The following is a 230686-nucleotide window of genomic DNA, read 5'->3' as shown; positions in this document are numbered from 1 at the left end:
GAAAGCAAAAGGAGAAAACCTGGCTGCTGATACCGAAATCGAGTTCAAGAAAAAATTAGATGAGGCAGAAGAAAAACGAGCTGAACTCTCATCTTATCTGGATCAGCTGGCAGATAAAACAGACAGTATCTGGGATGACATAAAGGATGAAGCAGAAGAAAAATGGAATACTGTCAGCAAAACATTTTCCGATTTTGTCGATAAATTCAAGTAAACAGACCGAATCTTCCAACTAAAACGGAGGGGACTATGTTTAATATGGCATTAGTTTTCTTTCTCATTGCTGTTCTGGCTGGAATCCTGGGTTTTGCAGGTATTGCAGGAACGCTTGCATGGGCAGCGAAAGTGTTGTTCTTTGCAGGTCTGATCCTCACGGTAGTTTTTTATCTGCTGGGCAAAAGAACACCCCCTGTTTGAATCGGTATTCCCGGTAAGAATTCAGGTAATTGATCACGCCATACGAGGATGTTTGTATGTTCTGATTTTAAATAAAGGAGTAGAAAAATGAAAAAAACCTATCTGCTGTCAACCGTTCTTCTTATGTTCCTGTCATCTTCCGTCATCGCAGAGGAAACTCTCACCGAGAAACTGGAAACAAAGACAAATGATGTTGAAAGGGCAACCAATAAAGCGATCAATCGTGCACAGGAAGCCACCTGCACAGACAGTGATGCTGAATGTTTGAAGCAAAAAGCAAAGAACAGGGCAAGTGAAGCTTATGACGCTACTAAAGACAAAGCATCTGAAATCAAAAATAAAGTTGACTGATACAAGATCATCTCATCTTAATACAGTAATCTCATATTTATCGGGCAGCAACCACTGATTGTGGCTCTGCCCGTCAATTCTTTCTCACCCTTTTCACAAAACCAGAATGGTTAGTGTCATGCCTGAGGGGGTCCAGGCCAGCAGGTGAAGTCGTATCAACTCCCCTCGTGTTGATCATGCCATGGAGCTGATCGTCCTGCGGAAACGGGCAAGTGCCAGCGTGAAAAAAATACTGCCAATCGCAAGCAAAGCGAGAAATTCCGGCCAGACGATACCAAAATCTGCACCACGATAGAGAATGGCCTGAGCAAGCGAGACGAAATGGGTGGTTGGTGCTGCAAGCATGAGGTACTGCACTGCCTCGGGCATACTTTCACGTGGTGTCATGCCACCGGACAGCATTTGCAGTGGCAGCAGAATAATGATCATCAGCAGCCCCATTTGCGGCATTGAACGTGCTACCGTGCCAAGGAAAATGCCCATCGAGGTCGTGGCGAACAGATGTAATGTCATGCCCATGACGAACAGTCCGATCGAACCTTCGATCGGTACGTTGAGCAAATCCTGTACGACAAAGACGAGTGAGGCAGTAGCCACGATGGCGACGACCAGACCCATCGACCATACTTTGGCCAGCATGATCTCGAAAGGGGTCAGTGGCATGACCAGCAGATGTTCGATAGTGCCGTGCTCACGTTCACGGATCAGTGCTGCGCCGGTGAGGATGATGGATAGCATGGTAATGCTGTTGATGACTTCCATCACCGAACCAAACCATACCGAGCTCAGATTCGGATTGAAGCGTGCACGTATTTCAAGTTCTGCCGGCCAGGCAGGAAGTGTCCGATAGCGTTGAGAGAATGCAGTGACTTCACCCGTAACGATATTCTGGATATAGCCGCTGCCGATAAAGGCTTGGGACATACGCGTCGCATCGACATTGAGCTGAATGGCAGGCCGGCGTCCAGCCAGTACATCGCGTTGAAAATCAGGCGGAATATCGAGCACGAAAGTGTACAGACCGGTATCCATACCCGGATCGGCAGCGTACTGCTCGATGATGAGCGGTGGCAGGAAATGGGGAGGATAAAAGGCATCGATGATACGCAATGACAGAGGTGATCGATCTTCATCGATGATGGCGACAGGGGCCTTATGCAATGATTCCGGCAGGCCGGTGGCAGTCAGGTACACCTGGCCGGTGAACGCGAACAGAATCAGGAACAGCATCAGTTTGTCACGTCCCAGGCTGCGCAATTCCTTGATCCCAAGGTGAAAGGCATTGAGCAGGGTGAGCATTGCTAACGTTCCTGTTTCTTCAACAGTATGACCGCCAGACTGGTGATGACAGGAATGGCGAGTGCAAGGGGCAGCAACAAAGAGCCAAGCTCAGCAAATCCCAGCGCTTTGGAAAAAGTTCCTCGACTGATCGTCAGAAAGTACGTGGCGGGAAAAATCTCACCAACCAGTCGTGCACCGCCTTCCAGCGAAGAAACCGGATCGATCATGCCGGAAAAGCGTGAAGAAGGGATGATGGTAGCCAGCGATGTCGCGAAGATAGCGGCAATCTGGCTGCGTGTAAAGGCTGAAACCAGCAAGCCGAGACCGGTAGCGGCGGTCACATACAATAATGCTGCCACTGTCAGTAACAGGAAATCCCCCTTGTGCGGTACGCCGAAAACGAATACAGCCAGTATGCACAATAGAAAAAAGTTGATCATCCCCAGGGCAATGTAAGGAAGCTGCTTGCCAAGGAGAAATTCCAGCCTGGTCACGGGCGTGACATACAGATTGAGAATGGAACCCAGCTCCTTTTCCCGTACGACACTGAGTGCGCTGAGCATGGCCAGAATCAGCATCAGCAACATAGGTATCACCGCAGGGACGATAGCCGGCAAACTTTTGACGTCAGGGTTATAGCGAAAACGTGTTTCGATCGTCATCAGCCCGGCAGGTAAATGATCTGTGGCATGATGGCGTGCCTGCTCGAGCAGCCAGTTTTGATGCATCGCCTGCACATAACCAAGTATATTCTCGGCGCGTGTGGGCATTGCGCCATCGATCCAGGCGCCGATTCTGACGTTATCACCGCGTGCCAGATCACGTGCGAAATTCGGGGGAATTTCCAATGCGAGACTCAACTCACCGCTGCGCATACGTTGATCGAGCTCGCCATAATCAGTGATTGGTGGCTGTTCGATGAAATAACGTGAGCCGCTGAGATCGAGTATATAGTTCCGGCTGAGTGTGGTCTGGTCGCGATCCAGTACGGCAAAGCGCAGATTCTCGACATCCATACTGATACCGTATCCCATGATGAACATCAGTAATACAGTCCCGAATAATGCGATTGAACCGCGGATCGGATCACGGCGCAGTTCCAGTGCTTCGCGCAAGGTGTAGCTGAACAGGCGTAACAGACTGAAGCGGGTATTGAGTGTCATGACAGCGTGAGTCTCCTCTGGCGCAACCGTCGCCTGGGCCTGGGTAGTGGAGGGAACAGGCGTTTTCACCGGTTTATCACTGATGCCACTTGCCTGTTTCAGGTAACTGATGAAAGCAGCTTCCAGTGTGGAATGGCCGCTACGCTCGATCAGTGCGGCAGGGGTATCACTGGCGAGAATCTTGCCGGCATGCATCAGCGAGATACGATCGCAGCGCTCGGCCTCGTTCATGAAATGGGTGGAAATAAAGATGGTTACCTGATCACGGCGAGCCAGGCCGATGATCAGCTCCCAGAACATGTCCCGTGCGATTGGATCGACACCGGAGGTCGGTTCGTCGAGAATCAGCAGATCCGGCTGATGAATGACTGCGACTGCCAGTGACAACCGCTGACGCATACCCAGCGGCAGAGCATCGGGAAAGCTGTCCATGACTGCTTCGAGCAGAAAACGTTCAGCCATTTCGGTGACACGCGCAGAAATATCGGCATCAGGCAGGTGGAACAGCTTTGCATGCAGCTCCAGATTCTGTCGCACAGTCAGCTCGGAGTAGAGTGAAAACGCCTGAGACATATAGCCGACTCGTTTACGGGTAGCCAGATTACCGGCATCGATGACCTGACCGAATAGCCACGCTTCTCCTTCACTGGGAGGCAGCAGGCCGGTCAGCATTTTCATGGTGGTGGATTTACCACAACCGTTGGAGCCGAGAAAACCAAAGATCTCACCACGCGAAATATGCAGATTGACCCGATCAACCGCAACAAAGTCGCCAAAACGCATGGTCAGATCGTGTGCCTCGATGGCAATTTCCTGATCATCCCGGATATCGCGTGGCGGGATAATGATCTCCCGGTAACCTCTGCGCTTTTCTGCCGGCAATAACCGGATGAAAGCGGCTTCCAGCGAATCGGTATCGGTACGTGTACGCAGTTCGGCCGCAGTCCCGGTAGCAAGAATTTTGCCGGCATCCATTGCTGCCAGCCAGTCGAAGCGTTCTGCCTCATCCATATAGGCGGTAGAAACCAGTACACCCATATTGACGTGTTGTGTACGCAAGCGACTGATCAGCTCCCAGAACTGCGCGCGTGATAGTGGATCGACACCAGTAGTCGGTTCATCCAGCACCAGTAAATCGGGGTCGTGAATCAGTGCACAGCACAAGCCGAGTTTCTGTTTCATTCCACCCGATAATTTACCGACAGGGCGATCCCGGAAAGGGGCCAGCCCGGTACTTTCGAGCAATTCGTCGATACGCTGATGACGTTCGATCTGTTCGTGACCGAACAACTGGCCGAAGAAATCGATATTTTCGAATACCGAGAGCGTGTGGTACAGATTCCTGCCCAATCCCTGTGGCATGTAAGCAATCCGTGGGCAGACCACACGACGATGTGCCGGATCTGCGATATCGCCTCCCAGGACTTCGATCTGACCCTGCTGCATTACCCGCGCACCGGTCAGTAACGACATCAGACTGGATTTGCCGACTCCATCCGGACCGATCAACCCTGCCATGCAATGGGCGGGAATCTCTACGTCGAGAGCATCGAGTGCGAGAGTGTCACCGTAACGTAAACTGACATTCTGTACACGGATGACCGGTTTCGTAGAGAGATCCACACTCATTGCGGTAACCTGACTTCCAGCTCGGCGGGCCATACTGCTGCAGGATCGAGTTTGACATAAGCCATACCGGGTAAGCCGGTCTTGACCTGCTCGAGGTGTTGCTTCAACAACTCGGGATCGATTCTTGCTCTGACACGAAACATCAGCTTCAGGCGTTCGCTCTCGGTTTCCACCGTTTTCGGCGTAAATTGAGCAACACTGGCGACAAAGCTGGCTTTGGCCGGAATCACATAACCTGGCGCAGCATCGAGCACAATATGGATGTCGCTGCCGAGTGCTACTTTACCGGCAGCTTCAGCAGGCAGGAAGAAAGTCATATAAACATCAGAAAGATCGACCATGTTGAGGACACGGCCGCCCACGCCCAATACCTCACCGGGTTCTGCCACACGATACTGCACACGGCCATCACGGGGTGCCCGCAATTCACTGTCATCGATATCTGCCTGCAAGCGTGCAACCGTGGCCTGGGCCGCGACAATGACCGATTGTGACTCTATCACCTGTGATTTTGCCGCTTCGATACTGGCATTGGCTGCGGCAACCTGAGCCTGCGCTGCACTGACAGCAGCTTGTGCACTCAATACGCGTGCCTGGTCATCATCCAGTTCCTGCTGAGCTGAGGCGCCTTCACCAGCCAGCATTTGCGTACGCTGCAAGCGTTTGCGGGCAGCATCCAGTTCTGCCTGACGCTGGGCCACGACCGCGCGTGCAGCCGTCTGCTCGCTCTGACGCTGTATCACGATGGATTGTGCTGTCTGGTGGGCATGTTCAGCCCGGCGAACCTGTGCTTCCGCCTCGATCTGCTGAGCGCGCAGTACCTGTGTATCCATGCGTGCCAGTACCCTGTCGGCTTGCACAAAATCGCCTTCTCTTGCCAGAATTTCGATAATACGGCCGGGAGCCCTGGTAGCAATATCGATTTCGGTTGCTTCGATGCGGCCATTGCCTGCCACGATCCCGGCAGGCAGACCCGCCGGACGAAGTACTCTCCATGCGACGATGATCGTGATGATGACGAGGGCTGCAAAGAGATAAATCAGTACCGGTTTCGCGCGTTTATTCATTGTTTCTCCGAGATGATTTCCACTCCACCTCCCAGTGCTTTATAAACTGTAATCAGATCAGTCGAGACTTTCGTTTCAGAACGGGCAAGATCGATCTCGGCACTGTAAAGTGTGCGTTGAGCGTCCAGCACATCCAGAAACGATACGGTCCCTACCTGAAAGCGTAACTGTGATAATCGGACCGCTTCACGCAGATCCATCACAGAACGAGCCAGGGCTTGTCGCCGAATTTCTTCCTTGAGATAGCGTATCAGGGCCGTTTCGGTTTCCTGTAATGCTTCCAATACCGTTTTCTCAAATGTCAGATAGGCTTCCTGCTGCCGTGCATTGGCCAGATCGATTCCGGCCCGGATACGACCAAAATTGAGCAGCGGCTGTAAGAGACCGGCAGCAGTGTTATAGGAAAAGGCGGCTGACTTGAACAATGCATCGAGTTCGGTATTGCGCAGACCCAGGAAGGCTGATAGCGACAGCCGCGGGAACAGTTCTGCGATTGCAGCACCTTGCAGCGCTGTTGCAGCAGCGAGCCGGCGCTCGGCAATATGAAGATCAGGACGGTGGCGAATGGTTGCCACAGGTGAGGCCAGAATGGTACGTCCGGGGGCCATGGGTACGGCATCCGGTTCACTCAGTGCAGCAGCAAGTGCGCCTGGCTGCTGTCCCGTCAACATCTCCAGCTGCCGTAATGCAGCAACCAGGCTTCCTTCCAGATCAGGAATCTGAGCCCTGGTGGTTTCGGTCTGTGCCCGTGCTCGTACTGCATCATAGCGGGTACCAACGCCCGCCTTGAAGAGTTTCTCGGTTAATTCCTGAGTAGTCTGCTGAGCAGCCAGGTTTGCGCGCGTGATACGTAACTGATTCTGGAAACTGCGGTATTCGATATAGCTGCGTGCCAGATCGGCTGTCAGTGTGACCAGTGCCTGGCTGTACTGAATATTGACGGCATCCAGATCGGCAGAAGCAGCTTCCAGCTGGCGACGCAAACGGCCGAACAGATCGATTTCCCATAAGGCATCGAATCCCAACTCGAACAAGTTGAATTTGATACCAGGTGCAAATCCGGGAAAGGGATTATGACTGCGTTGGGCATTGGCTGCTGCGTTGACACCCGGGAACAGCCCGGCACGAATGGCACTGCGCTCAGCGCGGGCCTGGTCGATACGGGACAGTGCAATTTTGAGATCGAAATTGCCTGATAGCGCCTGATCTATCAGGCTATCCAGCCGGGGATCATTGAAATTTTTCCACCATTCCTTCAATACCTGCTGATCGATCGGCTGCACAGACAGACTTTGCTGTTCAACAGTCTCTTCTTTTTCAGCCTGCCAGGAATCGGGAATGCCAGGAAGAGGAGGGCGGTAATCCGGACCGACAGCACACCCGCTCAGAATGACTGCGATGAGAAACCAGCCAATCTTGTCTATCATGGCTTCACCCCGGCAAGTGGAAAGGCGGTGTTTGCGATGGAGATCGTCATCAATCCAGTTGCGGCTGATAAAAGATATGACTCGTGACCGAATGAATCAGAGCATGTTTGACGATCGTCATACCAAATTCCTGTCAGAATTAAATTTTTCAGGGTTTTCAACCCGGCGAAACCCGCCTGATAAAGTTTCTCGGCAATTTCCCATTTATGTTCAGGAACACGGTTCGTGCAGAATAAGGTGCTGTATATGCCATCAACCAGCGAATGCAGATACAAATTGGCCAGTTTGATATCGGTAGTCTGTGGCAGCTCGGCATTGGCGACAGCTTCAATGATGAGTTCTTCTGTATCGGCCATGCGCTGCGCTTCCCACTCGTTTCGAATATCGAGCAGGGCGATATGATCCTCGCTTTCATCACATTTGAGGTACAGAATATGCAGTACACGCTGTACCGGCCCTGGTTCCGAGTATAAACGCAGGAGATAGATTCCTTCCCGGTACAGTGTCTGCAGCGCAGATTCTCCTTCAGTCCGGACAGGTATTTCCATCGACGCGAAGGCCCGTTCGCACATAGCGATCGACAGATCTATCTTGTTTTTATAGTGCCCGTACACGGCTCCGCGTGAAACATTGGCAGCATGGGCAATATCTGCCATGGTCGTACGTCCCATCCCTCTGCACAAAATGACCTGTTCCGCTGCATCCAGAATCGTATCGCGTGTACGTTGTGAATCTTCCCTGGTTTTTCCTGGCACACACTTTCCTCAATCAAATAAATACACTGCTTATCAATAGTCAGCATTACACGTTACAGCTAATTAATCAATCATGACTGATTACATGCTATATTGCCGGAATGATAATCATGTCCGGATTATCCAGCGACAAAACAATAAAGAGAAATTCATGCTTCGTTACCCAAACCGGTTTTATATTCTGATGGTTCTGTTCTCGATCTATGGACTTTCAGGGTGTGACGACCGACAGAGCGATACGGCAGTGAATGAAGTTCCCCCGCAAGTCGATGTCATCATCACTCGGGTGGTTTCTTCTCCGGTCAGTATTGAATTGCCTGGCAGACTGGAAGCTTTCCGACAGGCAGAGGTACGCGCCAGAGTGGCCGGGATCGTGACAGAGCGGCTATATAAGGAAGGGCAGGATGTGCGTAAAGGTACTCCGCTTTTCCTGATCAATCCCGAGCTGCTGAAAGTGGCGCGTGATGAAGCATCAGGCGCTTTGGCCAAGGCTGAGGCCAATTACCATGATGTAGCCGACAAACTCAAGCGTTACAAAGATCTGGTCAGCGATCATTCCATCAGTGAGCGCGATTATCAATCCGCAGTGGCCGAGGAAAAGCAAGCCAAGGCTGAATTGCTTTCAGCCAGAGCACGGCTGGAAAAAGCCAGGCTCGATCTCGGTTATGCAACCGTCGTTTCACCGATCGATGGTCGGGCACGCCGTGCATTGGTAACGGAGGGTGCGCTGGTCGGGCAGGATGCGCCGACACCCTTGACCACAATCGAACAGATCGATCCGATTTATGTCAATTTTTCACAACCGGCTACTGAAGTCATGGCCATGCAGCGTGCCATCAAATCTGGAAAAATCCGGGGTATCGAACAGAAAGATATTCAGGTTCACCTGATTTTTTCGGATGGCAGTGAGTATGGCCATACCGGCAAGCTGTTCTTTTCAGATCTCGCCGTGGATACATCGACCGACACCGTAGCGATGCGGGCACTATTTGACAACCCTGAATACGAACTGTTACCCGGTGCTTATGTGCAGGTACGACTGGAACAGGCCATCATCAACCATGCCGTTCCTGTTCCACGTGATGCCCTGGTTCGTGCTGCCGGCGTATCGAGCGTCATGATTGTCGATACTGAAGACACAGTACAGAGAGTCGAAGTTGAGGCGAATACGCTGGAAGGTAACCACTGGGTGGTTACCAGCGGGTTGCAGGGTGGCGAGAAAGTGATTATCAGCAACTCGGCCATGATGATATCGGGTGCCCGGGTAAGGCCCGTCGTTACCGACGATCAGACAGATCATTCCCAACAATAAAAATCCATACAGGAATTTATGGCGCGATTTTTTATCGATCGCCCGGTATTCGCCTGGGTCATCTCATTACTGATCATTCTTGCCGGATTACTCTCCATTCGGGGGCTGCCGGTAGCCCAATACCCGGATATTGCACCACCTGTGATCAACGTATCGGCCACTTATCCCGGTGCTTCCGCCAGAATTGTCGAAGAATCGGTCACCGCGATTATCGAACGTGAAATGAATGGCGCGCCGAGATTGATGTATACCTCGGCTACCAGCAGCCCGGGCTCCGCCAACATCAACCTCACATTCAGACAGGGCACGGACCCCGATCTGGCTGCCGTGGAAGTACAGAATCGTTTGAAAATGGTGGAAGCACGTTTACCAGAAGTCGTGCGCCGCAACGGTATTTTCATTGAAAAATCCGCTGACAACATCCAGCTGGTGGTTTCCATTACTTCTGACGATAACCGTTTGACGGAAATCGAGCTGGGAGAACTGGCATCTGCCAATATATTGCAGGCATTGCGCCGGGTCGAGGGAGTCGGCAAGGTACAGTCGTTCAGTCCGGAATATGCCATGCGTATATGGCCGGATCCGGCAAAAATGACTTCTCTCGATCTGACGGCATCCGATCTCGCTTCAGCGATACGCAGCCATAATGCTCGTGTAGTTGTTGGTTATATTGGTGATAAGGCAGTACCGGAGCACGCACCTATCAGTGCCAATGTCGCGGCAGACAAAGCACTTGCTACGCCGGAAGATTTCAAGAATATTACGTTACGGACAAAAGCAGATGGGGGTGCCATCCTGCTGCGTGATGTCGCCAGAGTGGAATATGGCGGAAGCGATTATTCGTTCTTTTCCCGTGTCAATGGCAAGAATGCCGCGGGGATGGCAGTGAAAATGGCACCGGGATCCAACGCTGTGGCTACGGTAGAACGTATACGCAATACCATGGATGAACTGTCCAGATATTTCCCGCCAGGGGTCAGCTACCAGATACCTTACGATACTTCAGCGTTTGTCGAAGTCTCCATCCAGAAAGTAGTGAATACCCTGGTCGAAGCAGTAGTCCTCGTGTTTCTGGTGATGCTCCTGTTCATGCAGAGCATCCGGGTAACGCTCATTCCCACCCTGGTCGTTCCGATTGCGCTCCTTGGCACCTTTGCGGTCATGTATGGCCTGGGGTTTTCCATCAATGTACTGACCATGTTCGGCATGGTACTGGCGATTGGTATCGTCGTGGATGACGCCATCGTCGTGGTGGAAAATGCTGAGCGTATCATCGTCGAAGAAGGTCTGTCTCCCTACGAAGCTACCGTCAAAGCGATGCAGCAGATCAGCGGTGCGATTATCGGTATCACGGTCGTTCTGACTTCTGTATTTTTGCCCATGGCGTTTTTCAGCGGTGCAGTCGGCAACATTTACCGCCAGTTTTCTCTGTCACTGGCGACTTCCATTGCTTTTTCCGCCTTTCTGGCACTTTCATTGACGCCTGCTTTGTGCGCTACCTTGCTCAAACCTGTCGACAAAGAACACCATGAAAATAAACGTGGATTCTTTGGCTGGTTCAACCGGACATTCATTTCTCTGACCAATCGGTACCAGCATCGTGTCGGGCAGATACTCAAACGTCCTGTGCGCTGGCTGGTTGTATACGGCATTATCATTGCTGCTGTAGCCTTGCTGTTCGCCCGTTTGCCGACTGCTTTCCTGCCGGAAGAGGATCAGGGAGATTTCATGATCATGGTCATGCTGCCACAGGGTGCCACGATGCATGAAACCATGAATACATTGGGTGAAGTGAGCCAGTATCTGCAGGAAAACGAACCGGTGAAATATGTTTATGAAGTCGGTGGCTTCAGTTTCTATGGCACGGGTGCCAGCAGCGGCATGATTTTTGCGACATTACAGGACTGGGAAGAACGCAAACATGCCGATCAGCACGTGCGATCGATTGTCGAGCGTGTCAACATGCATTTTTATGGACGGCCCAATCTGACGGTATTTGCGTTGAATACACCGCCATTACCTGAACTGGGCTCATCCAGTGGTTTCGATCTGCGGCTGCAGGATCGCGGCAATGTCGGCTATAAAACGCTGGCCGCTGCCCGCGACCGGCTACTGGCCGAAGGCGGACAACATCCGGTACTGACCAATCTGATGTTCGCCGGCTTGGCAGAAGCACCGGTCATCAACCTGGATATCAACCGGCGCAAGGCACAAGCGCTGGGTGTTACGATGGATGAAATCAATGCCACACTCGCTGTCATGTTCGGCTCGGATTATATTGGTGACTTCATGCACGGGAATCAGGTCAGGCGTGTCATCGTTCAGGCGGATGGCAAGAACCGTATCGAGCTCGATGATATTCGTAAACTGCGGGTAAGAAATGCTGCGGGTAAGCTGGTGCCGCTGTCATCCTTTGTTTCACTGGAGTGGGGGATGGGTTTACCGCAACTTACACGCTACAACGGTTTTCCTTCCTTTACCATCAATGGCAATGCTGCCGCCGGCAAAAGCAGCGGGGAGGCCATGCGAGAAATCGAGCATATCGTAGCCAAGTTGCCGAACGGGATAGGCTTCGACTGGTCAGGCCAGTCGCTGGAAGAACGGCTCTCCGGCGATCAGGCTCCGTTCCTGTTCGGGCTATCCGTGCTGATCGTATTTCTGGCGCTGGCTGCCCTGTATGAAAGCTGGCTGATTCCACAGGCGGTCATTCTGGTCGTGCCACTGGGCGTGCTGGGTGCTGTGCTGGGAGTGACGTTACGCGATATGCCGAATGATATCTATTTCAAGGTTGGCCTGATCGCAATGATCGGGCTTTCTGCGAAGAACGCCATTCTGATCGTCGAAGTGGCAAAAGAACTTTACGACAGTGGTATGAGCCTGATCGATGCAACACTGGAAGCTGCCCGTTTGCGCCTGCGTCCGATCATCATGACTTCCCTGGCTTTCGGTGCCGGGGTACTGCCTCTGGCGTTGGCAACCGGTGCAGCATCGGGCGCTCAGACCGCAATCGGTACCAGTGTATTTGGAGGGAATGTCATGGCGACCGCACTGGCAATATTCCTGGTGCCCCTGTTTTTTGCTGTGATAGGGCGTTATATCAAGCGTTCGCGACACTCATAAAAATATCTGTCAGTCATGAAGAATAGTAGCTTTTCCAAACCAGCCACGAAATCGGCTGTTTCAGCACTGGTGTTATTGCTCAGCGGCTGTTCGCTGATCCCTGAATACAGCCGGCCGCCAGCACCGCTTCCCGCCAGTTACACCGCTGATGATACGAATGCAATGGATGCTGCGCCCGAAAGCTGGCAACAGTATTTCACTGACCCGGTTTTGCAGAACCTGATCAATATCGCGCTGGAACAGAATCGGGATTTGCGCATCGCAGCATTACGTATCGAAGAAGCACGTGCCCAATATGATATTCAACGATCGGCGAAATTACCCACAATCGATGCCACTGGCAGCTATGACCGCAGCCGTCTGATTTTTGCGAAGGGAGAAACCTTCGACGTCGATATGTATCGTGTCGGTATCGGCATCAGTAATTTTGAAATCGATTTCTTTGGCCGGATAAAAAGTCTTTCTGAAGCGGTACTGGAAGATTACCTGGCTACCCGGGAAGCTCAGCAGACAGCACGAACGAGTTTGATTGCCGAAGTAGCGGCGGCTTATGTCGATGAGCGTGCTTTATCAGAACGTCAATTACTGGCAGAAAAAACGCTGGCTGCACGTGAAGCCAGCTATACCCGCATCAGACGTCGTTTCGATGCGGGTATCGATACGGCTATAGATCTGAAAGCAGCAAAAATGCAGATGGAAAGCGCACGTGCAAGTGTGTCGGCGCTGGACCGGGAACATACCCGGGCGATCAATACTTTACTGTTATTGATGGGAGATCAATCAGTCACCTTACCTGGCGGTATTGCTGCACTCGATACACTGGCATTTTCACCGATCCCGGCAGGGCTGCCTTCCGACTTGCTGGAAAGACGTCCGGATATTCGTGCCGCCGAACACAAACTGAAAGCTGCCAATGCCAATATCGGGGCTGCGCGTGCTGCTTTGTTTCCGCGCCTGCAGTTGACCACCAATATCGGTCTGGTCAATGAGCATTTCACCAAGTTGCTCAGTAACGGCATCAATGCCTGGGCATTTACGCCACAAATCATATTTCCGATTTTTACCCATAAGCGTAACCAGGCCAATCTGAATGTCAGCCGTGCACGTATGGAAATCGCCGTGGCTGAATATGAAAAAGCCATCCAGACTGCCTTCCGGGAAGTCGCCGATACATTGCTGGCAAGAGAGCAGATCGAAAAACAGATCAATGCTCAGTCCAATGCAACCGATGCAGATCGTGAACGCCTGAAACTGGTAACCCGGCGTTATGAAAAAGGAGTAGCCAATTATCTGGAACTGCTGGATGCGCAACGCAGCCTGTTTGATTCCGAACAGGCACTCGTCCAGCTCAGGCAGCTTTCTTTATCGAACGCCATCAACCTGTTCAAAGCATTGGGTGGGGAATGGAGCGGGGCAGGGATTAACTGATATGGGTAGGTTCAAATCGTTGAATTCTATTCAATGCCCCACGTAAGGAATCGCGGGTAATAGTCATATCGTAATCGATTTGAAGACCCATCCAGAATTCAGCGGTATTACCAAAATACCGCGCCAGTCTGAGGGCGGTGTCGGTAGTAATTGCACGACGCTCCCGTACGATATCGTTGATACGGGTGGCCGGAATTTGCAATGCCAAAGAAAGTGCATGAGGAGTGATTTTTAACGGCATCAGAAATTCTTCGCGCAGAATCTCGCCAGGGTGAATGGGGTGCAATTTTCCACCTTCAGCCACATCACTGAAATCCATGTTTTCCAACTCTTCGATAGGGATAGTCATAAATATAACCAGTCATCTCGATGTCAAACGCATGTTTACCTCGATCTTCTCATTTACGTATGCAGATTTTCTGACAGCTTTTTCGATACCAGAGCATTCAGGCTAATGCCAGCGCGAGCTGCTTCTATGGCAAGTGCACGGTGCACCCGTTTATCCACACGAACATTAAATTGACCACTATATTGACGGCGAGCAGGAGCAATGGGAATTGCTTCACCATGAGCCATGTAGCTTTCTTTCGTCAGTTTCCATGCTGCTTCGAGTTCTGCTATGGCCTGCTCTGGAGAGTTTGCAAAAGCAGAAATATTTGGCAGCTCTTCTAATCTGGCCAGCCAATCACCGTCTTCATCGAGAAAAATTTCTACTGTATAGCCGTCGAATTTATCGCTCATCTTCCCTCTTCACTATAAATTTTAAGAAACTGCCTAATCTGGTAACTCTTTGCTTTGGAGCCTTTCGGCTGGATGATCAACCTGCTTTTTTTCGGTGATATCCAGATGCGGTGGCTGCCATTCTGGCGGTCGAGAATCCAATCTAATCTTGAAAGCAATGTTTCGAAATCATTGAAATCAATGCCTTCTTGATTTTGCTGCAGTTTCTCTATTAATTTATCCGCTTTTACCATGATTGTAACTATATACAGTTACTTTAACGGTATCAAGCATTGCGGGATGACAGGTAAAGGTGGCGATTATGAGTCATTAAACATACCGGGCTCAGAATAGAGCCCGGATGTTGGAGTATTGAAGCCAAAGCGTTAAAACATCGTACTGACGGAAAATGCAATGGTTCTCGGTACACCCAAATTATATTGATCTTGCCAGTAATTTCTACCAGTTAGATTGATGACATTCAGGCGTACGATCAGTGCTTTATCGAGTACCCGGGTGGTATATCGAGCGCCAATATCATACAGGGCATAGCTGGGAATTTTATCTGTATTGGCCACATTGGCGTATCTCTCACCAGTATAGTAGATTCCACCGGTCAGATTCAATCCTGGGATCCATGGTAATGCATATTCCGCATAAATCTTCCCCATTCTGGAAGCAGCATTGGTTGGTTTTTTGCCTTCGAGAGCAGGGTCATTGGATTTCTCCACACCGATATCCATCAGGGTACCGCCCCCCATGATAGTCAGATTATCGGTTACTTTTCCGGTCAGAACCAGCTCTACCCCGTTATGTACTTGCAAGCCATCCTGGACATAACGTGGGATGGGTGTTGCAAGATCCGAATACCGATTGGTTTTTTCGATTCGGAACAGTGCGGTACTTAACAACAAGTTGGGATTGATATCATATTTCAAGCCCACTTCATATTGTTTACTGAGTAACGGAGAAAGCACTTCTCCACGATTGGCATAGGTATTACCTACTATTATGCTAGCTTCAAGTGCTTCCATATAAGAGACATAGGTGGTTACCTTTTCGATTGGTTTATACAGAAGTGAAGCTGTAGGAGTCAGCTTAGATTTTTCATAGTTGCTGTCACCGTAGATACCATCCAATTTATATGCTGTCGTAGCATAGTTGAGCCCAACCATTGCAGACCATTGGTCATTGAAGCTAATGTCATCTCCAATCAGGATATTGTCATTTCGGGCAGTATAGGCAGTCGCCATCGACCCGCTCCCGAAAGATGCCCCCCAATCCGGCTCAGCTATATTTTTAAGTTCACTCAGCAGGAAATTTGTGTTACCAGACAGGTAAACAGTACCATTACCCCGTAAAAGCATTTCATGAAAAGTAGAAGAATAACCCAGGGTCAGCTTATGGTCGACGGCAAATGTTGAAAAGCGGCTATCCAGGTAGATATACCCTCCATAATTTTCATGCTTTTCCCAGGGGGAGTTTGTCATTCTGGGAATAAAGGTCTTGTTCGCCTGCTCATCTAAAGATATTTGATTGACTCTCATCCTCGTATCCTGATAGAAAAAAGCACTTCTGAGAGTGAAATATTTACTGGGGTCCCAATGCAGGCTGGTGTAAGCTTTATGACTTTCCAAGTCGTTGGATGCCCATTTGGGAGAATAACGTTTACTGGTATCAATAGAAATTCTTTCTCTCATATAAAAGAGAGGTTGTGTCGCCTCTTTGCTGTAGTCGTTATAGGTATATTTGACATCTGCATAGAGGGTATCGGTAAGGTGGCCATCCAGCACGATGTTGGCCACTTTCTGGTTGATCGGTTCGCCGATAGCGGTATCTCCCCCCTGATAGAGCAGATTGGCCCGGTAACCGAATCGGCCCCGGTCATCAAATTTCCCGCCGATATCGGCATGGCCGTAAAATTGGGTCCCACCGTAATTACCAAACGTCAGCCTTCTGAGCGGGATATTGGTAGAGTTCTTAGTCACATAGTTTACGGCTCCACCTACTCTGTTGCCGCCATAGAGAAAACCTGAGGTTCCACTGAGAATTTCAACCCGGTCGATTTCGATGACTGACACAGCAGAACCATTGGCATAGAGATGGATGCCATCATAAACCGGGCTGCTTGTTTGAAATCCTCGTATGGTGACAAAGGGAACACCGGTAAAATTCTGGATGAATGGTTCTTGGGTCAGGGGATTCATTTTGAAGATCTGTCCCATATTCTGGGCGTTGACGTTTTCGATCAAGTCAGCAGGAACGACACTCATCGAATACGGTGTATCCCGCAAACTACGCTCACCCCACAGACCAATTCCACTGATATTGCTGACCTGGTAGCCTTCTTCCGCTGTGCCTTGTTTCAGAGTTGGTGCACTCACTGTCATGAGGGGCAGGGTAACATTGGCCGGGGAGGGTTCGATAGTGCTCATTTTCTGTACTACATAACTGCCATTGGCCAGTCGTGTTACTTGTAATCCGCTGTTTCCAAGCAGGTGTGCGAGTGCTTCCTGCACAGTGTATTGTCCCCGTAAACCACCGGTAGTTTTTCCGCTGATCTGACCCTCTGTAAAGGTAAGCAGCAGTCCTGCCGAACTGGCCAGGCTGCGCAGGGCAGAGGCCAGCGGGCCGGCTGGAATGTTGTAGTACTGGCGTGCGGTGGATGTTTGGCTATCCGCGGGGGCTTGAGCCACAATTTGAGCAATTGCCGGATCTGGCAAACTGACTGACAGGATGAACCCTCCTGAGAGGAAGGCGATTATCTGTGCCAGGGGGTGCACCGGAAAAAGTGAAACAGGTCGGGATTGCTGCTGCCCCTGACAGCATGGCTGGATAAATCGGCGCGCGGCGTGGCGTCGGTCGAATGGCATACCTACTCCTCAAGAAGTCAATGGATCGATAAAGCTTCTGCGGAGCCTCTGCAAAACATCGCTGATGTTCTTTAGAAGCTCCTTATAGAGCAGGTGCCGCGAGAATCAGAATCGGGCAGGAGAAATCACAAAAATTTTTGATCGTTCCTATGTTCCAGCGTGGGAATTTAGCCCACTCCACTTCACTCCAGCGGGGCATACTGGCCACCGGAGCATGGGAACCATCAAATGGATTATTTGGATTGAAAACAGTACTATTGGAAAAATATCGGTACTGAATTGGATTTGCCATGACTAACACCCTGACTACCGCCGAGATCAAGCGCCATGGCATGACCGCCTTGCGGTGGCTACTGTCGCAGCCTGATATCGGCACGCGTGACAAAGCGGATATCGACATAACTCTGGGTGAAGAGCGCGACTGGTGATCGTTTTTTTCGATGCCAGCGCACTGATCTACCTGCTGGAAGGCAATCCGCCTTTCGCGAGCCGCGTGCGCACCGAGTTGGCATCAAGTTGAAGCGCCTGCACAAGCAACAACAGGCCGCAGGTTCGGCAGGAGACTCAGAATGAGCAACAAACCCGCCAATCACTCGCCACACGATGAAACACTCCCCTCTCCCGCCAGCGGGAGAGGGGAGCAAAACACGAAAGAAGCGAAATGAGCGAAACCGAATCTCTCAACCTCGGCACATCCGAGCCGGGACGCGTTCTCGCCTGGAATGTAGGAACGATCAAAACTTGTTCAAGATCTCGATCAAGGGACGCAGTGTAAGACAAAATCGAACGACGCAAGCAAAGCACAGTGCCCGCTATGACGCCGCTTCCACTATCACCCAGTAGCGGGTGCGCAGACGTACCCGTACCGGCAATACACTCGGCAGGGTTTCCAGAATACGATCCGTATCATCCAGCGGGAACACTCCGGATAAACGCAATTCAGCCACGGCCGGATCACAACGCAGCAGGCCGGTGCGGTAGCGTCCCAGATCAGTAATGAAATCACCCAGCCGGATGTTATCAGCGATGATTTGTCCCTGTGTCCAGCCGGTTGTCTGCTTATCCAGCGTAGTAGCGTTATTCAGGGTGTGGCGCGTGAAGGAGAGTTGCTGGCCAGCCGGCAGTATGTATTGCCGGTCGGGAGCAGCAGGGGTGACTTCTACCGCATGTTCGAGTACAGCGACATGGGTACGTCCCTTTCGCTGACTGACCGTGAAGCGGGTGCCGAGTGCACGAATGCGGCCTTCGGCAGTTTCGACGATGAAAGGACGCGGATCGGATATCGGCGTATGCACAGGGTGGGTGGTGATGAGGATATCGCCGGTGATCAGCCGTATCGTACGGTGTTGTGCATCGAAGGCTACGTCGATTGCACTGTACGTGTTGAGCATGATATGCGTGCCGTCGGCCAGGTATACCGCACGTTGTTCGCCAGTACCGGTACGGTAATCGGCAACGGTTTGCTGCCAGGTCTGTGTACGTGATACCAGCATGCTGCCGACACCTGCTGTTCCCAGCCATAACAACGTACCCATTGCCTTGCGCCGGCCCGGCGACCCGGGTTTGCCGGCACTTACAGGGTTGGTAAGGGGTGACAGGCTTTTATAAGCTGCCGTGGATGGCAGTTCCCTGAATCGTGCGGTCATTGCTTCGATGTGCTGCCAGGCACGTTCATGATCAGGATGTGCCGCACGCCATTGCTGCCAGCACTGATAGTCTGAATCGGTCATTTCATCCGACATCAGTAACGTCAGCCACTGAGCAGCTGCATCCGCCGTAGCACCGCTGATCGGGTGACCATTGGCCAGTGGTAGCGGGTGTGGCTGGTCAGCGACCGAGGGAGGCGGTGTGGAACCGGGAGTGGACACTGTTTTTCTCCGGTTGAATCTGTTTCAGACTGACAGAGCAAACAGGCACTGCCGGTTGGCACGTGTGAGGTATTGCTTGACCGAACTGGTCGATACGTTGAGCCGTTCCGCAATCTGTGCATACGAGAGTTCTTCCAGATGGGCGAGCAGAAAGGCTTCCTTGACACGTGTCGGCAGGCCATCGAGCGCACGATCGATTTCCAGCAAGGCTTCCAGCACCAACACATGTGCTTCGGGCGAAGGCATCAACTCTACAGGCAGTGCTGCCAGGGCTTCGAGGTAGGCCGTTTCGAGCTGATTGCGGCGCCACCGGTGGGCAACCAGCCGGCCGGCGATCGTGGCGAGGAAAGGTTTCGGCTCGCGAATGTCATCCGCGTAGCCTCCAGTGATCACGCTGATGAATGTGTCTTGCACCAGATCGGCAGCATCGCAGGCATTGCCCAGCTTGCGGTACAACCACCTCTGTAACCAGCTGCGGTGGTTGCTGTACAAGGTATGAACTTTCTGCTGCAGTATGAATTCATCGGCTGACACGATATCTCCCTGAAAAAGTTTGATTATTATTTAATGAGAATCGTTTTCATTCTAATGGATATGAAACTGTTCATGCAAGATCAGGCAGTCAACAGGTTTGCTGCACGCTTGCAAGACACATAAATGTTGTCATCAAGATCACGCAGTGACGGGGTGATCTGTGAAGCAGTATTTTCATAACTTGACCTTATGGAATAAGAACAATTATCATTTTTATACCGGTTGTTTTTACAGGCTGGCTGGCAATTTACTCTGTTCAGGCCGTAAAAGCATCTCTGAGAAGCGTCAGCGAGATCCGGAACAATATAAAAATAATTTTCCAGATGCCCGGGATATTCGGCACACAACGTCAGGAAACCTCTGAAAAACGTTAGCGAGGCAGTCAATTCAAGGCAAACGTCGGCGAAGAAGTCGAGTTTATACGTAATAAATGAGCATTCTGAGTCGACTTTTAACGCAGAAATGGCAACACAGATAGTTTTGCAGAGGTTCCCCTGGCCGGCATTTACATAACTTTACAAGAGAAGCCTGGGAGGGCTATTGATGTCGATCGACGATTCTGCACACCTGAACGCTGTGGATACGCTTTACAGTGATCACCATGACTGGCTGGTAAGGTGGTTGCGCTCCCGTTTGGGATGCGCTCATAACGCCGCTGATCTGGCCCAGGATACCTTCACCCGTATACTGGCTTCACGGGATGCCACGACTGTATGCGAACCACGTGCTTATCTGACTACGATCGCCAAAAGCCTGATGGTCAACTGGTATCGTCGCCAGGCACTCGAGCGCGCCTATCTGGATGCGCTGGCACATATACCTGAAACGGAAGTACCGGCACCCGAACAGCATCTGATCATTCTCGAAACGTTGCATGAAATAGACCGGATGCTCGATTCGCTTGCTCCCAAAGTCAGACAGGCATTCCTGCTCTCACAGATCGAAGGTTTGAAATACGAAGTGATTGCAGAACAGCTAGGAGTTTCACTCGGCTCAGTCAAACGTTATATGCAGCAGGCTTTCCGCCAGTGCCTGCTTCTGATGTAACGAAGCAAACAGCATGAATACCCGGTTAAAGGATACTTCAGAACACTCGCCAATCGATCCCCGGATACTGGATGAAGCGGCTGCCTGGCTGATGCAATTGCACGCCAGTACGGTTACCGATACGGAACGTAATGCCTGGGAACAGTGGCGTTTGCGCAGTCCGCAGCACAGGCAGGCCTGGGAGCGGGCGGAGCAACTGATGAATAAAATGGGAGGGCTCCCTCCAGCACTGTCAATGGCTGCATTGACTCATTCCCGTGGTAATAACCGGCGTGCTGCGATCAAGAAACTTGCCCTGCTGATGACAGCACTGCCTGCGAGCTGGGCAGCCTGGCGTGTAACACCATGGGAAGCATGGATGGCGGAATACCGTACGATGGTGAGTGAGCAGCGCGAAATCGAGCTCGCCGATGGCAGCCAGGTCAGGCTCAATACAGCGAGTTCAATCGATGTGCGGTTTAATGCGGTACAGCGTTTAATCGTTTTGCATACCGGTGAGATTCTGATCCGGACCGCAGCAGACAACGCAGTCACACCTCGTCCTTTTCAGGTACTTACTGCAGAAGGGCGGCTACATGCGCTGGGAACCCGCTTTACAGTTCGTCAGGGTGAGGAACGCAGTCACGTTGCAGTATTCGATGGGGCAGTGGCAATTCATCCCAAATCAGGCGATAGCGGCGTGGCGCAAGTATTGCATGCCGGCAACAAAACTGTGTTCACTGCGGAAGCAATCGAAGTATCCAGACCGGCTGACGATACCGACATTGCCTGGGCGCAAGGTATGCTGCTGGCTGACAAGATGCACCTGACTGATTTTACCGATGAGCTGTCCCGATACCGGCAGGGTATCGTACGGTGTGATCCCGTCCTGGCTGACTTGCGGATATCGGGTGCTTTTCCGATCCGCGATACTGACCGTACGCTGGCAATGCTGCAATCTACTTATCCGGTGCGTGTTATCTATCGCACATCTTACTGGGTTACGCTGGTACCACGCTGATCAAGCTATTTTCATCAGGGAGGTGAGACTTTTTTCTGTTTCGATTGGCAATAGAGGTGAAGGCCCTTATAACCAGAAACTGAAGGAAAAATCATGCTGTTTGCCTCCCTCGTTCATCCCATCCGATTCCCATTGGACCCGGTAAGGCTATTGTCGCTGTTGCTACCAATCATTGTCGTCGCAGCATTACCCGCTCAGGCAGCTGAAAATGTACCGGATACACTCGATGCTGCTGACCGGAAGCACTATGATATTCCGGCAGGCCCGCTGGGACGGACACTCTCACATTTCGCAACGGTTGCCGGTATCGCACTCTCGTTCGATCCGGTACTCACAGAGGGGCTTACCAGTCCCGCGCTGACCGGAAATTTCTCAGTAGGTGAAGGATTCAATCGGCTGTTGGCAGGTAGTGGTCTGGAACTGATACGCAATGATGATGGCAGCTATACACTGCATCGGGCACCCATTAAAGCGACCCAGGCAGGGGTAACCGCATTACCGGTCGTGACTGTCTCGACCAGTACGGAAAATGCTGATGAGGCTGGCTATGTTACAAAGCGCAGCAGTTCGAGTACGAAAACAGATACACCGTTGATCGAGGTACCACAGTCGATTTCAGTGATTACGCGCCGTGAGCTCGATGCGCGGCTGGTGCAGAATATCAGCCAGGCAGTTTCCTATACGCCCGGTGTGCTGACAGAAATGTACGGACCTGTAATGCGGGATGACTATTTCAATATCCGGGGATTCGATGCGCCGCAATTTCTCGACGGACTGGGTTTATGGGGGGTGAATTATGCCAACCTTCGTATCGAACCGTATGGAATGGAAAGCATCGAAGTGCTGAAAGGGCCTTCTTCTACCCTGTATGGTCAGAGTTCACCCGGCGGGCTGGTTGCCATGATGAGTAAGCGTCCAACGGCCGTACCGGTACGTGAAGCGTTCATTACCGGCGGAAGCTTTGGCCGTATTCAGGGCGGACTCGACCTCGGCGGGCCGATCGACAGCAACGGTCAGTTTCTTTATCGACTCACAGGACTGGTGCGCAATAGTGATACGCAGATCAACCACGCTCATGAAGATCGTTACTTCATCGCACCGAGCATTAGCTGGCGGCCAACTAGCGATACCACTTTTACGCTATTGAGTCATTTTCAGAAGGATAACGCTGGCAATACACTCCAGTTTCTGCCCCCGGAAGGCTCACTGCTGGAAAATCCGAACGGCAAAATACCAACCAGCCGCTTTATCGGAGAACCCGGTTTCGATAAATACAATAGAGAGCAATATACGATCGGTTATGCGTTTGATCATCGTTTCAATGAATCCTGGGGAGTGCAGCAGAATTTACGTTATGCTAATGTATCCAGCAATTACCCCACTACGTTTTATCTCGATTTTCTGAGAGATGATGATGGGGTACCACTGGATTTCCGGACGATTGATCGGCTGGCGGCCCTTTATCAGGACAAGGCGGGCACGTTCACGATGGATACCCGGGTACAGGGTATATTTGATACGGCCATGCTCCGGCATAACCTGCTGCTGGGTATAGATTACCGCTATCTTTCCGGCAGTAACCGCCGTGGTTTTTCCGAAGACATGCTGCTTCTGGATATCTACGATCCGGTTTATGGTGAGCCATTTGGTTTGCCGGTCATCGATTACATCAGCAAACAGCAGCGTGACCAGATCGGTCTCTATGCCCAGGATCAGATCAAATATGATCGATGGATACTCACGCTGGGTGTCCGTTACGATTTTTCCAGTGCACATACGCGAAATCATGATTTGTTCTTTGATGAGAGAAGCAGCACCCGGCAGAATGATCGCGCTTTCACTTATCGGACAGGAATAAACTATCTGTTCGACAATGGTATTGCGCCATACGCGAGTTATGCCGAGTCTTTTCAGCCAATTGCAGGAACCGATTTTTTCGGTTCACCATTCAAACCGACTACCGGTCGGCAATATGAGGCGGGTATCAAATATCAGCCGGTCAACCATAATGCCTTGCTGACTGTCGCGGCTTATCATTTGACGCAGAAGAATGTCGTCACTCCTGATCTCACACCCGGGCATTTCGGTTATAACGTGCAAACCGGTGAAGCGCGTGTACGAGGAGTGGAGGTGGAAGGTAAAGCGCGCCTCATGAGCAATCTCAATCTCATCGTTGCTTATTCTTTTGCTGATTCGAAGGTGACCGAGAGTAACAATCCGGACGAGCTCGGCAACCGGTTATCACTGACTCCTCGGCATCAGACTTCTGCCTGGCTGGATTACACTTTCCGGGGCAACCTGCTCGCCGGGTTGGGTGTTGCCGGCGGGGTGCGACATATCGGCTCGAATTTCGGTGATCTCGTCAATAACCTGAAAGCGCCTGCCTACACCTTGTTCGATGCAGCAGTACGCTACGATATGAAACATCTGCACAGTGTGCTGCAGGGCGCCAGTCTGAGCGTGAATGTGAATAATCTGTTCGATAACAAATACATTGCCACCTGCGCGGATATGGCATGCTTCTATGGCAATCGTCGGACGGTTTACGCGACGCTGCGTTATAAATGGTGAACCACCACGGTTTTGTAGTAGCTCCCGAGGGCGGGCGCATGGCTGATTCGCTTTCGCTGGTTATCCCACAGAGCGTGGCATATCTTTCCACATCCTGATTTGCATTGCAGAAAATACCCGTTCACCCTTACAATGCGAACAATTCTTATTCGTTCATTTCCTGTATCCAGTCAACGCTATTACAACATTGGCTTCCATGCCTCCGCCCGACATCCACTGCAAACAGGTAGAAACACTTTACAGCGACCATCACCGATGGCTGCGCGGGTGGTTATGCAAAAAGCTGGGCTGCAGTGAACAGGCCGCTGATCTCGTGCATGACACTTTTCTGCGTATCCTGAATTCCGGAGAGGTGCTGACAGGGCTGACTAAACCGCGTGCCTACCTGACGTCCGGCCTGGTGGGCAGGTTGGAAAAGGGCGATCTGCATTGCGAACAGTCTTGGTGACCAAAGACAACTCCGATCTCTATCCCTTCTCCTGCTCGCCTAAAATACGTCTATTCCAGACGAGAGTGCAAGCATAGGATGACACACTTTTGTTCATCTGTAAGATATGGTTGATCGTTCCCATGCTCTGCATGGGAATGCAACCCGCCTAGCTCTAGCGGGGCATACTGGCTGCCGGAGCGCAGGAACCATCAATCAACGTTACTCAGCATGTAGATGCGGTTCGTACCTCACCGCATCCTGCTATGCTTCTTGCGATCATCACAATTCTGCCTGTAATGCGGCTCATGAAGGGTTTGACAGAAGTTCCTCAGCAACTCTAAATCTCGAATTCCACTCATCGTTCCCCATCAGGGTTTGCACGTTTTTAATAAGTAATGCACCAATTTACGTTGGTATTGCGCTACGGTAAGGAGAGAAATATGCGAAGCATGACTCTTGAACAACTTCGGACGGCCAGTGAAACCGGTGGCGTTTCGAGTGTAACTCTGAAAGGACAAGGTGGTGCATTCCTTGTTCAGATCAACACGCGCAGCGGTGTCGCAGCCATTCTGACGAAGGCTCGCAGCAGTGAACCGCGCCGCTTCGGCAACCCGGCTGCTGCCTTAAATGTGCTGCGTGAGGTGGGTATTACTATCGGTCAGTTTGATGCCAGCGAATGGAACCCGGACGAACGTGAGCCAGTAGCACGTTCCAGTGATAATCGTGCCAAAGCACTACACAAGGCTCATGAAGCGGCCGCCTATAACGAGCGGCTTGCTGCTGAGATTCAGGAAGCCATCGACGACCCCCGGCCGGGCATCCCGCACGATGAAGTCATGGCCCGAATGGATGCCCGCATTGTTCGCCACAAGGCAGCGGGAGCCAAGCGTGCATGAACTTTGAGCCGCCAGTGGCTGGCCAATGGCGAAGGTGAAAACCCCTTACCGCATCGTCTGACGTCCGATGGCCGAGGCCGATTTGGATAACATCATTGACTACATTGCTCAGGACAATCCAACCAGGGCTGAGAAGTTCGGCCAGGAACTGCGCGACAAGATCCTGCCGCTTACACAGAATCCGAAGATGGGTCGCACTGGCCGGCCGGGCTCGTCTGCTTTTGTGCGCGAGCTATATAGTGTAGTCACAAGATATCAGCCCAGAGGGCGATACATCTAATTTGCACGGCAGCAAGGAAAGAAGAGGTGTTTTTGGCGTATCTTGTAGCGATGCCACGCCATCTTTTGAGATGAAGAAAAGCATTTTCGACGAGATGCCTCAGCTTATACAGTTATTTATCGTAAGGTCTTTGTATTTTTCGATTCTTTTTTGGCGGGATAACAGCTTCCATTCCCTGTTTTTCCGCCTGTTCAACAATGGCATTACTGTCATAGCCACGATCTGCCAGCAGATGATCTGCATCAATCCCTTCGATCAGGCGGCCAGCCTGCGTGCAATCAGCAGTGGTACCTTGTGTAACAAGGATTCTGACCGGCATACCATGCGCATCCACGGCCAGATGTATCTTGGTGTTGAGCCCCCTTTTGTCCGATTCATATCCTGATTACCTCCTCTGGCTCCACTGGCGTGTGGATGAACTTTACAGTGACTGGCATCCATTATCAGCCATTCATAATCTGGATCATCAATCAGGATTTCCAGCAATTTTTCCCAGATACCTTTGTCACGCCAGCGAATGAAACGGCGATGAGTATTGCTCCAACCCCCGTAGTCCGGCGGTAAATCCCTCCATGGGGCTCCTGTCCGTATAATCCAGAAAACAGCATTGATAAACTGACGATTATCTGTGGCTACCCCTCCCCATGCCCCTTCTCGGCCTGGTAAATGCCCCTCAAGTAGCGACCATATCCTATCTGAAATATCATGCCTGCGATGTGAATGTGTCATGCGAGTCCCTTTAATTTCTTAAAAGGATCTCATATTTCTTATCTCATGACTACACTATCTAGTTGCCCATCGGAATTACATAGTGTTCTATCGTGTGCTGGACGAAGCCTGCACCGTGGAGATTTTACGAGTGAAACACGCGGCGCAACAATCATCGTGACTTAATTTTTTTGTCATTTCTCAACAGGTTGTTCATCTACATGAGAGAAGATGCGGGTTTTCAAATCCTTTCAACTTTTCCTGAAGCCTGGGATGAACAGTCATAAAAAGCCCGATTAACGCCTTTGATCGATCCTGTATTCCAGCTGCTGACCGAGCCGACGATGCAGACAGGAGATTTGTGCTGGTCGAAGTGTTGATCGAGCATCTGCGGCGGCAGGCGATTACCAGCGCCAATCGAGCGCAGGCAATTCAGATCACTACGATCACTGATTTAAAAAGTCTTCTGAGCCATTATTCACAAATAATAACCATTATCATCATTATTATTATTTTGTATTATGTGGTTTTTTTTCAGATAAAATAAATCATGTATAAATTTTGGGGAGTCCTGGTAATACTGGTTTCCAGTATTACTACTATCTATGCTCAATCACCCTCGAATGAGGATAATGATACTGCCAGCGGTAAAACGTTTCTGCCCGGAATTACCGTCAGTACCAGTGCCGATGCTTCAGCTGAAGGATTATCACCTCCTTATGCCGGTGGTCAGGTGGCGCGTGGGGGAAGGGCTGGTATTCTCGGTACGAACGACAATATGGATACACCGTTCTCGATTACCAGCTATACCAATGAGCTGATTCAAGATCGGCAGGCACGCAGTGTGGGTGATGTATTGCAAAATGATCCCAGTGTTCGGGTAGCCCGTGGTTTTGGTAATTTCCAGGAATCCTATTTCATTCGCGGGTTTATTCTGGGTTCAGACGACGTTGCGTTCAATGGTCTTTTCAGTTTGCTGCCACGTCAATATATCGCTACCGAATTGTTTGAACGGGTCGAAGTGATGCGTGGTGCCTCTGCCTTTCTGACGGGTGCCAATCCCGGTGGGGGTGGAATCGGCGGGGCGATCAATCTGATGCCCAAACGCGCACCCAATGAACCACTGACACGTTTGACCACGCATGTCGGCAGTGGCTGGCATCATAATGTGGGGGTGGATGTTGCCCGCCGATTTGGACCAGATCAGAAAATAGGTATCCGTTTCAATGGCGCATATCGAGGTGGCGGTACGGCAGTTGATAAAGAAGGAGTACAAACGGGACTTGCTGCAGTTGGGCTGGACTGGCGTGGTGACAAGTTTCGTCTGTCAGCGGACATCGGCTGGCAGGATAACCGTTTGAAACGTACCCGTACCAACGTTACCCTTGGATCAGGCATTACTGGTTCACCCAGGTTGCCTGATCCAACTACCAATTTTGCACAGCCCTGGTCCTATTCGAATGAGAGTGATATTTTTGGAACACTACGCGGCGAATACGATATCAATTCTTATCTGACTGCATGGGCAGCTTATGGTCTGCGTCGTACTGACGAAAAAAACTCTCTGGCCAATTTCACACTGGCCGACAGAGATACAGGGGATGGTTATGCTACCCGGTTTGACAATACCCGCAAGGACAATGTCGATACCGGAGAAATCGGTATCAGAGGTAAATTCAGTACCGGGCCAATAGATCATCGCGTGGTAATAGCAGGCTCATACTTCGAAAACGAAAGAAAAAATGCTTATGCCTGGGATTTTTTCAACCGGCTGAATACCAATATGTTTTCCCCGGTATCGTGGGAAAAACCCGATTTTAGCAGCGGTGCTTTCCGGGGTAATAATCTGTCTTCCCCGGGTTTGACCGGACGTACCCGCTTACTGAGCTTTGCCGTAGGAGATACTGTATCTATCCTGGAAGACAGGATTCTCCTGACAGCCGGATTCCGGCATCAGAACTTGCGCATGGAAAACTATGCTTATGACACAGAAGCCAAGTCACCTGCATACGATCGTAATCGGATCAGCCCGAGCGTAAGTGCTGTTTATAAGATCAATAAGCAATTCTCGATCTATGGCAACTATATCGAGGCATTGACCCAGGGCGACACTGCCCCGGGTACAGCAATCAATAGCGGTCAAGTGCTCGCTCCCTATGTTTCCAAACAAAAGGAAATCGGGGCCAAGTACGATGGTGGCCACATTGGCGCTACGATTGCACTTTTCACGACAACGAAGCCACGTTCAATCATCGATGCAGACAATGTATTCACTTCATCCGGACGAGATCGACACAGAGGGGTAGAGCTCGGTATCTATGGGGAAGTAATACGCGGTCTTCGCCTGCTGGGCGGTGCCACTTGGCTGGATGCCAAACAACGATCTACCGGTGACGTCACTACTGATGGCCAGCGTGTGATCGGGGTACCGAGTTTCCAGGCCAGTATGGGAGCGGATTGGGATATTCCCGGTTTACAGGGCGTGACTTTTGACAGTCGTGTCGTTCATACCGGTTCAAGTTACGCCAATGATGTCAATACGGTGAAGGTGGCAGGATGGACACGGCTGGATCTGGGTTTGCGTTATCTCACCGAATTCAGGGGGCATCTGGTCACATTGCGAGGCCGCGTCGATAACGTCACCAATCGCAAACATTGGGCTTCTGTAGGCGGCTACCCTGGACAGGGTTATCTGGTAGCCGGTATGCCGCGTACTTTCGTAGTCAGTGCCAGCATCGATTATTGATACATCGCTTTCTAATGGCCGGTAAACTGCCGACTATTTTCACCAGGGTGTGAGACTTTTTCCTGCTTCGACTGGCAATAGAGATGAAAACTCTCTATAACCGGAAAATTGAAGGAAAAAGTCCATGCTGTTTGCCCCTCTTGTTCACTCCATCCGCCTCCTATCAGGCCGGGTGAGGTATGCCGTATTGTCGCTACTGCTACTGATTGTCGCCGCCACAACATTTCCCGCCCAGGCGGCTGAAAACACACTGGATACACCCGATGCAGCTGCCCGAAAGCACTATGACATTCCGGCAGGCCCACTGGGACGGACACTTTCACATTTTGCAACAATTGCCGGTATCGCACTCTCGTTTGATCCGGCACTCACAGAGGGGCTTACCAGCCCCGCGCTGACAGGAAATTTTTCAGTAAGTGAAGGATTCAACCGGTTACTGGCAAACAGTGATCTGGAACTGATACGTAATGCTGACAGCAGCTATACACTGCGCCGGGCACCCATCAAAGCAGCTCAGGCAGGTGTAACGGCATTACCGGTCGTGACTGTCTCGACCAGTACGGAAAATGCTGATGATACTGGCTATGTCGCAAAGCGCAGCAGTTCGGGAACGAAAACAGATACACCGTTGATCGAGGTGCCGCAATCGATTTCTGTGGTTACGCGCCGTGAGCTCGATATGCGCAGCGTACAGGATATGAGCGAAGCTTTACGTTACACCCCCGGTGTGGTGGTCGATCAATGGGGATTTGAAGGGCGAGGCTATGAATATCTGCTTTTGCGCGGGTTTCAGGGGCTCACGACTTCTCTTTTTCGCGATGGTTTGAGCATGGCTGCTCAAGGGCTGTATTTCGGTTCTTTCATTACCGATACTTACGGCCTGGAACGTGTCGATGTGCTGCGCGGACCTACTTCAGTGACTTTCGGGCGAGGGGATGCCGGAGGTATCGTCAACCGGATTACTAAACGACCGAGTGCCGATCCCATTCGGGAGATCGAATTGCAATATGGTAATTTCGATCGTAAGCGGATTGCCGCCGATTTAGGCTTCGCAAATAATGATCGTAGCTTGATGTTTCGCCTGGTAACGCTTGGACTCGATTCAGACACACAGGTCAGATATCCCAATACAGAAGGAGATCGCGCGGGGCTCAGGCGTTTTTATGTTGCTCCTTCAGTGACCTGGCACCCGACAGCTGATACGACTGTCACGCTCATGGGAGAGGTTCTCAATAACCGGGCGGAAGCCTCCCCCTTCTTTCTTATGACACCTGATGGCAGGCATACCGATGTTGTACAGACAGATTCAAAGTTCGTTAAATACGCGACGAATCAATCCTCATTCAACTATCAGATCGAACATAACTTTAATGAGACATTCACTGCACGGCAGAATTTTCGTTATATGCAGCAAGATGGCAATTTCAACGATATGTTTCGTGCTGGTTTTGATGCCGATATTCCCACGCTGATGCAAAGAAGTGCCGTAACAACGAAAGAGCGTCTGACTCAAACAGTGCTCGATACTCATCTTCAAGCCAGGCTCGATACAGGCTCGTTGAATCATACGGCGTTACTGGGTATTGACTGGAACAGGACGAATGCTTCCCTGAGATTCTTTTCAGGAAAAGCTCCCGGTATCGATGTGTTTAATCCGATCTATGGCATATCGGTTCCTGTACCCGATAGTCTGGATATCGATGCAAAGCAAGAGATCGATCAGCTCGGTATCTATCTTCAGGATCAAATCAGGTACGGAGAGAACTGGATTCTGACATTGAGCGGCCGCTATGACAGAGTTGATACTAAAGATGCTGATTTTTTAAGCACTACCAATACTCGCAACAGGGACAATGCCTATACCGGACGAGCAGGGCTGACTTACCTTTTTTCCAGCGGGGTTGCACCTTATGTGAGCTATTCACAATCATTTCTTCCGTTACCAGGACTCGATTCCAGCAATCGCCCTTTCGAGCCGACTCGTGGCACGCAATATGAAGTCGGTGTCAAATATCAACCTGCAGGAGGAAGAAGCCTGTATACAGTGGCATTCTTTGATCTGACCAAAACCAACGTGCCTACGCCTGATCCCGATGATCCTTTTTTTCGTAACAGGCAGACTGGTGAAATCGGGTCACGTGGAGTCGAAGTGGAAGCAAGAGCAGAATTGTTACGCGGGCTGAATTTTATTGGATCATTTACCTATCATGACGTAACCGTAACCAAAAGTACGGATATCGACAAAGATAAAATGCCAATTCAGGTGCCTCATCTCATGACTTCTGCCTGGCTGGATTATTCCCTGGGAAATCTGGGGGTAAATTGGCTGCGAGGTTTTGGAATCGGCGGAGGCGTACGCTATGTGGGAAGAATTTTCAATGACCTGGAGAATACCAGTACGACACCTTCTTATACTTTGTTTGACGCCATGCTTCGCTACGATAACGGGCCCTGGATGTTTACCATCAATGCGAGCAACCTCTTCAATAATAAATACCTGTCCTACAATGATCCCGGCTGGCGAGCCTACCCCGGTCTGGAGCGAACAGTCCTGGGTACTTTGAAATTCAGGTTTTAACCTATGGAAACAAGCCACCGGCCATGCTGGTGGTATTACAGGCAGAACCTGATGCCGGAAATCTGATCAATCAGCATCTTCTTTTCACTTGCCAAACTTTACAGCATGCTCTGGATTTTTTGGTGAGAGGTGATCCCATTTTGTTTTTCGAGGGGCAATGTAGATAGGAGGGCTATTTACATTCCAATATCGAGAAAACAATATGATCATCATCAAACATTATTTTTTATTACCATCATTTCAACGTTTGTGGAACGGCAGGGCGATCGCGCGCCTGTTCCTGATCGTGATGCTGGCTGTATCGTACCTGACCATGATATCGCCAGTCAGTGCGCAGCAATCCGGGGTTGTCAGGCATTACCACATTCCAGCCGGTTCACTGACTACTGTACTCAATGATTTCGGTCGGGAAGCAGGCATTTTGCTGTCATTCTCGACAGAGCTGACCAACAGTCTGCAAAGCGCAGGATTGAATGGTAACTATACGGCTCACGACGGATTATCTGCTTTACTGGCTGGTAGCGGGCTGGAAGCAGTAAGAACGGCTGACGGCAGCTATACCCTGAGAGGATCGTCTGCCACTGTTTCTCAACCTTCAGAGGGGGCGTTGACATTGCCGGCAATGACTGTCATGACATCCGGGATAGTTGATCCGACGACTGAGGACACTGGCTCTTATACGACCGGTTCGACCAATACTTCTACCCGTTTGCCATTGACTCTGCGCGAAACACCCCAGTCTGTCAGTGTCATGACACGCCAGCGTATGGAAGATCAGGGATTGACACAACTTTCTGATGTCGTGAATCAGACCACCGGGATGGTATTCCAGTCAGGCGGGAGCAGTCAGTCCGATTCCGCCACTTTTTATGCGCGCGGGTTTGCTGTCGATAACTATCAGATCGATGGCGTGCCGCAGATTTACAATAACTACAACCGTATTTTTCAGACCAATGATATGGCGATCTTCGATCGTGTCGAGATCGTGCGGGGCGCTAATGGCTTGATGAATAGTGTCGGCACACCCGGTGCCAGTATCAATCTGATACGCAAGCGTCCGACAGATACATTCCGGGCCGCGACGAGATTCGAAGGAGGAAACTGGGGATATCGCCGAGCCGAAGGGGATATTTCCATGCCACTGATTCCATCGGGAAAAGTGCGCGGCAGGCTGGTGGGTGTGCTGAATACCAGCGATTCCTATATCGATCGTGAGGAACAGAAAAGATCGCTGCTTTATGGGATTGTCGAGGCAGATCTGACACCTTCCACACTGGCAACGGCCGGTTTCATGTTCCAGGAGCAGGATCAAACCGCAAATGCAAGAGGCGCTTTACCGGCTTTCTACTCTGACGGGACACGCACTACCTGGGGACGATCCGATACCGCGGCCGCAAACTGGGCTTATTCCAAAAGGAATGGTGAGATGGTATTCGTGACACTGGATCACCGCTTCAACGAGGACTGGCTGGCGAGAATATCGTGGAATCGTACAGTCACTAAATACGATGAAGTACTGGGTTATGCGCTGGGTGGTTATCCTGATAAAGCAACCGGTGCGGGAGTCAACCTCTGGGCCGGTCGCTGGAAAGGCGCGCCTACACAAAATACACTCGATGTTTACACCATGGGTTCATTTTCTCTGTTCGGACGCAAGCATGATCTGATTGCCGGGACCCTGTTCTCGTTCACGAAAGATCACACACCTACTTACCGGCTATGGTTTTTCGACAACTGGAGCAACTCGATCGGTAATATTTTCACCTGGGATGGCAATACACCCACTATGCCACCCACCAACGATACGCCTATCGGTGAGTGGGGTCAGGATGAGCAGGTTATCAGCGGCTATGCGACAGGCCGATTCAGATTACTCGATTCATTGTCCCTGATTGGGGGAGCCAGAGTAACGCACTGGAAGTTCAAGCGTTTTTCCGAAAACTATCAGACTGGCAACATAACACGGATCAATTCCAATCAGGATCCGGAAATTATTCCATTTGCAGGGATTACCTACGATTTTCTCGATAACTGGACGGTTTATGCCAGCTACACCAGTATTTTCAAGCCACAGACGATACGCAGCGAAAGTGGTGCATTTATCGATCCATTGCTGGGCAACAGTTATGAGGCAGGTATCAAGGCGGCATTCTTTGATAATCGTTTGAATCTGCATGGTGCAGTCTACAGAATTCAGCAGGATAACCTCGCCGTTGCACTGCCGAATAATGTACTGGCACCGGATGGTTCAACCGCTTACCGGTCAGTATCCGGGGCTAGAACCGATGGTTTCGAGATGGAACTGGCCGGTATGCTGACCCGGAACTGGCAGGCATCAGTCGGGTTTGCTCATAACGTAACGGAAGATCGGGATAAAGTGAAGCTGAATACCCAGGTTCCCCGGAATACGTTCAAACTGTTTTCCACTTACCGTTTTCCGACTGTTGCAGAAGGTTTGACGATTGGTGGTGGCGTACGCTGGCAGGATCGCATCTATCGTAATGACCAGGGCCCTGCCAGAGTCGAGATTTCCCAGGGCGGTTATGCGGTGGTTGATCTGATGGCGCGCCTCGAGATTACCAAAATGGTCGCTTTATCCGCCAATCTCTACAATCTCTTCGATGAGAAGTATTACCAGACGGTACCGGCGAGTTACTACGGCGCACCGCGTAATGTTCGTGTTGCACTCAATATAAGATTCTGAGGCAATGGCTGCCGGCCGTTGTAAACGGCCGGCAGCCAGGGAATCCCTGATCAAATCCCAATAGCTATGACCTTCATCGCGCTTCTTGCGATCATCACGATTTTGTCTGTAATGTGGCTCATAGAGGGCTTGGTCAGAGGCGCTCAAGGTGAGTGTAATGGCTGGAAATGTTGTTGCAGATAGGGGTATGACTTGACAGGTATCCGTTCCAAATAAATAATAATAATTATTCCTATTATTGTTATCTCAAATCAGGCTTAAGCTTTATTGTTCGAACCCCATCGTGACGATCCAGAATCCGGAAAATTCCCTTGCTTCCTGCAGTATCGAGTCGCTCTATTGCCATCATCACAAATGGCTGGTGGGGTGGTTGCGTCGCAGGCTGAGCGATGCTCTGCAGGCTCCGGATCTGGCGCATGATATTTTTTTGCGGATTCTGAGCAAGGATTCACTTCCTGTCATTCGTGAGCCACGTGCGCTACTCACTACGATCGCGCAGGGTATCGTAGCCAATTTCCATCGTCATCAGCGCATCGAACAGGCATATCTCGATGCACTGGCACAGATACCGGAGTCATTGGCGCCATCACCCGAGGCTCAGGCCATCATGCTGGAAACACTGGTGGAAATCGATGCGCTGCTGGATGGTATGCCGCCTCTGGTACGCAAGGTTTTTCTGTTGTCACAGATCGATGGCCTGCGTCAGAGCGAGATCGCTCAGCGATGCGGTATTTCTGTTCCCACTGTCAAGCGTTATGTAGCAAAAGCGCTGGAACAATGCTGCTTTATCGGATGATCAGGAAGTGTTTACGGGTGGATCAGTACCCTATAGCAAAATTGTTGTTTGATATCTGATGCCTGATACCGAAGAAATAGCCAGAGATTCGGCCGTACCACCAGATGTGCGGCGTCAGGCGGTCAACTGGCTGGTGGAATTACAGTCTGATATCGTGACGGATGAAACGCGTGATCAGTGGCAGAAATGGCGCATGTCTCATCCTGATCATGAATACGCCTGGCAGCAGGTAGAGGTTTTTTCCAGAAAATTGCGGGGACTTCCTTCTCCACTGGCACATGCTGCTCTGACTCCTCCTCATTCTTCGAGCCGGCGCAGAGCGATCAAGGCGCTGACTGTATTGATTTTCCTGGGTGGTGGAACCTGGGTGGCCGGAGAAGGGCGGCTCTGGTGCTGGTGGCCGGAAGATTATTGTACCGGTATCGGTGAGCACCGGGCTGTTACGCTTTCCGATGGAACAGGTATAGAGCTCAATTCCGGTAGCGCCATTACGGTCAATTTTGACGATACACGGCGTCTGATCCGTTTGATGAATGGGGAGATCATGGTGACCACTGCACCTGACCCCCGGCTGGCGAATGGAATCGGGGCTGCACGTCCGCTGCTGATTGAGACTGCACAGGGAATATTGCGTGCGATCGGGACACGTTTTACCGTGCGCCAGTTCGATGTGTCACAACAAGGCAAAAGTAGCGTGGCAGTATTCGAAGGTGCAGTCGAAATTCAACCGATCACCGGTCGTTTGCAACAGTTGGAAGTCGGCCAGCAGGCAGCTTTCACACGTGATGGCGTGATCGCTGTGGGAATGGCATGTGAGGCTGATACTGCCTGGCGTCAGGGTATGATCGTCGCGAGAGATATGCCGCTCATTGATTTTCTGGCTGAGCTGGGGCGCCATCGATCCGGCTGGTTGAGTTGTGACCCGGCTGTTGCACAGCTGAAAGTAACCGGGACCTATCCACTGGCAGATATCGGCAAGATACTGGCCATATTGCAGAAGACTCTGCCGATCGATGTGCAGCTGTTTACCCGATACTGGATTCGGGTAGGAGCACGGCAGGAGGATACATGATCAACAGTGCGTATACAGGCTCTATTTTTCGCAGACGCATGCAGATAGGGGTTTTACCTGCATAAAAATTGAGAAACATTATTCCGGGTGAAAACGAATATGAAATCCAATGCTGATAGTTTGACAGACACTGCTACTGAATCTGATCCTCCCGTACGGGGATTCCGCCAGCGGATGACCTGGCTGCATACCTGGGGAGGATTATGGGCCGGCTGGGTACTGTTTGCCATTTTTCTGACAGGAACGCTGGGGGTATTCGATGATGCCATTACCCGCTGGATGAAACCGGAGCGACCGCTTGTAGCAGAAATGGCGCCGGGCAGCGCCGAGCAGCGGGCACAGGCCGTCCGCCTGGCTCAGACCTACCTGCAGCAGGCGATGCCCCGGGGAGAATTCTGGAGTATCGGATTACCGGGTGAATCCGATCCGGCTATTCGTCTGTTCTGGCGGGAAAATGAAGATGCCAAGTTTCAGCAGACACGACTCGATCCGGTGACTGGTACAGAACTGGATAAGGCAGTCGATCGTGAAACCGAAGGTGGTCACCATTTCGTGCATATGCACTTCGAGTTTCATGCCGGGGAAGCCGGTATCTGGATGGTCGGATTTTTTGCCATGATCATGCTGGTTGCTCTGGTCAGTGGTGTCATTACGCATAAACGTATCTTCAAGGATTTTTTCACTTTTCGACCGAAGAAAGGCCAGCGATCATGGCTGGATGCGCATAATGTCGCATCGGTACTGACACTGCCTTTCCAGTTCATGATTGTCTATACCGGGCTGGCCATTTTTTATTCACTTTATATGCCGGCTGGCATATTCGCACACTATCCGAACAAGGATACTTATTTCTCGCAGTTGCTGTCCCGACCGGCTCCCCGGGAAGAGACCCATATCGATGCACAGGTGGCATCACTGGATAAATTGCTGCTGACTGCTGAAACGGAGCTGGGTAGACGAGCCAGCTTCATTTCCGTCAATCATCCAGGTGACAGCAGTGCTTCTGTTACGGTGTTCGGCCTTTTCGATGAAGAGGAAAATGAAAAATATCTGCTTCCGCCAGGTAGTGGCAATGTGATATTCGATGGGATCACCGGTGAAACGCTGGATATACAGATGTCGGGCGATCATCGCGGAGGGGAGGCACAGGCCGTCCAGCGGGTGATGGGGACTTTACATTTTGCAAGGTTTGGCGGTGACACCATCAAATGGCTCTATTTTATCAGTGGGCTGGCTGGCGCAATCATGATGGCGACCGGTTCCATTCTGTTCATGGTCAAGCGGCGGCAAAAGGCGTTGAATGAATTTGGTTCGCATACGCGCAGAGTCTATCGTCTCATCGAAACACTCAATGTCGCCGTCATTGCCGGGCTGTGCATTGCTTGTATTGCTTATCTGTGGAGTAACCGATTGATTCCGGTCGGGATCGAAGATCGGTCGCACTGGGAAATCACCACCTTTTTCACTGTCTGGCTGATGGCATTGCTGCATGCCTCGATTCGCCCGGTCGCTTCTGCCTGGGTAGAACAATTATCACTGGCGGCACTGCTGTGTCTGGCATTGCCACTGCTCAACTGGCTGACCACCGGCCAGCAGGTACTGACTTACGGATTGCAGGGAGACTGGGAAAGGGTGGGTGTGGAATTGACCGTCATCGGCCTCGGTCTGCTGCTGGCAACGATGGCGCAAAAGGCTCGCAGCATGGCACCTGTTTTGCCGCCTCGATCTGCGGTAGTTGCTACTCAGCAGAAAACAATCACTGCATCCGTCCCATACCGTAACAGCATTCTGATGCGCGTACTGGCTGCGACATTGGGAGGATATGCAGTTGCCAGCGGATTGGCGATCCTGTTGCCCATGGTGTTGCCGATGGCCCGGGCAGAAGCGGTATTGGCATCCACGCTGCTCAGTTTTGCTGCCTACACAGGAGTGATCATCTGGGTTTTTTCTGCGCGAGCACCGAAACGGGCATGGCAGGGTGTATTTTTTCTGGCTATCGGTTGTGCACTGACTATTTTGCTCAATGCTACTTTTGGAGGAATGTGAAATGTCCGTTCCATTGGCTGCGCTTGCAGCGTTTACACTGGCGTATGCCGGAATGACGGGCCTGAGCCTGGCCATGCCGCGCCATTATGAACAGGTGGCCGGGCAGCGTGTACTGCCCTCCGGCCGGCGTCATTTCTTCAGGATCCTGGGCTGGCTGTTGTTGATACTGGCGGTTGTACCCTGTATACAGGCATGGGGGGCGGTTGTCGGTGTGGTGGTATGGTTCGGATTTCTGACAGCGGGCGGGTTACTGATCATTCTGATGTTGCCCTATTTGCCACGTCTGGCTGCTCTGGCCGCTGCGGGGACAACGATTGCCGGTGTGCTGATATTGCTTGTCACATAAAAACTGCTGGCTTGCTGCAGCAGTATCGGATTGCTGTCCGCTCGTATTGCTTGTGCGGTGTGCGAAGACAGCAGCAGAAATCGCTTTACGATATCGATGAAATCATTCGATGGCATCGATAATCCCGGATTTATTTTATCGTTACCGAGGCTTCACTGAATGGCTGTTTCCACATCGGGCCGGCGCAAGAATCGCTGGCTGTTTTTGCTTCTCCTGATTATTCTGCTGACCGGCACAGGCATGTGGTGGCAGGGTGATGCTGATCCTGCCTATCAGACGGTACCAGTCGCCCGTGGTGATATCGAAGCCAGTGTCGCTGCAATCGGTACGCTGCAACCACTGAAATCGGTCGAGATCGGCGCTCAGGTTTCAGGGCAGATCATGCGATTACATGTGGAGGTTGGCGATACGGTCGAAAAAGGTCAGCTGCTGGCTGAAATCGACGCCCGTGTCCATCAGGCGACAGTCGATGCCGGGCGGGCCCAATTGGCCGGTCTGCGAGCCCAGCTGGCTGATCAGAGGGCACAGCATGAGCTGGCCAAACAGCAGTATGCACGTCAGCAGCAGATGGAAAAGGATGACGCCACACGGTTGGAGGATGTACAGGTGGCTGCTGCCGCCCTCAAATCTGCAGCTGCGCGTATCGACCAACTGCGTGCCCAGATCCAGCAGGTCAGCTCCACGCTCAAGGGTAATGAAACGCTGCTCGGATTTACCCGCATTTATGCACCTATTGCCGGGGTGGTGGTCGGGGTCGACGCCAAAGAAGGGCAGACACTGAACGCAACCTATCAGATTCCGACAGTTCTGCGCGTAGCTGATCTGACCCGGATGACCGTATGGATCGATGTTTCCGAAGCGGATATCCGGCAGATCAAGGCTGGCATGCCGGTTTATTTCACCACACTGGGAGGAGATCGGCGTCGCTGGCACAGTACCGTGCGGCAGATATTGCCTGCGCCTCCCCAGGCAGTTCCGGCACAGGGAGGGGGTGATAACAACAAAACGCCGGCGGCGGGTACCAAAGCTGTGCAATATACCGTTTTGTTCGATGTCGACAACAGCGATGGTGAGCTGATGCCGCAAATGACGGCACAGGTCATATTCATGATTGCCAGTGCCAGTAATGTACTGACCGTTCCGATACCTGCCTTGTCACCGGTGGAGCGGAAAGATCAGAATGATCTGTACCAGGCACGCATCCTGGGTCAGGATGGTCAGGTGCAGGTACGCGAGTTGCAGCTTGGTATACGTAACCGGTTGCAGGGTGAAGTCGTGGCCGGGCTGAAGGAGGGGGAGCAGATCATTGTCAGTGAACAGACTGAATCGACCAAGCCTCGGAGATTCCGGTGGTAAGTACTGACCTACCGCCGCTCATCGAGCTGAGAGGTATCCGCAAGCGTTATGGCGGAGGAGACAAGCCGGAAGTCGAGGTACTGCACGGTATCGATCTGGATATCCGGGCAGGTGAGTTTATCGCCATCGTCGGGTCATCAGGATCGGGTAAATCCACGCTCATGCATCTGCTGGGCTGTCTGGATCGACCCAGCAGCGGCAGTTATCGGTTTGCCGGAGAGGATGTTTCCACTTTCGGGTCGGATGAGTTGGCCTGGCTGCGGCGCAAGGCGTTTGGCTTCGTGTTTCAGGGTTACCATCTGATTCCAACTGAATCAGCCCGGGAGAATGTGGAAATCCCGGCGATTTATGCTGGTTTGCCGCCGGGTGATCGGATGCAGCGTGCTGCTGATCTGCTCGGACGGCTCGGATTGAGCGACAAGCTCGATAATCGCCCCAACCAGCTTTCCGGAGGTCAGCAGCAGCGTGTTTCGATTGCCCGTGCACTGATGAACGGCGGACATATCATTCTGGCCGACGAACCGACCGGTGCACTCGATTCCAGAAGCGGCGCCGAAGTAATGGAACTGCTCCGTGAACTGGCGGGTGCTGGCCATACTGTCATTCTCATCACCCATGACCGTGATGTAGCCGCACAGGCCCAGCGGGTAGTCGAAATCCGCGATGGCCGGATCGTGGCAGATAACGTGACTGACCGGCAGCCGAGCGAACAGCTGCTTCTGCATCACGCCGGACTGTCATCGCTGGAGATGACCCAAGCCCATGAGGATACCGGCACACCATTCTGGCAGGGGTTGCATGAAACGATCCGGGCTGCCTGGCGCGTCATGTGGATTCACCGTGTGCGTACCAGTCTTACACTGCTGGGGATCGTCATCGGGGTGGCCTCTGTCATCGTCATGCTGGCTATCGGTGAAGGGACCAAACAGCAGGTGATTGATCAGATGGGATCAATGGGGACGACCATTATGTATATGAGCAGTGATGTTCCGTCCACAGGTGGGCCGGTAGGGGTGATCACTGAAGAAGATCTGGATGAGGTGGCACGTTTGCCAGAAATCAGCCGGGTCATGCCAGTGATTGGTGATCCGATTCTGGTAAGGCATCAGAATGTAGATAAACAGATCTATGTATTTTCCAGCCCTTATATCATGCCGATGGTTCATCACTGGCGTGTGGCACAAGGACGTTTTTTTACTGAGACAGAGGATCGTGAACTGGCTCCCGTGGTTGTCCTCGGCTATAAAATCTATCGCAGCTTTTTTCCGCATCTGTCGAACCCGGTGGGTCAATATTTGCTGATTGGTACCTCCCCGTTCGAAGTGATCGGGGTCATGGCTGAACGCGGTGCCGAATCCGGCTCCCAGAATTATGACGATATGGTATTCATTCCTTATCGGGCCGGCCGCGCACGCGTCTATCAGGCGCAGGAACAGCCTGACTACATCGTCATGGAAGCAGCTTCGATGGATCAGGTACAGGAAGCTGAAGAAGCAATCAGAGCGCTGCTGCTGGAGCGCCATGGGCGCGAGGATTTTCGTATTGGTAATGCAGCAGCCAGATTGAAGACGCAACTGGAAACGCGCGATACCATGACCAGAATGCTGGGTCTGGTCGCAGCGGTGTCACTCCTGGTCGGGGGGATTGGTGTGATGAATGTCATGCTGATGACCGTCCGGGAACGCACGCGCGAGATCGGCATCCGGATGGCGACCGGTGCGCGGGAATACGACATTCTCAGCCAGTTCCTGATCGAAGCGATGCTGGTGACGATCACAGGAGGGACGGTGGGTGTGATACTTGGGTTGACAGTAGGCGCATTGCTTGTTTTCTGGGAGGTACCGGTCGTTTTTTCATTTGGTGTGATGATCGGCGCATTTGCCTGTGCAGTGATCACCGGGCTGATATTCGGCTATATGCCGGCCCGGACCGCAGCGCGGCTGGATCCGGTCGTGGCATTGTCTTCGGAGTAAGTCGCCAGATGAACAGAGTCGTATTATTTCTTTTGGTGTGGTTACCGGCTGCTTGTACCAGCCTGACTGCGCCGAAATCGAATATGCCATCGGAAGCCATCAATGTACCGGCACAGTGGCGCGCAACGTCTGATCTTGCTGCGCCGGATGTCACGCGCGACTGGTGGCGCAGTTTCGGTAGCACAGAGCTGGAGCTGTTGATCGTTCAGGCGCAAAAACAGAGTCTCAATGTCGTAGCCGCGGTGGCGCGTGTGCACCAGGCCGAAGCTGCCGCCCGTATTGCCGGCGCACCATTACTGCCGGAGTTGTCTGCCAATGCCGATTTCAGCCGGAGAGGGCAATATGGTGGTGACAATGTGTTTCACGACAATACTTTTTCCGGTGGGCTGGCAGCCAGCTATGAAATCGACTTCTGGGGCAAGAATCGTGCACGGCGTGATGCCGCACGGGCGATTCTGCGCGCCACTGAATTTGATCACGATACGGTTTCACTGACAGTCACTGCCGGTACGGCCCAGCTATGGCTGCAGACAACGGCATTGCGTCAGCGTATCGATATTGCCGAGCGTAATCTGGATAATGCCAGCCGTTTATTGACACTGGTGGAAGCATGCCGGCGGGCAGGTGCCGCTACGCTGCTGGATGTGGCACGACAACGCGGACTGGTGGCTGCACAACAGCGTTTCCTGGCTGCTCTGCACCAGCAGGCAAGCGATACGCAAACCGCTCTGGCGGTGCTGCTGGGTCTGCCGGCTTCCACGTTTACCGTGAAAAGCAGCCGGCTCGATGCGCTGCAGGTACCTTCCATCAGTGCCGGATTGCCATCCGATCTGCTGGTGCGCCGGCCGGATATCGCCAGTGCTGAAGCACAACTGGCAGCAGCAAATGCCAGCATCATCGCTGCCCGTGCGGCCATGTTCCCAAGTCTGCAGCTGACTGCCAGCATGGGAGTCGTGACACCTCTCGATGGCCCTCTCTACGGTGTTGCGGCTGGTCTGATGGCGCCGATCTTCAATGCGGGCCGGCTGGCGGCCGGACGTGATCTGGCCGTTGCTCAACATGAGGAATTATTGGCCGGCTATCGCAGTGTCATCATCAGTGCATTCGGCAATGTCGAAGTGGCGCTCAATGCGGTAACGGGTTACGACCTGCAGGCAACCGCACAAACGCAGGAGCTCATCCAGGCCCGGCGGGCGTTCGATCTGGCTGAATCACGCTACAAGGCGGGCGCGGAGACTCTGATGACGTTGCTCGACGTGCAACGCACCCTTTATGCTGCGCTGGACAATGCTGTGCAATTCAAACTGCTGACTCTGCAGGCCAGAGTATCGCTCTACCGGGCGCTGGGAGGCGGGTGGAAGACTGTTGCTGATGCCCGTCCGAATGTTTTGTGACCGTGGAAAGTAGTGACCATCTATTCGAGATTGCATTGCAGGCCAATCGTACATCTTATAGAATGCGAACTATTCTCATTAATATCATCTGATCGGAAGACGGAAAATGACCATCCCGGTTGTCAAGCTGGTAACGTGGCAGCAAGCGCATGATCTGTACAATAATCATCATGGCTGGTTGCAGAAATGGCTGTATCGCAGGCTGGGTAATACTTTCGATGCAGCAGATATTGCCCAGGATGTATTCATGCGGGTACTTACTCGCCGGCAACCCTCCCAGATACACGAACCACGGGCATATCTGTCTTCCATCGCCCGTGGCCTGGTCGTCGATCACTGGCGTCGGCGCGAGCTGGAGCAGGTCTGGCTGGAGATACTGGCAGTTCTGCCTGAACCCGAAACGCCTGCCCCTGAAAGCCGCCTGATCTTTCTGGAAACGCTGGTCGAGATAGACCGGGTGCTCGATTCACTCAAACCGGCAGTACGCACCGCCTTTCTGCTGGCACAGATCGATGGGCTGATCTGTTCGCAGATCGCAAAACATCTGGACGTATCCGTGGCGACTGTCGAGCGCTATATTGCCAAGGCACTGCGCCAGTGTTACGCATTGCATTTCGAAGCATGACCGGATGACACACCCGTCCGTCGATCAGGAAAATCTGCCACAAACTGCCTCTCTTCCTGAAAACATCATTGAAGCTGCCATCACCTGGTCAATCAGACTCGATTATAACGATCCCACACCTGAAACCCGTCAATCCTTCGACCAGTGGCTGCACGCCGATCCGTTGCATAGGCTTGCCTGGCAACGGGTAGATTCTCTGAATAATCTCAGGAATGACTGCAGGAGTCTTCCTTCCAGACTGGCATTCGATACACTGCAGGAAGTGGACAGCAGACGCCAGTCACGCAAACTGAGCCGCAGAAATGCGATGAAACTGCTGTCTCTGGCGGGTATTACCATCGCAACCGGCTGGACTGTGCGTGAGCATACTCCCTGGCAGCGTCTGCTGGCGGATGCCAGTACCGTCACGGGTGAACAGCGTGTACTCCATCTGACCGATGGTACGGTTGTCGTGCTCAATACCGACAGTGCGGTCAGCTTTGATCTGACGGAAGCACAGCGGCTCATCGTCTTGCAGCGAGGTGAGATGCATATCACTACCGGCCCCGATAGCGAAGTATCGGCCCGAATCGGCAGGAAGCGTCCGTTCCGGGTACATACGCCATTCGGTGAACTGCAGGCACTCGGTACCCGTTTTGTCGTACGGCTGGATGAGCAACATGCCCGCGTCAGTGTGCAGGAAGGCGCGGTGGAGTTGCATCCATCTGCCGGTGGTTCGTCAGCCATCGTGCAGGCGGGTGAGAGCCGCCGACTGACCGGAAGCAGCATCCTGCCTGCAGCAGACCGGTATTTCGAGGAAGATGGCTGGATCAGTGGTGTCATTGCCGGTAAAAATATCCGGCTGGCCGATCTGGTAGCTGAGCTGTCACGCTATCGTCCGGGTTACATCGTTTGTGACGAACGTGTGGCCGATCTGCCGATATCGGGTATTTTTCATGTGAAAGATACGGATAAGGCACTGCAATTTCTTGCACAGACGCAGCCGGTCAGCGTGATGTATCGCACGCGTTTCTGGGTGATAGTGGGTCCGAAGAGCTTATATCGTTAACAGAGATAGGAGTGCGGTAGGATGCGGTGAGGTACGAACTGCATCGCTGTCCTTGCGAAATGGTACGCTGAAGCAATCCAGTGGCTTGATCGTTTTGTTGCAAACCATGGACACAATGAATAATACGGGTTAGGCTATGCACATATTATTATACGCATGGAGACATCAATGCCAACGATACAGTCTGTCCGTCGTACCCAATCTGGCCGACCTGGCAAACGTGCAATCAATCTGAGCTTGAGTGCTGATGTACTGGACGCTGCCAGGCAACTGGATATCAATATTTCTCAGGTCTGCGATACTTACCTGCGTGAAGTGGTGTGTCATGAGCAAGAGCGCCGCTGGCGTGAGGAACATGCGGATTTTATTACTGCCTACAATGCCACTATCGAAGCTGAGAATCTGCCACTGGACGAGTGGGGGAGTTTCTAAGGAACCTCTAAAAAATATTAGCGAGGCAATCAGTTCAAGGCAAAAATCGGCAAGAAAGCGGAGTTTATACGTAATAAATGAGCATTCTGAGCCGATTTTTAACGCAGAAATGACAACGCAGGTAGTTTTCTGGAGGCTTCCTTGTGGCACGTTTCGATGTTTATGTTAACCCGGGTAGTTACGCCGCTACGACACCTTATCTGCTGGATGTCCAGAGCGATCTGCTTGATGTGCTGGATAGCTGCATGGTCATTCCATTGCGCAGCCTTGAGCACTTCCCCAAAGTTAAATTACCCGGCAGGCTGACTCCGGTTGTAACGATCAAAGGCCAGGATTTTCTGCTGGAAACTCCAAAAATGGGGGCTATCCCCCGGCGACTACTTACAATGCCCGTGCTGTCGTTACGAGATATGCAACCCGAGATTACCAGTGCACTCGATTTTTTGTTTCACGGATATTAAGGAACCTCTGCACGATCCTCCATGAGCCGCATTGCAGGCAAAATCGTGATGATCGCAAGAAGCGCGACGAAGGTCGTAGCTATTCTACGATGCCGAGGAGCGCGACACAGCGAGCGCATGATTTTGCCACAACCCTTTAGGGCACTGGTTTTTCAGACGGACTGCAGCGTTGAGTTCGTTGTGAAGGGAGCAGCCATTCACTGCCTCACTCGCCTTACATTCCATCCGCAAAACACAGTGTGCGACCATGTGGGATTCGTGCAGAGGTTCCTTAATGCGTGAGGCGGCGCAGCACAGGAAATCGAGGTATTGTGATTCTCGAAAATAGTTCTTGAAGCTCTATTCTTGATTGCATACCATCTCAACGAGTTTTGATAAAAAAGGATGCCCATGAGACCGTCTGTTATGCTTGACATGAAACGAAGCGCAGTGCGTGAAGCGGTAGGCCGCTTCCGCACCGCGAACCCGCGTGTCTTTGGTTCGGTGCTGCATGGCACCGACCACGATGGCAGCGACCTCGATCTGCTGGTCGATGCGCTGCCTGGTGCGACACTGTTCGATCTGGGTGGTCTGCAAGTCGAGCTGGAATCACTGCTCGGCCTCCACGTTGATTTGCTGACGCCCGGCGACCTGCCGCCAAAGTTCCGGGCCAAGGTACTCGCGGAGGCGCGACCGATATGAGCGAAAGCCGCCTGCTCGATTACCTCGACCACATACAGCAGGCCGCAACCGACGCATGCAGCTTCGTAGAGGGCCTGGCCAAAGAGGATTTCCTTGAGAACAAGCAAACTCAGCAGGCCGTCATCATGAGCCTCATCATCATCGGCGAAGCTGTCACGAAGGTGATGGATGGCTATGCCGAGTTTGCCCAGGCACATGCTCAAGTGCCGTGGCGCAATATGCGCGGCATGCGCAACCGCATCGCCCACGGCTACTTCGACATCAACCTCGATGTGGTGTGGGACACCGTGCAGGCAGCACTGCCGGAGTTGCTCAAGCAATTGCCCGCCGTGCGCCAGGACGCCGACAATGAAGCAAAAGACAAGCCATGTTGATTGGCTTATACGTGAATCTCGACGCAAGATCAGAACCTGTAGCTGCAACGCGAAGCCTTGACCAGGGCCGGATGTAAAAAGATCTTCGAGGACAAGGTGAGTGGCACGTCGCAGGGGAGGCCGCAAACCCAAGATGACCGACAGTAAGATCGAGTCGACAATGAAGCTGCTGGCCAACGGCGTTCCGCCCAGGGACGTGGCCAAGAACCTTGGCGTGTCCATTCCTACGCTTTATCGCTGGATTCCTGCCTCAGTGCAGCCTTAGCATACGATTTTTTCCGTTTTATAGTGCAACAGGATACGGTAAGGTACGAACTGCATCGCTGTCCTGGCGATAAGTAAGGGAACCTCTGAAAAACGTTAGCGAGGCAGTCAGTTCAAGGCAGAAGTCGGCGAAGAAGCGGAGTTTATACGTAATAAATGAATATTCTGAGCCGACTTTTAACGCAGAAATGGCAACGCAGATAGTTTTGCAGAGGTTCCTAAATGGTTCGTAAATTTATTCGTTGAATAAAAACAGGAGAAGCGTCAGAAAAATTTTTCGGAAAAGGTGAGGGGATTTCGATTCTCGATCGACCTATCAGGTGGGAGCCTTGTTTGTTGATCATTAACCTACCTACCGAAAATAATATGACTATCTTTCATCCTCGTATCATCACTCGTTGTTTTACATCCATTTCTGGTTTGATCCGGCTGTTGCGTGCTGCGGTACTGTGCAGCGTGATACCGGGTTTTCTTGTCTTGAGTGGTACCAGCTTTATACAGCCTGTACAGGCACAAGATAATGCAGCGGCGTCGGCTGAAACCGATACCAGAATGTTTGATATTCCTGCCGGCCCGCTGGATAGCGCGCTGGATCGCTTCGCTCGCACTGCAGGCGTGAATCTGACCTATGATCCTGCACTGATCAGCAACAGGGTGACCAGAGGGCTGAGTGGTCGCCATGATGTTTCAGCGGGGCTCATGTTGCTGCTGGCCGGTAACAATATAGAGGTCATCAGGCAACCGGGCGGAGGGTATACCCTGCATAAAATACCGGCCACCAGGAATCCGGCTGCTGATGGAAAGGCGGTGCTGCCCACGATGACCGTAAAAGCAGATTCCCTGAAACAAGGCACAGCAGAAGAGGGCTATCTAGTTAGTAATGTCAGCGGAATTGGCTTATGGGATGAACGCAGCTTGCGCGATACCCCTTATTCGATGAGCGTTGTGCCTTCTGATCTGATCGAAAATATCAATGCCCAGAATATGGGACAGATCTTTAAAATGAATCCCCTGACTCAGGAACCACCTATTCAGAATTTTACCGGTGTACCTATGGTCGTCATGCGCGGGTTTTATTCGTCCAATCCCGTTTATGATGGCATACCCCTTGCTCTTGGGAACGGCTCTGCCGTATCCGTCATCGAGATCGATCGAGTCGAAATTCTCAGCGGAACCTCAGGCTTTCTCTATGGTGGCGGCAGAGTAGGCGGGGCAATAAATTACGTGACCAAAAGCCCAACCAGTGTCCCGCTCAGAAGGCTGACGTTTGGTAACTACGGTGGTACTCAGTTTTATGGCCATGCTGATATCAGTGGAAAATTCGATGATCGGGGCCGCTTCGGTTACCGGGCCAATCTGCTCTATCAGGGCGGAGATACCGCTATAGGTGAGCCCGTAAAACAGAAAGTCGCCAACATCGTGCTGGATGGTCATCTTACCGATACCCTCTACGCGGATGTCAAATATACTTATAACGACTACAGCAAAGAAGCAACACAACCAACATTTAATAGTGTGATAGAAAGAACTGGGGTCGATACCAGTAAACGCTATTCTCCCAAATGGGCATCTAATGACTTGGAAAGTCACAAAGCTTACACCAGCCTGCGCTGGGATCCCAGTAAGTATTTCACCCTTAGAAGTGCTTTCTTCTATCAACATACTAATATGAGAACCAACCAAATATATTTAAATGAGCAAGCGAACAGGACCTTTATTCCTAGAATGTTAAACGCCCCGTGGGAAAAGCATGAAAATTATGGGGGTTATATCTACCTGGATACGCGATTTTCAACGTTTGCTGTCGACCATAAACTAACCTTAGGTTATTCCTCTACTTATTATGAATACTTTTTGCGTGGTAATGGTTTTGTTCTTCGGTCTGGTACAAGCCTCTCGTTAAATGAAGTTAAAAACTTATCTGAGCCGGATTGGGGAGCATCTTTCGGAAAGGGAACCGTATCATCTCCCTGGATTGATCAATATAATAATGTTTTGATTGGAGATGATATTACTTTCAATGATCAATGGTCTGCGATGATCGGATTCAACTATGCTACTACCATGAATAAAGCATCCGGTTTTTATGGCGATGGTATTAAATATGAAAAATCTGCGCTGACCCCCTCCGTCTCGGTGCTGTATAAACCGATTAAAGATGTCACCACCTATGTCTCTTATATGGAAGCACTTGAAAGAGGAACGAGAGTAGGTAATACCTATACTAATTTTGGGGAAGTATTCCCACCACTCGTCAGTAAACAATATGAAGTGGGTCTGAAATACGATGTCAATCCTAATTTATTATTGAGTACTGCGCTGTTCCGAATCGAGAAAGCCAATCAATTTTCAAATCAAGCTATGCCTATCCCCACTTACGTTCAGGATGGTTTGCAAGTACATAACGGGGTGGAATTGATCCTGACCGGAAAAGTAACCGACAATCTGACTATCATGGGAGGCGGCACCCTGATGGATATCAGCGTAGAGAAAGCCGATGATCCTGCTCTGGAAGGAAAAAAACCGGTCAATGCTGCTTCCCGGATGGGCAAAATTTATGCGGAATATGCACTGCCATGGATCCCAGGGTTGAGCCTGACCGGCGGGATTTACTATACCGGCGAGAGATATGGCAATGCGGCCAATACCGACAAGATTCCCAGTTATACCCTGTACGATATCGGCGCACGATATACTACCCGTGTACTCAATAAAGCACTAACCGTACGTCTGAATGTCATTAACCTGACTGGTAAAAATTACTGGCAAGATGCTAATTATTTAGGCGTACCGAGGACTGTTGCGTTTTCTGTCAGTACGATGTTTTAACGTTTTAGCTTGATATTCCGGGCTCAGAATAGAGCCCGGAGGACTTCTTCCTGCAAAATCCGGCAGAAACTCCTGTCATTTCCCGAACTACTCACGCATCAAACATTTCCTCGATTGTCTGTGCTATCAGTATTCGTTCCCTCAGATCAGCAAAGTTTGCGAGTCTGCTGCCCTGACTGGGTGTCTGGTCATATATAAAACCAGTCTTGCAAGTCGGGCACCTTACCTTATAAAATAAGAATCGTTCTCATTTTATTTTTGTGTTCGCACATGTGCATAACCGATGACGAAGAGGGCGCTGTGCCGGCCACTGACCTTGCAGCACACCGAATCCATGTTCTGTATACCGACCATCACGGCTGGTTGTATGGCTGGCTGCGTCGCAAACTGGGTAATGCCTGTGATGCAGCTGATCTGGCGCACGATACTTTTCTGCGCGTCATGGTTTCACGGCGAATGCCGGTACATTTGGGTGAGGAACCGCGTGCGTTGCTGACGCACATTGCCAAGGGTCTGGTCATCGATCACTGGCGGCGACAGGATGTATAGCGAAGCTCAGATAGATTGATTATAATTTACAGATGACTTATCCCATTTCATTTCGCCGCAAAGTTTTATCAGTTCGAGAGAAGGAAGGACTCACCATTGTGCAAACGGCAGCCCGTTTTTGTGTAGGAATTGCCAGCGTGACACGCTGGATAAAAAATCCTGTTCCTCAGGAGACCCGTAACAAACCGGCAACGAAGATCGACATGGCTGCGCTGGCTCGTGATGTACGGGAATTTCCAGACGCCTATCAGGCCGAACGGGCTCGTCGACTGGGTGTGAGCGAAAAAGGTATCGGCCACGCACTAAGGCGTATGAACATCAGCTATAAAAAAAACACTGCAGCATCCCAAAGCGGACGAAGACGAACGGCGCATCTTCCAGGAGACGATTAAAGCGTATCAAGCTCAAAACCGTGTCATCGTCTATATTGATGAAAGTGGTTTTGCTCACGATATGCCACGAACACACGGGTACGCGCCCATTGGCAAGCGATGTCATGGAGTGTGTGATTGGCACGCAAGAGGCCGTGTCAATGTCATCGGCGCATTAATCGATAAATGTCTGCTGACGGTGGGATTGTTCGAAAGCAATATCGATGCAGATACTTTTTTCGGCTGGACGATACACGATCTGTTGCCAAAACTCCCGCCAGCGTCAGTCGTGGTCATGGATAACGCGACCTTTCACAAGAGGCTGGATATTCAAAATGCAATCACACAAGCCGGACATACGCTTGAATATCTGCCAGTGTATTCACCTGACCTTAATCCTATTGAGCACAAATGGGCTCAAACCAAAGCAATCAGAAAACAACAAAACAAAACCGTCGAGCAACTCTTTAAAATCGAATCATTTTATGTGACGTAGGCTATAGAGCGTGCTTACCTGGAAGCACTTGCCCACCTGCCAGAGACAGAAACCCCTTCGCCTGAAACACGGTTGCTGATCCTGGAAGCGCTGTGCCGCATCGAAACCATGTTGCACGGTTTGCCGGTACGTACACGGGATATTTTCCTGCTGGCCCAGCTCGACGGGCTGACTTACCGGCAGATCGCTGATCAAACCGGTTTTTCACTCATTACGATCAAGCGACACATGCGCACAGCCTTTGTCGCTTGCCTGATGCTGGATTGATTCATTCATGACAGTGCTCCATTCCCCCGAGCCCGATATCGATCCGGCTATCCTGCTGGAAGCAGCTGATTGGCTTGTGCTGCTTCAATCCGGCGAAGCGACGGAGCGCGACCGGATGGCTCTGGCACATTGGCGTGAACGCAGCCCTGCTCATGAAGCCGCCTGGCGACGTGCTGAAAATATGCTGAGCACTTTTGATCAGGTACCACCAAAACTGGGTCATGATACCTTTTCGCATCTGGGCAATCCTGGCCGCCGGCAGATGCTGCGCCTGGGCTTGCTTGCACTTGCCATGCCTGCTGCCTGGCTCACCTGGCGGCATAGCCCCTGGCAGGAATGGGTGGCTGATCTGCGTACCGCCACCGGTGAACAGAAACTCATCGATCTGGATGACGGCACGCATCTGGTGCTCAATACCACCAGTGCGGTGAATGTCGCTTTCACTGCTGTCGAACGGCGTCTCATATTGCTGGCCGGAGAAATTCTCGTTACTACCGGGCGTGATCCGTCTCCTGTATCGCGCCCCTTCATCGTGCAGACCGCTCATGGCAGCTTGCGCGCACTGGGTACGCGCTTCACCGTGCGCCATTTCGATGATCGGACTCAGGTCGCTGTGTTTGAAGGGGCCGTCGAAATTCACCCGGCTGTATCCATTCAAACAACTGTTCTGCGTGCAGGTGAGCAGATGATCTTTACCGGACTCGACATGCAGCCCGTACAACCCGTGGAAGCCAGTACCACGCTGTGGGAGCATGGCATGCTGCTGGCTCGTGACATGCATCTCGGTGAGCTGATCGCCGAACTGAACCGCTATCACCGCGGTATCCTGCGTTGCGATCCTTCTGTTGCCAGTCTCGCCGTCTCCGGTGCTTTCCCGGTGACTGACATACCCGCCAGCCTGAGTCTGCTGGAAACGACCTTGCCGATACGCATCAGCAGCACCACTTCCTGGTGGATTACGGTACAAGCTCGTTGATTCGCGGTCAGCATGGCGTCCATGGGTTGAGCAATGTGACACCCATCGGTTCGAAATCAGCTACGTTGCGAGTAATCAGAGTCATGCCATATACCAGCGCGGTGGCGGCGATGAGGCCGTCCCGATAGGGGCGCGGGTTGGGTACGTGGAGCGCGGCGCTGCGGCGTGCTACGACTGTATCGACCGGCAGGATTCGATCAGCGAAGCTCGACAGTACATGTTCCTCCAGCCAGGTGCGAAGCAAAATGCCTTGGGCCGGGTCACGGCGTTCGACCTGCAAGGTACCGATCTCCAATTCCTGCACGGTGATGACCGAAACGTAGAGACTCGCACCGGGCACTGTCCGGCCCCATGTTGTCACGTGCGGATCGGCCTTTCCAGCACGGACTTTGCGCAGCTCAGAAATGACGTTGGTATCGAGCAGGAGCATCAGGTGAAGTCCGCAGGCCGTGCCAGTTCGCGCGAGCGGGGGAACTCCACTTCCACATCTTCGATGCCCGATGGCAGGCCGAGCTGATCGACGATGTTTTCCTGCTGGCCGATGATGCGCTGGTACTCGTCGTAAGACAGCAGCACATGCACGGGCTTACCCCGGTCGGTGATGATGACCGGGCCGTTGCGGGCAGCGCGCTTGGCCCGTCCGATATCCTGATTGAGTTCCCGGCTGGAAAGCGTTGTAATAGCCATAGCATACCTCCACAAACAGTTAATGTAGTTATGTTACTACAAATGTGCCGATGATGAATTCATTCGCTCCGGATCTCCTGACTGGTGGCGTGCGGTAATCGCATTATCTTCAGGTGAATTACGGTGCGGGTTCGTTGATTTCCCGGAAGGCAGACAAGGATTTCTGATGTACGATGCATGTACAATGGTTGGTTGTTTTAACACCAGCTAATGACCGTCAAGCCATTGATTAACAGGAGATTGATATGGCGACTATGACTATTCGCAACATCGATGAGCAACTCAAGGCCCGGCTGCGTGTGCGTGCTGCTATGCATGGACGTTCCATGGAAGATGAAGTACAGGATATTTTGCGTACAGCGTTATCTGCTGAACCAGTGCAGACTGTCTCGCTGGTGGAAGTAATTCGTTCACGTATAGAGCCATTGGGCGGGATCGAGCTGAATCTGCCTGAACGGGAAGCTATTCGTGATCCTTTGGAGCCGGGAGCATGATTGTTCTGGATACCAATTGTACTTTCCGAGATTTTGCGCCCTGTACCAGATACACGGGTACTGGTATGGCTGGCGGCCCAGCCACGGTCAGTGCTATTCACTACTACGGTTACACGAGCTGAACTGTTCTACGGTGTGCGTCTACTACCTGATGGCCAACGTCAGACAGCTCTGCTGGATGCCGTTCAGAGCATTTTCGATCAAGATCTGGCCGGACATGTTCTGAATTTCGATAGCACGGCTGCCGATACCTACGCCAAAATTGCAGCATCCCGTAAGGCCGTCGGTAAGCCGATCAGTCAGTTCGATGCCATGATTGCTGCTATGGCTAAATCCAAGGGTGCCAGCCTGGCTACACGTAACCTCAAGGATTTTGTCGATTGCGGGATCGATCTGGTTAATCCCTAGAGCGTTTTTCTTTTAGTTGGAATCGTTGGGATTCCCCTGTGAGTTAAAATAAGAGAGGATAGGGGCGGAGGTGAGAGATGCCGAAAGCTTATTCAGAGGATTTGCGCCGCCGAGTTGTGGCGGACACAGACAAGGGTCTGAGTATCAGGGCTGTTGCTGATAAATATTCAGTCAGCCCGTCATTTGTATCGAAGATAACCTGCCTGTGGAAACAGGAAGGGAGCGTTTCCCCGCGCAGGATCGGGGGCTATCGGCGTCATGCGCTGGAAGCCCATGCTGCTGAGGTCAGAGGCAAGCTTCTGGAGGACAAGGGCATAACGCTTGCGCAGTTGCGCGATTGGATTGAAGAGGTTTTGGGGGTTCGTGTTCACGTTTCCTCGGTTGATCGGTTTATCCGCTCGCTGGGATACAGTTATAAAAAAAACACTGCGGGCCAGCGAACAAGAACGTGCTGACGTGGCAGCGGCAAAGCTCGTCTGGCAGGACTGGCAAAAGACCTGCGACTGCGCGCGCCTGATCTTTCTTGATGAAACGGGAGCAAGCACAGACATGACGAGGCGGCATGGCCGCTGCCCTGTGGGAGAGCGATGCTATGACCATGCTCCCGGCGGTCACTGGAAAACCATGACTTTCGTTGCCGGACTGCATCTTGATGGTCTGCTTGCGCCGTGGTGTCTGGATGCTCCCATGAACGGCGCAGCTTTCCTGGCTTATGTGGAAACCCAGCTTTGCCCTGCACTCAAGCCAGGTGATATCGTCATCTGCGACAACCTGAGCAGCCACAAGGTTACCGGCGTCCGGGACATGATCAAGGACAAAGGTGCAGAAATCCTTTATCTGCCACCTTATTCTCCCGACCTCAACCCCATTGAACAGGTCTTCTCCAAAATCAAAACCCTCCTGCGTAAAGCCGCCGAACGATCCTTTGATGCTCTCTGGGCCGCCATCGGGCGCATTATTGAAACCATCCGGCCCCAGGAATGCCGCAACTACTTCGCCAACTCCGGCTATGTATCTAACTAAACGAGAAACGCTCTAGAGTACCTCGTACCTCAAATAAGGGGATACAGGCCGCATATACTTCAATTCGCAAAAAATCTGCGATTCGGCTGATACCTTTTTCGTGTTCATCCGGTGTATCAGGTGAAAGCGTGTTTTGAACGCGCTTCAACTACTTGATCAACACTAACGAAAGGGTCACGAATTATGGTCTTCAGGCGTTTCCACCTCTGGCAGTCAGGCTGCACGGCAGGGGTTGCATTCTCTTCCCTCATTCATTTCTGCCGCACCATCCTGTCGGTTTTCAAAACCAATGCACTCGCATTTATGATCACTTGCATCCTGGCCAGTCTCACTGGCGCAGTAGTCATGCCGAATTCTGTCATGGCTGCTGAAGCCCTCGATAACACAGCTCAACGGGACTATGCCATTCCTGTCGGCCGGCTCGGCGATGCACTGGCGCAATTCGCCGCTGCATCTGGTGTGCCGTTATCCTTCGATCCACAAATGCTGTCGGGATTGAGCAGCAAAGGGTTACAGGGCCGCTACAGCGTCCGTGCGGGATTCTCGCGTTTGCTGGCTGGCAGTGGTTATGAACTGGTAGCGGGTAATGGTGGTTATTCATTGCGCCGGATAGCAGCTGAGGGTGGACCGGTAACGTTGCCACCCTTGACAGTCAGCACAGCTTCACTGAAACAAGGCACAGCAGAAGAAGGTTATCGGGTTAGTAATATCAGCGGTATTGGTCTTTGGGGAGAACGTAGTTTGCGTGATACACCGTACTCAATCAGCGTTGTCCCTTCCGATCTGATCGAAAATATTAACGCTCAGAACATGGGGCAGATCTTTAAAATGAACCCCCTGACTCAGGAACCAATGATCCAAAATTTTACTGGTACACCTCATGTCACCATACGGGGTTTTCCAACACTTAATCCTATTTATGATGGTATACCTATGGCTGGCGTAAATGGTTCTGCTGTGTCAGTAATCGAAATCGATCGGGTTGAAATTCTCAGCGGAACTTCAGGTTTTCTCTATGGCGGTGGTAGAGTAGGGGGGGCGATAAATTATGTCACCAAAAGCCCAACTGATGTCCCGCTCAGAAGGCTGACATTCGGCAATTATGGGGGCACCCAGTTTTATGGCCATGCTGATATCAGCGGAAAATTCGATAACCGGGGCCGCTTTGGTTATCGAGCTAATCTGCTCTATCAAGGGGGAGATACCGCCATTGGTGAACCGGTCGACCAGAAAGTTGCCAATGTTGTCCTTGACTGGCATGTCACCGATACCCTCTATGCCGACATCAAATATACCTATAACGATTACAGCAAAGAGGCGATACAACCATTTTATTATATGACGGAAAGAATCTCTATCGATACCAGTAAACGCTACTCTCCCAAATGGACTTCTAATGATATAGAAAGCCATAAAGCCTATACCAGCCTGCGCTGGGATCCCACTAAATATTTTACGCTCAGAAGTGCTTTTTTCTATCAAGATACCCGGATGAGAGTCAATCAAATATCTTTAAATCAGCAGGTGGACAGGACCTTTATTCCCGTCAGAATATCAAACTCACCCTGGGAAAAGCATGAAAATTATGGAGGATATATTTACCTGGATACTCGCTTCTCAACCTTTGCTGTCGACCACAAATTGACGCTTGGCTATTCTTCTACTCTTTATGATTACTTTGTGCGTGGTAACGGCCCTGTTTCCCGATCTGGCACAAGCCTTTCGCTGGATGAACTCAAGAATTTACCAGAGCCAGACTGGGGAGCATCTTTCGGAAACGAACCACTGTCATCTGTCTGGGTTGACCGATATGACAATGTCCTGATTGGAGATGCTATTACCTTCAACGATCAGTGGTCTGCGATGGTCGGGCTAAACTATGCTACGACGGCAAATAAAAGAGGGGGGTTCTATGGTGATAGTAGCTATGAAAAATCTGCACTGACTCCCTCCGTTTCATTGCTATATAAACCAATTGAAGAGGTAACCACCTATGTTTCCTATATGGAAGCCCTTGAAAAGGGTACGATAGTAGGCAATACCTACGCCAATCGTGGAACAGTATTCCCTCCATTGGTCAGCAAACAGTATGAAGTGGGTCTGAAATACGATATCAGCCCTAATTTATTATTGAGTACTGCCCTGTTCCGGATCGAAAAAGCCAATCAGTATTCGGATCTTGCAACACCCATTCCAAGCTATGTCCAGGACGGTCTGCAAGTGCATAATGGTGTGGAGTTAGTTCTGACCGGAAAAATCACGGACAATCTCACCATCATGGGTGGCAGTACCCTGATGGATATCGGGGTGGAGAAATCCAATAACCCCGCTCTCGAAGGCAAGAAACCAACCAATGCCGCATCAAGGATGGGCAAGATTTACGCAGAATACGCGCTGCCATGGGTTCCAGGGTTGAGTCTGACCGGCGGTATTTACTATACCGGTGAAAGATATGCCGATGCTGCCAATACCGATAAGATTCCGAGTTATACCTTGTACGATATCGGTGCACGGTACACCACCCGCGTATTGGATAAAGCGCTGACAGTGCGCCTGAATGTCATTAATCTGACGGGTAAGGATTATTGGCAGAACGACTATACTTTAGGCACTCCAAGAACCGTTGCGTTTTCCATCAGTACGATGTTTTAACGTTTTAGCTTCAATACTCCAACATCCGGGCTCGAAGAAAAAGAGCCCGGATAACCCTAACACTGTTGTCGCCAAGCCCTCCGGGCCGTGGCGATCCAGTGCCTTTATCATCCTCGCTGCTGAATTGCTTCACCCCTTTGGTGTCCGCAATGACACACTTCTGTTCATCTGTAAAACACAGTGTTGATCAGCGGCTCTTAAGTTAATTATTCCCACGCTTCGCGCGGGAATGCAACCCACCTCACTCTATCGGGGCATACTAGCCGCCGGAGCTAATCAACGTTACTCAGTCTTTCGATGTCTCGATACCGTGAGGTTATCTGCAACCCATGTCGGATTTTTTACAGCGATGAGGGAAATATCGTGCTGATACTTCATGTCATGAGGGAGGAAATGCAGTTACGGAAATATCTCCTGAGTCAAAATAATGACGGCTAACCAAGTATTCGAGGAACCTCAGGTAGATAAAATTTCCCTGCATATCAGATAAACAAGAAGAATCCCGGACGGGTGGACAATCCGCCCGGGATTTGGAGGGGTTGAGATTGCTCCGAGAGAGAGAAGGAGAGATAATGAGAAGCAATCTCATTTGTGATATTAATGATATGGGTGATAGAAGTCAAGCGTTTTTATATAAATTTAATCAGCCAGGTTTCCGGAAGAACCTGCCGGTGCCTTGTCATGACGCAGGCATACGGGATGACTTCATTCGGTGGTGGTACGCCGGATAGGCGTGAATGCTTACTTTTTGCCGAAAATCGGTGGTGCCTGTTTTCGTTCTAGCGCAATTCCCGGTAGATTTTTTCTGCCAGTGACCGGCTGATGCCTTCTGTCTGCTGTAATTCTTCGATGCTGGCGTTTTTTACTCCTTTGAGACCACCAAAGCGGGTGAGCAGGCTCTGACGGCGCTTCGTACCGATACCGGAGATTTGTTCGAGTGTGGAGATTTTGCGGGTTTTGGCGCGCTTTGCGCGATGCCCCTGGATGGCAAAGCGGTGTGCTTCATCGCGAATCTGCTGGATGAGGTGCAGAGCAGGGTGGTCATCCGGCAGGTGCAGTGCTTCTTCCTGCCAGGGGAGAATCAGTTGTTCCAGACCGGGTTTGCGTGTTTCTCCCTTGGCAACGCCTACCAGTGGAATGTCATTGAGCCCCAGTTCTATCATCACTTCACTGGCAACCCTGATTTGTCCCTTACCGCCATCGATCAGAATCAAATCAGGCAGTTTTCCTTCCTCCATAGCAAGTTTTGCATAGCGCCGCTGCAGCACGTCGCGCATTGCTGCATAGTCATCTCCCGGCACAATGCCGGTAATGTTGTAGCGGCGGTATTCACCATTGCGCATGGCGAAACGGTCGTACACCACGCAGGAGGCAATCGTTGCTTCTCCCATGGTGTGGCTGATATCGAAGCATTCGATGCGCGCCAGGCCAGGCAGATTCAATGCTTCCTGCAAGGCTTGCAGTCTGTCTTCCTGGCTGGCCTGCTGGATCAGCATCTGCTGCAGCGCCAGTTGCGCATTTTCGGCTGCCATATCGAGCCACTTGCGCCGTTCTCCGATCGGGTTGGTCGTCAGAGTGATTTTATGCCCGGCCTGGTCGGATAACAGCTTCTGCAGCAGTGTTACCCGGATTTTCTGACCGAGGATGATCAGCGGGGGAACACTGCGGTTCAGATAATGTTGAGTGACAAATGCTTCCAGCACCGTACTGATATCTGCTTCATACACGTTTTGCGGAAAGAAGGTTTTATCGCCCAGGTGACGCCCGCTGCGGATCATGACCAGGTTGACGGCAACCGCGTGGCTGTCCGGTTCAATTGCACACGCGATCACATCCGCATCCAGTGCCTTGCCGCTATCGACAAACTGTTTTTCCTGGATTTTGCGCAATGCCTGCATCTGGTCGCGCAATTGTGCAGCCTGTTCATAATCCTGCTGATCGGATGCTGTGAACATTTTCTGTTCGATCGTTTTCAGCACTTCATCCTGTTTGCCCTGCAGGAACATGGCCGCACTTTTTACATCCTGCTGATACGCTTCCGGTGTGATCAGCCCGACACAAGGCCCGCTGCAGCGCTTGATCTGATAAAGCAGGCAAGGTCGTGTGCGGTGATCGAATACCGAGTTCTCACAGGTACGCAGGCGAAACACTTTCTGTAGTAACTGGATACTGGATTTGACGACACCCGCATTCGGAAACGGGCCGAAATACTGATGGCGGTCATCCAGTGCACCCCGATAAAACGCAAGCCTGGGAAAAATATGCCGGGTCAGCAGCAGATAAGGATAGGATTTATCGTCCCGAAACAGGATGTTGTAGCGAGGCGCAAGGCTTTTGATCAGATTGTTTTCGAGCAGCAGTGCTTCTGCTTCGGAACGGGTGACGGTTGTTTCGATCCCCGCAATCTGCGACACCATGAGCTGAATACGCGGCGACAGGCCGGATTTCTGAAAGTAGGACGATACTCTTTTCCTGAGATCGATGGCTTTACCTACATAAATCACATCACCTGCCGCATTCAGCATGCGATATACGCCCGGCTGGGCGGGCAGTGTCAGAACGAATGCTTTACCGTCGAAATGTGCATCCGGCAAGGGCAGAGTACTCCATTATTTATCGTCACCGAGTAATTTGCCGCCAATCGCCCAGCTTTCATGCGGCAGCTCGTCAAACGCGATATAAGTGTAGGACTTGGGTTTATGCGCGATACGTTCGAGCGTATCGGTGATTTCAGTGGCGATCTGCTGTTTCTGTTCGCGGGTCAATGTACCGGCCAGCCGGATGTTGACATAAGGCATTTTATTCTCCTGTTGTTTATTGAGTTGCAGCCATATCCTGACAAATCCTGTCGAAAATCTGCTCAAACATGGTTCCGGTCAGGCGTCTGGTCTGAGTATTGTAGCGACTGCAATGGTAGCTGTCATAGAGCCTCAGTTCCTCTGTGACACGATGAATTGCACCGTGGCTGAAGGGAAAATCGGCATTGCGACATCCCAGTGCCATCAGCACGGCCTGATGAGCGATAGTTCCCAGTGCCAGCAGCGCCTGCCCGCCATTTCTCGCAAAATTATCCAGTTCGACTGCCAGAAAAGCATTACATTGCCGTATTTCTGCCGGTTGAGGCTTGTTTGCCGGTGGCAGACATTTGACGGCATTGGTGATTCGGCAATTGATCAAACGAAGTGGATCATCTGCACTGACTGATTCATCGTGGCTGGCAAAGCCGAATTTGTGTAATGTCCGGTATAAAAGTATCCCGGCATAATCACCGGTGAACGGGCGGCCAGTCCGGTTGGCGCCATGCAATCCCGGTGCAAGACCCACGATCAGTAATTTTGCTGAAGAATCACCGAAAGGGGCAACCGGCCGGGCATGGTAATCAGGGTAATCGGTTTTGATCTGATCCAGATGCTGCGCGAGTCGCGGGCAATCGCGACAATCCGGCTGAAACGGGCTTGATACGGTCATGGAATCCTTTTGTTGTAAAATGGGTATCTCTTACCGGCAGGCAGTTATTTATGAATTTTGCTTCCGCAACTGAAGTCTGCACCGGTACTTCAACCAAATGGAGCCTGCATTTGCGGCATACGTTCAAATGTTATCACGACCATGTGAAATGGTCGGGCAGGGTACTCGGACAAACCTGGCACAGGTGGCCGGCTGTGCTGCTGTCATGCTGTATGCTATATCTGTTGTGGTGCGGCACTGTTCTGGCCGCTTCCGCTGATGAAAAGGAAAAAAAGCCGGATCCGGTCGACGTGACGATCACTGCACCTGCCTCCATCAAAAAGCTGCTGGAGAAACACATGACCTTACCGGCAAAACCGTTCAGGGATGAAATCGATCAGGCAGCGTATGCACGCAAAATCAGGCAGGAATCCATCGAGCTGCTGGCAACGGAAGGCTATTTCACCCCTGAAATCGAATTCGACGAAAAAAAAGGAAACGGCAAAGCCAAAGCCAAGGCGTATGAATTGCGCATTACGCCAGGCCCGCGCACGCGCGTAGCTGCTGTAACGATCGAATTCCAGGGAGCACTGGCCGCGGATGAACCCGCATACCGTGCCCGGGCAGAGCAGCTGCGCGCTGAGTGGCCACTGACGCCAGGTAAGGTGTTCCGCAGTGCACGCTGGGAAGATGCCAAATCTGCTTTGCTTTCCAGCATCGCGAACAGGGATTTTGCCACTGCCCGCATCGTCGAGAGCCAGGCAAAAGTGGATCCGGATACCGCCCAGGCAACGTTGTCGATCACCATCGATTCCGGCCCGGCTTTCCGTTATGGTGAGCTGCAGATTACCGGACTGGAGCGTTACAAGCCGGATGTGGTTCAGAACAGTGTGCCTTTCCGCCCTGGTGACCCGTATCGTCGGGAACAGTTACTTGCTTTTCAGGCCGCACTGCAAAACAGCCAGCTGTTCAATGCGGCAGCGGTCACCGTCAAACCGGATCCCATGCAACATGAAGCTGTACCGGTCATCGTCACACTGACTGAGGCACAATCCAAACACATTGGCGCGGGTCTTGGCTACAGCTCCAATAATGGTGCGCGCGGTGAAGTCAATTATCGTGACTACAATTTTCTCGGGCGTGCCTGGAATCTGAGCAGCTTGTTGCGTCTGGAACAAAAACGCCAGACTTTCTCGACAAGAGTGGATACCCTGCCCGATGCCAATCATTTCCAGTATTCATCGGGCGTGCGCGTCGAAAGGACCGATATCAAGAATCTGCAAACATTCAATCAGCGGGTAGATTTTTCCAGAATACGGACAACCGCCAATTCCATCCTGCAGGTGGGTGTCAACTGGCAGCGCGAACAGCGGGAACCCTCTGGCGCACCGAAAACCACAAATGAAACCCTGGCGCTGGATTTATGGTATCGCTATCACGACATCGATGATCCAGTGAATGTTCGTCGCGGTTTTGTTTCGGAAGTGCGGCTGGGAGGGGGTTCCAGCTATGTCCTGTCGGATCAGGATTTCATTCGCAGCTATCTGCGACATCAGCACTGGCTGCCGATCGGCCGGCGGGATACGCTCTACTTTCGTGCCGAAGCCGGTTACACCCTGGCTTCATCGCGTCAGGGAATCCCGCAGGAATACCTGTTCCGCGCCGGGGGAATTCAATCCATCCGCGGGTACGATTTTCTGAGTCTCGGCGTGCGTGAAGGCGATGCAATCGTTGGCGGACGCGTTCTTGCGACCGGCACGGCAGAGTACGTCCATTGGCTTACGAATGACTGGGGAGCGGCAGTATTTACCGATGTGGGTGATGCAGCGGACAGCCTGAAGCAATTCGATCTGGCAATAGGGTATGGTATCGGCGCACGCTGGCGCAGTCCTGCCGGCCCTTTTGCGCTGGATCTGGCAAGACGACATGATACCGGAACATTACGACTGCATTTCTCCATTGCAGTGGCATTCTGATATGGACAATCACACAGAGAACGAGAACCCCACACCACAGCCTCCAGCAGAGCCTCCACGACGACTCAGGAAATGGCTGGCGGGGATAGCGACAGTAGTGGTGCTGGCCGTGACCAGCGGTTTCTACTGGCTGATCTTTACATCTGCCGGTTTGCACTGGTTGCTGATGATTGCTTCTCAAGCCACGGGAGGGGCACTGACATTTTCGGGGGTGAACGGCAGTCTGCATCATACCGTTCACGCCGGGATGATTGCCTATCAAAGTGATGAACTAACCGCCAGAGTCGAAGATATGACTTTCCGCTGGCAGCCCCGGCAGTTACTGACCGGAAAACTGCATATCGAAACACTGATGATCCGGTCAGTCGAGGTACATAGTGCTGCTTCTGAGCAGGAGGAGGAACCCGTTACTCTGCCGGAGAATTTGTCACTCCCTGTCGATGCGGTGATCGAGAAATTGGGTATCCGGTCATTGAAGCGCTATACACTGGGTAACGACCAGCCGGATATCGTCATGACCGATCTCGCTTTGCGGCTGGATAGTGATGGCAAGCGCCATCATCTACAAACGCTGGCACTCGGTCTGGAATGGGGAAAAATAGCAGGCAACCTGGAAATCGGGATACATCCACCCTTTGATCTGGCCTCACAACTGGTTTTTTATAATTGGGCCAACGTTGCCAATACCAGCAGTGAGCCCGCTGGTTATGCGGCTGTTCGCCTGGGCGGCAATCTGCAGCAGATACAAGCAGCGCTGACCATAGCAGACAGGAAACTGGCAGGGAAAGGTAATTTCACCATACACCCTTTTGATGCACTACCGTTGCTGGAAGCCAATCTGGTGGTGAGCGGATTGGATCTCAATGTGTTTTCTTCTGATTTGCCCAAAGCCGATCTGAGTTTCAGCAGCCAGCTGGCACAAAAGCAGGCAGAGCAACTCACCGGCCATATCACCATCAGTAATGCGATGGCACGCCCGCTGGATCAGGACGGCATACCGCTGAAAAATGCCCATATGCTGCTCGATCTGACCCACGACAAAATACAGCTCAGTGATATTGCATTGCGCTTGTCTGAACGGGAGGAAGTGCCAGGCAGCCTGACAGGGGAGGCCAACTGGCAGATCAGTACGAAAACCGGGCAGGCGGATATTCATGTCCGACGACTGAACCCGACTGATCTGCAAAGCAGCCTGCGCCCGGCAAAGCTGTCCGGCAACCTGCATTTCGATGGCAATCAGGAATCTCAGCAAGGATCGATCAAGCTCCGCGATGAGGCTTTGCGGCTGAATATGGATATGGCCCTGGTGCGCACGGCCTCGGCCATTACTATCGAGAAACTCGATCTGGTGCGAGGGGATTCGAGTATGTCCGGCCATGGCACATTGCAACTGGATGAGTCGCAACCGTTCACTTTTGAGGGGCTGCTCAGGCAATTCGATGTTTCTGCCTTTGCCGATGTACCACCCTCCAATCTGAATGCGACATTCAATCTGGCCGGCCAGCTGGCTCTACAACCTGCTGCCAATATCGATTTTATGTTTGAACCCAGTCGTTTCGCCAATCAACTTGTTTCCGGCCAGGGTAGCCTCGTACTGCAGCAGCCTGCTCACATACGCAGTGATACCCATCTGCGCCTGGGTGACAATCAGCTCGAAATAAAAGGAGCGCTGGGTAATCCCGGGGATCGTCTGGCAGTGGTGTTATCTGCTCCCAAACTGGCGCAGATCGGGTTTGGACTGCAGGGCGATATTCACTCCCGTGTTGAACTGGGGGGTGCCATCGATCATCCGGATATCACATTCGAGATCGATTCGAATCATGTCGGCTTTCGTGAGGAACATCGGCTCGCACACCTCAAGGCCAGCGGAAACCTGCGCGGAACTGCACTCCAGCTCGATCTCCAAACGGGAGAATACCAGCAGGGGTCACAAACCCATCTGCAGAAGCTGTCACTCGGGTTGAGCGGTACACAGGCTCAGCATCAGTTGTCACTGACGAGCCAGATCGATCAGGCGACAGAAGTGCAGTTTCTGGCAAGGGGATCCGGTGATACTTCGCGTAAACAGTGGGAAGGTGTGATCGAGAAGCTATCTCTGACAGGATCAGTACCACTCGATCTGGTGACGCAACCGAGTATCAAGATCAGTCCTGAGACAGTGGCACTGGGACATACCCGGATAATGGCGGCAGCAGGTGAAATCGACATCCAGGATGCACGCTGGACACCTAAACAATGGTCCACACAAGGTAATTTCACCGGGATTGCACTAAAATCGGGCGATCTCTCATCCGAACATACTGAACCATTGAAGCTGAGGGGAAACTGGCAGCTTGCAGCTGACCGGCAACTGGCCGGGCATTTGCGTATACAGCGGGAGAAAGGAGATTTCATTCTGCCGACAGAAACACCATTTGCACTGGGTCTGCAAACGCTCCTGCTCGATCTTCAGGCGGAGAACAATGGTTTGAATGGGCAATTGACCATTCGCGGAAAGCATGTGGGTGAAACGACTGCCCGGGTCAGCGTGCCACTGCAATCAACCGGTTCCACCTGGGAAATCAGAAAGAATGCACCGTTAAAGGGAGATCTGCAGTTGAATCTGCCTGATCTGGCCTGGATTGGTCCGGCACTGAACAATAATCTGCGCAGTGAAGGCCGGGTGACTGCGCAGGCGAGCCTGGCAGGGACACTCGACCAGCCGGAATTGCAGGGCAGGATGACGGGGGATGAATTGACGATTGCATTGCTGGATCAGGGATTGCAATTGAAGGAAGGCAGGCTGGCCGTGGATTTCAACCAGGATAGGTTACGGCTTGAAACGCTCAATTTTACTGCGCCTCTCGAAAAACCGTCGAAAGATCGCTTGCTCAAAAATATCAAACTATCCCGGAAATCCGGCCAATTGAATGCCCATGGCAGCCTGGATATTCATAATCAGCAAAGTCATCTGACGGTTGAACTCGATCATTTGCCCATCGCGCAGCAGGCGGATCGCTGGATCGTCGTTTCCGGCAACAGTGTCATTGGTTTCAAGGAACAGGCGCTCGATATCACCGGAAAAATCATGACCGATGTTGGATTCATCAAGCAGCCCGCAGCCGGCAGGCCGGAACTGGCCGATGATGTCGTCATCAGTGGAAAGACCGAAGCCGAGCCGGAATCACCCGCCATGCAAGTGAATCTGGATGCAATCCTTGATCTGGGAGAACGATTCTTTTTGCGTGCCTCCGGACTGGAAGGACGGCTGGCCGGACAATTGCATCTGCTCAGCAAGCCTGATCAACTGCTCAGCGCTATCGGCACCATTTCCACGCGTGATACCCGTTTTGAAGCTTACGGCCAGCGGTTGCAGGTTCGGCGCGGAATCGTCAACTTCGATGGGCCGCTCGATAATCCAGGGCTTAATATTCTCGCTGTCCGCACCAGTCAGGAATCTGATTTCGATACGGGTTCATCCGACGTGATCGATCAGCCTTCCCAGGACAGCAGCGTCAATGCGCTGGCCGTGCGGGGTGGGATGCGAGTGGAGGCCGGTGTGGAAATTACCGGTACAGTAAGGCATCCCAAAATCAAACTGGTATCGCAACCGGAAGTACCCGATTCCGAGAAATTATCCTGGATCGTGCTGGGACGCCCGGCCGATAAAAGCGGTCTGGATAATGCGTTACTGCTGAATGCAGCTGGAAGTATCTTTGGAGGTACCGATGAAAGCGTTCTGGAAAATATTACGCAAGGAATGGGGATCGATGATTTCTCGATCCGGCAGCAGGCGGGTGGATCTTTGACTAACCAGGTCGGTACCATCGGCAAGCGGTTGTCATCACGTGCCTATCTGAGTTATGAACGTGGCCTGACCTCCGCTTCTGCCGGTATTGCCAAGCTGACCTACAGTTTATTCCCCCGTGTTTCAGTCGTCACCCGGGCAGGTGATGACAGTTCGGTCGATCTGTTCTACAACTTTCAGTTCGATTAATCAGACAGGCTGTCAGATATCTGCATGACGTGCAGCTTTCTGCTCAGCTGACGTCTGGGCGCTATCAGATCAGCCAGCGTATAGTCGTCCAGCACGGCCATGAATGCGGAGAGTGCTTCCGAAATGGCTGTGCGCAGCACACAACTGCAACCGATGATGCATGAATTCTGATTACTGAAACATTCGACGATATCCATCGAAGTTTCTGTATGACGTATTACTTCACCGATATTGATTTTCTCAGGGGCGTGAGCCAGGCGGATGCCCCCATTCTTTCCTCTCAGTGTATCCACATAACCCAGTTGGCCAAGGTGATGCACGATCTTGACGACATGGTTGCGCGAAATACCGTAACAATCCGCAATTTCCGTAATGGTGGACAATTCCTCTCTTTTCAAACCGAGATAAGTGAGGATGCGTAACGCGTAATCGCTGTAATTCGTCAGTCTCATGAAGTATTACCCATTTATTGAGTGGGGGTTAGCAAGTATATCCCCACTTTTTTATTTCTGCCCGACTGGTTGACAATCTGAATCGAACGGGTAAAATCCATCAAAAGATATATTAATAATATATCTTTAAGAGGAGGTGGTTAATGATCACCGAAGAAGTTAAATATGACTGTATTTAAAGGTCTTTCGTGCAGAAAAAGATGTATATAATATACACCAAAAGGACTGTTTTTATGAAAAATTCAATCTCGTTATTTTCGTCTTACCGCTTTACCCACATCATTCTGATGCTGGTCGTGCTGGCGCTGATTCCTCTGACCAGCCAGGCGGAAAAACGTGAATTCGATTTATCCATTGAAGATACACGCATCGTTCTGGTCGGCAAAAGAGATTTCCACACCTTTGCCTTCAACGGCCAGGTTCCTGCACCGCTCATCCATGTCATGGAAGGAGATGATGTCACAGTGAATGTGACCAACATGACCACGCTGCCACACACGATTCACTGGCATGGCATGCTCCAGCGCGGCACCTGGCAGAGCGATGGCGTTCCTCATGCCACCCAGCATGCGATAGAGCCCGGTGATACGTTCACCTATAAATTCAAGGCTGAACCCGCCGGTACCATGTGGTACCACTGCCATGTCAATGTCAACGAGCATGTCACCATGCGCGGCATGTGGGGTCCTCTCATCGTGGAACCCAAAAACCCTCTCCCGATCGAGAAAACGGTGACCAAGGATTACATCCTGATGCTGTCCGACTGGGTGTCATCCTGGGCGAACAAACCGGGTGAAGGCGGTATTCCGGGAGATGTTTTCGATTACTACACGATCAACGCCAAATCCTTTCCCGAAACACAGCCGATACGTGTCAAGAAAGGGGATGTCATCAGATTGCGACTCATTGGTGCAGGCGATCATGTTCACGCCATTCACACCCATGGCCACATTTCACAAATAGCGTTCAAGGATGGATTCCCGCTGGATAAACCCATCAAAGGCGATACCGTCCTCATCGGGCCTGGTGAACGTTACGACGTCATCCTCAATATGGACAACCCGGGTCTGTGGATGATTCACGACCATGTCGATACGCACACCACCAACGGAGATAAGCCCGATGGAGGAATCATGACGACGATTGAATACGAGGAAGTCGGAATTGATCATCCCTTCTATGTATGGAAAGACAAAAAGTTTGTACCGGATTTTTATTACGAAGAGTCTCTGAAAAAAGATCTTGGAATGCATAACTCCAAAGTCTTCAAAGGAGAACCCATCGAGGAATGATGTGTAACACAACAAACCAAAGGAGAAAATGATGAAACCTTACTTGTTTGCAGCAATCGGTGCGAGTTTCTTCGCAACGTCACTTGCCGTTCATGCGGCAGATGTGCCAGCCGTACTTCAATCAAAGTGCGCTTCCTGCCATGCATTGACCAAGCCGGAAAGTAATTCTCTGGATCGGCTGTGGGAGCGCAAAGGGCCTGATCTCCACTACGCCGGGAATAAATTCAACAAGGAGTGGCTGGTGGAGTGGCTGCAGGACCCGGCGAAGATTCGCCCGGCCGGTGAATTCTATCGCAAGCATGTCAAACCCGGCACCAAGGAGGACGTGGTGGATGAGTCATCCCTTGCCCCTCACCCCAAACTGGCCAGGGAGGATGCCGAAGCAGCTGCCAATGCACTGATGACGTTAACCGACCCTGATGGCCTGATCGAGAAAGGCGCCTTCAAGGATCAGAAAGTTGCTATGTCGATGGGCGCCATGTACTTCAATAAACTGCGCGGTTGCGCCGCCTGCCATTCGGCCGTTCCCGGAAAAGGAGGGTTATCCGGCCCGGAAATGGCGACTGCGGGCAAGCGTCTGCAACCCGACTTCATTTACAGCTATATCAAGGATCCACAAAAAATAGACAAAGGTGTCTGGATGCCGAAACTCGATATTTCTGATGCAGATCTGCAAAAACTTACCAGCTATATCGTACAACTGAGCGCAAAGGAGGATAAAAAATGAATAGCCGTAATTCAATTTCTTTTTCATGGCTGACCAGCATCGGTCTGATTTCACTGCTTGCCTTCATGGAACCGGCCGCTGCCGCCAGTGATGATTCATTCGAGCATGCCGAGCGTCTGTATGACACTTACTGCACCCAGTGCCATGGTGTGAACCGGGATGGCAACGGTGTCAACAGCGTCTTTATGTCCGTTCAGCCGCGTGATCACAGTGATGCCAAGGGCATGGGCGACATACCCAACAGTGAAATCATCGATGTGATCAAAAAGGGAGGGCTGGCTGCAAACAAATCGGTGCTGATGCCTGCCTGGGGGGGCGTTTTCAGTGATGAAGAAGTCAATCAGCTGGCGGCTTATTTACGTCATGTCTGCAAATGTGGTTCAGATCAATAAAAAAAGAGGAATAAGAGAATGAAGTACAAGCAATTACTGAGGGGCATGTTGGCAAGCGGTTTTCTCCTGATGGGGATTCAGGCTGAAGCCAAAACAGTGCAGGTAACGTTACATGCAGTTGAAACCGATGTGGCCTACGACAATAAGGGAAGTACTTATCGTGCCTGGACGTTCGACGGTAAGGTTCCCGGTCCGGTCGTACGGGTCACTGAAGGGGATACGGTGGAATTTACCCTCATCAATGACAAAAATAGTAAGAACTCCCATTCCATGGATTTCCATGCTGCCAGGCTGGATGTGGTGGAGGATTTCGAGTCGATCAAGCCGGGTGAAACAAAAAAATACACCTTTACTGCTGATAATCCCGGTGTATTTTTTTATCACTGTGGCTCTGATCCGATGATTCAACACATCGCACGAGGTATGTACGGTGTGATCATCGTGGACCCGAAAGATGCAAATGCATTACCCAAGGCAGATCGTGAATATGTATTGATTCAGGCTGAGCATTACGAAAATCCTGACGACAAAACAGCCATGATGCAGAACAAATGGAGTAATGTCGTATTCAATGGAGGGGTTTTCAAGTATGACCCGGTGCATGATTCTGAAGCCACCAGCTGGCTGCAGGCCAAACCAGGTGAACGGGTGCGCATTTACTTCGTCAACGCCGGACCCAATGAATTGTCATCCCTTCACCCCATAGCAGGGATTTGGGATCGGGTTTACCCCAGCGGCAACCCCAAAAACATCCAGTATGCCCTGCAATCCTATCTGATAGGAGCGGGGGATGCGGCAACGCTGGATCTAATTTCTCCGGTTGAAGGTGCCAACGCGATCGTCGATCATTCGATGCGTCATGCACACTCCGGTGCAATCGCCGTCATTATGTTCACTAATGACGCTGATCCGGAAGCGGGTCGTGGAGAAAATATTCTGATTCGCTAAGTAACTGACTGTATAACTATAAAACCCCCATAGGCTTGTGTCACAAAAAACCCGTCATCGTGATCTTATTCACTATGGCGGGCCTTATTGAATATAGTTCGTGATTTCCGGCTTGTCGAAACCGTCTGCAAGATACCGAGCAGGATAGGGCCTGAACTTCTGCATGCCGATTCAGAATGATTTCTGTCAGGCCACAGCAATACGGGAGTGAATATATCCGAGTGCCTGTTCAACCTGATCGATCAGAATAAGGCAAAGTTCACCTGCTTCCAGATTGGTCAGCGCTGTATCGATCGCCTTGAATTCGCCGCGGATTTCACTGACCTTGCGCACACGTTTGGCATTCTCCAACCCTTCCCGCAATAACCCGAGCACCTCACCGTCAGCTCGACCGCGTTGACATTTGTCCTGAAACAGCACGACTTCATCGAACACATCCCCCAGGATCCGGGTTTGCAACCGGATATCTTCATTACGGCGATCGCCTGCCGCACTGATGACCACTGTGCGTTTCTTTGCAGGAATATGATCAATGGCGCATACCAAGGCTTCCATGGCATCCGGGTTATGGCCGTAATCCGCTATCAGAGTCGCTTCCCGGTAATTGAACAGATTGAACCGCCCTGGAACGGTCTGTGCATCGCTGACGAAATCGGCCAGTCCTGCGCAGATGGTCGTCCAATCGAGCTCGATGGCCAATCCTGCACCAATAGATGCCATGGCATTGTCTATCTGGAAGCTGATCATGCCATTTTTCGTCAGACGAATTTGGCTGAGGGAAATTCGCCGTTCAGTTCCCGCTTCTGCAACGACGATATGATGATCTTCCATGTAGATTACACGTTTGCCTTGAACACGCTGCTCCAGAATCACCGGATGACGGTGGTTGCGGGAAAAGAAGGTGACATTTCCCGGACAGTGGCTTGCCATACCGAGAACCAGTGGATCATCTGCATTCAGCACCGCAACACCGGTTTTGGGGTTGACATTTTCCACGATGGTACGTTTGACGGCTGCCAGCTCTTCAGCCGTATTGATATTGGCCAGGCCGAGATGATCTCCCCGGCCAATGTTGGTGACAACGGCCACATCACAATAATCAAATCCCAGCCCCTCGCGCAGAATACCGCCACGCGCGGTTTCCAGTACTGCCGCATCGACCTCGGGGTGGAACAGTATGTTTCGGGCACTTTGCGGGCCGCTGCAATCCCCCGTATCCACGCACTGGCCGTTGACGAATACACCATCAGTGCAGGCGATACCCACCCGTAACCGGTTGTTTTCCAGCATATCGGCAATCAAACGCACCGTAGTGGTTTTTCCATTGGTGCCGGTTACTGCGATTACCGGGATACGTGCGTTCTCACCTGGCGCGAACAGATGATCGATGATGGCTTCTCCCACTGCACGCGGTTTGCCGTATGAAGGCTGCAGATGCATACGCAGACCAGGGGCGGCATTGACTTCGATGACTGCTCCCCCCTGTTCTCCCAGCGGGCGTGACAGGTTACTGCATATCACATCGATCCCGCAGATATCGATGCCTGTCATCCGGGCAGCCATCACAGCACACTCGGCAATATCGGGATGAACTTCGTCTGTTACGTCTGTTGCCGTGCCACCGGTGGAAAGATTGGCGTTATTACGCAATGTCACCAGCTTACCTTTGTCCGGAACAGAAGCTGCATTGAGCCCTTGCAATGCAAGGTGCGTCAGAGAGATTTCATCCAGATGAATTTTGGTCAGCAGATTTGCATGTCCTTCGCTGCGCAGCGGATTACTGTTGATCTGTTTCACCAGTTGAGCGATGCTGTGGATGCCATCACCCACTACCTGTGGCGGATCACGCCTTGCGGCTGCAACCAGCTTGTTGCCCACGACCAGTAACCGGTAATCATGTCCGCTGATGTAACGTTCGACCAGGACATTTCTGCTTCTTTCCGCCGCGACATGATAGGCCGCTTTTATCTGGTCACGATCGGTCAGATTGGCCGTAACACCTTTGCCCTGGTTGCCATCCTGCGGTTTGATGACGATCGGTGCACCTATTTCACAGGCTGCTGCCCAGGCATCATCGGCGCTGATCACCGGTCGCCCGGTCGGAACAGGAATACCGGCTGTATGTAAAAGCATCTTGGTGAGATCCTTGTCCTGCACAATGGATTCTGCAACGACACTGGTAAGATCACTTTCGGAAGCCAGGATACGCCGCTGCCGGCTTCCCCAGCCAAATTGAACCAGACTGCCGTCAGTCAGACGGCGGTAGGGAATTTTACGCCTGACAGCGGCCTGCACGATCGAGTTCGTACTGGGCCCGAGACGGATGTCCTCGTACAGCTCACGTAGACGGTTCGCTACCTCGCTGGTGTCAAACGGAGCGGCTTCTGCCACTGCCCGGCACAATGCGAGGGATTGCTCCAGCGCCAGTCGGCCAACGGCCTCTTCGCTATATTCCACGACGACCCGCCAGGTATTTGCCTCTGCCATTTTTATCACGCGGCTGAAACTGACGAAACAGCCCGCCCGTTCCTGAAGTTTGAGAGTAATGAATGCCAGGATGTGAGCAAGAGTCGTTTCCTGCCAGTCGACCGGCTGAAGCAGAGCGATATCCGGAAAATATTCACGCAGGCGTGTATCGAAGCCGGGAATGCTGTCAGGCAGACATTCATTCTGTTCGAAAACGAGTGTGGCTTCGATAGCGGCAAGTTTACTCCAGACGTTGGGTCCACGCAGTGCACGAATTTGTAATACCTTCATGGATATTTTCCTTAAATGATCTGACTTTAGAAAGTTTGGTAAACGATCGATTGCTTTTCCTGGTGTTGCAGGAATGTGATCAAACCGGTACGAATGAAATCGGGTGACATACCCAGTGCCCAGCCTGCTCCGACACCTGCCAGCAGGTGTGCTGTTTCCACAGGATGATTGCCGGTTTTTGCCTGCAGTTCATCCAGTCGGATCAGTATTGTTTCAGCCGTTCCATCGATCAGCAGGATTTCCCAGTTACGCACGGTGACCGCACGTTTTCCCCGGGTCGGGCCTGTTCCTTCCTGCCGGTGGACGCTGATCACGGGCAGTGTGGGATCACAACTGATGTAAATGACCTCTCCCTGACATAAATCCGCCATCTGAACCAGCATGGGATCCTGGGCATTCAGAATGGCGGCACCGGTTGGCAGTATGATTTCCGGCAAAATGTCTCCTTCTCTTTTGCCTCCGGTGGGAGAAACGACATCCACTTGCGTTCTGAGTACTTTGAAAACCTGTTCGGATGTATCGATCCACTGATGAGCAAAATGCAATGCCGGTTCTATCCGAGTGACGATCCCTACCTGACAACTGTCATACGCCAGACCTTCCTCGAGCATGGTATCGAAACCATTTTCGAAAACAGCTGCTTCAACGGTACGGTTCATCAGAATACGGCGGGCGGATTTATGATTGGCGCAGTTGCCGTGATCGATTTTCCTGTGATCGAGATAAAGTCCGCTGCTGCATGCCAGACCGGTACGTCTGCCTGATAGCATGAGCAGACTGGCGACGAGACGGGCAATGGTCGTCATGCCCTTGCTACCGGTAATGCCAACGACAGGAATACGGCCCTGATCCTGATCTGGAAACAGTTGATCGATGATTGCCTCGCCTACCGGTCTCGGTTTGCCGATAGCGGGTTTGATATGCATGAGCAGGCTGGGGCCGGCGTTGACCTCAACGATGGCGCCCCCTTGTTCGGCAAGCGGGCGTGAAATATCTTCTACAACCAGGTCGATTCCGGCAATATCCAGACCGATGATGCGGGCAGCCAGTACAGCCAGATCAGCCGTCGCCGGATGGACTTCATCGGTGATATCGATTGCGTGATTGCCGTTGCGCTGTATTCGTACCTTTGTTCCTGAAGGCAGAATGGAATCACTGGTGTAACCCTGGTGTGCGAGCTCCATTCGAATCGCATTATCCAGCTCGATGAAATTGAGCGGATGATTTTCAGAAGTACCCCGACGTGGATCGGAATTGATCTGATCTTCTATCAATTTTGCAATCGTGGAGACGCCATTCCCGGTAACGAAGACCGAATCTCCCCGCGCAGCGGCCACGAGCTGCCCCCCCACGATGAGCAGACGATGTTCGATTCCAGGAATATAGCGTTCAACCAGTACATCACTACCTTCCTGCAGGGCAATCGAAAAAGCGGCCTCGATTTCCTCACGGTTACTCAGCTCGATAAAAACGCCACGCCCGTGATTTCCATCCCCGGGTTTGATCACGACGGGCAGACCAATATCTTCGGCAGCCAGCCAGGCATCCGCCGGATCGGTCACGATACGTCCTTCCGGGACGGGTACACCGCAGGCACGCAACAGCGATTTGGTCAGTTCCTTGTCACGTGAAATGTTTTCAGCGATGGCCGTGGTTCGATCTGTTTCCGCTGTCCAGATATACCGGCTGCGCGATCCATGTCCCAGTTGAATGAGATTGCCTTTATCCAGCAGACGAATCGATGGAATATTATGAGCGGCAGCAGCGTCGACGATGCAGGCAGTGGAAGGGCCGATCCAGTGCGAATCGATCATGTCACGCAACTGCCCGATGGCATGCTGCACATCGTAAGCGAGTTGCATCTGATTGAATCCCATTGCGGCCAGTACCAGCTCCCGGGCCAGATACAGTGCCTTGAGCGTTATTTCCTTATGCCATGCACTGACGACTACCTTGTATACCCCGGAAGTCGAGGTTTCACGTGCCCGACCGAATCCTCCCCGCATTCCGGCAAGATTCTGCAATTCAAGTGTGACATGTTCAAGAATGTGGCAGGGCCAGGTTCCTTCCTGAACACGGCGCAGAAATCCGCCTGGCTCACCATAACTGCAGCGATGCTCGATCAGTGATGGCAGCCACGATGACAATCGCTCATAAAAACCGGGAATCGTATCCGACGGATAGTTCTCGAGCTCACCAATATCGACGATTGCTTCCAGAACCGGGTGATACGTCCACATATTGGGACCGTTCAGATAACGTATTTCAAGAAACTTGAGATCTTTGGTGCTGTGAACAGAAGGGTCAGTATGAATTGCAATAGGAGTTGACATGAAGGAAGGATCTGAATGTACACCCTCCAATTAACGCGCGATATGCCAAATCGGTTTACAGCAAACCTGGATTTTTCTGGATACCTTTCATTTCTTGCTGAAAGCGAGTGCACTACATACATAATCAGATTCTTGCAATGGCAGAAAGGTTGTAATAAAGTATTATTTCCTTACAGTAAGGAATCAAGATGACTATTATTGCAAAAGTAACCTCAAAGGGACAGACCACGATACCGGCTGATATTCGTGCAGCGTTGCGTATAAAACCGGGCGATTTGATTATCTGGGAAATGTCGGATGATGGTAGTGCACGCATTCGACGTGTACAACCGCTCGATATCGAATACTTGAAAGCAGTGGAGGGAACGCTTTCCGAGTGGGCAGGCGCAGCCGATGAGGAAGCTTATCGTGAGTTATGAACGTTTCACGGTATTGAAAGTGCCTTTTCCGTTTACCGACCGTACGGCTGCCAAAAACCGTCCGGCACTCGTACTCTCGGATGCAGCCACATTCAACGATCCAATCGGCCATTCGGTGCTGGCCATGATTACCTCAGCCGCCAATCCAGCCTGGCCGCTCGATTGCCTGATCGATGATCTGGTCAGTGCCGGTCTCCCGGCTCCCTCTGTCGTACGCTTCAAGCTGTTCACGCTCGATCACCGGCTGATACGTGGTGAACTTGGACGACTTGCCGTCAGTGATAGTATTCAGGTCACACGATCTCTGTATCAGCTTTTCGGAATGGCTGCAGTGCGATAAAGAAAGTCTTAAATGTTGCTTTTGTCTCATTTCACAAAAAACGATCCAGCAGCTTATTGCTGTGGCGATCCAGCATTGATCGGTCGCGAATCAGAAAATGGATGCCGTAACTGTCAGTAATCAGCAGGGTAGCCAGTGACAGACGACGGATATCTTCCTCTCCCTTGAGGATAAAGCAGGTTTCTCCCCGATCCGTCTGTACCTGCCAGGTGCTGGGTGTGGCGAAACTCGAAACTCTGTCGATACACTTTATCTCGGGCATGAATTCACGGCTGGCGAGTTCCTGTTCGATCAGAATACGTTCTGTTTCGGGTAATTCAGCCAGGCTGTCTATCCAGGTCACTTCATGGCCGTGGCCATCGACCAGTGCGATACCTTCATTGATGGCCGTGATCGGGAATGCGCGCACAGGCACTACACCTTCATGGATCTGATCCTTTGTCGTGACGACCAGTTTGCCGAAGGCATTTCGGCTCAGTTTGCAGTCAGACAGATTCATACACGGTTTCCTCGGATATCCATTATTTTTTCGGATGTATCAGGCCGGTTTTCATCATCACTGCTGCGCGATTGGGATTGATAAAGCTGGTAATAATGTCCCTGGCGAGCCATCAATTCTTCATGGTTTCCCGTTTCCACGATTCTGCCGTGATCCAGTACGACCAGCCGGCTTGCCTCCTGCAAGGTTGAGAGGCGATGGGCAATTGCAATGGTCGTTCGGCCGGAAACAAGATTATCGAGTGCTCCCTGGATTTCCTGCTCGGTTTGAGTATCGACTGACGAAGTGGCTTCATCCAGTATCAGGATGCGCGGGTCGATCAGCAATGCCCGGGCGATGGAAATACGCTGTCTTTCTCCACCTGACAATACCTGTCCGCGTTCTCCCACCAGGGAATCATAACCGTAAGGCAGGCGCAGAATAAATTCATGAGCATGGGCAGCACGTGCTGCTGCGATGATTTCCTTGCGGGAGGCACCAGGTTTGCCATAGGCGATATTCTCGGCAATGGTACCGAAGAAAAGGAAGGGTTCCTGCAGTACCAGCCCGATATGTTTTCGATACTCCGCGATAGGAAGCGCACGGATATCGACGCCGTCGATCAGAATGGAACCATCGGTGACATCATAAAAACGGCAGATCAGGTTGATGAGCGTGCTTTTGCCTGAACCACTGTGTCCGACCAGTCCGATCATCTCACCGGGCTCGATCGTGAAATCAAGATTCTGGATAACCCGGCGTGTCCCGTAACGGAAACTGACGTTACGCAGCTCGATATGGCCTTTCATCACCGGCAGATGAACAGGTTTTACCGGTTCGGGAACGCTGGAAACGTGATCGAGAATATCGAAGATCCGTTTGGTTCCAGCGGCTGCCTTTTGTGTGGCCGAGACGATCCGGCTCATCGAATCCAGTCGCAGATAAAAGCGACCGATGTAGGCCAGAAAAGCAGTCAGTACACCAACGGTGATGTGGTCCTGTGATACCTGCCAGATACCGAAAATCCAGACGACCAGCAGACCGCATTCTGTCAGCAACGTTACTGTGGGAGTGAACAGTGCCCAGACTTTGTTGACGCGATCATTGATTTCCACATTGCGCTGGTTGACTGTACAAAAGCGCTCGATTTCCCTTTCTTCCTGCGCAAATGCCTTGACGACACGGATGCCGGGCAGGGTATCTGCCAGAACGTTGTTGACTTCAGCCCAGACCCGGTTGGTTTTTTCAAAACCGACGCGCAACCGGTCGCGAACCAGATGAATCAGCCAGGCAATGATCGGCAGAGGGAGCAGGGTGATGAGTGCCAGCCATGGATTGATCGACACCAGGATGATGACGGTCAGGGTGATCATGAGCACATCCGTGGCAAAATCGAGCAGATTGAGCGAAAGAAACAGGTTGATCCGGTCAGTTTCCGCGCCGATGCGCGCCATCAGATCGCCGGTACGCTTGCCGCCGAAATAGGCTTGTGAAAGACTGAGCAGGTGCTCATAGGTCGTCGTTCGCAGATCTGCGCCGATACGCTCTGATACCCTGGCCAGTGTATAGGTGCGTAACCAGCCCAGTATCCATGCCAGGATGGCTGCTGCCAGCAGACCGGACAGATAGAACGTCACCAGATCGACATCGATTGGATGACCGTTCTGATACGGAATCAGCACATTATCCATGAGCGGCATGGTCAGATAGGGCGGCACCAGTGCGGCTGCGGTGCTGCCCAGCATCAGTATGAAACCGGTGAGCAACTGCCATTTGTATGGCCTGGCGAAACGCCAGAGTCGGAACAGCGTCCAGGTGGAGGGTGGAGTGGCAGTTGCTTCCTGATCGCTGGCAGGGGAGCTTTCGCCACCTTCTGCTGAAGCTGATTCATTATCCGCAACGTTGCTTCCGGTCAGTTCTGTCGCGGCGTCATGTGCGGTAATCAGCCGGGAAAAATGAGTAATCAGTTGATCCACCGCCTGATGCCTGCCCAGCGTGCAATGCCAGCAGGCAAGCCGCGCATGGGTATCAGACAATTCGATACTGCAAACGCCGGCATGATCCTGATAAGTCAGTTTCATATCCTGCCGACAAGGCCATACCTGCCAGTTTTCATCGTTTGCCATTCTGGAGAAAATCCGGTGTGTCGTAATGACGACCAACCCTGATGAAAAATTCAACTGACCGTCGAGATCGGTTTCCAGCCAGGCATGAATCTGCTCATGCTCATTGAGTATGGGGCCGATCCATGTTTGCCAGTGTGACGGAAAATCAGGGGGAACCGTATGGGGCAGATCGCTGATGTTGGATTGCATTGATCACAAAAAAAGATAATTTGGCGTAATGCGGAAACGGTTGTTGCTACCGTTTGAAGAAAATGACCGGATCGGATCCGGTCATTTTCCCCGATAAGTTACTGCAGAAATGCATCATTCATCGATTGTGGCGGTTGAATCCTGAGTATTTTCCGTATCGTAGGAATCAATGGTGTCTTCGGAGTTTTGCAAATGATCACCGCTGGTAACACCGGTATCCTCTTCAGTCACTGGATCCTGATCATAATTGGTTGTATAGGGGGCTTCAGCTGTATTTTCAGTATCCTGAATCTCAGTGGAATCAAAGGAACGGGTGACGTCATCGGAATCTGCTGTGCCATTAGTACTACTTTCAGTTTCTGAAGTATCGGCTTCACCGCCATAATTACCATGATCAGTATCCTCACGGGAATCCGTTTCTTCAACAGTATCTTCATCGGCTGCTTCATAGCCATTGGCAGTATCCTCGATTTCTTGCGACCCAATCGGTGGATCATTGGTAAGAATGACCGGAGTGAGTATGGTGTCATCGACCCTGTTATTCATTTGCCAATAACTGTGGATTGCGAGAAAAAGCAGCAGGCTTGCTGTCAGCAGCAATCTGCCGGCATGTGCAGAAAGCCAGTGATATCCGCTCTGGGCTGAAATTCCAACACCTGCATGAAGCACTTTTTCTGCCGGCTGGTAATGTTCCAGAGCAGCTCTGCGCGCTGCCTGCAGACGGTACAGGGTGCCCGGAGTAACGTCGTTCAGACTGCGATCCAACAGCCTTGCTATGGTCCTTCCCGTTTCTTCCTCTTCGTTCATCGTTTGACTCCTTTACTTTCCAGCAGAGCAGCGAGTGTATGTGCGGCACGGGAACAATGTGTCTTTACGCTTCCCTCCGAGCAATCCATGATTTTCGCTGTCTCGGCTACATCCATCTCTTCCCAGTAACGCAGCAGAAAGGCTTCCCGTTGACGTGGCGGTAAAGTTTCCAGTGCCTTGCTGATCAGTTCGATGAGCTCGGATTGTTCTGCCGCAGTACCGGGATTGTTTTTATAACCAAAATCCTGTGCCACCGGTAGTGATTCGGGGATATCCGAATATCCGGTTTCTTTTTCATTCGAATCAGGCATGAACGATGAGAACAAGGTCACCCAGAGTGAACGGGATTTCTGCCGCCGGTAAAAATCACGAATGGTATTTTGCAGAATTCGCTGAAACAGGAGAGGAAGCTCGGTGAGTGGTTTGTGCGGGTATTTCTCGACCAGCTTCATCATTGAGTCCTGTACGATATCCAGTGCGGCATGCTCATCCTGCACGGCGAATAATGCTTGCTTGTACGCACGCAGCTCGATTTCGCTCAGGAAATCAGAAAGTTCTTGCCGAGTAGCCAGAATGATCCACCTTGAGATTGGTAATATGCTTATGAATCATTTTCAGTAGCGCTGCTACCCGATAGCGTTCATTTTTTACGTGGATTCTTCACGTGATTTTTTACATTGCGGTGAGCTTTCATCCAGTGCGGGCAGGAGCAGCGGCGGTATTATAGCTTTACCGGTGGTGAAACAGCCATATCAAGACTGATTCATATTGTTTTCAATTTCGCAGATCTGGCTGATCGGACTTGATCACAATACCACTGGTTTGTCGGGGAGTTCACTTTTTCTTTTATCAGTGCTGGCTGGAAAAAATTGCTGCAAAACCTGAGTTGACAGATCGATTCCGGCAAGAACACCTTGTTCGAATTGCCCGTGTCTAAAGGCAGTTTTCATGGTACCGCATGCCGTTTCCCAGATGGCCTGATCGACTTTAGTGTGAATACCCCGATCCGCTACGATTTCTACATCATGATCTGCCATCAGCAGATAAATCAGCACACCATTGTTATGTTCAGTATCCCATACCCGCAGCAGGGAAAAGACATCGATAGCCCGTTCACGAATAATCTGGTTTTGCAGTAACAGAGGCAGATCGAGTGAGGCTTCTACCGCAAAGACGATTTCACCTCCGTGCAGAGTTTCAGAATGTGCAATGGCCTGTTCGATTACCGTCAGCGTGGCAGGTGGAAATGCCTGTTTTATAGCTGACTGGCCTGTGATGAGGTGTCGAAGAATACGCACGGGATCCATATTTTTCCCTGGTTACCATCTTCCTGAAGCACCACCGCCCCCGAAACCACCTCCACCCCCACGGAATCCGCCACCGGAGAAACCTCCTCCAGGCCAGTTTCTGTATCCGGGCCCACCTCGATGTATGATTCTCCCGGTTTGTTCAAACAGGCTGATAACGAATATCGCAATGGCAATGAGCAAAGCAACCGCGATCGAGGATGAAATCAGCCAGGTGAGAGCACCTGCAATCGAACCCGTGATCGTGGCGCCTGCCATTCTTCCGAACATGGATTGAAGCGTTCTCCCCAATACCAGTGCAATGAACAGAAAGGGGATGATGTTTTCTACCGCCAGACTCGCTCCACCAGCCGGTTCAGATTCTGGCAGGGTTTCACCTTCGATGATGCTGATGATCTGTTCGACTCCGGCCTGTAATCCACCAAAAAAATGACCCTGCCTGAATTTTGGCACGATGATTTCATCGATGATGCGCCGGGCGAGAGCATCCGGCAGAACACCTTCAAGTCCATAACCCGTTTCGATGCGCAGGGTTCTGTCATTCTTGGCAACCAGCAGCAATACGCCATCATCGATACCTTTGCGGCCGAGTTTCCACACCTCGGCTACCCGTATCGAATATTGCTCGATGGTTTCGGGTTGCGTGGTCGGGATAATCAATAAGGCGATCTGACTGCCTTTTTTTGCTTCGAAATCGGTCAGCTGCTGTTCCAGCCGGGAAATTTCCATACTGGAGAGTGTTTCCGTCAGGTCAGTGACATGTGATTTGAGCGATGGTACGGCGATTTCGGCCAGTGCACCGTTGGCCAAGGCGAGCAGCAGTACCAAGGATAGTAGATTGATGCAGCGGATCATGACCGGATACCGCATGATTTGGCGAAAATACCGGGAGGTATCGATCATTGTGCAGTGGCAGGCGCCCCGAAATCGACTGCTGGTGGAGTGGAGAGCGCTTTTTCATTTTCCACCGTGAAGTTGGGTTTTACTTTGAACCCGAACATCATTGCAGTGAGATTGCCCGGAAACGAACGCACCGTCACGTTGTATTCCTGAACAGCCTTGATATAACGATTGCGAGCGACCGCAATGCGGTTTTCTGTCCCCTCCAGCTGTGCCTGCAAATCGCGGAAGTTTGCATCTGATTTGAGCTGAGGATAGTTTTCCGCGATGGCCAGCAGTCGCGACAACGCACCGGTCAGCTCGCCCTGAGCATTCTGAAACCGGGCAAAAGCTTCGGGATCATCGATAAGCTCCGGCGATACCTGAATACTGCCAACTCTGGAACGAGCTTCGGTCACACCCAGCAGCACCTCTTTTTCCTGGGCAGCAAAACCTTTGACGGTATTGACCAGATTCGGAATCAGATCTGCCCGGCGCTGATACTGGTTGAGCACTTCCGACCAGCTCGACTGAACCTGCTCATCGGTAGACTGCAACGTGTTATAACCACAGCCCCCCAGCATCGATACTAAAACCAGTAGAGAGGCAGGTGCCAGAAAATTCGTCAGAAAATTTAACAGTTTACGCATAGTCCTTTCTCCGATTTTTCCTGAAACAATCAATACATTTGTTTATAGAAAATCATTTCTTTCCGGCTCCGGCCCGTTTTTCTGCGATCGAGCCACCCAGACAAGGCGGGGATTCGCGTGCTGTTTCATTGCGAGCCTGCCACTCTGCAGGTGTCAGTGTATGCAGCGCCAGTGCATGAATCGAACGGATGATTTCTTGTGTCAACGTGGTATTGACCAGCCGATGACGCGCCACGAGCGTTTTGCCATCAAATGCGTCGGAAACGATCGTCACCTTGAAATGAGATTCAGATCCCTCCGGTACAGCGTGTCGATAGCTTTCGTTGATTACTTCCAGAAACTGTGGCTGCAATGATTGCAGGCTGTTCTCGATCCGGTTCTTCATCGTTGTCATTTTTACTGCGATCTCCAATTGTATCGTTGTAAATAAATTAATGGCTTCCATTGAGATTTTTTTCTGAAGAACAGGTTCAACTCGCCGTAAAACTGTCAGGTTGTTTTACATTCAGCAAATCAATATATAGAAAAATTTCATATCCTGTTGTTTATAAATTGTATTTTTATATGGCATGGTTCGTGCTTAATAGGGAATAGGGATATTCGGAGGTATCGGGTGTCACGCAAAAATAAATTTAACAAGGAGAATGCAATGCAAACATTTTTGAATAAAAAAATGGGGTCGAATATCAGAAAGGCCACTATTCTGGCGGCAGCTGTAGCTTCGCTCTCGTTTGCTTCGGCAAGCTGGGCGGATACGATTACGATAACGCGTGCCGGTGATGGCTGGATTGGTACGCACGGAACTGGAGCGATTACTGGATATTCAGGTGTTAACGCTGGTCAATTCGAGTTTAAAGTCAATAGTAGTACGAATTCCCTTTGGAATACTAATGACATATTTGGTGCTTTTTGCATTGATATTGTCAACACACTGAAACCAGGTCTGCTTACGTATACGCTTCAACCAGCGAATGGTAGTACGACTATCCCAAATGATCCAGCCTTCGCTCGTATCAATTGGCTGTTTGACAACTATGCAGGTAATGGCGGTGGTGGTAGCAATACTGGTAACGATGTCGCATTGCAACTGGCTGTCTGGGAAGTTCTGCAGGAGACAACTAATCCATTTGCTTTAACTGATGGAAACTTTACCGCGGATAGTTTTGGTGGGGCAAGGACCACGGCCAATACTTGGCTAGCTGCATTGGACGAAGCTGATGTTGCCGATGACTACAGAAGTGACAAATGGGATTTTTATTCTCTTGTGCCAGGTACTGATGCACAGGGAGTACCTAGTCAGGGATTGTTAACCTGGATTCACAAGCTTGAAGATCCTCAGAACCCTAAAGAGATCAGTGAACCCGGTACATTGCTGCTGCTATCAGCTGGATTGGGTATGATCTTCTTCAGCACTCGCCGCCGCAGCGGAACACAATTTGCTTCTCTTGCTTAAGCTCAGGTCATCATTGCTGATGTTTTAACAGGAGATTCCATGTGCGGGTTGTGTGTCTGCCCGCACATGATTTTTCCTGAAGTTGCCCCGGTTTGTTATGGTAACTGCAAGTAACAGGATGAATCTGAAGCCGGTTCCGGTTTCAGATTTTTTTTGCCCACATATCGTGGATGTCGGTATCGATAACGCGCACATCCGCCCAGTCACCGGGCTTGAGGGTTGAGGCATCATTGATGTAAACAACACCATCAATTTCCGGCGCATCGGCATAGCTTCTGGCAATTGCACCGTTTTCATCTACGGTATCCACCAGCACCCTGAATTGCTGCCCCTTTTTCGCAGCCAGACGTTGTTTGCTAATTTCCTCCTGGTGTTGCATGAATCTGGCTAGGCGTTCCTGTTGTATTTCAGGAGGAACCGGATCAGGTAGTGCATTGGCGGCCGCACCTTTGACGGGTGAATAAGCAAATGCTCCTACCCGGTCGAGCTGTGCTTCTTCCAGAAAAGCCAATAGTTCTTCGAATTCTTGCTCGGTTTCACCCGGAAAACCGACGATGAAGGTGCTGCGTAATGCGATATCCGGACAGATATCGCGCCACTGACGGATGCGTGCCAGTACATTCTCACTGTTGGCAGGGCGTTTCATCAGCTTAAGGATGCGTTCATTGGCATGTTGAAAAGGGATATCCAGATAAGGCAGGAGCTTGCCTTCGGCCATCAGTGGAATCAGCTCGTCGACATGCGGATAGGGATAGACATAATGCAGGCGTATCCAGATCCCCAGTTCTCCCAGTGCACGTGCCAGTTCAGTGATGCGAGAGCGGATGGGTCTGCCTTGCCAGAAACCGGTCCGGTATTTGATATCGACACCATAGGCACTGGTATCCTGGGAAATGATCAGCAGTTCCCTGACGCCGGCATCCACCAGATTTTGTGCTTCCTGTAACACATTTCCCACCGGACGGCTGACCAGATCACCGCGCATGCTGGGGATGATACAGAACGTGCAGCGGTGATTGCAGCCCTCGGAAATTTTGAGATAGGCATAGTGTTTCGGCGTCAGCTTGATTCCCTGGGGCGGTACTAAATCGAGATAGGGATCATGTGGCTTGGGCAGATGACGATGGATGGCTTGCATCACTTCTTCGGTTGCCTGAGGGCCGGTCACCGCCAGTACGCTGGGATGTGCCTGCCGGATCACATCTTCTTTTGCGCCCAGACAACCGGTCACGATTACCTTGCCATTTTCCGTTAGCGCTTCACCGATCGTTTCCAGTGACTCGGCCACGGCACTGTCGATAAAACCGCAGGTATTGACGACGACCAGATCGGCATCGGCGTAACTGGGTGAAATCAGATAGCCCTCAGCCCGCAGGCAGGTCAGGATTCGTTCGGAATCCACGGTGGCTTTGGGGCAACCCAGTGAAACAAAGCCGACACGTGGAATTCTGGGCGGTTGTATTGTTGCGGATGAAGCAGATGTCATGCAAATTCCCGTATGAAGTAATGATGATCCACCGCCCGATTATCAGGCGTCGGATAAACAGGCGATATGGTGCCAGCAGGAAATCCATTACACAAGGTTTCCACCCATTCAATTACGCAGGGATTATTGAATGATTGCCAGTAGAAGCGTCAACAGACACGGAGCATTCCTATTTGAGGGATTTTTACAGGGGAGAAGTAACGCAGATAGCTCGGCAAGTGACGTGGAGTGAAATTTTCTGTTCGACTTGCCGAACTACCGGTGGATAACGTTACCGTATTACCTCATTTTTTTCCGGATCGATCTTTACTTTGGTTTTTTGACCTTTGGCATCGATGATTTTTATCTCAACGATCAATTTTCCATGCTCTTGATCGACTTCAACTTCGTGAATGAGCCCCGGATTTGCAGCGACCGCAGTTTGAATCGCAGTAATGACACGATCCGCCGGCAACCCTTCACTATCAGCAAATGCATTATTGAACGAAAAAAGCAGCATGACTGCAGCGAAAACGGTAGCACTACCAATTTTCTTCATGATCATCTCCTTCTGGTTGATCTGTATAGATGTCAGTTCTTCTGTAGAGCTGACTATTCAGGATATTACTCCTGCACCTGTTTCAGATGCAAATGATTCATTCAGGCAGGAAGTATCGCAAGATGTTCTCATACGACTATTTCCGGATGGATCAAGGTCATAGCAGAGGAATAGATACAGATCTGTGATTGAAATGTCTGCATCAGATTCAGATTTTTTCCTGCCATGATGGCAGAGAAAATTGCGCATCAAACAGGTCGATATATGACTTTTTTTCCAGTTAAAGCTGCCAGTTAAAAAGTCAGTATGCGTTTGATGCGATATGCGCAGAACCATATCTGATTTATGGATTCTAATGCCATGATTATTAATATATTTTTTTGATAAAAATAATTTTAAAAAATACTTGATTCTGGAAAAATCAAGCATATAATGCGTCCCTTTAGAAATTTCTGCAGCCCATAAGGAGGTCATCATGAGAAGCAAAATAAACCTGTTTATTCAGACTGACTGGGTTCAAGTTCATATCCCCGAAACGTAGCAATTTCCAGGAGAAGCTCTCATGAAAAAATCATTCGCCGCAGTACAACAGCAAACAGAAACCAGTATCGTTTTCGATACACATCCTGAAGTCAGCATTGATCTTTCCCTGGTGGAAGCCAGGTTGAAACAGGGTTACCAGAAACCCTTCCTGCTGATCGACAGCAATATCATTCGCAACAAAGCCCGACGATTCAAGACATCCATGCCGCGCGTGCGCCCGCATTACGCAGCCAAAGCCAATCCAGATCCACGTGTATTGAAAACACTGATCGAGGAAGGTGTGGGTTTCGAGATTGCTTCAATCGCCGAGCTCGATCTTTTGATGAGCCTGGGTGTCCCGGCTGCCGAAATCTTTTACAGCAACCCGATGAAATCACGTGCCTATATCGAGTACGCGGCTGCGAAAGGCGTGGAATGGTATGTGCTGGACAGCATCGAGGAGTTGCGCAAGATCGTCAGTATCAAACCGGATGCTAAACTGTATTTGCGTATCGATACTCCCAATATCGGGAGTGACTGGCCGCTGGCAGGAAAATTCGGAACTCATCTGGTCGATGTGAGTGAGATCATCGATGAAGCGGTCAGACTGAAAGCTGATTTGGCGGGTGTTACTTTTCATGTGGGTTCTCAGTGTCGCAATCCACAGAACTGGCGGGTAGGAATCGAGCGTGCCCAGACTGTGTTTGCCAGCATGCGCGAAGCCGGTCTCAAGCCACGTCTGCTGAATCTGGGAGGGGGGTATCCGGTACGACACGTCAAGCCGATTCCTTCTATCGAGGTTATCGCAGAAGTCATCAACGAGGCTATCGCCGACTTGCCGGAAGATATTCACGTCATGGCTGAACCCGGACGTTATCTGGTCTCTGATTCAGCCTGTTTTGTATGCCGTGTGGTCGGTACAGCCACGCGTAACGGTAAACGCTGGATGTACTGGGATGCCGGAATATTCGGCGGCATCATCGAAGTGAGCGAAGGACTGCGTTACGAGATTCTGACACAGCGTAACGGCTCTTTGATTCCCTGGTCGGTTGCCGGCCCTACCTGTGATTCTGTAGACGTCCTCATGCACGATGAAATGCTGCCTGAAGATATCCAGGAAAACGATTTCATCTTTATTCCCAACGCAGGGGCTTACACAACTTCCTATGCAAGTAACTTCAATGGCTTTCCGTTACCGGATGTCGTTGTAATTTGATCACCCGGAAAATGCCATTACTGTGGAAATGGCGGCAATTCTCATACTGATCTGCCGCCATTTCTGATCAACCCAGAATGACCGTTTTAGCTGGTTTTGTCGGACGAGAGCCTATCCAGTCGTTTTGCCTTGATCGTTTCCACACATTTTGTATCACTGGTCATTTGATGTCAGCCAGGTGTAGTGGTGTCGCAGATGATCTTCAATGAAAGTACTGATAAAGAAATAGCTGTGATCATACCCGGCATGGCGGCGCAGGATGACAGACTGCCCGGCTTGCTGACAAGCCGCTTCAAAATAGCCGGGGTGCAGCTGATCCTTCAGAAATGGATCGTTCAACCCCTGATCGATCAGCGGGATCGGTAATCGGCAGCCTGATTCAATCAGTGCGGTAGCATCATGTTTACGCCAGTTTGCAGGAGATTCTCCCAGATACCGGCTGAATGCTTTCTGTCCCCAGAGACATTGAGTCGGTGCTGCGATCGGTGCAAACGCCGAAACTGACCGATAATGTCCGGGGTGGCGCAGTGCCAGTGTCAACGCGCCATGTCCTCCCATGGAATGGCCGAAAATTCCAACACGTTCAGGGTCAACCGGAAATCGGTCCAGGATAATGTCATACAATTCCCTCGTTACATAGCTCTCCATGTGAAAATATCTGGACCAGGGCGATTCTGTCGCATCAAGATAGAATCCTGCTCCCGTTCCGAATTCCCAGTCATCCGCTTCCCCCAGGATACCGGTATTGCGCGGACTGGTATCCATGCTGACCAGTATCAGACCCAATTCAGCAGCGTAACGTTGGGCACCGGCCTTGATCATGAAAGTCTCTTCTGTACAAGTCAGTCCGGCGAGGAAGAACAATACCGGGAGTCGCTGTCCTCCAGCTTCTTGGACCTGTGGCGGTTCATACACTGAAAAGCGCATCGGCAGGCCGATAATTTCCGAATGATGCTGATAGTAGCTCTGAACGCCATCAAAACAGCGATGCTGGTTCCGGGTTTCCAGTTTGACAGTCATATCACCGTTCGCTTAGAAAATGACTACTGAACGAATCGATTCGCCTGCTTCCATCAACTTGAAGCCCTCATTGATTTCTTCCAGTTTCAATGTATGTGTGATCAACGGATCAATGCTGATTTTGCCATCCATATACCAGTCGACGATTCGTGGCACATCCGAACGGCCGCGTGCTCCGCCAAAGGCAGAGCCTTCCCATTTTCTGCCGGTAACGAGCTGGAACGGACGGGTACTGATTTCAGCACCGGCTTTGGCTACTCCAATGATGATGCTGCGCCCCCAGCCTTTATGTGTGCATTCCAGAGCCTGACGCATAACTGTGGTATTACCGATGCATTCAAAGCTGTAGTCTGCACCACCGTCAGTCAGTTGTATCACAGCATCCACCACGTTTTCCACCTGGCTTGGATCGATGAAATGCGTCATACCAAATTGGCGGCCCAATGCTTCCCGTTCAGGATTGAGATCAATACCGATGATTTTGTCAGCACCCGCCATGCGTGCACCCTGAATGACGTTCAGGCCGATTCCTCCCAGTCCGAATACAGCGACATTTGCTCCGACTTCCACTTTGGCAGTAAACAGTACCGCACCAATGCCAGTAGTCACACCACAGCCGATGTAACAGGCTTTATCAAAAGGGGCATCTTCACGAATCTTTGCCAAAGCAATTTCAGGAACGACAATATAGTTGGAAAAAGTCGAAGTACCCATATAGTGCATAATGGCCTTGCCATCGAGTGAGAAGCGTGAAGTGCCATCCGGCATTAGGCCGCGTCCCTGCGTCGCACGGATGGCCTGACATAAATTGGTTTTGCGTGATAGACAGAACTTGCATTCCCGGCATTCCGGCGTGTACAGAGGAATGACATGATCCCCCGGACGGAGTGATTTGACGTCTGCACCCACTTCAACCACGATACCGGCACCCTCATGGCCAAGGATGGCGGGAAACAAACCTTCCGGATCGGCACCGGAAAGCGTGTAATAATCGGTATGGCAGATGCCCGTTGCCTTGATTTCGACCAACACCTCGCCAGTACGAGGGCCGGCGAGATCGACTTCTTCGATGGTAAGTGGCTGGCCAGCTTGCCAGGCAACTGCTGCACGTGTTTTCATTACGGGTAATCCTTTGTTGAATTTGTTGTCGAAAGCAGTCATTGTATGTAACTGATACGATCGTGCAACCTGGAGCAAAGATCCGTTTTGGATTTTCCTTCACCCTGTATGGTCCACAGCCATACGGAACAATAAAATCAGAGAAAAAAGAGAGGAACCATGAATAACCAGTCACCCATGGACAAGAAGGCGCAGATCAACTTCTGGTACGTGCTGATTGCAGTACTCAGCATTCTCTTCATCCAGAACCTTTACAATCAGTATACGCGAATAGAGCCGATTCCCTACAGCCGCTTCCAGTCTCTGTTGGAGCAGGACAAGGTGTCCGAAGTGGCCATCACTGATCAACAGATCTTCGGCAAGCTCAAGGAATCGACCAGTGAAAAATTCACCGAATTCGTCACCACCCGGGTTGAATCGGATCTGGCAGAAATGCTGGATAAGCACAATGTTACTTATACTGGTGTCGTCCAGAGTACCTGGTTGCGCGATCTGCTTTCCTGGATCGTACCGATGGCCGTTTTCGTTGGTATCTGGCTGTTTATCATCCGACGAATGAATAAAGGCATGATGGGAAGCGGCCTGATGTCGATCGGCAAAAGCCGCGCCAAGGTCTACGTGGAAAAAGAAACCAAGGTAACCTTTGCCAATGTTGCCGGGGTGGATGAGGCCAAGGAAGAGTTGGTCGAAATCGTCAATTTTCTCAAGAATCCCAAAGAATACAGCCGGCTGGGCGGACGGGCACCCAAAGGTATCTTGCTGGTTGGCCCGCCCGGTACCGGTAAAACCCTGTTGGCGCGCGCAGTGGCAGGTGAGGCAGGTGTACCGTTTTTCTCGATTTCCGGCTCTGAATTTGTCGAGATGTTCGTAGGTGTAGGTGCTGCCAGAGTGCGTGATCTGTTTGAACAGGCTCGCCAGATGGCGCCGGCAATCATTTTCATCGATGAGCTGGATTCACTCGGGCGTGCGCGCGGCGCAGGCGGATTTGGCGGCCATGATGAAAAAGAACAGACACTGAATCAATTACTGGCCGAACTCGATGGATTCGATCCTTCCAGTGGAATTGTCCTGCTTGCCGCGACTAACCGTCCGGAGATCCTGGATGCGGCCCTGCTGCGTGCCGGGCGTTTCGATCGCCAAGTACTGGTGGATCGGCCTGATAAAAAAGGTCGTCAGCAAATCCTGGGTGTTCATATTGGCAAAATCACACTGGCGCCCGATGTTGATACCGAACAGATCGCAGCACTGACACCTGGCTTCACAGGTGCTGATCTGGCTAATTTGATCAATGAGGCTGCGCTGCTGGCGACCCGGCGTGGTGGTCAGGCAGTCAGCATGGACGACTTCAATAATGCAATCGAGCGGATCGTAGCTGGCCTGGAAAAGAAAAATCGTCTGCTCAATCCGGAAGAAAGGCGTACCGTTGCTTACCATGAACTGGGCCATACCATGGTGGCACTTGCTCTGCCGGGATCGGATGAAGTACATAAAGTTTCGATCATCCCACGTGGTATTGGTGCACTTGGCTATACCATTCAGCGTCCCACCGAGGATCGCTTTCTTATGACACGCAAGGAGCTGGAAAACAAAATGGCGGTATTGCTGGGTGGGCGTGCAGCGGAAAGGTTGGTATTCGACGAGATTTCCACCGGTGCTTCCGATGATCTGGCGCGTGCTACCGATATCGCCCGTGCCATGGTTTTACGCTATGGCATGAGCGAGGCAATTGGGAATGTGGTTTATGATCGCGAACAAATGGCGTTTTTGCAACCTGGTTTTCCCATGCCCCAAAGCCGTGATTACAGTGAAGAAACTGCCAATAAAATTGACCAAACTGTACGTTCACTGCTTGATTTGGCGCTTGAACGTGCCATTAAAATTCTGGATAAAAATCGGGAACTGCTTGATCGAACTGCGCAGCAATTGCTGGAAACTGAAACACTGAATCAGCCGGAGTTACTGGAGCTGAAACGCAACTTGCGTGCGGAGGAAACCAATCCGTCAACACAGCAGAACTAAGTGGGGAATCGCGGCAGAATCTATCCAGACGATTGCATTCTGCCCGAATTCATCACCAATTTTCTTGGCGATGGAGAGGTCAATGCCCAGTGTAAGCAAACTTTCCTCGGCAGGCCATTCTCCGGAGGGATCGATACCTGTTCCCCGGTATATGTGGTTTGAATAACAGGCAAGTCTTTCATACAATCGAGCCATGGCAGACTGGTTTTCCTGGGAAGTTGCTACCTCGCTGGCCGGGTTGCAGGCAGTAACATATACCGCACTCCGATTACCGGTTGCTTGCAACAGTGCTGCCAGTGGTGCGGATTGGCAGCCAATCTGCAGAGTGACCACAGATGTATCGATCCATACCTGATACTGCGCGGCAAGGTATTTACCAATTAATTCTTCCGAAAGGGTGGATGGCATTATATTTTTATGTAAATTCCTGTGTGAAAGCTTGTTGATTTACAAATCTCTCTGATTATTTTTCATTGGTTGAATGCAAATGAAGTTTATTGTGTTTATTCTGTTAGCGATAGGATCGGGCCTGGTCAGTGCGCAGGAGCCGGTATTGTCTTCAGTTCCCGATACGCTGGAACAGCGTGTAAAACCTTGTACGATCTGTCATGGTGACGAAGACAAAGCAGGGCGGGACGCGTATTACCCGCGGATTGCAGGCAAACCTGCCGGTTATCTGTTTAATCAGTTACGCAATTTCCGCGATGGGCGGCGCTACTACCAGGCCATGGCAATTTTGCTGGAAAACCTTTCGGATGAATATCTGCTCGAAATTGCTCATTATTTCTCTTCCCTGAAATACCCTTATCCAGAACCGGCAGCGAATACGCTTTCACCTGAGGAGATACAGGCGGTAGAAACGCTGGTTCATTCGGGTGACCCTGAACGAGATATTCCTGCATGCGGTGCTTGCCATGGAAAAGCCCTGATGGGTGTAGAACCATTTATTCCCAGTCTGCTCGGCCTGCCTCATGCCTATGTAGCAGCACAATTCGGCGGTTGGCGTAATGGCGGGATCATGCGGGGACAAACACCGGATTGCATGTCTGAAATTGCCAAAAAACTATCCCAGGAGGAAGTCAATGCGCTGACTGTGTGGTTACCTGCTCATCCGGTAACGGGTGAACCCGCAGAAGCAGAAACACTGCCCCCGGAACTCGCTCAACGTTGTCAGACTATTTTATCCGGAGAAGGTTTTACCCGATGAAACAGCCAAGTAAATTCAGATCTGCTGAAAAACGGCAGGTCGCAGTTTTCATAGCGAGCATGCTGCTGTCGCTATCATCTATTGCAGCAACGCAGCCTTCAGCTAATTCCGATGCGGAGCAGGTGCTACGGGGGGAATATCTTACCCGTGCCGGCAACTGCATGGGTTGCCATACCACCCGGGGAGGGAAACCTTATGCCGGCGGGCGCGAGCTGGTAACTCCTTTCGGTAAATTTGTCACACCGAATATCACACCAGACAATGAAACAGGTATTGGCCACTGGAGTGAAGAAGATTTTTGGCAGGCGCTTCATTATGGTAAGGGCAGGGATGGCAGCTACCTGTATCCTGTTTTCCCGTATACAGAATATACGAAAGTCACACGCCAGGATGCTGATGCAATTTTTGCTTATCTACGTTCACTGACACCTGTAGCGCAAACCAATCCGCCACACAAAATCACATCTCCCTATGATAACCAGTTTCTCCTGTTTCTCTGGCGTACCTGGTACTTCAAGGAAGGAGTCTATGAGCCGGATGATTCCAAAAGTGAAGAATGGAATCGCGGTAATTACCTGGTACAGGGGCTGGGGCACTGTAATGCCTGCCATACCCCCCGCAATGTATGGGGAGCAAGTCAGGATGATAAATTGGCAGGTGGCGAAATCATGGGTACTTACTGGTATGCACCTTCTCTGATTTCCCATCGGGAAGCAGGTATGGGGGAGTGGTCAGTCGACGAGATTGCCAAACTGCTTTCTACAGGGGTGACTGGTCATGCTGTGACTTCCGGCCCGATGGCGACGATCGTCCGGCAGAGTCTGCAATATCTGTCAAAGGATGATATGCGTGCGGTGGCAGTTTACCTGCAATCACTGGGTGAAAAGCGTGGCGAGGAAGCACCGAGAAAAATCCCACCCATGCCGGAACGTGTAAGCAGATATTTGGCTCTGGGAGAGCCTGTGTATGTAAAACACTGCCAGGAATGTCATGGCGAATCAGGGGAAGGTGTACCGGGAGTCTATCCCCCCTTGGCGGGAAATCGCAGTGTTACCATGACTTCCCCCCTTAATACCATCCGCAGCGTGCTGTATGGAGGATTTTCACCTGCCACGGCCGGCAACCCCCGACCTTACGGGATGCCACCTTTCCAGCATATCATTCGTGATCATGAAATTGCCTGGGTGGTTTCCTACATCAGAAATGCCTGGGGTAACTTTGGCAGCCTAGTCAGCCCGGAAGATGTCGATAGTAGTCGAGGAAATGAATTCTGAGCATATGCTCCAAATTTTATAATTGTCGTTCATTGACGCTGTACTGGGGGTAAGGTGCTGGCGCTTTATCGTTACGTTTTCCAGTAGAGCATTACGTGCTTCATCAGTCCATTCAGGATGCCGGTGCAGTTGAACTTCCTGACCGACATCCTTTTGTACTTTATTCCAAGCCCAGACTCTCCAGTGCTTTTTTGTGATCCCACTTTCCATGAAACAGACGACCTTTATGATCGGGTGTGCGATCACTGGTCCAGGTAATGTATTGACCATCCGGGGTAAATACCGGCAACCCGTCGAATCCTTCCTCGTCTGTTACCCGCACTGGTTCTTTCTTGCCATCGATATCGACGATATAGAGCTCGAAATTACGATGTCCATGAACGTTGGTTGCGAAAATGATGTATTGATTCGATGGATGATAAAAAGGCGCCCAGGACATTTTGTTGAGTCGGGTAATCTGTTTCTGATCCGATCCATCGGTGTTCATAGTGAATATCTCCGCTTCCTGCCCGTTTTCCGAAAAACGTCGCCAGACGATTCTTTTTCCATCCGGGCTGAAAAATGGGCCACCATCATAACTGTTGGTATGGGTTAATCTTTTTACATTGGAACCATCCGCATCCATAATGTAAATATCGATCATGGAAGAGGGGTCATTGCTGAAAAGTACAGTTTCTGCTTCGGATAGTGGTTCGCTGTAAGCTCTGCGATTGGAAGCAAAAGCAATCAGTCTACCATCAGGAGACCATGAAGCTTCTGCATCATAGCCTTTCGTATGGGTTAGATTTCTGATGTTTCCGCCCGCAAAATCCGTTTCGTAGATATCATAAAACTCATCATAGTCCCAAGCATAAGATCGGCGCTGGCCGGATTTTCTCTGCTCGATTTCAGCAGTCATTTTGGCTTTTGCTTCAGGATCTTCATGTGTCGAGGAAAATAGTACTTTCTCCTGGATAGGATGCACCCATGAGCAGGTTGTTTTACCGATACCAGGCGAAACCTGTTGTACTTCTCCGCTTGCGATATTTTTTAGATAAATCTGATAAAAAGGATTTTCACCGGCGACTTCAGCCTGATAAACCAGCCATTTGCCATCAGCACGATAGTAACCTTCACCAGATCTGACTTCCTGATCCGAAATTTGTTTGACATCGCTAATGAAACCGGCGGCACTTGCCTGTGTCATAGCAAAGAAGCAGGCAGCTGCCAGTAAATTGCGGGTAAGTGGCAAGCTGCCGGGAAAATTGATCGACTGTGTAAAATTTGTCATTTGGTTCATAATCCCTGTTAGTGAATAAAAATCATTTAAACACAGCTTCCGAAAAAAAGTAAACCGATCCTTCCGCTGGAAAATGGCTGATATCTACCAGACGCTTACAGCCACACACGATTGCACAGGCTCAATAGGATCGGATCAATAACCTTATCCATAATCTATCATGACGAAATCAGCCAGACTCTTTTCCTTATGCTGCCTCATCGCAGTCAGCCTGTTTCACAGCATCAATGTATCAGCCAATGATCAAACTTTTCATCACCGGATGGAGGTAATTCTTTCACCTGATAATTCAGAACTCCAGGTGAAAGATCAGATTCAGGTACCGAAAAATAATCTGAATCAGACTGCAGCCACTCGCCTGGAATTCAGTTTGCATGCCGGTTTGTCGATTATGGCAAACAAAGATGTGGATATCGTTGCTCAGACGGTAAATGAAGCCGATGTACACGCTGGCCCGGTACCATTGAAGCGATATATGGTAACCCTGCCTGCAGGGCAGAATACTTTTACTCTCACTTTCAGCGGGCGTATTCACCATGCTGTGCAGGACCCCAGTCTGGAATATGCACGCAGTTTCAGCTACTCGCCAGGATTGATTTCCGCAGAAGGAGTATTTCTTGCCAATTCTACCGCCTGGTACCCTCAATTTGATGAAGGTATGGTGTCATTTAATCTGGATGTTCGGCTGCCAGCCGATTGGGATGTTGTCAGCCAGGGCAGTCTGATACAGGAGCACATTACCGAAACCACTCGACGCGTTACTTGGGAAGAGAAAAAACCTCAGGATGATATTTATCTGGTAGCCGGGCGTTATCAGCGCTATCAGCAATCCACCGGCCCGGTGGCGGCTTATGTTTATCTGCGCAGTCCGGATAAAGCGCTGGCGCAGAAATATCTGGATGCAACCGGACAATACATCACTATGTACAGCAAGCTGATCGGGCCTTACCCTTATCCGAAATTTGCATTGATCGAAAACTTCTGGGAAACCGGTTACGGCATGCCATCATTCACCCTGCTGGGACCAAAAGTCGTGCGTTTCCCGTTCATTCTGCACACTTCTTATCCACACGAGATTTTGCACAATTACTGGGGAAATGGCGTATTCGTCGATTACAGCAAAGGAAATTGGTCGGAAGGGTTGACAGCCTATCTGGCAGATCATCTCGTCAGCGAGCAGGGAGGTAAAGGTGAAGAATACCGCCGTGATGTGCTGCAGAAATACACGGATTTCGTGAACCAGGGGAAAGATTTTCCGATTGCCCGGTTCACTTCGCGTCACAGCCCCAGTTCAGAAGCGGTTGGCTATGGCAAAACCATGATGATGTTCCACATGCTGCGGCAGGAACTGGGAGATAAGGATTTCATCAGTGTATTGCGCAGCTTCTATAAACAATACCAGTTCAAACAGGCAACTTTTGAAGATTTGCAAACGACTTTCAATACCCTTACCGGCAGAGATTTTTCTCCGTTCTTTCAGCAGTGGGTGTATCAGAGCGGTGCTCCCGATATCTCACTGGAAAGTGCGCAGGCTGAGCCCTGGAATCGGGGTTATCGGCTCAAAGCAGTCATCAGGCAAACTCAGCCGGGTACACCTTATCAATTGACTGTGCCGATTGCGGTTCATCTGGAAGGAGAAACCGCTGCCTGGCAAACGCAGATTAAAATCGATCAGCCGGACAATATCATTGAACTGGATTTACCGGCACGCCCGGTACGTATCGATATCGATCCGCAGTTCGATGTATTCCGGCGCCTGGACAGCCGTGAAATTCCTGCCGCCTTGTCGCAAGGTTTCGGTACGGAAAAACCATTACTGATTCTACCGGCCAATACCGGCAACGCGCAATTGTCGCAGGCGTATCAACTACTTGCTTCCACCTGGCAAAAAACCCAATCCGGTTCGCTGGAAATCATCCGGGATGATCAATTGGAAGCGCTACCTGCAGATCGTACAGTCTGGATTCTGGGCTGGCAGAATAAATTCAGCAATCAGATAATCAATACACTGTCAGAGCACGGCATCGCCAGAAAAGAGGGTGCATTGCAGCTGGGGGGGCAGATCTATCAACAGGATAAACATGCCATCGTATTGACGGCCCGTCAGCCAGCTAATCCCGCTTCAACGTTGCTGTGGGTGGCATCGGATCAGCCTGCAGCAATCACAGAGCTGGCCAGAAAACTGCCGCATTACCGCAAATACAGTTATCTGGTATTTGAAGATAGCGGTAAAAGTGAAGAACTGAACAACATCAATAAGGGCCAGTGGCCGGTAACTCGCTCTCCTCTGACACAACTGGTCAAACAGAAGGATGATGCTTCATTTACCTCCAGTCACACCGGCACTCTGGCACCCCGTCATGCACTGGCAGAACTGCCACCGCTATTTTCCGAAAACCGCATGCTGGAAGATATTACCTTGCTGGCCAGTGAGGTATTCAAGGGGCGCGAGCTGGGCAGCCCGGAACTGGACAAGGCAGCAGAATACATCGCGCAACAGTTTCAGCAGGCGGGATTGCAGCCGGGCGGGGAAAGCGGGAGCTATTTTCAGATCTGGCAGCAGGATGTAGGGGCGCCAAAAGGAAAAATCACCTTGCGCAACGTCATTGGAATCCTGCCCGGCACCAATCCACAACTGGCAGAGCAGAGCCTGGTGATCGGTGCGCATTACGATCATCTTGGACTGGGCTGGCCGGATGTGCGCGCAGCCAACCGTGGCAAGATTCACTATGGTGCAGATGATAATGCCAGCGGGGTAGCTGTCATGCTGGAATTGGCACGCCAGATCGCCACCCGGTGGCAACCGCAGCGCACCATCATTTTTGCTGCTTTTACCGGTGAAGAATCCGGGTTGCTGGGGTCAACCCATTATCTTAGCAATCCATCCGGTTATCCCACTGAAAAAATCATCGCCATGCTGAATCTGGATACAGTCGGCCGGCTCGGTAACAACCCAGTCACCGTATTTGGTACAGGTACAGCAAGCGAGCTGGTACATGTATTCCGTGGTGCCGGTTTTGTCACGGGCATTCCTGTCAATACAGTAGCGAATGATTTTGGTTCCGGTGACCAGACTGCCTTTATCAAGGCCGGGATACCGGCAGTTCAATTCTTTGGCAGCGCACACGAGGATTATCATGCACCCGGCGATACGGCCGATAAAATCGATGCTGCCGGGTTGATCAAAGTGGCTGCCATCCTCAAGGAAGGTTCTGAGTATCTGGCCAACCGCCTTGAACCGCTGACGGTTACACTGGATGCTGGTAACCGATCATCCGACATGCCTCAGGCAACGGCCCAAACGAGAGATAAACGTAAAATCATCATCGGTACAGTCCCGGATTTTTCCTGGCAAGGAGAGGGTGTGCGTGTGGACGATATACTTCCTAATTCTCCAGCACAGCAGGCACAGTTACAGCAAGGCGACATCCTGATTCGGCTGGCAGGGCAATCCATTACCGATTTGAAGTCATACGCTGATATTCTGCGGGTGTTGAAAGCAGGAGAGAAAATCGAACTGCAGTTCCGACGAGGAAAAGATATCAAATCGATTGAAATCGTACCAGTTGAGCGCTAATACCTGAGGATCTTAGGGAGTAATGACATGATCAGCAAACCTGGAAGAATAGTGGGGCTCGGAATAATCCTGTCAGGATTATCTGCCTGTGCAACCTATCAGCCTGTTTTGTACCCCAATTCGTATTATCAATCTGTTGGAAAAGTTGCTGCAGAACGAGATATCAGAGAATGCAGACAGCTGGCTGAATCAGCCGGTGCCAGGGAAGGGAGCGGAAGTACCGGCAATACAGCGAGGAGAACAGCAATTGGAGCAGGTGCTGGTGCGGCCAGTGGTGCCGTTGGCGGGGCCATTGCCGGTGCAGCTGGACGGGGCGCCATGGTTGGCGCTGCCAGTGGCGCCACCTGGGGATTATTGTCAGGTCTGCTGGGTTCAGGAAGTGCTTCGCAACCTGCGCCAGCCTATATGAATTTTGTAAATCGCTGTTTGCGTGAGAAAGGTTATGAAGTTACCGGCTGGCAGTAAAATCAGATTTTTACTTCGTTTGCCGGTATTTCTCCAGCTACGAATCGTTTTATATTAGCGAATGTCGTTAGTGCAATCTGATCAAGTGCTTCTTGCGTGAAAAATCCCTGGTGTGCAGTGATCAACACATTCGGAAAAGTCATGAGCCGTGCGATGGTGTCATCAAGAATGATCTGCTCGGAAAGATTCTGAAAAAACAGATCTGCTTCCTGCTCATAAACGTCGATACCAAGATAGCCAATCTTGCCTGATTTCAACCCGGCGATCACGGCTTTGGTATCGATCAGTCCACCCCGGCCGGTATTGATCAGCATGACACCTGTTTTCATTTGTGCAATGACGCTGCTGTCGATGAGATAGCGAGTTTCTTCATTGAGCGGACAATGCAGTGAGAGAATGTCGCACCGGGAAAAAAGCTCATTCATGGGAACATACGGAATACCCATTTTCTCGATCTCCAGCTTCTTTACCGGGTCACAGGCGAGGATGTTGCAGCCCAGACCATGCATGATCCGGCAAAAAACTTCACCGATATGACCGGTACCAATCACACCAACCGTTTTTTTGTGAAGATCGAAGCCGAGCAACCCATTCAGCGAAAAATTCTGTTCACGAACACGGTTATAAGCTTTGTGTGTTTTGCGGTTCAACGTCATGATCATTGCCAGCGTATGTTCTGCCACGGCATGAGGGGAGTAGGCCGGAACGCGCACCACTCTGATATTACAGGCATGAGCTGCTTTGACATCCACATTGTTGAAACCGGCGCACCGCAGCGCAATGAGCTGCACATTCAATTGAGAAAGTTGGTGAATAACAGCTTCATTAAGGTTGTCGTTGACGAAAACACAAATTGCCTGGCTTCCGCTGGCCAGTGACACCGTATGCTCGGTCAGTTTTTCTTCCAGAAAAACGAGTTCAAATTGCGTATCGATATGATGTTTGAGGAAGGATTCACGGTCATACGGCTGGGTGCTGAAAAAAGTGATTTTCATTGAATGTTTTCCAGAGAGAAGCAGCAATGCTCAAGGAAAGTATCGGGAAATATCCGGAAAGTCAAACGAGATAAAAGAAACCATGCGTTGGGATATTTTCTGCCATGTGGTCGATAACTATGGCGACATTGGTATTTGCTGGCGCCTGGCGCGTCAACTGGTTACGGAATTTGACATTTCTGTACGCATGCTGGTAGACGATTTAGGGGCGATGCAACGCATTTGCCCGGCAATCGACCCCCGCCTGGCAGTTCAGAATATCCGGGGAGTGGAAATTCTGCACTGGGTTGAATCATTTGCTGATCTCGTGCCGGCAAATGTGGTGATCGAGGCATTCGGGTGTGAATTACCGCCACGTTACGTGGCTGCGATGGCTGCTGCTTCACCCCGGTTTTCGGAGCCTGAAGGAAAAACAGATCGGATATGGATCAATCTGGAATACTTATCAGCCGAGCAATGGGTGGAAGGTTGTCATGGGCTGGCTTCGCCACATCCCAGCTTACCGCTGATCAAATATTTCTTTTTCCCGGGATTTACTGCCGAAACCGGAGGATTGCTGCGGGAGGCGGAACTGTTTGCGCTGCGCGATGCATCACGCACTGATCCGGCAGGGTTGTGGCGCAAATTGGGTATCACCAATCCTGCTGCGGATGAAGCCACCGTTTCGCTGTTTTGCTATGACAGTGCTCCGATCAGTGATTTACTGGAAGCGTGGGCTGGCTCTATTTCACCTGTTCGGTGCCTGTTACCGGAAGGCACAGCTTCAGCATCAGCAGCCAGCTGGGCAGGAATATCACGCCTTGCGGCAGGAGATAGCATCCAACGCGGTAATCTGATTTTGCATGTCATCCCTTTTATGTCGCAGGAAAACTATGACCATTTATTGTGGGCGTGTGACTGCAATTTTGTACGTGGCGAGGATTCTTTCGTGCGTGCACAGTGGTCAGCACGACCAATCATCTGGCAGATTTATCCGCAACAGGAAAATGTGCATCTGATCAAACTGGAAGCTTTCCTGGATCTTTACTGCCAGGGATTGGCCGAACCGGCAGCTGATGCAGTGCGCGCTTTTCATCGAAATTGGAATAATAACGAACAACCGGATTGGAACCGTTTTTGGCAATATCGGGATGTGCTGCAACAGCATGCCATAGCCTGGGCTGAACGGCTTGCACAAATCCCGGATCTGGCTTCCAATCTGGTAAATTTTTGCAGGAACCGGTGATTATTTGCTCGTTCCGCCGGTGAAGTCAAAGTATAATGTTCTTTTTTTTCCTTGACTTATAGTAAGTAATTAGATGAAAACTGCTCAAGAACTTCGTGTAGGCAATGTGTTCATGCTCGGCAAAGATCCCATGGTCGTGCTGAAAACCGAATTTACCAAATCGGGACGCAATTCCTCAGTGGTAAAAATGAAGTACAAGAATCTGCTGACTGAATCCCCTGGTGAAGCTGTATACAAAGCGGATGATAAATTCGACATAGTAGTGCTGGATAAGAAAGAGGTGAACTATTCCTATTTTGCCAGCCCAATGTACGTATTCATGGATGCTGAATTCAATCAGTATGAGGTTGAAGAGGAAACCATGAGTGATGCACTCAGCTTTCTGGAAGATGGTATGCCCTGCGAGGTTGTGTTCTACAACGATAAACCCATTTCAGTTGAACTGCCTAATACAGTCGTACGCGAGATCATTTACACCGAGCCCGCAATCAAAGGTGATACCACAGGCAAAGTACTGAAACCCGCAAAAATTCCTACTGGTTTTGAACTGGCGGTACCCTTGTTTTGTGAAATTGGCGACAAGATCGAAATCGATACCCGGACACGTGAATACCGCAGTCGCGTCAAATAAGTTTTAAATCATCCCCAAAACGTTTCTCCAGATCATCTGCTTCGAATGACGTCCTTATCCCGTTCGGAGCAGATCCTGATTTATCAGGATTAACTCGGCTTCTGCCGTCTATTGTATTTCGTATAATGTATATTATGTAAAATTAATTGCAAGAAACGCTATAGACGCTATAGAAAGAGGAAGGCAGATTATCTTTCTGATCTGCTTTACAGATTATTGCTGGCTCTTTTCAAATCACTTGAATCAGAACTGCGTGGATATTATTGTCTGTCGCATAGCCTTTGTGGCATTCTGCTCATATCAAATGAAACCGGGGAAGATTCGAGGAGTTGACAATGAACTATTATACTTTTCTGGAAAGTCCTGTAGATCGACTGTTACTCACGAGTGATGGCGAGTTTCTCACAGGTGTGTATATGGAAATAGAGATACAAAAACTGCTGCCTCGCATGACAGATGACTGGCGGCAGGATGCCGCCCCTTTCGCAGAGGCGATTGCTCAGTTGAATGCTTATTTCGCGGGGGAACTGATTCAGTTTGATCTGCCCATGAAAGCGACTGGCACACCATTTCAGGAAGCGGTTTGGCAATCACTTAGCACTATTCCCTATGGTGAAACTGTCAGTTATAAAAATATCGCAGAACGCCTGCACTTACCCAAGGCCGCACGTGCAGTGGGTATGGCCAATGGTCAGAATCCCATTTCGATCATTATCCCTTGTCATCGTGTTATCGGCGCCAATGGCAAGCTGACAGGTTATGGGGGGGGAATTCATCGTAAACAGTGGCTACTGGCACATGAAGACAAGCAAACTTCTTTTACCTGATTGCAATTGCTCAGCTATTGGCTATTCTCATAGACCTGTGTGGTAATAGCCGCATACTGCGCAAGCGATAAATTCTCGGCTCGCAATCCGGAATCGATTTCCAGCCGTTCAAAATCATCGGCTGTCAGATAATGACGCAGTGTATTGCGCAACGTTTTACGCCGCTGGGAGAATGCAGCAGTTACCAGCTCGGCAAACAGTCGTTCATGTTTCAATGGAATAGTCGGTTCTGCTTTTGGGCGCATGCATACAATGGCAGACTGAACTCGCGGAGGCGGGTCAAACGATTCCGCTGGCACAACCAGCATTTGTTCCATTTCAAACCGGTTCTGCAACATGATTGACAAACGTCCGTAATCCGGTGTGGAGGGCAGTGCAACCATTCGTTCCACCACTTCGAGCTGCAGCATGAAGTACATATCAGTAATCAGACTGCTGAAGCGGGAAAGATGAAACAGCAGTGGCGTGGAAATGTTGTAGGGCAGATTTCCGATGATCCGCAGCCCCTCCCCCAATTCTGAGAAATCAAATTTCAGGGCATCGATATTGTGTATAACCAGCTTCTCGGCATAAGTGCGTGACAGGTAATAAACGATATCACGATCTATTTCAATGACTTGAAGTTCATCGAGGACGTTCAGCAGAGGCTTGGTCAGCGCACCCAGCCCCGGCCCGATTTCGATCATTCGATCGCCAGGTACCGGGTGAATGATATGAACGATTTCTGCGATGACAGCAGTATCAACCAGAAAATGCTGGCCGAAGCGTTTGCGGGGGGTATGCCGCATATCAGTTTACCGGATAGGTTTTGAGTGACTCGTCTGTCTGCTGGTCCAATTTCTTCAAATTTCCAGCTATGACAGATCGTTTCTGGTACGGTGTGTTTTTCCAATGAGCATCAGTGCCGTTTCAATGGCAGTATTCATGCTGCCGGGATCAGCCTGCCCGGTTCCTGCCAGTTCCAGTGCCGTACCATGATCGACAGAAGTACGAATAATGGGCATTCCCAGACTGATATTCACACCATGGCCAAAGCTGGCGTGCTTGAGTACCGGCAATCCCTGATCATGGTACATGACAAAGATACAATCGTATTCCTTGAGTTTGGGGGGATTGAACAAAGTATCCGCCGGTAACGGGCCGAGCAGATTCATCCCGTCATTACGCAGTTTTTCCAGTACCGGAATAATCACGTCGATTTCTTCCCGGCCGAGGTGCCCGGATTCTCCCGCATGGGGGTTCAGCCCTGCTACGGCAATACGTGGATTTTCAATGGCAAAACGTGTTACCAGATCGCGGTGAATGATGCGCAGTTTCTGTTCCAGCCGTTCCGGTGTAATAGCGGCAGGCACATCCTTGAGAGGCAGGTGGGTAGTGGCAAGTGTCACTCGCATCCCCCCCCCTGCCAGCATCATGACCGCGTGGCTGTTCGTCAGTTCGGACAGGTACTCGGTATGCCCGGAAAAAGGGATACCTGATTCACTGATAATGCCTTTATGTACGGGTGCCGTGACCATGGCATCGGCTTCATGAGTGGTGCAGGCTTCAACCGCAAGCCGCAGTGTCGTCAGTACGTAGGCGGCATTATTGACATCAAGCTGGCCCGCCACAACCGGATTGTTGACGGGTACATGCTGTACAGATAATTGACCGGCCCGGTGAGGCTGAACATTGTCAGGATCATCCTCGTGCAATTGCAAAGGTAGCCCCAGTTTTTCAGCGCGCTGATCGAGCACATCACGATCAGCAATGACAGTCAGTCGACAGGATAAGTCTCGTTGTGCAATCTGCACACATAAATCGGGGCCGATACCGGCAGGCTCACCCGCAGTCAATACCAGTCTGGCTATGGAAGAAAGCGTCATATCGTCGATTCGGTCAATATATTCGGCAGCTTATGAATGAAGTGCATCTGCATCAGTTATCCTCAACTTTATATTCCACGTAAGCCTGGTCTCTGAGCTGTTGCAACCATTCCTGCACAATGGCATCTGCCTTGCGCGCATGTATGGTATGGCGCGCCGCTTCCCGTTGCTGGCGTTCACTCACATCCTGTGAGCGTCGCTCGATGACCTTGATCAAATGCCAGCCAAAAGGAGTACGCACAGGCAGGCTGACTTGCCCCGGCAACAACGCATTCATCGCCTGTTCAAATTCAGGCACGGTATCTCCCGGCGAGACCCAACCTAAATCTCCTCCGGCAGATGCACTGGCATCCTCCGAATGTGCCTTGGCTACATCCATGAAATCTGCACCGTTATGAATACGTTCCATGAGCTGATTGATCAGCTGGTGAGCATCTTCCTCCGAAACCAGTTCACTGACCTTGATCAGAATATGCTGTGCATGGGTCTGTTCAATGATCGTCACCTTTTGTTCCTGCTGCCGGCGTTCGAGTAATTTAAGGATATGAAAACCCACCGGGCTTCGTACTACCGGGGTAATCTCTCCCGGTTGCATGTTCACCAGCATTTCGGAAAACGGTGAACCCAGTTGACCAGGTGGCCGCCAGCCAAGCTCTCCTCCCTGCATCGCATCCGGTGCATCAGAAAATTCAGCGGATATTTGCACAAAGTCTGCCCCCTGGCGGAGGTTTTCATAAGCGGTCTCGGCACGTTTATGTCTCGCTTCTATTTGCGCCTCATCCATCTGTTCCGAAATCTGTACCAGGATATGTGCAATACGATATTCCTCATTACCGGCAGGTGAATTAGCCTGATTCTGCAGGAAATTATCGATTTCATTCTCTGTGACATTGACACGACTGTTGACTTCCTGTTCTTTCAGTCGGGACATCAGGATTTCACCGCGAATTTCCTCACGAAACCGATTCATGTCGGTTCCTTCCTGGAGAAGTACCTGCCTGAATTCATCCATGGTGAGATGGTTATCCTGGATAATCCGGCGCAAAGTCTGGTCGAGATCATTATCACTGACCGTCAATCCGATTTCCTTGGCACGCTGCAGTTGTATACGTTTTAAAATCAAACGCTCCAGCAGTTGTTTCTCCAGAATTTCCATGCGGGGTAACTGGGTATTCTGTCTCTGCAATTGTTGAACTGTATTTTGCAACACCTCGTTGATTTCCTGCTGAGTGATGACTTCCTCATTGACAACCGCTACGATGCGGTCGATCGGCTTAATATCCTCTCTCGAATAAGAACTCTGGGCAAAAACATCGGCTGCCAGCACAGTGGCAAAAATGGCATAAATACCGGTCAGCCAGTATTTCCTGAATTTCAATTGCCTGTCACTGCTGAATTGGATCATTACAAATCTGTCCTCATATAACCCGGAATGGTCTGTTGCAGCACACGTACCGGATTGGTGCCGATTCTCATCAAATCGTTCAACTCCAGCTGAACGAAAATATTGGTCGAAGTGCGCTGTGTCGCAGTTGTGAAATGGCTGGTCACAAATCTCAATGACCAGCAGCAGGCGTTATACTCAAGACCCAGCAGACCGGCAAGTAATTTGTCATCTTTCAGCGAGTAATTGATGGCTGCAAAACCTTGCCATTTTTTCAGGAATGGCCATTGAGTGGAAAGATCGACCTGTTCCAGAACATCTCGAGTGAAACGATAACCTGCATTGATAACCTTTCCGGGTGCCGGACGATAGCTGATACCGGTACGTATTTTTTCGATCAGAAAATTATTCTGGTTGAGCTGTATCCCGGTATCTGTCTTGATATTCTGTGTGATCCCACCGGAAAGCTCTGCGATGAAATCGGATCCTGCTCTAGTGACCTGAGGGGAAGTGAGTATCACCCGGCGATCACTGAAACGGATTCTCTGCCCTGCCGAGAAACGTAGGCGTTCATTACCGGTTGCTGAATGAATCAGACGGGAACTGACTGCCAGTGTAATTTCATTGGCATCGTTGATCCTGTCTTCACCGCTGAACCTTCTTTCCAGAAATAACTGAGGGTAACTGAAATCCATTTCAGCAGAATCGAAGTTGGGCAACAACTGCTGATCTCTATAAGGAATATAGGTATAGAAAACACGTGGTTCGATGGTCTGAACGAAATTCTCGCGCGCCAATGTCGTATCGCGTTCCAGCACTATCCCACTGTCGAAGCTGAATATCGGTACCGTCCGGCTGAGATGTTTATCATTTGCTGCCGGATTGGCCGGCTCATTCAGATCATAGCGGGTATGGTGCAGTGATACCCGCGGCCGGATAAAACCAAAGGAATTTTCCAGCGGCAAGCTTACGCCTGGAAGAAATGTCGTACGCAGGCCATGTGGTAAGGTTGAATGCGAAAAATGCGTGAAGCTGCCGGCAAAATCAAAATCCAGGCCATATACATTCCTTTTTGCCGCATTCAGTGTAAATCGCGGCAAGATTTTGAATGGCGAGATGATGGGTGCTCTGGGGTCCTGAAGGGTCTGGAATTGTTGCAGCAATGTACTGAAAGTGAGCGTGCCATTGCGACCCAATTCTCTGAAATAACTGGCAAAACCCTGTTGCAGCAAGTTGGTCTGGGAGGTAAAGAGAATGTTATTGCCCAAATCGCGAAAATAATTGCGATCCGAGGCACTGTTGTAGTTGATCATGCCAAACCATCCCGCACCCAGATTGTGAAAGTGATTGAGCTGCATGCCGTAGCGAGTAGTATCGGTTTCCAGATCATTCGGCAGATAATCGAGTAAGAACCGGCCATTGAGTGTCTGTCCGATATAACGAAATTCATTATTGAGCATCACTCCACGTCGGCTCATGAGACGCGGAGTAATCGTGGCATCATAGTTGGGCGCAATATTCCAGTAAAAAGGAACAGAAACCTCAACCCCGCTTCTGCTGGTGTTACCCATAATCGGAGACAGAAATCCGGTTTTCCGCTCATTGCCGAAAGAGAAATTCATCCACGGCACATATAGAATCGGCACATCCTTGAAGCGAACCGAGGCATGGCGTGCGGTTCCCACTTTCTTTTCTTTATCGATTTCCAGATCATCTGCCAGGATGTACCAGTCATGATCATCCTCGGGGCAGGTGGTATAGCGTGCCTTCTTGAATCTGTATTGATTTTCTCCTTCCAGCAGCAGCAGGTTTCCATCACCCCGCCCGTTTCCATCTTTCTGAAGATATCGCGGCTCACTCAATTGGCCTGTGTTGTCATTCAGGTTCATTTGCAGATAACTGCCCCATAAAATATCATCCGGGCGTTCGAGTTGTGCATTACCCTCGACTTCCACATTCTCGTTACTCTGATAATATTTTACCCGGTCAGCCGTCAATGTCTGGTCGCCACGGCGCATACGCACATTGCCGATCGCTTCGATCTCTTGCTGGTAATGTCCGTCGATGTGATCTGCTTCGATATAAATCGGCTGGCGCTCACTCGATGCAGGAGATGAGTCTGCACTCATGACCCTGACCGGCAGCAATACCAGACAGGCGTACAGTATCAGGCACAATTTAAGTGTATTCATTCAAGACTGAAACTTTAATGAAGTTTTTGCAGATGCTTTTCTGTAAAGGCGCTATTATCCGATAATTTTTCCGGAAGCTCGACCGGAACAAAGGCCTGGTTGCTGTTGATTTTGAATGTTTTCAGGTAACAGCCCGATTTTGTTCCGGGATGAATAAAGCATATCCGGAAACTCACGCCAATCAGTTATTTTATGCACTTCCACTGTTTCAATGTCTGATCTCAATACTGTTTTCTCGGCTGACGGGCTACTTGCCCGGAATATACCAGACTACCGTCCCCGCACCCAGCAACTGGAGATGGCGCAGGCCATCGCGCAAGCCATAGAGAATCAGGAGGTTCTGGTTACCGAGGCCGGTACAGGTACGGGTAAAACCTATGCCTATCTGGTACCGGCTTTGTTATCGGGCGGGAAGGTCATTTTATCGACGGGTACCAAAACGTTACAGGATCAGCTTTTTCAACGCGATATCCCAACCGTGCGTGCCGCTCTGAAAATACCGGTCACTATCGCATTGCTGAAAGGACGTGCCAACTATATCTGTCATTATCATCTTGAACGTACCCGGAATTCAGATCATATTCACTTTGCCAGCCGTACTGAAGTAAAGTATCTCAATCTGATCGAACGCTACGCCGGTACCAGCAGCCACGGTGATAAAAGCGGGCTGGATAAAGTCCCGGAACAAGCTGCCATCTGGCAGCACGTCACTTCCACACGGGAAAACTGTTTGGGATCGGATTGCCCGCATTACCGGCAGTGCTTTGTGATGGAAGCGCGCAAGCGAGCGCTATCGGCCGATATCGTAGTCGTCAATCACCATCTGTTCTTTGCTGATGTCATGCTGCGTGATGAGGGTCTCTCCGAATTACTGCCTGCCTGCAACACCGTGATATTTGATGAGGCGCATCAGTTACCCGAAGTGGCCAGCCTGTTTTTTGGTGAATCGGTCAGTACCGGCCAGATACAAGTTCTGGTACGTGATACCGATACTGAAGCACTACTCGAGGCAAAGGATTTTGCTCCCTTGTTCGATGCCACGGCAGCTGTCGGGAAAGCGGTGCTGGATCTGCACCTGACAATCACGGAAAAACATACACGCATGTCTTCCGCTTCCGCTGCACGCTATCCCGGTTTCAGTGAAGCGCGGCAAGTCTTACAGGAAAAACTGGTGCTACTGGCCGGATTGCTCGAAACTCAGGCGGTTCGTTCGCAAGGGTTGCAAAACTGCTGGCTGCGGGCACAGACTCTGCTCAACCGGATCAGGCAGTGGCATGAACAATCTGAATCCCGGGAATTCATCTGCTGGGTCGAGACCTACAGTCAAAGTCTGCAATTCAACACTACACCTTTATCCGTTGCAGAAACATTCAGCAAACAACTCGATGCTTCCGCGCGCGCCTGGATATTCACCTCCGCCACCCTGTCAGTCAAAAAGGATTTCTCTCATTACAACCGGATGATGGGATTGTTCGAGGCTAAAACGGCCAATTGGGACAGCCCGTTCGATTTTCCCAATCAGGCGTTACTCTATGTGCCTTCCCAACTGCCCGATCCAAATACGCCACACTACACTGAAAGTATCGTTCAGGCTGTGTTGCCGGTCATCAAGGCAAGCCAGGGACGGGCATTCATCCTGTGTACCAGTCTGCGCAACATGCAACAAATTCATGAATTGCTGCAGGTTGCCTTTCAACGGGAACAGTTTGAATTTCCCTTGTTGTTGCAAGGACAGGAAGCTCGCTCTGCCCTGCTGAATCAGTTTCGCCAGCTGGGCAATGCGGTGCTGGTGGGAAGCCAATCCTTCTGGGAAGGTATCGATGTAAAGGGAAATGCCCTTTCACTGGTCATCATCGACCGGCTGCCCTTTGCTTCACCGGATGATCCGGTATTGTCTGCACGCATCGAAAAATTTACCCGTGAAGGCCGTAATGCATTCATGGAATACCAGTTACCCCATGCGATCATCAGCCTGAAACAGGGAGCCGGCCGCCTGATACGAGATGAAAGCGACCGAGGGGTGCTGATGATTTGCGATCCGCGTCTGGTATCTAAATCGTATGGCAAACAAATCTGGCAAAGCCTGCCACCAATGAAACGTACGCGGGATCTGGATGAAGTAACACATTTTCTGGCTGCTGTTTAATGTCATTCCAATTGGAGCTATGATTATTTCTGGTGTATGACAAGGGAGAAGGAAGCGGTGTAACCTGTTGTTGAGGATCTCGGCAGATCAACCAACAAAACAAAGGAAACACCGCATGACAGATAGTAAAGTTTTTAATCTGAATAAACCAGAACAAAATGATCCGTTACAGGAAGTGCTGCGAGAAGGCGCACGTAAGATGTTGTCAGCAGCGATTGAAGCGGAAGTAACCAGCTTTATCCATCATCATGGCGGTTTGAAAACCGCTGAGGGTAGAACGGCAGTTGTCAGAAATGGTTATCTACCGGGGCGCTCGATTCAAACCGGGCTTGGTGATATTGAAGTCAAAGTGCCGAAAGTACGTGATCGCAGCGGTTCTGGCATCAAATTTAACAGCAGCCTGATCCCTCCCTACTTGAAACGAACACGAAGCATTGAAGAATTTCTGCCTTGGTTGTATCTGAGAGGGATTTCAACAGGAGATTTCACAGAGACCTTAAAACACCTGCTGGGAACAGACGCGCCTGGATTATCGCCTGCAACGATCAGCCGCTTGAAGCAGGACTGGGAACAGGATTATCAAAACTGGACTCGCCGCGATCTGAGTGGCAAACGGTATGCTTATGTCTGGGCTGATGGTATCTACAGCACTGTGCGAATGGATGACCGGTTATGTCTTCTGGTGATTATCGGTTCTGATGAAACGGGGCGTAAGGAGCTGCTGGCATTGTCTGATGGTTATCGTGAGTCTGAAGCGAGCTGGACGGAAGTATTGACGGATTTGAAACAACGTGGCCTCAAAGGTGCTCCCAAATTAGCTGTCGGTGACGGTGCGCTGGGGTTCTGGAAGGCTGTTACCCAGTGCTGGCCGGATACGGATCAACAGCGTTGCTGGGTGCATAAAATCGCCAATGTAATGGAAAAGCTGCCCAAGGCCATGCAACCCAAGGTCAAGGAAGCGCTGCACAATATCTGGCAGGCGGAAACACGGGAAAAGGCTTATAAAGCATTTGATAACTGTATTGAACGTTTTAGTCCTAAATATCCAAAAGCGATGGAGTGTCTGGCAAAGGATAAAGACTCCATGCTGGCTTTCTATGATTATCCTGCAGAAAACTGGCAACACATTAGAACAACTAATCCAGTCGAATCAGTCTTTGCAACTGTCCGGCTGAGAACAGCCAAAACCAAAAACTGTGGAAGCCGGATGACTACTTTGACAATGGCGTTCAAACTGATGGAAGTGGCACAGAAGAAATGGTTCCGACTAAGGGGCTATAAATTGTTAGCGGATGTTATGCAGGGCGTCAAATTCGTTAACGGCGTTAAACAAAATGGAGATCGAAAACAGGTAGCCGCTTGATTCTCTATACACCAGATTTGACAATAGCTCTTCCAATTGTTTATCTTTGTCGGACAGCACTATTTTTGGGGATATACGATGACAACATTTAGGCGTGTTTTTACCTTTGCAATTTTGCTGTGGATCGGATCAGCGATCGCTGATGGTGATCATCACCCTGCCAATAACATTGATCAGGAAAAACTCGGAAAGGTACATTTCCCGGTATCCTGCACACCTACTGCACAAAATCAGTTTGATAAAGCTTTAGCGATGCTGCACTCATTTTGGTATGACGAAGCCGAAAAAGCTTTTCAGAGAGTCATCTCTATTGACCCAAACTGCACCATGGGGTACTGGGGTATCGCAATGAGTCTTTATCAGCAATTATGGGCGACCACCCCCACAACAGAAGAAGTACAACGGGCACGTAACGCCCTTGCACAAGCACAGTCATTACCAATCAAAACGGATCGGGAAAAAGCCTATCTGGATGCGATTGCTACCATCTATCCAGCAAAGGATGATGATCGTGATTACAGCTCGCGCAAACTGGCGTATGAGCAGGCCATGAAGCGTATTACTGAACAATTTCCAGACGATAATGAAGCTACATTATTTTACGCATTAGCACTGATTTCAAATGTCTCGCCAGACGATAAAACTTTCGTCAGGCAAAAACAGGCGTTACAGTTACTGCAACGTGTCTTGAAGGATGAACCGCAACACCCTGGTGTCGCTCACTACATCATCCACAGTAGCGATTACCCTGAGCTGGCAGAATTCGGACTCGATGCTGCGCGGGCATATATGGATATTGCACCCACCGTACCGCATGCTCTACACATGTCATCCCATATCTTTGTTCGCCTGGGTCTATGGTCGGATGTGGTGCAATCCAATCTGGCAGCGCACCAGGCTTCACAGGAACACACGTCTGGCAATTACGGGGACGACATTCACGCTAAGGATTTTCTGTTGTACGCTTATTTACAATTGGGTGAAACAGAAAAAGCACGTGCAATTATGCAGGAGATATTGGCAACTGATCAGGCGCATCCGCATAACACCACAATCGCCTATGCCTTTGCCGCTATTCCAGCACGTTTTGTTGCTGAACGCGGTGATTGGCATGCAGCGACCAAACTAAGTGTTCATCCAACGGATTTTCCGTGGCAGCAATTCGGCTGGTGTGAAGCACTTACCCACTTTACTAAAGGAATGGGTGCCGCCAGAATTGGCAATATAATTGAGGCAGAAAAAAGCCTGAAACGATTGGAGACATTGCGTGATCACGATCATGCAGCACATCAGGATTACACTGCTGGTCAAATTGAAATTCAGCGACTGGCTGTTGCTGCCTGGATTGCAGCTGCAAAAAATCGATCTGAAGAAGCATTGCAACTGATGCGTGCGTCAGCTGATCTGGAAGATTCAACTGAAAAAGATAATGTCACACCCGGCTCTATTATTCCAGCTCGTGAGTTACTCGGAGAGTTATTGCTGACAATGAATCAACCGGAAGCAGCACTAAAGGAACTGGAAACCTCATTGCAACGCACACCCAATCGTCGTAATGGGATCTCACTTGCAGCGCAAGCAGCCAGGAAAGCAGGCGATCTATCCAAAGCCGACCAGTACGAACAGCAATTTCAGGCACTGTAGCAGAGGCTCTTTCTGATATTTTCTGGATTCTGATGGATAAAGCTGCGTACGATACTTGCTGTACGATACTTGCTGCATGCAGGCTTCCGGGGAGCGTTTTATTCTGCAGTAGACACAACAATCAACATGCGAATGAATTCCATGATCTCGGGGCGAAACACATCGTTATGGCCCGCAATCAGTTGCTTATCGACTTTTACATTCAGGTAGGGATTGTGAATTACTGTGCGCCTCAGACTTGTCAATTCTGTTCTGCCAAATTGTATTGATCCTTCTGGTAGCTGACTCTCCCAGATCGTTTTGGCTTGATTGATCATAAGCCGGCTCCATGCTTGCGCTGATGGGATGTAATTCATGGCTTTGCAGAGGCTCGAAATGGCCAACTGTCTGGCGATCTGCAGCGCCTTCGCTATAATAGGAGAGTGGCAGGTTGCAATCATTACGATTGATTGTGCCGTGAGTTTCAAAGAGGGTTGAGAAAATCCGGCCAGCGGGAAAAGCATATTTGGTCGCATAATCAGCTTCAGAAGTCAAAACAACCAACCGTGGCGGTTGATTCTGGAAATAGCTGCAGCGTGCCTGTGCCAGATCATAAAGAGGTGCATATATATCCCACTTCATGGGCCGTATTCTTGCGATCCTAGAAAGTAGCATCTTTTGCCAACGGTACATCAATTGATTCTCCGCGCCAGCCGACATAAACACCCACGACTTTACGCGGCGTTCTGCCAGAATGCTGCAGTTGATTCTCAACCTTACTTAGCTCGGTCAAACTGTGTTTGAAACTTTCTACATTGGTATCACCTGGACTGGCATTATGATGCCAGCCATGAACAAATACATTGATTAACAGGCTTTCTTTTGCTGCCAGAGCGTACAACTCATTGAGCAAAGCCTGCATTTGTGCGCGACTGCGGAGTTGCCCCTGATCATCAATCTCGACAAAACCCAGTAAATATTCTTCATCCGTTCCCTGGTTATGCAGCTGAATCGCATGGGATTCACATGATTCCTGTGCTGTTACTATGCAATTGCTGAAATTACTGCGATAGATTTCATTGGAAGTGCAGGCGGATAATAGTATGGCAGTGAGCATTACTAAAAACAGCCTGGAAAAAGCAGTTTTCATTTGAATCTCCTTGCGTTTGAGGATTTTTCAATATGCAATACAATTCCTGATTATATCCATAAGGCATGGTGATATGCAGACAGGTAATCTGTTTACAGGATTTTCCACTCCGCGAAAAGGTGAAACTTTCGAGACACTGCTCTCCCGCAGAAACCTGGTGATCGAACGTATCGTCAGCTCTGCCGAACTGTCTCCACAAAAATACCAGCAAGTACAGGATGAATGGATCGCACTGCTGAAAGGTACAGCCATACTCGAAGTAGACGGAAAAATTATTGAGCTGAATACCGGAGACTATCTGTTTCTGCCGGCCAACACCCCACACACTGTCAAATGGACATCCCACGGCGCGCTCTGGCTGGCCGTTCATGTGTATTGAGAACCTGTTCAAGCCCCCACCTCGATTGAGACCCTAAACAGATTCCAGGAAAAACCGGCAGCTTTCTGGTTGTATCGTCAACGGCAAGGCCGTGCTGGATTGGGTGATGGAACGCTCTGGAACTGCTCTGCCGCGTAGTCAGAAAGTGAGTCTGGAAACGCTGAAGATTATGAATAAACTGCCAGAACTGGAAATTTTCGCTGTGGAATAACTGGATTGCTTCGGTGTACTACCTCGCAAGGACAATCGAGGGTTGGAATCAGCCAGGCTTCCCGCCACTTCCTTGTGCCAATCCTCTGCTGCCGATATCCCGGCGCATCTGACAGCCATCGAAATGGATGTCTGCTGCAATCGCATAAGCTCGTGATTGTGCTTGCCGGATGTCCCCACCCAAAGCGGTCACACCCAGTACGCGCCCGCCGAATGTCAGTATTTCTGTCGAATCTGTACTATTCAGCGCAGTACCGGCATGAAAAATGTGAAATTCATCAGAATGATGCTGAGCAGCCATCACTGAATCCAGCCCATGAATGATGTCATTTTTCCTTGGATTGTCAGGATATCCTTGGGCTGCCATGACTACACATAACGCCACCCGCTGATCCCATTCAATATTTGTCTGATCCAGTGTGCCATCGACAGCGTGCTCCAGCAGGATAAACAGATCAGATTTCAATCGCAGCATGATAGTCTGCGTTTCCGGGTCTCCGAGGCGACAATTGAATTCCAGTACCCTGACTTCGCCTTGCGGGGAAATCATCAGCCCGGCATACAGAAATCCGACATAAGGTTGAGATTGTTGTGTCATGCCCTGGATTACGGGCATGATGACCTTCTGCATGATTCTGTCATGCAATTCGGGCGTAATGACCGGTGCCGGAGAATAGGCGCCCATCCCCCCCGTATTGGGTCCTTCATCGTTATCCCGCAGGCGTTTGTGATCCTGGCTGGTGGCCAGAGGCAGAACATTCTTTCCATCCGACAGGACGATGAAACTGGCCTCCTCGCCTTCCAGGTAATCTTCGATCAGAATATGCGCACCGGCCGTACCCAACCGGTTGTCCACCAGCATGGCATCCACTGCCGCATGCGCCTCGGACAGAGTTTGCGCCACGACCACGCCCTTACCGGCCGCCAGTCCATCAGCCTTGATGACGACCGGCAGGGAATGCTGGTCGATATAGCGATGTGCGGCCGCTGCATCATCAAACGTTTCACAGGCAGCGGTTGGAATGCCATGACTGAGCATGAATGCCTTGGCGAAACTTTTGGAACCTTCCAGTCGTGCACCCTTCCGGGTGGGTCCGAATATTCTCAAGCCTGAAGCCTGAAAAGTATCGACGATGCCCTCCGTCAATGGCACCTCCGGGCCAACTACGGTCAGATCGATCTTCTCCTGCCGGGCAAACGTCACCAGATCAGGAATGGAAGTCATTGGAACATTTTCCAGCTTGGCTTCCAACACCGTTCCGGCATTACCAGGCGCAACGAAGATCTTTTCAATCAGGGGAGATTGGGACAGTTTCCATGCAATGGCATGTTCCCTGCCACCACTGCCGATAACGAGTAATCTCATGCTAATGCCTGAAATGTCTGACACCGGTAAAGACCATAGCCACCCCTTGCTCATCAGCTGCCGCGATGACTTCCTCATCACGAATACTGCCGCCGGGCTGAATCACAACCCCGGCACCCGCCTGGGCAAGTACATCCAGACCATCCCGAAATGGGAAAAATGCATCCGATGCAACAACTGATCCATGCAAATCAAGGTTGGCCTGCTGTGCTTTGATCGAAGCAATACGTGCACTGTCCACCCGGCTCATCTGCCCGGCCCCGATACCGAGCGTCTGGCCGTTGGCACAAAATACGATGGTGTTTGATTTGACGAATTTCGCCACTCTCCAGGCAAACAGACAATCTTCTATTTGTTCACGAGTGGGTTTTATCCGTGTGACGACCTGCAACTGATCTACCGTGATATCGAGATCATCCGGTGTTTGAACCAGCAGTCCACCATCCACCCGTTTCAGATCATAGACATTGTTGTGTTTATCCAGCGGTACGGTCAATACCCGGATATTGGGCTTGTCTGCCAGCAAATGTCTGGCTTCCGGGCTGAATTCCGGTGCAATGATGACTTCCACAAACTGTTGCAATACTGCTTTGGCCAGATCAGCCTCGACAGCCCGGTTGATCGCGATAATGCCGCCAAAGGCCGATACCGGATCAGTGGTAAATGCCTTTTTATAAGCAGCCAGCGCGGTATCGGCAATAGCCACACCACACGGATTGGCGTGTTTAATGATTACGCAGGCCGGTTTATCAAAAGTTCTGACACATGCCCATGCGGCATCGGTATCAGCAATATTGTTATAGGAGAGCTCCTTACCCTGAAGCTGGTCATAGTCCGCAAGACTGCCCGGAACATTTGTCGTATCACGATAGAACGCTGCCTGCTGGTGAGGGTTCTCACCGTAGCGCAACGGCTGGGCCAGCGTAAAACTCAGATTGAGCTGATCCGGAAAACGTTTGCGCTGTGAGCTCAATGGCTCCAGTGCAGTCAGATAATTACTGATGGCGCCATCATAGCGCGCCGTATGGGAAAAAGCTTTTTGTGCCAGCTGGAAACGATAGTCATGATCGATTGATCCGTCGTTAGCGCGTATTTGTTCCAGCAGTGGCCCGTAATCCTGTGGGTCGGTCACGACAGCGACACGCTGGAAATTCTTGGCAGCGGCCCGGATCATGGTAGGCCCGCCGATATCGATGTTTTCGATTGCTTCTTCAAACGAACAATCCGGTCGGGTAATGGTTTGAGTAAACGGATACAGATTGACCACCACCAGATCGATCGCTGGAATCTGTGCTTGTTCCATCACTTGTCGATGCTCAGGCAAATCCATCCTGGCGAGAATGCCTGCATGTACCTTAGGGTGCAGCGTCTTGACCCGTCCATCTAGCATTTCGGGGAAACCGGTATAGTCGCTTACTTCTATGACGGGAATACCTGATTCCTGCAGTAATCTTGCGGTTCCACCGGTCGAGAGAATGGTGATATTGAATTGGTGCAGAGCTGCTGCCAGCTCAACTATGCCTGTTTTGTCGGAAACGCTGATCAGCGCCTGTTTTATGCTCATTTGGAAATTTACCGGATCTGATGTTTGGTTAATCGGTTGCGCAAGGTATTGCGATTGATGCCCAATAATTCAGCAGCTTTGCTTTGATTGCCCTGAGCATAATGCATGGCGATCTCTATGAGCGGTTTTTCCACACTGCGTATGACCATTTCATAGATAGGGCATGGTTTTTCACCATCCAGATCCTGGAAATAGGCTTCTACTGCTCTGCGGATACAAAGTGCAATCTCGTTTTCGTTGATAACCGTCATGCTTCGATGACCTCTTCGTCGATATAAGTAAGCGTGCGGCCCTGATCGGCCAGCTCTGCAAAAAACTGCTGTGTAGCTGCCAGCTGTTCTTCAACTGTCGCCAATCGGTTCATGGCATGACGGAAAGCAGCAGAACCGGCAAGCCCGCGTGTGTACCAGGAAATATGCTTACGCGCTATTCGCACACCCGAGTATTCACCGTAAAAATGATACAACTCGTACAGGTGATCGATCAGGACACGCTGAATTTCAGCTACCTCAGGGGGAGGCAGAAAGCTGCCTGTCGTCAGATAATGATCAGTTTCGCGGAAAATCCAAGGTTTTCCCTGGGCGGCACGACCGATCATGACAGCATCGGCACCGGTATATTCGAGTACCGCCCTGGCTTTTTCCGGTGTAGTGATGTCGCCATTGGCAATGATGGGAATTCTGATCGAAGTCTTGACTGCAGCGATCGTGTCATATTCTGCCTGCCCCCGGTAAGCACAGGCGCGCGTACGGCCATGTATGGCCAGCGCCTGTATGCCTGCACTTTCCGCAATACGCGCAACGGTAATTGCATTTTTGTGCTGTGTATCCCAACCGGTTCTGATCTTCAGAGTTACCGGAATATCCACGGCCTGCACTACGGCATCAAGTATCCTGCTGACCAGATTTTCGTCTTTCAGCAAAGCAGATCCCGCCATGACATTGCAGATTTTTTTGGCGGGACAACCCATGTTGATATCGATGATTTCGGCACCCTGATCCGCATTATGACGCGCGGCTTGTGCCATCATAACCGGATCTGCGCCTGCAATCTGCACTGAAACCGGTTTTACCTCTCCGTCGTGACAGGCACGGCGCCGGGTTTTTTCCGATCCATATAACAGCGAGTTACTGGAAACCATTTCGGAAACCGCCATCGCAGCGCCCATCCGTTTGCACAGTTGCCGAAAGGGCCGATCGGTGACCCCTGCCATGGGAGCAACGATCAATTTATTCTTGAGCGTATAGGAGCCAATTTGCATGAAGCAGGAAGAATTCGTTCAAAATATCAGAAGGAAAATCCGGTAACTGTCGACCCGTTCCGGTAATCATTCGAAGTTCAATGGAAATAATTAGAAAAACCGGCCTGATTTCCGGATCTGGACAAACCTGCTGCAGGCTATCCGGGAAATATCCGATTATCCAATAAACCAGCCTTTAGTGCCAAATATCATCTGATGTGCGATCAGGCGCCTGGCTGGCGGCAGATTGTCCAGCGCAGCCAGTCCCATGCCGCTACACGTCTGCACCAGCGGCAGATCCGCTGTAAACAGCTTTACCAGAGAATCGGTAAACAGCCGGCTGATGCGTTTATCACTCTGGCGTCGTCTGCTGTAGGCAGCCAGCATTCTGGTCGACCCCGGTTCACCAGGCGTACCTGATGGGATACGGCTGATTTCACTGGCCAGTTCCCACGCATCGCGCAATCCTAGATTGAAACCCTGACCGGCAACTGGATGAAGTGCCTGTGCGGCATTCCCTATCAGTACTGCTCGATGGCCGGTAATGGTCGATGCATGTTTGAGTATCAGCGGAAAGCTCGATCGCGGGCCAACATGAGTAAATTCACCCATACGATCCCCGAATTGCTCATGCAGATGCAGCAAAAACGATCTGTCATCGAGCTTCAGAATTTTTTCTGCTGCTGCAGCCGGCATTGTCCATACCAGTGCATATCCCTCACCAGAAGGCAGCAAAGCCAGAGGTCCGTTCAGGGTAAAACGTTCAAATGCCGTTCCCGGCCGGGGTGATTCAACCTTGACGTTAGCTACGATGGCGGTTTGCTGATAGTCATAAGTATGGTAACGAACTCCATCAATCTGTTCGGCAAGCTTGCCACCATCTGCCAGCACCAATAATCTGGCTCGTACCTGCCTCGTTGTACTGCCTTGCTGATAGGCTACCTGAGCCAGTGAAAGATCGGTTCGAATGGCAGTTACCAGGGCATTGGTCTGGTAAACCGCATTGCTGCCTCGTATCGCCCGACCCATGGAATGGTAGAGATCATGGTAGTTAACCACATATCCCAGTGCCGGGACACCTGCATCATCCGGTGTGAGGACAGCATGACCGAAATGGCCGCGATTGGAAATATGAATCGTGGTAATTGGCGCAGGTTGTGTCAGATTTTTCCAGATATCGAGTCGTTGCAGGATCAACCGGCTGCCATACGAAAGCGCCAGCGGACGGGGATCGTCCACTTTTTCCGGTAATTCACGCGCTTCGAGCAGCAATACTGAAAATTCATATTCGCGCAATGTCAGTGCCAATGCCATCCCGACTGGTCCACCCCCAACGATGATGATATCGAACGGTTGCTCAGGCATGATCATTTATATCGAGTTGATGACAGGCACATGGGCGGTGTGTCAGCATTCACATCCATGATTTACTGATAACGGGATTCAGCTGATCTGGCATGGGCATCCAGACCTTCTCCCTTTGCCAGAATGGATGCCGTTTCACCCAACCTGGATGCTCCGGCTGCTGAGACCTGAATCAGGCTGGTACGTTTCTGAAAATCGTAAACTCCCAGTGGTGAGGAAAAGCGTGCCGTACCGGAGGTGGGAAGGACATGATTGGGCCCTGCACAATAGTCTCCCAGTGCTTCACAAGTATATCGTCCAAGAAAAATTGCGCCGGCATGCCGGATGCTATCCACCCATTGCTCCGGCTCATCAACGGACAGCTCCAGATGTTCGGGGGCGATCCGGTTGGCAATCATGCAGGCTTCTTCCAGATCACGCACATGAATCAAAGCACCGCGGTTCTCCAGCGAAGAACGAATTACATCTCGGCGTGGCAATGTATCTATCAGGCGGGAAATACTGTCTGCTACCCGATCCAGGAATGCTTTATCCGGGCAAAGCAGGATCGATTGTGCCTGTTCATCGTGCTCCGCTTGTGAGAACAGATCCATTGCAATCCAGTCAGGATTGGTTTTTCCATCACAGATCACCAGAATTTCGGATGGCCCTGCCAGCATATCAATTCCGACTGTACCAAAGACATGTCGTTTTGCTGCGGCCACATAAGCATTACCAGGTCCGACGATTTTATCCACCTTTGGGACGGTGGTTGTGCCATAAGCCAGCGCGGCGACTGCCTGTGCACCTCCAATGGTAAAAACACGATCTACTTCACAGATTGCGGCAGCGGCCAGCACCAGTGGATTTTTTTCTCCTTTTGGCGTTGGCGTTACCATGATCAATTCCCTGACACCCGCTACCCGGGCAGGAATTGCATTCATCAGTACAGATGAAGGATAGGCAGCCTTACCTCCAGGTACATAGAGCCCGACCCGGTCCAGTGCGGTGATTTTCTGCCCCAGTCGCGTGCCATCCAGCTCAACGTAATCCCATGATTGGGCCAACTGTTTTTCATGATAGGCTCGTATACGGGAAGCAGCTTGCTCCAACGCCTCACGTTGTACCTTATCCAACGACATCAAAGCAGATTGCCACTCATCCCGGGGCAGTTCGATTTCTTCGATCCGGTCAATATCCGGATTATCAAACTGGCGTGTAAGCTCGAGTAACGCTCTGTCCCCATGTGTTCTGATCTGATGCAGGATTTGAGTGACGGTGCGTTCGATCTCGCTATCGACAGAAACTTCAAAACTCAACAATTGGTCGAGTTCTGCCTGGAAATGGTCATCAACGGATGACAATCGCCTTATTTTGATCATGATGGTTTCCGGATACTGGGTTACAGGTTCTTTGGCACTGCTGCACTGAAAGTCTCTAACAAGGGTTGTATTGCGGTATTTTTCAGCTTTAATGCTGCCTGATTGACAATCAGACGAGCTGAAATCGGCATGATTTCTTCGATTGCCTGTAAATGATTGGCTTTGAGCGTACTACCGGTCGAGACCAGGTCCACAATTGCATCTGCCAGATCAACCAACGGTGCAAGCTCCATCGAACCATATAATTTGATCAGATCGACATGCATTCCCTTTGCAGCAAAATGGTTACGTGCGGTTTTCACATATTTGGTAGCGACACGCAAGCGTGCACCACGAAAGACAGCCGAGGCATAATCATAATCGTCGCGTACTGCAACCATCATGCGGCAGCGAGCGATCTTCAGATCAAGCGGCTGATATAATCCGATCCCGTCATGTTCCAGCAGCACGTCTTTTCCAGCCACACCCAAATCCGCCGCACCATATTGCACATAGGTCGGCACATCCGTGGCACGCACCATGACAAGCCTGACATCCGGCCGATTGGTTCCGATGATCAGTTTTCGTGAGGTATCCGGATCATCACTGGGAACGATTCCGGCTGCCTTCAGAAACGGGATGGTATCTTCAAAGATACGCCCTTTGGAAAGGGCAATGGTAATATCCGGCATCAATAATCGTCATCCGAGATTTGCTGCAGCAAATTCCCAGTTGATCAGTTTATCGATAACCGTGTTGACATAATCCGGGCGACGATTCTGGAAATCCAGGTAGTAGGCGTGTTCCCATACGTCGATCGTCAGCAGTGGGCGAATACCGCGTGTCAGGGGTGAATCGGCATTACTGGTCTTGATGATGGCCAGCTTGGATCCTTCCTGAGCAAGCCAGGCCCAGCCACTACCGAATTGTGTGATGGCGGCATTGGCAAATTCCTGTTTGAAAGCCTCTACACTGCCGAAAGATTCCTCGATCTTCTGTTTCAATGCTGCAGGCGGCTCTCCTCCTCCTTTAGGGCTGAGACTGTACCAGTAGAACATGTGATTCCAGATTTGTGCTGCATTGTTGAAAATTCCTGCCTTATCAGCCTGCCCGGCTGTAGCCGTGATGATCTGTTCCAGTGATTGTCCGGAAAATGGTGTTCCTGCAACGAGTTTATTCAGATTATCCACATAAGCCTTATGATGCTTGCCATAGTGGAAGCTCAGTGTATGTGCGGAAATAACAGGTTCCAGCGCATTATCGGCATAAGGCAACGGCGCCAGCACATAGGTATCACCTGATTGTGCAGCTCTTGAAAAATTATCCAGATTAGTGCTCATTTTCTCTCCTTTATTCCTGAAAACGAATTTGAATAGTGAAAACATAAAGTCGGATGGTATGAGTAAAGAGAATGTTTTAGTTATTGTCCGTCATTTCTGTCGTGAAGGTCACCTGATTGTATCCGGCCAATCTCGCTGCTTCCATGACTGTGATTACCGACTGATGAGTGGCCTTTGCATCAGCACTGATGATAATGATCGGGTTTTCCTGGTTTTTGGCTGCTGATTGCAATGCTTCACGCAAATTCTCGATACTGGCAAATTTTATCGGGACAAGATTAATCGTGTAGTCACCCGTTGCGCTGACCGATACATCAATTACCTTTGAAGTATCCTCTGCATGATCTGTTTCAACCGTAGCAGCTTGTGGCAATGTTATTTCCAGCTCTGAAAACTTTGAGTAAGTGGTAGTGATTACCAGAAAAATAAGGATGACCAGCAGTACATCAATCATTGGCACGAGATTGATCTCAGGCTCTTCTTTCTTCTGTCCTCGCTGAAAATTCATTTGATTTTTGATATTGATCGATAAAAAACAGCGGGTTGCCGTCTACCCTGCGGGATCACAATAACGGATCAGGCGATACCCTCTCAAAACTTGCGGGCCGGCCAGGTTATTCTAGTTTATTATTACCACTTTCACCATGCCCAAGCATATTTTGAATTGTTTCCGTTATTCATAAAAGTCGCAAAAGGTTTTATGTGGATCATCCGGTAGTCAGCATCGTAATGGGCAGCAGCAGTGACTGGCAGGTAATGCGACATGCTGCAAGCGTTTTGAAAAACTTCTGTATTCCGCATGAAACCATGATTATCTCGGCACATCGCACGCCTGACAGGATGTTTGAATATGCCGAAACAGCTCATGACCGTGGAATCAGGTGTATCATCGCCGGTGCGGGAGGTGCTGCCCATCTCCCCGGCATGATTGCTGCCAAAACCACACTCCCCGTTCTGGGGGTTCCGGTTACATCAAAACATTTACAGGGTGTAGATTCACTGTTGTCCATCGTACAGATGCCCAAGGGTGTGCCAGTTGCCACTTTTGCCATCGGAGAAGCAGGTGCAGCCAACGCCGCACTGTTTGCTGCTGCCATTCTGGCCGGGGGAGATATCTCACTGGCCGAAAAACTCGATCAATTTCGCAAGAATCAGGCTGCCTCTGTCGCTGCGATGACGCTCCCCGAATCATGTACATAAAACTGGGCTCCATGCTGGGTCTGCTGGGTGGCGGACAACTGGGAAGAATGTTTGCCATGGCAGCACAGCAAATGGGTTACCGGGTAACCGTGCTTGATCCGGCTGCAGAAAGCCCTGCGGGAAGTATCGCTGAACGTCATTTGCAGGCGGACTACCTGAACGATCAGGCACTGGATGAATTAGGATCGACCTGTGCAGCAGTCACTATCGAGTTTGAGAATGTGCCGGCCCAGGCGTTACGCTACCTGGCACGACGCTGTGTAGTCAGCCCTGATGCCGAAAGTGTTTCGATCGCACAAAATCGTATTCGCGAGAAGCAGTTTCTTGCTGAAAATGGTTTTCCAGTCGGACCATTCACCGTTATCCATGACGGACAGGATCTGCCCCGGATTGATGTATCCCTGTTCCCCGGGATACTCAAGAGCAGTCAGTCCGGTTACGATGGTAAAGGGCAAATACGGATCGAACATGCAGATATTCTGTCCGAAGCATTCACTGCACTTGGCAACAAACCCTGCGTGCTGGAAAAACGATTATCCCTCGCTCATGAAATCTCCGTCGTTCTGGCTCGCGATAATCTGGATCAGATTACCTTCTTTCCTGTTCCCGAGAATCACCATGAGCGGGGTATCCTGGACACGAGCATCATACCGGCTACGTTGTCAGATGAGATCGTTGGAAAAGCACGCGCGGTTGCCCGACAAGTAGCCACACGACTGAATTATGTCGGCATTCTGTGTGTGGAATTTTTTGTCCTGGGCGATGGCCAGATCCTGGTCAATGAGATTGCGCCTCGTCCGCATAATAGCGGGCATTATTCACTTAATGCCTGTGTGACTTCCCAATTCGAGCAGCAGGTTCGCATGTTGTGCGGGCTGCCTCACGGCAGCACCAAACTGGTACAGGAGGCCGCTGTCATGACCAATATACTCGGGGATTTGTGGAAAAATGGTGAGCCTGACTGGAACAGCATACTACGACATCCGCAGACCAAACTGCACCTGTATGGTAAACGTGCAGCAAAACCTGGCAGAAAAATGGGGCACTTTACTGTGCTGGCAGATACGGTTGAAGAAGCATTGCAGCAGACTGCACGGATCAGGCAGGATCTTCAATTCTGATCTGGTATATTTCAAAAGCAGATACCATCATGGCGACCGCAGCATTGTTTGAGACCAGTATCACCAGCCTTCCTTTACTGCATCGCGGCAAGGTGCGCGATATATATGCGGTGGATGAAAACCATCTATTGATCATACAAACAGATCGTGTTTCAGCGTTTGATGTGATATTGCCAACCCCGATTCCGGAAAAGGGAAAAATACTGACAAAAATTTCCCGTTTCTGGTTCGATAAATTAGCTCACATCATCCCCAATCACCTCACTGACATAACTCCTGAGTCTGTTGTTTCGTCTCGGGAACAGGATCAGGTTTCGGATCGCGCTTTTATCGTCAGAAAATTGAAACCTCTGCCTGTCGAGGCTATTGTACGCGGTTATATTTCAGGTTCCGGCTGGAAGGATTATCAGCGCAGCGGCACTATTTGCGGTATTGCCTTGCCAGCAGGGTTACGGGAGGCCGATAAAATTCCCGGTGGTGCAATTTTTACACCCTCAACCAAAGCGGGAGCAGGATCACATGACGAAAACATCTCGTATTCCGTTTGTGAACAACTTCTGGGAGTATCGCTCGCTGCGGCCGTCAGCAGGCATGCCATTGCACTTTACACGGCTGCAGCCGATTATGCACTGACACGAAGCATCATTATTGCCGATACCAAGTTTGAGTTTGGCCTGGATGAAGCCAACCAGCTTTATCTGATCGATGAAGCGCTGACTCCTGATTCTTCACGCTTCTGGCCCGCTGAAAGTTACCGGCCTGGTAAAACACCTCCCAGTTACGACAAACAGTTTATTCGTGACTGGCTGGAACAGATCAACTGGAACAAGACTCCACCTGCTCCCCCTATTCCTGAAGAGGTTCTTGTGCAAACCATTGAAAAATATCAGGCAGCCTGCCGGGTGCTGACACAATAGCTTCTGTTACAGATCATCCATGCTATCGGCTCGGTACTCGATCTTCTCAATCGGAAGTGGTCGCCCGACTATGAATCCCTGGGCATAATCAATCCCGATTTTTGCCAGCTTCTCCAGAATGTCCCGTGTTTCGACCAGTTCGCCTATCGTCCTGATTTTCAGAGCACGGGCGAATTTGCCGATATTTTCAACTTTTTTCAGATCTTCTGCGTCACGCAGGATATTGCATATCAGGCTGCCGTCAATCTTCAGAAAATCAGCCTGGATGTGTTTGAGTAAATCAAATGAGCCACGATCATGATTAAAACTGCATAGTGAAACCAGGCAGCCGGATTGTTGTACTTTTTTTACAAATTGCACTGCACTCAACAAATTGGCTGCCACATCTGCTGTTTCGATTTCAAAACATATTCTCTGGGGTTCTATTCCGGCTGCATTCAACAATTTCCAGACACGATCATAAAATACTGGATCGATGAGTGTACTGCGAGCCAGATTTATACAAAATGAAATTCGGGGATCAGCCCTTTGATCGGCGAGATAATGGATCACCTGTTCGACCACCCAGCCATCCAGACGTGGCATCAGGTTATATTTTTCAACAAACGGAAGGAATGCTCCCGGTGGAATCAGATTGGATTCCTCCTCCGCCATACGAATGAGTACTTCATAATAACTTGAAGATTCCTGGTTCGATCCTGCAGGAATTATCTTTTGACAGTACAGATGGAATTCATTCTGCTCAATAGCCTGAATGATTCGTCTGGAAGAATCTATGGACACTCGTGTCGGCTGCTTAGCAGTATTTTCATTACTGTCTCGTGTAGTTTTACTTTCTTGTGCTTGTTTATGTTCAGCTGTGGATCGATCTTTCACATTTTGCAGCAGCTCCTCTCCTTTTTTCATCAGCCGAGGTGTGTAAAGAATATAAAAGCCGATTACCTTTCCAGCAGAGTCGAAATGAGGTGTCAAATGACTTGTAATAAAACATATCGATTGATTTGCAAGTTTCAGGACATGCTGATTCTGTATGGTCTCTCCAGACAATACACATTCGACAGTACTACTGATATCAGAAAACAACGATTTATCGAGAAATTCGTTAAAAAGCCGATTTTCTATCTGTTCAGGCCGTAATCCAAACCATTGCCGAAAAGCGCGGTTATGGTAACGACACTGCCGTTCCGTATTGAAGTAGGCTAGCATCACCGGAAAATTTTCATCCACAATTTGCAGTTTGGCTTTATTTTCTGAAGAAGTTTTCTCAGCCCAGATCCTGTGTTTGATTTCACTGCTAAGCCGTTCCTTTTGTGCAACCAATTGAGCAAATTGTTTTGAAAAAGCTTTCTCGGCATGAGCAATTTGCGTAATCATGAACAGTATCGACATCAGCAGGGTTACCCATAACCCGGCAACGATATGTGATTCAATAAAAATCAGTGAATGATCCAGAGCAATCAGTAAACCTATGACAACCATTGCCACAGTCGCCGATAAAAAAGGTTTGAATACATTGATTCTTGGAGTGGTATACATAATCACACGAAGGAAGATCTGTTAGAAACCTCATTCCTGGAAAATAACCTGAAAATAAACTAACTGTAGGTTCCCAGTGGACGTACCGCAGCCCAAAATTTCCAGAGACTGCCAGGCGTTAGTACAAAATCTTTAGTTGAACTTTCATTGACAATAGTGAGCTTCAGCTGCTGGATCTGCCTCTTTTTCAACGCCTGGAATAATGGATCAAACCAATCTCGTTCCATTTTCATCAATTCATTGCGCCAGTTGTATGCATCTCTGTAACAAGCGTATTTCTGTAAATTATCCAGGACGATTAATTGCTCACCCGAATTCCCGGAATGATTCAATACCTCATCTGCGTTCTCTGGCAGATCATGACACATAACCTTCCCCATTTCTGCCAGTGCATGAACCAGTACATGATTGCCCCAAATACCGGTATAGGATGTGCGCACTTCTGAAGGTCTGACACCTCCTCCCCATATCCAGATACTGTTGACCGGCAGCTCACCTTGTATTTCTCTGTTCCGGTTCAACGGGTGCTCATGAAGAAACATCTGGATTTCATTGATCCTGCTGTTCCAGATTGCACCCTCTTTTCCCCGTGACAGAAGATCATTTATATTTTTACCAACCACCTGACTCAGAAGGAATGTCTGCAACTCGGGAGTCTCATCACATTTCACATACCAGCGATCAGAATGAAGCGGCAGCAGGGTTACCCCTTCATCTGAGAAAAACTCATTGATACTATCGGCAAAAGAAGTCGCTTCCTTTAAGGAAATATTCAGAATCTGATTATCCCCAAGAAGTATATGGTTGTTCTCGACTCTGAGATGAACCGGATCGGCACGTAACCAATAACTTTCTCCTACTTCAATTCTATTTTTTTCACGCTGCAGTAATATCGAAGCTATGGGCCAGTCCTGTTGTTTGTTCACATTAAAAATTTTACACAACCAGGATTCCAGTACCTCTCCTCCGACTTCAAAACGGTTACTTTTCGCCAGAATGGTTTCCAATGCAGGTAACTTCAGGTGTTGATAAATATCTGTTTGCGAACCATCTGGCCAAAATATATCAGGAACAAATAAATGCAGATTCATTTAAAGTTGGCAAAAAAGGTAAAAAAATTCCAGAGTCAATTCTGGTGATCAGGAAATAAGTTTTGCAGTCTGGTCACATGATTACTGCCTTTTACAAATTTACGAGAAACTATGAGTTGCAAATTTGTCAGAGATAGATATAATTTTAAGAATCGTTCTCATTATTAAATTAAACAGATAGTATGCTTTATATTGAATGTTCAGTATAAAACGCATTCCTGAAAACTATTCGACAAAAAATATCTTTCATGTATATTTGCGTGTGTAAGGGTGTGACTGAGCGCGACATTCACCAGGCTGTAAAACAAGGTGCTACAAGAATGCGTGACTTGAGGAACAATTTGGGCATTACTAGCCAGTGTGGTACTTGTGCTTGTCATGCCAAAATAGCTCTGGATAAGGTATTGAATCAGGAATCTTCTCAACAGACCACTACTGGATCTTCCTGAAATCTCACCTGATTTACCACCTGCAAATATTTCTTAAAGGAGAGAAGAAATCATGAAAGGTAATGCGGATATTATTCGCTGGCTGAATCGCCAGCTGCAACATGAGTTGACTGCTATCAACCAATATTTTCTTCACGCTCGCATGTATAAAAACTGGGGATTCAACAAACTGGGTGAACATGAATATCATGAATCCATTGAGGAAATGAAGCATGCGGATCAGTTGATCGAGCGTATTCTTTTTCTTGAAGGATTACCAAATCTGCAGGAACTCGGCAAATTGCTGATCGGTGAAAATGTGCAGGAATGTGTATCATGTGACTTAGAACTGGAACGCACCTCCAGAGAAACTCTTATCAGTGCAATAGCCTTTTGTGAAACAGCCCAGGATTTTGTGTCACGTGAAATTTTTAAAGAAATTCTTGAAGATACGGAAGAACATATTGACTGGCTGGAAACACAACTGGATATGGTCAAGAATATCGGAACTCAGAACTGGCTACAGAGCCAGATTTAATCCTTCGAACGCACAGAACCAAAATAATATTATTACCGTTAGTTGTCGATAGCGGCTTAGAATTCTAGTATTCTGTATGCTTCTGTTGTCACCCGGAAAGCTGAACGTATTGTAAAATACAGGTATCTCTTGAAGCCTGTCGGGTTAGGATTTAAATCAGTTGATCCGGCTTAAATACCATGACCTCTCATTGTATTCAGTGTGGCAGCAGTCGGATTCACAAGTCCCGTTTCAGGCCCGGCGAGCGCACACCTGCTAATTTATTACTTTCTCCTTATCGCTGTCGCGATTGCAAAGCGCGTTTCTGGGGCAGGAATAATGATGCGTGTCTGGCAGCAGCGGCAGGTGTGGGGGGTATATTTCTACTGGGTACTTTCATTTGGGTAGGATTTTCCCTCAATGACCCCATGGAGAGAAGCCTGTCTTCACAGCCACAAACTGCTTTAACAGGATTATCCTGGCTGGACTCCCAATCTTCCCCCCATGTTTCATCAACCAACCTTACATTAGCAGAAGCAATTGAGCGTGGAGAAAAGATCGACCTACAATCAATCAAAAGTGAAGATACAAGCTCTTTGCCTGATCCAAGTGACAACCGGTTTTATACAATCAACCTTTTTCTTGAAAAAGCCAGGAAAGGCAACGCAGACGCCCAATATCAGTTAGGCATACTATATCTGGCTGGCAAGGGAACTCTTCAGGATTTTTCCGAAGCTTCCAAATGGTTCATTCTGGCTGCCGAACAAAATCACCCTCTGGCTCAATATGAACTTGGCCTGCTTTATCAAGTTGGCCAAGGCGTGGAAATGGATAATGAAAAGAGTTATATGTGGTTCAATTTAGCTGCAGCAGCAGGAATAGAACAGGCTATTGCGGCGCGTGATAAAGCTATGCGCTCATTGAGCCGTACGCAACTTTCATCAGCACAGAAAGCAGCCCGGGAATGGCTGGATTCCAGAAATAAACTTGGAAAATAATTACCCGGGCTTGATATAAGAAGCTGCTTCTAAAGTGCTTTAACCATATTTTCAACAACCTTCTTGGCATCACCGAATACCATCATGGTTTTGTCCATATAGAAGAGGTCGTTGTCCAGCCCTGCATAACCGACAGCCATACTGCGTTTGACAACCATTACGGTACGCGCTTTGTGAGCTTCCAGAATCGGCATTCCATAAATCGGGCTTCCCGGTACGTTTGCCGCCGGGTTAACTACATCATTCGCACCCAATACCAGTACAACGTCGGTATTCGGAAAATCGCTATTGATTTCATCCATTTCCTGCACCATTTCGTAGGGAATCTCCGCTTCTGCAAGCAGGACGTTCATATGTCCAGGCATACGGCCCGCAACCGGATGAATTGCAAAACGAACATTGATACCTTTCTTGTGCAGAGCCTGAGCCAACTCCTTGACCGCATGCTGTGCACGTGCCACGGCCAATCCATATCCCGGAATGATGATAACGCTATCCGCATTCCCCATCAGAAATGCTGCATCATCTGCACTACCGCTGCGATAGGATTTCTGTATTCCGTCATCGGTGCTCTGACTTCCTCCATCACTGCCGAAGCCTCCCAGAATGACAGAAAGAAACGGTCGATTCATGGCTTTACACATGATATAGGAAAGAATTGCGCCGGAACTGCCAACCAGCGATCCTGCTATAATCAGCATCGGATTCCCGAGTGAGAAGCCAATTCCTGCAGCAGCCCATCCCGAATAGGAGTTCAGCATGGAGATTACGACTGGCATATCCGCGCCACCAATCGGGATGATGATGAGAAAACCGAGCAGAAAAGCAATGGCCGTCATTGCAGAAAATGCTGTCCAGTTCGTCGTCTCACTAAAAAAGAACCATAAACCGAAACCAATCATAATAATGGCCAGCAACAGGTTAACCATGTGCTGACCGCTAAAAATAATCGGTGCACCACTCATCCGACCAGACAGTTTCAGGAATGCAATGACGGAACCGGACCATGTCATGGCACCAATGAAAGTTCCCAGAAAGAGCTCGAGTTTGCTGCCAGTTGGCAGTATTTCCGACAGACCGAATGAGGTTGGATTATTGACGGCTGCAATTGCAATAAATACAGCAGCAAGACCCACCAGTGAGTGCATGAACGCGATAAGTTCAGGCATTGCAGTCATCTGGATCCGTTGCGCCACAATCGAACCAATAATCGCACCTACAGCGATACAACCGAGAATCAGTGGCCAGTTTTCGGTAATGGTCAGCGTTGTGAATACGGCAATGCCCATCCCCAGCATGCCAAGAAGATTACCGCGGCGTGCAGTAAGAGGCGAACTCAATCCTTTAAGTGAGAGTATGAAAAATACAGCCGCTATCAGGTAGGCTAATGCAATGAAGTTAGCAGACATTTAGGCTTGTCCTTTTTTGTCTTTTTTCTTAAACATTTCCAGCATACGCTGGGTAACGAGAAACCCACCAAACACGTTGATGGATGCCAGAATTACGGCCGCAGCCCCTAACCATGCTCCCCAATCAGCCTCAGTTGATCCTGCTGCCAGCATCGCACCAACCAGGATAATACTGGAAATAGCATTGGTTACTGACATCAGGGGAGTATGAAGAGCGGGAGTTACATTCCACACTACATGGTAGCCAACAAAAACAGCCAGGACGAATACCGTCAGATTTATGATCGTTGGATCAATTTCTCCAATCATGTGCTTTCCTTATAGAGATTCATAAACTTTTGTGCGAACAATGTTGCCTGCCTGCTTATGATTTGCTAATTACTTCTCCAGCCATACAGACCAGACTGCCATCGATAATTTCATCTTCACGGTTTACGTTAAGCTCACCGGTTTGTGCATCAAGTATCAGATTCAGGAAATTCAGCAAGTTGCGTGCATATAGTGCACTGGCATCAGCGGCCACCAACCCGGGAAGGTTAGCGACACCTACCAGATGCACGCCATACTTGACTACAGTCTTACCCAATTCCGATAACGGACAGTTTCCACCTGCTTCAACCGCCATATCAACGATTACTGATCCTGGTTTCATTGCTTTGACCGTTTCTTCAGTAATCAGAACGGGGGCCGGACGCCCCGGAATCAGAGCAGTCGTAATGATGATATCTGCAGCAGCAGCACGTTCCTGAATCAGCTCACCTTGCCGGCGTTTATAATCTTCTGACATTTCAGTTGCATATCCGCCGGCAGTTTCAGCTTTGGCTTTTTCCTCATCTGTCAGAGGAACTTCCACAAATTTTGCACCCAGACTCTCAACCTGTTCCTTCACTGCAGGCCTTACGTCAAATGCCTCGATTACAGCTCCCAGACGTTTGGCAGTTGCAATAGCCTGCAGTCCGGCCACACCTGCCCCCAGAACCAGTACACGTGCAGCTTTGACTGTACCGGCTGCCGTCATCAGCATAGGGAAAAATTTCTGATATATATCAGCTGCCAGGATGACGGCTTTGTATCCGCCAATATTTGCCTGGGAAGACAATACGTCCATACTTTGTGCCCGCGATATTCGTGGCAGTTTTTCCATCGCGAATGCGGTCAATCCATGTCTGGCTACAGATTCGATTTCTTCCGCATGATGCGGGGTAAGCAGACCTACCAGTACCGCATCCTTTTTCATTAGTGCCAGCTCATCTGCTTCAGGCCCCCGTACCTTCAGTACGATCTGGGATTGTTCATACAACTGTGAAGCAGCGGAGACAATAGTAGCACCGGCCTCCTGATAAGCTGAATCAGGAATACTGGCACCAGCACCGGCGCCCGCCTGTACCAGAACAGTATGCAGCCCCTTGGCAGTCAGCTTTTTGATGGTTTCTGGCGTGGCCGCCACGCGCGTTTCTCCTGCACGCGTTTCGGCAGGTATGCCTATGTGCATGGATATTCTCCCTTGTTATTTTGATGATTCATTAATTAAAAGTTGTGACATGGATCCAATTGGTGCCAAATTATAAATCAATTTAAAGCCGATTGAATCCCGACGGCATTTTCTGTTTTGTCAGGAAACATGGCTACTGCCCTGTTGCAGACAATGGCCGATCCAGTGGCTCGTCAATTTCTCCTGAACACTGTTCTGACGCAAGCGCGAAGCCAATCCACTGAAATCGACCAGATCCAACGGCTGATCCTGATTGAAGCAGGAGAAAACATAGGAAATTTCTCCTGTAACAGGATCTTTTTGCGGTTGCAGACATTGCGCACAGATTTCTTTCATCATGCACTGCATCGGAGAATTGATCGAACCCACCGCAAAATGCTCCACCTTAAGGTAAGGCGCAAGCTGCTGGTGCCGTGCGGCAGCTACGGCTGCCATCATACGATCGGAACCGATTGCAATGATGCGGTCAGCAGCCTGCATCGAGATCGGTGCACTACCGAGTTCACCGCTGGCATAAGCAACCATTGCCTGTACAATATTTCCGACGTAACTCAGATCACCCGAACGTGAAGGTTGAAAGCCAGGCGCTTCATCACTGCACCAGACGATGGTATCCGCAGCCGCTTCTATTTCCGCGACTTTATAACGGTCAGCCAGTTTCTTGTAGCCGGCAAAATACAAAACTTTACAACCGGCAGCGCGCGCAGCAGCACCAATCGAGAATAGTACCGCGTTGCCCAGACCGCCTCCTACCAGTACAACAGTTTCGTGAGATTCGATTTCTGTTGGAGTACCAGTAGGTCCCATCAGTACGACCGGTTCGCCTGGTTGAAGTAATGCACATAAATTTGCCGATCCCCCCATTTCCAGTGCTATCAATGATACCAATCCGTTAGAAACATCCACTGAAGCGCCAGTGAGGGCGATACCTTCCATCGCCAAGCGTGTCTGTTCGGATATTCCTGCAAGTGAAGCATAATTTTGGAAACGGTAAAACTGCCCCGGGTGGAAATGACGAGCTGCCAATGGTGCATGAACGACTACCTCGATGATATTTGACGTCAGCCTTTCTACCTTATGCACGGTAGCACGCAACTGCCCGCCAATTTCAGTAAAAAACTGAGAGGCAGATTGCACTGATACAGGTCCGGTCTGGGCAAGTACACGACTGACTGTCGGATATCCCTGTTTGGCACTGGCCATTGCTTTGACCACATTGCCGGAATAAGATGGATGCAAATCACCGAAGAAACTGATGAAACGTCCATCATCGGAGTGACTCAGCAATACTGCGGGCGTTTCCGGTTTGGGATTGCCCCGGATTGCGTCAAGAGGCTGACCCTGTTCATCACAGGAAGCAAAATAACGCCCATTCAGTTTGAAGTTATGTGCATCTTCACGTGCCAGAACAGTATTGGGCTGAGTGCCTGCGGCGACCAGAATCGTCCGGGCAGGTTGGGTCACTTCTTTAACTTTATACCAACTGCCTTCTTCATTCATCGCCTGAACTGCGAAACGAATGGATTGAGCATGCTCCCACTGATCAACATCGATTCTCAGTGGTGTCAGACCTTCTGCAAAATATATCCCCTCCTCCAATGCTTTCTCTACTTCTTCATGGTTGAGGGTATAGGAAGGGCTGTCAATCAAACGCTTCCGATAGGCAATCATGGCGCCTCCCCATGATTGCAGCAATGCTGCAACACGGGGTTCGCGTCCTTCCCGCGCAGCCTGTGCTTTTTCATTGCGAATAGCTCGGGCATGAGTCATGAATTCTTCAGCGATTTCGCGTTCTTCACTGTCCCAATTCGCTCGTATCGCGGCCTCACCCTGTACTGCAGCCAGTATTTCATAACGCCGCAGGAATTTTTCCACCTGAACCGGATAATAAGCCAGTGCTTCTGTTGCGGCATCGATTGCCGTCAATCCGCCACCAATTACTACTACCGGCAACCGTAGCTGCATATTGGCGATAGAATCACTCTGAGCAGCACCCGTCAGCTGAAGTGCCATCAGGAAATCAGAAGCTGCACGTACACCCCGTGCCAGTCCGTTAGGAATTTCCAGAATAGTCGGGCGTCCCGCGCCTGCCGCCAGCGCAATATGATCAAATCCAAGATTCCATGCATCCTCGACAGTCAGCGTGCCACCAAAACGGATGCCACCGAACAGCGCAAATTCCGAACGCCGTTCCAGCAATAAACGGATCAGTTTAAGAAAATTCTTGTTCCAGCGTACTGTAATGCCATATTCAGCCACCCCCCCAAACCCTGCTGGTAACCGCTCATCCAGATCCTCACTTAACTGCTCGACATCAAAAATCGGGGTAAAGGCACTACGTTCACCCTTTATGTTTATTCCGGACAGGCTGGCTGATAAAGGCTCTATTTTCAACCCATCCACGCCAACGACAGTATGCCCGTCATTCATCAGGTGATGTGACAATGTGTAGCCCGCTGGTCCCATTCCTACTACCAATACTTTTTTACCTGTTGCCGCTTTAGGATAGGGCCTGAGTAAATCGAGAGGATTCCAGCGTGTCAAAAGACTGTAAATCTCAAATCCCCAGGGCAATTCGAGCACATCTTTCAATGTCCGTGTTTCCGCTTGCGGAATATTGACTGGATCCTGTTTCTGATAAATACACGATTTCATACAATCGTTACAGATACGATGCCCGGTTCCTGCGCACATTGGATTATCCAGCACGATCATGGCCAGGCTGCCAATTGCCACGCCCTGTGTCTTGAGCTTGTGAAACTCCGAGATTCGCTCTTCCAATGGGCAACCAGCAAGTAGCACACCCAGGTCATTTTTTTTGAAAGCTTTTACTTCAGGAACCTCTTTCGATTTCTGCGGGAACCCTTTCGAGCAGGAGTCTTTGCCCTGTTCATGGCACCAGATACAGTAATTAGCTTCATCCAAAGCACCTGTCAGATCGGTCCCCTGGTCTGTCAGTGAAAAACCTTCCCGATAGCGGACATGGTCGAGACTATGGACCGTATACCCGTTACGATCGTCACTCGTCAGGGATAACAGATGCTGAAAATCCAGTTTGCGCGGAGATTTGAACAAAATGCCCTGGCGAGTATGCGCCTGCCCTTCAGATGTGCGCAGTGCCCAGGCAGCATAGTGCAACGCAAGCTCGAGCTGAGCTGCATGATTGACTTCATCTTCCATCCAGCGCGCAACATGTGACGCAAAAACCAGCTCTGAAAAAGGTTGGCCGAACTCTTCAACCAACTTCTGTTCAAGTATTGATCCGTTCAACGTTTGCAATACTTCATCACTTACTTTAGTTTTGGCGCGCCGCTGTACAAACTGACGCTTACAAAAATAAAGGGGCGCGAGTTCATGATGACGTGCAGTCAGTGCACTGACCTCAGCTTTAATACCAAATAGCGTTGCAATGAAATCTTCCAGCCAGGGTGCAACTTCGATCAATAAAGCAGATTCATCCTTCCGAGCCAGTAGTTCTGGGTTCTGACGAGCCTGAATCAGATGATCGTGTAACGTGGAATCACCTTCCTTGAGGAAATTCAGGAATATCTGATCGAGTTTGATCAAGCCGGCTCGTTCGTACAATTCAGGAAAAGAAATACCAAATTCTAGAGCGAGTGCCGTAACGGCAACTGTTGAAGATGTGGTAAATACTGATCGAGAATCAATCATATTTTTATCAGTTAAGGGATATTTTTCAGATACGAATAGGGAAACAGATTGAAGTGAAGCCTTGTGCCAATCAGAGCAATCAATGATTCAGCAAATCATTCCAGCGGCAACAGTATTATTACTGACCTCATCTATCAGGATAAAACAGCCGGTTCCGCGGTTTTGGGTATAGGCATCAATGACAAGCGGTTGCTGTACTTTTATTCCAATCCGGGCGATATCGTTCATTGTCAACGCATCAACCACCTCATGATTCATCGTATTGATATCGACCCGGTAATCGATACGAGCAATCAGACCTTTGATCATATGCGTGGTATGTTTAACGATATATTTGCGGCCAGGGTCAAATGATTGCTCTGATAACCAGCAAAGCATGGCATCGAATTCTCTGGTAACTCGCGGTGGCTCTCCACCATTGACCAGCATGTCCCCCCGCGAAATATCCAGATGATCCTCAATCGTCAATGTAACCGACTGCGGAGCAAATGCCGTTTCCAGAGTGCCATTATAAAAAAGGATTTCTTTGATACGCGAAGTCAAACCAGACGGCAGTACCGTTACGGTATCTCCCACGTGCACGGAGCCGGATTCAATTCTTCCCATATAACCACGAAAATCATGCATGGCTTCCGTTTGTGGACGGGAAACCCACTGTACCGGGAAACGAAAATCGTGCGTATTGACATCCTGTTTTATATCAATGGTTTCCAAATAGTCCAACAAGGGTTGACCTGAATACCAGCCCAGGTTGTCACCGCGTTCCACGACCATATCTCCCACCAGTGCAGACATCGGAATATATTCAACGGAACGCGAACCCAACCCTTGCAAGAACGCGGAGAATTCAGTGCGAATCTGATTGAAGACATCCTCAGAATAACCAACCAGATCCATCTTATTGATCGCCACCACCAGATGAGGAATACCTACCAGACTGGCAAGATAGGCATGTCTCCGGGATTGTGTCAGAACACCTTTGCGCGCATCTATCAGGATAATTGCAAGATTGGCGGTAGAAGCGCCCGTTACCATATTACGGGTATACTGCTCGTGGCCGGGTGTATCAGCAATGATGAATTTTCGTTTTGGGGTAGTGAAGTAACGATAGGCTACATCAATGGTGATTCCCTGCTCCCGCTCTGCCTGCAAACCGTCAGTAAGCAGTGAAAGATCTACTTTTTCCATTCCCCGCTTATTGGAGGTCTTTGCAATGGCATTCAGTTGATCCTCGAAGATAGATTTGGAATCATGTAACAAGCGCCCGATCAGGGTACTTTTACCATCATCCACACTTCCAGCAGTAATAAATCGAAGTAACTCGGCATGCTCGAGGCCAACATTTTCAACGACAGACATGTCTCAGAAAACCTATGAAGATAAAAAATAATACTGAGGTTGCTTCAGCGTTACACTAAAAATAGCCTTCCCGCTTCCGCAATTCCATTGATGCTTCTGAAGTCTGATCATCCATACGTGTTGCACCTCGTTCAGTAATTCGCGTCAGTGCTGTTTCTGCAATGATCTCTTCAACATTTTTGGCATGAGAAGCAACCGGACAGGTACAACTCATATCACCGACAGTACGAAACCGTACCATCATGTTTTGTACATGCTCACCTGCTTTGGGCTGTACCAGATACGATATCGGTAACAGGCCGTTATCCCGCACAATCACTTCTCTTTCGTGTGCAAAATAAATTGATGGAATTTCAAGCTGCTCCCGCCCGATATATTCCCATATATCCAGCTCCGTCCAGTTACTGATCGGGAAAACCCGGATGTTCTCCCCCGGGTGTGTCCGGGTATTGTAGAGACTCCATAATTCCGGACGCTGATTCTTTGGATCCCACTGACCGAATTCATCACGAAATGAGAAAATACGCTCCTTAGCCCGTGCTTTTTCTTCATCTCTGCGAGCACCGCCAATACAGGCATCAAATCCAAATTCCTCGATTGCATCCAGCAGTGTAATCGACTGAAAAGGATTACGACTCTGATTTCCAGATCGTAAAACCACACGACCGCGCTGAATGGAATCTTCCATACTGCGCACAATCAGGCGTTCTCCCAGTTCTTTTGCCCGGTAATCCCGGAATTCGATTACCTCCGGAAAATTATGGCCGGTATCGATATGCATCAACGGAAAAGGAAACCGGCTGGGACGAAAAGCTTTCTCGGCCAGCCTCAGTAAAACGACTGAGTCCTTCCCTCCGGAAAAAAGCAGTACGGGATTGGTACATTCTGCTGCAACTTCCCGCATGATATGGATCGCTTCACTTTCCAGTGCATCCAGATGAGTAAAATATGACCTTTGGTTCATCTTGTTCGTGTTTAAAATACTAATTTATGCTTCTATTTTCCGGGTATGTAAACCACATTCCCTGGATTCGGGATTCTCCCACCACCAGCGCCCTGAGCGAATATCTTCACCCGGCGTGATCGCCCGGGTGCAGGGGGCACAACCAATACTGGGATAAAAGCGATCATGCAATGCGTTGTAGGGAACATCGTGCTGCCTGATGTAATTCCATACATCCTTCTCGGTCCAGTCACAGAGTGGATTGAATTTGTGCAGACCGTGATCGCTATCGTATGCCGATAGCTCTAATTCTTCACGTGTCGTCGATTGATCACGACGCATCCCCGTAATCCAGGCTTTTTTATCAGCCAGCGCACGTTTCAGAGGTTCAACCTTACGTATGTAACAACAACGCTTACGCAAGGCGACACTATCATAAAACCCGTTTGGCCCATGCTGTGCCACATAGCGCTCAACAGCCGATGCATCAGGAAAATAAGCATGAACGGAAACACCATAATGCTCTTTTACCTTTTGCATCAGATCATAGGTCTCCTCCGGCAGGCGCCCGGTATCCAGAGTAAATATGCCAATTCCAGGATAATGGCGCGCAATCAGATCCGTCAGTACCATATCCTCAGCACCAAAACTACTGGCAAACACAGCAGGAGAATAATCCCGCTGAATATTGCCTAACAAACTGTGCAACTGCTCAACCTTTTGCTGCAATGCCTGCTCACCCATATTAATAAGACATTATTTTACCTGACAAACACCCATTCACAAAAACATCTACATAAGCTTATCGATTTCGATTTGATGCGAATGCTATTGCACTATTTTCGTAGTGTGTCAAACGGTGCACAGCGCAGATGACATTATTTTTGTGCTGCTCTTTATAGTATGCAAGCATAGCAATTATATTTATAATTCAAAAGAATATTGAGTTAATTATATATTATTTATTTTTATATAGATGAAACTTCAGCAATTAAAATATCTTCATGAAATTGCAAAACAAAAGCTGAATTTATCCAAGGCAGCAAATGCCCTGCATACTTCACAACCTGGGATCAGCCGACAGATCCAGCTACTGGAACAAGAACTGGGGGTTGAGATTTTCACACGTCACGGCAAACGTATTATCGGCATTACGCAGCCAGGGCTTGCGATCCTGCAAACTGCTCAGCGGATGCTGCAGGACGCAGACAACCTGAAAAAAATTGGAAATGAATTTAATGATAAGGAAAGCGGTACATTTATTATTGCGACTACTCACACACAAGCACGATATGTACTTCCTCCTGTAATCAAGCGCTTTATCGAACACTACCCGAAAATCAGGCTGTCCTTACGACAGGGAAGTCCCATAGAGATAGCCACCTGGGTTTCATCTGGTGAAGCCGATTTAGCTATAGCAACCGAAGCTATCGAATTATTCGATAAACTTGTCATGCTGCCTTGCTACGAATGGAACCGCTGCATCGTTGTTCCACCCCGACATCCATTACTCCAGCTTAAGGAGTTAACACTTGAATCCATCGCCCAATACGCTATCGTTACCTATGATTTTGCCTTTACCGGCCGCTCCAAAATCAACCAGGCATTCGAATCCAAAGGGCTGAAACCCAATGTGGTACTGACCGCACTTGATGCGGACGTAATCAAAACCTATGTAGAAATAGGTTTAGGCGTAGGCATTCTGGCAAAGATGGCCTTTGATCCAGTTCGCGATAAAAAGCTACGAGCTATTGATGCCGCACATCTGTTTGAACCCAGCACTACCCGCATCGGCATCTGTCGTAACAGTTACATTCGTCACTATGTTTACGATTTTATCGAGATGTTCGCTGCTCATCTCGACATGGAAACAGTTAATAAATTACTCAAAAACCCCGAAAATCAACAGTTATCTATAGCCAACGATAAATAAATCTCTCGGCATACCTCGATTGATGATCAGATTGCTTTCTGATAGACTCCGCCCCTTAAAATTTTCGGTACATTTATCCGGAAAGTGGAGACAGCACGATATAGATAAATGTTATTGCTGAATACACACTCCGCCGGACAGTCCGCAGTACCCACAGCAACAAAGCTTAATAAGCGAGCACCAACGCCATTGAGGAATAAATTTTCTGATCGGGAGTTAGGATAGCTCATATCCTTATAATTTTATATTTGATTGGCATCAAAAATTTCTGTGACTATCCTGATGTCTTTTATATAACAAAATACAATATGTAATTAATTTAATATTCTTTTGAATTATAAAAATAATTGCTATCCTTGCATACTCTTATTTAGAGAGTGATGTAACGCAAAACTAAAACAGACGCAAACGGTTTTTTTAATTGATTTGTCCATACCTACAAAATATTCAGGATATGTTAGTTACCCGCTGGCTATCCTATTTCTACGTATTTCTACGTGTGAAAAACTTCCAAAATATAGAATAAAATGATGGCATCACAACTCTCGAGGGGCACACTGACTGCGGAACAGTGGCAACTTGTCGAGGCACTAGGCTCTTCGCTTACGCCAGAACATGCATACTGGATCAGCGGCTACTTTGCCGGCCTCGGATCAGCTTTGTTACGCAGCAGCGGCACAGTCTCCCAGTCGCCGGATGTATGCATTCCTCCAGTAGTAACACAAGCAGAACCCATTGCAGCTCGTTCACTTACCATTCTTCACATCAGTGAAACCGGTAACAGTACCGAGCTGGCAATCCGTCTGGCAGCACTGGCCGTTGAGCAAGGACTCAGTCCAACACTCGTTGGCATAGCTGATTACAAAGTTCGCAAACTCAAAGAAGAGCAGGATCTGCTGATTATTACCTCCACTCATGGAGAAGGAGATCCACCTCAGTCCGGAATGGAATTTTTTGAATTTGTCGAGGGGCGCAAGGCCCCCTCACTATCCGGGTTGCGTTATGCCATACTCGCACTGGGCGACATGAGCTATGAACATTTTTGTGGCGCCGGTAAACGTCTCGATGAGCGTTTTGAGGCCCTGGGTGCAAAACGGCTGCAACCACGTGTCGATTGTGATGTGGATTACGAAGATCCGGCAGCTGTATGGAGTACCGGTATACTGGCATTGCTCGCCGCCGAACAGGCATCGGCCATATCATCAGTCGCATCACCATCAAAGACAACAGGCGGTACTCAGCAAGCTAACAATTCAGTTTATAGTAAACGAAATCCTTTCCCGGCAACTGTCATTGACAATATTGTTCTCTCCGGTCGAGGCTCGACCCGGGAAACACACCATATTGAAATTTCACTTGCTGATTCCGGCCTGACCTACGAACCGGGTGATGCATTAGGCATCGCGGCTCATAACGACCCCGCAATGGTTGAAGCACTACTGGCTGCGCTCAACATGAATCCAGACGCACCACTCACTGTAAAGGGTCAGACAACCACTCTCTTTGATGCACTTGGCAAATCGTTCGAAATCACCACAGCAACGCTGCGTTTCCTTGATCACTGGGGAGAATTGACCGGCACGACTGATATTTTTTCCGCAATGGATAATACCAAGCGCGCAGCATTCCTTCATGATAATCATATAATTGATATCATTCGCGCCTATCCACTCAAGGGCCTTGATCCGCAGCGTTTTGTCGATGGACTGCGTCCGTTGCAGCCGCGTCTCTATTCCATAGCCTCCAGTTTGTCGATCTGTCCTGATGAGGCACATATCACTATTGCGCCAGTACGCTATAAGCTGCATGGGGAACCTCGCTCAGGTGTCGCCTCCGGTCATCTGGCAGATCGGGCTATAGCTGATTCCGTATTACCGGTTTATATCCAGAGTAATCCTCATTTCCGTCTGCCATCCAACGGTGAGCCGATCATCATGATCGGTGCCGGGACCGGCGTGGCACCCTATCGTGCCTTCATGCAAGAGCGTGAAGCAAATGGTGGTGGCCGTTCATGGATGTTTTTCGGTGAACGTAATTTCCGTACCGATTTTCTTTACCAGACCGAATGGCAGGACTGGCTGAAGAATGGTGTCTTAACAAAAATGGAAGTCGCCTTCTCACGTGACGGAGCAGAGAAGGTCTATGTACAACATCGCATCTATGAGCATGCGCACGATGTCTATGCCTGGCTGGAAGAAGGCGCCTATATTTACTTATGTGGCGACGCTTCGCACATGGCACCCGATGTTCATAACATACTGGTCACCGTTATTGAAGAACAGGCAAGCGTTCAACGTGAGGAAGCAGAAGAATATCTTCGCGATTTGCAACGCGATGGGCGCTATCAGCGCGATGTTTATTGAGAATATAAATGGCAAATACCCTTCCCCCAACTGATCGCAGTTGCGATATATCCCAACCGCTTGAACGGCTGAGTCCGGACGAGTCACTCAAGGCTGAAAGTGATTATTTGCGTGGCACAATCGCACTTGGTCTGTTGGATCGCATTACATCCGCTGTGCCCGGCAACGATATCAAGTTGATGAAGTTTCATGGTATTTATGAACAGGACGATCGTGAGATTCGTGATGAGCGCCGCCGCCAGAAACTGGAACCCGCTTTTCAGTTCATGATTCGTGTACGCTTGCCGGGAGGCATTTGTACGACCGAACGCTGGTTAAAGATCTCAGAACTGGCCTGCGCACATGGCAACGAAACATTGCGCATGACTACTCGACAGACTTTCCAGTTTCACTGGGTGCTCAAGCAGAATATCGTTCCGTTGATCCGTGGCCTTCACGAAGTATTACTTGATACAGTAGCTGCATGCGGAGATGATTCACGTGGAGTAATGGCGACTGTCAACCCGCAATTCCCTGCACTGCAGGCAGAACTTGCAGCACTGGCAAAAACAGTGAGTGATCATGTCATTCCCAAAACCCGGGCCTATCATGAAATCTGGTATGGCGAAGAACGGATTGCTTCGTCCGAACCGGAAGAGCCATTCTACGGGCAAACCTATATGCCCCGTAAATTCAAAATCGGATTCGTAATTCCACCCAATAATGATATTGATATTTATGCCCAGGATCTGGGTTATATCGCCATCATTGGTGAAGACGGGAAAATAGCAGGTTTCAATGTTGCAATCGGTGGTGGAATGGGGCGTACCGACAAGGCGCCACATACCTATCCTCGTACTGCATCAGTCATCGGTTTCATTACGCCGGACAGACTTATTTCTGTTACCGAAGCTGTCATGGGTGTTCAGCGTGACTATGGCAATCGTGCCGATCGGTCGCGTGCCCGCTTTAAATACACAATCGACGATAAAGGACTGGACTGGATCAAACTTGCCATTGAAGATCGAGCCGGACCGCTCGAATCGGCACGCCCCTATGACTTTACCTCCAATGCGGATATCTACGGGTGGATTGAATCGGGTGATGGATTTCATCACTTCACACTGTTTATCGAGAACGGCCGCTTAAACCGCGATATGCTTGATAAAATTGCGCGGATTGCACATGTTCACAAAGGGCATTTTCGCCTGACTCCCAACCAGAATCTCATGATTGCCAACGTTGCCACGGCTGACAAACCTGAGATAGAAGCATTACTAAGGGAAACAGGATTAATCGTCTTTAACGAGCGCAGTGTACTGCGTCTGAATTCAATGGCGTGTGTTGCTCTACCAACCTGTGGCCTGGCAATGGCTGACAGCGAACGTTATCTGCCCGATCTGATTACGAAGATCGAGGGAATCCTTACTCGGTACAACCTGCAAAATGAACCGATTACACTCAGAATGACAGGATGTCCCAATGGGTGCAGTCGCCCTTTCATTGCAGAAATCGGACTCACCGGCCGCGCGCCAGGTAAATACAACCTTTACTTGGGTGGTGGCTTTCACGGCCAGCGCCTCAATCGTCTTTACCGCGAAAATATCGGTGAACCGGCAATCCTTGAAACCCTTAACGAAGTACTTGGTCGCTATGCAACAGAACGGTTGCCTGATGAGCACTTTGGTGATTTTACGATTCGCGCCGGTATTATCCGTGAGGTAACGGAAGGACGCTTCTCGAATGACTGAGGAGCTTCTGCAGAACTACTTGCCAGCGATACTCTTTCCCTGATCCTGACAGCCTCTTATCAATACCTGATGATCATCCACCAGTCGAGATGATCATCAGGTTATATTCGGATTACAGCTTTGCGCCGGTCCCCACCAGTACTGCTGAGGTAATTTTGTAGGAGAAGGATTCCGGTTCCAGACTATCCTGCAGTCGCCCGTCAATTTCTGCATAGGGGTAACCGAAGAATGGCAGCTTGCTGATGGCGGCACTTACTTTGGTGGTACCGAGGTCAACATTCTCTCTTTCATTGAACGCCACCCAGTTCATCTCCCAGGAACCAAACAGCTTTTCCCTCAGCTGACTGATCGAATCATGGTTGTGTGATAACGATTCTGCCGCCATAACCCTGGCTACATCGGATGGATTTACCGGCACCCAGCCCAACCCGGAAAGATAAAACTCTGCCTGACAATGCTGGGAAGTGCTGATGTCACCCGACTTACCCAGATTTTTGTTCAATGCCGAATCACCGATACGGATGCCATACTGGATTCTGGCGGGGATGCCGGAGGCACGTGCCAGACCTACAAAGAGTGCATGAATATCCCCGCATTTTCCACTGAGATTTTCCTTCCTGGAAAGCAGACTTCGAAGATCTCCACTGCCCTGCCCACGCCCATTGATATCATAGGCCACGTTATTGATTACCCAATCATAAATGGCACGCGCCTGCTGCAAAGGAGTATGTGCATTGGCCGGGCTGGTCACAGAGCGCGCCATTTTTTTCACGGCATCATCCAATGGAATATGCTTGGTGGATTGTAAATAGCGCTGTATATTCTGGGGAATTGAAATTTTGGCAGGCGCCCGGTAGGAATGCAGATCAACAGTACGGTCAGCAGTTTTGACAATACTGCTTACCCTGACCGTACGCTCCTCCCCCTTTTGCCAGAGAGCAAAAAATACCTGTGACTGAGTACCCGGCAGCATATAAAAAGCTGAAGCCGTAGCTTTTCCGCTCCAGTTATTTCCCTGAGTGAACTGATAAACGGTATCACTTGCGTCCGGCAAAGGCAGCCACAGTTTTGCGACCTTACCCGATGCAGGCAGAGTAACCTGGTACGTTAACTGATAGCTACGCCATTTCTGGTTTGGGGGCAAAGATGCACGCGCAACAGCTGGAAATAAAGCAGCAGCTGCAGCACTCGACCCCACCAGCTTGAAAAAACTCCTGCGTTTCATACAACTCCTCATCAATGATAGTATAGAACCCGATAAATTTATCGCTACCGGCCAACCCGGTCAATTCTCAACAGCGCCATGCCAGACAATTCATTTCAGCTTTCTGCAATCGATATTACAACCGGATCAAATCCGGAATATACCATTTTATGGATGCACGGGCTGGGAGCCGATGGCAATGATTTCGTACCTGTTGTACAAGCGCTCGATTTACCGGAAATCCCGATCCGATTTCTATTTCCACACGCGCCTCAGCAGCCTGTCACCATCAATGGCGGGTACATCATGCGAGCCTGGTACGACATCCAGCACACTGATTTTAGTGCGCAGGAAGATGAAACCGGAATACGCAGATCACAGCACGCAATCATAGAGTTGATCGAACGTGAAGATCGACGCGGCATCCCACCCGATCACCTCATCCTGGCCGGATTCTCACAAGGTGCCGCCATGGCACTGCATACGGGATTGCGCCATCCGGACAGGCTAGCTGGCATCATCGCCTTGTCAGGTTATCTCCCACTTGCTCATAAGATTGAACGTGAAGCACATATCACCAACAGGATAACCCCCATATTCATGGCTCATGGCAACGATGACCCCATCGTCCCGATTGAATTGGCACATACCTCACTGCAACAATTACGTGAATACCACTACCCGGTAACCTGGCATGAATACCCAATGGAACATACGGTATGTGATCAGGAGCTGGTCGATATTTCCTGCTGGTTGAGAACCATCCTGAAATAAGAACAGATTCAGACAATGACTCATGACAATACCCACTATTCACATCGTACCGGCTGGTTACGGGCCGCAGTACTGGGCGCCAATGATGGAATCGTTTCAACCGCCAGCCTGATTATCGGGGTGGCCTCTGCTCACGCTGCTGCAGATGACATTCTCCTTGCAGGGGTGGCCGGTGTCGTTGCTGGCGCCATGTCGATGGCCGCAGGAGAGTATGTTTCCGTAAGCTCGCAATCAGATACAGAAAAAGCAGATGTCGCTCTCGAACAGTACCATCTCGATCGGGATATCGACTTCGAGCTGCAGGAGCTCACAGATATCTACATGAAAAGAGGATTGCAGCCCGAACTGGCAGCACAAGTTGCCCGGGAGCTCATGGCTCATGATGCACTCGATGCTCATCTCAGGGACGAACTGGGTCTGCATGAGCGAGTCAACGCAAAACCCGTCCAGGCTGCCTTCACTTCTGCTGGTATGTTCATCCTCGGTGCATCGATGCCTCTCGCAGCAACCATCGCCGCACCTGCAACAACCCATATCATTCCAGTCGTGGCAATCTCCTCCCTGCTTTCGCTGACTGCTCTGGGAACATTTGCAGCCTATCTCGGAAAAGCAAATATGTTGACAGGCGCTGCGCGCGTAGCTTTCTGGGGAGCGCTCGCCATGGCATTCACCGCACTTACCGGCACCCTGTTCGGAATCATTGCCTGAACATAATTCAATAGCAGAGAACACCGACAGTTTTTATCAAGATAAGGAGCATCATTTGGATCTGATTTTATGGCGTCACGCCGAAGCGGAAGATGGCATTCCCGATGCCACCCGCAAGCTGACCGAAAAAGGTTTGAAACAGGCACAAAAAATGGCCCGCTGGCTTGAGCCCAAATTACCAAAAGATACGCGCATCATCGTCAGTCCGGCTACACGTACACAGCAAACCGTCTCGGCACTGACCCACCATTTTGAAACCAGCGAGCAGGTAGGAACGAGCGCTACCCCGCACAGAGTACTCAATACAATTGCCTGGCCGGAAGCAAAAGGAACGGTGCTGGTAGTGGGGCACCAGCCAACTCTTGGCAAAATTGCCTCTCTCTTGCTGAAAGGAGATGAAAGTGGTTTCTCTGTACGCAAAGGTTCGATCTGGTGGTTCAGCAGCAAGCAAAAGGATGAACGGGAAAGCATCATCCTGCGCGCAGTGATGACACCCGAGATATTGTAAAGACCGGATCATTTCTTCCAAATAACATGGAAAAACGACCACTGACACCGATCTGGTGACATTGATTCATCAGTATCCTTGTTTTTCCCGAACCAGATCAAACCCCAAATACTGCTCCCATGAAAATACTGCCTTCCCTGTTTTCTCCCGCAGGTAAAAACTCAAAATTATCCATCGTCATTTACCATCGCGTTCTGCCGGAACCGGATCTGCTGACGGGAGAAGGTGGAATCGCACAGTTCGAAAAGGGATTGAGCTATCTGACCAACAACTTCAATATCCTGCCTTTATCTGAAGCAGTCAATAAGTTACGCAGCGGCACCCTGCCCGGCCGTGCCGCCTGCATCACGTTTGATGACGGCTATGCGGACAATGCTGAAATTGCACTTCCTATTCTGCAGAAACATGGCGTAACTGCCACATTCTTCATCGCTTCCGGCTTTCTCGATGGGGGAAGAATGTGGAACGATACCGTCATCGAATCGGTACGCCGGGCCAAAGGAGACAAACTGGATTTGAATGCAATCGGTTTGGGAAACCACGCTATCGCCACACTTGAACAAAGGCGGGAAACCCTGAATCTGCTGATCAACAAACTGAAATACCTGCCCCATGAAGCACGAGCCTCCCAAGTGGACAAACTCAGTACCATTATCGCCGCCGACCTGCCGGACAATCTCATGATGATCTCGGCGCAAGTTCGGCAATTGCACGATGCAGGAATGGAAATAGGCGGGCATACCCTCACCCACCCGATTCTCGCCAGCATCGATGATGCCGCCGCACGCACGGAAATAGCAGAAGGCAAGGCAAAACTCGAAGCTATTATCGATACACCCCTGCGCCTGTTTGCCTACCCGAATGGCAAACCGGGAAAAGATTACCTGTCTGCACACGTAAAAATGATCAAGGATGCCGGGTTTGAAGCGGCTGTTTCAACTGCATGGGGCGCTGCCCGACAGGATAGCGACATGTTCCAGCTACCACGCTTCACCCCCTGGGATCAAAGCGAATGGCGCTATGTACTGCGCATGGTACGAAATATGAGACAAAGAATTCAGACTGTGTAACGTTTATCGGGTCTTCCCCACGCCCGTGGAAATACTTCTCCGATCCGATATTCGCTAAAGTCACCAGAATAGAAATTGATGGATTAATTCGGTTCAATTCAATGTCTGGATAAACAAAACTCTCGTTATGATCATTCGTAATAACTCTAGTTTTTACAGAATAGATCCCTTGAAATCGCCCATAAAAGCCAATCCACTCAGAAATCCGGGTGAATCCCTGAATCACCGTCTTCAGAATATTTTCCTGGATGGTATCGTTCCGTATTTCATAGCAGCATTATGTTTTGTATTAATAGCCGCGTGGGAATGGATACGGTGGTATACACAAACATCACCAAACCCGGTTTTATTTACAGTGATGGCTATACCTTGTATCGCAACACTTCTATGGAAAATTTATAAAGGGCGCAAAGAAGTCAAGCGTATCAAGCTAGGTTTGGCCGGAGAACTTGCGGTAGGGCAATTTCTTGAACGATTAAGAGCCCAAGGAAGTCATATTTTTCACGATATACCGGGAAAAGGATTTAATCTCGACCATGTCGTCATCCACTCATCCGGTATCTATGTCATAGAAACAAAAACGCTTTCCAAGCCGGATCGTGGTGAATCAAAACTGGTTTACGATGGAAATCATATATTGAAGAATAGCACTGCGCTGGACAGGAACCCAATCACTCAAGTACGTGCAAACAGCAGGTGGCTCAGAGAATAACTGTTTCAATCCTCGCCCGGTCTGGTGACCGGGCGCTACGGGCAGATGGTTTACTACTCTTCCGATGGAGGGATGTTTCAATCCTCGCCCGGTCTGGTGACCGGGCGCTACATACAGGAGTAGTTATGTCATTAGACCGTTTGAAGTTTCAATCCTCGCCCGGTCTGGTGACCGGGCGCTACGTCAGAACGATTTGAGCCATCTTCTACCGCGAATGTTTCAATCCTCGCCCGGTCTGGTGACCGGGCGCTACGTCCTACCAAAGAGGATTGGGACTCTCTGTTTGTGGTTTCAATCCTCGCCCGGTCTGGTGACCGGGCGCTACAGGGAATCTAATCCAGTCGTCGGGTTCGTACTCTGTTTCAATCCTCGCCCGGTCTGGTGACCGGGCGCTACGACTTGATATGTAGATTATCCTTGGAGAACAGTTTGTTTCAATCCTCGCCCGGTCTGGTGACCGGGCGCTACATCCACGCTACAGCAATAACCCCCAGGATCGGGAGTTTCAATCCTCGCCCGGTCTGGTGACCGGGCGCTACAACCCACGCGGGATCGAGTTCCGTGAATGTCTCCGTTTCAATCCTCGCCCGGTCTGGTGACCGGGCGCTACTTTATGATAAGGACATGGATGTTCCAGCCCAACTGGTTTCAATCCTCGCCCGGTCTGGTGACCGGGCGCTACCCCTTTATCATCCTTGCGTGGTAGTATGTCCTTACTGTTTCAATCCTCGCCCGGTCTGGTGACCGGGCGCTACGATTAATCATCCCACGGTAATAAACCCTACCCCTGGTTTCAATCCTCGCCCGGTCTGGTGACCGGGCGCTACATCAGACAGACTCTGCTTACCAGTATGCTCCTTAGTGTTTCAATCCTCGCCCGGTCTGGTGACCGGGCGCTACCATAAGACAGTTCATCATTAAGTATCTCCTGACTGTTTCAATCCTCGCCCGGTCTGGTGACCGGGCGCTACTTAAAGGTGCCTCCATCCCTTTCAGCGATATCATGTTTCAATCCTCGCCCGGTCTGGTGACCGGGCGCTACCTGATGTCCTGTATGACGCCAGCAAGCTTAAAATGTTTCAATCCTCGCCCGGTCTGGTGACCGGGCGCTACGCCCGGCTATCCGGTGCCGGTAATGCAGCGGATGGTTTCAATCCTCGCCCGGTCTGGTGACCGGGCGCTACTTGTAAACGAGGCTGTAGTCCCCTCTGCTCCTCCTGTTTCAATCCTCGCCCGGTCTGGTGACCGGGCGCTACGCGATAATGGATGGTTAATCAGGAAGAAAGATGAGTTTCAATCCTCGCCCGGTCTGGTGACCGGGCGCTACATCGATATAGCCTACATCACAGATAAGGCTGGACAGTTTCAATCCTCGCCCGGTCTGGTGACCGGGCGCTACGTGGGCAAATCAATGTTTATAAAGCACTTATTATCGTTTCAATCCTCGCCCGGTCTGGTGACCGGGCGCTACGAGCAATCGACGGATACAGCGCCTTTGCATCAAAGGTTTCAATCCTCGCCCGGTCTGGTGACCGGGCGCTACATTGCTGTGATGATTCTTCCTGCTCCCCCCGATAGTTTCAATCCTCGCCCGGTCTGGTGACCGGGCGCTACCCGGATCTGGCCACTGACACTGCCTGGTGGCTGAGTTTCAATCCTCGCCCGGTCTGGTGACCGGGCGCTACTAGATTTCGATCAGTTTCTCTTCGGTAATGGCTTGTTTCAATCCTCGCCCGGTCTGGTGACCGGGCGCTACTTGGGTTGTTGCTTACATGGCTAAAAAAGTCGCTGTTTCAATCCTCGCCCGGTCTGGTGACCGGGCGCTACACATGCTTTTAATATTTTGAGGAGATTAACAACATGTTTCAATCCTCGCCCGGTCTGGTGACCGGGCGCTACCGGGACACACCGGATTGTGTATGCCCCGTCCGGGGTTTCAATCCTCGCCCGGTCTGGTGACCGGGCGCTACCATATGCTTTCAGACTGGCATGGCCGCAAGCGTTATGTTTCAATCCTCGCCCGGTCTGGTGACCGGGCGCTACCTAGCTTTCTGGACAGTTTCCCGTACTCCATAAGAGTTTCAATCCTCGCCCGGTCTGGTGACCGGGCGCTACCGTTTGATGATGTCCCGCCGGCCCAGCTTGAGGAAGTTTCAATCCTCGCCCGGTCTGGTGACCGGGCGCTACCGGGTTTCACCTTCAAGGATCGTTTCCTTGATTCAGTTTCAATCCTCGCCCGGTCTGGTGACCGGGCGCTACGCGTTGAACCGGAATTTGTGGTGGCCACCGTGCAGGTTTCAATCCTCGCCCGGTCTGGTGACCGGGCGCTACGCCCCCGGGGCTGGCAAAACGATTTACGCGGTATGGTTTCAATCCTCGCCCGGTCTGGTGACCGGGCGCTACCACCGAAAGAACAGGGCGCGTATTTCCCCGGCCGAGTTTCAATCCTCGCCCGGTCTGGTGACCGGGCGCTACGTTGTGGGTATGAGGCCAGTCGTTTTACGTGTGAGTTTCAATCCTCGCCCGGTCTGGTGACCGGGCGCTACGACGGCGAACTGCATATTCAACGCCCCGGCGGGGGTTTCAATCCTCGCCCGGTCTGGTGACCGGGCGCTACAGCGTTACGGCGTAACCCGCGACGAAAACTCATGGGTTTCAATCCTCGCCCGGTCTGGTGACCGGGCGCTACCCGGATCAGTAAGGGGTCTAACGTCAACCACGTGAGTTTCAATCCTCGCCCGGTCTGGTGACCGGGCGCTACGTGCAGCAGTCATCCGTGATTTATTACGACTAGCAGGTTTCAATCCTCGCCCGGTCTGGTGACCGGGCGCTACGCCTTACTTAACAGTTGTTTTGTTGCAACAAAATGTTTCAATCCTCGCCCGGTCTGGTGACCGGGCGCTACCCATAACCTTCCTAATGTAGGCGATTTCAAGGGGAGTTTCAATCCTCGCCCGGTCTGGTGACCGGGCGCTACGTATAGGGAATAACGGCATGGAGAAGTATACCGGCGTTTCAATCCTCGCCCGGTCTGGTGACCGGGCGCTACATCAAATACCTCACCAAGCATCGTCACCATGGGCTGGTTTCAATCCTCGCCCGGTCTGGTGACCGGGCGCTACTCCACAAGGAAGCTGCTAAGCTGGAAAACTGCTCGGTTTCAATCCTCGCCCGGTCTGGTGACCGGGCGCTACCTGGCAATCTCGCGATGGAGATCGAGAGTGGTAGAGTTTCAATCCTCGCCCGGTCTGGTGACCGGGCGCTACTTTCCTAACCCCACAATTGCAACCCCTTCTCATTTGTTTCAATCCTCGCCCGGTCTGGTGACCGGGCGCTACTAAGCAGAGATCGTCGGAGCGTAGAAAGCACCGAGTTTCAATCCTCGCCCGGTCTGGTGACCGGGCGCTACGATACACCAGCAACGATAAACATAGCTGTCACAGTTTCAATCCTCGCCCGGTCTGGTGACCGGGCGCTACGATATTTTCTGCTAGTCGTTACTGCGTAACTCTTTGTTTCAATCCTCGCCCGGTCTGGTGACCGGGCGCTACTGGCGTGGCGGTAAAGCGTACCATTTGACATGAAGGTTTCAATCCTCGCCCGGTCTGGTGACCGGGCGCTACACGGGGAACGACAGCTGAACACGTGGATATCCACGTTTCAATCCTCGCCCGGTCTGGTGACCGGGCGCTACTTGCCGTAACTGGTGTTGCTCATGCAGCACTTCCAGTTTCAATCCTCGCCCGGTCTGGTGACCGGGCGCTACTTTGTAAAACCAACAACAATTTCTTTCAGTTCTCCGTTTCAATCCTCGCCCGGTCTGGTGACCGGGCGCTACCAGCCGTTGCCCCGGTTCGTTACCTCGATCGAGTGGTTTCAATCCTCGCCCGGTCTGGTGACCGGGCGCTACAGTACAACTATAACTGCTTGATACATCTTTAAAATTCGGGCAATTTGCGCGAACGTAAAGATTTTCTCGGCTGCCGGTAACGAACAGTAGAAAAAGGAAGCTATTTTCCTGTTTGTTACCATACAGTTAGATGTAGCGCGAACTGGCCGGTATTGAGCCGGTGCTACAGGTTCGCGTTTATCAGATGGTGAGAGGTCCTTCAAAATCAATTGCCTTAAAATTGCCATACTCTTTTACATGGAGCTCCGCCGGTTCGGTCAGGCGATATAGCCGCAGATTATCTTCCTGTTCGTCTATTTCAGACAGTAAACGACGCTCCAGCTCCTCATACTGCATTAAATTGATACGACATTCAAATACAGATTTTTGCACACGTTGCCCGATACTTTCACATAATTTTGCAACACGGCGCAATCGCTTGCGACCTGCTCTGGTTTCCGTTGAAACATCGTAAGTAACAATGATCAGCATGATTATCTAACCAAGAAAGGAAGATAACCATCCATTTCACCGCGTATGACGCGAGCCATAAATCTTGCCTGAAGCTGCGGCAGCAAGCCAATAGGTACTTTGGTTTCAAGCAGAGGATGAGTAATCTCTTCCTGCTTGCGTTCCTGATAGGCAACGACTACAGTTTTTCTGGCTTTATCCTCAAGATGGACAGCACCACCTTCACGTACCAGTAAATCCTGATCGGTGATTTGTCCACGGTTGATCAGGGTCAGTGCCAACCGATCAGCCATGAACGAGCGGAATTCTTCCATTAGATCCAGCGCGAGGGCTGCTCTTCCGGGGCGCACTGCATGCAAGAAACCTATTTGCGGATCCAGTCCGACACTTTCCAGAGCAGAACGACAGTCATTCATCACCAGAGAATAAATAAATGAAAGCATAGCGTTGAAGCGATCACGTGGCGGACGGCGCGTTCGCCCGTCCATCGTAAAGAATTCACGTATATCTTTGCGTACAAGATATGGCAGAGCGGAAAAATAGGTTTTGGCCGCATCTCCCTCAATTCCGCGCACCTGATCAAGGTCTTTAGAATAAGGTAAGTTTCTGATCGAGGATGCCAGGGATTCTGCAGCATTACTCAATATTCTCTGATCAGTTTCATCGCTGCTTTCACGTGCTCCGCGCAGCAGCACCTGTCGTGCATTGCGTAATTTGCCGGCAATGATTGCTCGTGCAGTCGCCAAAGCGAAATTCTCATCGCTTGCCTTGCGATGCTGAGCCTGGCGCAATAAAACATTACCGCTGACTGCACCTTCCAGCCTTGCCTTGAAACGACCATTGGCATCTACCAGCACCAGGCTGATACCGTTGTCGGCACAACGGTGCATCAGAGCAGGGGAGACCAGCACGTTACCGAAGCATACAACTGAACCCAGATGGTGTAACGGTACCTGCAGCTTCTTTTGCCGCTCCACATCAATGCGCAGGGTATCATTCTCCAGATGTGCATAAGCATTGGGTGTCAGAATGTAAAGTGTATTGAGAATCTGGCGCATGATCTGCCTCGATCGGTTAATCGTCGATGGTGAACAATTCCATTTGTGCTGTCCGGTAATTCGATTTCTGTGCCAATACTTCCGGCTGACAGATATCCTTCAACGAACACTCCCTGCAGCGCGCATCATTTACAGGCGGTGGCAAAGTGCCAGACGCCAGTAATAAACGAATGGAAGCGACTGCTTTTTCCACCTGCGTGCGTAAGGTTGCCGTGATGGCTACTTCCCGTCGGCGTCGTGAGGAGTGATGATAAATTGAACCGTGCGTGATAGGTTTGCCGGTCATTTCCTCAAGGCACATTGCTTGAGCGGCGAGTTGCAGGTCGTCGTGTATCTTGGCCCGCTTTTTTCCGTGTTTGTATTCCACTGGATGGATTTTTCCATCCGGATGGAATTCGACTACATCACATTTACCAATTAACCCCAGTTGATCTGACCATACTGGTAATGAGCGTTCGCTGCGCACACCTTCGAATGTTTCGAAACCAGGATCATCTACCCGCTTGTGTACCGCATTGCCGCGCATGGTGTGAACATTTTCATCAAAGGCTTGTTCAAGATGGATCAATGCGCACTGGCGTGGGCAGTAACTCCAGTGCTGCAGTGCGGAAAGCATGATGGGGTCGTCATCGGTTCCGGCAGCCATAAAATTCACCCGACAAGACGCTGCAATGTTATTCCTTGTAAATCTGCATCATCGATCGTAACTTTGTAATCACCAAAAGCGCGTGCGGGTGTTTCGCTGTTTTTCTGTATCTGTATGCGCTCGAATAACTGATATGCAGGCGCATTACCCAGCTCGTTGTCATGTTTGAATACATACAGCCCCCGGGTTGACATCTCACCACGTGCAGCAGAACGGTCATGTTCAAACATGTTAACGAGCGCTTGCCACAGCAGCTTCAGATCTTCCTCGCCGAAACCGGTTTGGTTGGCCAGGTGAGCGGAGACAAAGCCGTGGGCGATATAAAGGCCGTAGGGGATGGTAAACTTTCGACCCATAGTGCGCTCTTTCTCCAGATCTTTTTCGTTAGTCACCGCCATACGAGTAATGGAATGTTCTGAGGCCACGATAGGATCGACAGATCGGGCGAAAGTCAGTTGTACTGGCCCACGTACTTGACCACAGTTAACTTCGGTGGTCATTACTGCACCAAAGGTGCGTATGTCATAAAAGTTCTTACACATAAAGCCGGTCACCTTCCTCGCATCTTCAATGTTTTTCGGAAGCTTCTTGGGCTCAGGCTTTAACTCAAAGGACTGGTAAGCTCTCTCATGAGTCTGATTCAGAACCGCCTTTTCCTTGACGTAGATTTCAAACGGTGGCTGTTCGCCTTTCACCAACCCGACGAAATTACGCACCTTGCGCTTGAGGCTGACATCCGTCACCAGTCCACGCCCGGTTTCCGCGTCTACCCGCGGCAGATTGCCCGCATCCGGGTCACCATTGGGATTGCCGTCCTTCACGTCGAACAGCAGAACAAAGTCGTAACGGTTATTCAGTGCCATAATGATTACTCTCCCTTATTGGTGGATTCGGATTTGGTGAAGAAGGCTTGCCGCTGATGGTAATAACCAATGGCGAAACGGCCCTGATTTTGCAGGTCGAGGTGCGCCGGAAAATCGGTGATTCCGTTCATGATTTGCCCAAGTAGCTTTTCGCAGTTGATCGCCTCGCCTTTGTTATCCAGCTTGGCGAGATGATGATTCTTCAGTTTGAGTAAGGTCGAAAAGACTGTGACGGGCGTACTCGATGCCGCGCCGTAATAGCGATCGCGGATCGTGGCATTAATGTTAGGGTTAGCGCGTTCCTGTGTGCGTTCCAGCACCGCGAACAGCCGACCCAACCGATAGGCAGTATTTGTGTTGTTTTCGTCGAGTGACACAGTGAGCTCCTCATTTTCAGAGTAACGATTGATGCACGCCTTGATGATGGCGGCGCGCGGATAAGTGATTTCCTGCTCGGCGCGGATACGGCGAACCGCTCCAGCAAGTAGAGTTTGCGGATAAGGTACCCCTTCGATCACGCTGCGCATCATGTCACCGCCGAGATTAGGCGGGATGTTTTCGGCCTTGCCCAGTGTGGCGGTTGCCACCAGCAGGCGGAACAGCGAGAGCGTTTCCGGTTCGTGCGGGGCGTGGGTGATGCGGAGGTCGTCGAAGTGTTTACGGATGTTAACGGCCAGTTCACCCACGGTTTTTACATGCCAGAAGCGGACGGCGATGCGAGCGGCATTGGGGGCAAGACCCAGTACGTAGAAGCGTGTGCCGTCGTCCTCGAAGCTGCCCACGCCAGTCTTGGGTGCGCTAAGCAGTGTGGCGATCGCATTGACGCCAATATCCGGGTTGTCCTTATCCGGCTCACCAAAGAAACCTGGAAACAACTCTTCCATTGGGTGACCCGGCGTAGCGCACCAGAAAACAGTCGAGGCATCGCCTACCTGGATGCGTTGCTTCGAACCCTTTGCCAGTAAATGATTGAGTGCCGTGGTGTAGGCGAAAGCGGTGCGCTTGCCTACTGGTGCATTGTTACCTTGCGATTTGCCGTAAGAGTCATACCCGGAACCTTTCTGAAAAGAAACCAGTTTTGCTGTTGATTTCGAGTCTTTTGAAGGCAAGGGAGTTGCCGGATGCAAAATTGCTATCGGGCCGACTTCGCCAGAAACAAGGCATTGCTCTATCTTATATCCATCCGTATCCTCAAGTTCTTTTTCTGCAACCGCAATTACTGCCGGGCGCGAACAGATCAACTGAGCAGGGGTATCTGTCGTCAGGCGGAAACTCACATTACCTGTGGTTTGTTGAATTTCTTGCCATAGCGGGTGGCTCTCAATTTGACTGAATTCTGCACGATCAACAAAACGATAAACTGCGTTAATACCTTCGTCCACCGTTGGGTCAGGGAAGCTTTTGATAATTCTTTCTTTGAATGAGGCTAATCGTTTTGAAGGTATACCGTCGTCAGCAACATCTTTTGGGGTGCGCATGCCAAATACGTAGCGAGGATGATCCCAAAGGAGAAAAGCTGTGGCCCAGGCATTCTGTCCAGTACGATCGCAGCTCTGTGGTGCGATAATAAATTTACCGCGTTTATTTTTTCCATTGCCTTCTCGCATATCGGTTAGATTGAAGAAGCGCCCATCTTTGTGTAGAACCACTACAAAGGAAATTTCGACCTGCTCCATTCCTGGGGGCGGCAAGCTATTAAGGTCAAACTTCCGCCTCCTGGTGTAATACTCGTTGAGCGCTTGCAGGATCATCCGCGCATCTCCTCACTATTCCAGGAGGGGACGTTCAGTACGCCGTTTTTCAGTTGCGCGCGGAAGAAGCGTGGTTGCGGGGTGGTGGCTGTCTTAGCGTAATCCATATCGTAAAGCATCCAGCCGAGATCGCGCGTTTCCATGATTGTGTCGATTTGTGGCTGAGCTGTATCCACCAGTCGGAAATTACAGGCAAACTCACGACAGCCGAGATAAGGCTGGTTGATGCATTGCCCTTTCCCGGCGCGGCGTTCGAACATATCCAGGAATTTTCCCATGGTGTTGTTCTCGTCCGCATTCGGCAGTAGCTCGAAATGGGCGTGAATGCGGTAGGCTACATCTCGTAGAAACAGCCCCGCACGTTGCTGGCGCTCGTCCTCGATGTTCAGCGCCAGGTTGCCTGAACCTTTGTTCATGGCCTCCTGTGCATTGCGCACCGAAATGACCGCACCAACTTCGTTACGGCGGATGGATACCCAGCGTATCGGCTTCAATACCTCAATCTTCGAGACATGCCAGCGGATGGCTGGCTTCCACAGAATGGATTCAAACACTGCACGGGCAGATGATGGTGTCATCACATCATAACTTACCCGTTCGACTTTCATCTCCGGGCGGGTGAAGCAGGCAAAATCGCCGGTGACTTCAAGACAGTAAGTTCTCATTTCCTCCCCTTGTTCAAGCGATGCCTTGCGCTGGTTCAAATACGACATCTTTGTTCAGCAGTAGCCCCAGTTGTGAGTGATAAAGCGTATCCGTTTGCTGGATATGGCATCCCTCAAAGATTTCCCTGATATCCCCGCTGGTCATTAGCTTTCTGCATTCCTGTTCGCGGATATTGACGGTATAGCGTTGCAGGCGACGCAAAATACCACGCCTTTGGTGCGGCTCCATGTTCTGGCTGGCTTCCAGTGCAGTGATGAGGTTATGGCTCTCGCCATAGTGCACGATAACGGCGGTTTGGCCTTCTTCCTTAATGAGCTGGAATTTGTCCGCGGCAGTGCGGAAGCTGAACTCGGCACGGCGAGCTTCGACCCGGTTGTGCATGTCCAGCAGGCCGATGATGTTTTCTTCATCTAAGCTGTTTAGACTGGCGTAGTAGTGACGAAAGTAGGCTTCGAAACGCTCGCGCGTAAGCAGGTCACCTTTTGATAGTCGCATGATTTCCTGGCCGCTCTGTTGAGCCTTGCGCAGCAGTCCGGGAGCAGCAGGCTTGGGTGGCACGAACACGACGACCTTGCCCATACCCGGCAGCGTGCCTTCACGATTGCAGCGCCCCGCAGCCTGTGCCACGGCATCCAGTCCAGCCAGTGCTCGATAAACCACGGGAAAATCCATATCCACCCCGGCTTCTACCAGCTGTGTACTGATGACGCGAGTGGAAATACCGTCTTTCAGACGTTGTTTGATATCCGCGATCACCTCGCTGCGATGCTGGCCGCACATCAGGGCGGAGAGATGGATGGTGTCCCTGGGCATCAACGCATGCAGCGCGCGGCAATCAGTACGGGAATTCACTATGCACAACACGGAATCATATTGCTGCAATTCTTCAGCAATGGATTCCCAAGTACGAGGTGCGTTGAAATCCCGTGGCAGTTCGGCTTCGACACGTTTCAAATCGGCATACAACCCATCCGGGTCGTCCATCAGCTCTTGCACACCCCTGAGACCGGAAAACTTAGGGCGCGGCGAGAAGGCGGGTTGCGTCGCGGTAGAAAGTACGAAACTCACTTTATAGTTTTGCGACAAATCTTGCATGACATGCAGGATAGGGGCGAGGAACTCCGGCGGCAGCAGTTGCGCTTCGTCCAGAACGACTACGCTGTTCACGATGTTGTGCAGCTTGCGGCAGCGGCTGGTACGGGCAGCAAACAGTGATTCGAAGAACTGTACGTTGGTGGTGACGATGATGGGGGCATCCCAGTTTTCCGTGGCGAGCCGCGAGCGTGAATCTTCCTTGTCGGGATCGAGATTGCTGTGGTGTTCAATGACATTTTCATCCCCGAAAATCTTGCGGAAAATTTCCGCCGTCTGTTCGAGGATGCTGGTGTAGGGGATGACATAAATCACGCGCTGTTTGCCATGATGCATGGCGTGATTCAGTGCAAAAGCCGTGCTGGAAAGGGTTTTGCCGCCACCGGTGGGCACGGTGAGCGAGAACAGGCCGGGCGGCAACGTGGCTTTCTCACAGCATTGGCGTAGCACTTCAGTACGGATACGGTTGACCGGAGAATCTGTTGCATTTGCTGTTTTGTCATTCATGTACTGGTCGAATGCGGACAGCAATTCATTCAACGCCGGATAACCCGCGCGCAAATCTTTCCTGCGCTCGTTCATAAAGGCTTCCGTATCCAGAAAGTCAGCATCCACCAGACAGGAAAACAACATCCTGATCCAGAGCGCGAGCGAGCCATCCTTAGGTGGGAGTGAAGCAGGGGGCGGCTGGTCGAGCAGGACGGCATCTGGCTCCGCGAGCCGAGCTTCTGTGAGATAGCCTTGAGCCTTTCCGTTTTCCAATCGCTGGAAAAGCGAAGCAGCTTCTCCATTCCAATCCGGCAGGCCGGCGTGGTGTCCGGCGATCAGGTAGGCAATGATGCGCCCCGGCATGCCCAATTTTTCAATGGCATGGATAGCGCCAGCGGTGGAATGATCGACACGCCCGGGCGCGCCTTCGATATGGGCCTCAGCATCATAGCCGCTGACAGATTTGATGTATTGCTGGAATTTTTCGCGGAATTTGCCGAGGTCGTGCCACAACCCGGACAAGCGCGCCCAGTCCTGACTATTGAAAACAGACGCAAATTCAGCTGCCAATACAGCAACAGCGAGCAGATGCTCTTCCAGAAAATGCTCGATCCATCTCCCATTCGGCAGCTGCCGCACATGCGCCAGATAAGTGGTATTGTTTTCAGCATTCACTTTCTCAGATCTCCGGGGTTGTTTCCTAGAAACAAGCTTTCCGATATTTTGCCGCACCCGCTACCCAACCTGATCAGGAAATAAGAGGAGAATTACTGGCTTTCTATGATGAATAGCTTTTTTGAATGTGGCCAGCTGGTGGAAACCGAAGCAAAACTCATTGCTTCGTCAATTGCATTCCGCTGCAGTCAGGTACTTCAATGAGAAGCAGCTTATTTGGCCATCACTCCCGCACGCTTTCCCACAGTTTTTGCAGGCGTTTCACTGAAACAGGCGCCGGGGTTTTCAGTTCCTGGCTGAACAGGGAAATGCGCAATTCCTCGATCTGCCAGCGAAACATTTCCAGATTCAGATCCATCACTCCGGCCTGGCGGTGTTTGTTCAGTCGCTGAATGTACTGATTCCACAAGGCAGTGATGATTTCTGTCTGTTCCTGATCACGTGCCGGATTCTTGTTGTACTTATCAAGACGCAGGATCATGCCTTTGAGATAGCGCGGGAAATGTTGCAGATATTGCCAGCGGGTTCTACTCAGAAATCCCGGATAAATCAGGTGGTGAAGCTGTTCTTCCATGTCTTTTTTCAGGAAAATCGCTGATTTATCCAGGATGGTCAGTCGTTTTTTCAGTTCCTGGCAGGGTTGGGCGATGGTATGGATCAGCCCGGCTATCTCCTGTGAAACGGATCCCAGGCGTGTTCGGGCACGTGACGTCTGTAAATTGAATTCATCCTCGTTACGCGGTAAGGGATCATCACCGATCAATGCCAGATCGATGATGGCCGAACGAATATCTTCCTTCAATCTGTCCATTTCGATCAGGCTGCTCATGAGTAGAATCGTTTGTCGATCGACCAGCAGATTTTTCTCCAGTTGTTTGATCCGGTCCTTGAGTGCCAGACACAGTAAACGCAGCACCCCTTCCCGCATGTTATGTTGCGCGCCTTCCTGCGTATCAAATATACGAACGGCAACGCTTTGTTCCTGATCAACCAGCGCCGGATAACCGGTCAGCAACTTGCCGGCTCGGCTGAAACGGGTTTCCGCTGGTAATTCTCCGAAATTCCATCGGGTAATGTCATCACGTTCAATGGAATCAGGCTCTGCGCCGGCGCCACGTGCAAACAACTGCTGTGCTGTCTGACCAAATTGTGCCTTCAGCTCGGTCAGATCATGCCCCATGCCCAGCGTCATCCCGGCATCATCGATCACTTTCACATTCATCTGCAAATGGGTCGGCAGCAGCCTGCTGTCCCAGGTATCCAGCGGTACCTTGATTCCAGTTTCGCTGCGGATGAATGCAGTGAGAGACTCAGCAAGCAACATGGCCTGATCCGGGCAGCTATCCAGCCATTCCAGAAACCGGGTAATAAATTGCGGTACCGGGATAGCGTGACGGCGCACCTGCTTGGGCAGCATTTTCACGTACCAGCCGATCTTTTCCCGAATGAGCCCCGGCACCAGCCGATCGAAGTGAAGCGGCATGATCTGATTGAGTAGAGGCAATGGTACCGTAACGGTCACCCCATCCAGTGGATGGCCAGGATCGAAACGGTAACTCAGGGGCAATACGTGGCCGGCTGCTGTCAGGGTCTCGGGAAACTGTTCGGCAGCCGTTCCATCTACTGCCTGACGTATCAATACTTCCCGCGTCAGATACAGGAGCTCGGGTTCAGTCTGTTCCGCCTGCTTACGCCATTTTTCAAACGCAGTGCCGCTATAGATACCCGCTGGAATACGTGCAGCATAGAATTCGAATATCTGCTGCTCATCGACCAGAATATCCTGCCGCCGCACTTTGCTTTCCAGTTCGCGGATTTCATCGATCAGTTGCTGGTTGTGCTGCAGGAAAGATGCACTGCTTTCATACTCTCCCGCCACCAGCGCCTGGCGTATGAAAATTTCGCGTGCATATGCCGGATCGATCGGGCCATAGGCGATGCGCCGTTTGGGGACGATGGTCAGGCCATACAGGGTGATCCGCTCAAACGCCATCGCCTGTGCACGCTGCTTTTCCCAGTGCGGATCAAAATAGTGTTTTTTGCACAATTTACCGGCGATTCTTTCCAGCCAGGCCGGGTCGATTGCCGCTGCACAACGCGCATAAAGTTTGGTGGTTTCCGCCAGTTCAGCTGCCACCACCCATTTCGGTTGTTTTTTTCTCAGGGATGAACCAGGAAAAATCGAGAATTTGATGGCACGTGCCCCCTCATAAACCCCTTTCTCATCCGATTTGAAACCGATATTGCCCAGCAATCCGGATAACAGTGCCCGATGGATTTCATCATAGCCGGCAGAAACCTGATTGGGGCGCAACCCCATCTCACTGATCAGTATATGCAACTGGCCATGGATCTCGCGCCACTCGCGCATTCTGCGATGGGAAATGAAATTTTTCTGGCATTGTTCGATCAGTTTTTTATTGGATTTTTTGTGTTTGAGCAGCTCATTATAGAAATCCCATAGTTTGAGATAGCCGATGAAGTCAGAGCGATCATCACGGAACAGCTGGTGCGCCTGATCGGCAGCCTGCTGATGTTCGAACGGCCGGTCGCGCGGATCCTGCAGGCTGAGGGCAGAAGCGATGATCAGCACTTCGCTCAAACAATTTTCCTGTTTGGCCGCCATGATCATGCGGGCGATTCGCGGATCGGTTGGGAATCTTGCCAGTTGATGGCCGATTTGCGTCAGTCCCTTACGCTCATCTAGTGCGCCAAGCTCTGACAAAAGCTGATAACCATCCGCGATCATGCGCGGCGCAGGCGGCTGAATGAATGGAAATTGCTCGACATCTCCAATCTTGAGCGATTTCATACGCAGAATGACAGCAGCCAGCGAGGAACGCAGAATCTCGGGATCAGTATATTCCGGGCGGGCATTGAAATCTTCCGCTGAATACAGCCTGAAACACACGCCGTTCATGACCCGACCGCAACGCCCTGCGCGCTGGTTGGCCGATGCCTGGGAAATCTTCTCGACCAGAAGCTGCTCTACCTTGTTGCGGTAACTGTAGCGATTGATTCGCGCCAGCCCTGTGTCGATCACATAACGGATACCGGGAACTGTGAGGGAAGTTTCGGCAACATTGGTTGCCAGTACGATTCGCCGCTGCTGACCGGGAGCAAAAATACGCGCCTGTTCTGTATGAGATAACCGGGCAAACAGCGGCAGAATCTCTAAACCGGCCTTACCACCCGGGCCGGAGAAAGCATGTTTGCGCAATGTCTCGGCAGTTTCCCGTATTTCCCGCTCTCCAGGCAGAAATACCAGTGTGTCGCCCTCCCCCATGCGCATGGCTTCATCGATCGTGCTGAGAATGGCCCGGGGCAGATCGCGATCTTCTCCGTCGATCGGATCATTGGGCTGGTAATGAATCTCTACCGGAAACAGCCTGCCGGATACCTCGATGACGGGGGCATCATTGAAATGAGAGGCAAACCGCTGAGCATCGATGGTAGCGGAGGTGATGATCAGCTTCAGATCCGGGCGGCGCGGCAGTAATTGTTTGAGGTACCCGAGCAGGAAATCGATATTCAGGCTGCGCTCGTGTGCCTCGTCGATGATGATGGTCTGATAGGCGCGCAACAACGGATCCTGCTGCGTTTCTGCCAGCAGGATGCCATCAGTCATCAGCTTGATGCGCGTATCGGGGTGAGTCTGATCAGAGAAACGTACCTTATAGCCAACCAGTTTCCCAAGCGGGCTGTTCAGTTCCGTGGCAATACGTGCGGCAACGGTTCTTGCAGCGATACGCCGGGGCTGGGTATGGCCGATCAGATGTCCGGTACCCTGTCTCCCGGCACCTTGCCCCAGCTCCAGGCAGATCTTCGGTAACTGCGTCGTTTTTCCGGAACCGGTCTCACCACAGATGATGACCGCTTGGTGTTGCCGGATCGCACGCGCGATTTCTTCACGCCGTGCGACAACCGGCAGATCTTCCGGATAGGTAATACAGGCAGGTTGTTCAGGGAGATACGTCAACAGCGGTTACTTGCTTACGATGACCTTTTCTTTCTGGGTGCTGAGCGTGCCCTGTTCGATGATGGCGACTGTCAGCCTGGAAACGGCGACACGCTTACCGGTTTCTTCTTCGGTAATATCCGTCTGCCAGACCTGGGTGCGTCTGCCAACGTGCAGTGGTGTACATACTCCGATGACATTGCCTTTCGTTACCGCCCGGATATGGTTGGCATTGATTTCGATACCCACGGCCCGGTACTGTTCGGGGTCGATCGTCATCCAGGCAGATACACTCCCCAGTGTTTCGGACAGTACACAACTGGCGCCCCCGTGCAGAATGCCGAAAGGCTGGGTGGTGCGGTGATCGACCGGCATGCTGGCTTTGAGAAAATCAGAGCCGACTTCCAAAAAACGGATACCGATATATACGCCCATGTTGGCATTGCGCAGCCCTTCCAGGTAATCGACGGTATAGCTTTTAAACCAGATGGATTGATTGGAATTCATATTGTCTCCGCGTATGTGACAGGCGCTCAGGAAAGCACAGTGGAATGATCCGGAACCAGTACCGATCCGGTATTCTGTGAACTTCTGCGTTTCTCCACTGCTTCCGCCAGTTCAGACAGCACCTGCTGTGTCGTATCGAAATCGATGCAACCATCCGTGATGCTCTGTCCGTAAACCAGCTCTTCCCGCCGTTTACCCTCCACATTCTGTCTGCCGGCCACCAGATGGCTTTCGATCATGAGGCCACAGATCGAACGATTCCCGCCCGAGATTTGCCGGGCCACATCTGCAGCCACTTCCGGCTGACGCCGATAGTCCTTATGGCTGTTGGCATGACTGCAATCGATCATCAGATAAGGGGGCAGCTTGGCTTTCCGCAGCGATTCAACTGCCGAGGCAACACTTTCCGCATCATAATTCGGTGATCTTCCGCCGCGCAGGATGATATGGCAATCCTCATTACCTCTGGTCGAAAAAATGGCAGTGTGGCCTTCTTTGGTAACCGACAGGAAATTATGCGGACGTGACGCCGCACCAATGGCATCGATTGCGATATTCAGATTGCCGTAAGTGCCATTTTTGAAGCCCACCGGACAGGAAACACCAGAGGCCAGCTCGCGGTGGCCCTGGCTTTCCGTCGTACGTGCGCCAATGGCTGCCCAGCTGATGAGGTCGGCTACATATTGCGGACTGATCAGATCGAGAAATTCGGTCGCGGCCGGAATTCCTTTACTGCCCAGCTCCAGCAGCAAACCGCGCGCAAGCCGCAATCCCTTGTTGATATGGAAACTGTCATCCAGATCCGGGTCGTTGATCAACCCTTTCCAGCCGACTGTCGTGCGTGGTTTCTCGAAATAAACCCGCATGATGATATGTAACTGATCTTTCAGATCCTGACGCAGATGATTCAGACGGGATGCATATTCCAGTGCCGCATCCACATCGTGGATCGAACACGGGCCGCATACCACCAGTAACCGATCATCTTCTCCCCGCAAAATATCGTGGCATTGCTGTCTGGCAGCAAGCACGGTCTCGGCAGCCTGTTCGCTCAATGGGAATTCATGATGCAGCTCCACCGGTGGAGTCAGTGTATGTACCCCGATGATGCGCAGATCGTCGGTTTTATGTTTCACAGATGATTCCTTGATAATTATCCTTTTCATTTTTCCTTGCCGCTCCGGAAATACGGATTGCCCGACTTCACGTTGTGTAGCCCGGCTCTGTTTTTAGCGGCAGTATTTTACTGCGATGTTCCGGCAACCGCCATTATTCTTGCAATGAAGCCAGATGGCTGGCCACGTCTTCCTTGCTGAAACCAATGGCGCTTGCAATACGATCAGCATGGCTGATACGGGAAATCCCGGGTATCAGCCGGTGAGACGGTTTCTCAGAAACGAACTCGACCTGCAGATAGTTGCCTATGTTTTCCTGCTGCAAACGTTCACACAATTCATGGTTATGGGTCACCAGGATGGTAGTTGCACCCAGCTGATGAAATCCTTTCAGCACATATTCCGACAATGTCATTTTCTCTTCGAATGTGGTGCCTTCTGCCAGTTCATCAAGTACCACCAGCGAGCGAGGGGTGGAGTTGAAGAAAATTTCACGGGTTTGTTTCAATTCGTGTGCAAAACGTCCCATCCCTTCTTCCAATTGGCCGGGATCGGGTATCTGATAAAAAATATGCTCGGCAGGCACGGCTCGTGCCTGGACAGCAGGCACGTAGGCTCCAGCTTGTGCCAGTAACTGGATCTGGACGACCGTCTTGCAGTAGGCCGTCTTTCCGCCACTGTTCGGCCCTGTCACGATCAGCAGATGCTTGTCATTATCCAGCACGATATCGTTGGATACATAATCCGGGCGAGTTCTCACCAGCAAGGGATTCCTGGCACCGGATACGACCAGCGTATGTCGTCCATCCATATCAATCTCCGGCAGGACGGATTCCCCGGGAATCGAACGTGCATGGCGGTGTAACGCCAGCAGCTCATCGATCATCCCCATGGCTTCAATGGTTCTGGCCAACTCCGGGCTTTGTCGGAACAGCCTCTGCAGCGGGTATATCACCGAATCCCGATCCGAAGCGCTGATGGCCTGCAGAATGATGGGAATGATCGGTACGACCAGAATCAGCAGCCCGTAACCGACATAGCTGGCTACCAGTTCATTCAGCGTGTTCTGAAAGAAAAGCAGCAGGCCAGCCACGAAAGCCAGAAAAAAGCTGATAAACGGCCACTTGAACATGGAAGGGCGAAAACGCTGAATAAGCAGATACCGTGGCTTTTCCTCCCGGGTCATGAATTTTCCTTGCGATACATAGATAGGCCCATGCATCAGGGCATAAGTACGTGACCGGGCAAAATCCCGCAGAGTCTGTACCAGTGTCCGCAGGTAATCACTCTCAGGCATGGGTAATGCTTCCGCCTCTTCGACCAGATCGACGACGAAACCGGTCCCATCGATGAACTGACGATAACCATAGCCGCCGAATTCCAGCTTGTCTTTACCGGTTTTATCTCGGGGATCATCCGTCGTCAGCCCTCCCGCAAATTCACCGTACAGCAGGTGATGCAGCGATGCCTCATCTATCGCTATCCGTTTGATGTATTGTTCGAGCACTTTCAACAGATCCGGATTGGATTCCAGTTCACGCAGCGCTTCCTGTTTACTTTGCAGCAACGCGGCATCCGTCACGGGGCGGGCGAGCGAACGGTAGAGTATGGATTGGCCTGTCAGGGTTTGTGCCTGGTTGATCTCATCGAACAAAGCATCGACTTCCACGGCGGCAAAAGTCTTGGCGTCCAGCACGCCGTAATTATCCGCAGTCGGTCTGGTATCGCGTATTCCGGAAGGATTCTTGCCGGATGACAAAATGAAACTTTCGCGCCAGACAGAAGCCGCGGTATCTTGTGTTGTATCATTCATGGTTCGGGTTGTAATGACATGCGTTGACTCAGTGTTTCCAACTTTAGCCGATTTTGCCACTTTATGCTGGATTGATGACAATAGAAACCATGATCGGGCTTTTTGGAATCTCTGATCGAGTCCTCCATGAGCCGCATGGCAGGCAAAATCGTGATGGTCACAAGAAGCGCGACGAAAGTCGCAGTTTTCTACGATGCAGAGGAGCACGACACAGCGTGCGGCCATGCGGGATTTAATCAGCGACTCCTTAATCCAATACAGGTAACAGATCTTTCAGATTGCAGCTTTACCGCGATGCGTAAATTATTTAAAAAATACCTGCCCTCCCATGAAAGCATCCGGCAAAACCGTTTTGTAAATTTTTTCGGCACGCTGCTGTATCATCACAACCTTTGGCATTTACACCGCCGCTCTGTTGCCGGAGGTGTGGCGGCAGGTCTGTTCGCCGGCCTGATTCCGGGCAGCAACCCGGTACAATTCTTTTTCGCCACCCTGTTTTCCGTGATATTCAAAGTCAATCTGCCCATCGCCGCTTTCGTGACGCTTTACTCCAACCCTTTTACTATCGTGCCACTTTATCTGGCGGCCTATACGCTGGGTGGCTGGGTGACGGGCGGTACGAGAAATTCAGGCAGTCTCCCCCCGCTGGAGCTAGGTCTGCTGGATAAAAATCTGTCGGAATGGATTCCCGTTCTGACGGATTATCTGGTTACATTCGGGAAACCGCTGATAACCGGATTGTTTCTGCTCGCTTCTCTGCTATCCATCACCGGTTATTTCACAGTACGGATTCTCTGGCGCTATTACGTCGTACATGCATGGCACAAACGGGCCAAACGCCACCACCCCGATAAATAATTTTTTGTTTTTTTCACCCTCATGCCCAAATCACGACGGCTACTTCGCATAGCAGGCATTGCACTGGTGATTGCTGCAACAGGCTCTACCACCTGGTATCTGACTCGAAGCGCCCCTCAGGAAGTCGAACTGGTCACCGTCAGTCGCGGTACCGTCGAAGCCACCGTGGTCAATACCCGCGCCGGTACCATCAAAGCATGCCGACGTGCCAAATTATCGCCGGCAGCCGGCGGCCAGGTCATCCACCTGCAAATCAGGGAAGGCGATCGGGTCAAAGAAGGCCAGATTCTGCTCGAATTGTGGAATGCCGATTTGCAGGCACAGTACGATCTCTCCCGGCAGCAGCTTGCCACTGCTGAAAGCCGGCAGCGTGAAACCTGTATTCTGGCCGGGAATGCACAGCGTGAATCTGTTCGCACTCAGCAGCTGGTAGAAAAAGGATTCGTCAGCTCACAACGTGCCGATGAGGCTGATGCCACGGCCAAAGCTCAGCAGGCCGCCTGCACTGCCGCAGCAGCCGAAGTCAAACGGGCTCATGCACAGATTGCCGTCAGCCAGGCCAATCTCGAACGCACCCGGCTCATTGCACCCTTTTCCGGCGTCGTTGCGCAGATTACCGGGGAACTGGGTGAATACGTTACCCCTTCTCCTCCGGGAATTCCCACTCCTCCGGCAGTCGATCTGATCGATGATTCCTGTTTGTATGTGAGTGCCCCGATGGATGAAGTCGATGCTCCTAAAATCCGCATAGGACAAACTGCACGTATTACGCTGGATGCCCTACCCGACCAGGTTTTTGACGGAAAAATACGCCGGATTGCTCCCTATGTGACTGAAATCGAGAAACAGGCACGCACGGTGGATGTGGAAGCAGAATTTGTCAATCCCACTCAGGCTGTTCTGCTGGTAGGCTATAGCGCTGATATCGAAGCCATCATCGATCAGCGTGAAAACGTGCTGCGTATTCCCACCCAGGTCATCCGTCAGGACAACAAAGTATGGGTGCTGGGCCAGGATGACACGCTCGAGGAACGCACCCTGAAAACAGGGTTGGCCAATTGGGCCTATTCCGAAGTGCTCGAAGGACTGTCAGAAGGAGATCAGGTGCTGCTGTCCAGCGATAATGGAAAAATCACAGCCGGCACCCGCGTCATTCCCAAACCACCGCAGCCATGATACAGCTCTCCGGCATCACCCGTATTTTCCACATGGGTGATCAGGCCATCCATGCGCTCGATCATATCGACCTGACGATCGAATCCGGCGAATACGTTTCCATCATGGGGCCTTCCGGATCAGGTAAATCAACCTTACTGAATGTCATCGGACTGCTGGACCGGCCTGACAGCGGGCATTATCTGCTCGACGGCAGGAATGTCACTGATCTGTCGGAAACCGAACAGGCACAGGTACGCAGGGAGAAAATCGGTTTCGTTTTTCAATCCTTTCATCTGATCCCCCGGCTGACCGCAGCAGAAAACATCGAGCTCCCCCTGATACTGACCGGCATGCCGCCTGCAGATCGCAAGATACGTATCATGGAAACCCTGCAGGCATTCAATCTGAGTGATCGCGCACATCATCGTCCGGCTGAACTGTCCGGCGGGCAACGCCAGCGCGTCGCCATTGCACGGGCCACCATTCTGCGTCCCACTGCGCTGCTGGCGGATGAACCGACCGGTAACCTGGATCATCGTATCGGCTCGGAAGTCGCGGCATTACTGGAAGCATTGAATCAGACGGGAACCACTCTCATCGTGGTGACGCATGACCGGGAGTTGGGATCGCGTGCCCGGCGCCGGATTGCCATGCGGGATGGACAGATCGACGTCGACGAACGATGAAATTACGGGATCTCCTGCATTTTTCTCTCAGAACCATCACCAGCTATCCTGCCCGCTCGTTCCTGATCATGCTGGCCATGGCGCTGGGTGTGGCTGCAGTCATCATTCTGACTGCACTGGGTGATGGCGCACGCCAGTATGTCGTCAACGAATTTTCTTCGATCGGCACCAATCTGATCATTGTCCTGCCCGGTCGCGCCGAAACGGCAGGCAGCTTTCCCGGTGCGGTCATGGGGCAGACCCCGAGAGATCTGACATTGGAGGATGCTCATTGGGTGGGAAGACTGCCGCAAGTCAGACGTTATGCTCCTCTGAATGTCGGCGTGGCCGAGCTTTCCGCCACAGGCAAATTGCGTGAGGTTACCCTGATGGGAACCACGGCTGAAATTTTTCCGATTCGCCACATGAAACTCGCACAGGGAAGATTTCTTTCACACTCGGGTGAAAACAGTGCACAAATCGTGCTGGGTGCAAAGATTGCACAGGAATTCTTCCCGGATGGCAATGCACTGGGGCAGCGTGTCCGCCTGGGTGACCGGCGTTTTCTGGTCACCGGAATCATGGCCGTTCAAGGTGAATCCATGGGGTTCAATTCGGATGAACTGGTCATTATCCCGATCCAGCATGCCCAGACGCTGCTCAATACCACTTCGCTGTTCCGGCTGCTGATCGAAACCCGTCATCACAACGAGATCGAAAATGCCAAAGAGGCCATTCATCAAGCCCTCATCCGCCGTCACGACGGTGAAGATGATGTGACCGTGATCGCCCATGATGCCGTGCTGGCTACGTTTGATCGCATCCTGCGCGCACTGACACTGGGGGTTGCCGGAATTGCCGTCATCAGCCTCGCCGTTGCCGGCATTCTGGTCATGAATGTCATGCTGGTTTCAGTCAGTCAGCGCACAGCGGAAATCGGCCTGCTCAAGGCAATCGGTACCCCGGCGTCGGCCATTCGTCATATTTTTCTGGCCGAGGCAGTCTGGTTATCGGTCACGGGTGCATTCGCCGGATTCGTTCTGGGGCAGGCGGGAAGCTGGCTGTTGCGCCTGGCCTACCCGCTGCTGCCCGCCTGGCCACCACTCTGGGCCAATTTTGCCGGGATTGCCGTCGCCGTATTGGCTGGTGTTCTTGCCGGATTATTACCGGCGATCCGTGCAGCAAAGCTGGATCCGGTCATGGCACTCAGTAAACGGTAGATTTTGCGATGAGCTTCCTCGATGCACTGCGATTTGCACTGCGAGCGCTGACCGCTCACCGGATGCGTACGTTTCTGTCCGCATCCGGTATCGCCATCGGGATTGCTGCCGTGATTCTGCTGACTTCGATCGGTTCAGGCATCCAGCATTTCGTTTTATCCGAGTTCACTCAATTCGGAACCAATATTCTGAACATCACTCCTGGCAAAATTCGCACGCGCGGTGCTTCGACCGGCTCGATCGGCAGTGTGCGCCTGCTGACGATCGAAGATTCACTTGCTCTTAAATCATCCCGTCATGCGATTTATACCAATGCAACCGTGACGGGTAACGCCGAAGTACGCGGTGGCGGCCGCAGCCGGCGTGTCACTGTGTATGGTCAGGGGCCGGATTTCGACCGGGCATTCAACATGCATACCGCCATCGGGCAGTTCCTACCAGCGGATGATCCGCGCAATCCACGCGCGTTTGCCGTGCTCGGTGCAAAAGTACACAAGGAACTGTTTGGGGATGCCAATCCGCTGGGTTCAGTGCTGCAGGTAGGTGGTTCACGTTTCCGCATCATCGGTGTCATGGCATCGAAAGGCCAGGTGCTGGGGTTTGATCTGGATGATACGGTCTATATTCCCACTGCCCGGGCGCTGGAGATTTTCAACCGGGAAGGCGTGATGGAAGTGCAGGTGGTCTATCCACCGACTACACCACTGGATGAAGTCATGGAAGATATCAAACGCATCATGGTCGAACGGCACGGGCGCGAGGATTTCACGATCACACCGCAGCAGCAGATGCTCAGTACGCTGTCTACCGTACTCGATGTGCTGACTTTCGCCGTCGCGGTGCTCGGAGGTATTTCACTACTGGTCGGTGCAGTGGGAATGATTACGCTGATGCATATTACAGTCAATGAACGAATGGCTGAGATCGGTCTGCTCAACGCACTGGGCGCAACCCCCATGCGCATCCGTATCCTGTTTCTGCTGGAATCGACGGCACTCTCGACGCTAGGCGGTATGATCGGGTTGATGACAGGCTCGGGTATTGCGGGGCTGCTGAGCGTGTTATTCAGCGATTTACCTGTCAATATCCCGTGGCGCTATGTTCTGGCAGCGTTGATTCTGTCAGGTGTGATCGGGCTGGGAGCGGGTGTGGTTCCCGCCATGCGTGCAGCCCGACTCAACCCGGTAGATGCTTTACGCGCAGAATAACAACACTGATCCGGCTGTTTCTTCAGTGCGCTTTTACGTAATCCACCAGCTTCTGAAAGGAAAAGAGGTTGTCCTGCTTCTGCAGCGGATTATGACATTGCGCACAAGTCAGATCGTTATCCTTGGCCTTGCCTTCCGGATCATATAACGCAAATCCCCAGTTACCGGAACGATCATCCGCTTTAAAGGCACCGTCCCAGTCATTTCTTTTTTCCATGACGGCAATGGCAGCCAGTTTATCGATGACAAACAACCCATCTTCACCGGACTGGATTTTGCCCTCGGCATCTTTTTTCGGTGCATAGATTTCCATGATTACGATCGAGCCGGGAGCAGCTTCCTCACCTTTTTTGTAGCTCTCCACTGCAATCTCGTTTGCATAGAATTTTGCCAGTTGTGTCTGATTGGCGCGGTTGGCTGTATCGTAGTGTGTAAAAATCTGTTCATATTTTTCCGGAAATTTGACGAATTCCGGGTTTCCGCCCGCATACGCATGCAACGACAGTGTCAAACCGACCAGTGCAGATAATCCGAAGCTTGATTTCATTTTCTCTCTCCTTTTGAAAATCACCCGGCAAACGAGCTGCCAGTAAACATGGATTGTTTTATTTTTCGAATGAAAAACAGAATCTGCACGGAAAAAAGCGTGCAGATTCCACTAACATTATAGACACTACCGTTCGAATCATGAAACCCGTGATCTGGTATGCAGCAAGATGAGCAAAGAAAGCCTCATCGCCCAAAACGCGATGCTGTCAGGGTCGTATCCGCATGCTCCCAGGCTTTTTTGAAGCGTGCCTCTATAACTTTCGCTTCAGCTTCCTTTTTCTGAGCAATCAGAGCCTGCTGCAATCCAAAGAGCGCCCAACCATTGTCACGATTGCGCTTCAGATCTTCCCAGTAAACTGTTTCTGCTTCATCCGGACGCCCTGCTTTCAGCAGAATGGCACCCAATGCGAGCCGCGGTGGATAGTGCCATTCGGCCGGCTCCGTATACACCAGCGCATCTTCGTAGCGGACGGCCCGTTCAAGATGTGCAACCGCAGATTCATATCTCCCGCGAGCAGCGGCGATCTCGCCCGCCAGCACTTCAGGACCGATCCTCAGAATATCGTATGCCGTATTTCTTGAAAGTAGCGGATTATCAAGAGCAGCACGATTCTTTACGATTCTGCGCAACTGTTGCAGCTCTCTTTCGGCTCGCTGTGACTGCTTCGTCGCCACATAGGCCAACCCGCGTACATAATGCCAGCTTCCCTTGAGAAACGCGTTGAATGCAGGAGGCGCAGGCTCGGCAAGTATTGCCTGCCATTGCCCAAAGCGCGCAAGCGCCCAGTAAGGTACTACACGAAAGATGGCTGTAAATGACATTTCACGCAGCAATGCATCGTCTACCTTGCCGGCCGCTTTCCGTGCACTTTCAAGTGCCAGTGCACGCTGGCCACCGGCAGTCGCAGCAAACCAGAGGAAATGAATATTGTGCGGATAATACGCCATCGGGTACAGCCCCGGAGCATGAGACTGTCCCATGTAATGTTCATCCGCTGCAATCGCCAGTTGATTACTCTTTACGGAATCCGCATAGCGGCCGACTCGCTGAAAAATATGGGAAGACATGTGAACCATATGCCCGGCACCCGGCATCAGGGTCATCAGTGTATCGGCTGCATGCTCGGCACGTTCCGGTGTATTTGTGGGTTCCATCAGATGAATGTACATGTGCAGCGCACCGGGGTGAACCGGGTGGCGACGCAATACGTCTTCAGTCACTGCCACGATTTCATCTGTCCCCTCATGAGGATGACCATCCCGCATCCAGTAATCCCACGGGCGAAGATCCATCATGGATTCCACATAGAGCACAGCGATATCCGCATCATCCGGAAAACTGCGATGCACTTCTCGCATGGCATCAGCATAGGCTTTGTCATTTGCCTTGCGATCTTCATCTGCCCCTGAATAACGTTTCTTCAACGCCCGGATCAAGGCCTGCTCCCTGGGGGATGCAGATACCATGAGCGATTCTGCCTGTTTAACCAGTTCCAGAGCACGAGGCTCATCGGCAGGATCCATCAGTGCATTGACATTCGGACCGAGTACCAGTGCCTGTCCCCAGTAAGCCATCGCAAGCCCTGGATCCAGCTGCGCAGCTTCCTGAAAGGCGCGACCTGCTTCAGCATGGTTGAAGCCATAAGCAAGACTGAGGCCCTGATTGATGAACAACTGTGCCCATTCATGCTGCGTACTGACCGGAAATGAATGCGTTCCGAGATTCTGTAACCGGGAAGCAAGCTGGTCGCCGGACAGCGGCTGATCTGCGAGAGCCGACAGCTCACGAGATCGATGTTCTACCGTAGATACTTCATGTTTTTCGTGATGTCCGGCTGCATTTTCGTCAGACTGGATCGTTGAACAGGAAACACTGACAACCGCTGACAGCAGCCCCACCACAAGAGAATTAAAAGCACGGGTTTTCATATACCTCTCCTTGAAAATATTTTTTACAGTTGCGCGGCGGTCTTCTCTATTGGTATTGATACATTTTGATTCTGGACCTTATGCCCGTGAATTTCAAATCAATGATACTTAAATTGTTTCATTTCACACATTTTCTGTGTTAAAAATAACAGTATATAATTTTTAACATCAATTCAAAACGAGGAACAGGCCATGACAGCCATTACCAGACGGGAGGAAAGTACATCCCGAGATCGTGGCGCACTCGCCAAGATGATCATGACATTGCTCGATCACTGGCAATTGAGCACGGAAGATCAGGCAGCCCTGTTGGGTATCGCTGCCAGTAACCGGACTGCACTGGCACGCTATCGTAAAGGCGAAGCCATTGGCACCAGCCGGGATCAGTACGAGCGGGTCGGCCACCTGTTGGGAATCCATAAGAATCTGCGTTTGCTATTTCCGCAGAATCGAGATCTGGTATACCGCTGGATGACCACTCGTAACAAGGCATTCGACAACTTGACCCCAGTCGAGGTGATCAAGGAATGGGGTTTTGCCGGATTGCTGATGGTACGAGGTTACCTGGATCGTGCTCGTGGTATTTGAAATGCGTTCTCTATTCGCTCAACTGACTTTGACCGATGTTCACCAGGATATCGCCAGAAACATTGTATCTCTGCGTCAGTCACAAAACCTGTTTGATGACCTGACGGATGATCCGGCCGGATGGCTTCTGGCACAGAAAGTAGAAGCCGAGATCAAGCCACCGCCATATCGATCATATACCCCCATCATTGATCGACCTTTCGAAGATGCCGAGTGGTTCAATGCCATAATCTGGCCATTCAAGTATTGGCAATCCAGCCGGTTTTCAGATGGAACACACGGGATCTGGTACGGTTCAGAATCGGTTGAAACCACGGTCTACGAATCGGCGTATCACTGGTATCGTGGCTTGTTGAGCGATGCGGGATATGAACATGAAGCTGTTGTCGCTGAGCGAAAAGTTTACTCGGTCGCTTGCAGCGCAGCCTTACTGGATTTTCGAAAGATCACCGAAGAATACACCGATTTGTTACACCCTTCTGATTACACATTGACCCAGTCAGTAGGAGCCCGAATTCATCGAGAGGGGCACCCGGGACTGTTGATTCAATCTGTCCGCAGATCATCGGGTGAAAATATGGCCATATTCAATCCAGGCGTGTTATCCAATCCAAGACACAACTGCCAGCTGACTTATTGGCTCGAAGGTAATCAGATCAAGGTGGAAAAGCATCCGGGTACGGTATGGATCACCATGGATATAGCGACTTTTGGTTGACATTCTCTTTTCCCCTTCAAATTGAGGCTGTCAATGAGATATATCTGATATCTGCGCAAAATGGATGTTTTACGTTTTACATTTCTTTACAGGAGAAACATCATGACAATCAAAGCCTATGGCGCCCGCGCGGGCGACCTTCCCCTCGAGCCAATGAACATCACCCGGCGCACGCCAAGTGCGCACGATGTGCAGATCGACATCACCCACTGCGGCGTGTGCCATTCGGATCTGCACCAGGTGCGCTCCGAGTGGGCGGGCACGCTTTACCCCTGTGTGCCGGGGCACGAGATCGTCGGCCGCATCACCGCCGTAGGCGCACAAGTATCGGGCTACAAGCCGGGTGATCTGGTCGGTGTCGGCTGCATCGTCGATAGCTGCCAGCACTGTGCCGATTGCAATGACGGGTTGGAAAACTACTGCGACCACATGGTCCTCACCTATAATGGCCCGACATCCGACGCACCCGGTCACACGCTGGGCGGTTACTCTCAACAGATCGTGGTACACGAGCGCTACGTGCTGCGCATCCGCCATTCTGAAGCGCAACTGGCCGCCGTCGCGCCGCTGCTGTGCGCAGGCATCACCACCTGGTCACCGCTGCGCCACTGGAAAGTGGGGCCGGGCCAAAAGGTCGGAGTAGTCGGTATCGGCGGCCTGGGCCACATGGGCATCAAGCTGGCACATGCGATGGGTGCATACGTGGTCGCGTTCACTACATCCGAATCCAAGCGCGAGGCAGCCAGGGCACTAGGCGCGCATGAGACGGTGGTCTCACGTAATCCCGATGAAATGGCCAGGCACGTTGGAAGCCTCGACTTTATCCTCAACACCGTAGCCGCACCACATGACCTAGATGCATTTTTTGCGCTGCTCAAACGTGACGGCACGATGGCACTGGTGGGTGCCCCTGCCATACCACACCCTTCGCCCAACGTGTTCAACCTGATCATGAAGCGCCGCAGCCTGGCAGGTTCACTGATCGGTGGTATCTCCGAAACACAGGAGATGCTGGATTTCTGCGCCAAACACAACATCGTCGCCGACGTCGAAATGATCCGCATCGATGAAATCAACGAAGCTTATGAGCGCATGCTCAAGGGTGATGTAAAGTACCGCTTCGTTATCGATTGCGCTTCGCTCACAGCCTAAATGGAGAAACAGCTAAGGAACCTCTGAAAAACGTCAGCGAGGCAGTCAGTTCAAGGCAAAAATCGGCGAGAAAGCGGAGTTTATACATAATAAATGAGCATTTTGATGCCGACTTTTAACGCAGAAATGGCAACACAGGTAGTTTTTCAGAGGTTCCCTAATAGTAAGAGGAAGGGCACAAAATCGATTTTCATACCTTAAGTACAGAAAAATTTCGGAGTGAATATGCCAACAGTTGATCAGAGTTTCCCAAGTTTTTTTAATGACGCTCCTACCGTAACACTGCAAGATCCATTGGCCCGATTCCTCGGCGCAGCGCACGACGGGATCATGGAATATCAGTATGCCGATGCGGTGCGACTGGCAGGACACTCCTGCCCCACCGTAGCGGGCACCTGGCTGATGACGGTGCATGGCCTGCGTGCGCTGTACGGTGATGCCTTACCGGTGCGCGGCGAGATCGAGGTTTATATGGCCGATGCGCGTGATGCCGGCACTACGGGTGTCATGGCGACTGTGGCACAACTCGTCACCGGTGCAGCGCCGGAAACAGGTTTTCAAGGCATTGGTGGACGCTTCGGGCGTAACGACTTGCTGCATTTCGATCAGCCGATGCAAGGGTCGATAGGTCTGCGCCGTAAAGACACAGGTGCGGCGGTACAGGTAGAGCTCGATGCATCGGTCGTACCTTGGCCGGACGAAATGCGCGTACTTCTCCCCAAGGCAGTAAGCGGGCAGGCCAGCACGGCGGAACTGCAACGTTTCGGCGAGCTGTGGCAGGAGCGCGTGTGCAAAATGCTGGTCGATCATGCTGACGATGTCGATATGATACGGGTGAGCAACTGGACTGTGGATTGATTGGCTTCACGAGAGCAAGTCACACCACTCATCGCCGTCTTCGCAAATTACGGTCCATCTTCGCGAAGCTCTGCCAGCCATGACGATCCAATGCCTTCATCACTGCCACTGCTGGATTGCTTCATACCTGACGGCATTCGCAAAGATGATAATGACGGCGCCAGTATTCGCGAAATTTGACGTAATGATAACCATTTGCGACAATAAAATCTTCACACCGTACACTTTTTACATAATCTCATTCCGCAATGCCCCGTCACCGTATTTCCGGAATAAACTGGCTCGCTCATTACAATGAGCTGATCCGGTTCTGGACACGCAAAACAGGTTCTCGCGGTGATGTGGAAGATGCGACGCACGACGTCATCACCAAACTGCTGGAAAGCAACGTCTCCACTATTTCCAGCCCGCGCAGTTATCTGCACAGCAGTATCCGTAACCGACTGACCGATAGTTACCGGCAAAATAAAATACTGGATCTGGTACCGATTCATGATTTACCGGAAGACAGTCATCCTCTCCAGCCGAACGATCCGGTAACGCACACCTGTACCATGCAGCTGTTAACTGCACTGAAGGAAGCCCTGCAGGAACTCCCCCTGAAATGTCGTCAGATCTTCATCTGGCACCGGCTGGAAGGATATTCCCAGGCGGAGATTGCTGAAAAACTGGATATCTCGGTCAATATGGTCGAAAAATACATGATCAGAGCCACCCGCCATCTGCGTGACCGGTTACAGGATCACATCCCGGACTGATTCAGGATTCTGATATTGCCAAACGTCTCACTTTATGAGGGAATAACGGATATCCTTGGTTTCTTCCCTGCTGTTTCAGGTAAATCGGCCTGGCTATGAACCGACAACATTCAGATATTCCCGCCCATCCACGCGACGCAGCCGCCTACTGGTTCGCCCACGTCCATTCAGGCAGTTTTACTCAGTCTGATCAGGAAGCTTTTGACAGCTGGCTGCAGGCAGACGATCTGAACAGGAAAGAATATCAGGCCCTCGATAAAATCTGGCAGGTAGCCGGCCAGATACCCGCCCATGAGCTGCGGGCCATGCTGGCCGAAGAACCCGAGCCCCCGCAACAGATTCAGAAACGGCTGAAACGCTGGCGCCTGACGATCAGTGCCGTTGCCGCAACGATCATTATCGTTATCGGGTTTGTCGGCCTGTTCATGCCATACGGCTGGCTGGGTGAACCGTTTTATACCGCTGAATATGTCACTGATCGTGGTGAACGCCGCACGGAAGTACTGCCTGACGGATCGATCCTGGAAATCAATACCCAGACCACTGCCCTCGTCGAATACTTCGAGAATCGCCGGAATGTCCGGCTGGCCGGCGGGGAGGTCATGTTCTCGGTGGAAACCGACGCCAGCCGTCCATTTACCGTGGATGCCGGATCAGGAACGGTGCTGGTAACCGGCACGCGCTTCAACGTGCTGCGTGATCAGGATCAGGTACAGATTGCAGTCGAATCAGGTTCGGTCGAAATCAGTTCAGGCCACTGGTGGAATCGGCGCACTGAACAGCTGACAGATGGCCTGGGCGCGCAGATCGACCCGGACAGCATGACACCCGCCAGCCCGGCTGATATCAGCACCCTCACTGCATGGCGTCAGGGAAAAATAATCTTCAAGGATCAGCCGCTGGCAAGTGTCGTCAAAGAAATGAATCGTTATTTACCACAACCCATCACCATTACTGATCATCGCCTCGATCAGGTACGCATCGCCGGTGTGTTCAATACCGGTGATTCGGCTGCCTTCCTGCAGGCACTGCATAAAAGTATCCCGGTGCAAGTCATCCTGCATGCCGATGGCAGCACCGAACTATCCCTTCCCCGATAATTTCCCTCGCATAGATTTTCTGCCGGAATTAGCGCATCCCCCGCTACCCCGTCTTTACGAGCCACGCAGTGGCGCGGTAATCCAGAAAACATCGTCACAACAGGAATAATGGCAACTTCATATACCACCTGCCCAAATTCCATTCAGGGTTTTATCACATTCATTCGTCTTAGGACCTGTTAACACTAATTAAATAATCTACAATCAGAGCGAAATGGATGAAGAATCGGAAAACTGAATCCAACTTGTCAAAGCGAGAGAAGATTCTTCTGAATCTCTTCAGGCGACGAAACAGCCGTTCCACCTCATTACGCTTTTTGTACATTTCAACGTTGTACTCCCAGGGCGACACACGATTTGCTTTTGGCGGCACCACTGGAATCATCCCCAGATCAAGTACCAACTGTCGGGTTTCATCCCCTTCGTACGCTTTATCCATGATCACGTGAGTGTCAGAGAATCCCTTATTCTCCAGGGTTTTCAGCAATTTTCGCCCTTCTGGCGCATCACCGGCCTGGCCGGGGGATAACGAAAACACTACCGCGGTTCTGGCATCTGCCGCGACCAGATGAATTTTGGTAGTCCAGCCCCCTCGTGATTGACCGATAGCTTGAACACCGTTTTTTTTAGTGCACCAGTACCATCAGGATGGACTTTGACTATCGTACTATCCAGCGACATGTGATCCACTTCCAGCTGTATCAGCTTGTTTTGCTGGAGTGCGAGGAAAACCCGATCCAGGACGCCATTCTTGGCCCAACGGTTGGCGCGCGTGTAAATGCTGTGCCAATTGCCGAATTTCACAGGCAGACCACGCCACTTACAGCCGTGCTCTGCAACATACAAAATCGCGTTGAGCACTTCCAAATTCGAGAGTGTGACGTTACCCCGTTGTATCGGCAGTAGATTTTCAATAAGCTTGAATTGCAATGCAGATATTTCCATTCGGTAATTTTAATACAAATAGTGTTAACAGGCCCTAGCTGAAGAAGGGACAGATTTCTCTATACCGGCAGAAATCCCTTCCCGAAAAAAATCTCGGCAAAAAAGCCAACCACCTATTTCAATCAGGGGAAACTTCGTGAGATATCCATTCAAACGGGCGCGATCTACCCGTATCGTGACCTCGTTCACAACAATACCATCTGTTGCGGTTATTTTTTTCGCATGTATTTTGGTGCTTGTCACGCCCATGCCTGTTCAGGCCCAAAATACCGTAGCGATCAACATCCCTTCACAACCGCTCAGTGATGCCTTGCTGCAACTGGGCCAGCAAACTTCACTGCAGATTCTGTATACCCCTGATCTGGTCAGGGAGTTGAACACCTCCGGCCTCCAGGGAAATTACACGCCGGAAAACGCCCTGCGCCAGTTACTGAAAGGCACCGGCATCGAATACGAGCGGCAAGGCAACACAGTGACCCTGAAGCGTATCAGTGCAGTCACCCTGCCACCACTGACAGTCAGTACAGCTTCACTGAAACAAGGCACAGCGGAAGAAGGCTATCGGGTTAGTAATATCAGCGGGATTGGTCTCTGGGGAGAACGCAGCTTGCGCGATACTCCCTATTCGATGAGTGTCGTTCCTTCTGATCTGATCGAAAACGTCAATGCCCAGAATATGGGCCAGATCTTTAAAATGAACCCCCTGACTCAGGAACCGATCATCCAAAATTTTACTGGTGTGCCCCTTGTTGTCATACGTGGATTTGAATCATCCAACCCAATTTATGATGGTATACCCATGGCTGGTGCAAATGGTTCAGCCGTATCCGTGATTGAGATCGACCGGGTTGAAATTCTTAGCGGAACCTCAGGCTTTCTCTATGGTGGTAACAGAGTAGGTGGAGCTGTAAACTATGTGACCAAAAATTCTACTGATGTCCCACTCAGGAGATTGACATTCGGTAATTACGGTGGAACCCAGTTTTATGGCCATGCCGATATCGGCGGGAAATTTGACGAACGAGGCCGTTTCGGTTACAGGGCTAATCTGCTCTATCAGGGGGGAGATACCGCTATCGGTGAGCCGGTCAACCAGAAAGTTGCCAACATTGTGCTGGATGGACAGATTACCGATACTCTCTATGCGGATGTTAAATATACCTATAATGACTATAGAAAAGAGGCAACACAACCACTATTTAATAGTGTGATAGAAAGAACTGGGATCGATACCAGTAAACGTTATTCTCCCAAATGAGCGTCCAATGACGTACAAAGTCATAAAGCCTACACCAGTCTGCGCTGGGATCCCAATAAGTATTTCACTCTCAGAAGCGCTTTTTTTTATCAGCACACTAATATGAGAGTCAGCCGAATATTTTTAAATCAACAGGCAGATGGGACTTTTACCCAAAGACTCAATAACACAGCAGATGAAACGCATGAAAATTACGGAGGTTATATCTACCTGGATACCCAGTTCTCAACCTTTGATATTGGCCACAAGTTAACTCTTGGTTATTCCTCTACTTTTTATGAATACTTTCTAAGTAATGACTGTTGCATTAATCAAAATGGGGCGAGCAGCCTTTCATTGAATGAACTCAAAAATATACCTGAACCAAACTGGGGATCTATAGGAAATGACCCAAAGTTACCTGTTTGGATCAACAGATTTAACAATATTCTGATCGGGGATAATATCATCTTCAATGAACGGTGGTCTGCAATGGTCGGGCTTAACTATGCCACTACAGTAAATAAAGCATTCCGTCTTTTTGGTGACAATGACTATGAAAAGTCTGCACTGACTCCCACCGTTTCACTGCTGTATAAACCAATCGAAGAGGTAACTACCTATGTCTCCTATATGGAAGCACTTGAGACAGGTACGAGGGCAGGTGATACCTATGCCAATCGTGGAGAGATACTTCCTCCGTTAGTCAGTAAACAATATGAAGTGGGTGCGAAATATGACATTAACCCCAACCTGTTGCTGAGCACTGCACTGTTCCGAATTGAAAAAGCCAATCAGTATTCAGATCTTGCAACACCCATTCCAAGCTATGTCCAGGACGGTCTGCAAGTGCATAATGGTGTGGAGTTAGTTCTGACCGGAAAAGTCACGGACAATCTCACCATCATGGGTGGCAGTACCCTGATGGATATCGGGGTGGAGAAATCCAATAACCCCGCTCTCGAAGGCAAGAAACCAACCAATGCCGCATCAAGGATGGGCAAGATTTACGCAGAATACGCGCTGCCATGGGTTCCAGGGTTGAGTCTGACTGGCGGTATTTACTATACCGGTGAAAGATATGCTGATGCGGCTAATACCGATAAGATTCCGAGTTATACCCTGTACGATATTGGGGCACGCTATAGTACCCGTGTACTGAATAAGGCGCTGACCGTGCGTCTGAATGTCATCAATCTGACGGGTAAGGATTATTGGCAGAACGCTACTTATTTAGGCGTACCTAGATAGTGTAGTCATGAGATAAGAAATATGAGATCCTTTTAAGAAATTAAAGGGACTCGCATGACACATTCACATCGCAGGCATGATATTTCAGATAGGATATGGTCGCTACTTGAGGGGCATTTACCAGGCCGAGAAGGGGCATGGGGAGGGGTAGCCACAGATAATCGCCAGTTTATCAATGCTGTTTTCTGGATTATACGGACAGGAGCCCCATGGAGGGATTTACCGCCGGACTACGGGGGTTGGAGCAATACTCATCGCCGTTTCATTCGCTGGCGTGACAAAGGTATCTGGGAAAAATTGCTGGAAATCCTGATTGATGATCCAGATTATGAATGGCTGATAATGGATGCCAGTCACTGTAAAGTTCATCCACACGCCAGTGGAGCCAGAGGAGGTAATCAGGATATGAATCGGACAAAGGGGCTCAACACCAAGATACATCTGGCCGTGGATGCGCATGGTATGCCGGTCAGAATCCTTGTTACACAAGGTACCACTGCTGATTGCACGCAGGCTGGCCGCCTGATCGAAGGGATTGATGCAGATCATCTGCTGGCAGATCGTGGCTATGACAGTAATGCCATTGTTGAACAGGCGGAAAAACAGGGAATGGAAGCTGTTATCCCGCCAAAAAAGAATCGAAAAATACAAAGACCTTACGATAAATAACTGTATAAGCTGAGGCATCTCGTCGAAAATGCTTTTCTTCATCTCAAAAGATGGCGTGGCATCGCTACAAGATACGCCAAAAACACCTCTTCTTTCCTTGCTGTCGTGCAAATTAGATGTATCGCCCTCTGGGCTGATATCTTGTGACTACGCTATATAGGACGGTAGCATTTTCCGTCAGCACGATGTTTTGATGCTGTTGTCTGAGCAAACGCTCAACAACCGCTACCGTTCATTGCGACTGCGAACGAAGTAAAAGCAGAAAGCAATCCACTGTTCGATGTAAACATCCGGGCTCAAAGAAAAAGAGCCCGGATAACCCCAACCATCCCCCGTGCCTGCAAACGACCGTGTTCAATATCGATGACAAAAGGTCGCTCCAGGGAGCGTACGCCGGATACTGCCTGGATCAGAATTTCTCCTGCGATCAGTTGCAGACAACCACAGTGCTCAATACTCAAGCAAGATAAACGATCGGGTAAGGACATAATTTTGAACCAGGTAAACAACGAACGATAACGATTCACAATTATTTGAATTTGACTATTTGGCGATAAATAATCATCGATCGAATCAATTACCCGGTCTGACAAAACAGTATGGCGACGAGGAAACCAGCTTCGGAATTTTCAACCAGAATGAAAAAGAATCATGACTGCCATATAAATGAAATGTAGTAGTTCAGATTTGATCTGACAGCAGGTCTTGCCAAGAGGTGGGATTACCCGGTTTGATAGAGGTGCGAATCTTTATCAACCAAACGCGAAAGCGTAAAGGAGTAATCCCATGAGCAGTGTTCATCATAAAATCATTAAACACAAGATTGGCTTGCTTAATCTGGCAGCTGAGCTTGGCAATGTATCCCGTGCCTGTAAGGTGATGGGTTTTTCTCGCGATACTTTCTATCGCTATCAGGCAGCTGTGGAAACAGGAGGTGTTGAAGCTCTGATAGATGCAAACCGACGTAAGCCCAATATCAAGAACCGTGTAGAAGAAGCGACGGAAGCAGCGATCCTGGCCTTTGCTCTGGAGCAACCGGCTTTTGGTCAGGTTCGTGTTTCCAACGAACTGCGTAAGCATGGAATTTTGTTTCTCCGTCTGGTGTCCGTTCGGTATGGCTGCGCCAGAATCTGGAATCGTTCAAGAAGCGTCTGTCAGCCTTGGAGAAACATATTGCTGAGACTGGGGCAGTGCTGACCGAAGCACAGGTGCAAGCATTGGAGAAGAAGCAGGAAGATGATGTTGCTCAAGGCGAAATTGAGACGGCTCACCCCGGGTATCTCGGTAGTCAGGATACCTTTTACGTCGGTACCCTCAAAGGTGTGGGACGAATTTACCAGCAAACCTTCGTCGACACTTATTCCAAGTGGGCAGCAGCGAAGCTGTATACCAACAAAACACCAATTACATCAGCTGATATGCTCAATGACCGGGTACTGCCGTTCTTTGCTGAACAGAGTATGGGCATTATTCGCATTCTGACCGACCGCGGTACCGAATATTGCGGCAAGCCGGAAAATCATGATTACCAGCTTTATCTGGCACTCAATGACATCGAACATTCCAAAACGAAAGCCAATCATCCGCAGACCAACGGTATTTGCGAACGCTTTCACAAAACCATCTTGCAGGAGTTCTACCAGGTGACATTCCGGCGCAAGATTTACCAGTCCATTGAAGAGTTACAACACGATCTGGATGATTGGATGGCGTACTACAACAGTGTGCGGACTCACCAGGGAAAAATGTGCTGTGGACGCACCCCGATGCAAACTTTAATTGACGCAAAGGAGATATGGGACGATAAAATTACCGAATTGAATAACTGAATCTGATCTAACAGGCACTCGTCAAATCGGGTAACTGTCAGATCAGATCTCAACTACTACAAATGAAAAAATTTCACAACCAATTTATATAAAGACACTTGACTTCCATCATCCATATCATTAGCATCATCAACGAGATTGCTTCTCATTATTAATCATTCTCTCCATGCAATCTCACCCTTCTCATCCCGGGCGGTCTCTCTACCCACCCCTAATCGTCCGGGATTTCTTCCTGCTCCTTTATGTTGCACAAGAAACTACTTCAGCATCCAGTGCACCGAATACACCAATAGCAGATCAATGTACGGCTTTAACCTCTGCATCGGCAAACACATAGAGTAACTATTACACTCGATGATGAAACTTTTGCTTTTTTGAATAATGTGGCAAGCAACAATCACAGCGCCTACATTAATCAGCTCTTAAAACAGGAACACAAAAATTTCCTTCAGGCAGCTTTGCGCAAAGTAAATCAGGAAGAGGCAGAGGATACAAGCTATCAGGAAGAATTACAGGCATGGGACAGTACGCTGTCAGAATTAATTAATGACTGATTTCAAGCAACTGGATATATTTACTGGGTTGATCTTGAGCCGACGAAAGGTGTAGAAACAAGAAAACTGAGGCCATGTGTAATAATCCAGAGTGACTTGGTTAACATTCAATCCAGAACATTAATAGTTGCCCCTTTGCTCCCTCAAGCATAAACCTTGGCCTTTTGCAGTAAATCTGGACGCACTGCAGGAACTGGAGGGTTGGGAGTCGGCAGATATGGTAAGGCAATACGCTCATTTTTCCAGCGCCATCTGGCCAGATATGCGGAAGAAACGAGCGGTGAATTCCACTAATAGTTACGTTTCTGGGGGCAGATAAGAATCCGAATCAGAAAGTAATATTGTAACCTATTGATTTAATGGTGCCGGCAGCAAGAATTGAACTCGCGACCTTCTGATTACAAATCAGCTGCTCTACCAACTGAGCTATGCCGGCAAATGGAAAGAATCGAACTACTTTATGATTTTCAGAGAAGGTTTACCCCGTTTACCTTCAATGGATAAAACCTGGCTATCCTGTGAAACAGCGTGATCCACGTCACCTTCCTGTTTATCAGCAACAGCTGTTTTACTGATCTCCGGAGTAAAAGTAAGCCCCTGACCTGATTCTCTGGCAAATATGGCAATCACCGCTCCAATCATAATCTCGACTTTCCTTGATACTCCGTTAAAGCGTGCTACAAATTGAATCGTTTCATTATCGATCAGCAAGTCACTTGTTGCCTGGTAACTTATATTGAGTATTATTTCTCCATCCTTGAATAATTCGGCAGGAATACCCGAGCAACCGCTCTCCAGTACCGAAACATGCGGGCAGTTCATGTTGTCGGTACACCACTGGTGTACTGCACGTATTAAATAAGGCTTGATTGAAGAAACGTCGCTCATTTACGCATCAACTTCTCAGATGGAGTCAATGCATCAATAAACAAGGGTCTACTGAAAAGCCGCTCGGCATATTTCAGCAATGGTGCCGCCTGCTTTGGCAGCTTGACACCATAGTGATCAAGTCGCCATAACAAGGGAGCAATCGCCACATCCAGCATGGTGTATTCATCCCCAAGCATGTATTTCTGCTTCTCGAAGATAGGAGCGATCATTGTCAGCCCGTCCGCTATCTCCGCACGTGCTTTATCTGCTGTTTTATGATCTCCCTGTTCCAGAGATTCTATATGGCAGAAAAGCTCTTTCTCGAACCGGTGCAGCAATAGTCTTGCACGAGCTCGCATCACCGGCTCCGCAGGCATGAGTTGCGGATGCGGGAAACGATCATCAATATACTCGTTGATGATGTTTGCTTCGTACAGTACGAGATCTCTTTCGACCAGAATGGGTACTTTACTGTAAGAACTGATTACAGCAATATCCTCAGGTATGTTGTTGGGATCAACATCAATAACCTGAAAATCCATATCCTTTTCGTGCAATACGATACGGCACCGGTGACTGAAAGGGCAAGTTGCCGTTGAATACAATGTCATCATAGCTTCTGTCAGACGAAACTGGTTATACAGAAACTGACTTTGAGGAGCTCAATGTATATCTCTCCAGTATTCTTTCTTGAGTAGATAGGTTAGTCCCAGCATACCAAACAGGAACAACAGCACAGTAATTCCAAGTTCCCTACGATAAGGTGCATGCGGTTCACCCAGGTAAACCATATAATTCACCAAATCGGCCACGAATCTATCGTATTCCTCTTTGGTCATCGTACCTGGTTTTGTTTGCACCAGATTTCCGGTCCCGGGTTCGAGCACCTGCCATCCCTGTAAATGGTGCAGGACATGGGGCATGGCAACTTTGTCAAAAATCAGGTTGTTCCAGCCACTATAGGTTGAAGTATCCTGATAAAAAGTACGCAAGTAGGTGTACAGCCAATCCGCTCCACGAGCTCGAGCAATGACGGATAGATCGGGAGGTACCACACCAAACCATCCCTCAGCCTCTTTCTTCCTCATTGCTGCTTCCATGAGATCACCCGTCTTTTGCCCGGTATGGATAAGATCAGCACGAATATCATCCTCACTCATCCCGATATCATGATGGCGGTTAAAACGCATGAAATTGGCACCGTGGCAAGTGAGACAGTATTCCACGAAACCTTTGGCCCCGCGCTGCAGAGATTCCTTATCAGCTCTGTCTATAGGAGCTTTGTCCAACTTAACTTCCTGACCGGAAGAATGTGCGACAAACGGAGCCAACAATATGGCCAGCAGTAAAAATTTTATCATTCTCATTTTGTTACATTCTTCGGTTCTGGTTTAGTTTTGTCTATTTTGCTGTACCACGGCATCAGGAGGAAGAAAGCAAAATAAATTACAGTAAAAATTTGTGCCAGCAATGTATACAGCGGGGTTGGAGACTTAGTACCCAGCCATCCAAGAACAAAAAAGCTAATCACAAAGAGGGTCAGCGCAAATTTGAAATATGGACCCTTATAGCGGATCGATTTAACCGGGCTGCGATCGAGCCAGGGCAGAAAACAGAATATGACTACTGATGCTGCCATCAGAATCACGCCCCATAACTTGGCATCCACCCCCAGGAAATTTACCGTAACTGCACGCAGCATCGAATAATACGGTGTGAAATACCATACCGGTGCAATATGATCGGGAGTATGTAAAGGATTGGCTGGAATAAAGTTGTTGTCTTCCAGGAAATACCCGCCCATCTCCGGTGCAAAGAAAATGATTCCGCAGAATACGATCAGAAACCCGACCACTCCAAAAATATCCTTGACCGTGTAATACGGATGAAACGGTATGCCATCGACCGGCAATCCGGTATGCGGATCTTTGTTAGCTTTGATTTCGATACCATCCGGGTTGTTGGAACCAGTTTCATGTAAAGCAATGATATGCACGAACACCAGCACGACGATCAATACCGGCAATGTAACCACATGGTAAGCAAAAAACCGGTTCAAAGCTGCATCCGACAACATGAAATCGCCAAGAATCCAGTTTGAAAGCGTATCTCCGATAACCGGTATCGCTCCAAACATACTGACAATCACCTGCGCTCCCCAATAGGACATCTGTCCCCATGGAAGAATGTATCCAGTAAACGCCATGCTCATCAGTACGAAGAAGATGGCCATCCCGATCAGCCACAGCAATTCACGTGGCTTCCGGTAAGATCCATACATCATCCCGCGGAACATGTGCAGGTAAACCACCACGAAAAACATGGAAGCCCCTGTCGAATGCATGTACCGGATCAACCATCCAAAATCCACATCACGCATGATGTACTCGACTGATGCAAATGCCATTCCCGCATCAGGTTTGTAATTCATGGTCAGAAAAATACCTGTCAGCAGCTGGTTGACCAGCACAAGCAGTGCCAGTGACCCAAAGTAATACCAGAAGTTGAAATTCTTGGGAGCGTAATACTCGGACAGATGCGCTTTCCAGGTGATTGTCAAAGGAAAGCGCTTGTCTATCCATTCCATCATTGAATTTTGCTGTTTACTCATTTTAGGCGGACTCTTTACTGTCTGAACCGACCAAAAGCCGGTTGTCACTCAAATAGGTATAAGGAGGTACTACCAGATTGGAAGGGGCGGGAACACTCTTGTAGACACGCCCGGCCAAATCGAATTTGGATCCGTGACAAGGGCAGAAGAACCCTCCCAGCCAGTCCGAACCCAAATCAGCAGGTGCGATATCTTTTCGATATACAGGTGAACATCCCAGATGAGTACAAACTCCCAAAACGACCAATATCTCAGGTTTGATCGATCTTGTATGGTTCTGCGCATAAGGAGGCTGCTGATCCCGCTGTGAATCAGGGTCAGCCAGCTGGCTATTCAATTTTTCCAGGTTATCCAGCATTTCAGGGGTGCGCTTGAGTACCCAGACAACCTTTCCCCGCCACTCAGCTGTTAACAACATACCCGGCTCCAGCTTGCTGATATCCACTTCGACCGGTGCTCCTGCAGCTTTGGCACGCTCACTTGGCATCATGCTGCGTAAAAAGGGTGTCGCCACACCCGCACCAGCAACCGCACCAGCAACCGAAGTAGCCACCAGTAAAAAGCGGCGGCGCCCGCTCATTTTTCCGTTATCGCCACTATCTGTCATTTTCTAACAATTCCATTTCATTAATTTCCCGTCAACCAGCAACGCACTTAATTAACAAACCAAAAACAAAATCAATACTTGAGAACGTCAGTTCTCAAAGTGGTAATCCTATAAGGGGGGCCATTCTAGCACAGTCTGTGTCCACTGAGATAGATTGATTGCCAAGCTTACACAAACTAGTTCAATTTACCATGACATTGCTTGTATTTTTTGCCTGACCCGCAAGGACAGGGATCATTCCGCCCGACTTTCTCATTTTTACGGACAAATGGCTGCTGCTTGTTCTCGCGATTTTCTGCTACTGGTGGCTGCTCTTCCGCCAGTTCACTGTGAGTATCATGATGGTATTCCAGATTTCTGAGTGCTGATGTTTCCGCAACTGATTCAACCTGCTGTTCACTGCGAATCTGTACCGTCATGAGAATTTTTGTTACATCGGCTTTAATGGCATCGAGCATACTGGTGAACAACTCAAAAGCCTCCCGTTTATACTCCTGTTTGGGATTCTGCTGTGCATAGCCGCGCAAATGGATCCCCTGCCGCAAATGATCCAGTGCAGCCAGGTGCTCACGCCAGTGTGTATCTATACTGTGCAGCATGATCATCCGCTCATATTGATGCATGATAGGCGCACCCACCTGTTCAACCTTGTTCAGATAGCTCGTATCCACCAGCTCTATGATACGCTCATGCAGATTTTCTTCATGCAGCTCACTATCTTCCTCCAGCCATTTCTGGAGAGGAATTTGCAGATGAAATTCGCTGGCCAGTGCTTTTTCCAGCCCCGGAATATCCCACTGTTCTTCGATACTCTGTTCAGGAATATAACGATCGATGAGCTGATGTATCACGCTCTCACGAATAGCGCTGATCGTTTCTGAAACACCCTGCTCAGCATCCAGCAGTTCGCTGCGCTGCTGGTAAATCACCTTGCGCTGATCGTTGGCCACATCATCGTATTCCAGCAACTGCTTGCGGATATCAAAATTTCGGGCTTCAACCTTTCTCTGGGCATTTTCTATCGCACGTGTCACCCAAGGATGCTCGATTGCTTCTCCTTCCGGCATTTTGAGGCGCGTCATGATATTCGCGACTCTGTCCGAAGAAAAAATACGCAAGAGCGGATCCTCCAGAGACAAATAAAAACGACTGGAACCCGGATCCCCCTGCCGACCGGCACGTCCGCGCAGCTGATTATCGATCCGGCGTGATTCATGCCGTTCGGTACCGATAATATGTAACCCGCCCAATTTGATCACTTCATCATGTCTGGCCTGCCACGCCTGATGAATTTCTTCTATTTTTTTACTTTTGGCGGCTTCATCGAGCGTTTCATCTGCCCGGATACGGTTGATCTCCTGCTCCGGATTTCCACCCAGGACGATGTCCGTTCCCCGACCAGCCATATTGGTCGCGATGGTCACCATCTTTGGCTGCCCCGCCTGAGCAATGATATCGGCTTCTCTGGCATGCTGTTTGGCATTGAGCACCTGATGAGGCAATTTCTCCTTTGTCAGAAGAGCTGCAAGCAATTCATTATTTTCGATTGAGGTCGTTCCCACCAGAACAGGCTGTTTACGCTCGTAACAATCCTTGATATCTGCAATGATTGCCTGATACTTTTCCTGAGGTGTACGAAAAACCTGATCCATACGATCTTCCCGTGTCATTGGGCGATGGGTAGGAATCACGACTGTCTCCAGTCCGTAAATCTGTTGGAACTCGAATGCTTCCGTATCGGCAGTACCGGTCATGCCGGCAAGTTTTTCATACATCCGGAAATAATTCTGGAAGGTAATGGATGCCAGAGTCTGGTTTTCTTTCTGAATCGGAACGTTTTCCTTGGCTTCAACGGCCTGGTGCAAACCTTCTGACCATCGCCTTCCCGGCATCAGACGGCCCGTAAACTCGTCAACGATAATAACTTCGCCATTCTGTACGACGTAATGCTGATCACGGTTGTACAGTGCCCGCGCACGCAATGCAGCATTGAGATGATGAATCAGACTGACATTCATCGGATCATACAGACTGGATCCGGCAGACAGCAAACCCGCTTCACTCAGCAATTTTTCGGCATGCTCGAATCCTTCCTCGCTCAGCAATACCTGCTGAGTTTTTTCATCCACACTGTAATCACCGGGACTTTTTTCATCCTCCTGCCGGGTCAACCCGGGAATCAATGTATCGATACGTTTATAGATTTCGGTATCACCCTCAGCCATACCGGAAATAATGAGCGGCGTGCGAGCTTCATCAATCAGAATCGAATCGACCTCATCCACAATTGCAAAATTCAGCACGCGCTGTACCCGTTCCGCGCTATGTCCCACCATATTGTCACGCAGATAATCAAAGCCATATTCATTGTTCGTGCCGTAGGTTATATCTGCGGCATAAGCGGCCTGTTTTTCCTCATGAGGCATTTGTGACAGCACCACGCCGACAGTCAGCCCGAGAAAGCGGTAAATCTGCCCCATCCATTCCGCATCACGCTTTGCCAGATAATCATTGACCGTAACGATATGCACTCCTTTGCCCGATAGTGCATTCAGATAGGTCGGCAACGTCGCCATCAGCGTTTTTCCCTCACCGGTACGCATCTCGGCAATTTTTCCTTCATGCAGAACCATGCCACCGATCAACTGTACATCGAAATGGCGCATACCCAGCACACGCTTTCCCGCTTCCCTGACCACGGCAAATGCTTCGGGCAACAACTGATCCAGCTTCTCTCCGTTTGCGACACGCTGTTTGAACTCACTTGTCTTGGCGCGCAGTTCCTCATCTGACAGTGGCGAAATCGCGGCTTCCAGCTCATTGATGGTGCGAACGATCTTCAAATACTGTTTTATCAGCCGGTCGTTACGGCTGCCAAAAATACTCTTTAGTAAGTTACTCAGCATGGGAAATTAGTTGTTTGTCTATTAATGTAGAAACGTACTGTATTACAGATCATCTGCCGGATTTGATCCATTTCATAACAGAAGAATACTGGAGGCTGCTGTTTGTGAGCCGGCTTGCGGCCCGATCTGGAAAACACTGTCAATGATACGAGTGAATGCGTCTGTACAAGAGATGAGTGATACAACATTATGTCTTTGGGTTCAGCGCACTCAATAATGTAATGTGCGAAGTGCGGATAGTATGCATTTTTTGTTTACCAGTTAACACTTCGCAGCCAGGATGAACACTTGCTGCTGCAACTTGCCCCGTTGTCAGGATAGCAAAACCCGGTCATACTACCATAATCGAAATGGTAAACAGAACAGACAAAAGCCGTCTCGATATCAGATTCACGTCGCACCAGACTCCACGGTACCCGCTTTCCTGCAAACTTTTTACCCTGAAATCTGTCCGAACAACACCTTGATTTCCTGTTTGCATCATTCGAATTCATACGACCCCAAAAGGTGAAGCAACGTGCCCATCCTCAATCTGAACAACTTTCTGGCAGCTCTTGGTAACACACCCGATTATGGCCGGTTATTTGCCAGAGCAGAGCATCTTGCACAAGTACAAAAACATCTGCTGAATGCCGTTCCTTTCCAATTGAGAAATCAGTGTACAGTGGGTCAGTATACCGCTGACGGGCTCCTGGTCATTTATGCGGGTAATGGCATCACCGCCACCCGGTTACGCCACCTTGCCCCATCGATCCGGCAAAAAATGAACAATGCTGGCGTCAAGGTTGAGAGTATCAGGTTTTCCATCCAACCACAGTTACATTCCCTGGAATCCGGAAACATTCGCGAAATCACACGTTCACTGAGTCAGACTGCAATCGAACATCTGGACAGGCTATCCGACTCACTGCCGGCAGGATCTCCACTTCAGTCTTCTCTCGCAGCTTTGCTGGCGAACAGCCGCCGCAAATAGCCATAAGCAGTTACTGCCTAGTTTTTCTCCATATTGCTGATAAATGTATTGGCTTCGTTGATGGATTTTTCCATTGCAGCAACCAGAGTCGAAACATTCGATTGCAATGTTTTCAATTCACCTTTCAATGAGGCGATTGCCCGCGCATTGAGATTATGCTTGAGGTACATGACCTGATCGTTGAAAACGGTCAATACGGGCTGTATCCTCGATTCTGCGTTTTTCATGGCCGCAATGAGCTGTTTGTAATACGACCTGGTCTCAGTCAGCCTGTCCTGACTGCTCCGTTTCAACGCCGGATTTGAATATTGCGTGATTTCCTGCTCCCACTCTCTGAATAATGCAGCTGAGACGTTTTCGATATCCTCGATACGACTTCTGACTTCTTTTGCTTTGTTCACACTCGCCTCATACTCACCGTTCAGTTTTTTATAAATCCCCTCAAGATCCCCTCCTTTGAAATTGGTAGCAGCAGAAAACTGCTCCAGAGCAGATTTGAATTGCTCTCGGGTTTCTTCCTGCGTATCTCTTGCTTTCTCCACCCGATAAACCAGCACATCCCGCTTCGGGATACCGATTTTTTCGAGTCCACTGTAATACATGGTGGAACAGGCCGTTAGGAAAATCGCAAAAATCACGGCGAAGAACCGGATTGAATACTTCATGATCGTCACTCCCCAATGAATTTCCCGGCAAATACCCGGATATTGCATCCGCTCAGCGCAACACACCACGCCGCAGTAATTGCCACATGACTTTATAACCCCAGAGAATCGGATGACGCCTCAGCATAGGCGTAATTTCCACTTTGATGCCAGTATGGCGTTCAATTTTCCAGGCAGCATAATCCAGACAGTCCCGGAAAGTCATCGTCGCCTTGCTCAACCGCAGAATCGACAGCACTCGGCCCTGCCAGCGCCGCAAACGCCAGTGGATACGTGCACTCAACCTTTTCAGTGGTGTGATCGGCCCGATATGATATCGTCCGTCAGCCTGTAAACTCAGCAGCGGACTCAAGGCAGGCGTGGCCGCCGCAGTCAACCGGCTGTAAATTTCCGGATCAATCCGCACCAGATGACGCGCGCGCGCTTCACGCTCTGCACGCAGCTCGGCGGCATAAGTCAGCATCAAACCGGATGCCCAGATCATCTCCAAGTCACTGGGTCCGGATTCAAGTACAGGCAGCGTCGTACTGATGAATTTGAGTACGGCACTCGCCTGCGCAGTATGAACACGCTTCCCGGTCTGATCGTCGCGGGCATAAAGCAATCTGGCCGGCTGTGCAAAACGTGCCCAGATATAAGGATGAAACCACTGCCGGGCGCCACGTTCAAAGTCTGCCGTCGAAATAACCGCATACTTTGCACGCATCACACCGGCTGCAGCGGGAACTTCCAGATAAAAGACATTCGGCGGCAGCCAGGCATTCAAACCGGCCAGCAGACGACCGGAATAAGCCAGCCGGTAATCACTGACCAGCACATAAAAATCGGCAATACCCTCAGTCAGATCAGAAGTATGCAGACAGGAGCCATATAAAACGACTGCATCCAGTGCCTCTCCGAAACGCTGTCTCAATGCATCGGTAAAAACCTGAAATGCCGGATGTACAGGTCGGGCATCCTGAATTGCAATTTCCTGTATCAGAAGATCAGGAATATTTGGTAAATCAGCGGTACCCATTCATATTCCTTTTTTCATAAAATGCGGAACAGAATCGGGCCATCGGCTGTGATTTTCAGCGGACCATTCCGGCTGGAAGCATAGTAGAGCTCACCATCCACGATATATTCATCATCCAGCCACAGCTCGATCGAAGCCGTGTTATAGCTGGTATAGCCGTCTTCCTTCTGCAAATGGTGACCACGCCCTGCGATCAGGGGCCAGATAGCGCGCCAGAACCGCCGACTGTGTTGCCCGATAAATGTTGCATGCAGCGGTGCCGGTTCCTGCCCCCAATAGGGGCGAATACCAAGCAATAACTTCTCCAGCGCGCTGATGAGTGCGAACAGATACACTTTCTCGCTCAATACCCCTGTTTCATCTATTTGGGCAACACGTACCGGAGCCCATTCGGCTTGCGGGCGCCCCAGAAACATGCCTATTAGCGAACGCAATACGATCACGACAGTAAAAATATTACCGGTCATTCCCAGTTGCTTGATCTGACTGCGTGAAAATTTTACGCCACGCGCAATCAGGCCGAGACCAAGCATCATTCCATACACATTCCTCATACCGGTCTGCTCGATACGCAGCACTGGTCTTCGTACCTGTTTCATGTCACCGGGTCGTTGCAGATGTTGCCTGATTCTGGACAAAATCTGCTCGGCTTGCCCATTCATTCCCAGATCCAGTGCGGTCATGTTGGTCGTTCCAGCGGGCACGATGGTGATTTCCGGCCACCTATCCGGTGGCAGGCACTCAAACAGACAACTCATTACCCCTTGCAGAGTGCCATCTCCCCCCACAACGATCAGCCACCCGATCTTCGCTTCAACTACGACAGTGACAGCACGTTCAAACTCGATCTGATCGGTTGCCTGAATCTGTCTGATTTCCGGTAATGTTGCCAGAAGACTCTGCATCCGCGCAGTATGCTTGCGAAACCAGCCTCCCAGCGGGTTGTAAATCAGGCCAATCCTGGCAGGGATCAGATCCACCGCCGGGTTACTCGTTATCTGCGGCGGGATTGACATACCGTTGGGGAAAAGGTAATCGGGTAAATATCCTGACGGCAAGCTGCTGCCTGTCCCGAACGGGATCGATGTTCTCCATCCAGGAATGAAGCACACCATCCTGTGACCGGCTTTGCCAGGCAGCGAACAATCTGTAAGCGAGAAACAGAGTTGAAAGCAGATGCCACAATACAACCAAGATAAATCCGATATCCGGCCGATCTGCCATCCAGCCGGCAGTCAGCAAGATCAGATTCGGATTGCGTCGTGCAGTAATCAAACGATGGAACGAATCGACTTTACGCCAGATGAAAATATCAAAAGATGCCAGCCAGAACTGGAAAGCGCCTTCACAAAGACGGCCCCCCACATAGCCAATGAACATCAACCAGACCAGCAATTCGAGATCGGCTACAGGTGTGGCGGTGGCCATGAGGCCCACCCCCCAGGCCAGATACCACAACGGCGGATGAATGATATCCAGACCGTGATCCAGCACATCGCCCAGCTTGCTTGATGTCAGCGTGACACGCGCCAGCTTGCCATCGACCGTGTCCAGAAAAGTCATCAGCCACGCCATGATCAGGCCGATACCAAACGCGCCATACCAGAATGCCACGCCTGCCAGCACCGCCAGAACCAGACTGAGCAGCGTCACATGATTGGGCTTCAGACCCAGTCGAACACACAGGCGCGTTACCATAAACGCCGGCCAGGGCCATAGCCATTTGGTGACCAGATCGGTTACACCCTTATAGGATGCGGTAAACAGCTCTGATTCAAGCTCGGCCTGGTTACAACGCCGAATCGGCAATACATAGGGCGGATCCTTCTTCTTCAGATTCTGCTGTACCTGAATCGGGAGGTCTTTCAAGGTACGAACGGGAAGATCGTCAGATGCCGGTCTTTTTTCGTTCAGTACTTCACACATCGCAGCGGCATTTTTCCCGTCAATCAGAATCGCAACCGGAGTCTCATCCAGAGGAGCCACGAACACGGCCGGTTCATGCAATGCCATCAGCGCACTGATCACTCTGCTATCGAACAGATAGTCAGCACGCAGCAGCAACACGGGATCCGTTTCGGTCAATTGTGATACCTCTTTCACCACTGCAACCGTCTTGATCGTTCCCAGCATCCGCTCGAGGCGCGTACGTCCATCCATCCCCCACAGACTGGTTTTACTGTTGCCGATAATGTGAACGAAGAAAGCAGTAGTCATATTCATCTCAAAAAGTGCGCCGTAACAGCCAATGTGCTGCGACAGCAATCAGAACCATTCCGGGTGCAACCGAAACGACAATCGGGTTCAATTGGAATACCAGTCCGATATTGGCAATGATCTGATCAAACAGGTAAATACTGATCCCCATGAGCGCAGCCAGAATCAGTTTACCCCCCAATCCTTCACGTACAGAGCCGAAGATAAAGGGAATGGCGACCAGGATCATCGCAATTGTCATGATCGCCCCGCCAACCTTGCGCCACAACGCCATAACGTAGGCATCCGCTTTCTGGCCGGTCGCCCTCAAAAATTCGGCATGTTTCACCAGCTCTATTGGCGTCAGACTTTCCGGCGACTTGGTCAGTGTTGCAATATCGTCCGGGCCCAGAAACGAATGCCACTGAAGGATGTGTGCCTTCCTGGAAGTGATGCGATCCGGGGAGAATGTACGTATTGTGACGTCATGCAGCTTCCATAAACTCTCATCAAAGATATCTGCATACCATGCGTGGACATGAGCGGTCATGGATCCCTCTCCATCAAAATGGATGACTTCGATATCCGTAGCACGCCCTTTATGCAACATCTCACCAATACGCAATATATTCCGCTCGTTTCGTGTCCAGATACCGAGCCCCTTACCCAGTTCAGCCCCCTGTTCCAGTGCAACTGCCCGCAATATCGTTGCCTGCTGCTGAAACTGAGGAGCCACAAAATACTCCAGTGCTATCGTCGAGGCAATGAGTAATCCTCCAATTCCAACCGGAGCAAGGCCGATCATCAAGGGAGAGAGCCCTGCCACCCGCATCGCCACCAATTCCAGATTGACTGCCAGCGCACCCAGCGCACCCACCGTCCCCAGCAGTGCGATGAACGGTGCAATCTGGATGAATCTGCGGGGCATCAGCATGACGGTATACAGAAAAGCATCCCAGGTGGTATATGTCCCCTTCCCTACGTCATCGAGCTGATCCAGCAAATCAAAAAAACTGAACAGAGGTAACAGGATGGCAGTAGCGATAACCATTCCCGTCAAAACCTGCCAGGCGATATAACGATGACAGATCTTCACTGTTTTCCTGCAGGCAATAAAGATCTGAGCTCGGGAAGGCGCAGCATAACGATTATGATAAGCAATCCATATACCCACCAGACTCCGGGCATGGCGGCTACCACGCCCTGCTCCACCCAAGTCTTGGCTAATCCGCTGAGATTGTAATAAACAGCAAAGACCAGTGCAGCGACAAAAAAGGTTCTGTCTGTTTTATCTTTGCGTGGTGCGGTGCGGGTAAAAGAAACGGCGATCAGCGCAAGCAGAACAGTTGCGACAGGCCGTGAAAGCCGCCACTGCAACTCTGCAATTTCACGCGGTTCTTCAGAATCCCATAAGGAACGAGTGGATGCCGCCTTGCGCCGATAGTTCTGAGCCTGATCGTTTTCATTGAAATAGATCATCTTCTCAAAACGAATGGCGCTGTCTTTGACAGTATCAAAGCTGAGACGATAGATCTGGCCTTCCCGCAGTTCGATATGCGGCCACTGTTCTGCAGTCATCGACTGCTGGTAACCTTCCCTGGAAATAATGATTTCTCTATCTTCAGTCGTTCTGATGTAGTGGAAAACGCCTTCCATACGTTTTTCCAGATCATCTTTACCCCGGATAAAAATCACTCGACCGCTTTTTTCACTGCCATAAAACCTTCCAGGCTGGAACCGGTTGGTATTCAATTCAGCTTCAGCCTGCGCATCCATGATATAGCTTTCCGCATAAGCCCACGGACGGGCATAAACGGAAAGAATCCCGCTGAGAATGGCAATCGGCAGAGCAATCACGAAAACGGTACGGATGATCCGGTTATCCCCGTATCCGGCGGTGCGCAGTACATTGATTTCCTGATCCCGGTTCATCCGGCTCAAACCATAGATGACCGCCACATAGAACGCAATGGGAACCAGCACTTCCAGCGCAATGATGGTTTTCAATCCGACCAGCTTGAACATGGCGGCAGTACCAAGCGTTTCAGTCACGGCACTGGTCAAAAACCGTGCAACACTGAAACTGACGAAAAGCCCGATCAGAATGACCGTCACCACGATGAAAGGAAACAGCAGTTCCCGTGTGATATACCTTTCAATGATTTTCATGAAAATCAGCTGACCGTCTTACATCAAGGGGCGTGTTGAACCGGACCGGATCAGGATGGATTCCACCAGTTGCAGATCTTCTACTTTATCGACATCGATGCCGGCATCAGGAAAGGGCAAAATTACCGGGCACACCCGAACGCCCGTTTTCCCGGAAATTTTCTGCAATGCCTGGTCGAGCGTCAAACGTCCGAGCAGGTATGACCACACAGCCTGCCAGCCCAGTACCCGGCTGATCAGCTTCCACGGACGCTTGCGCAATGCTTCCGCCTGCTGCCAGAAATCCACCAGCGTACGCCCGCGTGCATTATTGAATGCGAATAGATTACAGCCACAAAAATTCCCATCCTGCAACCGTATCACCGTACGCCGGGTATCACCATACCGGGCTTGCAGGGTTTCATATCTGATGACCCCGACAACCGCGTCACACTCCAGATTACTGGAAACCTGCAAAAAATATTCCACGATTTCCGAGGTAAGCAGTGCATGATCCGCTGTAGTCAATAAAACCGGTTGTTGCGAGTCGATACGTGAAAGCCCGTGAGCAGCGCTGCGAGCTGGTGAATCCAGATTTTCCACCCAGTCCACCTGCCTGGTATCGATACGCTGTTCGAGTTCCTCGCAAGCTGAAAGTAGTGATTCCGACGGGCCGCATAAAAGGGCCGATTTTATTTTATGGCAATCATTCAGAGCATCGAGCACACGAATGACCATAGGTTTACCACAAACAGGAGCATAAGCCTTGCATACCGTTCCTGCATACCGTGCCACGGAATCCTGGCTGCCCCGGTCGGCTGCCAGTACCAGGGCGGCAAACTGATCGTTATTGCTCATTACGGACGGAACAGTGTTTGAATTTTTCTGATGATCGACTACACCCTGATCACGCCAGCGTCTTATCGTAAATACGATAGCGCTTGTACTCCCTGCCGCCAATTTTCTCCAGAATCGCACGCATGGATTGATTGTCTTCAAGTATCCAGGATAATTCGACATGCCCGATACCACGGGATTTAACCATTTTTCTGGGAGCATCGATGACTTTGAACGCCAGCGCTATTCCGACAAGAGTATGGTGAAATTGCTTGCGGACACCCATCAGAGGAACCCGACCGGTAGTAATTGAAGCGGATTTCAGTTTACTGATCAGGTGAAGCCAGCCAAGAGGAAGAAGTTTTCCATTCAGTGCCGGGAGTACCTCATTCAGATTCGGCAGTACCGCCATGAAGGCGACGGGCCTCCCGTCTATTTCCGCTATCTGGATAAATTCATCCGGGACCAGCCAGCGCAAAGAACTGCCCAGCTCGGCAAATTCTTCCTGCGTAAAGGGAACGAATCCCCAGTTATCAGACCAGGCATCATTGAATATGTCTCGCATGGTTTCTATTTCTTCATTGAATCGATTGCGTTGCAGTGGCCTGATTCGGATCTGATGCCGATACTTGCGATCGATCGCCTGCATGGCAGGAGGCGGGTCAAAATCCGTTACCAGCCAGTAGGCCAGTAAATCCTTGCAAGGCTGATAGCCGTTTTGTTCCAGCAGGCTGGTATACCACTCCGGTGAATAAGGCATCATGAAAACGGGAGGGGTATCAAACCCCTGAACCAGTAAGCCGCATTCCTGATTGATAGAAAAACTGAACGGCCCGCTGATCTGACGTACTCCCCGTTCAACCAACCAGCTTTCGGCTACTTGTATCAGCCGACTGAAAACTGCTTCATCCCGAATGGATTCCAGCATCCCGAAATGCCCGGTATCCGTCCCGTAGCGTTGCTGGTACAGTTCATCTATCTGTGCACTGATTCTGCCAACCGGCTGATTATCACGACAGGCAATCCATCCTTGCCATTGTGCATGCCTGAAATAGGGATTGAACCTGGAGAGATGCAATCGTCGCTCCAGCCGGAGAGGCGGTACCCACAAAGGGTCATCCGCATAGAGTCGCCAGGGAACATCAATGAATTTTCCAATTCCACGAAAGCCTGAAACCGGGATAATTTCTATTTCCCCTTTCACTTGACGACTCGGAGATATTTTCATCAACCCTGGCCTGGCAGAAATGGAATGGCCGAGACAATCCGCCCGATGACTGGGATGTTGGATCTCACGGTTGTTACCGCAATCCGGTTATTTTTTGAATTGCGTGGCAAAAGCCAGCAAATCTGAAATCATCTGCTGAAAAGCCTGTTGCTGCTGTAGATCAGACTGGTTAACCGCGAGCTCCTGTGCAGCATCTTCCAGGGAGACTGGCTGCTCGTTTCCACCTGTGCGCGAGAACTGGTAAAACCTGTTCCATGCAGCGTTATATTCGCGCAACTGATTCTGCGGAATGAAATTCCTCAGCACTTCAAAAGCATCACGCAGAATGGGTAAACGCGGTTGCATATAAGCTGCCAGATCATCCGGCCAGCGGGTGGCGGCAGGATACAAGCCAGTCAGTTCTTCCTGAAAAGCCAAATCAAAATATTCCACCGCTGCGGTACGGCGCCGGCGATTGATGATATCCACCGCCACACCCACTACCAGAATAAAACCCAGCAATGTAAATGGCCAGACCGGGGCTTCCTGGATGTAAAGCGATACCTGTTCGATAAATTTATCCAAAATCTCCTCTACTTTCCTCTATCTAAGAGACAACATTCAAAATAACCGGTATTTGCCGTCACAATCGATCGATATTGCCACAGCTCGCTAACTGCCGCAATGCTTTACGACTTGATGCCTCATATTCATCCATTCACAGGAAACAGATTCGTAAGAACAGTCAAAGACATGGTAAATTGCCGGGTGCCGTGCTGCTCAGACTGTAAAAACCCGGCAAAATAAGTCATCGCGGCAATCTGAGCACCCTGAATCTTATATCGACACAACCAAGGAGAGGGTAGTGGAGAACAAGGAAAAAAATACATCCGAACTATTGCAACTGATCGTCGTACAAAACACCAATGCAGTGATCAGTGTGGACGAAATCAAAAACTCATTGCACGAGCGTGGCTTTGCCGTGCTGCTCGCCATTGCTACTTTACCGATCTGTCTGCCTGTTCCCGCACCACCTGGGTATACTACTGTTTTTGCCATTCCGCTGTTTATCTTCTCGATCCAAATGATATGTGGCATGAAAGCGCCGTGGATTCCAGAATGGTTGACAAAAAAAACCATAAAAAGGGGAACACTGGACAAATTAATCACCAAGGCAGCACCATGGTTGCGAAAAATTGAAAGCCACATGCATCCGCGGCTGACTTACATCAGTGTACATGCCTGGGAACGTATCATCGGCCTCTTTTCATTCATTTTCTCGATTTCCATTGCGCTGCCGGTCCCCCTGATCAATTTTCTTCCCGGCCTGGGAATCCTCATCATGTCATTGGGGTTACTCAGCAAGGATGGTCTGACCATCATTGCTGGGATGATCGTGGGAACTACCGGTGTGGGAATCGCGCTGATAGTAGTTGCACTGTTATGGATGGGAGTACCTATACCTTTTGTGCAATCGACTGATTAATTCAAACCCCGGCCACTTTACTGACCACATAACGAAACTTGCCTGATTTCTCAGCCGGAATTTCAGATACCTGTTCCACCTTGATCTTTACATCCCGACCCAGTCTGGTTTGAAACGATTCGGTGATCCGGCTGATCTGCGACGGATGCAAGCCGGTCTCTGCAACGACCTGAACTCGGGTGAAATCCAGGCTCTCCTGGATGATTTTGAAAACTTTTACTTCCGGCATGTCTCGCAAAATATAAATCAGTGCCAGCCCGTGCATGACCGTACCATTCTGCGCAACGACAAAATCGGTGCTGCGGCCCTGTATCTCCCGAAGCAGCGGTAATCCCCGCCCGCAATCACATGTTCTGTCATCCAGAATACCAATATCCCCGGTACGATAACGAATGAAAGGGAAATCTCTGCTTGCCAGATGAGTCACCACAATTTCGCCTGATTCTCTGTATGGAAGGAGATGGTCGTTAGGATCGACAATTTCAACGATGATATCCTCAGCGGTGATATGCATTCCGCCTGCAGGACATTCATGAGCAATGAACCCGGCATCACGCCCCCCATAACCATTTGCAACCGGACAGCCGAAAGTGTCACTGATTTGTCTGCGCTGATCATCATACAGCCGTTCCGAAGTGACGAAAGCCACCTGAATTCCCAAATTGGACATCTTAATGCCTGATTTATCAGCATATTTCGCTATATGCGACAAAGCCGAGGGATAACCGAACAGCATTTTGGGATGAAACCTGCGGATCGTATCAAGAAAATCATCGAGCTTCTGGTCGGACATTTCAAATGCGGGCAATAATCTGCTGCGAAACAAATGATCCCGCCATGAACGCAACGTATCCTGCGCACCCAATTCGATCGGAGAACCCCAGACAACGATTTCGGGATCACCTATATCCACGCCCCACCAGCGTGTAGCCCGCCACTTCGCGGCAATATCGTGGCTGACACGTTCCTTGCCGATAAAAAAAACCAGCGGTTCGCCACTGGATCCTCCCGTATTGAAACGAGCGAGCCCTCGCGCCTGATCAGATTTGAGTTCCTCCAGATGTGTACGAATGATTGATTTATCGAGAAAAGGCAGGTATTGCAAATCAGCCAGTGAACCAGCTTCCTCCGGTTGAAAACCCAACTCAGCAAACAGCGTGCGGTAATAGGGAACATGTGTGTTTATATGAATGAGCAACTGACGCAGTTTTTCAGTCTGTAACTGCACGATCTTTTCAGGAGAAAACCATTGAGTCTGCTCCATGGACTTACGCACATTGACACTGGCGTGCCGCTTGAGGTGTTCATGAAGCGGGAACAGGAATCCGGATATCAGATGTGTATAAATACCAGCCATGGTTAACGATATTGTTCCGCCAACTCAGATTGGCAGGTGATCTTCACAAATTCTTCTACAAGGACAGCTACTCTCTGATCCCACGAGTTTGCGTGAGCGTACATGATTATTTTTTCTCGATCCCAATTTACTTCCAGTGCATTGGCAATTGCCTGGCAAAGTGCCTGCTGATCATTAAAAGGAACCAGTTTACCCAGTTCCGAACGACAGACTACTTCAGCATTTCCGCCTACGTCAGTAGTCACCACCGGCAAACCACATGCCATTGCTTCGAGAAATACATTAGCCCATCCCTCATTTCTTGTAGCAAGCACAAATAAATCAGCAGCAGAAAGCGGAATCTTCAACTGATCTGGTGGCATGACACCCAGAAAACGAACATTTTTCTCAAACCCCGATTCAGAAACCTGCTGTTGCAAACGCTCAGTCCAGTCACCCTCGGCACTTGCACCACCGATTATCAAAAATTGAATACCAGGGTAAGTACTTATCAAGTCAGGCAGACACGCGATGACACGATGAAACCCCTTGCGCTCACAAAGCCCACCCACCGATATCAATATCGGTATATCTTCCGGTATTTCCAGGCTCTTACGCGCTTCAGACCGATCAATACAACAAAACTTATCAAGATCCACACCATTACCCACCACGAGTATTTTGCTTTCCTGGATTCCGATTGCCACTGCTACCTGTTTCAAAGAATCCGATACTGAAAAAATCTTCGCAGCACGTATCATGGCTGAACGCATAAGATCTCGATATAAAAATCTGTGGGAAAGCCGTACCTCCGTGCCTCGCAAGGTAATCGTGACAGGAACCCGGAACCATCTCCCCAGAAGGCTCGCAGCGTAACCGTCCGGATAGGCAAAATGCGCATCAATAATCTTAAAATCGAAACGTCGCTTGAGCTGCCACAAAACAGGCAAGCTGCCTAATGCCATGAAAAAACCATCCAGAAACTTAAAAAATCCCGGAATGGAAAAAAAACGTGGATGGAGAACCTCAATATTTTCCTGAAGCTCCATATAAGGAGCATCCGGTCTGAAATGAGGGCGCCATCTGCGAAGAATTTTCTGAAATGGAAACCAGGGTACGGGTGCCACCACCACGAGTGGAAGATGTTTTCCCACCCGAAACATACGTTCACGAATGAACAAACCAGCATTAGGCTGACCCGAGTGCGGAAAAAGTGAAGAAAATACAATAATTCCAAGATTGCTATTATTGCCTCTACCCTGATTTTCAGCTTTTCCTGGAACCCATTTCATATTATTAAAATTCTTGTTTCCCAGCTCATAATAAGCCAGCCATGTCAACGAAATTCAATAAAGCATATTAAAAAGGAAAACATTTGTAATCATAAAACCAGAGGATTATGTATTAGGCTTTACTAAGTACAATCCAGAAGCCAAGCCACGATAAATCTTCATCAGAAATACTTTGAAACGGCTCAGCAAGATATGGCCTTACCGATTCAATATCTTGTTCCTCAGCGAGCAAAGTCGATTGCATCAAGATTGTTGTAAAGCTCGTGGTAGCCAAAGCCTCTCGATAATGGTTAACACGTAATCGATTAGGAACCCCCTTATGTGAATACATCCACGACCAGAGATTGGATGGCCAGGTAAGAAAATCCAATGGATTTGCATAATGCAGACCATGGCTTTTTAAATCTATCTCATGTATTGCCAAACCGCCCTTACGCAATACCTTATACATATCAGCAAAACTGGCTGGCAGATTATTTACATGCTCCAGCACGGCACGCGAAATTACCAAATCAGCTTCCTCATATAAACCAGAAAGGCCGCTAGGGCGCACCAGATAACGAATACGTGATGAGAAACCAGAGGATGGATTCCCTTTTTCTAAAAAACAATCTTCCGCTCTCTGTAACATTTCTCCACTCATGTCAGACATAAGTAGATTAATAATTTCAATATTTTTTGGCGAAAGAGAAAGCAGTGGAAAACGATCAACACAAGTGACATATTCAGCACCGTGAGCGATCATTAACAGGGCTACCCCGGGGATATCTCCAGGCCCATATTCAAATACATGCTTACCAGAGAGATATGCCGCAATTCTGTCAGGACATACGCCTAAAATATTAAAATAATCTGTGAAACAATTTTGGAAATAATTCGCCACCTCACGTGACGAATCTTCACCAGCACCCCGACCAGTTTGTTTAGTAAACATGATATAAAAACGGGGAACCCAGCGTGCAAGTTGATTCGTTATAATAGCTTTGATAATTCGAATTGCGTCGCGCTTAAAATCTTTACCGTACATAAACCCTGCTAGTTATCTTATAAGTTTTTATTTATAAAATTGGAATAATTCTCACATCAAATTATAAGATTCTTAAAAATAGAACCAGAGCACTATGCATTTAAACCTGCACATATCAGAATTGAGGAAGTATTTTTATATCCAGACTTGAATATCTTATATCGACTCTGCTTGAGTATATGGTGTTCTAATATGTGTTATCAAATTTAAGAGTATTTCTATAAATTTCCTGGTATTTTGCTACACTTTTTTTCCAATTCCGTTCAGTTTCAACAAATTCTCTTCCCGCTCTACGTAATCCATCCCATTGTTGAGGTGTATTCAGCAAAGCTCCAACTTTTTGCGCCAGTGAATTCGGATCACCGGATTTGAACAAAATACCGTTATGGTTGTCACGAATCAGTTCCTGATGTCCTCCCACATCCGAAGCAGCCAGCACTCTGCCCTGTGCCATAGCCTCCAGCGGCTTCAAAGGAGTGACGAGATCAGTAAGTCGCATGGAAAGGCGCGGATAAACCAGAACGTCAATCAAATCATAGTAATCCTGCACTTTATCGTGTGGGACACGGCCGGTGAAAATGACTTTATCCCCGATACCAAGCTGGCTGGCAAGTTGCCGCAACTGCCCATCCTGTGGCCCGCCACCGACCAGCAATACACGCAAATCAGGATGCTGCAGCAGCATGATCGGCAAAGCCCGTAGCAATATATCCAGCCCCTCGTAAGCATAAAAAGAGCCGATAAACCCGATGATGCGCTTGCTCTTTAATCCAAACTGCTCCTTGAGTGATTCATTCGCCGGACGGCTTGCAGCAAATTTCTCGATATCGACCGCGTTGGGAATAATCGTAATCTTTTCCGGTGCAATACCCCGTCCGATCATGTCATTTCGCAATCCTTCACAAATCGTAGTGATTGCATCTACACGCCGAAGTGCAAAATTTTCCAACCCGCGTGTCAGACGATAGCGTACACCCCATTCACTGCTGGTGCCGTGGTCCACTGCTGCATCTTCCCAGAAGGCGCGCACCTCATAAATAACCGGTATAGAAGCTTTACGCGCAGCGATCAGAGCGGGAATCGCATTGAGTGCCGGTGAATGGGCATGCAAAAGATCCGGTTTGATGATTCGCACGATATCAGCCACCCGCCGAGCTAAACCATTGATCACAGCGATCTGATTCAGAATCGGCAGTCTGCTGGCAAAACGGGAATGCTCCGGCGTCCTGTAAAAATGCCAGCCATCGACTTCTTCTTCCAGCGCAACCGAGCCGGTATGTTTGGCGCTGGTAACATGAAACGTTTCCCACCCCAGGTCGCGCTGTTCTTTCAGGATCGCCAACGTGCGAAATGTATAACCGCTGTGTAACGGAATAGAGTGATCCAGAATGTGCAGAATTCGCATAATTCAGCTCATGATTCAGTAGTGGCACCATCAATGTCTTCTGCCAACGGCAAAAAACCTTTTCTCTTTATCATTCCCTGCACTTCTAACCTCATTTCATAAACCTTGCTATCAGACGGACATCCATCCCGATTTTTCGAATATCGGATATTTGCAAATCATACTTCTCTGATAAATCCCCGATTTCAGGCAATGCCAGCATCGCTTGTGCTGAATTACCCAACAGGCTGGGGGCAAAATAAAAAATGATTTCATCCACCAGCCCAGCTGTTACCAGCGCTCCGTTCAGTACCGGGCCTGCTTCAACCAGCAGCTCATTGATACCTAATTCGGCCAACTTCACCATCATGGCTTTGAGATCAACCTTTCCGGCCAAATCAGGCAAAACAACGATGTGAGCGCCGGTATCTTCCAGTCGGTGTATTTTTTCTTTGCTGGTCTGTGCCGTGAAGATCCAAGTTGTATCTGCATTCTGCAGCAACTTTGCCTGCAAGGGAGTTTCCAGGTTCGAATCCACCACTATGCGCATTGGCTGCCTGGAGACCGTAATATACCGCACCGTCAGTTGAGGGTCATCCTTCCTGACCGAGCTGATCCCTGTCAGTATCGCACATGAACGTGCTCGCCATTTATGGCCATCCTGCCGAGCCGGCTCACTGGTAATCCACTGGCTCTTTCCATTCTTCAGAGCCGTTCTGCCATCGAGGCTGGCTGCTATCTTAGTCCGCACCCATGGACGATCATGTCGCATTCGGGTAACAAATCCGATATTCAATCGCTCTGCTTGATCAGCCAGCAAGCCTGTTTGTATTTCGATACCAGCTTTCTGCAACCGCTCTTTTCCTTGTCCGTTTACATGCGGATTAGGATCATCCATCGCCATGACTACTTTACATACTTTTGCTTGGATCAAGGCATTGACACAAGGCGGCGTACGGCCGTGATGGCTGCATGGCTCGAGCGTTACATAAACCGTAGCGCCCCTGGCTAAATCCCCCGCTTCCTGCAACGCATGAATTTCTGCATGTGCCCCCCCTGCCCGCTCATGCCACCCTGTTCCGACTACCTTGCCGCCATTGATGATTACGCACCCTACCCGAGGATTCGGGCTGGTGGTAAACAGCCCCCTTTCGGCCAGCCGCAGCGCATGGGACATATACTCATAATCCAAAGCGGTGAACACCCGTTCATCAACCCTTAGTAAAAAATGGCAAATCAGTTGTCAATCACCATACTTGCCAACACAATCAAACGTGACTTTCCCTGATTTGAGTGATCAAACGCCGGGATCGGCCAGAAATTGTTATTCCTCGCCGTAACTCATATCTGCTCTTTTATCCACCCGAGCATTCATGCTACGATTTTTACACATTCCAATTATGATCGGAGGTCAAAATGTTTTTTGTGAGAGTTTTTATCATCATTCTCGCTTTATCGTCATCAGGCTGGGTATCTGCAAAAGATCAGGTACCCTACGCTACACAGATTAACGATCTGATGCGTTATTTGCGCGTCACGCCCAATATTGCTACTTCCGGAGCACTTACCAAAGATGGCATTCAGGAGCTCGTCAAGCACAGTTTTCAGACTGTAATAGATCTGCGCAGTGAATCAGAAGGGACACCAAGCGAGAAAAAAGCTGTTGAAGCAGTCGGCATAACTTATATCAATATCCCGGTCACCAGTGAAGGGGTAAATGAGTCGCAGCTAACAGCCTTCAAACAGGCTTTAGAGCAGGCAGCCCCCCCCGTTCTGATCCATTGTGCTACCGGTAACCGTGCTGGTGCCATGTGGACTGCCTACCGGCTGAGCGAAGGCATAGCCCCGGAAATCGCTTTCAAAGAAGGTCGTGCTGCCGGTATGAATGCCGGAATGGAAGAAAAAATCAGAAAAATCTGGTGCGATGGAAACAAGGATAGCTGTCAATGATCGACTTGGCGGACTTCTTTTTACCAACCGCTACAACACTCTCGTCATACTACAAAACAAAGGCAAGGCAAAGAAAAAGAAGGAAAACAACTTATTATTCCATTCCCAAATCAAAAATGACATGAAGGCGAGCCACAGATGGTATAAATAATACGGCAAGGTGAAGCCGACAAATTTAGTTTTGATTTATAAATGGAATTAAAACGTCATGGGTACTCTAAAGCTGAGTCTGACATCCTGTGCATCATCGGTTGTTCCTATCGCAATGGAGAAATTCAAGGTAGTCTGCTGTGAATATTTAAAAGCATAGCCGAGCAGTAATTGCCCTATATCAAGCTGACTACCTTTCAATGTACGATTATTTATTTTGGTATTAAAAATATGGCGATGACCATACCCGATATTGAACGAAGAGCGCTCGTTAATTCCGAATCCCATACCAAAAGTCATACCCACTGCATAACCTGGATCAACCTTAAATTTATCACCTGATCCATCAAGCGCCTTCTCCGTGGTACCCATATTGTAGTTATAGGCCAGATTTGCAAAAAATACAGCTGGATCAGTTGCATAGAGCGCAGTAACACTTGGTTCAAAACTGAAAAAACCCGATCCTGTAGGAACTTCAGTAGGAAATACGGCTCCCGGGACACCTTGAGCTTGTGCATATTTAATATCAAAGGGGCCCTTACCTGTCGGTACTGTCGCTCGCATATTTCCTACCAAAATAGGCCATCCCCCCGCTCCTGAATTAAGCTGATAGCGAGCACCAAATTCAATATCTCCCAAGCCATTTCCGGATGCGTTAAATGTTTCATCGATCCCGGCTCCAATGCTGACTGGCCTGGAGCGTTGCTCATCAAAACGCGCGCGATAGGGAACTCTCGCTTCAACCTCAAGACGATCTGTCACACCGTAGCGAGCTCCAATACTTGCCATCATGCTATGCTGATCCACTTGACGAACATCTATCAAACCAATAGCAATTGCCGGGAGAAATGTGAATGCATCCAGAAATATCCGGTTACTGTCCGTGAAAGCATATTCCAACGCAGGCTCAACTACAATTTTCCCTTTACGTGTCAGCACTCCTCCTACTGCATCACTCAATCGAGGCATTTCAGGTGGTCTTGGTTTCTCATCCTGCTTGGGTGGCGCCTGTCCTACTGGTCCGACAGGAAGATTACCAGGTACTGTGCGTGCCTGCCCCTGATCGGTTTTTTTGTCAACTGGTCCGGCAACTACCGTCTTTGGAGTAGCGGATGAGGATACCTGCGGGGGGCGTTGTCCATCTTTGCTGGCTACATTGCTGGCCGGGCTGCGATCGGTGGATTGCGTAGTAATCAGGGAGTCCAAGCGGGATTTAAGCTTCTCTATTTCTCTCCCCTGCTCGATGATGATCTGCCGCTGTTTTTCGAACTCCTTTTGCTGCTGCGCAAAAAGAGATTTATATTGTTCGAGTACTTCTTCCGAAGATATTCCTGTCTGAGAATAAGCAACAAGAAATACTGCAAAAGCACTCACAAGAAATCTGCTTTTCACACTTCCGGGGCGTTTACCATTATTTTCAGATATATTTTTTCTCATGCTTGATGGCGTACAGAATAGCTATCGCAACAAGGCTGGCGCTAAAAATTCGGTAAAAATATGCTGACTGCCGCCATTCACTGCAATCCCTTTCAGATTGCTGACTTCTATATTAATGGTTGTCAATGCTTCAATATGCTGACTATCCAATGTATTCTGAACGAAAGTACTGAGTTCCGGCACGGTGATAGAATCAGACACCATATTCTGCATACCCGCTTGTAAAACCACACCTGCACCCGGAAGCTGAAGAGAGGATGAATGCACCAGTACATCATTCAAGTGAATAAATTTTTCCAGGCTCATATCAATATGTACACCGTTTGGAAGAACGAATCCCCCTCTCAACACTGCGAGCTCTTCATCCGTTGCGCGTTCCCACTCCGGGTGATGAATATTTTGTACTGATAATCTGACAGTTACATCTTCGGCGTATGTTTGGACCGTAAAACAGGACAATACCATTAGCACAAGGCAGGATCGGATATTTTTTACCATCAGATAAAAGTGTCCTGTTTTCATTTTTCGCCCCATCTCATAAAAACCATCAAAAATCCCAAGGACCTGGCCGCAGTACATTAAAAACGCCCAGACTCGTCCGATCAACTGCTTCTCCCAATGGGGCCAACCTGCCCGACCACTCCTGATGTATTTTCCGGTAGCTTACTTCAGGATCCACATGATTATGAATCAGAAATACAATGCGATTCCCCCACATTCTTTCAAATTCAGTGCGATCCATGGATTTGACGCCCTGAGCCGGATCCCCCACCAGAACTCTATCCTCATCCACCCCTTTAATAATGACAAAGTGCATATAGCCATTATGATTAATGATAGTGATGGCGGGACTGCCAGTGGAATACAACTGATCTAAATTGATTTTGAAACCATCTGAACCATACCCTCTTCGTTCAAGATACCGCTTCATATCCAGCATGGAAAAACCTTCTCGCCTGATCTTTTCCTGATCCCCATGCTGGAACATATCAACAAATACAGATTGTTCACCAACAGTATCGTCAAAATGAAAAGTAAGCAGACTTGCCAACGCAGCAGAACCGCAGCTGAAATCATACTGTTGCCGATAAACAGTATTGAAACGCCGTTCTGCAAAACTTTTTACTTGTATATTAAAGTTAGCTCCACCCACTACGTCGATCATATCCATCCCTGATACTTCACTGCAAGGAACTATCAGGATCTCCAATAAAGCAAGCGTAGCCAGAAGCGATCTCATATTGATCTTGTCCTAGAGTACTGAAAATTACTTACCACCTATTAAATTACGCAACAAATCTCAAAAGGCTGACAAAATAATAATTTGTGTGATGCTATGGCTATCGGCTGTTCTACCAAAATATTCAGTCCGAATCAGGGTAATATCGTTACATTAATAATGGTCGAGTCCTGAATAAGGACATTGTTACCCGAATTCTGAATAACTGAAAACATACCCCCTGATCCAGCAAAAGAACCGTTGTCAATCATATTAAAACCACTGGTATTGCTCGTTGCTGTATTACCGCCAAGCAATGCGCGAACGTTCATATTATTCAGGGTGGTCACATCTACTCCCTCACGACCTGTGGCATTATCCAGCTCTTCCATAGAAGCTACTTCACCCTGAAGAAGATATCTGTCTTCCACCATCAATTTTGCTCCGGATGCTGCGTAAGTCAGACTGACTGGCGCCCATATTGCCAGCGCAACAAGACCTTTTTTAATGTTGGCTTTCATACTAATCCTCACTTGTCACTCACACCCACTTTTCCCGTTCCAGAAAAAAACTGGCAAGCAATATTGCTACTGCCTGCCAGTTGAAAGCGCTACATTACATCAAGCAATAAAGTACAACTTACTTTATTACTGATTAACGTTCACGTTGCCCTGGAAGCTAACTTGTTGTTGAATCAAAGAGCTTGATCCCAGATTTTGGGCAACCTGATTCAGGCCAGCACCATTAAACGAATCAGAGATATTGTTGCTCAAAGTGCCACCTGCAAGTGCAACAGCTTCTTCAGCTGATAAGCCACCGGATGATTGACCTGTTACAGATCCTTCCAGCATTGCATTGTTAACAGAGTAGGTAGCCGTTGCATCACCACCATTAGACGCTGCACTACCATTATCTGCTGTAGTTTGGCTGTTATCGCTGTTGTTGGTGTTATCTACAGTTGCAGTACCGCCGTTATTTGCAGATGCAGATTGGCCTTCTGCGGATGCAGAGCTGTTGTCGCTATTGTTGCTGTTGTCAGCTGTGGCTGTACTACCGTTATTAGCTGCAGCACCGCCTTGACCGCTAGCATCAGCTAGGCTGTTATCGCTGTTATCGCTGTTATCGTTATAGCTGTCAGCAGTATTGATGCTGTTGTTGCTGCTGTCGTTATTGCTGTCAGCAGTGTTGGTGCTGTTATCGCTGTTGTCGCTGTTGTTGGTGTTATCAGCGTAGGTGCTGTTATCACTGTTGTTGCTATTGTCGCTGTTGTTGCTGTTATCAGCGTAGGTGCTGTTATCACTGTTGTTGCTGTTGTCGCTGTTGTTGCTGTTGTCGCTGTTGTTGCTGTTGTCGCTGTTGTTGCTGTTGTCGCTGTTGTTGGTGTTATCAGCGTAGTTGCTGTTATCACTGTTGTTGCTGTTGTCGCTGTTGTTGGTGTTATCAGCGTAGTTGCTGTTATCGCTGTTGTTGCTGTTATCGCTGTTGTTGCTGTTATCGCTGTTGTTGCTGTTATCGCTGTTGTTGCTGTTGTCGCTGTTGTTGGTGTTATCAGCGTAGGTGCTGTTATCGCTGTTGTTGGTGTTATCGGTAGTTGAAGAGCTACCTCCACTAGCAGCGGTGTTACCACTACCCTTACCGGCACCAGCAGCATCTGTTACGTTTGGCAACGAGCTACCTGCACCTTCAGCCGCCCACACATTACCTGCGAAACCAAAAGCCAGAACGATACTGGCAGCCAGAATTTTTTTAGAGAATTGATCCATGGTATCTTCCTTTAAATCAGATTAATAAAACATAGATATTACGTAACACCTATTTTGCTACTTCAACAAAGTAACTGTCGCTTATCGACGCCCCCTTGTTGTGGAAGAGATAGTAGGAAAATTGTGCTTATCAGAGCAATACTGCAATTGCATACAAGCAAGACTCGAAATTGCAAAGCAGAGAAGGGATTACTGCAGAAGTCGTTCTTTCAATGAAGGTATCCATTCATATGCGCTCTTCTGTTCCACTCCAGCCAGATTATGTTTACTTCCAGCCGGTTCTGAATAAAATTACCAGACCATAGCGATGCGATCGTGTTTTGTCGGAAAATTTTACAACCCGAGAAGAATATTCTGCCAAATAAAATATAGTCGATATAAATCAACGTTTTATATTATTGGCATATTTATTGCTCTGAAATAAGGAATGTAAATGCATCCAAACAAGCCTTTCCAGCCAGCTATCTGGAATGTGATATTTATAACTGCTCGATTAGTACCAAGGGAATATTCTCCAAGCCAAACGTCAACGGAACCGGAGTAAATTTTATGGATCATGATAAATCTAAGCGCTTACCTCCGTCGTATTACACTTTGCTTGAGGCCAGCCAGGAAAAGGAAACAACCAGTACAAAAATTCTTGCACAATACCTCGATCGATCCCCTGCAACCGTTCGGACTCAGTTTCAGAGGATTATGGAGTTTCTTGATGGCAGCAGCAGGTACGGAGCATTACGCGAAGCTGAAAAGCGGGGTCTGATCAGGCGGAATAAGCGCGCTACTTCTGCTCACCATCAAGAGAATAGAAGCTCACTGTAACAGTAAATATTGTTATAAGGCTGCTGAGCGCCGGGTCAAATTACAAGATATGAGCAATTTTGCCGTACATTATTCCTGGCTCATACGGCACAGTACGCAAGGAAGAAGTCGTTCCTGACGTCATCAAAAAGTGTCGATCGATCAGCTCAGTAAACTGGCGATACGTTTGACAGCTTCCTGCAGGTTATCCATGGAAGTTGCAAACGACAGTCGCATATAGCCCTCGCAACCGAACGCCGAACCTGGAACAGCAGCCACTTCAGCTTTCTCCAGTACATAGTTACAAAAAGCAATATCACTGCTGTTCTGCAAAATCTGTTGAGTATTCAACCGGCTGATAGCCTGCCTTACATCTACAAAGGCATAAAAAGCGCCTTCGGATAACAAACAGTGAATACCTGCGATGGAATTTAACGCATTTGTCAAAAACTGGTTACGTTCCCGGAAAGCCTCGATCATTGGAACCATGCAGGACTGATCCCCATTTAATGCGGCTTCTGCCGCCACCTGAGCAATAGAATTCGGGTTGGATGTGCTTTGTGATTGAATATTTTCCATCGCGGTAATGATTGCTGCCGGCCCACCACAGTAGCCAATCCGCCAGCCGGTCATGGCATAAGCCTTGGATACCCCGTTGAGCACGACGGTACGCGCTTTCAGATCAGGACAGGCGTTCAGAATATTGACAAACTCATCTCCGGACAGAAGGATATGTTCATACATATCATCGGTAGCAATCAGAATATCCGGGTATTTACGCAACACTGCACCCAGGGCCTGCAGTTCTTCTAAACTGTACACACTGCCGGAAGGGTTGCTCGGGCTGTTGACGACGAACATGCGGGTTCTGGGAGTGATCGCTTTTTCCAGCTGATCCGGTGAGATTTTGAATTTCTCTTCGATGCCGGTATCGATAAAAACAGGCTTCCCCTCGGCAATCAATACGATATCAGGATAGGAAACCCAGTAAGGTGCAGGAATAATGACTTCATCACCCGGATCGATCGTCGCCAGTACCAGGTTGAAGAAGCTTTGTTTCCCTCCGCTGGAAACCAGAATCTCTCCCGGCATAAATTCCAGTGAATTTTCCCGTTTGAATTTCGAGATGATCGCCTGTTTCAAAGATGCAGTTCCACCCACCGCCGTATATTTCGTAAAACCATTACGGATCGCCGTAATCGCTGCGTCCTTGATATGCAGCGGTGTGTCGAAATCCGGTTCACCTGCGCCCAGACCGATGATATTTTTTCCTTCTGCCTTGAGTCTGGCAGCTTTGGCAGTAACTGCCAGAGTGGGAGAAGGTTTGATAGCCTGGACGCGTTGCGAGAGTTTCACGATACAGCTCCTGATGTAGGTGATTTGCACATGTTAGAATCAAAAACGTTTAATTTCGTACGGCGAACGAACCTGTGATTATTACCTTTCCGGGCAGTCCTTACAAGCTCAATCAGGCATTCCAGCCAGCAGGTGATCAGCCGGAAGCAATCCGCATACTGGTGGAAGGAATAGAATCAGGCTTATCTTTCCAGACATTGCTCGGCGTAACCGGATCCGGCAAAACCTTCACCATCGCCAATATGATTGCACGATTGGGCCGGCCGGCCATCATCATGGCGCCCAACAAGACACTGGCTGCGCAGCTATATGCTGAAATGCGCGAATTCTTCCCGGAAAATGCGGTCGAGTATTTTGTCTCCTATTACGACTACTATCAGCCGGAAGCTTACGTACCCTCCCGCGATCTGTTCATAGAAAAGGATTCGAGTATCAACGAACATATCGAACAGATGCGTCTCTCTGCCACAAAATCTCTGCTGGAGCGAGAAGATGCCATCATTGTTGCAACGGTATCCTGCATTTACGGTATTGGTGATCCGGTCGATTATCACGGCATGATCCTGCATGTTCGTGAACATGAAAAAATCTCGCAGCGCGATATCATTCAGCGCCTGACAGGTATGCAATATCAGCGCAACGAATTTGAATTCGCACGCGGGACCTTTCGTGTACGGGGTGATGTACTGGATGTCTTCCCGGCAGAGAACTCCGAAACTGCCCTGCGCATTTCCCTGTTCGATGATGAAGTAGAAAGCATGACGCTGTTCGATCCGCTCACCGGACAAACCCGGCAAAAAGTATCGCGTTACACGGTTTACCCTTCCAGTCATTACGTCACACCACGCAGCACCACTCTGCGGGCAATCGAAACCATCAAAACCGAGCTTGCCGGACGATTGAACTATTTTCACGAAAACCACAAACTGGTAGAAGCTCAGCGTCTCGAGCAGCGAACACGTTTCGATCTGGAAATGCTGAATGAACTGGGTTTTTGTAAAGGTATCGAAAACTACTCACGCCACTTGTCCGGGCGGCAGCCTGGAGATCCTCCTCCCACACTCATCGACTATCTGCCGGACAATGCATTGATGATCATCGATGAGAGCCACGTCACCGTTCCCCAGATCGGCGGAATGTACAAAGGAGATCGCTCAAGAAAAGAAAATCTGGTTGCCTACGGGTTCCGCCTGCCTTCCGCACTGGATAACCGGCCACTCAGGTTCGAGGAATTCGAGAAACTGATGCCGCAAACCATTTTCGTTTCCGCCACTCCGGCAGATTACGAGATACAGCGCAGCGGCCAAATTGCGGAACAGGTCGTAAGGCCGACCGGCCTGGTGGATCCGGTAATCATCATTCGCCCGGTTACCACGCAGGTGGATGATCTGATGTCAGAAGTTTCATTACGTGCTGCTCAGAATGAACGGGTGCTGGTCACTACCCTGACCAAACGTATGGCTGAAGATCTGACTGATTATTTTTCCGATCACGGCATCCGGGTACGCTATCTGCATTCTGATATCGATACAGTTGAGCGAGTCGAGATCATTCGAGATTTACGCCTTGGAAAATTTGATGTTCTGGTCGGAATCAATCTGTTGCGGGAAGGGTTGGATATACCCGAAGTTTCGCTGGTTGGTATATTAGATGCAGATAAGGAAGGTTTTCTGCGATCAGAACGTTCACTGATTCAAACCATGGGCCGCGCTGCCCGACATGTCAATGGAACCGTCATCCTTTATGCCGATAAAATCACTAATTCGATGCGACGAGCCATTGATGAAACCGAACGGCGACGCAACAAACAGAAGCTGTTCAATCAGCAAAATAATATTACGCCGCGCGGAGTCAACAAACGGATCAAGGATTTAATCGATGGCGTTTACGACAGTGAAAATGCTGCAGAACATCGGAAAGTCGCACAGATTCAGGCTCGCTATGCGGCAATGAACGAGGCACAACTTGCAAAGGAAATTCAGCGGCTGGAAAAAAGTATGCTGGAAGCAGCCAGGAATATGGAATTCGAACAGGCTGCCCAGTATCGCGATGAAATAAAGAACCTCAGAAGCAAACTCTTCATTGGCATGATAGACCCTGATGAGATCAGGGAAGTACCACAAACGGCTGGTAAAAAATCACGCAGAAAAGCTGGCAGATAACCGTAACCGGATTACCTCCATCCCGGCGAAAAATCTATTTTACTTCTCTATTTTGGCCTGGGTAGATGTAACGAAAATCAGCTCACTAAAGGTCCGGTTCAGTGTTTTGCTGGTGAAATTATGCATTCTCATACTTTCCACGAAACGGATATGCTCGCCATTACTGACCTTGGTCGTCGGTGCTGCTATCCAGAATTTTTTGCCTCCATTCGCAAGCTCCATATAGGTATACCCCGCCGCATCGATCGAGGAAACGACAACCCCCTCGTTCGCAGGCATCGTTTCAACTCCAGATGCCCCTTCTGCCCGGGCGGCAGACAAATTGAAACTCATGAGTAAAATTGCCAGAATCACAGCAGATACCGTTCTGAACATTTTGATTTCTTCCTTTATAAGAGTGTGAAAAAAGCCTGACCGGTCAGTTGATCAGAACCGGAAATTATATTGCGCATAGAATAAATCAGGCGAAACACCGGGGCGCGTATTTTTGAGGAATTCACCGGTAAAAAGTTTTGAATACCCCAGTAATACATCCTGATGACGACTGAGATGAAAATTGATCGTAAAATCTATTTCATCTCCAACATGGCGACCCGATTGGCCGGTAATATCGCGTATCGTCCCTGCCCCGGCCGCGTTATACAGGTAATCCCGTTTATTCGCCAGATAAAAACGATGGTACTGGCCGAGAAATGTCACCCATGGTTGCGGATGCAAAGTGAACTGGGCATTGAAATCGTGGATATTCTGCCGCCCTACCTGGTCGATATAGCCAAAATAATAGTGACCGAACGGAAAAAGCTGGTTGAACGTATTGCTGCGCCCGTCACGATGATTTTTATCCCCCGAGGCAAAATCATAACGCAACCAGAACTGAGGATTCATCGGAAGCGGTAACTGATAACCCACTCCGGAAGCGATTGAAAAAGCCGAAATATCGAGGTGAGAACGTTTTCCGAATTGATACATGCCTTCCAGCTCGTAGAGAATACGCTCATAATCACCCACCCAGCGTGCGCCGATCGTATGCAGGACCGAATCTCCCTGCAGCACATTGCCCTGGGTGATATTGGCCGGGGAGACGTTTCGGTTATCAATCAAACTCAGATAATACAGATCGAGCACCTGGCCCGGAATGGCCTTGTAAGTCCCCCACAAACCGACAAAGTTGCGATCTTTGTCCCAGTTATCGAACTGGTTGGGCTCAGTTACCATCGGTCGCACCCAGAATGCATCCAGATTGAACGCGGGGGTCTGCCAGAAAGTCTTTACTCCCTGAAATGTCCGGCGCGTATTTGCCCAGTCCAATGTCGATATCAGCCGTTGTGATCCGTACAAAAGTTCCTGACGCCCCACCCGCAGATAAGCCAGCCCGTCCATGAACTGCCCCAGCTTGACATCCGCAAACAGATTGAGCATGTCGGTATGGTTCTTATCGATTGCCAAAGCTGGCAGATCCAGCCCTAATGCACGCGCATCCAGCATCTCGGCAAACAGCCGGAACTGATCCTGATACCAGAGATCGGCATGAAGCCGTGTCCGTAACAAATGGTAGTCATTATTGATCCCGGCTGCATTCAAGCGGCTGTCCGTTTCATGCATATAGCGATACCAAAAACTGCCGCCGAAGGACAGCAACCAGTCACTGCCCAGATGGATACGTTTGACCGGATCGAAAAAATCTTTATCGTGGCCCGGCTGTTCAAGATAGCGGAAATCAAAATCGAAAGCCGGAGTCGTCGTCAGAGCAGAAGACGGCAAAGGATCAACCTGCGGCTTTTCCCGCCCGTTACCATCGATCAGATCCAGCAACGAGAAATACCCGGGCCCCATTGGCAGCTTGACAAAAATACCGGCACGAGGAGGCGGCGAAACAGGGGGCGCCTTGGACCAGTCGACCTGAGTTGCCGCGAGACTGCTCCCGCTGGCAAATAGCTGGCTGCTTCCGGTTGCAAGGATAAAAGAAACGATTGCTGCTTTCCGGCAAATTTTGACTGCCCCAGATGAGCTGCCGATAAACGATGTCAGCAATTTCCTGATCAAACTATTCCGATTGGAACACCATCCCGCAGGGTCAGTTGTATGCATTTTGAAATAATCACCATATAAAAGAGATCGTTACACGCTTCCGGTAACGGCACCAGACCTTGAAACATCCCGGAATCAATTTTTTCGTAAATTTTACACGTATTCACTTTGCATTCCGGGATAAACCGGAGGGAGAAATCCATGTTTTCTGAGATCATGTGGATTTTTCACCACACCCGTGCATCCTTTATGTAAGCTGTTACGCTTGATATCCGAAAATGAAGGATTCAAATAATCATCCAAAACAGACAGCTGACTGCCATGACAAATATCGATTTCAATCGTCGCCGATTCTTGCAATATGCAGCATTAGGAACACTCACTACTTCCATTCCCGGTTTTGCATCCACAGCAAATCGTCACCTCAACCAGGCACCCGATAAGACATTTAAACCGGATGTCGAAATCGCATTGACCGCACAAACGGCTGAAGTCCCGATTCTGCCAGGAGCCGCTACCCGTGTACTCAAGTACACCGGGAAATTGTTGAAAGGCCCACAGGCCGCCATCAAACAACTACCCGGCTATCTGGGGCCCATTCTCAACCTCGAGCAAGGTCAGAGAGTCCGAATATTTTTCTACAATCAATTACCGGAGCCCTGTGTTACTCATTGGCACGGTATGCATGTACCGCAGATCATGGATGGACATCCGATGTATGCCATTCTGCAGGGTGAACAGTATGTCTACGAGTTTGAGGTAAAAAATCCTGCCGGTACCAACTGGTATCATTCACACACACATGAAATGACTGCCAGACAGGTGTATCAGGGCCTCACCGGACTCATCACCATTACAGATGAAGCTGAACGCAAGCTGGATCTGCCCAGTGGTGAATTCGATATCCCGCTGGTCATCCAAGATCGCAGTTTCACGTCCGGTAATCAGTTGCATTATTCGCTGACCATGCGTCAGCGTATGCAGGGTTTCCTGGGCGATACCATTCTGGTAAATGGCCAGCGCAACCATGTTATCCCTGTAAAAACACGTGCCTACCGTCTTCGCATCCTGAATGGCTCAAACGCCAGAATCTACAAACTGGGCTGGAGCGATGGCTCTCCGATTACAGCCATCGGCACCGACGGCGGATTACTGGAAAAACCGGAAACTTTTCCCTATATCATGCTGAGCCCGGCAGAACGGGTGGAGCTCTGGGTCGATTTCAGCGGACACAAAACCGGATCCGAGCTGGCTCTGCAAACGTTGCCGTATCAGGGATTTTCCATGGGCATGGGAGGTGGAATGCGCGGTGGCAGGGGGGGAATGGGTATGCAGGAAGGTGCAGTGGATCAGGGCAGCAAAGATACGCTCGTCAGATTCACCATCACCGAACAGGTCAGTGATTCACCCAAATTGCCGGATACACTGGTTCCCATACACCGCCTGACCGTAAAAGATGTTTCCAATCCTGACAAGACGGTACCGATCAACATCGGCATGCGTCGTATGACATTCAATCTCAATGGCAGAATCTTTGAGATGCTGGATTACACCGAACAGGAAAGAATCCCGTTGAATACCGTGCAAAAGATCCGGATCTCCAATGCCAACCCGGCAATGGGCGGAGGAATGGGAAGGGGAATGCGCGGCGGCCAGGGAGGCGGAATGATGGGCATGATGATGGCACTACCCCATCCGATTCATCTTCACGGCCAGCAATTCCAGATTCTGTCACGTAAACCCGGCTACGCTGACAATGCTTATGCTACGGTCAAGGATGGATTCATCAACAGTGGCTGGAAAGATACCGTGCTGGTCATGCCCGGGGAAGAGGTCGAAATCATCAAACCCTTTATGGACTACACGGGTCTGTTTCTTTACCACTGTGACAATCTGGAACATGAAGACATGGGCATGATGCGCAATTTCTTTGTCAGCTGAATACTGGTCGATAGAAGCAAGTGCAGATAGCTCCTGCTCAAGCACCATCAATCGGGTACGATTACACCGCAGCAAGACAGGCCACGCTGTTGTATTTCTTGAAACTGATCTGCTGCAAGTTTTTTTGAAAAATCTCTCAAAAAACCCATCAACGGAGATTGTCGATATCCGATACCCGCGATCTGATCCAGTCGCGCCACAACGCAAACAAATCTTCATCAAGCGCACCAATGACTGAACGGCGCCAGGGATTGCCGGACCAGTAATCATCTTCGCTCAGCGTGCAGCGATGCCCCCCGGCTTCTTCGAGAATCAGACAGCCGGCGGCATAATCCCACGGCTTTTGGCCACCATGCAGATACAGATCAAAATATCCCGCGGCGGTATAGCACCATTCCAGTGTGCAGGTACCGTAATTACGCTGTGAGGAATAGGGAGGTCTGGAAACGATTTCCACCGCCAGCCGGCGATCCAGCCGCTTGAAATCGACATTGGCTATTGCTTTGTTCAATGGAATTTTTCGTCTGGAAAAAGGCAATGCCTTACCGTTGAGAAAAGCCCCCTTCCCCTGCTCAGCGTAGAACATTTCATCCGTTGCCGGATTGTAGACCACACCCAGCACACTTCTGCCGCCCCGCATCAGCGCCACAGAAACCGCAAAATAAGGCAATCCGTTCAGAAAATTAGAGGTGCCGTCGATCGGATCGATACTCCACAATCCGTCCTGCCCTGCTTCCCATTGTGCCAGCTGCTCTGATTCCGACATTTCTTCGCCGATCATCGCAACAGGCGCAATTTCATGCAGCCGCCCCAGCAGACTTCCCTGAGCAGCCAGATCCGCTTCGGTATAAAAACTGCCATCTGCCTTATAGATACGTTCCACCTGCAGATAGCGCGACATGATCTCTTCATGCGCAACTTCCCTCACGGCCTGGATGACACGTTCCAGCACGTTCAATCTTCCCGCCATTTGATCGAACAACCGATACTCGGAATCTGCTCCTCGGGCCCGCGTCCGGTTCTGGCTACCTGAACCATGGCTTCAAACAACTCCCGGCAAGCATCGGCAGGCGCGGCTTCTTTGCGGGAAGCATCCATCCGGCCACGATACTGCAGCTCCAACTTGTTATTGAAACCAAAGAAATCCGGCGTGCAAACCGCACCATATACCTTGGCGATTTCCTGAGTTTCATCCTGCACATAAGGAAACGGATAGGCATATTCCCGGGCTACTTTAGCCATATTTTCGAATGAATCTTCCGGATAATCTGCCGGGTCGTTGGACATGATGGCAATTGCACCGATACCGTGTTCAGCAAGCTCTCTGGTATCCCGGATGATCCGGTCGCGAATAGCTTTCACGTAAGGACAATGGTTACATATGAACATGACCAGCAATCCATTTTCACCCATCACCGAGGCCAGGTTGTAACGCTTGCCATCCACGCCGGGAAGATCGAAATCCACCGCCTTCCAGCCAAAATTACAAACTGGTGTTTCCAGACTCGCCATTCAACTACTCCTTTTCTAATAATTGACGGTATTCTTGCCTATACTATCACAGAAGTTTTTTGCTCCATTTTCTTCCCGACCATTTAACCGTTCCACATGACAGCACGCTTTTTCCATACTCCCCCTATCCGTGATGCCGAATGGATTACGCTGAACAGCGATACCAGCCATCATGCAGCTCAAGTGCTTCGATTGAAACCAGGAGACGCTGTCACATTGTTCGATGGAACCGGTGGCGAGTTCTCCGGCCGCCTCGAACAAATCAGCAAATCAGGCTGTCAGGTCAGAATCGAACGCCATCTGCCGGTCGAGCGCGAATCTCCACTGATGATCGAACTCGCGCAAGCCGTTTGTGCCAATGAAAAAATGGACTGGATCATCCAGAAAGCGATTGAACAGGGCGCTACCCGCATACAACCCCTGATCACCCGCCGTACCCTCATTCGGCTCACCGGAGAACGTGCTGATAAACGCGAACAGCAC

At 50.2% G+C, this 230686-nt stretch carries 201 protein-coding genes, 1 tRNA gene, 5 pseudogenes and 1 CRISPR repeat array (2 of these 208 only partly in view); of the genes and pseudogenes, 101 read left to right on the top strand and 106 right to left on the bottom strand.

Annotation, left to right across the window (positions count from 1 at the left end):
* From HRU73_RS05210 to HRU73_RS05200, 3 genes are all read left to right on the top strand, one after another.
* Positions 1 to 214: the 3' portion of a sll1863 family stress response protein gene (locus HRU73_RS05210; protein ID WP_011111714.1), read on the top strand. The gene continues 74 nt to the left of window position 1, outside the view; only the last 214 of its 288 coding nucleotides appear in the window; its start codon lies off the left edge, out of view; the stop codon is at positions 212 to 214.
* Positions 215 to 258: 44 nt separating this feature from the next.
* Complete coding sequence (locus tag HRU73_RS05205) at positions 259 to 417, top strand: DUF1328 domain-containing protein (RefSeq protein WP_234989062.1); 159 nt, start codon at positions 259 to 261, stop codon at positions 415 to 417.
* A gap of 87 nt (positions 418 to 504) precedes the next feature.
* Positions 505 to 768, top strand: a complete 264-nt coding sequence (locus HRU73_RS05200) for a hypothetical protein (protein ID WP_041356666.1) — start codon at positions 505 to 507, stop codon at positions 766 to 768.
* Positions 769 to 942: 174 nt separating this feature from the next.
* Here the strand turns inward: HRU73_RS05200 and HRU73_RS05195 are convergent, their stop codons facing one another.
* Genes HRU73_RS05195 through HRU73_RS05175 form a run of 5 tightly spaced genes read right to left on the bottom strand, consistent with a single transcriptional unit; the run spans position 943 to position 8090 of the window.
* Complete coding sequence (locus HRU73_RS05195; RefSeq protein WP_281871129.1) at positions 943 to 2067, bottom strand: ABC transporter permease; 1125 nt, start codon at positions 2065 to 2067, stop codon at positions 943 to 945.
* A gap of 2 nt (positions 2068 to 2069) precedes the next feature.
* On the bottom strand, positions 2070 to 4841 hold the full coding sequence (gene rbbA / locus HRU73_RS05190; RefSeq protein WP_281871130.1) for a ribosome-associated ATPase/putative transporter RbbA: 2772 nt from the start codon (positions 4839 to 4841) through the stop codon (positions 2070 to 2072).
* Complete coding sequence (locus HRU73_RS05185; protein ID WP_281871131.1) at positions 4838 to 5908, bottom strand: HlyD family secretion protein; 1071 nt, start codon at positions 5906 to 5908, stop codon at positions 4838 to 4840. The genes rbbA and HRU73_RS05185 overlap by 4 nt, the downstream gene beginning before the upstream one ends.
* Positions 5905 to 7335 (bottom strand): efflux transporter outer membrane subunit, encoded by a 1431-nt coding sequence (locus tag HRU73_RS05180; RefSeq protein WP_281871132.1) that lies wholly within the window; start codon positions 7333 to 7335, stop codon positions 5905 to 5907. The genes HRU73_RS05185 and HRU73_RS05180 overlap by 4 nt, the downstream gene beginning before the upstream one ends.
* Positions 7332 to 8090 carry a TetR family transcriptional regulator gene (locus HRU73_RS05175; RefSeq protein ID WP_287399724.1) on the bottom strand — a complete coding sequence of 253 codons (759 nt, stop codon included), beginning with the start codon at positions 8088 to 8090 and terminating at the stop codon, positions 7332 to 7334. Before HRU73_RS05175 ends, HRU73_RS05180 begins: the two co-directional genes overlap by 4 nt.
* Positions 8091 to 8241: 151 nt before the next feature.
* On the opposite strand from HRU73_RS05175, the gene HRU73_RS05170 reads away from it, so the two are divergent.
* The 3 genes from HRU73_RS05170 to HRU73_RS05160 are packed head-to-tail and all read left to right on the top strand — an operon-like array spanning position 8242 to position 13950.
* Entirely contained in the window at positions 8242 to 9402 is a 1161-nt protein-coding gene (locus HRU73_RS05170) for a MexX/AxyX family multidrug efflux RND transporter periplasmic adaptor subunit (protein WP_281871134.1), read from the top strand.
* A gap of 18 nt (positions 9403 to 9420) precedes the next feature.
* Positions 9421 to 12522 (top strand): multidrug efflux RND transporter permease subunit, encoded by a 3102-nt coding sequence (locus tag HRU73_RS05165; RefSeq protein ID WP_281871135.1) that lies wholly within the window; start codon positions 9421 to 9423, stop codon positions 12520 to 12522.
* A 15-nt stretch (positions 12523 to 12537) separates the two neighbouring features.
* Positions 12538 to 13950 carry an efflux transporter outer membrane subunit gene (locus HRU73_RS05160; RefSeq protein WP_011111704.1) on the top strand — a complete coding sequence of 471 codons (1413 nt, stop codon included), beginning with the start codon at positions 12538 to 12540 and terminating at the stop codon, positions 13948 to 13950.
* Here HRU73_RS05160 and HRU73_RS05155 read toward each other — a convergent pair.
* From HRU73_RS05155 to HRU73_RS05140, 4 genes are all read right to left on the bottom strand, one after another.
* Positions 13943 to 14299: a HigA family addiction module antitoxin gene (locus HRU73_RS05155; protein ID WP_281871136.1), complete on the bottom strand. Its 357-nt coding sequence runs from the start codon at positions 14297 to 14299 to the stop codon at positions 13943 to 13945. The two genes, HRU73_RS05160 and HRU73_RS05155, sit on opposite strands and share 8 nt — an antisense overlap.
* A gap of 53 nt (positions 14300 to 14352) precedes the next feature.
* A complete protein-coding gene (locus tag HRU73_RS05150) occupies positions 14353 to 14691 on the bottom strand; it encodes a type II toxin-antitoxin system HicB family antitoxin (protein ID WP_281871137.1) in 339 nt (112 codons plus the stop codon).
* On the bottom strand, positions 14688 to 14924 hold the full coding sequence (locus HRU73_RS05145; protein WP_287399721.1) for a type II toxin-antitoxin system HicA family toxin: 237 nt from the start codon (positions 14922 to 14924) through the stop codon (positions 14688 to 14690). Before HRU73_RS05145 ends, HRU73_RS05150 begins: the two co-directional genes overlap by 4 nt.
* 132 nt (positions 14925 to 15056) lie before the next feature.
* On the bottom strand, positions 15057 to 17543 hold the full coding sequence (locus HRU73_RS05140) for a TonB-dependent siderophore receptor (RefSeq protein ID WP_281871538.1): 2487 nt from the start codon (positions 17541 to 17543) through the stop codon (positions 15057 to 15059).
* A gap of 290 nt (positions 17544 to 17833) precedes the next feature.
* On the opposite strand from HRU73_RS05140, the gene HRU73_RS05135 reads away from it, so the two are divergent.
* The gene (locus tag HRU73_RS05135) at positions 17834 to 17971 is read left to right on the top strand and encodes a hypothetical protein (protein ID WP_287399718.1); all 138 of its coding nucleotides are present in this window, start codon (positions 17834 to 17836) and stop codon (positions 17969 to 17971) included.
* A 384-nt stretch (positions 17972 to 18355) separates the two neighbouring features.
* On the opposite strand, the gene HRU73_RS05130 is transcribed toward HRU73_RS05135, so the two are convergent.
* Both HRU73_RS05130 and HRU73_RS05125 read right to left on the bottom strand, forming a co-directional pair.
* A complete protein-coding gene (locus HRU73_RS05130; protein ID WP_281871671.1) occupies positions 18356 to 19411 on the bottom strand; it encodes a FecR domain-containing protein in 1056 nt (351 codons plus the stop codon).
* Between the two features lie 24 nt (positions 19412 to 19435).
* Positions 19436 to 19945 (bottom strand): sigma-70 family RNA polymerase sigma factor, encoded by a 510-nt coding sequence (locus tag HRU73_RS05125; protein ID WP_281871672.1) that lies wholly within the window; start codon positions 19943 to 19945, stop codon positions 19436 to 19438.
* 543 nt (positions 19946 to 20488) lie between these two features.
* Here HRU73_RS05125 and HRU73_RS05120 point away from each other — a divergent pair.
* From HRU73_RS05120 to HRU73_RS05095, 6 genes are all read left to right on the top strand, one after another.
* Positions 20489 to 20992 carry a sigma-70 family RNA polymerase sigma factor gene (locus HRU73_RS05120; protein WP_281871673.1) on the top strand — a complete coding sequence of 168 codons (504 nt, stop codon included), beginning with the start codon at positions 20489 to 20491 and terminating at the stop codon, positions 20990 to 20992.
* A gap of 13 nt (positions 20993 to 21005) precedes the next feature.
* Positions 21006 to 21992: a FecR domain-containing protein gene (locus HRU73_RS05115; RefSeq protein ID WP_287399716.1), complete on the top strand. Its 987-nt coding sequence runs from the start codon at positions 21006 to 21008 to the stop codon at positions 21990 to 21992.
* Positions 21993 to 22085: 93 nt separating this feature from the next.
* Entirely contained in the window at positions 22086 to 24563 is a 2478-nt protein-coding gene (locus HRU73_RS05110) for a TonB-dependent siderophore receptor (protein ID WP_287399715.1), read from the top strand.
* Between the two features lie 196 nt (positions 24564 to 24759).
* Positions 24760 to 25011 carry a sigma factor gene (locus HRU73_RS05105; RefSeq protein ID WP_287399714.1) on the top strand — a complete coding sequence of 84 codons (252 nt, stop codon included), beginning with the start codon at positions 24760 to 24762 and terminating at the stop codon, positions 25009 to 25011.
* A 422-nt stretch (positions 25012 to 25433) separates the two neighbouring features.
* A complete protein-coding gene (locus HRU73_RS05100) occupies positions 25434 to 25889 on the top strand; it encodes an antitoxin PaaA2 family protein (RefSeq protein WP_287399713.1) in 456 nt (151 codons plus the stop codon).
* Between the two features lie 67 nt (positions 25890 to 25956).
* Positions 25957 to 26169: a type II toxin-antitoxin system RelE/ParE family toxin gene (locus HRU73_RS05095; RefSeq protein ID WP_287399712.1), complete on the top strand. Its 213-nt coding sequence runs from the start codon at positions 25957 to 25959 to the stop codon at positions 26167 to 26169.
* On the opposite strand, the pseudogene HRU73_RS05090 reads toward HRU73_RS05095, so the two are convergent.
* Positions 26135 to 26898, bottom strand: a pseudogene (locus HRU73_RS05090) (IS5 family transposase). The gene HRU73_RS05095 and the pseudogene HRU73_RS05090 overlap by 35 nt on opposite strands.
* A gap of 73 nt (positions 26899 to 26971) precedes the next feature.
* Between HRU73_RS05090 and HRU73_RS05085 the strand changes: the two are divergent.
* From HRU73_RS05085 to HRU73_RS04970, 24 genes and pseudogenes are all read left to right on the top strand, one after another.
* Positions 26972 to 27058: pseudogene (locus HRU73_RS05085) on the top strand (type II toxin-antitoxin system RelE/ParE family toxin); the annotation flags it as partial.
* A 369-nt stretch (positions 27059 to 27427) separates the two neighbouring features.
* The gene (locus HRU73_RS05080) at positions 27428 to 29623 is read left to right on the top strand and encodes a TonB-dependent receptor (RefSeq protein ID WP_287399710.1); all 2196 of its coding nucleotides are present in this window, start codon (positions 27428 to 27430) and stop codon (positions 29621 to 29623) included.
* A gap of 124 nt (positions 29624 to 29747) precedes the next feature.
* Complete coding sequence (locus tag HRU73_RS05075) at positions 29748 to 32201, top strand: TonB-dependent siderophore receptor (RefSeq protein ID WP_287399708.1); 2454 nt, start codon at positions 29748 to 29750, stop codon at positions 32199 to 32201.
* 202 nt (positions 32202 to 32403) lie between these two features.
* Complete coding sequence (locus HRU73_RS05070) at positions 32404 to 34905, top strand: TonB-dependent siderophore receptor (protein WP_287399707.1); 2502 nt, start codon at positions 32404 to 32406, stop codon at positions 34903 to 34905.
* 283 nt (positions 34906 to 35188) lie between these two features.
* On the top strand, positions 35189 to 35701 hold the full coding sequence (locus HRU73_RS05065) for a sigma-70 family RNA polymerase sigma factor (RefSeq protein ID WP_276679404.1): 513 nt from the start codon (positions 35189 to 35191) through the stop codon (positions 35699 to 35701).
* A 58-nt stretch (positions 35702 to 35759) separates the two neighbouring features.
* The gene (locus tag HRU73_RS05060; RefSeq protein WP_287399706.1) at positions 35760 to 36773 is read left to right on the top strand and encodes a FecR domain-containing protein; all 1014 of its coding nucleotides are present in this window, start codon (positions 35760 to 35762) and stop codon (positions 36771 to 36773) included.
* Between the two features lie 99 nt (positions 36774 to 36872).
* Positions 36873 to 38819, top strand: coding sequence for a PepSY-associated TM helix domain-containing protein (locus HRU73_RS05055; protein WP_287399705.1), 1947 nt, complete (start codon positions 36873 to 36875; stop codon positions 38817 to 38819).
* A gap of 1 nt (position 38820) precedes the next feature.
* Positions 38821 to 39165 (top strand): DUF3325 domain-containing protein, encoded by a 345-nt coding sequence (locus tag HRU73_RS05050; RefSeq protein WP_276678341.1) that lies wholly within the window; start codon positions 38821 to 38823, stop codon positions 39163 to 39165.
* A 159-nt stretch (positions 39166 to 39324) separates the two neighbouring features.
* Positions 39325 to 40521, top strand: coding sequence for an efflux RND transporter periplasmic adaptor subunit (locus tag HRU73_RS05045; RefSeq protein WP_287399702.1), 1197 nt, complete (start codon positions 39325 to 39327; stop codon positions 40519 to 40521).
* The gene (locus tag HRU73_RS05040) at positions 40515 to 42494 is read left to right on the top strand and encodes a MacB family efflux pump subunit (protein ID WP_287399701.1); all 1980 of its coding nucleotides are present in this window, start codon (positions 40515 to 40517) and stop codon (positions 42492 to 42494) included. The genes HRU73_RS05045 and HRU73_RS05040 overlap by 7 nt, the downstream gene beginning before the upstream one ends.
* An 8-nt stretch (positions 42495 to 42502) precedes the next feature.
* The gene (locus HRU73_RS05035; RefSeq protein ID WP_287399699.1) at positions 42503 to 43888 is read left to right on the top strand and encodes an efflux transporter outer membrane subunit; all 1386 of its coding nucleotides are present in this window, start codon (positions 42503 to 42505) and stop codon (positions 43886 to 43888) included.
* Positions 43889 to 43994: 106 nt separating this feature from the next.
* Positions 43995 to 44513: a sigma-70 family RNA polymerase sigma factor gene (locus HRU73_RS05030; protein ID WP_287399697.1), complete on the top strand. Its 519-nt coding sequence runs from the start codon at positions 43995 to 43997 to the stop codon at positions 44511 to 44513.
* A 4-nt stretch (positions 44514 to 44517) separates the two neighbouring features.
* Positions 44518 to 45561 (top strand): FecR domain-containing protein, encoded by a 1044-nt coding sequence (locus HRU73_RS05025; protein ID WP_287399696.1) that lies wholly within the window; start codon positions 44518 to 44520, stop codon positions 45559 to 45561.
* A gap of 168 nt (positions 45562 to 45729) precedes the next feature.
* Positions 45730 to 45993, top strand: a complete 264-nt coding sequence (locus HRU73_RS05020; protein ID WP_287399695.1) for a type II toxin-antitoxin system CcdA family antitoxin — start codon at positions 45730 to 45732, stop codon at positions 45991 to 45993.
* Between the two features lie 143 nt (positions 45994 to 46136).
* Positions 46137 to 46454: a CcdB family protein gene (locus tag HRU73_RS05015; protein WP_287399693.1), complete on the top strand. Its 318-nt coding sequence runs from the start codon at positions 46137 to 46139 to the stop codon at positions 46452 to 46454.
* Positions 46455 to 46844: 390 nt separating this feature from the next.
* Positions 46845 to 47135, top strand: coding sequence for a nucleotidyltransferase family protein (locus HRU73_RS05010; protein ID WP_287399691.1), 291 nt, complete (start codon positions 46845 to 46847; stop codon positions 47133 to 47135).
* Entirely contained in the window at positions 47132 to 47509 is a 378-nt protein-coding gene (locus HRU73_RS05005; RefSeq protein ID WP_287399690.1) for a HepT-like ribonuclease domain-containing protein, read from the top strand. Before HRU73_RS05010 ends, HRU73_RS05005 begins: the two co-directional genes overlap by 4 nt.
* A 100-nt stretch (positions 47510 to 47609) precedes the next feature.
* Positions 47610 to 47774 carry a helix-turn-helix domain-containing protein gene (locus HRU73_RS05000; protein WP_502709307.1) on the top strand — a complete coding sequence of 55 codons (165 nt, stop codon included), beginning with the start codon at positions 47610 to 47612 and terminating at the stop codon, positions 47772 to 47774.
* Between the two features lie 551 nt (positions 47775 to 48325).
* Complete coding sequence (locus tag HRU73_RS04995) at positions 48326 to 50602, top strand: TonB-dependent siderophore receptor (RefSeq protein WP_287399689.1); 2277 nt, start codon at positions 48326 to 48328, stop codon at positions 50600 to 50602.
* Between the two features lie 270 nt (positions 50603 to 50872).
* Positions 50873 to 51151 (top strand): sigma factor, encoded by a 279-nt coding sequence (locus tag HRU73_RS04990; RefSeq protein WP_287399688.1) that lies wholly within the window; start codon positions 50873 to 50875, stop codon positions 51149 to 51151.
* Positions 51152 to 51183: 32 nt separating this feature from the next.
* A complete protein-coding gene (locus HRU73_RS04985; protein WP_281871569.1) occupies positions 51184 to 51543 on the top strand; it encodes an IS630 transposase-related protein in 360 nt (119 codons plus the stop codon).
* A complete protein-coding gene (locus HRU73_RS04980; RefSeq protein WP_353765125.1) occupies positions 51476 to 52018 on the top strand; it encodes an IS630 family transposase in 543 nt (180 codons plus the stop codon). The genes HRU73_RS04985 and HRU73_RS04980 overlap by 68 nt, the downstream gene beginning before the upstream one ends.
* Positions 52019 to 52090: 72 nt before the next feature.
* The gene (locus HRU73_RS04975; protein ID WP_287399687.1) at positions 52091 to 52285 is read left to right on the top strand and encodes a sigma factor-like helix-turn-helix DNA-binding protein; all 195 of its coding nucleotides are present in this window, start codon (positions 52091 to 52093) and stop codon (positions 52283 to 52285) included.
* 7 nt (positions 52286 to 52292) lie between these two features.
* On the top strand, positions 52293 to 53261 hold the full coding sequence (locus tag HRU73_RS04970; protein ID WP_287399686.1) for a FecR domain-containing protein: 969 nt from the start codon (positions 52293 to 52295) through the stop codon (positions 53259 to 53261).
* 7 nt (positions 53262 to 53268) lie between these two features.
* On the opposite strand, the gene HRU73_RS04965 is transcribed toward HRU73_RS04970, so the two are convergent.
* Both HRU73_RS04965 and HRU73_RS04960 read right to left on the bottom strand, forming a co-directional pair.
* Positions 53269 to 53691, bottom strand: a complete 423-nt coding sequence (locus HRU73_RS04965) for a type II toxin-antitoxin system VapC family toxin (protein ID WP_287399685.1) — start codon at positions 53689 to 53691, stop codon at positions 53269 to 53271.
* Complete coding sequence (locus tag HRU73_RS04960; RefSeq protein WP_244855631.1) at positions 53691 to 53963, bottom strand: type II toxin-antitoxin system Phd/YefM family antitoxin; 273 nt, start codon at positions 53961 to 53963, stop codon at positions 53691 to 53693. The genes HRU73_RS04965 and HRU73_RS04960 overlap by 1 nt, the downstream gene beginning before the upstream one ends.
* Before the next feature lie 230 nt (positions 53964 to 54193).
* On the opposite strand from HRU73_RS04960, the gene HRU73_RS04955 reads away from it, so the two are divergent.
* The 5 genes from HRU73_RS04955 to HRU73_RS04935 all read left to right on the top strand — a co-directional run bounded on the left by HRU73_RS04955 (position 54194) and on the right by HRU73_RS04935 (position 58525).
* On the top strand, positions 54194 to 54442 hold the full coding sequence (locus HRU73_RS04955) for a FitA-like ribbon-helix-helix domain-containing protein (protein WP_011111667.1): 249 nt from the start codon (positions 54194 to 54196) through the stop codon (positions 54440 to 54442).
* Positions 54443 to 54850, top strand: a complete 408-nt coding sequence (locus HRU73_RS04950; protein ID WP_287399684.1) for a type II toxin-antitoxin system VapC family toxin — start codon at positions 54443 to 54445, stop codon at positions 54848 to 54850.
* Positions 54851 to 54927: 77 nt separating this feature from the next.
* Entirely contained in the window at positions 54928 to 55305 is a 378-nt protein-coding gene (locus HRU73_RS04945) for a winged helix-turn-helix domain-containing protein (protein WP_287398361.1), read from the top strand.
* A 1-nt stretch (position 55306) separates the two neighbouring features.
* Complete coding sequence (locus HRU73_RS04940) at positions 55307 to 55873, top strand: IS630 family transposase (protein WP_287398789.1); 567 nt, start codon at positions 55307 to 55309, stop codon at positions 55871 to 55873.
* Between the two features lie 303 nt (positions 55874 to 56176).
* The gene (locus HRU73_RS04935) at positions 56177 to 58525 is read left to right on the top strand and encodes a TonB-dependent siderophore receptor (protein ID WP_287399683.1); all 2349 of its coding nucleotides are present in this window, start codon (positions 56177 to 56179) and stop codon (positions 58523 to 58525) included.
* 779 nt (positions 58526 to 59304) lie between these two features.
* Here the strand turns inward: HRU73_RS04935 and uvrC are convergent.
* From uvrC to HRU73_RS04920, 3 genes are read right to left on the bottom strand one after another with little or no spacing between them, the layout of a single operon-like run.
* Positions 59305 to 61119 (bottom strand): excinuclease ABC subunit UvrC, encoded by a 1815-nt coding sequence (uvrC, locus tag HRU73_RS04930; protein WP_011111544.1) that lies wholly within the window; start codon positions 61117 to 61119, stop codon positions 59305 to 59307.
* 15 nt (positions 61120 to 61134) lie between these two features.
* Positions 61135 to 61323 (bottom strand): tautomerase family protein, encoded by a 189-nt coding sequence (locus HRU73_RS04925; RefSeq protein WP_011111543.1) that lies wholly within the window; start codon positions 61321 to 61323, stop codon positions 61135 to 61137.
* A gap of 16 nt (positions 61324 to 61339) precedes the next feature.
* On the bottom strand, positions 61340 to 61993 hold the full coding sequence (locus tag HRU73_RS04920; RefSeq protein ID WP_287399681.1) for a uracil-DNA glycosylase: 654 nt from the start codon (positions 61991 to 61993) through the stop codon (positions 61340 to 61342).
* A 50-nt stretch (positions 61994 to 62043) separates the two neighbouring features.
* On the opposite strand from HRU73_RS04920, the gene HRU73_RS04915 reads away from it, so the two are divergent.
* On the top strand, positions 62044 to 63948 hold the full coding sequence (locus HRU73_RS04915; RefSeq protein WP_287399680.1) for an autotransporter assembly complex protein TamA: 1905 nt from the start codon (positions 62044 to 62046) through the stop codon (positions 63946 to 63948).
* 1 nt (position 63949) lies between these two features.
* Complete coding sequence (locus tag HRU73_RS04910) at positions 63950 to 67924, top strand: translocation/assembly module TamB domain-containing protein (RefSeq protein ID WP_011111540.1); 3975 nt, start codon at positions 63950 to 63952, stop codon at positions 67922 to 67924.
* Here HRU73_RS04910 and HRU73_RS04905 read toward each other — a convergent pair.
* Positions 67921 to 68376: an RrF2 family transcriptional regulator gene (locus tag HRU73_RS04905; RefSeq protein ID WP_011111539.1), complete on the bottom strand. Its 456-nt coding sequence runs from the start codon at positions 68374 to 68376 to the stop codon at positions 67921 to 67923. The genes HRU73_RS04910 and HRU73_RS04905 overlap by 4 nt on opposite strands.
* Before the next feature lie 233 nt (positions 68377 to 68609).
* Here HRU73_RS04905 and HRU73_RS04900 point away from each other — a divergent pair, with 233 nt between their 5' ends.
* The 4 genes from HRU73_RS04900 to HRU73_RS04885 are packed head-to-tail and all read left to right on the top strand — an operon-like array spanning position 68610 to position 71735.
* Entirely contained in the window at positions 68610 to 69668 is a 1059-nt protein-coding gene (locus tag HRU73_RS04900; RefSeq protein ID WP_281870764.1) for a multicopper oxidase domain-containing protein, read from the top strand.
* A gap of 28 nt (positions 69669 to 69696) precedes the next feature.
* Positions 69697 to 70395, top strand: a complete 699-nt coding sequence (locus HRU73_RS04895; protein ID WP_281870763.1) for a c-type cytochrome — start codon at positions 69697 to 69699, stop codon at positions 70393 to 70395.
* Positions 70392 to 70787 carry a c-type cytochrome gene (locus HRU73_RS04890; protein ID WP_011111536.1) on the top strand — a complete coding sequence of 132 codons (396 nt, stop codon included), beginning with the start codon at positions 70392 to 70394 and terminating at the stop codon, positions 70785 to 70787. The genes HRU73_RS04895 and HRU73_RS04890 overlap by 4 nt, the downstream gene beginning before the upstream one ends.
* Before the next feature lie 18 nt (positions 70788 to 70805).
* The gene (locus tag HRU73_RS04885) at positions 70806 to 71735 is read left to right on the top strand and encodes a multicopper oxidase domain-containing protein (protein WP_287399679.1); all 930 of its coding nucleotides are present in this window, start codon (positions 70806 to 70808) and stop codon (positions 71733 to 71735) included.
* A 186-nt stretch (positions 71736 to 71921) separates the two neighbouring features.
* Here HRU73_RS04885 and cphA read toward each other — a convergent pair whose 3' ends face one another.
* Together cphA and HRU73_RS04875 are read right to left on the bottom strand one after the other, a co-directional pair.
* On the bottom strand, positions 71922 to 74492 hold the full coding sequence (gene cphA, locus HRU73_RS04880) for a cyanophycin synthetase (protein WP_287399678.1): 2571 nt from the start codon (positions 74490 to 74492) through the stop codon (positions 71922 to 71924).
* A 26-nt stretch (positions 74493 to 74518) separates the two neighbouring features.
* Positions 74519 to 76825 (bottom strand): cyanophycin synthetase, encoded by a 2307-nt coding sequence (locus HRU73_RS04875; protein ID WP_287399677.1) that lies wholly within the window; start codon positions 76823 to 76825, stop codon positions 74519 to 74521.
* Between the two features lie 188 nt (positions 76826 to 77013).
* Between HRU73_RS04875 and HRU73_RS04870 the strand changes: the two genes are divergently transcribed.
* Both HRU73_RS04870 and HRU73_RS04865 read left to right on the top strand, forming a co-directional pair.
* On the top strand, positions 77014 to 77244 hold the full coding sequence (locus HRU73_RS04870) for an AbrB/MazE/SpoVT family DNA-binding domain-containing protein (protein WP_041356592.1): 231 nt from the start codon (positions 77014 to 77016) through the stop codon (positions 77242 to 77244).
* Positions 77234 to 77584: a type II toxin-antitoxin system PemK/MazF family toxin gene (locus tag HRU73_RS04865; RefSeq protein WP_011111532.1), complete on the top strand. Its 351-nt coding sequence runs from the start codon at positions 77234 to 77236 to the stop codon at positions 77582 to 77584. Before HRU73_RS04870 ends, HRU73_RS04865 begins: the two co-directional genes overlap by 11 nt.
* A 31-nt stretch (positions 77585 to 77615) precedes the next feature.
* Here the strand turns inward: HRU73_RS04865 and HRU73_RS04860 are convergent, their stop codons facing one another.
* The 8 genes from HRU73_RS04860 to HRU73_RS04825 form a co-directional block, all read right to left on the bottom strand.
* On the bottom strand, positions 77616 to 78083 hold the full coding sequence (locus tag HRU73_RS04860; protein ID WP_276817676.1) for a cyanophycin metabolism-associated DUF1854 family protein: 468 nt from the start codon (positions 78081 to 78083) through the stop codon (positions 77616 to 77618).
* Entirely contained in the window at positions 78080 to 80377 is a 2298-nt protein-coding gene (locus HRU73_RS04855) for a cyanophycin metabolism-associated ABC transporter (RefSeq protein WP_287399676.1), read from the bottom strand. The genes HRU73_RS04860 and HRU73_RS04855 overlap by 4 nt, the downstream gene beginning before the upstream one ends.
* A 114-nt stretch (positions 80378 to 80491) precedes the next feature.
* On the bottom strand, positions 80492 to 81184 hold the full coding sequence (locus HRU73_RS04850; RefSeq protein ID WP_287399675.1) for a DUF3619 family protein: 693 nt from the start codon (positions 81182 to 81184) through the stop codon (positions 80492 to 80494).
* Positions 81181 to 81756 (bottom strand): RNA polymerase sigma factor, encoded by a 576-nt coding sequence (locus HRU73_RS04845; RefSeq protein ID WP_287400033.1) that lies wholly within the window; start codon positions 81754 to 81756, stop codon positions 81181 to 81183. Before HRU73_RS04845 ends, HRU73_RS04850 begins: the two co-directional genes overlap by 4 nt.
* Before the next feature lie 234 nt (positions 81757 to 81990).
* Positions 81991 to 82491, bottom strand: a complete 501-nt coding sequence (locus tag HRU73_RS04840) for a TPM domain-containing protein (protein WP_287399674.1) — start codon at positions 82489 to 82491, stop codon at positions 81991 to 81993.
* Between the two features lie 12 nt (positions 82492 to 82503).
* Positions 82504 to 83346, bottom strand: coding sequence for a TPM domain-containing protein (locus HRU73_RS04835; RefSeq protein ID WP_276677787.1), 843 nt, complete (start codon positions 83344 to 83346; stop codon positions 82504 to 82506).
* 44 nt (positions 83347 to 83390) lie between these two features.
* Positions 83391 to 84020, bottom strand: a complete 630-nt coding sequence (locus tag HRU73_RS04830; protein WP_287399673.1) for a LemA family protein — start codon at positions 84018 to 84020, stop codon at positions 83391 to 83393.
* 52 nt (positions 84021 to 84072) lie between these two features.
* A complete protein-coding gene (locus HRU73_RS04825) occupies positions 84073 to 84414 on the bottom strand; it encodes a BolA family protein (protein ID WP_011111524.1) in 342 nt (113 codons plus the stop codon).
* Between the two features lie 219 nt (positions 84415 to 84633).
* On the opposite strand from HRU73_RS04825, the gene HRU73_RS04820 reads away from it, so the two are divergent.
* Positions 84634 to 85473 carry a PEP-CTERM sorting domain-containing protein gene (locus HRU73_RS04820; protein WP_287399671.1) on the top strand — a complete coding sequence of 280 codons (840 nt, stop codon included), beginning with the start codon at positions 84634 to 84636 and terminating at the stop codon, positions 85471 to 85473.
* Positions 85474 to 85615: 142 nt separating this feature from the next.
* Here HRU73_RS04820 and rimO read toward each other — a convergent pair whose 3' ends face one another.
* From rimO to HRU73_RS04805, 3 genes are all read right to left on the bottom strand, one after another.
* Positions 85616 to 86959, bottom strand: a complete 1344-nt coding sequence (rimO, locus tag HRU73_RS04815; protein ID WP_287399670.1) for a 30S ribosomal protein S12 methylthiotransferase RimO — start codon at positions 86957 to 86959, stop codon at positions 85616 to 85618.
* A gap of 271 nt (positions 86960 to 87230) precedes the next feature.
* Positions 87231 to 87497: a PepSY domain-containing protein gene (locus HRU73_RS04810; protein ID WP_011111521.1), complete on the bottom strand. Its 267-nt coding sequence runs from the start codon at positions 87495 to 87497 to the stop codon at positions 87231 to 87233.
* Positions 87498 to 87554: 57 nt separating this feature from the next.
* Positions 87555 to 87974, bottom strand: a complete 420-nt coding sequence (locus tag HRU73_RS04805; protein ID WP_287399669.1) for a hypothetical protein — start codon at positions 87972 to 87974, stop codon at positions 87555 to 87557.
* 85 nt (positions 87975 to 88059) lie between these two features.
* Between HRU73_RS04805 and HRU73_RS04800 the strand changes: the two genes are divergently transcribed.
* Complete coding sequence (locus tag HRU73_RS04800; protein WP_011111520.1) at positions 88060 to 89235, top strand: type III PLP-dependent enzyme; 1176 nt, start codon at positions 88060 to 88062, stop codon at positions 89233 to 89235.
* Positions 89236 to 89388: 153 nt separating this feature from the next.
* Here HRU73_RS04800 and fghA read toward each other — a convergent pair whose 3' ends face one another.
* Positions 89389 to 90255, bottom strand: coding sequence for an S-formylglutathione hydrolase (gene fghA, locus HRU73_RS04795; protein WP_287399667.1), 867 nt, complete (start codon positions 90253 to 90255; stop codon positions 89389 to 89391).
* A gap of 12 nt (positions 90256 to 90267) precedes the next feature.
* Positions 90268 to 91374, bottom strand: coding sequence for an S-(hydroxymethyl)glutathione dehydrogenase/class III alcohol dehydrogenase (locus HRU73_RS04790; RefSeq protein WP_287399666.1), 1107 nt, complete (start codon positions 91372 to 91374; stop codon positions 90268 to 90270).
* Between the two features lie 177 nt (positions 91375 to 91551).
* Here HRU73_RS04790 and ftsH point away from each other — a divergent pair, with 177 nt between their 5' ends.
* On the top strand, positions 91552 to 93393 hold the full coding sequence (gene ftsH / locus HRU73_RS04785; RefSeq protein WP_041357101.1) for an ATP-dependent zinc metalloprotease FtsH: 1842 nt from the start codon (positions 91552 to 91554) through the stop codon (positions 93391 to 93393).
* Here the strand turns inward: ftsH and HRU73_RS04780 are convergent.
* On the bottom strand, positions 93376 to 93801 hold the full coding sequence (locus HRU73_RS04780) for a DUF3293 domain-containing protein (protein ID WP_287399665.1): 426 nt from the start codon (positions 93799 to 93801) through the stop codon (positions 93376 to 93378). The genes ftsH and HRU73_RS04780 overlap by 18 nt on opposite strands.
* A gap of 145 nt (positions 93802 to 93946) precedes the next feature.
* Between HRU73_RS04780 and HRU73_RS04775 the strand changes: the two genes are divergently transcribed.
* Positions 93947 to 94600: a c-type cytochrome gene (locus HRU73_RS04775; protein ID WP_234988971.1), complete on the top strand. Its 654-nt coding sequence runs from the start codon at positions 93947 to 93949 to the stop codon at positions 94598 to 94600.
* On the top strand, positions 94597 to 95874 hold the full coding sequence (locus HRU73_RS04770; protein WP_287399664.1) for a cytochrome c: 1278 nt from the start codon (positions 94597 to 94599) through the stop codon (positions 95872 to 95874). Before HRU73_RS04775 ends, HRU73_RS04770 begins: the two co-directional genes overlap by 4 nt.
* A 160-nt stretch (positions 95875 to 96034) precedes the next feature.
* On the opposite strand, the gene HRU73_RS04765 is transcribed toward HRU73_RS04770, so the two are convergent.
* Complete coding sequence (locus HRU73_RS04765) at positions 96035 to 97144, bottom strand: biopolymer transporter Tol (RefSeq protein ID WP_276679002.1); 1110 nt, start codon at positions 97142 to 97144, stop codon at positions 96035 to 96037.
* A gap of 169 nt (positions 97145 to 97313) precedes the next feature.
* Here HRU73_RS04765 and HRU73_RS04760 point away from each other — a divergent pair, with 169 nt between their 5' ends.
* Positions 97314 to 100730, top strand: coding sequence for a M20/M25/M40 family metallo-hydrolase (locus HRU73_RS04760; RefSeq protein ID WP_287399663.1), 3417 nt, complete (start codon positions 97314 to 97316; stop codon positions 100728 to 100730).
* A gap of 27 nt (positions 100731 to 100757) precedes the next feature.
* On the top strand, positions 100758 to 101195 hold the full coding sequence (locus HRU73_RS04755) for a glycine zipper family protein (RefSeq protein WP_011111511.1): 438 nt from the start codon (positions 100758 to 100760) through the stop codon (positions 101193 to 101195).
* 2 nt (positions 101196 to 101197) lie between these two features.
* Here HRU73_RS04755 and HRU73_RS04750 read toward each other — a convergent pair whose 3' ends face one another.
* Positions 101198 to 102190, bottom strand: coding sequence for a 2-hydroxyacid dehydrogenase (locus HRU73_RS04750; protein ID WP_276817664.1), 993 nt, complete (start codon positions 102188 to 102190; stop codon positions 101198 to 101200).
* Positions 102191 to 102272: 82 nt separating this feature from the next.
* Here HRU73_RS04750 and earP point away from each other — a divergent pair, with 82 nt between their 5' ends.
* From earP to HRU73_RS04735, 3 genes are all read left to right on the top strand, one after another.
* Positions 102273 to 103415 (top strand): elongation factor P maturation arginine rhamnosyltransferase EarP, encoded by a 1143-nt coding sequence (gene earP, locus HRU73_RS04745; protein WP_276817663.1) that lies wholly within the window; start codon positions 102273 to 102275, stop codon positions 103413 to 103415.
* Positions 103416 to 103488: 73 nt separating this feature from the next.
* Positions 103489 to 104046, top strand: coding sequence for an elongation factor P (efp, locus tag HRU73_RS04740; protein WP_011111508.1), 558 nt, complete (start codon positions 103489 to 103491; stop codon positions 104044 to 104046).
* Positions 104047 to 104381: 335 nt separating this feature from the next.
* On the top strand, positions 104382 to 104873 hold the full coding sequence (locus tag HRU73_RS04735; RefSeq protein ID WP_281870593.1) for a methylated-DNA--[protein]-cysteine S-methyltransferase: 492 nt from the start codon (positions 104382 to 104384) through the stop codon (positions 104871 to 104873).
* A 14-nt stretch (positions 104874 to 104887) separates the two neighbouring features.
* On the opposite strand, the gene rsmA is transcribed toward HRU73_RS04735, so the two are convergent.
* From rsmA to HRU73_RS04715, 4 genes are all read right to left on the bottom strand, one after another.
* The gene (gene rsmA / locus HRU73_RS04730) at positions 104888 to 105661 is read right to left on the bottom strand and encodes a 16S rRNA (adenine(1518)-N(6)/adenine(1519)-N(6))-dimethyltransferase RsmA (RefSeq protein ID WP_281870592.1); all 774 of its coding nucleotides are present in this window, start codon (positions 105659 to 105661) and stop codon (positions 104888 to 104890) included.
* Between the two features lie 66 nt (positions 105662 to 105727).
* Entirely contained in the window at positions 105728 to 106738 is a 1011-nt protein-coding gene (gene pdxA / locus HRU73_RS04725; RefSeq protein WP_281870591.1) for a 4-hydroxythreonine-4-phosphate dehydrogenase PdxA, read from the bottom strand.
* A gap of 52 nt (positions 106739 to 106790) precedes the next feature.
* Entirely contained in the window at positions 106791 to 108143 is a 1353-nt protein-coding gene (locus HRU73_RS04720; protein ID WP_281870590.1) for a peptidylprolyl isomerase, read from the bottom strand.
* Positions 108143 to 110314, bottom strand: coding sequence for an LPS-assembly protein LptD (locus HRU73_RS04715; protein WP_276817649.1), 2172 nt, complete (start codon positions 110312 to 110314; stop codon positions 108143 to 108145). The genes HRU73_RS04720 and HRU73_RS04715 overlap by 1 nt, the downstream gene beginning before the upstream one ends.
* A gap of 211 nt (positions 110315 to 110525) precedes the next feature.
* Here HRU73_RS04715 and yoaA point away from each other — a divergent pair, with 211 nt between their 5' ends.
* The 3 genes from yoaA (at position 110526) to HRU73_RS04700 (ending at position 115467) form a co-directional block, all read left to right on the top strand.
* Positions 110526 to 112460: a DNA repair helicase YoaA gene (yoaA, locus tag HRU73_RS04710; RefSeq protein ID WP_287399658.1), complete on the top strand. Its 1935-nt coding sequence runs from the start codon at positions 110526 to 110528 to the stop codon at positions 112458 to 112460.
* A 115-nt stretch (positions 112461 to 112575) separates the two neighbouring features.
* Positions 112576 to 113823 (top strand): IS256 family transposase, encoded by a 1248-nt coding sequence (locus HRU73_RS04705; RefSeq protein WP_425595631.1) that lies wholly within the window; start codon positions 112576 to 112578, stop codon positions 113821 to 113823.
* A gap of 78 nt (positions 113824 to 113901) precedes the next feature.
* Entirely contained in the window at positions 113902 to 115467 is a 1566-nt protein-coding gene (locus HRU73_RS04700) for a hypothetical protein (protein WP_276817925.1), read from the top strand.
* Between the two features lie 186 nt (positions 115468 to 115653).
* Here the strand turns inward: HRU73_RS04700 and HRU73_RS04695 are convergent, their stop codons facing one another.
* Both HRU73_RS04695 and HRU73_RS04690 read right to left on the bottom strand, forming a co-directional pair.
* Entirely contained in the window at positions 115654 to 116088 is a 435-nt protein-coding gene (locus HRU73_RS04695) for a hypothetical protein (protein ID WP_276677558.1), read from the bottom strand.
* A gap of 19 nt (positions 116089 to 116107) precedes the next feature.
* A complete protein-coding gene (locus HRU73_RS04690) occupies positions 116108 to 116596 on the bottom strand; it encodes a hypothetical protein (protein ID WP_287399657.1) in 489 nt (162 codons plus the stop codon).
* Between the two features lie 73 nt (positions 116597 to 116669).
* Between HRU73_RS04690 and HRU73_RS04685 the strand changes: the two genes are divergently transcribed.
* Positions 116670 to 116975, top strand: coding sequence for a cupin domain-containing protein (locus HRU73_RS04685; protein ID WP_287399656.1), 306 nt, complete (start codon positions 116670 to 116672; stop codon positions 116973 to 116975).
* Positions 116976 to 117234: 259 nt separating this feature from the next.
* Here HRU73_RS04685 and purD read toward each other — a convergent pair whose 3' ends face one another.
* The 9 genes from purD to HRU73_RS04640 all read right to left on the bottom strand — a co-directional run bounded on the left by purD (position 117235) and on the right by HRU73_RS04640 (position 125908).
* Positions 117235 to 118551, bottom strand: coding sequence for a phosphoribosylamine--glycine ligase (gene purD, locus HRU73_RS04680; protein WP_011111488.1), 1317 nt, complete (start codon positions 118549 to 118551; stop codon positions 117235 to 117237).
* A gap of 1 nt (position 118552) precedes the next feature.
* Positions 118553 to 120115: a bifunctional phosphoribosylaminoimidazolecarboxamide formyltransferase/IMP cyclohydrolase gene (purH, locus tag HRU73_RS04675; protein ID WP_011111487.1), complete on the bottom strand. Its 1563-nt coding sequence runs from the start codon at positions 120113 to 120115 to the stop codon at positions 118553 to 118555.
* 8 nt (positions 120116 to 120123) lie between these two features.
* The gene (locus HRU73_RS04670; protein WP_011111486.1) at positions 120124 to 120366 is read right to left on the bottom strand and encodes a helix-turn-helix domain-containing protein; all 243 of its coding nucleotides are present in this window, start codon (positions 120364 to 120366) and stop codon (positions 120124 to 120126) included.
* Positions 120363 to 121376 carry a tRNA dihydrouridine synthase DusB gene (gene dusB / locus HRU73_RS04665; protein WP_287399655.1) on the bottom strand — a complete coding sequence of 338 codons (1014 nt, stop codon included), beginning with the start codon at positions 121374 to 121376 and terminating at the stop codon, positions 120363 to 120365. The genes HRU73_RS04670 and dusB overlap by 4 nt, the downstream gene beginning before the upstream one ends.
* Before the next feature lie 156 nt (positions 121377 to 121532).
* On the bottom strand, positions 121533 to 122720 hold the full coding sequence (locus tag HRU73_RS04660; protein ID WP_041357096.1) for an FAD-dependent monooxygenase: 1188 nt from the start codon (positions 122718 to 122720) through the stop codon (positions 121533 to 121535).
* Between the two features lie 62 nt (positions 122721 to 122782).
* A complete protein-coding gene (hisD, locus tag HRU73_RS04655) occupies positions 122783 to 124081 on the bottom strand; it encodes a histidinol dehydrogenase (RefSeq protein ID WP_011111483.1) in 1299 nt (432 codons plus the stop codon).
* 20 nt (positions 124082 to 124101) lie between these two features.
* Positions 124102 to 124752, bottom strand: a complete 651-nt coding sequence (hisG, locus tag HRU73_RS04650) for an ATP phosphoribosyltransferase (protein ID WP_011111482.1) — start codon at positions 124750 to 124752, stop codon at positions 124102 to 124104.
* Between the two features lie 9 nt (positions 124753 to 124761).
* Positions 124762 to 125400 (bottom strand): superoxide dismutase, encoded by a 639-nt coding sequence (locus HRU73_RS04645; RefSeq protein ID WP_011111481.1) that lies wholly within the window; start codon positions 125398 to 125400, stop codon positions 124762 to 124764.
* Between the two features lie 76 nt (positions 125401 to 125476).
* Entirely contained in the window at positions 125477 to 125908 is a 432-nt protein-coding gene (locus HRU73_RS04640; protein WP_011111480.1) for an ExbD/TolR family protein, read from the bottom strand.
* Between the two features lie 221 nt (positions 125909 to 126129).
* On the opposite strand from HRU73_RS04640, the gene purE reads away from it, so the two are divergent.
* From purE to HRU73_RS04625, 3 genes are read left to right on the top strand one after another with little or no spacing between them, the layout of a single operon-like run.
* Positions 126130 to 126600: a 5-(carboxyamino)imidazole ribonucleotide mutase gene (purE, locus tag HRU73_RS04635; protein ID WP_502709314.1), complete on the top strand. Its 471-nt coding sequence runs from the start codon at positions 126130 to 126132 to the stop codon at positions 126598 to 126600.
* Positions 126591 to 127721, top strand: a complete 1131-nt coding sequence (locus HRU73_RS04630; RefSeq protein ID WP_287399652.1) for a 5-(carboxyamino)imidazole ribonucleotide synthase — start codon at positions 126591 to 126593, stop codon at positions 127719 to 127721. Before purE ends, HRU73_RS04630 begins: the two co-directional genes overlap by 10 nt.
* 29 nt (positions 127722 to 127750) lie before the next feature.
* Entirely contained in the window at positions 127751 to 128638 is an 888-nt protein-coding gene (locus HRU73_RS04625) for a phosphoribosylaminoimidazolesuccinocarboxamide synthase (RefSeq protein WP_281870581.1), read from the top strand.
* A gap of 6 nt (positions 128639 to 128644) precedes the next feature.
* Here the strand turns inward: HRU73_RS04625 and HRU73_RS04620 are convergent, their stop codons facing one another.
* Together HRU73_RS04620 and HRU73_RS04615 are read right to left on the bottom strand one after the other, a co-directional pair.
* Positions 128645 to 130174, bottom strand: coding sequence for a sensor domain-containing phosphodiesterase (locus HRU73_RS04620; RefSeq protein WP_287399650.1), 1530 nt, complete (start codon positions 130172 to 130174; stop codon positions 128645 to 128647).
* Positions 130175 to 130233: 59 nt separating this feature from the next.
* The gene (locus HRU73_RS04615) at positions 130234 to 131181 is read right to left on the bottom strand and encodes a hypothetical protein (protein ID WP_287399648.1); all 948 of its coding nucleotides are present in this window, start codon (positions 131179 to 131181) and stop codon (positions 130234 to 130236) included.
* 332 nt (positions 131182 to 131513) lie between these two features.
* Between HRU73_RS04615 and HRU73_RS04610 the strand changes: the two genes are divergently transcribed.
* From HRU73_RS04610 to HRU73_RS04600, 3 genes are all read left to right on the top strand, one after another.
* A complete protein-coding gene (locus HRU73_RS04610; protein WP_074671136.1) occupies positions 131514 to 131714 on the top strand; it encodes a (2Fe-2S)-binding protein in 201 nt (66 codons plus the stop codon).
* 52 nt (positions 131715 to 131766) lie between these two features.
* Positions 131767 to 132231 (top strand): bacterioferritin, encoded by a 465-nt coding sequence (bfr, locus tag HRU73_RS04605; RefSeq protein WP_011111474.1) that lies wholly within the window; start codon positions 131767 to 131769, stop codon positions 132229 to 132231.
* A 407-nt stretch (positions 132232 to 132638) separates the two neighbouring features.
* Positions 132639 to 133208, top strand: a complete 570-nt coding sequence (locus HRU73_RS04600; protein ID WP_234988974.1) for a tetratricopeptide repeat protein — start codon at positions 132639 to 132641, stop codon at positions 133206 to 133208.
* Between the two features lie 29 nt (positions 133209 to 133237).
* Here HRU73_RS04600 and HRU73_RS04595 read toward each other — a convergent pair whose 3' ends face one another.
* The 7 genes from HRU73_RS04595 to HRU73_RS04565 form a co-directional block, all read right to left on the bottom strand.
* Positions 133238 to 134617 carry an NAD(P)(+) transhydrogenase (Re/Si-specific) subunit beta gene (locus HRU73_RS04595; protein ID WP_011111472.1) on the bottom strand — a complete coding sequence of 460 codons (1380 nt, stop codon included), beginning with the start codon at positions 134615 to 134617 and terminating at the stop codon, positions 133238 to 133240.
* Positions 134618 to 134926, bottom strand: a complete 309-nt coding sequence (locus HRU73_RS04590; protein WP_011111471.1) for an NAD(P) transhydrogenase subunit alpha part 2 — start codon at positions 134924 to 134926, stop codon at positions 134618 to 134620.
* 55 nt (positions 134927 to 134981) lie between these two features.
* Positions 134982 to 136109 (bottom strand): Re/Si-specific NAD(P)(+) transhydrogenase subunit alpha, encoded by a 1128-nt coding sequence (locus HRU73_RS04585; RefSeq protein ID WP_287399646.1) that lies wholly within the window; start codon positions 136107 to 136109, stop codon positions 134982 to 134984.
* A 120-nt stretch (positions 136110 to 136229) separates the two neighbouring features.
* Entirely contained in the window at positions 136230 to 139781 is a 3552-nt protein-coding gene (locus HRU73_RS04580) for an FAD-dependent oxidoreductase (protein WP_287399644.1), read from the bottom strand.
* 87 nt (positions 139782 to 139868) lie between these two features.
* Entirely contained in the window at positions 139869 to 141140 is a 1272-nt protein-coding gene (gene cysN / locus HRU73_RS04575) for a sulfate adenylyltransferase subunit CysN (RefSeq protein WP_276678073.1), read from the bottom strand.
* A gap of 55 nt (positions 141141 to 141195) precedes the next feature.
* Positions 141196 to 142104: a sulfate adenylyltransferase subunit CysD gene (gene cysD / locus HRU73_RS04570; RefSeq protein ID WP_011111467.1), complete on the bottom strand. Its 909-nt coding sequence runs from the start codon at positions 142102 to 142104 to the stop codon at positions 141196 to 141198.
* 24 nt (positions 142105 to 142128) lie between these two features.
* Positions 142129 to 142827, bottom strand: coding sequence for a phosphoadenylyl-sulfate reductase (locus HRU73_RS04565; RefSeq protein ID WP_287399642.1), 699 nt, complete (start codon positions 142825 to 142827; stop codon positions 142129 to 142131).
* Between the two features lie 232 nt (positions 142828 to 143059).
* On the opposite strand from HRU73_RS04565, the gene cysB reads away from it, so the two are divergent.
* The 3 genes from cysB to HRU73_RS04550 all read left to right on the top strand — a co-directional run bounded on the left by cysB (position 143060) and on the right by HRU73_RS04550 (position 148109).
* Positions 143060 to 144016, top strand: a complete 957-nt coding sequence (cysB, locus tag HRU73_RS04560; protein ID WP_011111465.1) for an HTH-type transcriptional regulator CysB — start codon at positions 143060 to 143062, stop codon at positions 144014 to 144016.
* 527 nt (positions 144017 to 144543) lie between these two features.
* Positions 144544 to 146379, top strand: coding sequence for an assimilatory sulfite reductase (NADPH) flavoprotein subunit (locus HRU73_RS04555; RefSeq protein WP_287399640.1), 1836 nt, complete (start codon positions 144544 to 144546; stop codon positions 146377 to 146379).
* Positions 146380 to 146387: 8 nt separating this feature from the next.
* On the top strand, positions 146388 to 148109 hold the full coding sequence (locus tag HRU73_RS04550; protein WP_287399639.1) for an NADPH-dependent assimilatory sulfite reductase hemoprotein subunit: 1722 nt from the start codon (positions 146388 to 146390) through the stop codon (positions 148107 to 148109).
* A gap of 112 nt (positions 148110 to 148221) precedes the next feature.
* On the opposite strand, the gene HRU73_RS04545 is transcribed toward HRU73_RS04550, so the two are convergent.
* Complete coding sequence (locus tag HRU73_RS04545) at positions 148222 to 149334, bottom strand: transglutaminase-like domain-containing protein (protein ID WP_287399638.1); 1113 nt, start codon at positions 149332 to 149334, stop codon at positions 148222 to 148224.
* 78 nt (positions 149335 to 149412) lie between these two features.
* On the opposite strand from HRU73_RS04545, the gene HRU73_RS04540 reads away from it, so the two are divergent.
* From HRU73_RS04540 to HRU73_RS04520, 5 genes are all read left to right on the top strand, one after another.
* On the top strand, positions 149413 to 150087 hold the full coding sequence (locus tag HRU73_RS04540) for an alpha/beta hydrolase (protein WP_287399637.1): 675 nt from the start codon (positions 149413 to 149415) through the stop codon (positions 150085 to 150087).
* A 15-nt stretch (positions 150088 to 150102) separates the two neighbouring features.
* Complete coding sequence (locus tag HRU73_RS04535) at positions 150103 to 150795, top strand: VIT1/CCC1 transporter family protein (protein ID WP_011111460.1); 693 nt, start codon at positions 150103 to 150105, stop codon at positions 150793 to 150795.
* A 55-nt stretch (positions 150796 to 150850) separates the two neighbouring features.
* A complete protein-coding gene (locus tag HRU73_RS04530; RefSeq protein WP_287399636.1) occupies positions 150851 to 151303 on the top strand; it encodes a SixA phosphatase family protein in 453 nt (150 codons plus the stop codon).
* 119 nt (positions 151304 to 151422) lie between these two features.
* Entirely contained in the window at positions 151423 to 152373 is a 951-nt protein-coding gene (locus HRU73_RS04525; RefSeq protein ID WP_011111458.1) for a polysaccharide deacetylase family protein, read from the top strand.
* A 169-nt stretch (positions 152374 to 152542) separates the two neighbouring features.
* Positions 152543 to 153085, top strand: coding sequence for a nuclease-related domain-containing protein (locus tag HRU73_RS04520; RefSeq protein ID WP_050731241.1), 543 nt, complete (start codon positions 152543 to 152545; stop codon positions 153083 to 153085).
* Positions 153086 to 153087: 2 nt separating this feature from the next.
* A CRISPR array of direct repeats spans positions 153088 to 156995; the repeat unit is 37 nt; unit sequence GTTTCAATCCTCGCCCGGTCTGGTGACCGGGCGCTAC.
* A 180-nt stretch (positions 156996 to 157175) separates the two neighbouring features.
* Here the strand turns inward: HRU73_RS04520 and cas2 are convergent.
* The 11 genes from cas2 to HRU73_RS04465 form a co-directional block, all read right to left on the bottom strand.
* Entirely contained in the window at positions 157176 to 157466 is a 291-nt protein-coding gene (cas2, locus tag HRU73_RS04515) for a CRISPR-associated endonuclease Cas2 (RefSeq protein ID WP_011111456.1), read from the bottom strand.
* Between the two features lie 2 nt (positions 157467 to 157468).
* The gene (gene cas1c, locus HRU73_RS04510; RefSeq protein ID WP_287399635.1) at positions 157469 to 158503 is read right to left on the bottom strand and encodes a type I-C CRISPR-associated endonuclease Cas1c; all 1035 of its coding nucleotides are present in this window, start codon (positions 158501 to 158503) and stop codon (positions 157469 to 157471) included.
* Between the two features lie 16 nt (positions 158504 to 158519).
* Positions 158520 to 159149, bottom strand: coding sequence for a CRISPR-associated protein Cas4 (gene cas4, locus HRU73_RS04505; RefSeq protein ID WP_287399634.1), 630 nt, complete (start codon positions 159147 to 159149; stop codon positions 158520 to 158522).
* A gap of 5 nt (positions 159150 to 159154) precedes the next feature.
* The gene (gene cas7c / locus HRU73_RS04500; RefSeq protein ID WP_502709306.1) at positions 159155 to 160012 is read right to left on the bottom strand and encodes a type I-C CRISPR-associated protein Cas7/Csd2; all 858 of its coding nucleotides are present in this window, start codon (positions 160010 to 160012) and stop codon (positions 159155 to 159157) included.
* 5 nt (positions 160013 to 160017) lie between these two features.
* Entirely contained in the window at positions 160018 to 161763 is a 1746-nt protein-coding gene (gene cas8c / locus HRU73_RS04495) for a type I-C CRISPR-associated protein Cas8c/Csd1 (protein WP_287399633.1), read from the bottom strand.
* Positions 161760 to 162428: a type I-C CRISPR-associated protein Cas5c gene (gene cas5c, locus HRU73_RS04490; RefSeq protein WP_287399632.1), complete on the bottom strand. Its 669-nt coding sequence runs from the start codon at positions 162426 to 162428 to the stop codon at positions 161760 to 161762. Before cas5c ends, cas8c begins: the two co-directional genes overlap by 4 nt.
* A gap of 13 nt (positions 162429 to 162441) precedes the next feature.
* Complete coding sequence (gene cas3 / locus HRU73_RS04485) at positions 162442 to 164685, bottom strand: CRISPR-associated helicase Cas3' (protein ID WP_287399631.1); 2244 nt, start codon at positions 164683 to 164685, stop codon at positions 162442 to 162444.
* Positions 164686 to 164908: 223 nt separating this feature from the next.
* The gene (hrpA, locus tag HRU73_RS04480) at positions 164909 to 168664 is read right to left on the bottom strand and encodes an ATP-dependent RNA helicase HrpA (protein ID WP_287399629.1); all 3756 of its coding nucleotides are present in this window, start codon (positions 168662 to 168664) and stop codon (positions 164909 to 164911) included.
* 6 nt (positions 168665 to 168670) lie between these two features.
* Positions 168671 to 169150, bottom strand: coding sequence for a hotdog fold thioesterase (locus HRU73_RS04475; RefSeq protein ID WP_276679769.1), 480 nt, complete (start codon positions 169148 to 169150; stop codon positions 168671 to 168673).
* A 26-nt stretch (positions 169151 to 169176) separates the two neighbouring features.
* On the bottom strand, positions 169177 to 170316 hold the full coding sequence (locus HRU73_RS04470) for a 3-deoxy-7-phosphoheptulonate synthase (protein WP_287399626.1): 1140 nt from the start codon (positions 170314 to 170316) through the stop codon (positions 169177 to 169179).
* A gap of 103 nt (positions 170317 to 170419) precedes the next feature.
* Positions 170420 to 172078 (bottom strand): MutS-related protein, encoded by a 1659-nt coding sequence (locus tag HRU73_RS04465; RefSeq protein WP_041356557.1) that lies wholly within the window; start codon positions 172076 to 172078, stop codon positions 170420 to 170422.
* A gap of 126 nt (positions 172079 to 172204) precedes the next feature.
* On the opposite strand from HRU73_RS04465, the gene HRU73_RS04460 reads away from it, so the two are divergent.
* Genes HRU73_RS04460 through HRU73_RS04440 form a run of 5 tightly spaced genes read left to right on the top strand, consistent with a single transcriptional unit; the run spans position 172205 to position 177187 of the window.
* Positions 172205 to 172936, top strand: a complete 732-nt coding sequence (locus tag HRU73_RS04460) for a DUF2062 domain-containing protein (protein ID WP_234988978.1) — start codon at positions 172205 to 172207, stop codon at positions 172934 to 172936.
* 21 nt (positions 172937 to 172957) lie between these two features.
* Positions 172958 to 174112, top strand: a complete 1155-nt coding sequence (locus tag HRU73_RS04455; RefSeq protein WP_011111439.1) for an efflux RND transporter periplasmic adaptor subunit — start codon at positions 172958 to 172960, stop codon at positions 174110 to 174112.
* Complete coding sequence (locus HRU73_RS04450; RefSeq protein WP_011111438.1) at positions 174109 to 174780, top strand: ABC transporter ATP-binding protein; 672 nt, start codon at positions 174109 to 174111, stop codon at positions 174778 to 174780. Before HRU73_RS04455 ends, HRU73_RS04450 begins: the two co-directional genes overlap by 4 nt.
* Positions 174777 to 175979: an ABC transporter permease gene (locus tag HRU73_RS04445; RefSeq protein ID WP_281871142.1), complete on the top strand. Its 1203-nt coding sequence runs from the start codon at positions 174777 to 174779 to the stop codon at positions 175977 to 175979. Before HRU73_RS04450 ends, HRU73_RS04445 begins: the two co-directional genes overlap by 4 nt.
* Positions 175980 to 175987: 8 nt before the next feature.
* Entirely contained in the window at positions 175988 to 177187 is a 1200-nt protein-coding gene (locus HRU73_RS04440) for an ABC transporter permease (protein ID WP_011111436.1), read from the top strand.
* Positions 177188 to 177209: 22 nt separating this feature from the next.
* On the opposite strand, the gene HRU73_RS04435 is transcribed toward HRU73_RS04440, so the two are convergent.
* Together HRU73_RS04435 and HRU73_RS04430 are read right to left on the bottom strand one after the other, a co-directional pair.
* Positions 177210 to 177734, bottom strand: coding sequence for a cytochrome P460 family protein (locus tag HRU73_RS04435; protein ID WP_287399624.1), 525 nt, complete (start codon positions 177732 to 177734; stop codon positions 177210 to 177212).
* Between the two features lie 185 nt (positions 177735 to 177919).
* Positions 177920 to 179665 (bottom strand): tetratricopeptide repeat protein, encoded by a 1746-nt coding sequence (locus tag HRU73_RS04430; protein WP_287399622.1) that lies wholly within the window; start codon positions 179663 to 179665, stop codon positions 177920 to 177922.
* 192 nt (positions 179666 to 179857) lie between these two features.
* Between HRU73_RS04430 and HRU73_RS04425 the strand changes: the two genes are divergently transcribed.
* From HRU73_RS04425 to HRU73_RS04400, 6 genes are all read left to right on the top strand, one after another.
* Positions 179858 to 180253 carry an MbcA/ParS/Xre antitoxin family protein gene (locus tag HRU73_RS04425; RefSeq protein WP_011111433.1) on the top strand — a complete coding sequence of 132 codons (396 nt, stop codon included), beginning with the start codon at positions 179858 to 179860 and terminating at the stop codon, positions 180251 to 180253.
* Between the two features lies 1 nt (position 180254).
* On the top strand, positions 180255 to 180971 hold the full coding sequence (locus HRU73_RS04420; protein WP_041357088.1) for an RES family NAD+ phosphorylase: 717 nt from the start codon (positions 180255 to 180257) through the stop codon (positions 180969 to 180971).
* A gap of 102 nt (positions 180972 to 181073) precedes the next feature.
* The gene (locus HRU73_RS04415; protein ID WP_287399621.1) at positions 181074 to 182123 is read left to right on the top strand and encodes an NAD(P)-dependent alcohol dehydrogenase; all 1050 of its coding nucleotides are present in this window, start codon (positions 181074 to 181076) and stop codon (positions 182121 to 182123) included.
* 225 nt (positions 182124 to 182348) lie between these two features.
* Entirely contained in the window at positions 182349 to 182981 is a 633-nt protein-coding gene (locus HRU73_RS04410) for a hypothetical protein (RefSeq protein WP_287399620.1), read from the top strand.
* Positions 182982 to 183229: 248 nt separating this feature from the next.
* A complete protein-coding gene (locus HRU73_RS04405) occupies positions 183230 to 183739 on the top strand; it encodes an RNA polymerase sigma factor (protein WP_287399619.1) in 510 nt (169 codons plus the stop codon).
* A 95-nt stretch (positions 183740 to 183834) separates the two neighbouring features.
* Positions 183835 to 184839, top strand: coding sequence for a FecR family protein (locus tag HRU73_RS04400; RefSeq protein ID WP_287399618.1), 1005 nt, complete (start codon positions 183835 to 183837; stop codon positions 184837 to 184839).
* Positions 184840 to 185008: 169 nt separating this feature from the next.
* Here HRU73_RS04400 and HRU73_RS04395 read toward each other — a convergent pair.
* Positions 185009 to 185784, bottom strand: a protein-coding gene (locus HRU73_RS04395) for an IS5 family transposase (RefSeq protein ID WP_287399617.1) whose coding sequence is annotated in 2 segments (ribosomal slippage) — positions 185009 to 185469 and positions 185469 to 185784 — 777 coding nt in all. Because the reading frame shifts where the segments join, the coding sequence is not laid out codon by codon here.
* A gap of 247 nt (positions 185785 to 186031) precedes the next feature.
* On the opposite strand from HRU73_RS04395, the gene HRU73_RS04390 reads away from it, so the two are divergent.
* From HRU73_RS04390 to HRU73_RS13385, 6 genes and pseudogenes are all read left to right on the top strand, one after another.
* The gene (locus tag HRU73_RS04390) at positions 186032 to 187042 is read left to right on the top strand and encodes a TonB-dependent siderophore receptor (protein ID WP_287399615.1); all 1011 of its coding nucleotides are present in this window, start codon (positions 186032 to 186034) and stop codon (positions 187040 to 187042) included.
* Between the two features lie 36 nt (positions 187043 to 187078).
* Positions 187079 to 188272: pseudogene (locus tag HRU73_RS04385) on the top strand (TonB-dependent receptor); the annotation flags it as partial.
* Positions 188273 to 188326: 54 nt separating this feature from the next.
* Positions 188327 to 189088: pseudogene (locus HRU73_RS04380) on the top strand (IS5 family transposase).
* Positions 189089 to 189727: 639 nt separating this feature from the next.
* Positions 189728 to 190770, top strand: a pseudogene (locus HRU73_RS04375) (IS481 family transposase).
* A gap of 317 nt (positions 190771 to 191087) precedes the next feature.
* Positions 191088 to 191324, top strand: coding sequence for a type II toxin-antitoxin system MazE family antitoxin (gene mazE / locus HRU73_RS04370; RefSeq protein ID WP_502709313.1), 237 nt, complete (start codon positions 191088 to 191090; stop codon positions 191322 to 191324).
* A gap of 18 nt (positions 191325 to 191342) precedes the next feature.
* Entirely contained in the window at positions 191343 to 191477 is a 135-nt protein-coding gene (locus HRU73_RS13385; RefSeq protein ID WP_307777396.1) for a type II toxin-antitoxin system PemK/MazF family toxin, read from the top strand.
* Between the two features lie 207 nt (positions 191478 to 191684).
* Here the strand turns inward: HRU73_RS13385 and HRU73_RS04360 are convergent.
* From HRU73_RS04360 to secA, 7 genes are all read right to left on the bottom strand, one after another.
* Positions 191685 to 191760, bottom strand: a tRNA-Thr gene (locus HRU73_RS04360).
* Between the two features lie 17 nt (positions 191761 to 191777).
* The gene (locus HRU73_RS04355; protein ID WP_011111425.1) at positions 191778 to 192212 is read right to left on the bottom strand and encodes a ClpXP protease specificity-enhancing factor; all 435 of its coding nucleotides are present in this window, start codon (positions 192210 to 192212) and stop codon (positions 191778 to 191780) included.
* Entirely contained in the window at positions 192209 to 192808 is a 600-nt protein-coding gene (locus tag HRU73_RS04350; RefSeq protein WP_011111424.1) for a glutathione S-transferase N-terminal domain-containing protein, read from the bottom strand. Before HRU73_RS04350 ends, HRU73_RS04355 begins: the two co-directional genes overlap by 4 nt.
* Before the next feature lie 48 nt (positions 192809 to 192856).
* Complete coding sequence (locus tag HRU73_RS04345; RefSeq protein ID WP_011111423.1) at positions 192857 to 193561, bottom strand: cytochrome c1; 705 nt, start codon at positions 193559 to 193561, stop codon at positions 192857 to 192859.
* The gene (locus tag HRU73_RS04340) at positions 193558 to 194805 is read right to left on the bottom strand and encodes a cytochrome b (protein ID WP_011111422.1); all 1248 of its coding nucleotides are present in this window, start codon (positions 194803 to 194805) and stop codon (positions 193558 to 193560) included. The genes HRU73_RS04345 and HRU73_RS04340 overlap by 4 nt, the downstream gene beginning before the upstream one ends.
* Before the next feature lies 1 nt (position 194806).
* Positions 194807 to 195412 (bottom strand): ubiquinol-cytochrome c reductase iron-sulfur subunit, encoded by a 606-nt coding sequence (petA, locus tag HRU73_RS04335; protein ID WP_011111421.1) that lies wholly within the window; start codon positions 195410 to 195412, stop codon positions 194807 to 194809.
* A gap of 176 nt (positions 195413 to 195588) precedes the next feature.
* On the bottom strand, positions 195589 to 198318 hold the full coding sequence (gene secA / locus HRU73_RS04330) for a preprotein translocase subunit SecA (RefSeq protein WP_287399610.1): 2730 nt from the start codon (positions 198316 to 198318) through the stop codon (positions 195589 to 195591).
* Between the two features lie 517 nt (positions 198319 to 198835).
* On the opposite strand from secA, the gene HRU73_RS04325 reads away from it, so the two are divergent.
* Positions 198836 to 199291: a DciA family protein gene (locus HRU73_RS04325; protein WP_287399609.1), complete on the top strand. Its 456-nt coding sequence runs from the start codon at positions 198836 to 198838 to the stop codon at positions 199289 to 199291.
* Positions 199292 to 199308: 17 nt separating this feature from the next.
* On the opposite strand, the gene HRU73_RS04320 is transcribed toward HRU73_RS04325, so the two are convergent.
* From HRU73_RS04320 to HRU73_RS04280, 9 genes are all read right to left on the bottom strand, one after another.
* A complete protein-coding gene (locus HRU73_RS04320) occupies positions 199309 to 199956 on the bottom strand; it encodes a DUF2959 domain-containing protein (protein WP_011111418.1) in 648 nt (215 codons plus the stop codon).
* Positions 199957 to 200008: 52 nt separating this feature from the next.
* Positions 200009 to 200974, bottom strand: coding sequence for a hypothetical protein (locus HRU73_RS04315; RefSeq protein ID WP_287399607.1), 966 nt, complete (start codon positions 200972 to 200974; stop codon positions 200009 to 200011).
* 14 nt (positions 200975 to 200988) lie between these two features.
* Positions 200989 to 201990, bottom strand: a complete 1002-nt coding sequence (locus HRU73_RS04310; protein ID WP_050731298.1) for a diacylglycerol kinase family protein — start codon at positions 201988 to 201990, stop codon at positions 200989 to 200991.
* Positions 201962 to 203191, bottom strand: a complete 1230-nt coding sequence (locus HRU73_RS04305) for a CDP-alcohol phosphatidyltransferase family protein (protein ID WP_287399605.1) — start codon at positions 203189 to 203191, stop codon at positions 201962 to 201964. Before HRU73_RS04305 ends, HRU73_RS04310 begins: the two co-directional genes overlap by 29 nt.
* A 7-nt stretch (positions 203192 to 203198) precedes the next feature.
* A complete protein-coding gene (lptG, locus tag HRU73_RS04300) occupies positions 203199 to 204266 on the bottom strand; it encodes an LPS export ABC transporter permease LptG (RefSeq protein ID WP_276678008.1) in 1068 nt (355 codons plus the stop codon).
* Positions 204263 to 205339: an LPS export ABC transporter permease LptF gene (lptF, locus tag HRU73_RS04295; protein ID WP_287399604.1), complete on the bottom strand. Its 1077-nt coding sequence runs from the start codon at positions 205337 to 205339 to the stop codon at positions 204263 to 204265. The genes lptG and lptF overlap by 4 nt, the downstream gene beginning before the upstream one ends.
* A gap of 18 nt (positions 205340 to 205357) precedes the next feature.
* The gene (locus tag HRU73_RS04290) at positions 205358 to 206176 is read right to left on the bottom strand and encodes a nucleotidyltransferase family protein (protein ID WP_287399602.1); all 819 of its coding nucleotides are present in this window, start codon (positions 206174 to 206176) and stop codon (positions 205358 to 205360) included.
* A 49-nt stretch (positions 206177 to 206225) separates the two neighbouring features.
* Positions 206226 to 207383, bottom strand: coding sequence for a GNAT family N-acetyltransferase (locus HRU73_RS04285; protein WP_287399601.1), 1158 nt, complete (start codon positions 207381 to 207383; stop codon positions 206226 to 206228).
* Positions 207384 to 207470: 87 nt separating this feature from the next.
* Positions 207471 to 207947 carry a hypothetical protein gene (locus HRU73_RS04280; RefSeq protein ID WP_281871430.1) on the bottom strand — a complete coding sequence of 159 codons (477 nt, stop codon included), beginning with the start codon at positions 207945 to 207947 and terminating at the stop codon, positions 207471 to 207473.
* Positions 207948 to 208227: 280 nt separating this feature from the next.
* On the opposite strand from HRU73_RS04280, the gene HRU73_RS04275 reads away from it, so the two are divergent.
* Positions 208228 to 208848 carry an exopolysaccharide biosynthesis protein gene (locus HRU73_RS04275; RefSeq protein ID WP_011111409.1) on the top strand — a complete coding sequence of 207 codons (621 nt, stop codon included), beginning with the start codon at positions 208228 to 208230 and terminating at the stop codon, positions 208846 to 208848.
* Position 208849: 1 nt separating this feature from the next.
* Here HRU73_RS04275 and HRU73_RS04270 read toward each other — a convergent pair whose 3' ends face one another.
* From HRU73_RS04270 to ribD, 5 genes are all read right to left on the bottom strand, one after another.
* Complete coding sequence (locus HRU73_RS04270; protein WP_287399599.1) at positions 208850 to 210205, bottom strand: phenylacetate--CoA ligase family protein; 1356 nt, start codon at positions 210203 to 210205, stop codon at positions 208850 to 208852.
* 2 nt (positions 210206 to 210207) lie between these two features.
* Entirely contained in the window at positions 210208 to 211476 is a 1269-nt protein-coding gene (locus tag HRU73_RS04265) for a glycosyltransferase (protein ID WP_287400029.1), read from the bottom strand.
* A 112-nt stretch (positions 211477 to 211588) separates the two neighbouring features.
* The gene (locus tag HRU73_RS04260; protein WP_281871433.1) at positions 211589 to 212503 is read right to left on the bottom strand and encodes a class I SAM-dependent methyltransferase; all 915 of its coding nucleotides are present in this window, start codon (positions 212501 to 212503) and stop codon (positions 211589 to 211591) included.
* Positions 212504 to 212690: 187 nt separating this feature from the next.
* A complete protein-coding gene (locus HRU73_RS04255; protein WP_287399598.1) occupies positions 212691 to 213908 on the bottom strand; it encodes a TIGR04063 family PEP-CTERM/XrtA system glycosyltransferase in 1218 nt (405 codons plus the stop codon).
* A 91-nt stretch (positions 213909 to 213999) separates the two neighbouring features.
* The gene (gene ribD / locus HRU73_RS04250) at positions 214000 to 215064 is read right to left on the bottom strand and encodes a bifunctional diaminohydroxyphosphoribosylaminopyrimidine deaminase/5-amino-6-(5-phosphoribosylamino)uracil reductase RibD (protein ID WP_287399595.1); all 1065 of its coding nucleotides are present in this window, start codon (positions 215062 to 215064) and stop codon (positions 214000 to 214002) included.
* 239 nt (positions 215065 to 215303) lie between these two features.
* On the opposite strand from ribD, the gene HRU73_RS04245 reads away from it, so the two are divergent.
* The gene (locus HRU73_RS04245) at positions 215304 to 215837 is read left to right on the top strand and encodes a protein tyrosine phosphatase family protein (RefSeq protein ID WP_276678020.1); all 534 of its coding nucleotides are present in this window, start codon (positions 215304 to 215306) and stop codon (positions 215835 to 215837) included.
* 198 nt (positions 215838 to 216035) lie between these two features.
* On the opposite strand, the gene HRU73_RS04240 is transcribed toward HRU73_RS04245, so the two are convergent.
* The 6 genes from HRU73_RS04240 to HRU73_RS04215 all read right to left on the bottom strand — a co-directional run bounded on the left by HRU73_RS04240 (position 216036) and on the right by HRU73_RS04215 (position 222560).
* Positions 216036 to 217424, bottom strand: coding sequence for a transporter family protein (locus HRU73_RS04240; RefSeq protein WP_287399594.1), 1389 nt, complete (start codon positions 217422 to 217424; stop codon positions 216036 to 216038).
* A 21-nt stretch (positions 217425 to 217445) separates the two neighbouring features.
* A complete protein-coding gene (locus HRU73_RS04235; protein ID WP_276679800.1) occupies positions 217446 to 218030 on the bottom strand; it encodes a hypothetical protein in 585 nt (194 codons plus the stop codon).
* Complete coding sequence (locus HRU73_RS04230) at positions 217972 to 218664, bottom strand: C39 family peptidase (protein WP_287399593.1); 693 nt, start codon at positions 218662 to 218664, stop codon at positions 217972 to 217974. The genes HRU73_RS04235 and HRU73_RS04230 overlap by 59 nt, the downstream gene beginning before the upstream one ends.
* Positions 218665 to 218798: 134 nt before the next feature.
* Positions 218799 to 219164, bottom strand: coding sequence for a hypothetical protein (locus HRU73_RS04225; RefSeq protein WP_287399592.1), 366 nt, complete (start codon positions 219162 to 219164; stop codon positions 218799 to 218801).
* 126 nt (positions 219165 to 219290) lie between these two features.
* A complete protein-coding gene (locus HRU73_RS04220; RefSeq protein WP_287399590.1) occupies positions 219291 to 220406 on the bottom strand; it encodes a hypothetical protein in 1116 nt (371 codons plus the stop codon).
* Positions 220407 to 221366: 960 nt separating this feature from the next.
* Positions 221367 to 222560, bottom strand: a complete 1194-nt coding sequence (locus HRU73_RS04215) for a pyridoxal phosphate-dependent aminotransferase (protein ID WP_287399588.1) — start codon at positions 222558 to 222560, stop codon at positions 221367 to 221369.
* Positions 222561 to 222634: 74 nt separating this feature from the next.
* Here HRU73_RS04215 and uvrB point away from each other — a divergent pair, with 74 nt between their 5' ends.
* Positions 222635 to 224722: an excinuclease ABC subunit UvrB gene (gene uvrB, locus HRU73_RS04210; protein ID WP_276678852.1), complete on the top strand. Its 2088-nt coding sequence runs from the start codon at positions 222635 to 222637 to the stop codon at positions 224720 to 224722.
* Between the two features lie 39 nt (positions 224723 to 224761).
* Here the strand turns inward: uvrB and HRU73_RS04205 are convergent, their stop codons facing one another.
* Together HRU73_RS04205 and HRU73_RS04200 are read right to left on the bottom strand one after the other, a co-directional pair.
* Positions 224762 to 225097: an NrfJ gene (locus HRU73_RS04205; protein ID WP_276678853.1), complete on the bottom strand. Its 336-nt coding sequence runs from the start codon at positions 225095 to 225097 to the stop codon at positions 224762 to 224764.
* Between the two features lie 51 nt (positions 225098 to 225148).
* Positions 225149 to 226810 (bottom strand): alginate export family protein, encoded by a 1662-nt coding sequence (locus HRU73_RS04200; protein WP_287399586.1) that lies wholly within the window; start codon positions 226808 to 226810, stop codon positions 225149 to 225151.
* 261 nt (positions 226811 to 227071) lie between these two features.
* Here HRU73_RS04200 and HRU73_RS04195 point away from each other — a divergent pair, with 261 nt between their 5' ends.
* The gene (locus HRU73_RS04195; RefSeq protein WP_287399585.1) at positions 227072 to 228691 is read left to right on the top strand and encodes a multicopper oxidase family protein; all 1620 of its coding nucleotides are present in this window, start codon (positions 227072 to 227074) and stop codon (positions 228689 to 228691) included.
* Between the two features lie 148 nt (positions 228692 to 228839).
* Here HRU73_RS04195 and HRU73_RS04190 read toward each other — a convergent pair whose 3' ends face one another.
* Together HRU73_RS04190 and HRU73_RS04185 are read right to left on the bottom strand one after the other, a co-directional pair.
* Positions 228840 to 229661, bottom strand: coding sequence for an inositol monophosphatase family protein (locus HRU73_RS04190; RefSeq protein WP_287399584.1), 822 nt, complete (start codon positions 229659 to 229661; stop codon positions 228840 to 228842).
* Entirely contained in the window at positions 229646 to 230203 is a 558-nt protein-coding gene (locus HRU73_RS04185) for a thioredoxin family protein (protein ID WP_287399582.1), read from the bottom strand. The genes HRU73_RS04190 and HRU73_RS04185 overlap by 16 nt, the downstream gene beginning before the upstream one ends.
* 96 nt (positions 230204 to 230299) lie before the next feature.
* Here HRU73_RS04185 and HRU73_RS04180 point away from each other — a divergent pair, with 96 nt between their 5' ends.
* Positions 230300 to 230686, top strand: partial view of a 16S rRNA (uracil(1498)-N(3))-methyltransferase gene (locus tag HRU73_RS04180; protein ID WP_287399580.1) — the 5' portion only. 372 nt of this gene lie beyond the right edge of the window; the window shows 387 of its 759 coding nt (coding positions 1-387); the start codon lies at positions 230300 to 230302; its stop codon lies off the right edge, out of view.

This window comes from Nitrosomonas sp. H1_AOB3 (assembly GCF_015709435.1).
Taxonomy (GTDB): domain Bacteria; phylum Pseudomonadota; class Gammaproteobacteria; order Burkholderiales; family Nitrosomonadaceae; genus Nitrosomonas; species Nitrosomonas europaea.
This window is presented reverse-complemented; position numbering and strand designations above follow the sequence as displayed.

Coding starts and splice junctions, on each gene's coding strand:
- HRU73_RS04765 (WP_276679002.1), bottom strand. CDS start 97,144: ATGACAAATTTTACACAGTCGATCAATTTTCCCGGCAGCTTGCCACTT.
- purD (WP_011111488.1), bottom strand. CDS start 118,551: ATGAGATTACTCGTTATCGGCAGTGGTGGCAGGGAACATGCCATTGCA.
- HRU73_RS04685 (WP_287399656.1), top strand. CDS start 116,670: ATGCAGACAGGTAATCTGTTTACAGGATTTTCCACTCCGCGAAAAGGT.
- HRU73_RS04420 (WP_041357088.1), top strand. CDS start 180,255: ATGCGTTCTCTATTCGCTCAACTGACTTTGACCGATGTTCACCAGGAT.
- HRU73_RS04425 (WP_011111433.1), top strand. CDS start 179,858: ATGACAGCCATTACCAGACGGGAGGAAAGTACATCCCGAGATCGTGGC.
- HRU73_RS04870 (WP_041356592.1), top strand. CDS start 77,014: ATGACTATTATTGCAAAAGTAACCTCAAAGGGACAGACCACGATACCG.
- HRU73_RS04935 (WP_287399683.1), top strand. CDS start 56,177: ATGATCACTTGCATCCTGGCCAGTCTCACTGGCGCAGTAGTCATGCCG.
- HRU73_RS05035 (WP_287399699.1), top strand. CDS start 42,503: ATGAACAGAGTCGTATTATTTCTTTTGGTGTGGTTACCGGCTGCTTGT.
- HRU73_RS04630 (WP_287399652.1), top strand. CDS start 126,591: ATGTACATAAAACTGGGCTCCATGCTGGGTCTGCTGGGTGGCGGACAA.
- cysB (WP_011111465.1), top strand. CDS start 143,060: ATGAAACTTCAGCAATTAAAATATCTTCATGAAATTGCAAAACAAAAG.
- HRU73_RS04455 (WP_011111439.1), top strand. CDS start 172,958: ATGCCCAAATCACGACGGCTACTTCGCATAGCAGGCATTGCACTGGTG.
- HRU73_RS04265 (WP_287400029.1), bottom strand. CDS start 211,476: ATGAAATGGGTTCCAGGAAAAGCTGAAAATCAGGGTAGAGGCAATAAT.
- HRU73_RS04525 (WP_011111458.1), top strand. CDS start 151,423: ATGAAAATACTGCCTTCCCTGTTTTCTCCCGCAGGTAAAAACTCAAAA.
- HRU73_RS04555 (WP_287399640.1), top strand. CDS start 144,544: ATGATGGCATCACAACTCTCGAGGGGCACACTGACTGCGGAACAGTGG.
- HRU73_RS04840 (WP_287399674.1), bottom strand. CDS start 82,491: ATGGATCCCGTGCGTATTCTTCGACACCTCATCACAGGCCAGTCAGCT.
- purH (WP_011111487.1), bottom strand. CDS start 120,115: ATGAGCATAAAACAGGCGCTGATCAGCGTTTCCGACAAAACAGGCATA.
- HRU73_RS04755 (WP_011111511.1), top strand. CDS start 100,758: ATGATCAGCAAACCTGGAAGAATAGTGGGGCTCGGAATAATCCTGTCA.
- HRU73_RS04260 (WP_281871433.1), bottom strand. CDS start 212,503: ATGTACGGTAAAGATTTTAAGCGCGACGCAATTCGAATTATCAAAGCT.
- HRU73_RS04350 (WP_011111424.1), bottom strand. CDS start 192,808: ATGATGACATTGTATTCAACGGCAACTTGCCCTTTCAGTCACCGGTGC.
- HRU73_RS05180 (WP_281871132.1), bottom strand. CDS start 7,335: ATGATAGACAAGATTGGCTGGTTTCTCATCGCAGTCATTCTGAGCGGG.
- HRU73_RS04595 (WP_011111472.1), bottom strand. CDS start 134,617: ATGTCTGCTAACTTCATTGCATTAGCCTACCTGATAGCGGCTGTATTT.
- cas2 (WP_011111456.1), bottom strand. CDS start 157,466: ATGCTGATCATTGTTACTTACGATGTTTCAACGGAAACCAGAGCAGGT.
- HRU73_RS04620 (WP_287399650.1), bottom strand. CDS start 130,174: ATGTATACCACTCCAAGAATCAATGTATTCAAACCTTTTTTATCGGCG.
- HRU73_RS04400 (WP_287399618.1), top strand. CDS start 183,835: ATGAACCGACAACATTCAGATATTCCCGCCCATCCACGCGACGCAGCC.
- cas4 (WP_287399634.1), bottom strand. CDS start 159,149: ATGGCTGCCGGAACCGATGACGACCCCATCATGCTTTCCGCACTGCAG.
- HRU73_RS04990 (WP_287399688.1), top strand. CDS start 50,873: ATGTGCATAACCGATGACGAAGAGGGCGCTGTGCCGGCCACTGACCTT.
- HRU73_RS04580 (WP_287399644.1), bottom strand. CDS start 139,781: ATGATTGATTCTCGATCAGTATTTACCACATCTTCAACAGTTGCCGTT.
- HRU73_RS04835 (WP_276677787.1), bottom strand. CDS start 83,346: ATGATCCGCTGCATCAATCTACTATCCTTGGTACTGCTGCTCGCCTTG.
- HRU73_RS04955 (WP_011111667.1), top strand. CDS start 54,194: ATGGCGACTATGACTATTCGCAACATCGATGAGCAACTCAAGGCCCGG.
- fghA (WP_287399667.1), bottom strand. CDS start 90,255: ATGACTGTCAAACTGGAAACCCGGAACCAGCATCGCTGTTTTGATGGC.
- HRU73_RS04315 (WP_287399607.1), bottom strand. CDS start 200,974: ATGGGTACCGCTGATTTACCAAATATTCCTGATCTTCTGATACAGGAA.
- HRU73_RS05010 (WP_287399691.1), top strand. CDS start 46,845: ATGAGACCGTCTGTTATGCTTGACATGAAACGAAGCGCAGTGCGTGAA.
- efp (WP_011111508.1), top strand. CDS start 103,489: ATGAAAACTGCTCAAGAACTTCGTGTAGGCAATGTGTTCATGCTCGGC.
- HRU73_RS05145 (WP_287399721.1), bottom strand. CDS start 14,924: ATGGTAAAAGCGGATAAATTAATAGAGAAACTGCAGCAAAATCAAGAA.
- HRU73_RS04720 (WP_281870590.1), bottom strand. CDS start 108,143: ATGATCCAATTCAGCAGTGACAGGCAATTGAAATTCAGGAAATACTGG.
- HRU73_RS04825 (WP_011111524.1), bottom strand. CDS start 84,414: ATGACAACGATGAAGAACCGGATCGAGAACAGCCTGCAATCATTGCAG.
- cysD (WP_011111467.1), bottom strand. CDS start 142,104: ATGAACCAAAGGTCATATTTTACTCATCTGGATGCACTGGAAAGTGAA.
- cas8c (WP_287399633.1), bottom strand. CDS start 161,763: ATGATCCTGCAAGCGCTCAACGAGTATTACACCAGGAGGCGGAAGTTT.
- HRU73_RS04995 (WP_287399689.1), top strand. CDS start 48,326: ATGTTTGATATTCCTGCCGGCCCGCTGGATAGCGCGCTGGATCGCTTC.
- cas7c (WP_502709306.1), bottom strand. CDS start 160,012: ATGGCACTGAATAACCGTTACGACTTTGTTCTGCTGTTCGACGTGAAG.
- HRU73_RS04345 (WP_011111423.1), bottom strand. CDS start 193,561: ATGAGAATGATAAAATTTTTACTGCTGGCCATATTGTTGGCTCCGTTT.
- HRU73_RS04445 (WP_281871142.1), top strand. CDS start 174,777: ATGAAATTACGGGATCTCCTGCATTTTTCTCTCAGAACCATCACCAGC.
- HRU73_RS04805 (WP_287399669.1), bottom strand. CDS start 87,974: ATGATGACCTCCTTATGGGCTGCAGAAATTTCTAAAGGGACGCATTAT.
- HRU73_RS04760 (WP_287399663.1), top strand. CDS start 97,314: ATGACGAAATCAGCCAGACTCTTTTCCTTATGCTGCCTCATCGCAGTC.
- HRU73_RS04810 (WP_011111521.1), bottom strand. CDS start 87,497: ATGAAGAAAATTGGTAGTGCTACCGTTTTCGCTGCAGTCATGCTGCTT.
- cas1c (WP_287399635.1), bottom strand. CDS start 158,503: ATGCGCCAGATTCTCAATACACTTTACATTCTGACACCCAATGCTTAT.
- rimO (WP_287399670.1), bottom strand. CDS start 86,959: ATGACATCTGCTTCATCCGCAACAATACAACCGCCCAGAATTCCACGT.
- HRU73_RS04535 (WP_011111460.1), top strand. CDS start 150,103: ATGACTCATGACAATACCCACTATTCACATCGTACCGGCTGGTTACGG.
- HRU73_RS05030 (WP_287399697.1), top strand. CDS start 43,995: ATGACCATCCCGGTTGTCAAGCTGGTAACGTGGCAGCAAGCGCATGAT.
- HRU73_RS04410 (WP_287399620.1), top strand. CDS start 182,349: ATGCCAACAGTTGATCAGAGTTTCCCAAGTTTTTTTAATGACGCTCCT.
- bfr (WP_011111474.1), top strand. CDS start 131,767: ATGAAAGGTAATGCGGATATTATTCGCTGGCTGAATCGCCAGCTGCAA.
- HRU73_RS04790 (WP_287399666.1), bottom strand. CDS start 91,374: ATGAAAACACGTGCAGCAGTTGCCTGGCAAGCTGGCCAGCCACTTACC.
- earP (WP_276817663.1), top strand. CDS start 102,273: ATGCGTTGGGATATTTTCTGCCATGTGGTCGATAACTATGGCGACATT.
- HRU73_RS04885 (WP_287399679.1), top strand. CDS start 70,806: ATGAAGTACAAGCAATTACTGAGGGGCATGTTGGCAAGCGGTTTTCTC.
- HRU73_RS05205 (WP_234989062.1), top strand. CDS start 259: ATGGCATTAGTTTTCTTTCTCATTGCTGTTCTGGCTGGAATCCTGGGT.
- HRU73_RS04945 (WP_287398361.1), top strand. CDS start 54,928: ATGCCGAAAGCTTATTCAGAGGATTTGCGCCGCCGAGTTGTGGCGGAC.
- HRU73_RS05150 (WP_281871137.1), bottom strand. CDS start 14,691: ATGAGCGATAAATTCGACGGCTATACAGTAGAAATTTTTCTCGATGAA.
- petA (WP_011111421.1), bottom strand. CDS start 195,412: ATGACAGATAGTGGCGATAACGGAAAAATGAGCGGGCGCCGCCGCTTT.
- HRU73_RS04600 (WP_234988974.1), top strand. CDS start 132,639: ATGGAGAGAAGCCTGTCTTCACAGCCACAAACTGCTTTAACAGGATTA.
- HRU73_RS04435 (WP_287399624.1), bottom strand. CDS start 177,734: ATGAAATCAAGCTTCGGATTATCTGCACTGGTCGGTTTGACACTGTCG.
- HRU73_RS04905 (WP_011111539.1), bottom strand. CDS start 68,376: ATGAGACTGACGAATTACAGCGATTACGCGTTACGCATCCTCACTTAT.
- HRU73_RS04910 (WP_011111540.1), top strand. CDS start 63,950: ATGGACAATCACACAGAGAACGAGAACCCCACACCACAGCCTCCAGCA.
- HRU73_RS05115 (WP_287399716.1), top strand. CDS start 21,006: ATGAATACCCGGTTAAAGGATACTTCAGAACACTCGCCAATCGATCCC.
- cphA (WP_287399678.1), bottom strand. CDS start 74,492: ATGAAGGTATTACAAATTCGTGCACTGCGTGGACCCAACGTCTGGAGT.
- HRU73_RS05075 (WP_287399708.1), top strand. CDS start 29,748: ATGCTGTTTGCCCCTCTTGTTCACTCCATCCGCCTCCTATCAGGCCGG.
- HRU73_RS04780 (WP_287399665.1), bottom strand. CDS start 93,801: ATGCCATCCACCCTTTCGGAAGAATTAATTGGTAAATACCTTGCCGCG.
- HRU73_RS05200 (WP_041356666.1), top strand. CDS start 505: ATGAAAAAAACCTATCTGCTGTCAACCGTTCTTCTTATGTTCCTGTCA.
- HRU73_RS04460 (WP_234988978.1), top strand. CDS start 172,205: ATGAGCCGCATGGCAGGCAAAATCGTGATGGTCACAAGAAGCGCGACG.
- HRU73_RS05100 (WP_287399713.1), top strand. CDS start 25,434: ATGCGAAGCATGACTCTTGAACAACTTCGGACGGCCAGTGAAACCGGT.
- HRU73_RS04915 (WP_287399680.1), top strand. CDS start 62,044: ATGAATTTTGCTTCCGCAACTGAAGTCTGCACCGGTACTTCAACCAAA.
- HRU73_RS04220 (WP_287399590.1), bottom strand. CDS start 220,406: ATGGATCAATTCTCTAAAAAAATTCTGGCTGCCAGTATCGTTCTGGCT.
- HRU73_RS04830 (WP_287399673.1), bottom strand. CDS start 84,020: ATGCGTAAACTGTTAAATTTTCTGACGAATTTTCTGGCACCTGCCTCT.
- HRU73_RS04230 (WP_287399593.1), bottom strand. CDS start 218,664: ATGAGATCGCTTCTGGCTACGCTTGCTTTATTGGAGATCCTGATAGTT.
- HRU73_RS05120 (WP_281871673.1), top strand. CDS start 20,489: ATGTCGATCGACGATTCTGCACACCTGAACGCTGTGGATACGCTTTAC.
- HRU73_RS04200 (WP_287399586.1), bottom strand. CDS start 226,810: ATGCATACAACTGACCCTGCGGGATGGTGTTCCAATCGGAATAGTTTG.
- HRU73_RS05070 (WP_287399707.1), top strand. CDS start 32,404: ATGATCATCATCAAACATTATTTTTTATTACCATCATTTCAACGTTTG.
- HRU73_RS04450 (WP_011111438.1), top strand. CDS start 174,109: ATGATACAGCTCTCCGGCATCACCCGTATTTTCCACATGGGTGATCAG.
- HRU73_RS04860 (WP_276817676.1), bottom strand. CDS start 78,083: ATGAATCTGTCTGACTGCAAACTGAGCCGAAATGCCTTCGGCAAACTG.
- HRU73_RS04225 (WP_287399592.1), bottom strand. CDS start 219,164: ATGAAAGCCAACATTAAAAAAGGTCTTGTTGCGCTGGCAATATGGGCG.
- HRU73_RS04700 (WP_276817925.1), top strand. CDS start 113,902: ATGACAACATTTAGGCGTGTTTTTACCTTTGCAATTTTGCTGTGGATC.
- HRU73_RS05060 (WP_287399706.1), top strand. CDS start 35,760: ATGCCTGATACCGAAGAAATAGCCAGAGATTCGGCCGTACCACCAGAT.
- HRU73_RS05105 (WP_287399714.1), top strand. CDS start 24,760: ATGCCTCCGCCCGACATCCACTGCAAACAGGTAGAAACACTTTACAGC.
- HRU73_RS04890 (WP_011111536.1), top strand. CDS start 70,392: ATGAATAGCCGTAATTCAATTTCTTTTTCATGGCTGACCAGCATCGGT.
- HRU73_RS04965 (WP_287399685.1), bottom strand. CDS start 53,691: ATGCTCCTGCTCGATACCAACGTCATTTCTGAGCTGCGCAAAGTCCGT.
- HRU73_RS05080 (WP_287399710.1), top strand. CDS start 27,428: ATGTATAAATTTTGGGGAGTCCTGGTAATACTGGTTTCCAGTATTACT.
- HRU73_RS04565 (WP_287399642.1), bottom strand. CDS start 142,827: ATGGGTGAGCAGGCATTGCAGCAAAAGGTTGAGCAGTTGCACAGTTTG.
- rbbA (WP_281871130.1), bottom strand. CDS start 4,841: ATGAGTGTGGATCTCTCTACGAAACCGGTCATCCGTGTACAGAATGTC.
- HRU73_RS05020 (WP_287399695.1), top strand. CDS start 45,730: ATGCCAACGATACAGTCTGTCCGTCGTACCCAATCTGGCCGACCTGGC.
- HRU73_RS05165 (WP_281871135.1), top strand. CDS start 9,421: ATGGCGCGATTTTTTATCGATCGCCCGGTATTCGCCTGGGTCATCTCA.
- HRU73_RS04925 (WP_011111543.1), bottom strand. CDS start 61,323: ATGCCTTATGTCAACATCCGGCTGGCCGGTACATTGACCCGCGAACAG.
- HRU73_RS04800 (WP_011111520.1), top strand. CDS start 88,060: ATGAAAAAATCATTCGCCGCAGTACAACAGCAAACAGAAACCAGTATC.
- HRU73_RS04610 (WP_074671136.1), top strand. CDS start 131,514: ATGTATATTTGCGTGTGTAAGGGTGTGACTGAGCGCGACATTCACCAG.
- ftsH (WP_041357101.1), top strand. CDS start 91,552: ATGGACAAGAAGGCGCAGATCAACTTCTGGTACGTGCTGATTGCAGTA.
- HRU73_RS04340 (WP_011111422.1), bottom strand. CDS start 194,805: ATGAGTAAACAGCAAAATTCAATGATGGAATGGATAGACAAGCGCTTT.
- HRU73_RS04970 (WP_287399686.1), top strand. CDS start 52,293: ATGACAGTGCTCCATTCCCCCGAGCCCGATATCGATCCGGCTATCCTG.
- HRU73_RS04690 (WP_287399657.1), bottom strand. CDS start 116,596: ATGAAAACTGCTTTTTCCAGGCTGTTTTTAGTAATGCTCACTGCCATA.
- HRU73_RS04550 (WP_287399639.1), top strand. CDS start 146,388: ATGGCAAATACCCTTCCCCCAACTGATCGCAGTTGCGATATATCCCAA.
- HRU73_RS04240 (WP_287399594.1), bottom strand. CDS start 217,424: ATGAGAAAAAATATATCTGAAAATAATGGTAAACGCCCCGGAAGTGTG.
- HRU73_RS04465 (WP_041356557.1), bottom strand. CDS start 172,078: ATGAATGATACAACACAAGATACCGCGGCTTCTGTCTGGCGCGAAAGT.
- HRU73_RS04270 (WP_287399599.1), bottom strand. CDS start 210,205: ATGGCTGGTATTTATACACATCTGATATCCGGATTCCTGTTCCCGCTT.
- dusB (WP_287399655.1), bottom strand. CDS start 121,376: ATGCAAATTGGCTCCTATACGCTCAAGAATAAATTGATCGTTGCTCCC.
- HRU73_RS04750 (WP_276817664.1), bottom strand. CDS start 102,190: ATGAAAATCACTTTTTTCAGCACCCAGCCGTATGACCGTGAATCCTTC.
- HRU73_RS04430 (WP_287399622.1), bottom strand. CDS start 179,665: ATGAAAACCCGTGCTTTTAATTCTCTTGTGGTGGGGCTGCTGTCAGCG.
- HRU73_RS04305 (WP_287399605.1), bottom strand. CDS start 203,191: ATGACTACTGCTTTCTTCGTTCACATTATCGGCAACAGTAAAACCAGT.
- HRU73_RS04585 (WP_287399646.1), bottom strand. CDS start 136,109: ATGCACATAGGCATACCTGCCGAAACGCGTGCAGGAGAAACGCGCGTG.
- HRU73_RS04185 (WP_287399582.1), bottom strand. CDS start 230,203: ATGGCGAGTCTGGAAACACCAGTTTGTAATTTTGGCTGGAAGGCGGTG.
- HRU73_RS04625 (WP_281870581.1), top strand. CDS start 127,751: ATGGCGACCGCAGCATTGTTTGAGACCAGTATCACCAGCCTTCCTTTA.
- cysN (WP_276678073.1), bottom strand. CDS start 141,140: ATGTCTGTCGTTGAAAATGTTGGCCTCGAGCATGCCGAGTTACTTCGA.
- HRU73_RS05050 (WP_276678341.1), top strand. CDS start 38,821: ATGTCCGTTCCATTGGCTGCGCTTGCAGCGTTTACACTGGCGTATGCC.
- HRU73_RS04660 (WP_041357096.1), bottom strand. CDS start 122,720: ATGCCTGAGCAACCGTTCGATATCATCATCGTTGGGGGTGGACCAGTC.
- HRU73_RS04715 (WP_276817649.1), bottom strand. CDS start 110,314: ATGAATACACTTAAATTGTGCCTGATACTGTACGCCTGTCTGGTATTG.
- HRU73_RS05055 (WP_287399705.1), top strand. CDS start 36,873: ATGAAATCCAATGCTGATAGTTTGACAGACACTGCTACTGAATCTGAT.
- HRU73_RS04190 (WP_287399584.1), bottom strand. CDS start 229,661: ATGGCGGGAAGATTGAACGTGCTGGAACGTGTCATCCAGGCCGTGAGG.
- ribD (WP_287399595.1), bottom strand. CDS start 215,064: ATGTCCCATGCGCTGCGGCTGGCCGAAAGGGGGCTGTTTACCACCAGC.
- HRU73_RS04895 (WP_281870763.1), top strand. CDS start 69,697: ATGATGAAACCTTACTTGTTTGCAGCAATCGGTGCGAGTTTCTTCGCA.
- HRU73_RS04355 (WP_011111425.1), bottom strand. CDS start 192,212: ATGAGCGACGTTTCTTCAATCAAGCCTTATTTAATACGTGCAGTACAC.
- hisD (WP_011111483.1), bottom strand. CDS start 124,081: ATGATCAAAATAAGGCGATTGTCATCCGTTGATGACCATTTCCAGGCA.
- HRU73_RS04310 (WP_050731298.1), bottom strand. CDS start 201,990: ATGTCAATCCCGCCGCAGATAACGAGTAACCCGGCGGTGGATCTGATC.
- HRU73_RS05185 (WP_281871131.1), bottom strand. CDS start 5,908: ATGAATAAACGCGCGAAACCGGTACTGATTTATCTCTTTGCAGCCCTC.
- HRU73_RS05135 (WP_287399718.1), top strand. CDS start 17,834: ATGACTAACACCCTGACTACCGCCGAGATCAAGCGCCATGGCATGACC.
- HRU73_RS04705 (WP_425595631.1), top strand. CDS start 112,576: ATGACAGATAGTAAAGTTTTTAATCTGAATAAACCAGAACAAAATGAT.
- HRU73_RS04405 (WP_287399619.1), top strand. CDS start 183,230: ATGCCCCGTCACCGTATTTCCGGAATAAACTGGCTCGCTCATTACAAT.
- HRU73_RS04320 (WP_011111418.1), bottom strand. CDS start 199,956: ATGAAGTATTCAATCCGGTTCTTCGCCGTGATTTTTGCGATTTTCCTA.
- HRU73_RS04470 (WP_287399626.1), bottom strand. CDS start 170,316: ATGAAAAGGATAATTATCAAGGAATCATCTGTGAAACATAAAACCGAC.
- HRU73_RS05110 (WP_287399715.1), top strand. CDS start 22,086: ATGCTGTTTGCCTCCCTCGTTCATCCCATCCGATTCCCATTGGACCCG.
- rsmA (WP_281870592.1), bottom strand. CDS start 105,661: ATGCGGCATACCCCCCGCAAACGCTTCGGCCAGCATTTTCTGGTTGAT.
- cas5c (WP_287399632.1), bottom strand. CDS start 162,428: ATGAGAACTTACTGTCTTGAAGTCACCGGCGATTTTGCCTGCTTCACC.
- HRU73_RS04735 (WP_281870593.1), top strand. CDS start 104,382: ATGAACTATTATACTTTTCTGGAAAGTCCTGTAGATCGACTGTTACTC.
- lptF (WP_287399604.1), bottom strand. CDS start 205,339: ATGAAAATCATTGAAAGGTATATCACACGGGAACTGCTGTTTCCTTTC.
- HRU73_RS05140 (WP_281871538.1), bottom strand. CDS start 17,543: ATGCCATTCGACCGACGCCACGCCGCGCGCCGATTTATCCAGCCATGC.
- yoaA (WP_287399658.1), top strand. CDS start 110,526: ATGTCTGATCTCAATACTGTTTTCTCGGCTGACGGGCTACTTGCCCGG.
- HRU73_RS04440 (WP_011111436.1), top strand. CDS start 175,988: ATGAGCTTCCTCGATGCACTGCGATTTGCACTGCGAGCGCTGACCGCT.
- HRU73_RS04195 (WP_287399585.1), top strand. CDS start 227,072: ATGACAAATATCGATTTCAATCGTCGCCGATTCTTGCAATATGCAGCA.
- HRU73_RS05025 (WP_287399696.1), top strand. CDS start 44,518: ATGACACACCCGTCCGTCGATCAGGAAAATCTGCCACAAACTGCCTCT.
- HRU73_RS05095 (WP_287399712.1), top strand. CDS start 25,957: ATGGCCGAGGCCGATTTGGATAACATCATTGACTACATTGCTCAGGAC.
- HRU73_RS05005 (WP_287399690.1), top strand. CDS start 47,132: ATGAGCGAAAGCCGCCTGCTCGATTACCTCGACCACATACAGCAGGCC.
- HRU73_RS05045 (WP_287399702.1), top strand. CDS start 39,325: ATGGCTGTTTCCACATCGGGCCGGCGCAAGAATCGCTGGCTGTTTTTG.
- hisG (WP_011111482.1), bottom strand. CDS start 124,752: ATGCCGGATATTACCATTGCCCTTTCCAAAGGGCGTATCTTTGAAGAT.
- HRU73_RS04540 (WP_287399637.1), top strand. CDS start 149,413: ATGCCAGACAATTCATTTCAGCTTTCTGCAATCGATATTACAACCGGA.
- HRU73_RS04900 (WP_281870764.1), top strand. CDS start 68,610: ATGAAAAATTCAATCTCGTTATTTTCGTCTTACCGCTTTACCCACATC.
- HRU73_RS04640 (WP_011111480.1), bottom strand. CDS start 125,908: ATGAATTTTCAGCGAGGACAGAAGAAAGAAGAGCCTGAGATCAATCTC.
- HRU73_RS04855 (WP_287399676.1), bottom strand. CDS start 80,377: ATGCAATCCAACATCAGCGATCTGCCCCATACGGTTCCCCCTGATTTT.
- HRU73_RS04695 (WP_276677558.1), bottom strand. CDS start 116,088: ATGAAGTGGGATATATATGCACCTCTTTATGATCTGGCACAGGCACGC.
- HRU73_RS05170 (WP_281871134.1), top strand. CDS start 8,242: ATGCTTCGTTACCCAAACCGGTTTTATATTCTGATGGTTCTGTTCTCG.
- HRU73_RS04920 (WP_287399681.1), bottom strand. CDS start 61,993: ATGACCGTATCAAGCCCGTTTCAGCCGGATTGTCGCGATTGCCCGCGA.
- HRU73_RS04770 (WP_287399664.1), top strand. CDS start 94,597: ATGAAACAGCCAAGTAAATTCAGATCTGCTGAAAAACGGCAGGTCGCA.
- secA (WP_287399610.1), bottom strand. CDS start 198,318: ATGCTGAGTAACTTACTAAAGAGTATTTTTGGCAGCCGTAACGACCGG.
- HRU73_RS04290 (WP_287399602.1), bottom strand. CDS start 206,176: ATGAGCAATAACGATCAGTTTGCCGCCCTGGTACTGGCAGCCGACCGG.
- HRU73_RS04645 (WP_011111481.1), bottom strand. CDS start 125,400: ATGAGCACTAATCTGGATAATTTTTCAAGAGCTGCACAATCAGGTGAT.
- HRU73_RS04255 (WP_287399598.1), bottom strand. CDS start 213,908: ATGCGAATTCTGCACATTCTGGATCACTCTATTCCGTTACACAGCGGT.
- HRU73_RS05160 (WP_011111704.1), top strand. CDS start 12,538: ATGAAGAATAGTAGCTTTTCCAAACCAGCCACGAAATCGGCTGTTTCA.
- HRU73_RS04875 (WP_287399677.1), bottom strand. CDS start 76,825: ATGTCAACTCCTATTGCAATTCATACTGACCCTTCTGTTCACAGCACC.
- HRU73_RS05195 (WP_281871129.1), bottom strand. CDS start 2,067: ATGCTCACCCTGCTCAATGCCTTTCACCTTGGGATCAAGGAATTGCGC.
- HRU73_RS04475 (WP_276679769.1), bottom strand. CDS start 169,150: ATGAATTCCAATCAATCCATCTGGTTTAAAAGCTATACCGTCGATTAC.
- HRU73_RS04590 (WP_011111471.1), bottom strand. CDS start 134,926: ATGATTGGAGAAATTGATCCAACGATCATAAATCTGACGGTATTCGTC.
- HRU73_RS04850 (WP_287399675.1), bottom strand. CDS start 81,184: ATGAACGAAGAGGAAGAAACGGGAAGGACCATAGCAAGGCTGTTGGAT.
- pdxA (WP_281870591.1), bottom strand. CDS start 106,738: ATGACGCTTTCTTCCATAGCCAGACTGGTATTGACTGCGGGTGAGCCT.
- HRU73_RS05155 (WP_281871136.1), bottom strand. CDS start 14,299: ATGACTATCCCTATCGAAGAGTTGGAAAACATGGATTTCAGTGATGTG.
- purE (WP_502709314.1), top strand. CDS start 126,130: ATGGGCAGCAGCAGTGACTGGCAGGTAATGCGACATGCTGCAAGCGTT.
- HRU73_RS04285 (WP_287399601.1), bottom strand. CDS start 207,383: ATGAAAATATCTCCGAGTCGTCAAGTGAAAGGGGAAATAGAAATTATC.
- HRU73_RS04205 (WP_276678853.1), bottom strand. CDS start 225,097: ATGTTCAGAACGGTATCTGCTGTGATTCTGGCAATTTTACTCATGAGT.
- HRU73_RS04390 (WP_287399615.1), top strand. CDS start 186,032: ATGCCTGTTCAGGCCCAAAATACCGTAGCGATCAACATCCCTTCACAA.
- HRU73_RS04545 (WP_287399638.1), bottom strand. CDS start 149,334: ATGAAACGCAGGAGTTTTTTCAAGCTGGTGGGGTCGAGTGCTGCAGCT.
- HRU73_RS04670 (WP_011111486.1), bottom strand. CDS start 120,366: ATGACGGTTATCAACGAAAACGAGATTGCACTTTGTATCCGCAGAGCA.
- HRU73_RS04985 (WP_281871569.1), top strand. CDS start 51,184: ATGACTTATCCCATTTCATTTCGCCGCAAAGTTTTATCAGTTCGAGAG.
- HRU73_RS04245 (WP_276678020.1), top strand. CDS start 215,304: ATGTTTTTTGTGAGAGTTTTTATCATCATTCTCGCTTTATCGTCATCA.
- HRU73_RS04415 (WP_287399621.1), top strand. CDS start 181,074: ATGACAATCAAAGCCTATGGCGCCCGCGCGGGCGACCTTCCCCTCGAG.